Origin of the sequence: Streptomyces yunnanensis (genome assembly GCF_029011865.1) — a bacterium.
Lineage (GTDB): Bacteria > Actinomycetota > Actinomycetes > Streptomycetales > Streptomycetaceae > Streptomyces > Streptomyces yunnanensis.
In genome coordinates this window covers 3,992,554-4,223,239 of sequence record NZ_CP095749.1, presented here as the reverse complement: position 1 = coordinate 4,223,239, position 230,686 = coordinate 3,992,554, and the positions used below count along the sequence as shown (strand labels likewise).

Sequence of the window (230,686 nt, the reverse complement as noted above, 5' to 3'; positions counted from 1 at the left end):
GGTGGGGTGGCGGGGTGGGATGAGGCTGATGGTGGGTCAGGGGGTGGGGGTGGTGGCGGACTGGAGGGCGGCGCGGAGGTGGCCCTTGGAGGCGTTGAGGAGGCGGGCGGCCTCGTGGCCGTCGACGCCGGCCAGCAGGACGAGGATGGCGTTCTTCACCTCGCCGTCGGTCTCGACGAGGGCGGCCTCGATCTCCAGGTCGGTGGCGCCGGTGGCGAGCGCGACGATGCGGCGCGAGCGGGCCCGCAGCTTGTCGTTGGAGGCGCGGACGTCGACCATCAGATTCCCGTAGGTCTTGCCCAGGCGGATCATGGTGATCGTCGAGATCATGTTGAGGACGAGCTTCTGGGCGGTGCCGGCCTTGAGGCGGGTGGAACCGGTGATCAGCTCGGGGCCGACGACGACCTCGATGCCGTGCTCGGCGGCCGAGGCGAGGGCCGAATCGGCGTTGCAGGAAAGGCCGATGGTCAGGGCGCCGATGGCGCGGGCGTGCTCGACCGCGCCGACGGCGTAGGGAGTGCGGCCGGAAGCGGAGATGCCGACAACGATGTCGCGATCGGCGACGGCGAGCGCGGTGAGGTCGCCGGCGGCCAACTCCTTGCTGTCCTCGGCGCCTTCGACTGCGGTGACCATCGCGGACGGGCCGCCCGCGATCAGGCCGAGCACCTCGGAGGGGTCGGTGTTGAAGGTGGGCGGGCATTCGCTGGCGTCCAGGACGCCGAGGCGGCCGGCCGTACCGGCACCGGCATAGATCAGTCGGCCGCCGCGGGCCATCCGGGCGGCGGCGGCGTCGATCGCGGCGGCGATCTCGGGGAGGCGCTCGGCGACGGCGGCGGGGACGGTGGCGTCCTCGTCGTTCATCAGGCGGGCGATGTCGAGGGTGGGGCGGCGGTCGATGTCGGCGAGGTCCGGGCGGAACGCCTCCGTGGTGAGCGTCGCCAACTGGGTACGGAGGGTCGTGTAGTTGGGGTCGGTGGGTGGCATGGGTGGCTCCTTGGCGGAGGGTGGTGACTGGGTCGGGGTGTTGGCGGAGGGTGTTGGCGGAGAGGTGGTGGCTTCGGTGCGGCTGCTCGGTGGGTGCGCCGCCGGGTGGTTGCCGGCTGCTCGCCGGTGGGGTGAAGTTGCTGGCGGGGTGAAGCTGTGCTCGCCCTCCTCCGGGCTTTGGGCGAGCAGGGGACCCGCATGGCCTGGGAGGCGCGGCCGCCACGGCTGGGCGGCACGGCTGTCTGCGGCGGGCGGGGCGGTGGCGCGCGGGGCCCCGGTGTGGTCAGTGGCGGGGGTTGTGGCGGTGGGCCAGGGCCTCGTAGGAGGCGGAGAGGGCGGGGGCGGCGGTCTCGTAGGTGCGCTGGGCGACGCCTATGAAGAGGCAGTCGACGACGAGGAGTTGGCTGGTGCGGGAGGACATCGCCGCGGGGCGCAGCTCGCTCTCGCGGGCCGTGGAGGTCGTCAGGATGTGGTCGGCGTAGGCGGCGATCTCGCTGTCCGGGCGGCCGGTGATGGCGATCGTCGTCGCGCCGTGGTCGAAGGCGACCCGCAGCGGCTCTATGACGTCCGTCGTGCGGCCGGAGTGCGTGATGGCGATGGCCACGTCACGGGCCCGCATCTGCACGGCGTTGGTCACGGCGAGGTGCGGGTCGGAGTGGGCATGGGCGATCAGGCCGATGCGCAGCAGCTTCTGGACCAGGTCCTGGGCGACGAGGTTGGAGGCGCCTATGCCGTAGACGTCGATCCGGCGGGCGGAGGCGAGGGCGGCGACGGCCGCTTCCAACTGGGTGACGTCCAGCGCGGCGGCGGTGTCGGCGAGGCACTGCTGTTCTTCCTGCGCGAGCTTGGTGACGACGTCGATCAGGGAGTCGTCGACCGCTATGTCCGCGGTGACGGCGGGTGCGCTGCCCGTCGCCTGCTGCGCGGCGAGCGCGGCGAGGGCGAGGCGCAGATCGCGATAGCCCGGATAGCCGAGCAGGCGGGAAGTGCGGACGACGGTGGCCTCGCTGGTGCCGGTGCGCTCGGCCAGGCCGGTGACGGTGAGGGCGGCGCAGCCGGCCGGGTCGCCGGCAACCGTCTCCGCGACCCGCTGCATGGAGCGGGTCATCGTCGGCGCGAGCGTGCGGACCTTGGCGGCCAGGGCCGCGGGTGCCGGTGGGGCGGGGGGCGATGTCGGAGCCGAGGCCGGCCTGGCGCCGATGAAAGTTTCCTTCACTCCGCTATTCATGACTGAAAGATATTTTCAGCGCGGTGGTGCGTCAACACCCTCCGTGAAGCCTGTGGACAGGCCGGGCGGGGCCACCCCGGCCGCCTGTGGACAACTTCGGCCGGTCCGCGGCTCCGCGCGAGAATGAGGTCATGGAGCTTGAACAGGCATTGCACGCCGCGCGGGCGCTGGTGCTCGCCGACCTGATAGCGGATGACGTAGCGGACGCCGAGATCGTCTCGCTCGTCGAGAATGCGGTCGCGCATCGCCGATGGTGGGTGGAGCAGTGGCCTGAAGGCGCTTCGTTCGTCGCGGGACTGATAGCGCAGGACGTCCAGGACGCACTGTTGGAGCGGTACGGCCGCTGGCCGCTGTGTCCGGTGTGCACGGACTCCGGCGATCCACATGCGCTCGATGTGGAGCCGGAGTTGGGCCCGGATCCGCACTGGGTGTGCCCGAAGACGGCGGTCGCCGTCGCCCCCGTCGGGCGGCTGCGCGCGCCGACGGAGGGCTGAGGTGACGATCTACATCGACCCGCCTATCTGGCCAGGGCACGGTCGTATGTGGTCACACCTGGTGAGTGACCGGTCCTTCGACGAACTGCACCGCTTCGCGGCGGTGCTCGGCGCGCCGCCCCGGGCTTTCGAACGGGACCACTACGACCTCCCGGCCGAGCGGTACGGCGACGCCGTGCGGGCGGGGGCGGTGGAGGTCGGCTCGAAGGAGCTGGTGCGCCGCCTCACCGAGGCGGGGCTGCGGCGGCCGAAGGGGAGGTGAGGGGTGGGGCGGGGGGCGGGGGGCGGGGGGCGGGGGGCGGGGGAGCCCCCCCGGGGCCCCTGGGGGCGGGACGACCGCGAGCTGCTCAAGCCTCCCGCCCCGCCCCCGCCCCACCCCCGTCGGCGGCGTTCTGCGGGCCCACGCGGCCGTCAGTGGTGCTCCGCGGCCTCCGAGGAGCGACCGGCGGACGCCGGGGGCAAGGTGTCGCCGGCGGTGGCACTGGAGCGGCTGCCGGTATCGGCGGTGGCACTGGCGCTGGAGTGGCTGCCGGAGCCGGTGCAGGCGTCGGTGGTGGTCGTGGTCGTGGGCGCGGACGTCGCGACCACGCGGGAGCGGGTCGACGTGTGGTGGAGGCGGTAGGCGAGCGCCGTGGTGAGGACGGCGACGGCGGCGAGGGCCGAGCCGGTCCAGGCGACCGAGGGGTAGCCCCAGTGGGCGCTGATGGCCAGGCCGCCCAGCCAGGGGCCGAGGGTGTTGCCGATGTTGAAGGCGGCGGTGGTGGTGGCGCCGGCGAGGGTCGGGGCCGCGTTCGCCACGTTGAACATCCGGGCGTTGAGGGCCGGGGCCGTGGTGAAGGCCGTGACGCCGAGCATCAGGGAGAGGGCCACGGCGGCGATCGGGCTGTGTGCGGTCAGGGCCAGGACGGCGAGGACGATCGTGGAGGCCGAGATGCCGCCGAAGAGCGTGCCGAAGAGGTGGGCGTCGGCGATCCGGCCGCCGATGAAGGTGCCGATCAGCGCGCCGACGCCGAAGAGGGCGAGCACCGTCGGGACCCAGCTCTCGGCGAGGCCGGCGGTGTCGGTCAGGAGCGGCGAGAGGTACGAGAAGAGGGCGAAGACCGCGGCGCCGTTCATGGCGGTGGCGATCAGTGCCAGCCAGACCTGCTTGTCCTTGTAGATGGACAGCTCGCGGCGGAGCCGGGGGCGGTCCTCGCCGGTGGGGACCTCGGTGCGCGGTACGAGGGCGATGACGCCGATGAGGCCGATCACGGAGAGCCCGGCGACGGCCCAGAAGGCGGAGCGCCAGCCGGCGTGCTGGCCGAGAAGTGCGCCGGCGGGGACGCCGGCGATGTTGGCGATGCTCAGGCCGCCGACCATGACGGCCATGGCGCGGGCCCGGGCGGTGACCGGGACGAGCGAGACGGCCACGGCGGCGCCCACCGCCCAGAAGCCGGCGCAGGCCAGGGCGCTGATCACCCGGGACGCGAAGAGGACGGCGTAGGAGGGGGCCAGGGCGCCAGCGGCCTGGCCGAGGCCGAAGATCGCGAGCAGGGCGATGAGGGTGGTGCGGCGGGGGAGGCGGAGCGTCGCGGCGGCCAGTACGGGGGCGCCGACGACCATGCCGATGGCGAAGGCGGAGACCAGCAGTCCGGCTTGCGGGATGGAGACCTGAAGATCGCGGGCGAGTGGCTGGAGGATGCCGGAGAGCATGAACTCGCTGGTGCCCAGGGCGAATACGGACAGGCCGAGGACGTAGACGGCGATGGGGAGGCGGGCGTGGGGGCGGGGGGCGGATGGTGCTGGCATGACAGGTGTGAACGCGGGAATGGGTGCCGTCATTCCCGCGTCGAGGGGTGTCGTTCGCCACGTGGCGGACGGTGCGCCGGTGGGTCGGTTCGCCGGCGGTGGCGGTGTGTGCTGCTCCCGGTCGGGCCGGTTCAGGCGCCGCCGCCCTCCAGGAGGGTGAGTTCCGTGGCGAGGTTGTGGCGGGCCGCGGTCTCCCAGTGGTCGTGTGCCTGTGCGGTCATGAACAGCCGGGGGAGCGCGAGGAGTTGGCGGAGGACGGCGGCGCGGCCGGCCCGGAAGTCCGGGTCGGGGACGAAGGCGTACTCGGCGCGGACCGCGGCGGCGTAGTCGGCGTAGGCGTCGGGGGCGCCGGCCAGGACGGCCAGGTCGGCGTCGCACAGGACGGCGCCGTTGCGGTCGTCGGGGGCCGGGTCGTGGGTGACGGTGAGCCGGACGAGGCGGGCGACCTCGGCGGTGCGCGGTGCGGCGATGCCCAGTTCGGGGAGGGCGCGTTCGGCGAGGGCGGCGCTGCGTTCCTCGTTCTCGGAGCGGTCGGGCCGGTACACGGCGTCGTGGAACCAGGCCGCCAGTTGGACGGCGGGCAGGTCCTCGGCGTGCGCGGCGAGTTCGTCGATCCGGTCGAGGATGGCGGTGAGGTGGTCGGTGGTGTGGTAATGGCGCTGCGGCTCGGCCCAGCGGCGGAGGAGGTCGGCGGCGTACGGGGCGGGGTCGGGGCCCTCCTGGGTGCCGCGGGCCTGGGCCACGGTGGCGGCCCAGCGGGCGGCCAGGTCGGGGCGGGACTCGGTCATGGCGTCATTGTGCCGGTTCAGGGGGCCGACTTGTCGCGGCAGGAGTATTTGTCGAGGTCGTCCGCGTTGGGTTTGTAGTGCGCTTCCCAGTGGGCGTCGGCTTCGGGTACGGCGGGGAGTTCGGTGGTGAAGTCCCTTTTCCAGTCGCTGCTGTTGAGGTAGTCGCGGAGGGCGTCTCGGAGTTTGTAGCAGTCTTCCCGGTGGCCTTTTGGCATGGCGATTCCGTAGCGGTTGGTGGAATCGATGTCGATGCCGGGGACGACCTTGAGGTTGGGGTACTGCTTGCTCTGTGCGAATCCGTAGAGGATCAACGTGTCGGTGGAGACCGCGTCGACCTGGTGGTTCTCCAGGGCGCGGACGCAGCCGTCGGCGGTGGTCTTTCCGGAGAAGACGAGGCCCGGGATCTTCTGCAGTGCGGTGCCGGAGGTGGTGCCGGACCATGCGCAGACGGATTTGCCGCGGAGGTCGGAGAGGTTTTTGATGCGGGGGTCGTCCTTGCGGACCATGACGCCTTGGGGGGTGGTGGCGTAGGGGCCGACGAAGTCGACTTTCGCGCTGCGTTCGTCGGTGATGGAGAAGGTCGCGATGACCAGGTCCTGGCGTCCTTCGGTGACCGCGGTGGTGCGGCGTTCGGAGGGCACGGCGGCGAAATTCGGTTCGGTGCCGAGTTTCTTGAGGAGTTGCCGGGCGACGGTGATGTCGAAGCCGTTGAAGTCGTAGCCGTCGAGATAGCTGGTGCCGGGTTGGTCGCTCTTCACGCCGACCGAGACCTGTCCTTTGGTGAAGAGGGAGGGGGGTTGGTTCGTTCCGCAGGCGGTCGCGGTGAGCGTGGCGAGGGCGAGCAGGGCCGCGGTCCTGGTGATGCGTGTGGTCATGGTCCCCGTTTTCTGTCGCTTTCGTCGCCGGGTGCGGGGTGGTGTGTTCTTCCGCCGCGGGCGGTGCGGGTCAGGCGTTGTGGAGGGTGGCCTCCGTCGTGGTGACGTCCATGCGGCAGCCGTGATCGGTGTGGAGGGTGAGGTCGATGCGCACGGTGCGGGCCTGGGGGTCGACGGGGAGGTCGAAGGTGCCGCCGTCGTGGATGGCCGCCGGTGTGGCGGCGCCCCCGTAGGGCGGCGAGGTGAGGGCGACGGAGGAGACGGGGCGGCAGGTCGGGGCGGTGGGGTCGTGGTCGTCGATGGCGAGGGTGAGGCGGAGGGCGTCGCGGGCTTCCCCGGGGGAGACGCGCAGTGTCAGGGTGAGGGGGGCGCCGTCGACGAGGTCCGGCGCTTTCGAGGTGATCTTGCCCGTGGCGTCGATCTCGCCGTGGGTGGCGACGTCCCGGAAGGCCAGCCAGGCGCCGACGGTGGCCAGGACGGAGACGAGGGAGAGGGTGGCCACGATCCGGGCGTCGCGGGGCCGCTGGACGAGGACGCGGGCGGCGGCGGTGCCGAGGGCGACGGCGACCAGCGCGCCCCAGAGGACGTACTGGGAGGCCGGGCCGTCCGGCCAGGCGGTGCCGGTGACGACCAGGGCGGCGCAGGCCAGGAGCAGGGGCAGCCAGCGGGCGCTGGGGTGTTGGAGGGCCCAGCGGATGACGACGTTGCGGATGTTGCCGGCGGCGATGGAGTGGTCGCCGGTCGCGGTGGCCTCGTTGTGGAGGTGCTCCGGCTCGGGCCGGGGCGGTCTCCGGGGGGTCATGCGTCGTCCCGGGGGCGGGGGGCGCCTCCCATGGTGATGGTGCCGTGGATCTCGCCGGCGGCGAGGGAGTGGTCGCCGGTCGCGGTGACGTGGTGGTGGACGGTCCGCGGGCCGGTGGACGCGGCGAGCCGGTCGACGTGGTGGCGGAAGCCGGCGGCGTCGCGGTCGGCGTCGGGGGCGTTCAGCCAGGCGGTGAGGGCGTCGGCGAGCAGCTGGCGGTCGTGGTCGTCGAGGGCGGCCAGCAGGTGGTCGAGGGCGTCGGCGCGGGTGGTGTCGAGGGGTGGACGGGTGGTGCCGCTCGGGTCGACGAGGGGGGCCGTGGTGTTGTCGCGGCGGTGCAGCAGGCGGCGGAAGAAGCCCTCGCCGGCGGTCACGGTGTGTTCGGCGATCCGGTCCTGGGCGGCGGTGAGGACGGAGGTGCCCAGGCTGTTGGCCGCCAGGGCGAGATAGGGCGCTATTTCGGCTGAGACGGTCGCGAGGTCGGACATCCGGTCCCTCCTTGCTGGGGCCATGGGTGGGCGTGATGGTGTGGCAACACCCTTATGAGAAAGGCGTGTTACCCATGTGAGGGGTGATCCACACCCGCATCATCGGGTGGTTTCGGGGTGGTGTGGGGGGAGGGGTGCGGGTGGATTCGGGCCGTGTCGCGGGGCGGATGGCGGTGTGGTGGTCGGGGAGCGCTTAGGCTGGGTATTGGACTAGACCTGTGTGGGATGTGGGTGCGGGACGGTGGGCCGCGGCGAGAGCGCGCGGCGCCGCTCCGGCCGCACGTCCCGCGCGCTCTCGCCACGTCGCTCGTCATCGGAAGGTTGGGTCGTATGAATCAGCGCGCGCTCCTGGAGGTGATCGCGCTCGGTCCCGAGGACGCGGTCGCCGCGCAGGCCGGCGGTGCCGACCGCCTGGAACTGGTCGCGGACATGGCGGCGGACGGGCTGACCCCGCCGCGTGCCACGTTCGCCGCGATCCGGGCGGCCGTCGACATTCCGCTGCGGGTGATGCTGCGCGCCGCCGACGGCTTCGCCGCGGGCGACGCGGTGGACGTGGCCGCGCTGTGCGCACAGGCGCAGGCGCTGCGCGCGGAGGGCGCCGAGGAGTTCGTGCTGGGCTTCCTGACGCCGCAGGGGCGGCCGGACCTCGCGGCGGTGAGGGCGCTGACCGAGGTGATCGACGGATGTCGGTGGACGTTCCACCGGGCCATCGACCGGGCCGCGGACCGGGACGCGCTCCGCAAGGAGCTGGCGGGCTCCGCCGGGGCGGCCGGGCTCGACACCTGCCTGACCGCCGGTTCCGCGGACGGCGTCGACGCGGGGCTGGCGACGCTGGTCGCCGAGCAGGCGCGCACCGCGGCGGGTGAGCCCGGGTACGCGCCGCGGATCCTGGTGGGCGGCGGGCTCCGGCTCGACCACCTGCCGGAGCTGCGGGCGGCCGGGGTGGACGCGTTCCACATCGGTGGTGCGGCCCGCCCCGGAGGGTGGTCCGCGCCGGTGGACGCGGCGGCCGTACGGGAGTGGCGGGCGGCGCTGGACGCGCCGGTGGCGTCGAGGGTCTGACGAGCGCCGGCGGTCGGAGGCTCGAAGTCGGGGCCGGGGCGTTGCGGCGAAAGTGTGCCAGTGCCGCAAACCCCAGGGCAGTGCGCGGAAAAGGGTAAGCGCGCCGGAACTACCCGTTGGTAGGATTTGTGCGAATCAGCAGGGGGGAACGCATTCCGTCGGCTCGGGGGGATTCGCTTCCTTCCGGCTGCCCTCCGGCCCGCACGACGCCTTGCCAGGAGGGCAGATGCCCCGTTCCGCCGTACCTCGTCGCCCGCGCACCCAGGCGCCGGCCGCCCGCTCGCGCCGGTTGGTGACCGGAGCCGTCGCACTGGCCCTGGCGGTCACCGCCGGCCCGTTCGTCGCGCCCGCCGTCGCCGCCCCCACCGCCTTCGCGCGCACCGACGCCCCCGCCCGCACGCTGAAGATCGCCGCCGGTTCCCAGATCGTGAGCGCGGGCCGCACCGGCTTCCTCTCCGTCGACGCCCAGCACCAGGTGCTGTGGACGCGGTACTCGGACGGCCTGACGACGAAGCTGACCCAGGACGACCCCACGTCCCGGTACGACACGGAGCACGGCACCGCGTCCGACGTCGTGGCCCTCGGCGACAACCCGGTCATGGGCGCCTCCCGCAAGATCACCCTGCGGGACATGACCACCGGGTCGTCCACCCTCGTCGACCTCACCACGTACGGCTACCACTACCTGGGCACCGTGGGATCGCGGGTCCTGGCGTACGAGCGGGACAAGGACAAGGGCACCGTGCGGGCGCACGTCCTACAGGTCACGGGCGACAAGGTGACCGACCGGGTGATCACCGGGCTGCCCGACAGGACGCGGGAGGTCGACCTGGAGTCGGGCCTCGGCGACCGGGCCGTGCTGCGCTACTCGACGACGCCGCCCGACGTCGACGACCGGGGCATGTACGACTACGCGGTGGCCGACCTGGCCGCCGCCACGGTCGACACCGACCACGGCATGGTCGGCGGCTACACCTCCCGGACCGCCCTGTCCCCCACGCACCTGGCGCTCGCCGGCGGCATGTTCATGCTCGACACCGAGGCGTCGCTGCGCACCAGGGAGCTCGGCGGGGACCACAAGCGCTGGAGCATGGACCTCAACCATGTCACCGGCCCGCTGGTCGGTCTGGTGGGCAACTGGGCGCTGTACGGGAACAGCTGGCAGCTCAACGAGGGCACCACCTACACCGGGGCGGACGGGCGGATCCGCGCCGTACCGATCGGCGGCGGCACCCCCCGCGCGCTCCTGGAGCACGCCAGCTCCGCCACGCCCACCCCGGACGGCGACCTGCTGGTGATGGGCGGCACGGTGGAGAACGGGGAGGGGCTCTACCGCGTCTCCCCCGGGGCCGACGGCGCCCCCGTCGCCACGCTGATGGCGAGCACCGGCGAGCGGACCGGCCTCACCCTGGTCGGGGCCGACGCCCCGGCCGTGGCCGAGCTGGACAAGGGCCACTGGCGGCCGCGCTGGCAGCTGTCGCACGGCAACGCCGACGTGACCGTCACCCTGCGCCACACCGCCTCCGGCGCCACCCGGGAGTTCGCGCTCCGGATCGACCCCGCCAAGTGGGAGGACAAGGGCCCGACCTGGGTGGACCTGGACTGGGACGGCCTGCTCGGCCCCTCCTACGCCCCCGACCGGGCCGCCCCCAACGGCGGTTACACCTGGAAGCTGACGGCCAAGCCGCGCAACGGCATCGGCCCGGTCCTCGACGCCGGCGGCACCTTCACGGTGACGCGCCGGCCCGCCCCGCACGACTACAACGACAACGGCTCGCCGGACCTGCTGCTCCGCAACGGGTGGGGGGACCTGGAGCGCACGGACACCTACCGCGACCCCGAGGACGCACGGCTCAAGGGCCGGGACGCGGCCCGGATCGGCGGCGGTTGGGACACCTACGACCAGGTCACGGCCGTCGGGAACGTCGCCGGCGCGCCCCACGGCGACCTGGTCGCCCGGGACAAGGCCGGCGTGCTGTGGCTGTACCTGGGCAAGGGCGACGGCAATTTCGACGGCCGCGTCAGGATCGGCGCCGGCTGGGGCGACTACACCCAGCTCACCGGCGGGGGCGACATCGACGGCGACGGCCGCGGCGACCTGCTGGCCCGTGACTCCGCCGGAGTGCTCTGGCTCTACAAGGGCACCGGCAGCTGGAAGGCGCCGTTCGCCCCCCGGGTGAAGATCGGCGGTGGCTGGAACGTCTACGACCGGATCATCTCGGTCGGCGACGTGGCCGGCGGGCCCGCGGGCGACGTGGTGGCCCGCGACAAGAACGGGGTGCTGTGGTCGTACCTGGGCAAGGGCGACGGCAACTTCGACGGCCGGGTGAAGATCGGCGGCGGCTGGGGCGGCTACACCCAGATGATCGGCATCGGTGACGCGAACAGCGACGGCAAGGCCGACCTCCTGGTCACCTCGTCGGACGGCGACTCGTACGTCTACCACGGCACCGGCGACGGGCAGGCGCCGTTCGCCCCGCGCGAGCAGACGGGGATCTCGGTCCATCCGGGCCAGACGCTGTCCTGAGCAAGGGAGTTGGGGGGCGGGCGCCTGCCGGGCGCGCGCCCCGTCCGCAGCCCGAGGGCGCCGTGCCGAGCTCTAGGGTGGGCGCGGGGGAGAGGTCGTGTTCGCTATCGGTGAGGCCGGATCTCATGGCTGAGGACAGGGACGAGGGCGAGCTGCTGGAGCAGCCGGACGTCGCGGACATCGAGCTGGTGAAGGTGCTGCACGCGCTCGGGGACCCGACACGGCTGCACCTGCTCGGGGTCTACGCGAGCGGCGGGCGGTACGACTGCTCGTCGGAGCGGCTGGGCGTCGCGCACCTGCACAAGTCGACGGTGTCGCACCACATGCGGATCCTGCGACAGGCCGGGATCACCTCGACCCGGGTGGTCGGGCGCAACCGCTATGTGCGGCTGCGCCGCGCCGACCTCGACGCACGGTTCCCCGGGCTGGTGGACACGCTGGTACGGGCGATGAAGGCCGGCGACGGGCCGGCCGCCGGGAGCTGAGGGCCGTCGAGAACCGACGGTCACCGGTTTCCCGGCGGCCGTCGGGAACCGGCCCCCGGCCCGCCGTCAGGCGTTCCCCAACTGCTCCGGCAGGTCCGTCGCGTGGACGATCGTCAGGCCGGAGACCGGGCGGGTCAGGCACACGTACAGGCGGCGCAGGCCGGTCCGCTGGTCCGGTTCGCCGTCCACGATCGCCGCCGGCTCGTCCACCACCACGTAGTCGTACTCCAGGCCCTTGGCCAGGGTGGCCGGCACCAGCGTCAGCCGGGCGTCGGCCGAGGTCTCCGCCCCCGGGGGCAGAGCGCTGATGCCCGCCTCCTCAAGGGCCGTACGCAGCACCGGAATACGGGCGTCCGCCGCGATCAGGCCGATCGAGCCCTCCTTGGCCAGCGCGTCGTGGCAGGCCGCGAGGACCGTCGCGTCCAGGTCCGCGGGCTGCACCGTACGGATCGCGAAGTCGCCCGCCGACTCGCGGATGGAGGTGGCCTCCTTCAGGTCGGGCGCGATCGCCGGCAGCAGACGGGACGCGTAGGCGATGACCTCGCGCGGCACACGGAAGCCCTGGGTCAGCTCCTCGACGGCGGCACCGGGCTTGCCCAGATGGGCCAGCGCCTGCTGCCAGGTGTCGGTCGACCAGGGGGTGGTGCCCTGGGCGATGTCGCCCAGGATCGTCGCCGAGCCCGTGGTGCAGCGGCGGCCCACCGCGCGGTACTGCATGGGGGACAGGTCCTGCGCCTCGTCCAGCACCACATGGCCCAGCGAGTGCGTGCGGGTCACCAGGTCCGTCGCCTCGTCGACCAACACCGCGTCCGCCGAGGACCACTTGGCGCTCCTGACGCTGCGCGGCGGCTTCGTCCACAGGATCGCCTTCTGCTCCTCGTCGGTGAGGATCCCGTCCGCGTGCGCGGCGAGGAAGTCGGCGTCGCCCAGCAGCCGCAGCACCAGCTTCGCCGGATCGACCGGCGGCCAGATCGCCTTGACCGCCGCCTTCACCGCGGCATTACGGGCCACCGCGTCCTGCACTCGGTCGTCGGGCGCCTCGCCGGCCTGCTCCATCCGCACCAGGACGGCGTGCGCGATCCGCTGCGGCAGTGCCTCGCGGGCCGCGCCGTAACGGATGTCGCGGTCCCGCAACTCCTGCACGATCTCTTCGAGTTCGTACGCCGGAACGCGCCAGCGGCGGGACCCGCGGACCACTACGCAGGGCTCCTGCGGCGGCGCGATGTGCGAGCGGACCGCCCGGCGCAGCACCTCCGCCATCCGCGCGTCGCCCTTGACCGTGGCCGCGGTGGCGTCGTCCGTGCCGCGCACCTCCACGTGGTCGACCAGGTCGTCGATCGTGGCCTGCTTGACCTCCAACTCCCCCAGGGCGGGCAGCACCTGCTCGATGTACTGGAGGAAGGAGCGGTTCGGGCCGATCACCAGGGTGCCGGAACGGGCCAGCCGCTCCCGGTGGGCGTACAGCAGATACGCGACCCGGTGCAGGCCCACCGCGGTCTTGCCCGTACCGGGCGCCCCCTGGACGCAGACCGTGCCGCCGATGCCGGCCCGGACGATCTCGTCCTGCTCGGGCTGGATGGTGGCGACGATGTCCCGCATCGGGCCGACGCGCGGGCGCTCGATCTCCGCCTGGAGGAGGGCGCTGGTGGTCTCGGCCTCGGCCGGGTCGGTGAGGTGCTCGTCCTCGTAGGCGGTCAGCTCGCCGCCGGTGTAGCCGAAGCGGCGGCGCAGCCTGAGGTCCATCGGGTCCTTCTTGGAGGCCCGGTAGAACGGCTGGGAGACCGGCGCGCGCCAGTCGATGACCATGGGGTCGCCGTCGGCGTCGTGGACGTGGCGGCGGCCGACGTAGAAGTTCTCGCCCGCCCCCGCGGCGAGGTCGACGCCGGGGGCGTGGAGGTAGTCGAGCCGGCCGAAGAACAGCGGGGTGCCGGAGAGGTCCGCGAGGGCCTTGATGCGGGCGTCGATCTCGCCCTGGAGGACTTCGGCGTTGACCCAGTTCGCGGTGACGTCCGCGATGTTCAGGGACTCGGCGTCCTCGCGCATGGCGCGGAGGGCGGCACGAGAGGCGGCGAGGTGCGCCCGCTCCCGCTGGAGCGGGCCGGCGTCCTGGGAGGGGTGGTGGTCGGGTGACGGGATGGGGCTTTCGGCGCTTGGCGCCGGCGTGGAGGGGTGGTGGTCGGGTGACGGGATGGGGCTTTCGGCGCTTGGCGCCGGCGTGGAGGGGTGGTGGTCGGGTGACGGGTGGGCGTGCGAGGGCACGGCTTGCCTCCGGTAGCGGGTCTTTCCTTGGTGTGCGGCGCGACGGCAGGCGTCCGGCGACGGGGCGACGGCGTGCGACGGCGTGGTGCGAAGGCCGACCGGTTTCCGACCGGACGGTGGCACTCCCCTGACGGGAGGCAGGCAGGCGGGCGATTGTAGTGCGCAGCTATCCGGGGCGCCAACGGATTTGTGCCGGCCCCGCCGCGGCGGGGGATCACCGTGCTCGGGAGGGAGGACGACAGGCCCTAGGACCGTAGGTCTCCCGTAGGGGACGGTGTGGACCCGTAGGTGGAGGCTGGGGTGCCGGGAGATGGAACCGTGGGGCGATGTGCGCCAAGCGCGTGAAACGGATGATGGGGACATGAGCAGCGCAACGATCTCCCCAGTCTCCGTCCACGCCGTCCCCCGCAGCTCGGCCAACGGTGCCACGGCCCTCGGCACCGATGCCGCCCCCGGTTCGGCGGCCGCCCGCGCGCACCGTCGCCCGGTGGGCAGCGCCCTTCGCGCGGTGAAGGTCTTCGCCGCGGCCGCGTTCAGTGTGGTGGTGATGGGCGAGTACACCGAGGGATGAGGCGCGGCACGCCGCGAGAAGCAGCACCGCGCGCCGCCGGCGAACCTTGTAGCCACGCGCGTCCTGCCACCGTCACGGGCACCGAACGGTCGGGCAGGATCGGAATTACGCACCATTCGTGTGTGTGAGCGCCGATTCCGCATGGGCATCCGGTTGACCGGAAAGCGTTACGGGCGGTCGGTCTCTGTCCGTTAGCGTCGCCGCAGAGAGCGCGCTCAGGGCGACGAGGAGGGGTCAACGGTGTCTGCCGCCGACGGGACGGGGACGTGGACGTGGAGACGCACCTGGGCGCAGAGCATCGCCAGCCCCGGCCGACTGGTGCTGGGGGCGGGCCTGCTGGGGCTGTCCTTGGCCGCGCTCTATGCGCTCTCCCTGGTCGTGCAGCTCCCGATGTCCGACATAGAGGTGTACCGCGCCGAGGGCCAGGCCGCCGCGACCGGCGGTGATCTCTACGGCTTCACGGTCACCAGGTGGGCGCTCCCGGCGACGTACCCGCCGTTCGCCGCCCTGCTGTTCATCCCCACCACCTGGGTCTCGCTGACCACCCTCAAGGTCACCTGCGTCCTGGTCAACGCCGCCCTGTTGGCGCTGTTGATCCACCTCTCCTGCAAGGCCGCCGGGCTGCGCCGGGCCGCGTACTCCGCGCCGCTCGTCCTCGTCACCACCGCCCTCGGCCTCTGGCTCGAACCGGTCTTCCAGACCGTGGTCTTCGGGCAGATCAACCTGGCCCTGGCCTGCCTGGTCCTGTGGGACCTCTCGCGGCCGGACGGCGCCCGCTTCAAGGGCTTCGCCACCGGCCTCGCCGCGGGCATCAAGCTCACCCCCGCGATCTTCGCGGTCTATCTGCTGATCACCGGGCGGGTGAAGGCGGCGTTCACCGCCCTCGCCGGATTCGTGGTGTCGGTGCTGCTGGGCGCGCTGGTGCTGCCCGCGGCGAGCGTCGAGTTCTGGACGCGGCGGATGTTCGAGACACAGCGGGTCGGCAAGGTGTGGATCGTCGACAACCAGTCGCTCCAGGGGCTGCTGGCGCGGCTTCTGCACACCACCGAGCCCGGGATGTGGTGGCTGGCGGCGGCCGCGGTCACCGGCGCGGCCGGGCTCTGGATCGCCCGCCGGGTACATGTCCGCCGCGGCCTGGACCTGTGGGGCGTGCTCGCCACCGCCGTCACCGCGCTGCTGGTCTCGCCGATCAGCTGGTCGCACCACTGGGTCTGGTGCATACCCCTGCTGGCCGCGCTGATCGCGCACGCCCGGCGGGATGTGTGGCGCTGGGCGCTGGTCGCCGCCGTCACGGTCGCCTTCGCCGCCCGTTCGATGTGGGCGCTCCACCACAGGGGCACCCTGGCCCTGCACTTCAGCTGGTGGCAGCAGCCGCTCGCCGCCCCCTACCCGGTGCTGGGCCTGGCCCTGCTGGCCGCGCTGGCCTGGTGGACGCGCGGGGCGCCCGGCCGTGCCGGCGCCCCCCGAGGCCGCTCGGCCGCCCGCGTTCCCGCGCCGCGCGTCGACGCCCGCCGGCCCACCGGCAGCCCGACGGGCTGACCCCGCCGCCGCCCGGCATCACGCCGGGGCGGGATCGTCCTCCCCGGCGGTGAGGTCGTCCCCACCGGTGGTCAGCAGCTCGTGGGCGTCCATGATCCGGTAGGCGTAGCCCTGCTCGGCCAGGAAACGCTGGCGGTGTGCGGCGAAGTCCTGGTCGATGGTGTCGCGGGCGACCACCGAGTAGAAGCGGGCCTCATGGCCGTCGGCCTTGGGGCGCAGCACCCGGCCCAGCCGCTGGGCCTCCTCCTGGCGGGAGCCGAAGGTGCCGGACACCTGGATCGCGACCGTGGCCTCCGGCAGGTCGATGGAGAAGTTCGCGACCTTGGACACCACCAGCACCGAGATCTCGCCCTCCCGGAAGGCGTCGAAGAGCTTCTCGCGCTGCGCGTTGCTCGTCTCGCCCTTGATCACCGGCGCGTCGAGGTGCTCGCCCAACTCGTCGAGCTGGTCGATGTACTGCCCGATGACCAGGGTCTGTTCGCCCGCGTGCCGGCGCACCAGCGCCTCGGTCACCCGCTGCTTGCTGTCGGTGGTCGCACAGAAGCGGTACTTCTCCTCCGCCTCGGCCGTGGCGTAAGCGAGCCGCTCCGAGTCGGTCAGGTCCACCCGCACCTCGACGCAGTCGGCCGGCGCGATGTAGCCCTGCGCCTCGATCTCCTTCCACGGGGCGTCGAAGCGCTTGGGCCCGATCAGCGAGAAGACGTCCGACTCCCGGCCGTCCTCCCGCACCAGCGTCGCGGTGAGCCCGAGCCGCCGCCGCGCCTGGAGGTCGGCGGTGAACTTGAAGACCGGCGCGGGCAGCAGGTGCACCTCGTCGTAGACGATCAGGCCCCAGTCCCGGGAGTCGAACAGTTCCAGGTGCGGGTAGACGCCCTTCCGCTTGGTCGTCAGCACCTGGTACGTGGCGATGGTGACCGGACGGATCTCCTTCTTCGTCCCGCTGTACTCGCCGATCTCGTCCTCGGTCAGCGAGGTGCGCTTGACCAGCTCGTGCTTCCACTGGCGGGCCGAGACGGTGTTGGTGACGAGGATCAGCGTGGTGGCCTTGGCCTGCGCCATGGCCCCGGCGCCGACCAGCGTCTTGCCGGCGCCGCAGGGCAGCACCACGACGCCCGAGCCGCCGTGCCAGAAGCCCTCCACGGCCTGCGCCTGATACGGGCGCAGCGCCCAGCCGCTCTCGTCCAGTTCGATCGGGTGCGCCTCGCCGTCGACGTAGCCGGCCAGGTCCTCGGCCGGCCAGCCCAGCTTGAGCAGCGTCTGCTTGATCTGCCCGCGCTCGGAGGGGTGCACCACGACGCTGTCCGGGTCGATCCGCGCGCCGACCAGCGGCTGCACCTTCTTCGAGCGGAGGATCTCCTCCAGCACCGGGCGGTCGGTGCTGGACAGCACCAGGCCGTGCGCGGGGTGCTTGGTGAGGGTCAGCCGGCCGTACCGTGACATGGTCTCGGCGACGTCGACGAGCAGGGCGTGCGGCACCGGATACCGGGAGTACTGCACCAGCGCGTCCACGACCTGCTCGGCGTCGTGGCCGGCGGCCCGCGCGTTCCACAGTCCGAGCGGCGTCAGCCGGTAGGTGTGGATGTGCTCCGGGGCCCGCTCCAACTCGGCGAACGGCGCGATGGCCCGCCGGCAGGCGTCCGCCAGCTCGTGGTCCACCTCCAGCAGCAGCGTCTTGTCGCTCTGGACGATGAGGGGTCCGTTCACGCGCCTCGCCTTTCGCTTTCCGGGGCCGAACCGTCGGGCCGCGGCCGCCGGAACGGCCGAACGTGCCAAACGTCCAGTGTGCCGCATTGCGCCGACACGGTGGCCCGGTCCGCGGGGCGGTCTGTTCCCGCGCAGGTCAGACCGCGTCGTCGGCCAGTTCCGAGACGCCGGTGATGCGGTGCAGGGGGTAGGTGCGGACCTCGTCGGAGGTGTGGTCGTAGGCGGTGACGTAGCCGCCCTCGACGCGGACGGGGGCGATCACCCGCTGGCTGGCGGCGCCGTCCGCGTTGACGTAGCCGATCCAGACGGGGGAGCTGGTGAGGACCGCGGCCTGCATGGTGGCCAGCGTCTCGGCGGAGGTGGTGCGGGGCAGTGCGCCCGGTGTCGGCGGCGCGGTGTCGGCGGTGGCGGTGGCGGGCTTGCGTGCGGCGGTGGCGGCGAGGTCGCCGGCGCGGATGGCGCGCACCGCCGCCTCCAGCAGGGTGCGGTCGGGCGGCGGCGGGCCGTCGGGCACCGGGGTCGGGGCCGTCCGGGGCGGGGTGCGGTAGGAGTCGGCGCGGGCCACCAGGACGTCGCCGGCGGCGGATTCGGCGGCCGGGGCGTAGCCCATCGCCCGCAGGCCGTCGAGGAGTTGCTCGGGGGCGGACTGGGCGGCCAGCACGGTCGGGGCCAGCCGGCGCAGCCGCAGGGCGGCGGCGCGGCGGTCGGCGAGGATCTCGGAGAGCAGCGCGTCGTCGTCGCAGCGGACGTAGGCGCTGGCCGCGCCGACCCGCAACTGGCCGTGTCTGCGGGCCACATCGTCGATGAGGTACGCGAGCGGCTGGGGGACGGGGGTGCGGGAGTGGGTGGTGAGGAACTCCTGGAGCTCGGCGGCGGACCGGCCGGCGTCCAGGGCGCGGCGCACCGAGGCCGGGGTGAAGCGGTAGACCGTGGCGCCGCCCTTGGACTCGATGTCGGCCAGCACCGCGAGCGCCTCGGCGAGCGGGCGGCGCAGCGGGCCGGGCGCGACGGCGGTCAGGTCGGCCTGGAGCAGGACGTGGTCGAGCGGTTCGGGGAGCAGCGGGGCGAGCAGGGCGGCGGCGCGGACCGCGGTGGCGGTCGCCTCGGCGGGGGTGAGGGGGGTGAGGGCGCCGGCGATCGGGCTCGCGTCCGCGTCCGTGTCCGTTTCCGCGCTCGGGCCCGTGTCGCCGGTGGTGCGGAGCAGGGTGCGGCCGTGGGCGGCGAGTGCGCCGCGGCCCGTGACGCCCAGCAACTCGGCCTCGATGAGGGTCCATTGGGCGAGCCGGGAGCGGAGGTCGTCGGTGGGGGCGGGGCCGGCGGCGCCGTCCGCCGCGGTGGACGGGGGCGCGGCCTGGGCCGGTCCCTGGGGCGGGGACGACGCGGCCGGGGGCTGGGTGGCGGGGGCGGCGGCGCGCAGCGGGCGTTCCCAGCGCAGTCGCGAGAGCAGGGCCCGTTCCGGTACGGAGGTGCCGGGCGGGAGGGTGGCCAGCAGGGTCAGTACCCGGTGGCGGACCTCGGGGGCCGGCGAGCGGTCCAGGTGCGGGCCGAGGGCGGCCAGGGCGCGGCCCTTGGCGTCGGCGGTGCCGACCACGCCGGGGGTGCGGGTGGCGGGGAGCCAGGCGGCGACCAGGGCCGCCCAGCGCTGGTGGTCGGGCAGCTGGAGCCAGTCCTCGGCGGCCGGGGTGGCGGCGTAGCGCTCGTCGGCCTCGCCGTCGGAGGCGATCAGCCCGGCCGCGTGGGCGAGTTCGAGCCAGAAGGCGGCGAGCGGCTCGGTGGTGTCCAGGGCGACCGCGGTCCGCTTGAGGTCGCGGACGCTCAGACCGCCGGCGCGCAGGACGGGCGGGCCGCCGAGGTCCCACTCCTTGAGCAGCTCCTCGACGGTGGCCAGGGCGGTGAACGCCTGGCTCGCGGCGGCGTTGTCCACAAGCTGTGGATCGCGGGCGGTGGCCGGATCGAGGGCGGGCGGCACCGGCTCGGGCGCGCGGTGCGCGCGCCCGGCGCGCAGGTGGAGCGCCGCCTCCCGGGGCAGCACGACGTTGCGGGCGCCCGCCGGGAGCAGCAGCCCGCGGTCCAGCAGCCACTGCAGATGCGCGGCCGGCCGGTCGGTGACCGCCCCGTACGGCGGGCCCCACAGCAGCTTGTCCAGCACGGCGACGGCCTCGGCGGGCGCGGTGTCCAGCAGCGCGGCCATCCGGGCGCGGTCGCAGAAGAGGCCGGTGAGGGCGGCGACCGCGGACACCGGGTCATGGGTGGCGGGCAGGCCGGCCGCGGCCAGGATCTCCTGGATACGGCCCGGCGACATCCCGGTGGTGGCCTCGGCGACGGTCGGGCCCAGCCCGGTCGGGGAGGGGCGGGCGGGGCTCGGGGTGAGGAGTTCCCGGGCGGTGCGCACCAGCCGCAGCCGGTCGTCCGGGCCCCACACCAGGGCCTGGGCGCGCAGCGCCGCCACCGCCCGGGGCAGCGCCGCGGCGACCGCTGCGTTCCCGGCGTCCCCGGCCATCAGCGCCGCCAGCGTCGGGTACGGGCAGGGGTCCGGGGCGATCGCCAGCGCCTCGGCGGTCTGCAGGGCGAAGGTGTCCAGCCGCTCCACCGCCCGGACCACCGACGCCCGGGTCCCGGCCCGGGTGGCCAGCTGCGTCAGATCGCCCGGCACCGGGTTGAGCAGGTCGGGCCGGGCCCGCAGCAGGCCGGCGAGCCCGCGGTCCGAACGGGTCCTGAGCTCCTCGGCGAGGGTGCGGGGGGTAGCGGTGGTCATTCGTCCTACGTTAGCCGGGCCGGGAAGACGGCGGGAGGAGGTGACCGCGGCGCGGGGTCGCCCGCCCCGGTCCGTGCGCCCCTCCGCGGGCGGCCCGGGGCGCTGGCGCGGGCCCGCGCGGTACCGTCGGGGCAGCAACCAGCGCACGCCGCAGGGGATTTCGTGGGGATCGAGAGCGAGCAGCTCGTCTTTGACTATCTGAGCCGGGTGGGCGACCTGGCCCAGCAGCGGGGGCTGTCGTCCGGCGCCCGGATGCGGCTGGTGACCTCGCTGCGCGCCGAGATCGACGCGCAGAAGGCCGACCAGAAGGCCGATTCGGTGCCCGGGGTGAAGCGGATGCTGGCCCGGCTGGGCACGCCGGAGGCGGTGGTGCGGGCCGCGGCCGACGCGGACGGCGCCGGCGGCGGGGCCGCGGCCCGGCCGGTCGGGCCGGTGGTCGGGCCCGCGGAGCCGGCCCGTCCCGCGCCGTGGGGCGGCGCCCGCGAGAGATTCGGCGGGCTGATCGGCAAGGTGCCCGGGCCGCGCGACGAGGACGCGCCGGGGGAGGGCGGGCGGCGGCCGGGTTTCCTCAAGAAGCGCGGTGCCCGGCCGGCCGTCCCGGAGGCGCAGTCGGCCGCCGCACCGCCCCATCTGGCCGGCGCCGACGAACTGGGGGATGCGGAGGACCCGCCCGACTGGTGGCGGCTGGAGGCCGCGCCCCACGAGGCGGCGGACACGGCGGACGCGGTGCCCGGGTTCGTCGGCGGTATCGAGATCCCGGAGGTCTGGGAGCGGCCGGAGGAGAAGGGCAAGGGCGGCGAGGACGCGCCGGCGGAGGAGGAGGGCGGCACCGGGCGCCGGCGGGTGCCGCCGGGCCTGCTGCGGCGGACGCTGGGCCGGCGGCCCGCCCAGGAGGCGGCGGCCGAGTCGGCCGGCGAGCCGGAGGACGCGGCGGACGGCGGCACCGGGACCCCCGCTCCGGTGCCCCTGCGGGCGTGGCTCAGCCCGGTGTTGACGCTGGCGGTGCTGCTGCTGGTGGCCGGTGCGGTGGTCGGCTCCTGGCTGGCGCTGGCCGGCGGCTGGGGCCTCGCCTACGTCTCGCGCCGGCTCAGCCGCACGGAGACCAGGTTCGCCGCGCTGGGCGTGCCGGGCATCGTCGCCGGCGGCCTGGTGGTCTGGGTCTGGGGCCGCAACGACGGCCGCTGGGGCGCCCCGATCGCCCCGGGCCACCTGGGCGAGGAACTGCTCGCCGGCCTGCCGGGCGTGGTGCGGGTGGCGGCGGTCGCCTCGGCGCTGTTCCTGCTGTGGCGGATGCGGCGGGCGGCCGGCTGAGGCGCGGGCGGCGCGCCCCGGGGCCGGCCGCCGCCCGGGCCGCCGCTACTTCTTGGCCAGCCGCTGCTGGATCTCGTCCAGGATCTTGTCGGCCGCGGTGTAGCCGATGCCCTGGATCCACAGCTGGTCGTCGACGCGGATCGACCTGCCGTCCTTGACGGCCCGGAGGTTCTTCCACAGGGGGCCGGTGGTGGTCTGGGCCTCCTTGGACTTCTCGGGGCTGCCGTAGGTGGAGTAGAAGACGGCGTTGGCGTCGGCCTTGGTGATCTGCTCGGGGCCGACCTCGACCATCAGGCCGTTCTGTGCGCCGTCGACGACGGAGGTGGGGCCGGTGCCGATGTCGTCGAGGACCGTCCCGATGTAGCTCCGGCAGCCGTAGATGCGGGTGTCGGCGCCCTCGACGAAGCGGACGACGTTGGCGCGCAGGGCGCGGGCCTTGGCCGGGCCGCCCAGGGCCTGGGTGACGCGCTCGGCGTGCGACCGGTAGGCGGCGACGACGCGCTGGGCCTCGGGGATCTTGTTCAGCGCGGCGGCGTGGACGGCGAAGTTCTGCTTCCACGGGTAGCCGGTGGTCTCGGTCATGACAGTGGGCGCGATCTTCTTCAGCTCGGCGTAGCGCTGGCCGTCGCGGACCTTGCTGGTGAGGATCAGATCGGGCTTGAGGGCGGCGATCGCCTCCAGGTTGGGGGCGCCGATCTTGCCGACGTTCTGGATGCCGGCGAGCCGGTGCCGCGGCAGGTAGTCGAGGAAGCCGGAGTCGACGTCGGAGCGGGTCGCGCCGACGGGGGTGACGCCGAGGGTGAGCGCGGAGTCCAGCTCGGCGGTGTCCAGGACGACGACGCGCCGCGGGGTGTCGGGGACGGTGACCTCGCCCATCGCGGTGCGGACCGGGTGGCCGCCGCCGTCCCGGGGGGCCGGCTCGGGCCAGGCGGTGGTGGGCTGCGCGGGGCAGGTGGCCGCCTTGAAGGTGCCGTCGGGGCCGGCGGCGGAGGCGCCGGAGTCCGCGCCGCTGCCGCAGGCGGCGAGCAGGAGCGCGCCGGCGGCGGCGACCGCGGCGGCCCGGGCGGTGCCGCCGCGGCGCGGCCGCGCGCCGGCTGTGGAGACGCCGGCCGGGTGGGGGGAACGGTGCGAGCGGGTCATGGCCGGGTGGGTGGGGCGGGTCATGGCAACCCTTTCGGCTCGGCGGCGGGGAGGTCGGCGGGGCGGGAGCCTCGACGAGCAGACGTCACTGCCGGGGTTCCCTTTCCCAGGGACGGCCCGGAACCACCAGGGGCGAGCCGGTCACCGGGTCCGGGACGACCACCGCGTCCAGGCCGAAGACCTCCCGGACCAGGTCGGCCGTGACGACCTGCCCGGGGTGGCCCTGGGCGACGATCCGGCCCGCCTTCATGGCCACCAGGTGGTCGGCGTAGCGGGCGGCCTGGTTGAGGTCGTGCAGGACGGCGACGACGGTCCGGCCGCGCTCGTGGTTGAGCTGGCGCACCAGGTCCAGGACCTCCACCTGGTGGGCGATGTCCAGATAGGTGGTCGGCTCGTCCAGCAGGAGCAGATCGGTCTCCTGGGCCAGCGCCATGGCGATCCAGACCCGCTGGCGCTGGCCGCCGGAGAGCTCGTCGACCGCGCGGTCCGCCAGCGCCGCCACGTCGGTCCGCGCCATCGCCTCGGAGACCGCCCGCTCGTCCTCCGTCGACCACTGCTGCCACCACCGCTGGTGCGGCTGGCGACCGCGGGCCACCAGGTCGGCGACGGTGATCGCCTCCGGTGCGACCGGGGTCTGCGGCAGCAGGCCGAGCGACTGGGCGATCTTCCGGGTGGGGATCTTGGCCAGGTCCGTGCCGTCCAGCAGGACCGTGCCGTGGCGCGGTCGCAGCAGCCGCCCCAGGGCGCGCAGCAGTGTCGACTTGCCGCAGGCGTTGGGGCCGACGACGACGGTGACCGCGCCGTCGGGCACGTCCACGTCCAGGCCCTCGACGACGGTGCGCTCCTCGTAGGAGAGGGTCAGGTCGCGGGCCGTCAGACGGGCGGCGGTGCGTGGTGCGGTGGTCTCCTGGGCGGTGGGTTCCTCGGCGGTGGTCTCCGGGGCGGCGGGGCCCGTCTCGGCCGCCGGCCGCGGTGTGCCGGTACCGGTCACGCGTTTCCTCCTGTGGCCCGGCCACGGGCCCGGTGGCCCCTGACGATCAGCCAGATCAGATACGGGGCGCCGACCGCGGCGGTCAGCACGCCCACCGGCAGCTCGGTCGGCGCGAGCAGCTTGCGGGCGAGCAGGTCGCCGAGGACGACGATGACGGCGCCCAGCAGGGCGGAGCTCAGCAGTGGGATCTGCGCGGTCCGGGTCAGCCGGCGGGCGATCTGCGGGGCGAGCAGGGCGACGAAGTCCACCGGCCCGGCGGCGCCGGTCGCCATCGACGCCAGCACCACGCCGACCGCCACCAGCCCCAGCCGGGTGCGGCCCAGCCGGATGCCCAGCGCGGTCGCGGTGTCGTCGTCCAGGGACACCGTGCGCTGGGCGCGGGCCGCCCACAGGACGGCCGGCAGCAGCACCAGCAGCGCCCACCCCAGGGGCGCCGCCTCCGCCCAGCCGCGCCCGTTGAGCGAGCCGGTCATCCAGACCTGGGCCTGCTGGGCCACCAGGTAGTCGCCCTTGGTGAGGAACAGCTGGGTGACCGAGCGCAGCGCCACCGCGAAGCCGATGCCGATCAGCACGAAGCGGGTGGCGTGCAGCCCGCCGCGCCAGGCGAAGACGTAGACCAGGACGGCGGCCAGCACCCCGCCGGCGACCGAGACGTAGGGCAGGACCGCGAACGACGTGACGCCGAAGGTCATCGCGCCGACCGTCACCGCCCCGGCGCCCTGGGTGACGCCGATGATGTCCGGGCTGGCCAGCGGATTGCGGGCGACGGTCTGGATCAGCCCGCCGGCGACCCCGAAGGCCGCGCCGACCAGCAGCCCGACCACCATCCGGGGCAGCCGCAGCGTCCCGACGACGAGTTCCTGCCCGGACGGCCGGCCCGTCAGCACCCTGAGCACCTCGGAGGGCGCCACCCAGCTCTCGCCGGCACACAGGTACGCCACGGACACCACGGCCAGGAGGACCGCGAGCACCGCGGCGACCACAGTGGCGCGCCGGTGCAGCAGGAAGGAGCCGCGGCCGGCCCGGACCAGCGCGTACCCGGCGGGGCGGACCGCGCCCGGGCGGGCGGCGGGGGAGATCCTGGGGGCCGTCATGCCGCCACCGCCCGTCGCCGGACCAGGGTCACCAGGAACGGCACGCCGATCAGCGCGGTCATCACGCCCGCCGGGACCTCCGACGGCGGGAAGAGCACCCGCCCGACGGTGTCCGAGACCAGCACGACGACCGGGCCGAGCAGCGCGGCCATCGGCAGCGCCCAGCGGTGGTCGCCGCCCACCAGCGCGCGGGCCAGGTGCGGGACGGCCAGGCCGACGAAGGCGATCGGGCCGGCCGCGGCCACCCCCGCGCCGGTCAGCACGGTCGCGCCGAGCCCGCCCACGATCCGCACCGCGGCGACGTTCTGGCCCAGTCCCCGGGCGACATCCTCGCCGAGCGCCAGGGCGTCCAGTCCGCGCGCCACCGACAGCACCAGTACCGCGCCGACCAGCAGGAACGGCCAGATCTGGGCGGCCACCGCGGCATCCCGGCCGGTGAGCGAGCCCACCTGCCAGAAGCGGAACTCGTCCAGCGCCGCGGCCTTGGTGGTGAGGATCGCCATCGACACCGACACCAGCAGCGCGTTGATCGCGGCGCCGGAGAGCGCCAGCTTGACCGGGGTGGCGCCGCCCCGGCCGCGGGTGGCGACGCCGTAGACGACGACGGCGGCGATCCCCGCGCCGGCGAACGCGAACCAGACGTAGCCGGTCAGGGTGTGCACCCCGGCGAAGGCGATGGCGGCGACCACGGCGGCCGCGGCGCCCTGGCTGATGCCGAGGATGCCGGGGTCGGCGATCGGGTTGCGGGTGATGCCCTGCATGACCGTGCCGGCCATCGCCAGCGCGGCGCCCACCATCAGCCCGATCAGGGTGCGCGGCAGCCGCAGGTACCGCACGACCTGCGCGGCGTCGTCGGTGCCGCCGTGGACGAGGGCGTCGAGCACCGCGGACGGCGCGAACGCGCGGCTGCCGACGGCGAGCGAGAGGACCACCGCGAGCAACAGCGCCAGCACCGCCACCGCGGTCAGGCCGAGCCGTCGGCTCCGTTTCCGTTGCGTCACGGGCATGGCATCACGGGCGTCGGGTCCATTCGCGCGGTCTGGAGCTGTCGGACGGGCGACCGCGGGCACCCGGTGGGGCCCGCGGTTAGGTAAGGCAAGGCTAACGCTACGTCCTGGTCGCCGCGGCCCGCGGGGGCGCGGGCACAATGGCAGGCATGGCTGCGCATCCCCTGACCGTCGGGTTCGACCTCGACATGACGCTGATCGACTCCCGTCCGGGCATCAAGGCCGCCTACGAGGCGCTCGCCGTCCGCACCGGTACGTACATCGACGCCGACGCCGCGGTGACCCGGCTCGGGCCGCCGCTGGAGCAGGAGATCCGCCGGTGGTTCCCCGAGGAGCGGGTGGCCGAGATCAGCGACGTCTACCGGGAGCTGTACCCCGCGCATGCCGTCGCCGGCACCCTGGCGATGCCCGGCGCGCGGGAGGCGGTCGACGCGGTGCACGCGGCCGGCGGCCGGGCCATCGTCGTCACCGCCAAGTACGAGCCCAACGCCGAGCTGCACCTGTCCCACCTGGGCATCGCCGCGGACGCGGTCATCGGCTCGCTGTGGGCGGAGGCCAAGGCCGAGGCGCTGCGCGCGCACGGCGCGCGCGTCTACGTCGGCGACCACACCGGCGACGTGCGCGGCGCCCGGACCGCGGGCGCGCTGTCGGTGGCGGTCGCCACCGGCCCGTGCGGCGCCGACGAACTGCGCGCGGCCGGCGCCCAGGTCCTGCTCGACGACCTGACCGCTTTCACGTCGTGGCTGGATCGTTACGTAGCGGATCCGGATCGTTACCCGGCGGGTGGCGTCGACGGGGACGGCGCGAGGGCCGCCTCCGCCTGACGGCGTTGGGCGACCACGGAACGCAGCACTCCGCCGCCCGCGATCAGGAAACCGGCGCCCATCAGCATGGACACCCAGTAGAACTCCCACGGCAACGGCTTCGTGCCGAGGAACAGCGGTAGCACTGTGACGAGAGTGGCCAGTGCGCCAACTAGGAACACGATCGCGCCGATTCGGACCATCAGATCCCCGGCCTGGGGCGTTTCATCAGACACCTGACCAGGGTAAGTCCGGGCGAGAGGCGCCGAGGATCCCCCTGGCGACGTCTTGTCACCGGGCCCCGGACCATTAGCCTTGGGGGAGGCGGGCTTCGGTGGCCCGCTGCACTGTTATCCGGACCAATTTTCTCAACGCCGCGGCTCCACACGCTGCCTGCCGCGGACCAGCCCGCATTTCCCGACGAGTACGAGGACGAGGACAGACGTGCCTACCGGCAAGGTCAAGTGGTTCAACAGCGAGAAGGGCTTCGGCTTTCTCTCCCGCGACGACGGCGGTGACGTCTTCGTACATTCGTCGGTGCTGCCCGACGGCGTGGAGGCGCTCAAGCCCGGCCAGCGCGTCGAATTCGGTGTCGTCGCAGGCCAGCGCGGAGACCAGGCACTGAGCGTCATCCTCCTCGATCCGGCCCCCTCGCTCGCCGCGGCCCAGCGGCGCAAGCCCGACGAGCTCGCCTCGATCGTGCAGGACCTCACCACGCTCCTGGAGAACGTCACCCAGCAGCTGGAGCGCGGGCGTTACCCCGACAAGGTGCACGGCGCCAAGATCGCCGGCATGCTGCGGGCGGTCGCCGACCAGCTCGACGTCTGAGCCGGACCGCCCGCGCTCCCGAAGCGGCCGCGGGCGGCCGCACCGACATCCTTCAGAGGAACTTCAGCGCATCGCGGCCGAGGGGCGGAACGAGCCCCTCGGCCGCGGCGCGGGTGAGCAGCCCGCGCACCGCGGCGTAGCCGTCCTCGCCGAGGTCGGCGGTGAACTCGGTGACGTACAGCCCGATGTGCTGGTCGGTCACCTTCGGGTCCATCTCCTGGGCGTGCTCCAGGACGTACGGACGGGAGACCTCCGGGTCGTCCCAGGCCATCCGGACCGACGTGCGGACCGCCTCCGCCAGCCGGCGCAGCACCGGCTCGCCCAGCGACCGCTTGGCGATGATCGCGCCCAGCGGGATCGGCAGACCGGTGGTCAGCTCCCAGTGCTCGCCCATGTCCGCCAGGCAGTGCAGCCCGTAGTCCTGGTACGTGAAGCGGGCCTCGTGGATCACCAGGCCGGCGTCGACCTTGCCGTCCCGCACGGCCGGCATGATCTCGTCGAACGGCAGCACCACGACCTCGCCGACCCCGCCCGGCACCGCCTCCGCCAGCCACAGCCGGAACAGCAGGTACGCGGTGGACCGCTCGCTGGGCACCGCGACCGTCTTCCCCGCCAGGTCCGCGGCCGCCCCGGGCCGGCGGGTCAGCACCAGCGGGCCGCAGCCGCGCCCCAGCGCCCCGCCGCAGGGCAGCAGCGTGTACTCCTCCAGCACCCACGGCAGGACCGCGTAGGACACCTTCAGCACGTCCAGCTCACCGCGCTCGGCCAGGCCGTTGGTGACGTCGATGTCGGCGAGGGTGACCGCCAGCTCCGGCGCGTCCGGGACCCGGCCGTGCACCAGGGCGTCGAAGACGAAGGTGTCGTTCGGGCACGGGGAGTAGGCGATGGACAGCGGCCGGGTCACGGGGTCCTCCGGGGGGTGTGGGGTGGCGATGCCGGAGCCCCGGGCGACGTCGTCGCTGGGGTGCCCGCCAGGGCTCCGGGGAACGTGCGGAAGGCGTCGGTCAGCGCGGCGAGGGCGGGCCCGATCCGCCAGGCGGCGCGGTCCCGGGGGCCCACCGCGTTGGAGATCGTGCGCAGCTCCAGCACGGGCAGGCCGTGCGCGGCGGCCGCCTCGGCGACGCCGAACCCCTCCATCGCCTCGGCCAGCACGCCCGGGTGACGCGCCGCCAGCTCGGCGGCACGGGCGGCGCTGCCGGTGACCGTGGAGACCGTGACGACCGGTCCGACCGCCCCGCCGGTCGCCGCCGCGACGGCCGTGACCAGCGCCGGGTCGGGCAGGTGCACCGTGGTCCCGAAGCCGAGTTCGGTGACCGGGACGAAGCCGTCGGGGGTCTCGGCGCCCAGGTCGGCGGCGACGATCGCGTCCGCGACGACCACCGAGCCCAGGGGCGCGCCGGACGGGCGGCCGGGGGAGGAGCCGGGACCGGGGGCGAAGCCGCCGCCGATGCCGGCCGAGACGACCAGGTCGTACGGGGTGCCGGCGAGGGCGGCGACGGTGAGCGCGGTGGCGGTGCCGGCGGCCGCGGCGGCCGGGCCGACGCCGGCCGCCAGGACGTCCGGCGCCGGCGACCCGGCGGGCGCGTGGTGCAGCGCGTGGCCGCCGGGCAGCGGGCGGTGCGCGTAGCCGTCCCCGGCGGCGCACACCGCGTCGCGCTCCGCGGCCACCGCGGTGACCACCAGCGCCCGCATCAGACGCCCCGCACCGTGTGCCGCCGGTCCCCGGCCCCCGCGCGCAGCGCCGCTCAGTCCTTCAGCTTCAGGTTGACGTGCCACAGGGCCGTCGGGCCCTCGCCCTGGGCCTTGCCGGCCTCGGCGACCAGCAGGGTGACCTCGGGGAGGTAACCGCTCTGGCCGGTCATCGGGTTGGTCTGCTTGAAGATCTCGTCCACGCTGAAGGAGCGGTAGGTCTCGGTGGTGGGCTGCATGAAGGGCTGCCCACCGACGACGAACCAGCCGGACTTGGCCACCTTCGGGTCGACGCCCACCCGGATCTTCTCGCCCGGCTGCACCGTGAGGGTGTCGGCGCCCTTCTTGGAGATGCAGTCCTTGACGGTCTTCTGGTCGAGGGACTTGCCGTTGCCGTCACATCCGGGGGTCACCTCCGCCGTGACCGTCTTCGAGCCGACGGTCACGGTGGCCAGCGAGGTCGGCTGCTGGCAGGCGGAGAGGGTGAGCAGGCCCAGGGTCATGGCACCGAGGGCAGCGGCGGCGCGGCGGCCCTTGCCCCGGGAGATCAACGCAGCGGTCATACGGGGCAGGCTATCGGGCGTCCCGGCGCGCGCCACGCGCGGGTGCGGCGCGCCGCGACCGGGCCCGCCGCACGGGGTGCCCCGCGTGCGCCGTCACACCACCCGCGGGGCCGGCCGGCCGCCGCGCCGGGCCGCGTCGAGCAGCCCCCGCACGGCCAGTGCGGCGCCCAGCGCCACCAGGCCGGCGGCCACCGCCATGCCCAGCGTGCCGACCAGCGGCAGTGCGATCCCGAGCGCGCCGCCCACCACCCACGCCAGCTGGAGCACCGTCTCGGACCGGGCGAACGCCGAGGTCCGCACCGCCTCCGGCACGTCCCGCTGGATCATCGCGTCCAGCGACAGCTTGGCCAGCGCCTGGCACAGCCCCGCGGTGGCCGCCGCCGCGGTTACCACCACGGGCGCCAGCACCTCGTAGAACAGCGCCGCCAGCGCCGTCGCCCCCAGTGCCAGCCCCAGCATCGCGGCGATGATCCGCTCCGGGCCGCGCGCCTTCAGCCCGGCGCCGACCGCCGTGCCCAGCGCGTTCCCGGTGCCGGCGGCCACCGCGACCAGCCCCAGTGACGCCGCCGCCCCCAGCCCGCCCAACGGGTGCTCGCGCAGCAGGAACGCCAGGAAGAAGGTGAGGAAGCCGGAGAGCGAACGCAGCGCCGCGTTCGCCTGGAGGCCGTGCAGGACGGACGGGCCGACCGTGCGCAGCCCCGGCCGCCGTCCGCCCGCCCCGGTGGGGAACGTGCCGTCCCGGGACGCCAGCCGGGCCCGGGCCTCGCCCTTGCCCGAGTCCACCGCGTGCGGCAGCGAGAACGACAGGAACGCCCCGGTCAGGAACACCGCGCAGGCCCCGTACAGCGGCCAGGCGGGCCCGATCAGGTGCAGCCCGGCGCCCAGCGGCGCGGCCACCCCGGTGGCCAGCAGCCCCGCCAGCGTCACCCGGGAATTGGCCTTCACCAGCGAGACCCGCGGTGGCAGCAGCCGCGGCACCACCGCGCTGCGCACCACCCCGTACGCCTTCGACGACACCAGCACCCCCAGGGCCGCCGGATACAGCTCCAGCCCGCCGCCGGCCACCGCCCCCGACATGGTCAGCGCCAGCACCGCCCGGGCCAGCATCGAGCCGGCCATCGCCGCCCGGCGGCCGTGCGGCAACCGGTCCAGCAGCGGCCCCACCACCGGCGCCAGCAGTGCGAACGGCGCCATGGTGACCGCCAGGTACAGGGCCACCCGCCCCCGTGCCTGGTGCGTCGGCACCGAGAAGAACACCGTGGAGGCCAGCGCGACCGTGATCATCACGTCGCCCGCGGCGTTCACCGCGTGCAACTCGATCAGCTTCGCCAGCCCCGATTCGCCGGCGCCCTGTGCGTGGGTGGCGCGCCGCACCCCCCGGGCCGCGGCGGCCAGCGGCCGGTGCAGCGCGCGCCCGGCCGCCCGGCCCGCCCGGCGGACCTTCGACGTCCTCGACGCCCTGACGGCTGCCACCTGGTCATACTGCCCCAACTCGCCCCATCTGGGGCGGTTTCTCCCCCTGGTCGGGCGGGGCGCATCGGCCTCCTGGCGGTCACCGCGACACCCCCGCCCGATCGCGATCGGTGAGATTTGCTGCTCCCGCCGAGGGGTCGTGCAGCGTTGAAGGGGTAGCGTGTCCAGAGCGCCACCGGCGGTCTGTTTCGGCCGCGTACCTCATTTCCCTGCGATCGCGCAGAATAGGACGTAAGAGGTGCGCTCGACCGAACGAACCAGTTGGGCGCGGACGTCGACGCGGTCCCCAGGTCCGCTCCGCCCGCCCCGACCCCCGCAGGTCGTCCAGACAGGACCAGGACAGCTCCCGGCTGGCGCACTCGTGAGACGGCGTGGAAGAGAGAATCGATTCTTGTGAGTGCTGCGATGCGAAGCCGTACCCCTGACCGCCTGTGCGCCGAGGCGGTCGACCTCGCCCGCGCGGCGGCCGAAGAGGTCGCCACGCCCGGCATGGTCGGTGAGCACATCGACGCTGTCGCCGAGGCGGACCGCGTCGTCACCCATCTCTTCGACTGCGCGGAGCCCGGCTACCGCGGTTGGCGCTGGGCGGTGACGGTCGCCCGCGCCTCCCGCGGCAAGATCGTCACCCTCGACGAGTCGGTCCTGCTGCCCGGCCCCGAGGCGCTGCTGGCACCCGAGTGGGTGCCCTGGAGCGAACGGCTGCGCCCCGGCGACATGGGCCCCGGCGACCTGCTGCCCACCGAGGCCGACGACCTGCGGCTGGAGCCCGGGTTCAGCGGTGAGGACACCCCGCCGCCGAACTCGCCGGTAGCCGAGAGCATGGCCGCCGACGTCGCCGACACCGAGGAAGCGGACGTCGTCCCCGGTTCGCCCGCGATCCAGTCGGCGCCCGCCCGCGGCAGCGTCGGCGCGATCGCCGAGGAACTGGGCATGGCCCGCGCCCGGGTCCTGTCCCGCTACGGCCTGCACGCCGCCGCCGACCGCTGGGAAGAAGCCTTCGGCCCCAAGACCCCGATGGCCCAGGCGGCCCCCGCCACCTGCGTGAGCTGCGGTTTCCTGACGCCGATGGCCGGCTCGCTGCGGCAGGCGTTCGGAGTCTGCGCGAACGAGTTCTCGCCGGCGGACGGCCGCGTCGTCTCGCTGTCGTACGGCTGCGGGGCGCACTCGGAGGCCGCCGTGATGCCGAAGCCGCCGAAGCCGGCGGAGCCGGTGCTCGACGAGACCGTGGTCGAGCCGGTCTCGATCCGACCCGTGGCGGACGGCGGGTCCGTGGAGGACGGCGGCCCGGCGGAGGAGCTTGGTCACAGCTAGGGGTTTTGGTTGGGCGGGGGTGCCTCTGCTTGTGGTGGGTGGCGGGTGCCTGTGGGGCGGGCCTACGGGGTGGTTGTCGGACTGCTGCGCTTTACGTCCGACAACCACCCCCTCCGGCCCGCCCCACAGGCACCCGCCCGTACGTGAGAGGCCCCGCACCCGGCACCCACCACCCACCGGGGCCCCCGCCCCACAAACCCCATTTCCCGCCGGAGGCGGGAAGCCCCCGCACGGCGCCGCACCCGACGACGTGGGGCGATACCGTCGGGACAGAACCGTCTGATGAGGGAGACGAGAAACGTGGCAGGTATGCCGTGGGTGCGGGGCGCTGACGAGGGTGCCGACCCGTTCGGTACGGCCCGGTTGCGGCGCGGCGTGCTCGACGCCTGGGCCGCCTCGCCGGCCCGGTTCCGGGAGGACGCCAATGCCGAGGAGGACCTCGCGCTCGGCGGCTACCGCGACCGGCTCGCCGTGGAGCTGGCGCAGAACGCGGCGGACGCGGCGGCCCGGGCCGGCGTCCCCGGCCGGCTGCGGCTGACCCTGCACGCGGCCGACGGCGACGCGCCCGCGGTGCTCGTCGCCTCCAACACCGGTGCCCCGTTGGACGCCACCGGCGTCGAATCGCTCTCCACGCTGCGCGCCTCCGCGAAGCGGGAGACCAGCGTGGCGGTCGGCGCGGTGGGCCGGTTCGGCGTCGGGTTCGCCGCGGTGCTGGCGGTCAGCGACGAACCGGCGCTGGTGGGCCGCACCGGCGGCGTCCGCTGGTCGCTCGCCGAGGCCCGGGAGCTGGCCGAGGCGGTGGCCGCGCACAGCCCGGGGCTGGGCGGCGAACTCCGCCGCCGTGAGGGCCACGTGCCGCTGCTGCGGCTGCCGCTGCCCGCGGCGGGCACCGCGCCGGAGGGGTACGACACCGCGGTGGTGCTGCCGCTGCGCGACGGTGCCGCACAGGACCTCGCCGAGCGGCTGTTGGCCGGGATCGACGCGGCGTTGCTGCTGACCCTGCCGGGGCTGGCCGAGGTCGTGGTGGAGACGCCGGAGGGCGCCCGGACGCTGACGCGGCGGCAGGACGACGCGGATGTCCTGATCGAGGACAGCCGGCGGGGGGCCACCCGGTGGCGGGTGGCGACCGACGGCGGGCCGTTGGACCCGGCGCTGCTGGCGGACCGGCCGGTCGAGGAGCGGCTGCGGCCGTTCTGGTCGGTGACCTGGGCGGTGCCGGTGGACGAGGCGGGGGCCCCGGCGCGGCCGGGCACCGTGCCGGTGCTGCACGCGCCGACCCCGACCGACGAACCGCTGGGGCTGCCCGCGCTGCTCATCGCGTCGTTCCCGCTGGAGCCGACCCGGCGTCATGTCGCGCCCGGACCGCTCGCGGACTTCCTGGTAGGCCGTGCGGCCGCCGGGTACGCGGGGCTGCTCGGCGACTGGCAGCCGGTGTCGGCCGGCACCCTGGACCTCGTCCCGGGACCGCTGGGCAAGGGCTGGCTGGACGGCGAACTGCGGCGCCAGGTACTGGAGTTGCTGCCGCGGGTGCGGTTCCTGTCGAGCGCGGCGGCCGACGGCGGGGCGGCGGAGACCGCCGCGTGGGCCGAGGGCGACGTCGAGGGCGAGGACGGGGAGCGCTACGTCCTGCGGCCGGTGGACGCGGAGTTGGTGGAGGGCGCCGGCGCGGCGACCGTCGGGGTGCTGGCCGAGCTGTTCCCCAGCCTGCTGCCGGCCGGCCTGGAACGGCGTTCGGAGCTGCGGGCGTTGGGCGTGGCCCGGGTGCCGCTCACCGAGATGATCGACCGGCTGGCGGGCGTGGAGCGGTCGCCGGAGTGGTGGTGGCGGCTCTACGACGCGCTGGCCGGCACCGACCCGGACCGGCTCAGCGGTCTGCCGGTGCCGCTGGCGGGCACCGGGCGGACCACGATCGGGCCGCGCCAGGTGCTGCTGCCGCTGCCCGACGGCGGCCCGGACGCCGGCGGCGAGGCCGCCGACCGGCACCGCACCCTGACCCGGCTCGGACTCAAGGTCGCCCACCCCGGTGCGGTGCACCCGCTCCTGGAGAAGCTCGGGGCCACGCCCGCCGCACCCCGGGCCGTGCTGACGACGCCTCAGGTGCGGGCGGCGGTCGCTCATTCGCTCGACGCCGACGAGGACGCCTACGACGTCTTCGAGGACGAGCTGGCGCCGGGCGCCGGGGTGCCGTTGGGCGCCGAGGAGCTGGCCGAGACGGTCCTCGGGCTGGTCCGGGACGCCAATCTGGCGCCCGGCGACGAGCCCTGGCTGGCCGCGCTGGCGCTGCCCGACGAGGACGGCGAGCTGGCGCCGGCGGGCGAACTGGTCTTCCCCGGCAGCGACTTCGAACAGGTCATCCGAGAGGGTGAACTCGCCGCCTGTGAGGCGGAGTTGGCGGAGCGGTGGGGGGAGCAGCCGCTCACCGCGGTGGGGGTGCTGGCCACCTTCGCGCTGGTCCGGGCCGCGGACGTGGTGCTCGATCCGGACGAACTGGAGCCGCGGGACGGGGACTTCCCCGAGCCCGACGACGCGGGCCTGCTGGACGCGGTCGACGTGTGGTGCGAGGACATCCTCGACACCCTCCCGGAGGCCCCGGTCCCGCCGGTCGTCACCGAACTGGTCGCGGTCCGCGACCTCGACCTGGTCGCCGACGACGCCTGGCCGCGGGTCCTGGAGATGCTCTCCCGGCCGCCGCTGCGGGACGCCCTGACCACGCCGGTGCGGGTGCTGCTGCCCGACGGCACCACGGAGTCGGTGCGGCCGTACACCGCCTGGTGGCTGCGCGGCCACCCGGTGCTGGACGGGCGCCGCCCCGCCGGGCTGCGCGCCGCGGGCGGCGACCCGCTGCTGGCCGGGCTGTACGAGGCGGCGGACGCGGGCCGGGTCGACGCCCAGGTGCTGCGCGCCCTCGGCGTCCGCACCTCGGTCGGCGCGCTGCTCGACGAGCCCGGCGGCGCGGCCGAACTGCTGACCCGGCTCGCCGACCCCGAGCTGCGCGTGGGGATCGCCCAACTGCACGCGCTGTACGGGATGTTGACGGAGCTGGATCCGGATCAGGTGACGCTGCCCGACGAGCTGCGGGCGGTCGTGGACGGCGAGATCCAGGTGGCGGACGCGGCGGACGTGCTGGTCGCGGACGCCCCGGACCTGATGCCGCTGGCGGCCGGTCGCGCGCTGCTGCCGGTGCGGCCGGCCCGGGCCGCGGAGCTGGCCGAGCTGTTCCAGGTCGGACGGCTGAGCGAGGCGGTCGCCGCGGAGGTCCGCTCCGACGGCGCGGCGCACGACGTCCCGGAGGCGGTCCGCGCGCTGCTCGGCCCGGCCGCCCCGGACGCCTACGTCGAACACGAGGAACTGCTGGTCGAGGGCGCCGACGGCGGCGTCGAACTGGACTGGCGGTGGACCCCGGACGGCACGCTGCACGCCGCGACGCTGGAGGGCGTGGCGGCCGGCCTGGCGTGGGCGGCCGGGCAGTGGCCGCGCCGCTTCGAGGTCGCGGCGCTGCTGGAGGACCCGGAGCGGGGCGACGAGCTGGCCCGGGCGCGGTGGTTCGACTGAGCCCGGTGCCCTGCCGGGCGTGACGGAGGCAGGGCGGAGGCAGGACGGAGGCGGTCGTCGGGCGTGGTGTCCGGTGGCCGCCTCCCGCCGTCCTGGCACGCGCCGTCGTTGCCGGGGAGGGGGGTTGTCGGGGCCGGCGGGGTCGGCGGTTCAGCGGCCCGGGAAGGAGCGGCGGTACTCGCCCGGGGAGACGCCGAGGTGCCGCAGGAAGTGGTGGCGGAGGTTGTTGGCCGTTCCCAGGCCGCTCAGTGCGGCGACCTTCTCGATGGGCAGGCCGGTGGATTCCAGCAGTGACTGGGCGCGCGCCAGCCGCTGGTTGAGCAGCCACTGGAGCGGGGTGGTGCCGGTCGCGGCCTGGAGGCGCCGGTAGAGGGTACGGGGGCTCAGCGCCGCCCGGCGGGCCAGGTCGTCGACGGTCAGCGGCCGGTCCAGGCGGGCGCGCGCCCAGTCCAGTACCGGGGCCAGGCCCTCGTCGTCGGTCGCGGGGACCGACAGGTCGATGAACTGCGCCTGGCCGCCGGGCCGGTGGGCCGGCACGACCATCCGGCGGGCGAGCTGGTTGGCGACCTTGGCGCCCAGGTCCCGGCGGACGAGGTGGAGGCACAGGTCGAGCCCGGCGGTGAGTCCGGCGCTGGTCAGCACGTCGCCCTCGTCCACGTAGAGGACCGCGTCGTCGACCGTCACCTCCGGGTAGCGGGCGGCGAGTTGGGCGGTGTGCTGCCAGTGGGCGGTGGCCCGCCGGCCGTCGAGCAGTCCGGCCTCGGCGAGCGCGAAGGCGCCGGTGCACAGCGAGACCACGCGGGCGCCGGCCCGGTGGGCCCGGCGCAGGGCGGCGACCAGCGGCGCGGGCAGCGGAACGCCGTCCTCCACGCAGACGTCGGGGACGGAGGGGACGATGACGGTGGCGGCGCCCGCCAGGTCGTCGAGCCCGTGCGGGGTGTGCAGGGTCAGCCCGGCGGGTGCGGGTCCGGTCCCGTCGTCGTAGGTGCACAGGCGCAGGTCGTACCAGGGGTCGGCCAGGTCCGGCTGGGGCTTCCCGAAGACCGTGCACGGGATGCTCAGTTCGTAGAGGTCCCAGGAGGGGAGGCCGATGCCGGCGGGGACGACCACGGCGACGGTCCCCGGGCCCGCGGGGCGGGCGGTCGGCTCGGGGCTGGTGGGACGTACGGGGCTCATGGGGCGAGCGTACGGGCCGGCGGGGTGGCAGGAATTTGGTGCCGGGCGTCATTCCCGTCACTGTCGCCGACGGCCCCGCGGCTGCGAACGTACCGGTACGTGATCTTGACGCAGGAGCAAGGGAGTTGTGGGATGCGCACGCAAGCTGACCGACCGGCCGTGACCGTCGTCGGACTGGGTTCGATGGGCTCGGCACTGGCCGGCGCGCTGGTGGACCGGGGGCACCCGACCACCGTGTGGAACCGTTCCCCGGGCAGGGCCGAGGCGCTGGCCGCGCGGGGCGCACGGGTGGCCGGGAGCGTCGCCGAGGCGGTCGCGGCCAGTCCGCTGACCCTGGTGTGCGTCCTGGACCACCAGGCGGTGCACGCCGTCCTCGACCCGGTCGCCGGGAAACTCGCCGGCAGGCAGCTGGTCAACTTCACCTCCGGCGCGCCCGAGCAGGCCCACGAGGCCGCGGCCTGGGCCGCCGGGCACGGCATCGGCTACCTCGACGGCGCCATCATGACCACCCCGCCCGGGGTCGGCAGCCCGGAGACGATGTTCCTCTACAGCGGCGAACGCGCGGTCTTCGACGCCCACCGCGCCACCCTGGAGGCCCTGGGCGACCCGCTCCACCTGGGCGCCGACCCCGGGCTCGCGTCCCTCTACGACGCCGCGCTGCTGGGCCTGATGTGGTCCACCCTGACCGGCTGGCTGCACGGCACCGCGCTGGTCGGCGCCGAGCGGACCGCGGCGGCGGACGGGGCGGCGCCCACCGCGGCCACCGCCTTCACCCCGGTCGCCGCCCGCTGGCTGACCGCGGTGACCGGCTTCATGAACACCTACGCCCCCCAGGTCGACGCCGGCCGCTACCCGGGCGACGACGCCACCGTCGACGTCCAGATCGCCGCGGTCGGGCACCTGCTGCACGCCGCGGCGGCGCGCGGGGTGGACACCGCGCTGCCGGAACTGCTCAAGGGGCTGATGGAGCGGACCGCCGCGGCCGGGCACGGCTCCGACAGCTACGCCAGCGTCATCGAGGCGCTGCGCCGCCCCGCGGCCTGACCCGCCAGGCCCCGGCTCACACCGGGAACCGCTTGCCCACCCACCGCCAGGCGACCTCCAGCAGCAGCGCCGCCACCGCCGCGATCGCCACCGCCGTCCACGGCATCGTCGTCCCCACCAGCCGCAGGGCGAAGAAGGTCTGCAGCCACGGCGTCGCCAGGACGATCAGGAATCCCAGCCCCATCAGCAGCACCAGGCCGATCCGCCACCAGGTGTACGGGCGGGCGATGATCGCCAGGACGTACAGGGCGGTCAGGAAGAGGGTCAGGGTGGCCGCGCTGGTCTGCGCGGGGAGGGCGTCCGGGCCGGAGTAGTAGGCGCGGGCCAGCAGATAGGTGGTGAACGCCGCGAGGCCGGTGATGAGGCCGGAGGGGATGGCGTAGCGCATCACCCGGCGGACGAAGTGCGGGCGGGCGCGCTCCTTGTTGGGCGCCAGCGCCAGGAAGAAGGCGGGGATGCCGATGGTCAGCGTCGACAGCAGCGTCAGGTGCCGGGGCAGGTACGGGTAGGGGATCTGCCAGCAGGCCACCAGGATGGCCAGCAGCACCGAGTAGACGGTCTTGGTGAGGAAGAGGGTCGCGACCCGGGTGATGTTGCCGATCACCCGGCGGCCCTCCGCCACCACCGACGGCAGGGTCGCGAAGCTGTTGTTCAGCAGCACGATCTGGGCCACCGCCCGGGTCGCCTCGGAGCCGGAGCCCATGGCGACGCCGATGTCGGCGTCCTTGAGGGCCAGCACGTCGTTGACGCCGTCGCCGGTCATCGCCACGTGGTGGCCGCGGGACTGCAGCGCGCCGACCATGTCCCGCTTCTGTTGGGGCGTGACCCGGCCGAAGACGGCGCCCTCTTCGAGGGCCCGGGCCATCGCGTCGGGGTCGTCGTGCGGCAGGTGCCGGGCGTCCACCGGCGCGTCGGCTCCGGGCAGCCCCAGTTTGCCGGCGACCGCGCCCACCGACACCGCGTTGTCGCCGGAGATCACCTTGGCCTGGACGCCCTGCTCGGCGAAGTAGCGCAGGGTCTCGGGGGCGTCCGGGCGCAGCCGCTGCTCCAGGACGACCAGGGCGGCCGGCCGCACCTCGTGGGCGACGTCGGGGTGGTTCAGCGGCCGGGTGGCGCCGGCCAGCAGCAGGACGCGCAGGCCCTGGGCGTTGAGCCGGTCGATCTCGGGCAGCGCCGGGTCGTCGTCGGGGAGCAGCACGTCCGGCGCACCCAGCAGCCAGGACGAGCGCTGCCCGCCGGGCTCCTCGAAGGCCGCTCCGCTGTACTTGCGGGCGGAGGAGAAGGGCAGGGTGCCGGTGCACCGCCAGGCATCGGGGGCCGGGTAGGCGTCGACGACGGCCTGGAGGGAGGCGTTGGGGCGCGGGTCGGAGGCACCGAAGGCGCCGAGCACCTGCCGCAGGCGGGCCGGTTCGTGAGCGCCGTCGCCCAGGGGACGCAGCTCGCTGACGTCCATGCCGCCCTCGGTCAGCGTGCCGGTCTTGTCCAGGCAGACCACGTCCACCCGGGCCAGGCCCTCGATCGCCGGCAGCTCCTGCACCAGGCACTGCCGGCGGCCGAGCCGGACGACACCGATGGCGAAGGCGACCGAGGTCAGCAGCACCAGCCCCTCGGGGATCATCGGCACGATCCCGGCGACCATCCGCCGGACCGCGGCGTCGACCGGCAGCCCCAGGGTCAGCAGATGACTGCAGATCAGCCCCAGCGCGGTCGGGATCATCATCCAGGTCACGTACTTGAGGATCTGGCTGATGCCGGAACGCAGTTCGGAGTGGACCAGGGTGAACCGGCTGGCCTCCTCGGCGAGCTGCGCCGCGTACGCCGCCCGGCCGACCTTGGTCGCGGTGAACGCGCCGCCGCCCGCGACGACGAAGCTGCCGGACATCACCGGGTCGCCCGGCTTCTTCAGCACCGGGTCCGCCTCGCCGGTCAGCAGCGACTCGTCGATCTCCAGGCCGTCGGTCTCCAGCACCTCGCCGTCGACGATCACCTTGTCGCCCGGGCCGAGTTCGATGACGTCGTCGAGGACCACCTCGGAGGTGGGGATCTCGGCGGCGGTCCCGTCGCGGCGGACGGTCGGCCGGGCCTCGCCGATCAGGGCCAGGCTGTCCAGGGTCTTCTTGGCGCGCAGTTCCTGGAGGATGCCGATGCCGGTGTTGGCGATGATGACGAAGCCGAACAGGCCGTCCTGGATCGGCCCGACGATCAGGATGATCACGAAGAGCACGCCGATGATGGCGTTGAACCGGGTGAAGACGTTGCCGCGGATGATGTCCGCGGTCGAGCGGGAGGACCGCGCAGGGACGTCGTTGACCTCGCCCCTGGCCACCCGTTCGGCGACCTCGGCGGCGGTCAGGCCGCGCCGCGCCACCTCCAGGTCGGCCTCGCCGGCGCGCCGCCCGCCGGGCTCCGGTTGCTCGACTTCGGTCTGCGCCGGGTCCGTCATGCCCTAGACGTTACGGGCGAATTGCCTGCTTCACCCGCTGACGGTCGACAGAAGCGGTGTGGGGGTTCTGTCCGGTTTCGCGGCAACCCTGGGCGGGCGGACGGCGTCCGGCCGCGGCCCGGGGGAGGTGTGGGGGTGCGTCAGAAGGCGCGGGGGTGCGTCAGGAGGCGTCGGTCGCCGCGGCCGCCGCCCGCTTGATCGCGGCGTCCCGCTTGCGCACGTACCAGATGCCCAGCAGGCCGAGCCCGCCGCCGGCCAGGCAGGTCCACACGAGCCAGGTGCGGTCGTGGTCGGCGTACCAGCCGTAGAAGGGCAGCTGGGCGAGGAAGAGCACGAACCAGATGATGGTGCCGCCGGTGATCGTGCCGACGACGGGACCTTCGAGGGGCGCCGGGGCCGCGCGCAGTTCGGACTTCTTCCACATGGGGCTCAGCTTACGGGGCCGGGGGCGGTGTCGATCCGGGCCCGCCCCCGAGGCCGATCCCGCGGTCCCAGAAGGGTCTACGCGCGGAGATAGCGATCAACGAATTGTTTATTCATACTGAACCTTTCCGGAACTGACTGGTTCGGATCGTTGCTTCCTCCAATCTGATCCCTTCAGACTGTTCCAGTTCATTGGTTGCTCTCCCGCCGCCTGTGCGTGTCCCGGCCTCGGGCGCACCCGGTGGATCATGGCCGGATCCTGATCCACCGAGCGCGATCCCGAGATCCCGCGCCTGCCCCGGCCCGTACGACTGAGGTCCCGCATGTCGCCCTCGACCACCACGCCGGTCGACGCCCTGAAGAGTCCTGGCCCCCAGCCGCCCAAGAACGGCCTCGACCGCTTCTTCAAGATCTCCGAGCGGGGGTCGACGGTCGGCCGCGAACTGCGCGGCGGACTGGCCACGTTCTTCGCGATGGCCTACATCGTCGTGCTGAACCCGATCATCCTCGGTGCCGGCGTCGACAAATACGGCCACCACCTGGACAACGGTCAGCTGGTCACCGCCACCGCCCTGATGGCCGGTCTGGGCACGATCCTGATGGGCCTGATGGGCAACGTCCCGATCGCCATCGCCGCCGGCCTGGGCATCAACGCCGTGGTCTCGCTCCAGCTCGCGCCCAAGATGAGCTGGCCGGACGCGATGGGCATGGTGGTGCTCGCCGGCCTGGTGCTGATGATCCTGGTGGCCTCCGGTCTCCGGCAGCGGGTCATGGACGCCATCCCGGGCGGGCTGCGGCGGGCCATCGCGATCGGCATCGGCCTGTTCATCTCGCTGGTCGGCCTGGTCGACGCGGGCTTCGTCAGCCGCAACCCGGACGCCGCGCACACCACCGTCCCGCTCAGCCTGGGCCAGGGCGGTCAGCTCAAGGGCTGGCCGGTGCTGGTCTTCGTGCTCGGCCTGGCGCTGATGTTCGTGCTGACCGTGCGCAAGACCAAGGGCGCGATCCTGATCGGGATGGTCACCATGGCCGTCGTCGCGATCATCATCAACGCGGTGGCGAACATCCCGGACGCGTCCTGGGGGCTGGCCGTCCCGAACGTCCCGGACAAGATCGTCGGCGCGCCCGACTTCGGGTTGATCGGGCACATCAGCCTGTTCGGCGGCTTCAGGGAAGTCGGCGTGCTGACCGGCTGCCTGTTCGTGTTCACCGTTCTGCTGTCCGGCTTCTTCGACGCGATGGGCACCATCATCGGCGTCGGCGAGGAGGCCGGGCTGCTGGACAACGAGACCGGCAACCTGCCGAACATGGGCCGGATCCTGATGGTGGACGGCATCGCGGTCGCCGGCGGCGGCTTCGGCTCGGCCTCGGCCAACACCTGCTTCGTGGAGTCCACCGCCGGCGTCGGCGAGGGCGCCCGCACGGGCCTGGCCAACCTGGTCACCGGCGGCCTGTTCCTGCTCGCGCTGATCTTCACGCCGCTGGCGACGGTCGTCCCCTCGCAGGCCGCCACGCCCGCGCTGCTGGTCGTCGGCTTCCTGATCATGGCCTCGAACGTCCGGGGCATCGACTGGAGCGACTTCACCGTCGCGATCCCGGCGTTCCTGACCATCGCCACGATGCCGTTCACCTACAGCATCACCAACGGCATCGGCATCGGGGTGCTGGCCTTCATCCTGCTGCGGGCGGCCACCGGCCGCGTCAAGGAGATCCCGTGGCTGCTGAACGCGGTCGGGCTCTGCTTCCTGGTCTACTTCCTGCTCAACCCGATCGAGCAGGTGCTCGGGGTGAAGTAGACAGGGGGGGCCGGCGCGCAGCGCCGTCTCCTGGGGGTGGAGGTCGGGCGACGGGCGGGCGGACCCCTTACGAGGGTCCGGGCGCCGGCCCCCAGCCGTGCAGCTGCTCGGTCGCGTCGACCGAGCTCGACAACCGTTCATCGAAGTCCTCGCGGATGAGCGTCCGGACGACATAGTCCTGGACGCTCATTCCGCGTTTTGCGGCGTGCTGCCCAAGGCGCTCCAGCAGCTCCCCGTCCACGCGCAGGCTGAGCACTCTCGATCCCATACCGACACGGTCCCTGCACGGCGCGGTCAGGTGTGTCGCTTTCCGCGACGTCCTCACTCATACGGGTGATACCGGGGTGCTCCCCGGAGGACCCCGGACCGCCGCTTTCCTTAGAAAGGCTAATGAGCTATGCTAAAGACTATGCCGGAACTGTCCAACGGCGTCGACGTTGATGCCGTGAACGCGCTGCGGTCCGCCGTGATGCGGCTGTCGCGCCGTCTGAAACACCAGCGGGTCGACGAGTCGCTGAGCCCGACCGAGATGTCGGTGCTCGGCACCCTCGCCCGGTGCGGTCGCGCCACCCCCGGCGAGCTGGCTCGCAAGGAGCACGTCCAGCCGCCGTCGATGACCCGGATCGTGGCGATGCTGGAGGCCAAGGGACTGGTCCGGCTGGAGGCGCACCCCGACGACCGCCGGCAGAAGGTGGTCACCCAGACCGAACAGGCCGAGGCGATGCTCGAGGAGAGCCGCCGCAAGCGCAACGCCTGGCTCGCCGAACTGGCCTCCGGGCTGGACGAGGACGAGTGGGCCAAGCTGCGGGACGCCGCGCCCGTACTGGAGAAACTCGCGCAGCTGTAGACCCCAGACTTAAGGAGGCGAACCCACTTTGAGTACGGGAAACGGAGCACCCTCCGCACCCGCACCGAACTCCCACAACGACACGGTCACCGACGACGCGACCGCGACCACCCCGGGCCCCACCGAGGCCCCCGGTGTCGCCACCGGCCACGCCGCCACACCGCGCACGGGCATGTTCAGCTCCCTCCGCATACGCAACTACCGCCTCTTCGCCACCGGTCAGGTGGTCTCCAACACCGGCACCTGGATGCAGCGCATCGCCCAGGACTGGCTGGTGCTCAGCCTCACCGGCTCGTCCGGCGCGGTCGGCATCACCACCGCGCTCCAGTTCCTGCCGATGCTCCTCTTCGGCCTCTACGGCGGCGTCCTCACCGACCGCTTCGCCAAGCGCAAGCTGCTGCTGTGCACCCAGTCCGCGATGGGCCTGACCGGCCTGGCACTGGCCGGCCTCACCCTCAGCGGCCAGGTGCAGGTCTGGCACGTCTACGCCGGCGCCTTCCTCCTCGGCCTGGTCACCGTCGTCGACAACCCGGCCCGGCAGGCGTTCGTCTCCGAGATGGTCGGCCAGCGCGACCTGCGCAACGCGGTCAGCCTGAACTCCGCCAACTTCCAGTCCGCCCGGCTGATCGGGCCGGCCGTCGCCGGCGTCCTGATCACCGCCTTCGGCAGCGGCTGGGCCTTCCTCTTCAACGGCCTGTCGTTCCTCGCCCCGCTCACCGGCCTGCTGATGATGCGCACCGCCGAACTCCACAAGGTGGACCGGGTCCCGCGCAGCAAGGGGCAGCTGCGGGAGGGCCTGGCCTACGTCCGCCAGCACCCCGAACTGATCTGGCCCATCGTCCTGGTCGGCTTCATCGGGACCTTCGGCTTCAACTTCCCGATCTGGCTGACCGCCTTCACCTACAAGGTCTTCCACGCCGGCGCCGGTACGTACGCGCTGTTCAACGGCCTGATGGCGGCCGGTTCGCTGATCGGCGCGCTGCTCGCGGCCCGCCGGTCCGGCTCCCGGCTGCGGATGCTGGTCGGCGCCGCACTGGTCTTCGGCCTGCTGGAGTGCGTGGCCGCGCTGGCGCCGGGCTTCTGGGTCTTCGCGGCGCTGCTCGCCCCGATCGGCATGGTCGGCCTGACGATCAACGTCACCGCCAACTCCAGCGTCCAGATGGCCACCGACCCGGCGATGCGCGGCCGGGTGATGAGCCTGTTCATGATGGTCTTCATGGGCGGCACGCCGCTGGGTGCGCCGCTGGTCGGCTGGGTCACCGACACCTACGGCCCCCGCGTCGGCTTCCTCGCCGGCGGGGTGGTCTCCATGGCGGCCGCGGCCCTGGTCGGCCTGTTCCTGGCCCGGTCCGGCGGACTGCGGCTCAAGATCGACCTGCGGCGCGGACACCAGCACGTGGCGTTCGTCCCGCGGATGCGCGCCACCGGGGCGCCCGACGAGGCACCGGAGAAGAAACTGACGGCGGCGGCCTAGGTCGGACCCGACCCGGGGTTCGCCGGGCACGGCGGCGGTCCGGGGGCAACACTGGCCCCATGAGACTCTTCGCCGCCGTGCTGCCCCCGGCCCGCTCGCTCGGTCAACTGGCCACGGAAGTGGGGCAGTTGAAGAAGCTGCCGGGCGCCGAACGGCTGCGCTGGACCGGGCACGACGGCTGGCACTTCACCCTCGCCTTCTACGGCGAGGTGCCCGAGGAAGCCCTGCCCGAGCTGCACGAGCGGCTGGCCCGCGCCGCCCACCGGCACGCCCCCTACGAGCTGCGGATCGCCGGCGGCGGCCGGTTCGGCGACCGGGTGGTGTGGGCCGGGGCGGACGGCGACCGGCCCGCCATGCGGCACCTCGCGGACGCCGCCGAGGCCGCCGGCCGCCGGATCGGCCTGCGGATGGGCGAGCACCGCCCGTACACCCCGCACCTGACCCTCGCCCGGAACCGCACCGGTCGACTGGACCTCGTCCCGTACGCCACGGCCCTGTCCGAGTTCGCCGGCAGCCCCTGGACGGTCGAGGAGATCGCCCTGATGCGCAGCCACCCGCCGGCGCCCGGGGTGCCGGGCGCCCAGCCGCACTACGAGCCGGTCGCGCGCTGGCCGCTGGGGCGCTGAGCCGGGCCCGGGCGCCGCACCCGCCCGGGCCGGTGCGGCGCCGGGTTCCGCCCCGGTTACGCTCAAAGGGTGGATCCCAAGACCCGTAACCGGATCATGTCCGGGCTGCTCGCCGTGCTGCTGATCGTCGTCGTCGTGGCGGCGGCCCTGCGCTGACCCCGCCCGCCCGACCCACCCGGCTCACCAGGCCCACCCGGCTCACCAGGCGAACGCCTCCGGCGACGGCCCCGGTCCGGGGAAGACCTCGTCCAGGCCCGCCAGCAGCTCCGCCGGCAGCTCCAGCTCCACCGCGCGCAGTGCGGAGGCGAGCTGGTCGGCGGTGCGCGGACCGACGATCGGGCCGGTCACCCCGGGCCGGGTGAGCAGCCACGCCAGCGCCACCTCGCCCGGCGCCAGGCCGTGCTTGTCGACCAGGTCCTCGTAGGACTGGATCCGCGCCCGGATCGCCGAGTCGGCCAGCGCGTTCGCGGACCGGCCGGAGGCCGAGCGGGCCGCCCCGGTGCCCTCCCGCTCCTTGCGGAGCACGCCGCCCAGCAGCCCGCCGTGCAGCGGCGACCAGGGGATCACGCCCAGCCCGTAGCCCCGGGCGGCCGGGATGACCTCCATCTCGGCCCGCCGCTCGGCGAGGTTGTACAGGCACTGCTCGCTGACCAGGCCGTACGAACCCCGGCGCGCGGCGGCCTCGTTGGCCTGTGCGAGGTGCCAGCCGGCGTGGTTGGAGGAGCCCGCGTAGAGGATCTTCCCCTGCTGGACGAGGACGTCGATGGCCTGCCAGATCTCGTCCCAGGGCGTGTTCCGGTCGACGTGGTGGAACTGGTAGAGGTCGATGTGGTCGGTGCCCAGCCGCTTCAGGCTGGCGTCCACCGCCCGGCGGATGTTGAGCGCGGAGAGCTTGTCGTCGTTGGGCCAGACCCGCTCGCCGTCCGGCCCCATGTTGCCGTACACCTTGGTGGCCAGCACGGTCTTCTCCCGCCGCCCGCCGCCGCGGGCGAACCACGAGCCGATGATCTCCTCCGTGCGGCCCTTCTCGGCGCCCCAGCCGTAGGCGTTGGCAGTGTCGAACAATCCACTTTGACGCCTTGCCCGCCGGGGCCCTAGCGTCAGTCTCCAAGCACCACAGGGGATGGGGAGAGCAAGTGGCAAGAGTCCTGGGAGTCGTCCGCCTGTCGAAGGTGTCGGACGAGACCACATCGCCGGAGCGTCAGCGCCGATCGATTCAACGATGGGCCGACCAGGAAGGGCACGTCGTCGTCGGATGGGTCGAGGACATCGACGTCTCCGGCGGTGTCGAGCCGTGGAAGCGCCTGGAGTTCGGCAAGTGGCTGCCGTCCACCATCGGCAAGGAGGTCAGCTCGATCGAGCACCGGATCGCACTGGAGGAGTCCCGTGCCGACGAATACGACATCATCTGCGCGCTGAAGCTGGACCGCCTCTCACGGCGTGTGCTCCACGTGCACACGCTCGTGGAATGGTGCGAGAAGCACGGCAAGGAGGTCGCCACCGTGGAGGACGGGATCAACCTGAACACGCAGATGGGCAAGCTGCTGTTCAGCCTGATCGCCTCCTTCGCAGAAGGGGAGCTCGAAGCCATCAAGGCCAGGGCGAAGTCCTCGTACAACCACCTGGTGAAGGAGGGGCGCTGGCGTGGCGGCCGTATCCCGTACGGCTACCGGGCGGAGAAGCAGGACACCGGTGACGGCTGGCGGCTGGTCCTGGACGACTACGGAACGGACACCGCCGGGACGCTGCGCGAGATCGTCCGCCGACTCATCGAGGGCGAGTCGGCGAACAGCATCGCCCAGTGGCTCAACGAGGACCCGACCAAGACTCCGACATCGCTGGATGCCCAGCTGATCAGGAACGGCAAGTCCCCGAAGGGCGGTCGGTGGACCGCCGCGAACACGGCCAAGGTTGTGCGCTCCCTGAACGTTCTCGGTCAGATGGAGGTGACGGAGGAAGTCGTCATCGACGGCCGGAAGACGAAGCGAACCCGCCTCGTCCGTGACACGGAGGGGCGCCCTCTCCAGCGTGCTGAGCCGCTGATCACTCAGGACGAGTGGGAGCTGGCGAACAAGAAGCTGGACGAGAACACCAGCAAGCGCAACGGCAACCGGAAGGGCGGCTCCCCTCTTCTCAGGGTCGCGTTCTGCACCTGCGGTGAGCCCGCGTACCTCGGCCCGGGGCGGAGCTGGCCGTACTACCGTTGTGCGTCCCGGACCACGCACAAGCCGTGCCCTACGGGCAGCAAGGGCATTGCGGCTCACGTGCTGGAGGGAGCCGTCGAGGAGGTCTTCCTGCGTGCGGCCGGCGATGTCGAGATCGTGCGGAAGGTCTTCCGTCCGGGCGTCGACTTCAAGCGGGACATCGAGGAGGTGAACCGCGCTCTGACCGAGCTTCGAGAGGACCGCGAAGCCGGTCTCTACTCCAGCGAGCTGGGGAAACAGGAGTACCGGGAGACATACAAGCGGTTGGACGCCAGGCGCGAGCAGCTCATGGCTCAGCCCACCCGCCCGGACACGTGGGAAGAGATCCCGACGGGCGAAACATATCGGGAACGCTGGTCGAAGCTGTCGACCCAGCACGAGAAGGGCAAGGAACTCAGAGCCGCTGGAATCAAGGCGGTCATCCACGCCGAGAAGATCCCGCCCATGACCGCCGCACAGGCCATGGCTCCGGACGGGCATGACGGCATGTGGCAGGAAGGGAAGGGACGCGTGCAGATCCTCATCCCGATGGACTTCAAGCGCCGCGTGCGCGACCTGGCGGCGGTCCACAGCGAAAGCTGACCGCCTCGCCTATGTACAGGAAAGAGGGCCCCGCCCCGGGCCCCCTTCACTCTGTAGGATTCCTGGCAGGTCGTCGCCGTCACTCCCGACCGCAAGAGACCGAGTCCGGGCCGCAAGCCCGGGCGTCCACCTGTGAAGAGACCGCGCCATCCGTGCACGGTCCACCCCCGCGAAGAAAGGGAGGCACATGTCCCGCCGTCCGGCGGGGGTCATTGGCGCACCCGTGTGCGCCACACAGCAAAGGGGCCACAGCCTGTGGCTATCAGCTTCGGCCATGACCGCCCGTGGGGCGGAGTCTCCCAGCGCGAGTACCGGCGCATGGCGCAGCACCCCGGACACCTGCTCGCCTACCGCATCCACTTCGCTGCCATCGGCTGGGCCGACAGGCAGGGACACGCGGCCTTCGAACCGGGTCGCCTCGCGACACTGCTCGGCAAGGACGGCAACCGGCTCTCCGACCAGAGCACACGCAACGCGATATCGCGGGCCAAGGATCTACACCTCGTGTCGCCCCACTCCGGGGCGGCATGCCTGGTGCTTCCGCCTCACCTGTTCCAGAAGGCCAAGGGTGCTCCCGTACCTTGCCGTCTTCACCAGGACCGCACGCCCCGCGTGTGGTCAGAGCACGTCTGGCGTGTGCCGCTGCACGCCTTGAGCTGCGGAAACGTTCGCGTCCTCTCTTGTCTGTTCGGGGTAAGTCCAGCGCGGCCCCCTCCGGGGCCGACAGAGGAAGACGGCGTGCGTGCCTACGTGCAGCGGCAAGGCGAAGGAGGGGCGCGTCAGCGCCCCCACTTCGCAAAGGGCAGCGGCGAAGGGGTAAGCGGCAGGGGCGGCCTACGGCCGCGCAGTCCGAAGACGCAGAGACGAAGCGGCCCCGAAGGGGGCCTATAGAGACATGCACTCGACGTCGACCGCCTCACTGTCCGTCGACGGCACCGCCTTCCACTCGCAGTGCAGGCACTCCGCCTCGAAGGTCACGTCCGTGTCCGGGTGCCGCGTGATCCTGTGCCGCACGTACCGCATGACGGAGCGCACCATCACTCGGCCCCGTGGTCATCCCGCAGGTGTGTGCGGAGCACGACGTTCGCGTCTGTCACCTTCGAGTAGTCCCCGACCGAGCGCGCGTTGGTCCGGGCCACAGCGATACCGAGGCACTCGCCGCAACCGGCCGAAGGGTCCGGCTCCCTGGCCGGAGCCGTCAGGTGTACCGGTTCCGCCATCGTTGTCTTCGGTGTACTCATCCGTGCGACCTCCCGATTGTTCGCCTGCCGAAGGATGGTCCCCGGGGGTGCGCACGGGATGGCGCTTCAGTCGCGTAGTCGACTGAAGTCATGCACGGCAGGCAGCGGACCACTCGGCGAGCCGCGCCCGGAGGTCTTCGCCGAAGAGGGCGTGCTCCTCGTACCCCGCGAACTCCTTGAGATACGCCTGAACGTCTCGGCCGTCGCGGAGTACGAGACTTCCCGTCGTCGTCTCGATGGTGACCAACGCGGTGTCGTAGACGGTGAACGTGCTCAGAGGGGTTCGGGGCGTCGGTGTCCCGACAGGGATCACCCCGATCTGAACGTTCGGGAGGTAGGACAGGGACGCCAGCCGGTCCATCTGCTCGGCCAGTGCCAGAGGGGAGACGACCGGCCAGCGAACCGCCTGCTCGGTCAGGACGAACGTGAACCGCTTCGAGGCTTCGTAGAGGACGGCTTGCCGGCCCAGCTTCCCCGCCACCGCCTTGCTCGTGTCGGCCGTCGAGTGAGCCAGGCTCGCCCGTACGTACTCCGGTGTCGCAAGCAGCCCGGTGACCATCGAGAGCAGGAAGTACCGCATCTGCGTGGAGGATGCTTCCAGTGACTTCAGCTCGGCCTGTCTCGTACCGAGCCCCTTACGCCGAAGCTCTCGGAAGTTTCGCCACTCGGTGTTCGCCATCCTGGCGAGGGCGGAGACCTCCGCGACCAGGGACGGCGGAGCGTCCAGCGCTCGCAGGATCTGCTCGACGTCGACCAGGGACGGCCGCGTCTGGCCGTTCTCGATGCGCGACACCTTCGACTGGGACATGTTGCAGCGCGCAGCGAGCCGGTCCCCCGAGAGGCCGGCTCGCTTGCGCAAGTCCCGAAGTAGCGAGGCGAGTTCGGCACCGGACTCGCCAAGCTGCTCAGCTTCGAACGTCACTCCGCCACGCGCTCCGCGTACTCCACGAAGGGAACCGACTCGGCAACGGCGATGCGCTGCCACTCGATGAACGGCGCAGGGTCGCCCTCGTACAGCTCCCGGCTGATCTGCGTGCCGCCCCCCTCGTAACGCATCAGGACGACCGTCGAGCGGTCGAACATCCAGAAGTCCTCGACGTCCGGCAATGGGTTGTCCCGCTCGGTCACGTCAAGGATGCGGATGTCCTCCCCGGCGAGCACGTGCGGGGCGTAGTACCGGGAGAACTCGAAGCGCAGGTACTCGGAGAGCGGTCGCGTCAGAACGTGCACGCGCCCCTTACTCTTCCCCTCGCCTCGCAGTCGCTTCAGGTCTTCCGTGTAGGCGGACGAGTAGGTGTCCGGGTCGACGCGCTTGCCCGCCCGGAAGGTTTCGAGCTCTTCCACTTCCTGCGGTACGAGGTACTGAGGCAGGGTCTCCAGTCGCCATGCTTCCGACTGAAAGCCCCGGAGCACCGCCCGCCACTCGTCACCATCCAAGAGCACGAACGGCCTCCCGAAGCACGCTCTCGGGGATCTCCACGAGCCCCTCGCCCTGCGGGGGCGTGAAGGCGTCGGACACGTCGCCCTGAATCACGATGGAGCCGGAAGCGGTGCGGTAGACGTTCGGGCAGTCGTCCTCTCCACACGTGTGCCGTTACCCGTGAGCCGAGTCAGTTCTTCGCGTGCCATGCGGAACTCCCTTGACTTGTCGGCCCAGTCGGGCCGCCTAGGGCGACCGTACGGGGGCCGCTCGCGGCCGTCCATGCACGGACGTGACTCATGCACGTTGTCGCATAAATGGGCGGCGGAGCGGTCGGCTCTTGCTTGGAGTGGGCTCGAAGCAGTTGGCTTGTGCCTCATGAAGTACACCCAGCTCGGACGCACCGGACTCAAGGTCAGCCGACTCGTCCTCGGCACGATGAACTTCGGCCCGCAGACAGACGAAACGACAAGTCACGGCATCCTGGATGCCGCGCTCGACGCAGGTCTGAACTTCGTGGACACGGCCAATGTGTATGGGTGGGGTGAGAACAAGGGCCGTACGGAAGAGATCATCGGCTCCTGGTTCGCCAAGGGCGACGGCCGCCGCGACAAGACCGTCCTCGCCACCAAGGTCTACGGGAACATGGCTCCCGACGGCGAGTCCTGGCCCAACCACGACAAGCTGTCAGCGCTGAACATCCGCCGCGCGGTCGAGGCCAGCCTGAAGCGCCTCGGCACGGACTACATCGACCTCTACCAGTTCCACCACGTCGACCGCTCGACCCCCTTCGAGGAGATCTGGCAGGCCGTCGACGTCCTGATCCAGCAGGGCAAGATCCTCTACGCCGGCTCCTCCAACTTCCCCGGCTACAAGATCGCCCAGGCTAACGAGACAGCCGCCCGGCGCGGCTCCGTCGGCCTCGTCAGCGAGCAGTGCATCTACAACCTCTTCGAGCGGCGCGCCGAGATGGAGGTGATCCCGGCGGCCCAGGAGTACGGCCTCGGGGTCATCCCCTGGTCGCCGCTCCACGGCGGCCTCCTCGGTGGCGTCCTCAAGAAAGAGACCGAGGGCAAGCGCCGCACCGAGGGCCGCGCGGCGGAGACCCTCGCCGACCCGGCGGTCCGTGCGCGCCTCCAGGCGTACGAGGACCTGCTCGACAAGCACGGCCTCGCCCCCGGCGAGGTCGGCCTCGCCTGGCTCCTCACCCGCCCCGGCGTGACCGGCCCGATCGTCGGCCCCCGCACGCCGGACCAGCTGGCGGGCGCGCTGCGCGCCCTGGACCTTGAGCTGAGCGAGGAGGTCCTCACCGCGCTCGACGAGATCTTCCCGGGCCCGGGACCTTCGCCGGAGGCCTTCGCCTGGTGACCAGGTAGAGGGAGGGAGATACTGCCGTGGACCTCCGGCCGGCCACGGCAGTAACACCCCAACTTAAATATGCAAGGCGACCGAATCAGTCACCAAGACGGCTAAGAATGCACTCCGCAAACCGTGTTCGATCCGCACTATTCACGACTTGCTGCGCCCACACAGATGCCGCATCCTCCCAAACTCGATCCGCTCGAACGCGGGGGCCGAGATTCTCGGCAATCCGGCGCGACCATGCATGGTGATTCTCAAGTCGCCTGGCATCTTCGACTGCGTCTAGCAGGTCACCGGTTCGGACTCCCAGTCTTTGCGCAACGACATCCCAGTAGTCTTCGTCTGAGTTCTCAAACACTTCTCGTTCGGGCGCAGAGTTTCCCGGCATCTTCACGCATCCAGCCGCAGGATTTTGATCGCCATCGAGTACGCCGATCGATTTTCCGGGAAGCTTGTCATCATAAGAGAGGTGCCCCAGCGTTTTCACCGTACTGGCCGGTCCCACAGGGGTGACAGAAATGCGCCTCCGAATCTCGGGGCGCTCGATGGACAGCAGAGCGTCAATCATGACTGCCGCCTCCCTGTCCTCGCAGTAAAGAGTCAGCTCAGCATGATCCACATCATCCATCAGAGACATAGCGAAATCCGGCGTAACACCGTAGATCACATCCCGGGTGCCACCGCGTTCCAGTTGAATATAGACCCTCGCTTCAGCCGGCAACTGCTCCAGTACGTACGGCGAATGCGTGGACAGTATGAACTGAATTCTCTGACTATGCGCAATGGAGAACAGTTCTGCCATCAAGCGGCGCTGCGCTCTGGGATGGAGCGACGACTCGATCTCATCGATGATCACGAGTGAGTTGCGTGGTGCCGCGCGCAGCAGCGTTACAAGATCCGTCGTGGCATCCTCGCCGGCACCCTGATGAAAATTAGAGTACTCCCCCTCAGTCGTCGAGAGAATTCCGATCTGCTTCTGCTCGTACGTCGCCATCTTGCCGGCAGTGTACGACTTGTTCATAATCCTCGCCAGGGTATTCCTGTCGGCTTCAGAGAATTCCGTCTCGTCTCCACGGAAGGTCGACTGCTTCGCTATCTTTCCATATCCGATCAGAGTGTCGATCGGCTGAATGCGACTAATGTCGAGGAAAAATACGGGGCGCCCAACCCTCTCAGGCATGCCGCGCCACCGCTTGCTCGGCTTCCGGAGGTTCAATGCAGTGCTGGACACGCCAAGATGAAACTGATACAGAAGGCTAACCCTCTCCACGCGCTCCCATGGCGTATTGGGGAAGAAGTCGTCCGGGTAGAACGTGCGCATTTCAGGACGATTATCCGGAGCGCGATACGCGGCGGCGGCAGCCTTTAAGATTGTACTCTTGCCAGCCCCGTTTTCCCCGGCGATAGCCGTTACCGGGAATCGAAATTCGACCGTTTCCCCCGCCCAGCCGCGAAGCCCGGCTATTGTGACGGAATCGAGGAATTGAGGCCATCCTTTTTCAGAGTACCGATCCGTGTTCCAGTCGCTAGTAAGCGGAGAAACGGTGGTCGAAATTCGCGTGTTACCCATCTAGCCCCCTCAAGGCTTGGTCCCCGATGGCACCTCATAGGCCTGGCGCCTCACCCTAGGCTGTCCACTCGTTGGGGCCTAGGGTCTGAAGACTTGGGCTACGAGCTGTGCGGTCCTCAAGTAGGCACCCCCGCCTGCGAGGTACTCGGCGATGGCCTCAAACTGCCTGGTTGGCCGTGTCGAAGAAGTTGATGCCCGCGTCCAGCGCGGCGTCCATGATGCGGTGGCTGTCGGTCTCGTCGGTCTGCGGCCCGAAGTTCATCGTCCCGAGGACGATGCGGCTGACCTTGAGTCCGGTGCGTCCCAGCTGCGTGTACTCCATGGTCGTCCAGCCAAGCCGTTGGAGTCCGCTCGAAGCAAGGGTTCAGTGGAGGTACGGGCCGCCGATCTCCCACGCCTGGTGCATCGCGTCGGCGAACGCCCCGGCCAGCAGGTGCTCGCCCGGCGCCGACGGGTGGGTGCCGTCGTAGGTGGACCCGTCGATCCGCCAGTCCGCCGGCTCGGAGGCCAGCAGCAGCGGCGAGCCCGGTGTGGAGAGGTCGGCCACCGCCTTCGCCAGCAGCTCGTTGAAGCGCGTGCACTGGGCGCCGAAGTCCGCGTCCACCAGCGCCCGTACGTTGGGTATGACCGGCATCAGCACCGCCCGGACGTGCGGTCGGGCGGCCCGCGCCCCGGCCACGAAGCGCCGCACGTTCTCCGCGGTCTGCTCCGGGTCGGTGTAGAACCCGAGGTCGATCAGCCCCAGCGAGACCAGCAGGGTGTCGGCCCGGTGCGCGCGGACCTCGTCCTCGATCAGCGGCGCCATGTGCAGCCAGCCCTCGCCCCAGCCGGCGAGGTGGCGCCGAGCCTTCGCGGGGAAGGCCGGGTCGGCGTAGGCGACCGAGTCCGCGGCGTCGGTGGCGGGGTCGTACAGGGTGTCGCGCGGTCCGACGAGCTGGTACGGGCCGGGGTAGGTCGCGTTGAGGTGCTGCCACATCCGGTAGCGCCACGTGAAGTCGCCGGAGCTGCCGATCGTCATCGAGTCCCCGACGCACATGATCCTCATCCGGCAATGATGGCCGAGAACGCTACCGCCGGGTACGTGACGCTGGCCACGCCACCCCGGCCGCCGGGTGCCATGGGAGGCTGTGCCCCATGTGTGCCGCCGTGCGTCGCCCCAGGTGTCCCGGACGTCCGCTCCCGTACGCGGCGGGGGTGGCCGCCGCGGCGCTGGCGCTGCTGACAGCGGCCGGCGGGCCGGCCGCCGCCGACCCGGCCGGCTTCACCCTCAACGACCCGCGGATCACCGAGTCCAGCGGCCTGGCCGCCAGCCGCGCCCACCCGGGCGTTTACTGGACCCACAACGACAGCGACGACGGCCCCTACGTCTACGCCGTCGACGCCGCCACCGGCCGCACGGTCGCCACGATCACCCTGCGCGGCATCGGCACGCCCCGCGACGTCGAGGCCGTCTCGGTCGGCCCGGACGGCCGGATCTACGTCGGCGACATCGGCGACAACCTCGGCGGCAGCTGGGACCACGTCTGGATCTACCGCTTCCCCGAGCCGGCGCAGCTGCGCGACGCCACCGTCACCGCCGAGCAGTTCACCGTCCGGTACGCGGACGGGCCGCGGGACGCCGAGGCGCTGATGGTGCATCCGCGGACCGGCCGGGTCTACCTGGTCAGCAAGAAGCAGGGCGGCGGGGCCGCGCTCTACGAGGGGCCGGCCCACCTGTCCGCCTCCGGCGGCAACACCTTCCGCAAGGTCGCCCCGATCGACCTGTGGGTGACCGACGGCGCGTTCTCCCCGGACGGCACCCGGCTGGTGCTGCGCGGCTACTTCGGGGCGCGGATGTACCGCTGGCGGGACGGCCGCCCGCAGGACCTCGGCGGGGTGTCGGTGCCGCTCCAGCGGCAGGGCGAGTCGGTGAGCTTCACCCCCGACGGGCGGACGCTGATGTACGGGTCGGAGGGGTGCGACAGCCAGGTCGAGCCGGTGGCGCTCAGCGGCGAACAACTCCCCGACGCGGCCCGGCGGGACGACGACGCGCCGCAGGACGACGCGTCCGGCGGGGGCGCGACGGCCGGCCGCCCGGGGGACCGGGCCGGCGGTACGGCGCCCAGTTACGGCAAGGGCGCGCTGGTGCTGGCGGGCGCGACCGCGCTGGTGCTGGCGATCCGGAGCCTGCTGCGGCGGCGCCGTTAGGGCCGCCCGCCCCGGCTACGCCGACGGCGGTTCCTCGTCGATCAGCCGCAGCTCGTAGTGGAGCGTCGGCTCCCGCCGCAGCCGGTGCACGAGCGGCACCACCAGCCCGTGGATCAGCGGGTACTTGCGCGTCAACGACCGTTCCGCGCGCCGGTATTCACGGGTGGCCGGGTCCAGCAGCCGGGCCCGGGCCCGGACGGTGGGACCGGTGGGCCTGCCGCGCCAGGTCGAGGCGCAGAACTCCACCTCGGGGAAGTTCCGCATCCGCCTGACCTTCCAGGCGCTGCCGAAGGTGCGGAAGTAGGCGTGGTCGCCGTCCACCGCGAAGTTGACCGGGGTGTCGACGCCGGTGCCGTCCTTCTTGTACGTGGTCAGCAGGATCGTCCCCTGGTCTTCGAAGGGGGCGAGGCCGGGGCTGGGAGAGGTCCGCATGCCTCCATGGAGACACATCCGGACCGTTTCGTCGCGTCGCGTTACGCCTCGGCGCGCTGCGTCCGGTGCGGCGGCCGGTGGCGATGCGCCCGTTCGGGGGTGCGGTCGGCTGTGGGCCCCGGCATGCGGAAGGGCCCCAGCATGCGGAAGGGCCCCGGTCGGGCGCTGTGCGCCGTGCCGGGGCCCTTCCGCGTCGGTGCCGGTGGTGCCGTCAGAGCCGGCCGACCACGTAGTCGATGCAGGCCGTCAGCGCCTCGACGTCCGCCGGGTCGATCGCCGGGAACATCGCGACCCGCAGCTGGTTGCGGCCGAGCTTGCGGTACGGCTCGGTGTCGACGATGCCGTTGGCGCGCAGCGCCTTGGCGATGGCCGCCGCGTCGATGTCGTCGCTGAAGTCGATCGTGCCGATGACCTGCGAGCGCTTGGCCGGGTCGGTGACGAACGGGGTGGCGTGCTTGGAGTCCTCGGCCCAGCCGTAGAGGGTGCGCGAGGAGGCGGCGGTGCGGCCGACCGCCCAGTCCAGACCGCCCTGGCCGTTGATCCACTCCAACTGCTCGTTGAGCAGGAAGAGGGTGGCGAGGGACGGGGTGTTGTACGTCTGGTTCTTCAGGGAGTTGTCGATCGCCGTGGGGAGCGAGAAGAACTCCGGGACGTGGCGGCCGGACGCGTGGACGGCGCGGGCGCGCTCCAGGGCCGCCGGGGAGAAGACGCCGAGCCAGAGGCCGCCGTCGGAGGCGAAGGACTTCTGCGGCGCGAAGTAGTAGACGTCGGTCTCGGTGATGTCCACCGGGAGGCCGCCGGCGCCGGAGGTCGCGTCGACCAGCACCAGGGCGCCCTCGTCGGCGCCGGCCACCCGTCGGATCGGGGCCGCGACACCGGTCGAGGTCTCGTTGTGGGTGAAGGCGTAGACGTCCACGCCGGCCTCGGCGACCGGCTCCGGGTGGGTGCCCGGGTCGGAGGAGATGACGGTGGGCTCGGCCAGCCACGGCGCCAGCTTGGCGGCCTTGGCGAACTTCGAGGAGAACTCGCCGAACGAGAGGTGCTGCGACTTGTTCTCGATCAGACCGTGCGTCGCGACGTCCCAGAAGGCGGTGGAGCCGCCGTTGCCGAGGATGACCTCGTAGCCCTCGGGGAGCTGGAAGAGGTCGCGCACGCCCTGCCGCACCTTGCCGACCAGGTTCTTGACCGGGGCCTGGCGGTGCGAGGTGCCGAGCAGGGAAGTACCGGTGGCGGCCAGCGCGTCGAGCGCCTCCGTACGCACCTTGGAGGGGCCCGCGCCGAAGCGTCCGTCGGCGGGCTTGAGGTCAGCGGGGATCTCGATATCAGCCACGGGGGCAGCCTAAGGGGTCGTGCGGGGACCCGGCGGAGCGTCCAGCCGGTGAGATGACGGACGGTCGGAGTGTGGACGCGTGGCGTGGCCGGGGCCGCACCGGCGGTCACCGCCGGCTACGGGCGGTCCGTCGCGTAGAGGTCCCCGAGTGCCGCCGCGGCGTCGGCCAGCACCCGGCGGGCCTCGGGCGGGTCCAGCACCTCCAGGGAGTCGCCGAACTGGAGCAGTTGGCGGACGGCGGGGAGCACCGGGTAGCCGAGCTCCAGGACCGCCCAGCCGTCCCCGGCCCCGTCCGCGACGTCCGCCCCGTCCGCCTCGTACTCCCTGTCCGCCTCGTACTCCCTGTCCGTCCCGTACTCCCCGTCCGCCGTCCGAGGCGGCCCGGTCAGGGCGCTGCCGAGGATCCGCACCGCGAGATCCAGCCGCTCCCGGCGGATCCGGGCGGTCACCCGGACCGGCGCCGGCCGCTCCTCCACCTGGCGTCGCAACTGCGCCCAGACCTCGGCCAGTTCGGCGCCCGGCCGCCGCCGCACCGGCGCGTCGGTGACGGTCGCGGACGCCACCCGGTCGGCCCGGAACAGCTGCGGCCGGCCGCGCCGGTCGGCGACCAGGTACCAGGTCCCGGCCTTGGCGACCAGCCCGTAGGGATCGACGGTGTACGTGCGCAACCGGGTCTCGCCGCCGTGCCGGTAGCGGATCCGCAGCCGCTGGTCGGTGAAGACGGCGGTCTGCAACTCGTCCAGGTCCGCCGCCGGGCGGGGCCCGCCGAGCCAGCGGTCGGGGTCCACCAGGATCCGGCGGCCGGTCAGTTCGGCGGCCGGGCGGTGCGGGGCCGGCAGCGCCGCCATCACCTTGCGCAGCGCTGAGCCGAGCGCCGCGTCCAGGCCGAGCGCCTGGTGCGCGCCCTGCGTGGCCAGGATGAACAGCGCCCGGGCCTCGTCGGCGGTCAGCCCCGTGACGTCGGTCCGAAAGCCGGGCAGCAGCGCGATCCCGCCGTGCCGGCCGCGCTCGGCGTAGACCGGCACTCCGGACGCCGACAGCGCCTCGACGTCCCGGTAGACGGTGCGGGTGGAGACCTCCAGGCGTGCGGCCAGTTCGCTCGCCGGGACCCGGCCGCGGGTCTGGAGCAGCAGCAGGATCGAGAGCAGTCGGTCGGCCTTCACCCCCGGTTTATATCCCGCTCCTCGGCCGCGTTCTAAATATGACGGTAGGTGTCACGTTATTGCCCGAGAGTGCGGCGCATGACGACGACCGACGCACTCGCCACCGCCCCGCTCAACCCGACCGGCTCGCCCGCCCCGTTCACCCCGCCCGCCCCGGACGCCGTGGCGGACCTCGCGCGGCGGGTCGCCGGCCCCGTGTTCCGCCCCGGCGACGAGGGCTACGACGCCGAGCGGTCCGGCTTCCAGGCCGGCCACCGGCACCGCCCCGCCGTCATCGTCGGCGCGACCGACGCCGCCGACGTGGCCGCCGCGGTCGCCTTCGCCCGCGCCCGGCGCCTGCCGGTCGCCGTCCAGGCCACCGGGCACGGCCTCTCCGCCGCCACCGACGGCGGACTGCTGATCAGCACCCGACGGATGACCGACGTCACCGTGGACCCCGCGACGGCCACCGCCCAGGTCGCCGCGGGCGCCGTCTGGGGCCAGGTCGTCGAGGCCGCCGCCCCGCACGGGCTCGCCCCGCTCAACGGCTCCTCGCCCGGCGTCGGCGTGGTCTCGTACACCCTCGGGGGCGGCGTCGGGGTGCTGGCCCGCACCTACGGGTTCGCCGCCGACCACGTCCGGGCCGTCGACCTGGTCACCGCCGACGCCCGCCGGGTACGGGTGACCGCCGACCGCGACCCCGACCTCTTCTGGGGGCTGCTCGGCGGTGGGCACGGCCTCGGGGTGGTCACCGGCATGGAGTTCGGGCTGGTGCCGGTGGCGCGGCTCTACGGGGGGCAACTCGTCTTCGGCGCCGAGCAGATCGACGACGCGCTGACCGCGTACCTGCGCTGGACCGGGACCGTGCCGGACACCCTGACCTCCTCGCTCGGCCTGATCGTCTACCCCGACCTGCCGCAGCTGCCGGCCGCGCTGCGCGGACGCCACCTCCTCCAGATCCGGATCGCGTTCACCGCCGGCGCCGAGGAGGGCGAGCGCCTGGTGGCGCCGCTGCGCGCGGTCGGCCCGACGGCCGGCGACGACCTGCGCGAGATGCCCTACGAGGAGTCCCACACCATCCACCGCGACCCCAGCGACCCGCACGCCTACAACGGCGACAACGTGCTGCTCGACGGGTTGGACGCGGCGGCGCTGCACCGGGTGGCGGCGCTGGCAGGGCCGGCCGCGCCGGTGATGGTGGTGACGCAGCTGAACCACCTGGGCGGCGCGCTCGCGACCGGCCCGACGGGCGGCGCCGGCGCCGGTGCGGTCGGCCACCGGGACGCCCGGTTCGCGCTACGGGTGCTGTCCCCGCTGGGCGACGCCGACCCCGAGGGCGACCTGGCGACCGTCCGGAAGGTGCACGCCGAGGTGATGGCGGCCGTGGAGCCCTGGCGGCTCGGCCGGAACGTCAACTTCCTCCTCGGCGAGCAGCAGGGGCGGGCGGACGCCGCGGAGGTGGCCCGCAGCACCCACGGCGCGGCGGCCCGGGCCCGGCTGGCGGACCTCAAGGCCGCCCACGACCCGGAGAACGTCTTCCGCTTCCACCCGTACGAGGTGTGAGACGGTACGCCGCCCCCTGATGTCGGCCGGCGCGCGCCCGGTCAGCTGAAGATCGCGGCCAGGACGATCAGCGCCACGAGGATGGCGAGCGTCTCCCACCGGGCCGCGCGGCGCAGCGTGTCCAGCGACGACGCACCGCCGGACGACCGGTGCGGCTGCCAGGCGGAGCCGTCGTCCGACGAGTGGTGGGAGCTGTGGTGGACCGTGTGGTGGGACGTGCCACCGGATGCGTCGTCGCTCATGCGTTCCATGCTAGGGCGCTTCTGACGGATCTCCGCGGCGTCGCGGCGCCTGGCACGCCCGCTCGCGGCGTTGCCGACATGTCCCCATAGCTCCGCTATGAAGACATCCCGGCGCCTTGCGATCGGACGCACCAGGCGCCGCTCCTTCTTCCACGGAGATCCGTCAGAAGCGCCCTAGGGGCGGCGATGCAGTTGTCCACAGCCCTTGATCGACCCCCGCCCTTTCCGGGCACTCTGGAGTCATGGCTGATCGCACGGAGACGGACAAGCGGAACGGCGACGGATCGGATACGAGCGGATCGGGCACCGGCGGCCGGCGCGGGCGGGCCACCGACCGGGCGGCGGCGGCCCGGGCGGACCTGGCGCGCGCACTGGCCGCGGCGGTGCGGGGCGAGGTCTCGGCCACCGCCGGGGACCGGGCGCTGATGACGATGGACGCGTCCAACTACCGGCGGGTCCCGGACGCGGTGGTCGCGCCCCGGGACGCCGAGGACGTCGCCGCGGCCCTGCGGGTCTGCCGGGAGCGCGGCGTCCCGGTGGTGCCGCGCGGCGGCGGCACCAGCATCGCCGGGCAGGCCACCGGCACCGGCGTCGTCCTGGACTTCACCCGCCACATGCGCCGGATCGTGGCGCTGGACCCCGAGGCCCGCACGGCCGTCGTACAGCCCGGCGTCGTCCTCGACGACCTCCGGGCCGCCGCCGCCCCGCACGGGCTGACCTTCGGCCCCGACCCCTCCACCCACAGCCGCTGCACCCTCGGCGGCATGATCGGCAACAACTCCTGCGGCTCGCACTCCGTCGCCTGGGGCACCACCGCCGACAACGTCCACGCCCTGGACCTGCTCACCTACGGCGGCGAGGCGGTCCGGGCCGGCCGCGGCACCGACCCCGAGGGCCGCCCCACCGGCCTCCCGCCCCGTCTGCGCGACGGCGTCCAGGCCCTGGTGGGGCGGGAGTTGGCGCTGCTGCGCACCGGCTATCCCACCGGCCTCCCGCGCCGCATCTCCGGCTACGCACTGGACGCGCTGCTCCCCGAGGCGGGCACCGACCTGGCCCGCGCCCTCACCGGCAGCGAGGGCACCCTCGGCGTCGTCACCGAGGCCGCCGTCCGGCTCGTCGAGACCCCCGCGGCCCGCGCTCTGGCCGTCCTGGCCTACCCCGACGAGAGCGCCGCCGCCGAGGCCGCGCACACCCTCCTCCCGCATCGCCCGCTGACCGTCGAGGGGATGGCCGCCGACCTCGTCGGCAAGGGCGCCGCCGGGCTGCCCGACGGCGGCGCCTGGCTGTTCGTCGAGATGGGCGGGGCGAGCCGCGCCGAGGCCGCCGCCCGCGCCGAGGCGCTGTGCCGTGCCGCGACCGCGGACGGCGCCACCGGCCACGCACTCGTCGCCGACCCGGCCGGCCAGCGCGCCCTGTGGCGGATCCGCGAGGACGCCTCCGGCACCGCGACCCGGATGCCCGACGGCACGGAGGCATGGCCCGGCTGGGAGGACTGCGCCGTCCCGCCCGCCCGACTCGGCCCGTATCTGCGGGACTTCCGCGCCCTGCTCGCCCAGCACGGCCTGCGCGGCACCCCCTACGGCCACTTCGGCGACGGCTGCATCCACGTCCGGATCGACTTCGACCTGCTCACCCCGCCCGGCGTCCGCCGCTTCCGGGGCTTCTCCACCGACCTGGCCGCCCTGGTGGTGGCGCACGGCGGATCGCTCTCCGGCGAGCACGGCGACGGCCAGGCCCGCGCCGAACTCCTCCCCGCGATGTACGGCGACGAACTGGTCGGCCTCTTCGGCGCGTTCAAGGACCTCTGGGACCCGGCCGGGGGCCTCAACCCCGGCATGCTGGTCCGCCCCGCCCGCCTCGACGACAACCTCCGCTTCGCCCCGCTGCCGAAGGGCCCGGTCCCGGTGGAGTTCGGCTACCCGCACGATCACGGCGACTTCCCGGCCGCCGTCCGCCGCTGCGTCGGCGTCGCCAAGTGCCGTACCGAAAAGCTCGGTTCGGGATCGTCCGACGTCATGTGCCCGTCGTACCGCGCCACCGGCGAGGAGCGGCACTCCACCCGCGGGCGCGCCCGGCTGCTGCACGAGATGCTCGCCGGCGAGGTGATCACCGACGGCTGGCGCTCCCCGGAGGTGCGCGACGCCCTCGACCTCTGCCTCTCCTGCAAGGGCTGCCGCAGCGACTGCCCCGTGGGGGTCGACATGGCCACCTACAAGGCGGAGTTCCTGCACCACCACTACGCGGGCCGGATCCGCCCCGCCGCCCACTACGCCATGGGCCGCCTGCCGCAGTGGCTGCGCGCCGCCGCCCCCGCGGCGCCGCTCCTCAACGCCCTCGCCCGCACCCCGCTCGCCGCGGTCGCCAAGCGGCTCGCCGGGATCGCGCCGGAGCGGGAGATCCCGGCGCTGGCGGGGGAGACGTTCCGGCGCTGGTGGTGGCGCCGGCGCGCCGCCGGGGGCGCGCCGACGGGCGGCCGGACGGTCGTCCTGTGGCCCGACACCTTCACCGACCACCTGTCCCCGGAGGTGGGCCGGGCCGCCGTCCGCGTCCTGGAGGCCGCCGGGCTGCGGCCCCTGCTCCCGCCCACCGCGCCCCCGGCGAAGCGCCCGTCGTTCCCGCTGCCCCGCCTCCACCGCCCCGGCCTGTGCTGCGGCCTGACCTATGTCTCCACCGGCCAGCTCACCCAGGCCAGGGCCGTCATGCGCCGCACGGTCGAGGTGCTCGGCCCCCTGGTGCGCCCCGACCGCCCCCTGGTCGTCCTCGAACCGAGCTGCGCCGCGGCGCTCCGCACGGACCTGCCGGAACTGCTCTTTGACGACCCCCGGGCCGCCCGGCTCGCCGCCTCCGTCCGCACCTTCGCCGAGGTCCTGGAGGAACTGGCCCCCGACTGGACCCCGCCCCGCCTCGACCGCCCCGTCGCCGGCCAGACCCACTGCCACCAGCACGCGGTCCTCGGTGACGCCGCCGACCGCCGACTCCGCGAACGCGCCGGCCTGACCGGCGACTTGAGCGGCGGCTGCTGCGGCCTGGCCGGCAACTTCGGCTTCGAACGCGGCCACTACGACGTCTCCGTCGCCTGCGCCGAGGACCAACTCCTCCCGGCCGTGCGCGAGGCGCCCCCGCACACCGAGATCCTCGCCGACGGCTTCTCCTGCCGGACCCAACTCGCCCAACTGGGCGAGCGCCGCGGACGACACCTGGCGGAGGTGCTGGCGGAGGCCCTGGGGGAGGGACCGGAGTCCGGCTGACCGCAGGGGTGGAGGGGTTGTCTCTTCACTGGAACGTGGTTCACCGGCTCGGCCGGCTTGCTCTCCGCTCCGTCACGTCTTTCGCGGAAAGTCCATTCATGGGAAAGATAAGGCTAATTCACCTTTTGGAAACCTCTCGCCGTTCATGATGGCCACTGGCTTACGCCGAATGTCGGAGATGGTCTAATGCGCGTAGCTGAGCGGTTGCTGAGCCGGGTCCGGAATTCACTCGATGGCCCCGTGGGAATCGGATGCGTGACGGTGGGGATCCTTGCCGTCGCGGCGGTCCTGGAGCCGCTGGGCGCCCCGTCGCCCCAACTCCTCCTCGGGCTCCTGGTCGGGGCCGTGATCGCCTTGCGGGGCAGCCGGCAGCACCATCTGTCGAAGACCGTCGACCAGAGCGTGCAGGCCCTCATCGGCGTCATGATCGGCGCCTATCTCCAGGTCTCGGTCCTGCGCGACGTGGCCGGCGCCATGCTTCCGCTGACGATGCTCACGCTGGTGACGACCGTCCTCAGCGTCGGAATTGCCGTCGTGATCGCGCGGACCGGCCGAATGGACCGGCTCACCGCGACGCTCGGAATGATCGCCGGAGGGTCGGTGGCCGTGACGTCGTGCGCGAAGGACATGGGCGCGGATTCTCGGGTCGTGGCGTTTATGCAGTACACCCGTGTCGCCGTGATTTCGGCCGCCGCGCCGCTGGTGGCCATGCTCATCGCCGACCCCGCGGCCGGCGGCGCAGGGGACGACGGTGGTGCGAGCGCCACCGCCGGATGGTCCTGGGACCTGGTGCCCCGAGGCGATCAGCTGGCCGGGGTGTCCATCACCCTCGTCCTGGCAGCCGTCGGCATGCGCCTGGCCCGGCGCGTCAGGCTGCCCAGCGCGGCTCTCCTGGGGCCCATGCTGCTCTCCGCGGCCGTCACGGCGCTCGGCCTGACGCACGGCTATTCGCCGGCGGGCCTGTTCAAGGAGACGCTGCTGGTACTCGTCGGGTTGGAGGTGGGTCTGCGCTTCGACCGCGAGACCGTACAGGCGGTGAGGCGCATGATCCCGCTGGTGCTAGGCGCGATCTTGCTGCTCTGCGGTGTCATCGGGGGGATCGCCGTCGGGCTGGCCCCGGTGCTGGGGGTCAGCCGGGCCGACGCCTACCTCGCGACGACGCCCGGCGGTATCAACGCGGTCCTCGCCAGCGCGTCGACCAGCGATGCGCACATGGGGCTGATCTCCAGTGTGCAGACGCTGCGGCTGTTCCTGATGGTGTTGCTGCTGCCCCTGCTCCAGGGGTGGTTGTCGCGAAGCTCCGTTCGGTCGCGAAACTCCGCTCAGCGCACCGAGACCGCGCCGGGGCGGCAGGAGGGGCGCCAGGAGGGGCGCCAGGAGAAGCCGGGGCCCGAGCCTGCGGCCAGGGACGCTTGACGGTGCCCTTCTGTAGCGAGGAGGACGTCGTCAGACCTCACACAGTTAGCGCCCTAGTCCATGACCTCGTGGGCCAGGGCGATCAGGTCCGGGATGCGCGGGTGGCCGGGGCCGGCGCGCCGGGCGAGGACGACGGAGACGGGCGGGGCGTCGGTGAGCGGGACGTAGGCCATCGCCGGGTGCGGGTGCATGCCGGCGGTGGCCGTGGTGGTGACGCCCACCGCCCGGCCGCCGGTGATGGCGGCGATCCAGTCGTCGGTGTTGCCGATGGTGATCGTCGACGAGGGGCGGGCGTCGGCGGGCCAGAGGTCGAGGGTGGTGATGCCGGAGACCGTGTTGAGGGCGATGGTGCGGGTGGCGAGGTCGGCGAGCGAGAGGGCGGGGCGGGCGGCCAGGGGGTCGTCGGCGGGCAGGCCGACCACCCGGGGCTCGGTCGTCAGCTGCTCGGTGATCAGGCCGGGGGCGTCGACGTCGCCGCGGAGGAGGGCGGCGTCCACGTCGCCGCGGGCGAGGCCGGCCGTGCGGTCGTCGATGCGGAGGAGTTCCAGGGGGGTCTCCGGGTGCTCCTCGCGCCAGCGGCGCAGCAGGGTGGTGGTGTCCGCGCCGGCCGCCGACCAGGCGTGGCCCAGCCGGAGCGGCCAGCCGGAGCGCCGGCCGTAGGTCAGCGCGCGGTCGAAGGCGGCGACCGCGAGGGCCGCCTGGTCGCGGAAGGCGAGGCCGTCCGGGGTGAGGGCCAGGTGGTGGGTGGAGCGCTCGACGAGGCGGACGTCCAGGGTGTCCTCCAGCTGCCGGAGGGTGCGGGAGACGGCGGGCTGGGTGAGGTGCAGGCGTTCGGCGGCGCGGGTCACGCTGAGGGTGTCGGCGATGGCGAGGAAGCAGCGGAAATGACGCAGCTCGATGCTCATGCGTGCGGAGCATAACAACCGGCGAAATCGCATTTCACGTGCGGGAAAGCGGGTCGTAGCGTGGGGGTGTGAATGCTTCCTCCGCGCCGTTCGGGTCGTCCGCAGAGTCCTCGCCCACAGAGTCCTCGCCCACAGAGTCCTCGTTCGCAGAGTCCTCCTCCGGAGCGTTCGACTCCGGGATACCCCGGCCCGTGCCGCCCTCGCCCGAGGTGCTGTCGGCCGAGGCGCAGGCCGCGGCCCACGGGCTGGGCGACAAGGGTGCGGCGCGGGCGCGGGGCCGGCTGGTGTCGGTGGGGTTGGTCATCGGCGGGATCGTCTCGCTGCAGTTCGGGTCGTCGGTCGCGGTGCTGCTGTTCCCGCGGGCCGGCGCGCTGGGCGTCGTCACGCTGCGGCTGGTCGTGGCGGCGCTGGTGCTGCTCGTCGCCTGCCGGCCGAAGGTGCGGGGTTACGGGCGGGCGGACTGGGCCACGGTCGTCGCCTTCGGTGTGGCGCTGGCCGGGATGAACTCGCTCTTCTACCAGGCGATCGACCGGATTCCGTTGGGAGCCGCGGTCACCCTGGAGTTCCTCGGGCCGCTGATCCTGTCGGTGGCGACGTCGCGGCGGCTGCTGAGCGTGGTGTGGGCGGCGCTGGCGCTGGGCGGTGTGGTGCTGCTGGGGCGCGCGGGGTTCGACGGGCTGAACTTCGTCGGGGCCGGATGCGCGCTGGCGGCCGGTGGGCTGTGGGCCGCCTACATCCTGCTGTCGGCGCGGACCGGGCAGCGGTTCCCGCAGGCGGACGGGCTGGCGTTGGCGATGACGGTGGCGGCGGTGCTGAGTCTGCCGCTGGGCGTGCTCAGCGCGGGCACGGCGCTGCTGAACCCGGTGACGGTGGGGCTGGGCGCCGCCGTGGCGCTGATGTCGTCGGTGCTGCCGTACACGCTGGAGCTGCTGGCGCTGCGGAAGCTGCCCGCTTCGGGGTTCGCGGTGATGATGAGCCTGGAGCCGGCCGCGGCGGCCACGGCCGGGTTCCTGGTGCTGGGGCAGGCGCTGGGCTGGGTGGAGTTGGTGGCCATCGGGCTGGTGGTGGTGGCGAGCGCGGGGGCGGTTCTCAGCGGCTCGCGCCGCTGAGTTTTTCCCTCCCACGCGTCGCTGACCAGACCCGCCCGAACGCCGCAGGGGCAGCGCACAGACGGGGCCTTCGGTCACCGCATCCAGGCTGGTTCAAGCGCCCGGACCTCAGAGCAGTACGCACTCACGATCTTGAAGAACGCTTCAGGGTCGCGATCGACCATCTCTGACAGCTCGCAGTACAGCTTGTACGCCTCTCCCGGCATCTCGTACGGGCAGACGCCGGAGCGGCACCGCCACCACACCCCCGTAGCGCTGACAAGGCGACTGCCGCAGCGGGGGCACGGCTGGGCTACGCAGGCTTGCTCGTCCCGCACGGGTAGCAGATCCACCAGCCGTCCTGGTTCGGAGTCATCTCCTGACCGCACTTGTCGCACGCTACCCGCGTTTCGTACAGATCCCTGTTGCACTCCATTAGCCCTCCATCGGGGAGACGCGATTGTTCCACCGTCCGCCGGGTGGCGGCAGTGGGGTGCACGGCTGACGCAGGGTTTCAAGCCGTTGACAGCCGACTGACCCACAAGGGGTCTGGTAACCCGCCCCGGGAAACCAGGCTCGGTAGATGCGGGACCAACCGACAGTCGAGTATTCCCACGCTGGTCTACGTTGGCGAAGTGCCGTTCACCGACGGGGGTTCAGCGAAGATGGCACTGCCGTAGTGGATCGCCATCAACTTGAAGCTGTCGTCACCAGTGGCGTGTGCGTGCTTGAGACACCAGTCTCGGGCTTCACTGGCGTTGGGGGTGTCGAGGCTGAATGCCCCGCAGATAATGCACTTCCCCATGTGCCTCAAGCCCCACTCCGGATCGATCTGGAGCGTCCATTCCTGCAACCCCTTACGTTCACTCACGATGTGCCCTCCGGACGCTCCGGGGTCTCACTGACCGCACCCTGCATGGCGTCGATGCATTCGGCCAGACCGGCCAGCATCTCTTCCAGTTCTTCCTCGGTCAGCTCATCCACCCACGCGATACGGGACTTGGGGTCATCCCACATGACGTCGAGCTGGCGGTGCACCTCCCGATACCTGACGTGCCGGTTCCACGCTTTCAACAGCCGCTCACCCCACCGCGACCACACGGCGCCCACGTTCACGTGCGCACCGCCTTCCCGTGGGGGTGACGACGCATCTCGATGTTGGAATCGATCACTGTCGTCAGGTCACCGCTGACGCGTGCCGCCTCACGCTGCTTGGCCAGGGCGGCGCACACATCGCACCCGGCAACAGGCTTGGGCTCCGGCAACGGAAACGGGTCCGACAGGTGAACGGGACGGCACCTACGAGGCATCAGCACCCCACCTCCAGCCCGTGAATCCAACGCGGCCCCGCTTCGACGTCGTACGTCGCCAGCCACAGCGCACGGCGCCGCCCACGCTGCAACCGCCGCTCCTGGCGCTCCTGGGGCGTCAGGACGTATGGACGGAGGAACGCCACGTCCTCACCCCGCAGCAACCGCTGTTCGGCGGGGACGCAGGGGATGGCGAGCGTCGGGGTGTCGGGGAGTTCGGGGGTGAGCGGTGCGTCGGCGGACCGGTGCTGGCCCCGAGCAGGGAGTAACCGGCACAGCAGCGATTCGAAGATCGTGCGGATAGTGTGGAGCACTGTCGTCAACCTCCCAGGGTTGATGGCCACGCCCCCGGACGTTCGCCCCGTCGCGGGGGTCTTTACGTGGCGCGTGGTCGTCGGCGGTCGGCGCATGGCAGCGGCTACCGACCGCCCTTCTCCCGTCCCACGTAGTGCAGTTGAGCAGGTCGGGGAGGTGCCAGAATGCTCCGGCCGCATGCTCCCGTGCAACCTTTCACGCAGTGCTTTTTCAGCTAGTTGACGTGCATTGCAGTCGGCATCGAGTGATGCTTTCATTCAGGACACGGGAGTCTTTCACTTCGATCGGAGGGGGTAGGTGTGGCTGAACCGGACGGTCCGACCGGATCAACGGTGCCAAGGCGACAACTAGGGCGAATCCTGTGCGAGTTGCGCGAACGTGCGGGACTCAAGGTGAACGCCGCAGCCAAGTTGCTGGAGCGTTCACCAACAACCATGTGGCGCGTGGAACAGGGGAAGGTCTCTTCTCGCGCCGTCGAAGTAAAGGCAATGTGTGATCTCTACGGCGCATCACCTGCACTCACTGAGGCGCTCGTTGGACTTGCACATGAAACGAAAGCAAAAGGATGGTGGCATGCGTACGGGGACGCGATCCCCGAAGGCTTTGATCTCTACATCGGGCTGGAGGAGACAGCAACACACCTTGACTGGTACGAACCGGAGTTGATCCCCGGCCTACTCCAAACCGACGAGTACGCCCACACGGTCATTCAGGAAGACAACCCCAATGAAGAACCGGGCGAGATCGCTCGGCGGGTTCAGGTGCGCATCAAGCGTCAGACACTCCTGACCCGAGTGACACAGCCGCCCACGCTCAACGTGGCGCTCAACGAAGCCGTGTTGAGGCGTCCGGTCGGCGGGAACAACGTGATGGCGGGGCAGCTTCGCCACTTGGGGAAGGTGAGCTACCTACCCACGGTGACGATCAAGGTAGTCCCGTTCAGCGCCGGTCTGCACCGAGGTGTCATGTCGGGGCAGTTTCAGATTCTCCGATTTCCACTCACTGGCAATGGGAGAGAAACGGAACCCCCGACGGTCTACGCAGACGGCTACACGGGGGACCTCTACTTGGATAAGCCCCGAGAGGTTGAGCGCTACGACAACGCGTTCCGCGATATCTGGGCCAAGGCAATGCCCGAAGAGGCGTCACGGCGCCTGATTCTCGAAATGGCAGGAAACTATGAGCAGGGCTGACCTGAACCGCGTGACGTGGCGAAAGTCCAGCTACAGCAATGGGCAATCTAGCTGCGTCGAAGTCTCCGACGACTTCCCCGGAACCGTCCCCGTCCGTGACAGTAAGGACCCCCAGGGCCCGGCACTGATGTTCTCGGCGGACGGCTGGTCATCGTTCGTCACGGCCGTCAAGGGTGGAGAGTTCCACCACTGAGAGCCCAAGCCCAACGGCCACCCTCCGCAACGTCACGGAGGGTGGCCGTTCGCATGCCCGACAGCGCCAGAGTGGTTGACAACCTCAACCATGTCTCAGAATCTGGGGACTCTCTCTACTCCCCCCCCGCGGGTGGGGGGAATCCAGGCGGGTGGGGGCTGGCGCGGGTGGGACTCCGCAGGGCTGATTTCAGCGGCCGGAGCGGATGACTTTCTTGCCGTCCTGGCTGAGAGGGACCGGGATCGACTGCGGCGCGCTGCGCTTCGTGCGGCCGTCGAGATCCTTCTGCACCACGTTCACGTTGACGGCCACGCCCTGGCCCCCGCCGAACTTCCCGCTGGCGAAGGCGTCCACGCCGCCGGCGGTGATCTCGTAGCCGGAGGTGTCGATGATCGAGTGGGTGCGGCAGTCGCGGAAGACCTCCTCGATGGGGACGAACCAGAGCCAGTGGTAGTCCCCGTCGTGGTTGAGGTCGACCTTGTCGTTGAACCAGATCGCCACGGCTCCCGTCATGCTGACGGTGGCTGTCCAGTCGATGTCGTACTTCTGGGTGCCGATCACGAGGGACGCCTCGATGGCCGACTTGGCCGGGATCTTCAGGGGGAGGTCGACGCTCCAGTTCTGCGTCTCCTTGTGGGTGTACTCCTGCGTCGAGGAGAGGTTGGTTTCGATCGAGGTGGTCTCGGAAACCTTGGCCACGGCCGGGATCTCGGCCGACACCTCCATGGAGACACCGATCTTCAGCGACTCGGTCACGGAGATACGAAGGTCCTGCTCGGTCGTCTTGCTCTGCTTGTACGTGACGGTCTGCTCGACGGACGACCCGTTGCGGTAGTTGGTCGTCACGGAGCTGACCTGACCCGGTATGGGCGAGGGGGCGTTGGGGTCGTAGGTGATGCCGGTGTACTTCGTGCTCACCTGGTACTTGTGGTAGTCGCCCAGCTCGCCGCGCTTCCCGTAGTCCGTGGAGGCGGTGAAGCGGCAGCCGTTGGACCCGGGGAAGCGGTTCCGGGCCACCCACTTCCCCCACTCGTCCGTGATCTCCTGGAGCGAGCGGGCGGCCGCCTTGCGGGGCGGGGCGGCCTGAGGGGCGTTCGGCCGGCCGGGGGCCGCGACCGCGGCACCCGCGGTCGCAAGGGAGACGGGGACGGCCGCCGCGAGGCCGGCGACGGGGACGGCGGCGAGGAGGCGCCGTCTGGAGACATGGCTCATGAGGGTCCCAATCCGAGGGGGCGGAACGAGGGAATCGTCTTGGGAAGCCATGCAATCGGTGATCTTCCGCCGCACATAGGGACTTTGGTCCTGATTCATGGCGTTGCCGGGTAACCGGGGTATGCGCAGGTCGGGTCGTCTCCCCGCGGCTTCCGCGCCGGGCCAGGCACCGTGGCGCGCCATGGCAAAAAATCATGCATGCGTGCTTGATTGTTTCTCGGCGCGCTGCCACCCTCGGTTCTCGCATCACCGCAGCTGTCAACATGCCCTGTCCGTAAGGGACATGGGTGTCCGGCGTGGATGAGGAGAGCGCGCGATGGCCGATCCGCGGGAGGTTCGGGAGGTCCTGGCGGACCTACGGGCCGAGGGTGAGGAAGTCGACGGACTGGTGGCGGGGCTGCCGGAAGCGGAGTGGGGGCGGGCGACCCCGGCCGCCGGATGGAGCATCGCGCACCAGATCGCGCACCTGCTGTGGACGGACGAGCGGGCCGTGCAGTCCGCGGTCGATCCCGAGGGGTTCGGGCGGGAGGTGGCGGCGGCGCTCGCCTCGCCGGAGACGTTCGTGGACGAGGGGGCCGAGCGCGGGGCCCGGCTGGCCCCCGCCGAGCTGCTGGCGCGGTGGCGGGCGAGCCGGTCGGAGCTGCTGGAGGTGCTGGCGGCGCAGCCCCCGGGCGCGAAGTTGCCCTGGTACGGGCCGCCGATGAGCGTGGCGTCGGTGGCCACCGGGCGGCTGATGGAGACCTGGGCGCACGGGCAGGACGTGGCGGACGCGCTGGGGGTGCGGCGGGTGCCGACCGCGCGGCTGCGGCACGTCGCCCGGATCGGGGTGCGGGCCAGGGACTACGCGTACACGGTGCACGGGCTGACGCCGCCGGCCGAGGAGTTCCGGGTCGAGCTGGTCGGGCCCGGGGGCGAGGAGTGGGCGTTCGGGCCGGCGGGGGCCGCGCAGCGGGTGAGCGGGACGGCGTGGGACTTCTGCCTGTTGGTGACGCAGCGGGCGCATCCGGACGATGTCTCCCTGGTGGCGGTGGGGGCGGACGCCGAGCGGTGGTTGGGCATCGCGCAGTCCTTCGCGGGGCCGGCGGGGGCGGGGCGGGCGCCGGGTGAGGTGCGGCGATGACGGGGCCGGGGGGCGCAGCGCCGCTGCGGATCGGGAATGCCTCGGGGTTCTACGGCGACCGGTTCGAGGCCGTGCGGGAGATGCTGACCGGCGGGCCGTTGGACGTGCTGACCGGGGACTACCTCGCCGAGCTGACGATGCTGATCCTGGGGCGGGACCGGCTGAAGGACCCGCGGCTGGGGTACGCCAAGACCTTCCTGCGGCAGATGGAGGAGGGGCTGGGGCTCGCCGTCGAGCGCGGCGTGAAGATCGTGACGAATGCGGGCGGGCTCCATCCGGCGGGACTGGCCGATGCCGTAAGGGAGTTGGGCGCACGGGTCGGCGTCCCGGTGCGGGTCGCGCACGTCGAGGGTGACGACCTGGTGGGGCGCGGATGGGGCGAGGGCGTGCTCACCGCCAACGCCTATGTGGGGGGCGCGGGGATCGCGGAGTGCCTACGGGCGGGGGCGGACGTCGTGGTCACCGGGCGGGTGACGGACGCGGCGCTGGTCAGCGGGCCGGCCGCGGCGCACTTCGGCTGGGCGGCGGACGACCACGACCGGTTGGCGGGAGCGGTGGTCGCGGGGCATGTGCTGGAGTGCGGGACGCAGGCGACGGGCGGGAACTACGCGTTCTTCGGCGAGTTGGGCGACGTGCGGCGGCCCGGGTTCCCGCTGGCCGAGATCCACTCCGACGGCAGCGCCGTGATCACCAAGCACCCGGGGACCGGGGGCGCGGTCACGACGGGGACGGTGACCGCCCAGCTGCTCTACGAGACGGCGGGGGCGCGCTACCCGGGGCCGGACGTGACGGCGCGGCTGGACACCGTACGGCTGACGGAGGACGGACCGGACCGGGTGCGGATCGACGGGGTGCGGGGCGAGGCGCCACCGGCGACGTTGAAGGTCGGGCTGACCCGGATGGGCGGCTGGCGCAACGAGGTGGTGTTCGTGCTCACCGGACTGGACATCGAGGCCAAGGCGCGGCTGGTGCGGGGGCAGTTGGAGGAGGCGCTGGAGCGCGCCGGGCGCCGTCCGAGGGAGGTGAGCTGGTCGCTGGCGCGGACCGACCACCAGGATGCCGGGGTGCAGGAGGAGGCGAGCGCGCTGCTGCGGCTGGTGGTGCGCGATCCGGACCCGGAGGCCGTGGGGCGGGCCGTGAGCGGGGCGGCGATCGAGCTGGCGCTGGCCAGTTACCCGGGCTTCCATGTGACGGCGCCGCCGGGCAAGGGCGCCCCGTACGGGGTGTTCGAGGCGGCGTACGCGGCGGCCGAGGACGTGCGGCAGGTGGCGGTGCTGCCGGACGGGGAGCGGGTGCGGATCCCGCCCGCGCCGGGGGTGGCGGGCGAGCTGCCTGCCGTGTCCGCGGAGCTGCCGGAGCCGTTGCCGGCGGGGCCGACCCGGCGGGCGCCCCTGGGGCTCGTCGCCGGGGCCCGCAGCGGCGACAAGGGCGGGTCGGCGAACGTCGGGGTGTGGGCCCGGACGGACCGGGCGTGGCGGTGGCTCGCGCACGCGCTGACGGTGTCGAGATTCCGTCAACTCCTGCCGGAGGTCGAGAAGTTGGCGGTGCGGCGGGAGGTCCTGCCCCATCTGCGGGCGCTGAACTTCACGGTGGACGGACTGCTCGGCGAGGGCGTCGCCTCGCAGGCCCGGTTCGATCCGCAGGCCAAGGCGCTGGGGGAGTGGCTGCGCTCCCGTCATGTGGAGATACCGGAGGAGTTGCTTTGACCGTCCTGGGGAGCGCGCTGGATCCGACCGGTGCCGAGTACGCCGAGCGGCGGGCGGCGATGCTGGAGAAGCTGGGGGAGGTGGCCGGTGAGCACGCCAAGGCGCTCGCCGGCGGCGGGGAGAAGTACGTCGCCCGGCACCGCGAGCGGGGCAAGCTGCTGGCCCGGGAGCGGATCGAGCTGCTGTTGGACCCCGACACGCCGTTCCTGGAGCTGTCGCCGCTCGCCGGGTGGGGCAGCGACTACGCGGTGGGGGCGTCGCTGGTCACCGGGATCGGGGTGATCGAGGGCGTGGAGTGCCTGATCACCGCGAACGATCCGACCGTGCGGGGCGGGGCGAGCAATCCGTGGACGCTCAGGAAGGCGCTGCGGGCCAACGAGATCGCGTTCGCCGATCGGCTGCCGGTGGTCAGCCTGGTGGAGTCGGGCGGGGCCGACCTGCCGAGCCAGAAGGAGATCTTCATCCCCGGCGGGGCGCTCTTCAAGGACTTGACGCGGCTGTCCGCCGCGGGCATTCCGACGGTGGCGGTGGTCTTCGGGAACTCGACGGCCGGGGGCGCGTACGTCCCCGGGATGTCGGACCACGTGATCATGGTGAAGGAGCGGGCCAAGGTCTTCCTCGGCGGGCCGCCGCTGGTGAAGATGGCGACGGGTGAGGAGAGCGACGACGAGTCGCTGGGCGGGGCCGAGATGCACGCCAGGACGTCGGGGCTCGCGGACTACTTCGCGGTCGACGAACCGGATGCGCTGCGACAGGCGCGGCGGGTGGTGGCGCGTCTCAACTGGCGCAAGACGCACCCCGATCCGGGCCCGGCCGCGCCGCCGAAGTACGACGAGGAGGAGCTGCTCGGCATCGTCCCCGGCGACCTGCGGGCCCCCTTCGACCCGCGCGAGGTGATCGCCCGGATCGTCGACGGGTCGGACTTCGACGAGTTCAAGCCGCTGTACGGACCGAGCCTGGCGACGGGGTGGGCGGAGCTGCACGGCTATCCGGTCGGCATCCTCGCCAACGCGCAGGGCGTGCTGTTCAGCGCGGAGAGTCAGAAGGCCGCGCAGTTCATCCAGTTGGCCAACCAGCGGGACATCCCGTTGATCTTCCTGCACAACACCACCGGCTACATGGTCGGCAAGGAGTACGAACAGGGCGGCATCATCAAGCACGGCGCGATGATGATCAACGCGGTGTCGAACTCGCGGGTGCCGCACCTCTCGGTGCTGATGGGTGCGTCGTACGGGGCCGGGCACTACGGGATGTGCGGCCGGGCCTACGACCCGCGGTTCCTCTTTGCCTGGCCGAGCGCCAAGTCGGCGGTGATGGGGCCGCAGCAGCTCGCCGGGGTGCTCTCCATCGTGGCGCGGGCCTCCGCCGCCGCGAAGGGGCAGCCGTACGACGAGGCGGGCGACGCGGCGCTGCGCGCCATGGTGGAGCAGCAGATCGAGGCCGAGTCGCTGCCGATGTTCCTGTCCGGGCGGCTGTACGACGACGGCGTCATCGACCCGCGCGACACCCGCACCGTCCTCGGCCTGTGCCTGTCCGCCGTCCACACCGCGCCGGTCGAGGGCGCGCGGGGCGGCTTCGGCGTCTTCCGGATGTGAGGGGTGAGGTTCCTGTGACAACGATCGATTCCGGGGCCGCGACCACGGCCGAGGGCGGGGAGGACTTCGTGGAGATCCGTTCGGTGCTCGTCGCCAACCGCGGCGAGATCGCCCGCCGCATCTTCCGCACCTGCCGCGAACTGGGCATCGCCACCGTCGCGGTGTACTCCGACGCGGACGCCGGGGCCGCGCACGTACGGGAGGCGGACGTCGCGGTCCGGCTGCCCGGCGAGGCGCCCGCGGAGACCTATCTGCGCGGCGAGCTGATCGTGAAGGCGGCGCTGGCGGCCGGGGCGGACGCGGTCCACCCGGGGTACGGGTTCCTCTCCGAGAGCGACGCGTTCGCCGCCGCGGTGGCGGACGCGGGACTGGTGTGGATCGGGCCGCCGCCGGCCGCCATCGCGGCGATGGCCTCCAAGACCCGCGCCAAGGAGCTGATGGCGGCGGCCGGGGTGCCGCTGCTGGCGCCGGTCGATCCGGCCGCGGCCACCGCCGGGGACCTGCCGCTGCTGGTGAAGGCGGCGGCCGGCGGGGGCGGGCGCGGTATGCGCATCGTCCGCGAACTGTCTTTGTTGGAGGGTGAGTTGACGTCGGCGCGGGCCGAGGCGCTCGCCGCTTTCGGGGACGGCGAGGTGTTCGTCGAGCCGTACGTCGAGGGCGGGCGGCACGTCGAGGTGCAGGTCCTCGCCGACGCCCACGGCAACGTCTGGACGCTCGGCACCCGCGACTGCTCCCTCCAGCGGCGCCACCAGAAGGTCATCGAGGAGGCCCCGGCGCCCGGCCTGCCCGAGGTGCTGCGGGACACCCTGCACCGGGCCGCCGCGCAGGCCGCGCGGGCCATCGACTACCGGGGCGCGGGCACCGTCGAGTTCCTGGTGTCCCCTGCCGCCCCCGGCGAGGGGACCGCCGCCTTTGGCCGGGCGTACTTCCTGGAGATGAACACCCGCCTCCAGGTGGAGCACCCGGTCACCGAGGAGATCTACCGGATCGACCTGGTGGCCCTGCAGATCGCCGTCGCCGAGGGCCGGCCGCTGCCCGCCGCGCTGCCCGCGCCGCACGGCCACGCCGTCGAGGCCCGGCTCTACGCGGAGGACCCCGCGGCCGACTGGCAGCCGCAGACCGGCACCGTGCACCGGCTCGCCGTACCGGACGGCGTCCGGCTGGACTCCGGCGTGACCGACGGCGGTACCGTCACCGTCCACTACGACCCGATGCTGGCCAAGGTGATCGCCTGGGCGCCGACCCGCGCCGAGGCCGTGCGCAAGCTGGCCGGCGCCCTGGAACGGGCCCGCATCCACGGCCCGGTCACCAACCGCGAGCTGCTGGTCCGCTCGCTGCGGCACCCGGAGTTCGTCGCCGCCACCGGGCTGGACACCGGGTTCTACGACCGCAACCTCGGCGCCCTGACCGCGGCGGAAGCCACCGGGGACGGGCTGTGCGCGCTGGCCGCCGCGCTCGCCGACGCCCACGGCCGCTCCCGCTTCGGGGGCTTCCGCAACGTCCCCGCCGGCCCGCAGGTCAAGAGCTTCGCCCGTGCGGGCACCACGCACGAGGTGCGCTACCGGCTCGGGCGCGAGGGGCTGGACGCCGCGGACTTCCCCGGCGTCCGACTGGTCGCCCTGGCCGCGGACGAGGTGGTGCTCGACGTCGACGGGCTGCGGCGGACGTTCGCGGTCGCCCGCTACGGCGACCAGGTCCACGTCGACTCGCCCCTGGGGGCCCGCACCCTCACCGCGCTGCCCCGTTTTCCCGACCCCACCGCCCGTACGGAGCCCGGTTCGCTGCTCGCCCCGATGCCCGGCACGGTCGTCCGGATCGCGGACGGGCTGGCCGAGGGCGACCGCGTCGAGGCCGGCCAGCCGCTGCTGTGGCTGGAGGCCATGAAGATGGAGCACAAGATCACCGCACCGGCGGCCGGCACGCTGACCGCCCTGCCCGCCCGTACGGGCCGGCAGGTCGAGGTCGGCACCCTGCTCGCCGTCGTCGCCGACTGACGCCGGGGCGCACCCGGCGCACCCGCCCCACCCGTTACCCGCAGGCACTCACTCACCGCCCCAGGAGCCGTCATGAGCAACGCCCTGAGCAACCCCGTGATCGAGTCCGAGGAACACCGCGCCCTGCGCGCCGCCGTCGCCGCCCTCGCCAAGCGCTACGGCCGGGAGTACTTCGCCACCGTCGTCGCCGAGGGCCGGCACACCGACGAGCTGTGGCAGGAGGCCGCCAAGGCCGGCTACCTCGGCGTCAACCTGCCCGAGGAGTACGGTGGCGGAGGCGCCGGCATCACCGAACTCTCCCTCGTCCTGGAGGAGTTGGGGGCGGCCGGCTGCCCGCTGCTGATGCTGGTGGTCTCGCCGGCGATCTGCGGCACGGTCATCGCCCGCTTCGGCACCGAGGAGCAGAAGCGCACCTGGCTGCCCGGACTGGCCGACGGCAGCCGGAAGATGGCCTTCGGCATCACCGAGCCGGACGCCGGATCCAACTCGCACCGCATCACCACCACCGCCCGCAAGGAGGGCGGGGACTGGGTCCTCAACGGGCGCAAGATCTTCGTCTCCGGCGTGGACATCGCCGACGCGACGCTGATCGTCGGCCGCACCGAGGACGCCGGCACCGGGAAACTCAAGCCCTGCCTGTTCATCGTCCCGCGCGAGGCCCCCGGCTTCGGCCGCAGCCCGGTGGCGATGGAACTGGCCGCCCCGGAGAAGCAGTTCGAGCTGACCCTGGACGACGTGCGGCTGCCCGCCGACGCTCTGGTGGGCGACCAGGACGCGGGACTGCTCCAGCTGTTCGCCGGCCTCAACCCGGAGCGCATCATGACCGCCGCGTTCGCCCTCGGCATGGGCCGCTACGCGCTGGCCAGGGCCGTGGACTACGCCCGCACCCGACAGGTCTGGAAGGAGCCGATCGGCGCCCACCAGGCCCTCGCCCACCCGCTCGCCCAGTGCCACATCGAACTGGAGCTGGCCGCGCTGATGATGCGGAAGGCGGCGCTGCTCTACGACGCGGGCGACGACATGGCCGCCGGCGAGGCCGCCAACATGGCCAAGTACGCGGCGGCCGAGGCCGCGGTGCACACCGTCGACCAGGCCGTGCACACCCTGGGCGGCAACGGCCTCACCCGGGAATACGGGCTGGCGTCCCTGGTCACCGCCGCCCGGGTGGCGCGGATCGCCCCGGTCAGCCGGGAGATGATCCTCAACTTCGTCTCGCACCAGTCCCTGGGGCTGCCCAAGTCGTACTGAGGAAACGGGCGGTGCGCCGGGCCCGGCCCCCACCGGCCCGGCGCATCACGGCCCGGCACACGGGAAGGAAGGTCCACGGCGGCCCGCCGCCGCACCCACCGCCGCACCAGGGAAGGACCCCATGGCGTCCCCGACGTCCCACGACTCCCACGTCTTCCGCAGCGCATACCCCGACGTCGCCCCCGTGGAGCTGCCGATCCACGAGGCCGTCCTCGGGCGGGCGGCCGAGCACGGCGCGCGCCCCGCCCTCGTCGACGCCCTCACCGGCACCACGCTCGACTACGCCCGCCTCGACCACCTCAGCCGCCGGCTGGCCGCCGCACTCGCCGCTTCCGGGCTCCGCAAGGGCGACGTGCTGGCCCTGCACAGCCCCAACTCGGTGCTCTTCCCCGTGGTGTTCTACGCCGCGTCGCGCTGCGGGGCGGCGGTCACCACCGTCCACCCGCTCGCCACCGAGGCCGAGTTCGCCCGCCAGCTGACCGACTCCCACGCGTCCCGGATCGTCACCGTGGCGGCACTGCTGGACACCGCCCGGGCCGCCGCCCGACGGGCCGGCGGCATCACCGAGATCCTCCTCTGTGACCGCGCCGACGGCCACCGCACCGTCCTCGACCTGGCCGCCGAGGACCACCCCGACCCCGCCCCGGAGATCGACCCGGCCACCGACCTGGCCGCGCTCCCGTATTCCTCCGGCACCACCGGCGCCCCCAAGGGCGTGATGCTCACCCACCGCAACATCGCCACCAACCTCGCCCAACTGGCCCCGCTGATGGCCAACGGCCCCGGCGACCGCATCCTGGCCGTGCTCCCCTTCTTCCACATCTACGGGCTCACCGCCCTGATGAACGCCCCGCTGCGCAACGGCGCCACCGTCGTCGTCCTGCCCCGCTTCGACCTCCGCCCGTTCCTCACCGCCATCGAGCAGCACCGCATCACCGAGATCTACACCGCACCCCCGATCGTGCTGGCACTGGCCAAACACCCGATGGTCGAGGAGTTCGACCTGTCCTCCCTCCGCCGCGTGCTGTGCGCCGCCGCGCCGCTGGACGCCGGCCTGGCCGCCGCCTGCGCCCGACGGCTCGGCCTGCCCGCCGTCCTCCAGGCATACGGGATGACCGAACTCTCCCCGGCCACCCATGTGGTGCCGCCCGACACCGCCCGCCCCGCAACGACGGCGCCACGCGCCGCAGGCCCTCCCCCGGGAGCGGTCGGCACCCTGCTGCCCAGTACGGAACTGCGGATCGTCTCCCTGGAGACGGGGCGGGACCTCGGACCGGGGGAGACCGGCGAGATCGTCATCCGGGGCCCGCAGGTGATGCGCGGCTACCTGGGACGCCCCGCCGAGACCGACGCGATGATCGACCCCGACGGCTGGCTGCACACCGGCGACATCGGGCGGACCGACGCCGACGGCTGGCTCCATGTCGTCGACCGCGTCAAGGAGTTGATCAAATACAAGGGCTACCAGGTCGCCCCCGCCGACCTGGAGGCGCTGCTGCTCGCCCACGAGGCCGTCGCGGACGCGGCCGTCATCGGCGTCACCGACGACGACGGCAACGAGATCCCCAAGGCGTTCGTGGTCCGCCGACAGGGGGCCGCGCTCACCGCGGACGAGGTCATCGCCTACGTTGCAGAACGAGTTGCCCCGTACAAGAAGGTGCGCCGCGTGGAATTCCTGGACAGCGTCCCGCGTGCCACCACCGGAAAGATCCTCCGGCGCGAACTCCGCGCCAGGGAAAGGAGTTCGACGGTCCGATGACGTACGTGGAGCGCGCCCACGAGCGCGGAATCACCACCCTCACCCTCAACTCCCCCCACAACCGCAACGCCCTCTCCACCCGCCTGGTCGCCGAACTGCACCGGGCCCTCGCGGACGCCGCCGCCGACGACGCCGTCCGGGCCGTGCTGCTCGCCCACACCGGCAGCACGTTCTGTGCCGGCGCGGACCTCTCCGAGGCCACCACCGGCGACGCCAAGGACGGCCCCCTGGAGCTCACCCGACTGCTGCGCGCCCTCGTGGAACTGCCCAAGCCGGTGATCGCCCGGGTGACCGGCCACGTCCGCGCCGGCGGGCTCGGACTGCTCGGCGCCTGCGACCTCTCCGTCGCCGGCCCGCAGACCACCTTCGCGTTCACCGAGGCGCGGCTCGGCCTCGCCCCCGCCGTGATCTCGATGCCGCTGCTGCCCCGTATGGACGCCCGCGCCGCCGCCCGCTACTACCTCACCGGCGAGAAGTTCGGCCCCACCGAGGCGGCCCGGATCGGCCTGGTCACCCTCGCCGCCGACGACGTCGACGCGGGCCTCGCGCCCCTGCTGGACGGCGTGCGCAAGGGCTCCCCCCAGGGCCTGGCCGAGTCCAAGAAGCTCGTCACGGCACCCGTCCTGGCCGCCTTCGACCGGGACACCGACGCGCTCGCCGACCGGTCCGCCCGGCTCTTCGGCTCCGCCGAGGCCCGCGAGGGCATGACCGCCTTCCTGGAACGACGGGACCCGGCATGGGCGCGCTGACCCCGGCCCGCGGCGTCAAGGAGCCCCAGCAGGAGCGCAGCCGCGCCACCCGGCTCAAGCTGCTGGAGGCCGCCGTCGCCTGCCTCGCCGAACGCGGCTGGACCGGCAGCACGGTCGCCGTCGTCGCCGAACGGGCGGGCGTCTCCCGCGGCGCCGCCCAGCACCACTTCCGCACCCGCGAGGACCTGTTCACCGCCGCCGTCGAGCACGTCGCGGAGAAACGCCAGGGCGCGCTCAAGGCCCTGGCGCACGACCTCCCGCCGGCCGGCTCCATCGCCCGCACCTGGATGATCGTCGAGGAGGTGGTCGGCCTCTACACGGGCCCGCTGTTCCGGGCCGCGCTCCACCTGTGGGTGGCCGCCTCCGACGAGGAACAACTCCGCGACCGGGTCACCGCCCTGGAGGCCCGGGTGGGCCGCGAGGCGCACCGCACGACGGTGGCGCTGCTCGCCGCCGACGAGTCCGTCCCCGGCGTCCGGGAGACCGTCCAGGGCCTCCTGGACATGGCCCGCGGCCTCGGCCTCGCGAACCTCCTGACGGACGACTCGGCACGGCGGGACCGGGTCGTGGCCCAATGGGCCAAGAACATCGACGCGGTGTTGTCGGCTCCGCCCTCGTATCCGCCGTCGTAGGGGTTCGCCTTTCTTGCGCCGTGCCGCCTGACGGCGGGGTGTGCCGGGTCCGCTGCGCGGGGCGGTGCCGCTGCGCGGGGCTGGTCGGGTGCGGTGCGGTTCCGCTGCGCGGGGCTGGTCGGCCGCGGTGCCGGGTCTGTGGGGTGGGGGATGTGCGGACTGCTGCGCTTTACGTCCGCACATCCCCACCCCACAGACCCGTCCCCTCCCGTGGGTGGTCATGGAAAGGGTGGGTGGGGGTGCCGGCCGGTGGGCCGGTGCGGGTTCGTTGTCGAGTGGTGACCGTCACCAGACCACCGGCGTGAGGCTGGACGCACCTGTCTTTCCCACCCACTCACGGGAGGTGACGGGCCGGAGGGTGGTGTGCAGGACGTAAAGCGCAGCAGTCCTGCACACCACCCCCTCCGGCCCGTCACCGCACCCAACAGCCCCGCGCAGCGGACAACGCACCCCCGCCGTCAGGCGGACCCGCAGCGGACGCAACAACCCGCCGTCAGGCGGCACGGGCCGGCCGTCAGCCCGCGATGTCCTCGTAGCCCGCGATCGACTGCGGGCTCCGCGCCGCCGGGCCCACGTAGCGGGCGGACGGGCGGACCAGGCGTCCCGTCCGCTTCTGCTCCAGGATGTGGGCGCTCCAGCCCGCCGTGCGGGCGCAGGTGAACATGGACGTGAACATGTGCGCCGGGACCTCCGCGAAGTCCAGGACGATGGCCGCCCAGAACTCCACGTTGGTGGCCAGCACCCGGTCGGGGCGGCGGTTGTGCAGCTCCTCCAGGGCGGCCTTCTCCAGGGCCTCGGCGACCTCGAAGCGCGGGGCGCCCAGTTCCTTGGCGGTCCGCCGCAGCACCCGCGCCCGCGGGTCCTCGGCGCGGTAGACGCGGTGGCCGAAGCCCATCAGCCGCTCGCCGCGGTCCAGCGTCTCTCGGACGTAGGCGCCGGCGTCACCGGTCCGCTCGATCTCCTCGATCATGCCGAGGACACGGGAGGGCGCGCCGCCGTGCAGCGGGCCGGACATGGCGCCGACGGCGCCGGACAGCGCCGCCGCCACGTCCGCGCCCGTCGAGGCGATGACCCGGGCGGTGAAGGTCGAGGCGTTCATGCCGTGCTCGGCGGCCGAGGTCCAGTAGGCGTCGACGGCCTTGACGTGCTTGGGGTCGGGCTCCCCGCGCCAGCGCTTCATGAAGCGCTCCACGACGGTCTCCGCCTTGTCGATCTCCTTCTGCGGCACCATCGGCAGGCCCTGGCCGCGCGCCGACTGGGCGACGTAGGACAGCGCCATCACGGCGGCCCGGGCGAGGTTGTCGCGGGCGGTCTGCTCGTCGATGTCGAGCAGCGGTTTCAGGCCCCATACGGGCGCCAACATGGCGAGCGCGGACTGCACATCGACCCGGATGTCACCCGAGTGCACCGGGATCGGGAAGGGCTCGGCGGGCGGCAGCCCCGGCTTGAACGCCCCGTCGACCAGCAGCCCCCAGACGTTCTCGAAGGACACGTGCCCGACGAGGTCCTCGATGTCCACCCCGCGGTAGCGGAGCGCGCCGCCCTCCTTATCGGGTTCGGCGATCTCCGTCTCGAACGCGACGACTCCCTCAAGCCCGGGAACGAAGTCGGACATCAGGCGGCTCCTCAAGATGGGGACGGCAACCGGTGACCGGCTGCCGTGCGGTCGAGTCAGGTGCGGCGCCGGTGCGGCTACGCGGCTGCGCCGGGCAGCTCGCGGTCCGTACCGGTCACCCCGGTGATGCCCCGCCGGGGCAGGGGCCACGCGACGGTTCCGCCCGTTGGTGGTCGGTCCACGGGCGCGGGCCGCCACGCATGCTGCCCGCGGCGGCCTGAAGACGGACACGATAACTCCCGGTGTCCGAGGCCCACAGTGGGCCGGGCCATGATTTTGGCGGGTTCATCAGCAGCGGGGAAGCGTGACATCCGGCACACTGGGCGATTTGCCGACGGGAGGGTTACGCCCCGGCGACGAGGGGCAGACTTCCAGCCCACCGGGCTGTCTGGCGCGGGGCGGATGCTGCAAGATGAGGCCGTGCATCCCGCCGACATGCCCTCCGCCGACACCCCCGACCCCTCGTCCATGCGTGCGCACTACCGCGCCGAGGGAATCGCCGAGTCCGACCTCGCCGCGAGCCCCTACGACCAGTTCGGACGCTGGTTCAAGGACGCGGCGGTGGCCGGCCTGCACGAGCCGAACGCCATGGTCGTCTCGACGGCGGACGCCGCCGGCCGGCCCAGCTCAAGAACCGTGCTGCTCAAGGCATTCGACGAGCGCGGCTTCGTCTTCTTCACCAACTACACCAGCCGCAAGGGTCGCGAACTGGCCGAGAACCCGCACGTCTCCCTGCTGTTCCCCTGGCACCCGCTGGCCCGCCAGGTCATCGTGATCGGGACCGCCGAGCGCATCGGCCGGGACGAGACCGCCGCCTACTTCCGCACCCGCCCGCACGGCTCCCAACTGGGTGCCTGGGCCAGCGAGCAGTCCGCGCCGATCGCCTCCCGCGACGAACTGGAGCGTGCCTACGAGGAGTTGGCGGCCCGCTATCCGGAGGGCGAGCAGGTGCCGGCGCCCCCGCACTGGGGCGGCTACCGCGTCACCCCCGAGACGGTCGAGTTCTGGCAGGGCCGTCTGAACCGCCTCCACGACCGCCTGCGGTACGCCCGCGAGGGCGCCCCCGAGGCGGGCCAGTGGCGAGTGGAGCGCCTCGCGCCCTAGGCGAGCGCGTGTGCGGCCGGCGCCGGCCGCACACGCAGACGACCCGCGGGCTGTTTCCTCCGCGCTCGGTGGCGCGAAGGGCCGGTCGGACGAACCGGCAGCCCGCGGGTCGGGTGACTGCTTTGGGATTGGGCCGGCTGCGCATCTGCAGTATGCGCGGATCCGGCGCTGCACTTCGGTGGAGCGTCGGGCGCTAGCCCGCAGCCACCTCACGCGTCCGGTGCGAAATCATCTGCCGAACCACCTCCCTTCTCGTGTACCCCACACGTTAGGAACCCGCCCGGCGCCGCACAACCGGTTTTTTCCGGGGGCGGAACTTGCCGGGCGGCGATTTCCGCGAATGGGGTGTGTCCCACGTCACGTTCCAGTTGAATGACCCCACGTGGAGCACGTGCGGCCGCGTCGTAAGGGGTGCCAGTGACTGCCTCGTCAGCTTCTTCGGCCTCGTCGGCCTCGTCGTCGAGGCGGCCTGCCTCCGGCGGCCCGCCCGGCCCGGTGGACGGGCCCGGGCAGGCGGCCTCCGGGTCCCCGCGGACCGGCGTGGACACCGAGCCCGACCGCCCCCCGGACGCCGACGACTCCGGGCTGCTCGCCGCTCTCCTGGACGGCATGGACGCCGCCCTGATGGCCTTCGCCGCCGACGGCACGGTCACACACTGGAACCACGAGGCCGCACGCATCCTCGGCTGGACGCCGCAGGAGGCGGTCGGCCGCCCCGGTCTGACGGGCTGGGCGGTCCGCGCGGAGGACGCCGAGGGCGTGCAGTCCGCGCTGGCCGCCGCGATGCGCGCCCCGGGCCGTCAGGTGCACGACTTCGCCCTGCTGACCAAGGACGGCCACCGCGTCCTGGTCCGCACCCAGTCCTCCGCGGTGCACGCCGCCGACGGGCGGGCCGCCGGGGTCTACTGCGCCTTCAGCGAGTCGCACACCCAGCTCGACCTGGAACGGGCCGTGGCGCTGAGCGAGGCGCTCTTCGAGGACGCCACCTGGGGCGTGGTGCTGATCGACGCCGACCTGCGGCCCGCGGTCGTCAACGGACACGCCGCCCGCGCCTTCGGCAGGGGCCGTACCGCGCTGTTGGGCCGCCCGCTGGGCGATGTCCTGGCGCAGGGCGTCGAGGAGCTGGAGAACGCCTTCCAGCACGTCCTGGCCGAGGGCGCGCCGCCGGCCATCGCGGAGCTGTGGGTGACGCTGCGGGACGGCGAGTGCGAACTCCCGCGCCGGTGCTGGCGCAGCGGCTTCGTCCGACTGGCCTCGCCGCTGGCCGAGGAACCCGTCCCGCTCGGCGTGGCCTGGCTCTTCCAGGACGTCACCGAGCTCAAGCGCACCGAGCAGGACGGCTCCCTGCTGCGCTTCCGCGCCCACCAGCTGCACCGTGCGGGCCGGGCCGCCGCCGAGTGCCCGGACCCGGCCGAGGCCGCCGCGGTCCACCTCGACTTCGCGCTGGCGGGCTTCGCCGACCACGCTCTGGTCGACCTGGCCCGCACCCCGGCCCCGGCCCCGTACGGCGCGGTGGACGCGGACGCCGCATGGGACGCGGACCCGCCCGCCCCGGACGGCGGACCGGGCGCCCCGGCCCGGGCGCCCCGACTGGTGCGGGCGCTGGCCTCCCCGGCGGGCGCGCCCGGCCCCTCGGAGGCCGTCCCGGCGGCCGGCATCCCGGTGGCCTACGCGGTGGGCCACCCGGCGCTCCAGGCGTACGCGCGGCGCGGCTCGGTGCGGGCCACCGCCGGTCCGGACCCCGCCGAGGGCTGGGCGGCGGCCCGCAACTGGCCGGACGGCACGGTGCACGGGCTGTGCGTGGTGCTCCGCAGCCGGGGCCGCACCCTGGGGGTCGCCACGTTCCTGCGGATGCCCGCCCGGCGCCCCTTCGACCGTGCGGACGCCGACTACGCCGAGGAGGTCGCCGCCCGCGTCGCCGCCGCGCTGGACCTCGCGGGGGCGGCGGGGGTGTGAGCGGGCCGGGGAGCGCCGGCGGGCGGCCGTTCGGCCGTCCGGTGCCCGGCCCGCGCCCCTCAGTGGCGGTAGAAGATCCGGTCCGCGTACTCCCGCATCACCCGGCCGTTCCACTCGTGCCCGCCGTCCACGTTGCCCGAGCGCAGCAGCGGCGGCTGCACCCCGCGCTCGGCCAGCGTGCCGGCCGCGGTCGCCACCACGGCCTGCATGATCGCGCTGGTGACGACCGTCGAGGCGGGGGCGAACGGCGCCTCGATGCCGGGCAGCGTCAGCTCCGCGTCGCCGACCGGGATCCGGCTGTCCAGCACGATGTCGCAGTGGTCCTTGAGGTATGTCCCCGAGGAGTGCCGGGACTTGGTGGCGCCCGCGTAGGCCACCGACGTCAGGCCGATGACCCTGATGCCCAGGGCCCGCGCGTTGATCGCCATCTCGACCGGCAGCGCGTTCCGCCCGGAGAGCGAGATGATCACCAGCACGTCGCCGCGCTCCAGTGGGCTGGTGTCCAGCACCGCCCCGGCCAGCCCGTCGACCCGCTCCAGCGCGCTGCCCAGCGTCGCCGGCCGGACGTCCACCCCGACGACCCCGGGGACGGAGAGCAGGTTCATGATCGCCAGGCCGCCGGCGCGGTACACGGTGTCCTGGGCCGGCAGCGAGGAGTGCCCGGCCCCGAAGGAGAAGACCCGGCCGCCCGCCGCCACGGTGTCCGCGATCAGCCGGCCGGCCGCGGTGATCCGGTCCCCCTCCGCGTCGCGGACCTGTCGCAGCAGGTCGATCGCGGCGTCGAAGTACCGCCCGGCCAGCCCCTCGCTCCGGTCGCTCTCAGCCATGGCCGCGGGCCCCTCTCGTCGCGTCTGGATGGGATCTGTGGCGGGACGGCGCCGGCTCGTCGGCGTCCTGTCGCCGCCTCGTGGATCAGTGGCCCGGATCACGTTGCGGTCTGGACCAGTGCGCTGTCAATACGCCGGGCAATGCACCCGTTGAACCCGTCGCGGAACGTCCGCAGCGCGGACGAGGACGCACCCTTGTCAGTGGGATGCGTCAGAATTGAGTCCAGGGCCACCGCACGACATATCGAGGGGCACGCATGTCCGGACTGATCGACACCACGGAGATGTATCTCCGCACCATCCTCGAACTGGAAGAGGAGGGTGTGGTCCCCATGCGGGCCCGCATCGCGGAGCGGCTGGAACAGAGCGGCCCGACGGTCAGCCAGACCGTGGCCCGCATGGAGCGAGACGGCCTGCTGACGGTGGCGGGCGACCGGCACCTGGAGCTGACGGAGGAGGGCCGCCGGCTGGCGACGCGGGTGATGCGCAAGCACCGCCTCGCCGAGTGCCTGCTGGTCGACGTCATCGGGCTGGAGTGGGAGCAGGTGCACGCCGAGGCGTGCCGCTGGGAGCACGTGATGAGCGAGGCGGTCGAGCGCCGCGTCGTGGAGCTGCTGCGCCACCCCACCGAGTCCCCGTACGGCAACCCCATCCCGGGTCTGGAGGAGCTGGGCGAGAAGGCCGAGGCCGACCCGTTCCTGGACGCCGGCATGGTGAGCCTGATGGATCTGGACGCGGGCTCGGACGGCAAGACGGCCGTGGTGCGCCGGATCGGCGAGCCCATCCAGGCCGACGCCCAGCTGATGTACACGCTGCGGCGGGCCGGGGTGCAGCCGGGCGCGGTGGTCAGCGTGACGGAGTCCCCGGGCGGGGTGCTGGTCGGCAGCAGCGGCGAGGCCGCCGAGCTGGACGCCGAAATCGCCAACCACGTCTTCGTCGCCAAGCGCTGAGCCCACGCCGCCGCCGCGCCGGGCCCGTCGGGGCCACGGGCTCTGGCGGCATGGGCCTCCGGCACATTCACGCTCTCCTCCCATAGCGCCCCATGAGCCCGCTGACCTGCGTCGATGCGCAGGGCGGCGGGCTCGTCAACTCCCGGTGCGATGAACGGTCTTGTGCGAATCCGTGCGGATCGGCCGCTCTCGTGTCACTCTGGCGCTGACGCATGGCCATGCGTCGTCACTCCCGCGTGATGCGCTGACGGCCGAGGGGGCTCGGATGCGTCCACTGAGTCCGGTCGAGGACGGTCAGGGCCCCGGCGCTGCGAGCTGCCGGGGCCCTGCCTCCCCATGTCCCCCCACCGCGACCCGGAGCCCCGAGCTCTCAGGGTCGTTCCCCACGGGCCCCCTTCCCGGTGGGGCCCGCCTCCCGGCAGATGTCTCCCCGTGGTGGGCGTGGCCAATCCCGCAGCATGGTCACTCGAAAGTGGGGTGTTGGGCGCGACAGCCGTCTGTTCGAATACGCATTCGATAATGTGGGGCGTACGGGGCTGACCAGGGGACGATTGGGGGTGCCAGGGCACATGGTGCGGCGTATCGATGTGACGGGATCCGGCGGCGTGCGGCTCGCGGCCTGGGAATTCACCGACCCGCCCAAGAGCGGCGGCGGGCTGGAGGGGGACGGGCGGCGGCCCGGTGTGCTGCTGCTCCACGGCCTGATGGGGCGGGCCTCCCACTGGGCGGACACCGCGCGCCGGTTGAGCGCGGTGCACCGCGCGGTCGCCCTCGACCAGCGCGGCCACGGCCGCAGCGACAAGCCCGTCGAGGGGCCCCTCGACCGCGCCGCCTACGTCGAGGACGCCATCGCCGCCATCGAGCAGCTGGAGCTGGCCCCGGCCGCCCTGGTCGGCCACGCCATGGGCGCCCTGACGGCCTGGCAGGTCGCGGCCCGGCGCCCGGATCTGGTCCGGGCCCTGGTGATCTGTGACATGCGCGCCTCGGCGCTGGGGGCGGCCTCGCAGCGGGAGTGGGCGGAGTGGTTCCGCTCCTGGCCGGTGCCGTTCGCCACGCTCGCGGACGTCCGCAAGTGGTTCGGCGAGGACGACCCGACGCTGGAGCGCCCCCGGCCGGCCCGCGGGGAGTTCTTCGCCGAGGTGATGGCCGAGCGCGCCGACGGCTGGCGCCCGGTCTTCTCCCGCCGTCAGATGCTCAGCGCCCGCGAGACCTGGGTGCACGACGCCCACTGGGAAGAGCTCGCCCAGGTCGCCTGCCCCACCCTCGTCATCCGGGGCCTCGATGCCGAGCTGGGCCGGGCCGAGGCCCAGGAGATGGTCCGGGTGCTGCCGCGCGGCGAGTACGCCGAGATCCCCGAGGCCGGCCATCTGCTGCCCTGGGAGCAGCCCGACGCCTGGTGCCGCGTCATCGAGCCGTTCCTCGGCGCGCTGACGCCCCAGCCCTGACCGCCCGGGACGGGTGCGGCAGGTCTCTCGGTCGCCGATGCCGCCGTACTCGCACGGACGGCCCAATCACCGTCCACCGCAAAGATATTGGCGTGAAGTCAAGTACTGGCGACGGAGGGGGCGGGCCGCCGTCAGCCGGCGCCGTCGAACTTCCAGATGAACGGCCGGGCGGCGCCCTCCTCGCCCCAGTGGACCTCCAAGGACGTGGAGTGCTCGGGAATCATGTACGTCTGGCAGATGATGTGGCTCTCGCCGACCTGCCAGTTGTCGATGTCGATCGGGTCCTCGCAGCCGGGAAGGCTCTCCGGGGCGCCGATGAGCAGCCCGCCGCGCTGCCCGTCCGCGTAGATCTCGGTGCCGTTGTCCACCTTCGGCAGACCCTTGACGATGCCGGGGCCCTTGTTGGTGAACTTCACATAGGCGGTCACGGCGACCAGGCCCTTGGCGTCCTCCGGGCTCTGGACCACTTTCCTCGCCTCGGCCTCGGTGCCGACGTGAACCTTCTGCGCGACGACCTCGTAGGTGGTTTTCCCGGACTCTTCCTTGTACTGCCCGGTGCCGCTCCGGCCGGGCCGCAGTACACCGCCGGACGGCTCGGGCGCCTCGGATGACTGGGGTGACTTCTCGTCGGCCGCTGCCACGGCGTCCGCGGAGTTCTTCCCGTCGTCCGCCCCGGAACCGGGAGTGGGAGCGGAGCTCGACGCGTCCTTGTTCCCACCGCAGGCGGTCAGTGCCAGTGCCAGTACGGCAACCGGTGCGGCGGCGCGCAGCCAGGCGCTCCTCGTGTGCAGCACAACGCTCTCCAGGTCCTTGCTTCCCCCGTTGCACAGCACCGTTGCCCAGTGCGCGCGAACGACTGTGAGAGCGGAGCATAGGAGTGCGATTTCCGCCGTGTCGAAACGTGGAATGCGGGTGCTCGTCGCTTTCCGTTCAGCCGACACGGGAGCGTCCCGGCTCTTTCGTCGCAATTCCTGCATAACGACTCGTGGATTCGGTACCGCCCGCGCCCAATTGAAGGCGAATTCGGGGGAATTGCAGTCCGGTGAAGCCCCCGACGGTAATCCCCGGACAAAAGTTGTGCCGGGTTTCGGGCAAGGTGTGGGTCGGGTGGCTGTCGCCGTGCCGACGGAGGCACCGCCGCACTACGGGAGGGGCTCTCCGCTCACTCCAAGGTGCGGGTGAAGTCCCCGCGTTGGACCCGCGCGGCGAGCGAGGCGCCCGACAACAGGGAGCCGTAACCGGTGGCCGCCCAGAGGCTCTTCTCCGCGGGCACCTCGAAGTACGGCACCGGACGGTCGTCCAGGCGGTCCGTGAGGACCTCGGGCGCGCTGCGGGTGCGCACGGCGCGGAGGCAGGCGTCGCAGGCGGCGACCCGGAGTTGCTCCCGGCGGCCCAGGGGCCGCCAGGGTATGCGGCGGGTCGCCGGGCCGTGGAGCGGGTGGAAGAAACACAGCGGCAGCGTGGCGGGGGCGGGGGAGAGCGCCGCCCGGCCCTCGGCGACCAGCGCGAACACGCCCGCCAGATCCGGGACGCCGCGAGCACGGTCCAGCACCGTGCCGGCCGCGGCATAGGCGTCCAGGGCGCGCTCGATGGCCGTCGGATCGCCGGTGGCGGCACGGGCCTCCTCGCCGAGCCGCACCACCTCCTCGCCGGCCCGCTCGCGCAGCCCGTCCTCGTCGGCCCGGTGGGCGGCGGCGAAGACGGACCGGGGCATCGCGAACGGCGTCCCGAAGTCGCGCAGCCGGGACCGGCGCCGCAGCAGCAGCCAGGCCGCGGCGAGCACCAGCACCGGCCCGACGGCCAGCGTCACGATCCGGACGACCGGGGAAGTCCCCTGCGCCGCGGGCTTCTTCGGTGAGGCGCCGCCCGAGGTGCCGAGGCCGGCGGTGCGCCGCTCGTATTCCGCGTTGCCGTTGCCGGCCTCGATGAGGTCGATCGCCCGGGATATCCGCTTGGTCAGCCCGGCGCCCTTCATGGCGTCGTCGAAGAACACCGACGCGGCGGCACGATCCGCCTGGTGGGCGTCGGCGGGCCATTCGCGGGCCTCGATGTCGTCGGGGTAGTGCCCGGGAGCGATGAGGATGGCCGGCCCGCCGCCCATCCGCTCGTGCACCACCTCGATCAGTTGCTCCGGCTTGCCGCCCCAGTTGTCGCCCTCGACCAGCGGGACCAGCACGACCCGGATCGGGAGTCGGCTCTGCCGGATCTTCTGTACCAGCGTGCGCTGGTCCTCCTGCCCGACCGCCGAGGAGAGGGACGGATCGACGTACACCGGCGAGGTGCGCAGCGCGTCGGCGATCTTCTGCCCCGGGCTCTCGGCGGCCGTGGCAGGCCCCGCGACGGCGCAGAGCAGCGCGACGGAGGCCGCCCCGACGGCAAGGACGGACCGCAGCGAACGACGGCGGCGAAGGTCAGTGGACACCGAAGGACTCCCGTACCTCGCGGGTGAGTTGATCTATACCGGCGCCCTTGGCGAGCGAGGCCAGCGGACCGGGATGCTCGGCATAGGGGCCGTAGCCCTGGCGCCCGGAACCTTCCGCACCGGACAGCCGCAACATCTCGCCGGGCGTCTTCAGGCAGGCCGCGCACACCGGGCCCCGGGGCGCCCGGCGACTGCCGGCGGGCGGCTTCGGCGCCGGCTCGACGGCCGTACCGTGCAGCGGATTGCGGTGGCAGATGTGCGCCGGTGCGGACGGCTCCCGGACCGCGGCCCGGCCGGCCCGGGCCAGCACGATCGCGCAGGCCAGGCTGGCCGGGGTGGCGTCGTCGTCGATGAGGCCGTCGCTGTCGCCGTCGACCAGCAGCGCGGCCGCGTCCAGGCACTCCCAGGCCCGGCGTCGGGCCTTCTCCGGGAGCCCGGTCGCCGTCTCCAACTCGCCGGTGAGCACCGCGACTTCTTCCCGTGCGGTGCGCCGCAGCCACGACGGCCGGGGCTGGACGGGCGCCGCCGCGGCGGCCAGGGACCGGGCGTGGCCCCGGACCAGCGAACGGGCGAGCGCCCAGACCGCCACCACCAGTCCGAAGAGCAGCAGCGTGGCCAGTCCGCCGATGAACAGCCCGGCCCGGAAGTCCCCGCTGAACAGGCCGGGAAGCCTCTGCTCCGCGGCCGGGTCCGGCGCCGGTCGCGGTGGGTACGGCTGGTCGGCGTGCGGGGACTTGGGGGCCTTGGAGAGGTAGGTGAGCAGCTTGTCCAGCTGGGAGCCGAGCGGGCCGGTGGTGGGATCCGCGTAGACGAGGTCGCGGGGGCGGCCGTAGAGATACGCGGAGTCCACCGGGGTGCCGTAGTTGACGATCTCGATGCCGCCACCCGTCGGTTCGGCGAAGACGAACAGGGCGTCACGGTGCAGCCGGTCGTGCAGGGCCTTCGCCAGGCGGTCCTCGTCGCCCTGCGACTCGTCGTCCGTCGAGGTGGGCACGACGGCGATCAGGACGGGGACGGGCAGGGTGCCGATCCGCCTGCGCAACTCGGCCCGCCGGCCGGCGTCCAGGGAGGACGGGCTCTCGGGGTCGACGTAGAGCGGGTTATGGCGGAGCCCCTCGGCGACCCGGTCGACGCGGGCCCGCATGTCGGCGGCCGTCGGCACCGAACCGTCCCCGGTGGTGGTGTCGTCGAACACCTGCGACGCGGTGAAGACCAGCAGGCCCGCGAGCGCCAGCGCGCCGAGCTCCAGCAGCGGCCACCGCCGGCCGCCGGGGGAACCCGCTTCGCCCTCCTCGCGCCGGAGCCGGCGCCTGCGCACCGCGTACTTCGCGATCAGCAGCGCGGTCAGCGGCACCCCGGTGACCGCGACGCCGGTCAGGAAGCTCTGGTCCTCCCGATCCGTCTGCGAGGTGTGCAGCGCGGGCGGCTCATGGGAGTTGTACGCGCCGCCGTATGCGGCGCGGGCCTTGTCGGCGCGCTGGTTGGCCTGGCCCGAGGTGAGCACGTCGACGAAGTGCCGGAACTCCTCGCGGGGCGTGGCGTCCGTGGGCATCTCGTAGCTGGTCGCGGTCTGCGCGTCCTGCGCGCCCGGCACGCTCACCCCGTAGGTCTGCACGTCCATCAGGCCCATCTCGGAGAGCGAGACATACAGCCCCTTGCGCCCGAGGCGGTCGTGGATCCCCGCGAGCAGTCCGGAATCCGGGCCGCCGGACGTGTGGAGCGGGAGCACGACGAGGTACGTCGGAACGTGCAGTCGCTTCGCCTCCGCGGCGAAGGCGGGGGCCGTCGACCGGGGCACGGCGCGCGGCAGTTGGTCGCTGATGTAGACCGGATCGCGCCGGAGCTGCTCGGCGAGATAGGCGGACTGGCTCTGGGCATCCGCGCTTGCGGCCGAGCCCGCGGGTGCGGCCGAGCTCGCGGGTGCGGCGTGCGCACCGCCGGTGGCGAGCAGCACCGTGCCGGCGGCGAAGAGCGCCGCCAACCACCTCGTCACCAGCACCACTCCGGTGCGCGACATCGCTTCCACCACCCCTCGTTCACGTCGTTGCATCGACGTTGATGTTGACGTCGGCGTTGACGCTACAGCGGTTGTGCGGGGGGCGGGGAAGGCTGTGGATAACGTCCCGGCAACGGCGCGAGTGGGGTGGCGGTGGGTGTGTGGTTGGGCGGGGGCGCTGTTGCTTGTGGTGGGTTTCGGGGGCCTGTGGGGCGGGCCTGCGGGGGTGGTTGTCGGACTGCTGCGCTTTACGTCCGACAACCACCCTCCGGCCCGCCCCACAGGCCCCTTCCGTGTGCCGTGCGGCTCCCGCCCGGTGGGGGAAGGATTTCAGGGCCGTCGTGGTGTCCCTGTAGCCAGAAGTGCGGGTGGAGGGTGAGCCCCCGACCTCTCTTCTCTTCTTTTCTTTCCCACAGGGGCGGGGGTCGGCGCGGGTGACGATGGCGGGGAGGGTGTGGGGCCTTCGGGGTGGGTGGTTCGGACGTAAAGCGCAGCAGTCCGAACCACCCACCCCGAAGGCCCCACACCCGGCACCCACCACGCACACACCAGCACCGGCGGCCCCCGCCCCAACAACCCCTACCGCCGTCGCGGCAGGAACACAGCCGGTAGGGCCGCCAGCGCCACAAACCCCACCGCCCAGACATACGTGTGCTGGAACGCGTCGGCCAGTTGCGGCGCGAGGTGCCGCACCGCGGTGCGCGGCAGGGCGTGGACGGCTTCCAGGCCCCCGGACAGTGCGCGGGGGAGTCGGTCGGTCATCGCCCCGGCCAGGAGGACGGACATCAGCGCGCCGCCCACCGAGGCCCCGAGCTGCGGAACGATCGTCATCGTGGTCGAGGCGGCCGGGATGCGGTCGGCGTCGATGCTCCGGGTCGCCGCGGCCATGGTCGGCATGATCGTCATGCCGACGCCGACGCCCATCAGGGCGAGCGCGGCCATCAGGACCGCGTACGGGGTGTCGGCGGCCACCTGGGTGGTGAAGGCGAGGAAGCCGATGGCGGCCAACACCACTCCCGTGGGCACGAGTTTGCCCGGTGCCACCTTGTCGCCGAGCCGGCCGGCGAACTGCATGGTGATGCCGGTGGCCAGCACCTGCGGAATGCCCAGCAGCCCGGCGCCGGTGGCGCTCTGGCCGCGGACGACCTGGTAGTAGAGCGGCAGCAGCATCATCGAGCCGAAGTAGCCGCAGGTGAACAGCGCCAGGGTCGCGACCGCCGTGCCGAACGGGCGGTGTCGCAGCAGGCGCAGGTCGAGCAGCGGCTCGGCCGCGGTCAGTGCGCGGACCACGAAGGCCGCGACGAGGGCGGCCCCGAGCAGGGTCGGCAGCAGTGCGCCGGGGGAGGCGAAGGCGTGGCGTTCGGCGCCGGTGCTCAGGCCGTAGAGGAGCAGCGCGAGACCGGGGGAGAGGGCCAGCAGGCCGGGCACGTCGAGCCGGCGGGTGGGCTGCGGGGTGTCCCGGGGGAAGAGGCGGGCGCCGAGCAGGAGGGCGAGCAGGCCGATCGGGACGTTGATCAGGAAGATCCAGCGCCAGGAGACCTGGTCGACCAGGTAGCCGCCCAGGACCGGGCCGATCAACGGGCCGACGAGGACGGGTATGCCGAGGATGCTCATGATCCGGCCGCGGTGCGCCGGGTCGGAGGCCCGGATCAGGATGGTCATGCCGACCGGGGAGACCGCGCCGCCGGCCAGTCCCTGGAGCACCCGGAAGGCGATCAGCGACTCGATGTTCCAGGCGAGCCCGGCCAGCGCGGACCCCAGGGCGAACGCCCCGATCGCCAGCAAGTACAGGCGCTTGGTGCCGAATCGGCCGATCGCCCAGGCGGTGAGCGGGATGACGGCGGCCAGCGCGAGCGTATAGCCGGTGACCACCCACTGGATGGCCGCCAGTGGCGCGTGGAAGTCGGCGGAGAGGCGGTTGAGCGCGACGTTGACGACCGTGGTGTCCAGGACGGTCATCAGCGAGCCCAGCACCACGACGGAGGCCAGCGCGGCGATGCGGGGCGTGCCGGGGCGGCGGGCGTGCCGGGCGGTCGGGCCCGGCGGTCCGCTCCGGTCGGATCCGCCGACGGCGGTGCCGGGCGCGGTGGTCGGTGCGGTGGCGGTGGCTGCCGGGGCGGTGTCGGTGGTCGTGGCGGTGGTGGTGTCGGTGCTGGGGGCGGGCGTCGGCGGCATGGTGGGCTCCCGGGCGGAGAAGCGAGTGGGGGTGCCGGCCCGTTCACCGGCCGGCACCCCACACCCTCGGACCTCAACCAAACTTGATGTCAAGCGGTCGAGTGCGGCCCCGAGGAGGCCGTCGGATCACCCCTTGCTGACCGCCGCCAGGATCTCCGGCAGCCGCGCCGCCACCCGGGGAGCCGCCAGGCGCAGCCCGAGCGTCGCGACCCCGAGTCCGTACACCGCACCGGCCGGCAGCAGCACCCACAACAGGCCCGAGAGGCCCGCCACATGGAGCCCGATGGTCAGGGCCAGCAGCGGGGAGGTCAGTGCCGCGGCGGTGAGGAAGCCGCCGAACAGGCTGATCCAGGAGATGCCGGCCTGGCCGGGTGCCACGTTCTTGTTGCCGTCCGACGGGATGGAATACGGGAACAGTGCCGATGCCATCGCCCCCGTGGCGACCAGCGCGCCCAGGAGGCCCAGCGAGAGCCCGTAGACCTCCAGGAAGGACGACCACGGGCCGATGAAGGCGGCGGCGCCGACGACGACCAGCGTGACGTACGGGACGGCCACCAGCATCAGGGTCAGCGCCCGGGCCCGCAGCTCCACGAAGGCGTCGCGCGGGGTGGCGATCGTCGAGGCCACCATCCAGAACGCCGAGGTGTCCTGCCCGAACTGGTTGTACATCTGCAGGCCGAGCAGCGCGGACGCCGAGAACGAGGTGTAGATGCTGCCGTTGCCCTGGGCGGCGTAGACGACCGGCAGCAGCAGGCCGAGGCCGAGCGCCATCGCCCAGGACATCTTCGACTTCGGGTCGCGCCAGGCGTAGCGCAGCATCCGCAGCATGACCGTGCCCGTGCGCCCGCCGGGCAGCAGCCGCGCGAGCCCGCGCTCGGCGCCGCCGGAGCGGCGCGCGCTGTCCTTCTCCACGGCCTGGAGGGTCGAGGAGTCCGGCGAGGTCATCAGGGCGGTCAGGGTCCGCTGCCACCACCACAGGAGCAGCGCCAGGGCCGCTACCGTCAGTGCCAGGCCGGCCGCCGCGCGCCCGTACGCGCCGTGCCCGGCGTCGTCCACGGCGCCGAGCGCGGAGGCCGGCGGCACCCAGCGCAGCACCTCGCCCAGCGGCTCCAGGACGGACAGGCCGTCCGGGCTGCCCAGTTGCCGCGCGGCGATGTTGACGCCCTGGGCGCCGAACGCGACGAACAGGCCGCCGAGCACGGCGAGGTCGCGGCCCCGGCGGCTGGTCAGCAGCCGCACCGAGGCGGTGGCGACGGCCCGTGCCAGGGCGACGCACACCAGCACCACCAGGGCGACGGCCAGGACGCCGACGACCGCGGCGGCCGGCCCGTCCGCGACCGCGATCACCGTGCCGGTCGCCACGACCAGGGTGGTGAGCGGGCCGAGGCCGACCAGCGACGTCACCAGCAGCGCACGGATCAACGGGCGGGGCCGCAGCGGCAGCATCACCAGCCGGGTCGGGTCCAGGGTCTCGTCGCCGGTGGGGAAGAACAGCGGCATCACCGCCCATCCCAGGGTGAGGATCCCGGTGAGGGTGACGGCGAGCGTCCCGGCGTGCGGATTGCCGCGCAGCGCCACCAGGCCGAGCACGATCGCGGCGGTGAAGAGCAGGCCGATCACGGCCGAGAGGACGTAGGCGGCGGTGCGGCCGGTCGACTGGCGCAGGCCGTTGCGCAGCAGCGTCAGCTTGAGCCGGACGAAGACCGGGACCAGTGCGGTGGGGGCGGTGGCTTCGGTGCTCATCGGGCGCCGCCGCCCAGCCAGTCGAGGTTCTGCCCGGCGCCGCGGCCGCGCGCGCCGACCAGTTCGAGGAACGCGTCCTGGAGCGAGGGTGCGGCGCCGCGCACCTCGGCCAGCGGACCCTGTGCGCGGATCTTGCCGGCGGCCATCACCGCGACCCAGTCGCAGAGCGACTCGACCAGCTCCATGACATGGCTGGAGAAGATCACCGTCGCCCCGGAGGAGGTGTAGCGCTCCAGGACACCGCGGATGGTCTGTGCCGACACCGGGTCGACGCCCTCGAAGGGCTCGTCCAGGAAGAGGATCTCCGGGTTGTGCAGCAGCGCGGCGGCCAGCCCGATCTTCTTGCGCATGCCCGTGGAGTAGTCCACGACGAGCTTGTGCTGGGAGCCGGACAGGTCGAGCACGTCCAGCAGCTGGCCGGCCCGCTTGTCCACCTCAGTGCCCGGGAGGCCGCGCAACCTGCCTATGTAGGCGAGGAGTTCGCGCCCGGAGAGGCGCTCGAAGAGGCGCAGTCCCTCGGGCAGCACGCCGATCTTGGACTTGACCGCCACCGGGTCGCGCCAGACGTCGTGGCCGCCGATCTCGACCAGCCCGGAGTCGGGCCGCAGCAGGCCCGTCACCATGGAGAGCGTGGTGGTCTTGCCCGCGCCGTTGGGGCCGACCAGACCGATGAAGTGGCCCGCGGGCAGGGTCAGATCGATGCCGTGGACGGCGGTCTGCTCGCCGAACCGCTTCCACAGGCCCTCGATGCGGACCGCGGGCGGGCCGGCCAGGGCACCGCCCGGGGCCGCGACCGACCCGTATTGCTCTTGCTTCTTCTCCGGCTCGTTGACCACGGCCTGCCCTTCGACGTCCCCGCAGGGGCCGGGACCTGGCCCCCGTCCAGGCATCCCACGATACGGGCAGGCGCTGACAAACCGGTTCGGGCCTGTGTCAGCGGGCGCGGAGCGCCGCCGCGTCGCGGGCGCAGGCGTACGCCAGCGGGCTGATCAGCTCTTCCGCGTCGGGCAGCCAGCGGTTGGTGGCGGTGGGGCGGCGCGCCCACTGCACCGCGCCGTGCGGCCCCACCCGGGTCGGCGGGGCGGCGATGTACTCGCCCTCGCCGCGGCAGATCAAGTCGAGGGCAGCCGGCGCCCAGCCGAGGTTCCGCACCAGGTCCGGGACCTTCGCGGAGGCACCGGGCAGGACGAGGAAGAGCATCCGGCGGTCGGGGGTGCGGGTCACCGGGCCGAGCGTGACGCCCAGCCGCTCCATACGGGCCAGCGCCAGGCAGCCCGCCGTCTCCGGCACGTCGAGCGCCTCGAACGTCCGGCCCGTGGGCAGCAGGATCGATGCCCGCGGGTGCTTGCTCCACATCCGGCGGACCGCGCTGGCGCTGCCGGTGGCCGTGCCGGCCCAGCCCGGCGCGGTCGGATGGGCGCCGGGCAAGGGGCAGTTGGCGGCGTCGCACGAGCAGCGCGGCCGGTCGCCCTCGTGCTCCAGCCATGCGCCGGGGAACACCTCCCAATGGCGCTCCTCCGCGTAACGCACCGCAGTTTCGATGAGTTGCTCGCCGCGCTGTTTGGGGATCTGCGGGGCTCCTGTGACTCCGATGGTCTCTTCCACGCAGATGACAACTGCACGTGTCACCAAGGGTTACGGCCGAATGGGTGACTGCCCCGGCGCATCGTTCCCGCACGTGGGGCGCATGGATGCACCAGTGGGGGCGCGTGTGCGGATGGGACCCGCGGAGCGGGTAGCCACCTGCGTGACGGGCGGAGAGGCCGCCCGGCGGACGGCCGGTGCAGCAGGGGAGAGCTGCATCGCCCGCCGTGACCGGTGCACGGGCACCGAGCGCCCCCTTCCTCGTGGACCAGTCCCTCGCGGCACGGACGTCGGGATGCCGCGCTTCGTACGACGACGCACGGGCATCGCGCACATCACAGGCATCCCGGGCATCGGCTGCGAAGTGCGTCGCCCGGTTCGTACTGCGCATATCCCGGATGTCTCGGATATCCGGGATATGTACGGGGAATTGATCGCGGGGACGGCGTTCGCCGGTGAACGCGCAGCAGCAGTACAGGGGGTACACACCATGGCCGCCAGGCCACTCGTCGCGCGCCAGCCCAATGAACGGCTGCAGGCGCTCATCCAAGAAGCCGCGTGCTCCAACGCGGGGCTGGCCCGCCGCGTCAACATGTGCGGCGCGGAACACGGCCTAGACCTGCGCTACGACAAGACATCCGTGGCCCGCTGGCTGCGCGGACAACAGCCGCGGGGCCGCGCCCCGGCCATCATCGCCGAGGCGCTGGGCCGCAAACTGGGCCGCACGGTCACCATCGACGAGATCGGGATGGCCGACGGGAAGAACCTCGCGTCCGGGGTGGGGCTGCAGTTCTCGCCGACCGTCCTCGGGGCCATCGAGCAGGTCTGTGAACTATGGCGCAGCGACGTCGGACGGCGGGACTTCCTCAGCGGGTCCACGGTCGCCGCCTCCGCGCTGGTCGAGCCCAGCCGGGACTGGCTGATCACCGGGGCGGACACCCAGGTGTCCCGCAACGCCGGTGCAAGGGTGGGTATTTCGGACGTCGCGGCCGTACGGGCCATGACGTCGGCGCTCAGTGAACTGGACCACCGCTTCGGCTCGGGGCACGTCCGGCCGGTCGTCGTGCACTACCTCAACAGCGTCGTCTCCGGGCTGCTGGCGGGGTCGTACCGGGAGGCGGTGGGGCGGGAACTCTTCGCCGCCGTCGCGCGGTTGACCGAACTGGGCGGCTACATGGCCGTCGACACCGGGCAGCCGGGCCTGGCGCAGCGCTACTACATCCAGGCGCTGCGGCTGGCGCAGGCGGCCGGCGACCGCGGCTACGGCGGCTATGTGCTGGCCGCCAGCATGAGCCACCTGGCCGCCTCGCTGGGGAACCCGCGGGAGATCGCCCAGCTGGCGCGGGCCGCCCAGGAGGGGGCGCGGGGGCAGGTCACGCCCAGGGCGGAGGCGATGTTCTTCGCCGCGGAGGCGCGCGGCCACGCCCTGATGGGCGACGCCCGGTCCTTCCAGTCGGTGGCGGGCCGGGCGGTCGCCGCGATGGAGCGCGCCCAGGCGGTGACCGAAACGGGCGACGACCCGGCCTGGATCGGCCATTTCGACCCGGCGTACCTGGCCGACGAACTGGCCCACTGCCACCGTGACTTGGGGCAGCCGATCCCGGCCGCACAGCGTGCGCAGGAGGCGCTCGACGGCCATCCGACGGGCCGGGCGCGACGCCGCGCCATCGGGCTGGCCCTGCTGGCCAGCGCCCAGGTGCAGCAGCGGGAGGTGGAGTTGGCCTGCCATACGGGCACCCAGGCGATCGAGCTGCTGGGCGGGCTGCGCACGGACCGCGGCGCGGAATACCTGGAGGAGTTCCGGCACCGTTTGGTGCCGTATCAGGACGAACCCGTCGTAAGGGAATTCACCGCCCGGATGGAACTCCGCGCCGCGGCGTGAGCAACGCCTCAAGAAGAGGCGGTGAGCCGCCGCGACGGGGGGCGTGGACGGGTGGAAGGAGGAATCGGCCGAAGGACGTTCGGCCGTGCGATGCCGGGGCGGGCCGGGATTCCGGCCCGTCCGTCGCGCGGTCGGCGGCGCGGCGGGCGCGGTCCGCCGGCGACCGGTGCGGTGACCAGGACACATGGTCGAACGTTGCTGCGAACCGGTAGCGTGCAGCCGACGATTCCGTAGGTCTGCACGATGGTAGGAGTCCCGGTGACGCAGAGCGGACAGGGCAACGACCCGCAGAATTCTGCGGCAGGCCCGGCCAGGGAGGGCATAGTCCTGCCCGCCGGCGGCGGCGACGCATGGGCGCCCGACCAGCAGGCCGCGCCCCCGGCCGGCCAGCCCTGGGGGCAGCCCTGGGGACCGGGCCAGCAGCCGGCCGCCCAGCCCGGCGGTGCGCCGGGCGGGCCGCAGCCGTACGACCAGGGCCCGGCACAGGGCTACCCGGCCGCGCCCCCGGCACATGCACCGGCTCCGCAGGTTCCCCCGCTCTCGGCTCCGTTCGGGCGGGAGGTGCCCCCAGCGCCGTTCCCGCAGCCCGGCGGGCAGCAGCTGCCGCCGCAGGACCAGGGCTTCCCGCAGCAGCCCCGGGAGCAGCCGCAGACGCCGCCCATGCCGGGCGCTCCCCCCGCGATGCCGCCCCAGGCGGGCCCGCCGGCCGCCGGGCCGCTGCCGCCGCACGCCGCCGGCGCCGACGCGACCACCATCCTCTCCCTCGGCGGCCAGTCGGGCCGGCAGCCCGCGCCCGGCGGCCTGCCGCCCCAGAACGCCCCGTACGCCGGCCAGCAGCCCGCCCCGGCCGGTGAACTGGTCCGTGCGACCCCGCAGGCCGGCGCGCCGCTGCCGCCGGTCGCCGGGGACGCCGAGGCGACCACCTTCCTGCCGCCCGTCGCCGGCGGCCCCGGTGCCGCCCCGCTGCCGCCTGAGGCGTCGGCCGCCGCGGAGCCCCGCGACGCGGCCACCCAGATGCTGCGGGCGATCAAGCCGAACGGCGCGCCGCCGCGGGGCGGCCAGCCCCTGCCCGGCGGTACGGACGGCTCTGAGGCCACCCAGCTGATACCGCCGGTCGGGGGCGGCGCCCCCGGGGCCGGGATGCCCACCCCGCCGCCCGGCGCGCCGTTCGGCGCCGGGCCCGGTGCGCCCGGCGACCGGCCGACCCCCGCCGAGTTCGACGGCCTGTTCCGCGACGGACCGGCCGGTCCGGGCGCGTCCGCCGCCCCGGACTCCACCGCGCAGCTGCCGCGCTTCGACCACCAGGCGGCCCACCCGCCCTACGGCCAACAGGGCGGCCCCGGCGGCCCGTTCGCCCCCGGTGGCGGTCAGGGCCAGTACGCCTCCTACGAGGAGGACGGCGGCGGGCGTCGCAAGATTCCCGCCGCGGCGATCGTCGGCGTGATCGTGGTCGCGCTGGCGGGCGTCGGCCTCGGCGTCGGCTGGGCGCTCAGCGGCGGCAGCGACGACGACGCCGGCCCGAAGAAGCAGGACACCGGCACCACCAAGGCCAAGACGGCCAACGGCGACGCCTCCAAGTCGGCCGACGACCCGGCCGCCGGCCAGGCCAAGGGCCTGGACGCGCTGCTCGCCGACAGCAACAACAGCCGCTCCGCGGTCATCGGCGCCGTCCAGAACATCAAGGGCTGCAACAACCTCGACGGTGCGGCCAGCGACCTGCGGTCCGCCGCGGGGCAGCGCAACGACCTGGTCAAGCGGCTCCAGCAGCTCCCCGTGGACAAGCTCCCGAACAGCGGCGAGCTGACCGCCGCGCTGACCAAGGCGTGGCAGTCCTCGGCCGCCGCCGACAACCACTACGCGGCCTGGGCCGACAAGGCCGCCGGCAAGGGCGGCTGCGACAAGGGCCACGCCAAGGGCGGCAAGGAGGCCGGCCAGGGGAACGCCGCCAGCGGTGCGGCCACCCAGGCCAAGCAGCAGGCGGCGGGCCTGTGGAACCCGATCGCGCAGAAGTACGGCCTGCGGGAGCACCAGCCCGAGCAGCTGTGAGCCGCCGGCCGGCGGGCCGGCGCGTCAGCCGTCGTCCGTGGGCCGCCGCTCCAGCGTCGCGGCGACGTCGACGAACCCCTCCTGGGCGGCGACCAGTTGGCCGTGCCGGACGACCTGGTACGTCACGTCCGCGTTGACGATGCGCGGGAAGTCCGTGACGGCCAGCATGTCGTCGTCGCGCCAGCGCAGCATGGGCGTCAGACCGCCGGTGTCGATGGTCCGGTCGCCGCGGTCCAGGGTGGTCTGCAGGGCGTGCGCGGTGATGTCCTCCACGCCCTGGTCGGCCAGTTGCCGGATCACCGCGCGCAGCACCGTGTAGGCGATCCAGGTCGTCTGGACGCCCTGGTCGGCCGGGTCGATGCGGTTGTCGTCGAACGCCTCCTGGGTGATCACCCTGCGCATCGGCGCCCAGCGCGGATCGCCGGCGGCCGGGTACCAGCCGGTGACGTCCGCGCCCTCCAGCGGGCCGGAGACGCCGCCGCTGCGGTTGACCATCGACTGGTCCACGCTGCCCAGGACGGAGCCGATCTGCACCTTGGGGCTGCTCTCCTGGAGGCGGCGGAAGGAGTCGAAGAAGGTGTCCGTGCTGTCGCCCAGCGAGGCGGCCACGCAGGAGCCGGGCGCCTCGCCGCCGGCCTTCGCCGTCCCGTAGCGGGCCGGGTCCGCGCCGACCGCCTCCAGGGCGGCGGCCACCTGCGGCGAGTAGTCCGTGCCGGTCTCGGGCGCCTTGATGTCCGCGGCCCGGTCGCGGCTGCCCCCGGTGCCGGCACCGGCCCCACCGGTGCGGCCGGCGCCGCGCCCGCCGCCGAGTCCGGCGTCGAGCAGCGCGGGCATCTGGTCGCCCTGGATGGTGTCCGGGCGGACCAGCGCCACCCGCCGGCAGTCCGCGGCCAACTGTCGCCCGTTCCCCGCCAGGAGCGCGGCCTGGCCGCCGTTGACGGGGTAGGAGAGCGGGCTGGAGAACTCCTCGGCGGAGGCGCCGTACCCGCCGATGAACGGGATGCCCGCCACCTCCAGCGGCGACATGAACGAGCGGCCCCACTGGCTGTAGGAGCCGACCACGGCGACCGCCCCGGCGTCCACCGCCCGCTGGGCGCACCGGGCGGCCTCCACCGAGTCGTTGCGCTCGTTGCAGGTGAGGACCTTCAGGGGGTGGCCGGCGATGCCGCCGCGGGAGTTGACCCAGCGGGCGTACGCCTGCGCCATGGCCGGCATTCCCGGCATGTTGGTCGTCCGGGCGCCCTCGGGCGCCCAGGTCATCACCGTGACCGGCTCCTGCTCCCCGGAACCCGCTCCGGGGAGGGAGCCGCAGCCGGACAGCAGTGACGCGATGACCGCCGTGCACGCCGCCGCGGCCGTCGCCGAGGCGCGCGGGAAGTGGCGGGGGGAGGAGCGTCGCCGTCCGGTCATGACCCCGCAGCCTTCCGCCCGGGGCGGAACGGGTGGGTGACGCGCGGTCAACCGGCGGTGACGCCGCGGTGAACTCCGGGGGGCCGATCGAGATCAATCGGGCGGAACGTACGATCGCATGCTGTGCAAGGTTCGGAGAAGTCTTCCCGTCGCGGCCGCCGCTCGACCACCATGGGCGGTATGCCGCTCTCTGACATGCCGTGGTGGCGCTGGCGCAGCAATGTGCGCTCCGCGCTGCACATGCTCTCCGACCCCGTCTTCCAGCAGCACACCTGGCTCGCCGGCCGTCCCGGGTACGGAGACGTCACCGACGCCGTCTACCGGCTCGTCGAGGACACCTGGCTCGACAACTGGTCCGCCGAGAAGTACATCGGCACGATCTTCCGCGACGCCCAGGAGGCGCAGCTGGTCGACGCCGCCGTCCTGCGGGTGCTGCGCATCATGCACCAGGTGGGGGCGGACGCCCCGGTGACCGCCTACATGGAGCACCCCGGCTGGCCCGACGCCGTACGGGCCGCCCGTGAGGCGCACGTCCACCTGGCCGCCGCGGACGGCGAGGACCCGGACACCGCCCCGCACTCCCTCGAAGCGCTGGCCGTCATGGCCGGCACCCTCCAGGCGCCGGTCTGACCGGTGGCCGGGGCGCCCCGGTCCGAGCCGCCCGGCGGATATGGGACCCTATGAGGTCATGAGCGAGTCGCAGCCCACCCAGTCCGGTCAGCACGACCGGAACGATCAGTACGTCCTCACCCTCTCCTGCCCGGACAAGCAGGGCATCGTGCACGCCGTGTCCAGCTATCTGTTCATCACCGGCTGCAACATCGAGGACAGTCAGCAGTTCGGCGACCGGGACACCGGGCTGTTCTTCATGCGGGTCCACTTCACCGCGGACGCGCCGGTCGACGTCGAGAAGCTGCGGGCCAGCTTCGCGGCGGTGGGCGACTCCTTCGCGATGGACTGGCAGATCCACCGGGCCGACGAGAAGATGCGGGTCGTCCTGATGGTGTCGAAGTTCGGGCACTGCCTGAACGACCTGCTCTTTCGCTCGCGGATCGGCGCGCTGCCGGTCGAGATCGCGGCCGTGGTCTCCAACCACACCGACTTCGCCGAGCTGGTCGGCTCGTACGGCATCCCTTTCCACCACATCCCGGTCACCCGGGACACCAAGGCGCAGGCCGAGGCCCAGCTGCTGGAGCTGGTGGAGAAGGAGCGGGTCGAGCTGGTCGTGCTCGCCCGCTACATGCAGGTCCTCTCCGACGACCTCTGCAAGGCCCTGTCCGGCCGCGTCATCAACATCCACCACTCCTTCCTGCCGAGCTTCAAGGGCGCCCGGCCCTACCACCAGGCGCACGCCCGCGGCGTCAAGCTCATCGGCGCCACCGCGCACTACGTGACCGCGGACCTCGACGAGGGCCCGATCATCGAGCAGGAGGTCGAGCGCGTCGGCCACGAGGTCACGCCGGACCAGCTGGTGGCGATCGGCCGCGACGTGGAGTGCCAGGCGCTGGCGCGGGCCGTGAAGTGGCACAGCGAGCGCCGGGTGCTGCTCAACGGCACCCGGACGGTGGTCTTCGCCTGACGAGGGCAGGGGCCTACGGCCGCGGCGCCCGGGCCTGCCCCGGGCGCCGCGGCCGGTCCGGCGGCGGCCCGGCTCACAGCCGCGACAGCGCCGCCGTCGCGAACAGCACCTCGCGGATCGCCTCGCGCTCGCCGGTCTGACCCGCCGCGGTCTCCTCCGGCGAGATGTGCCCGGCGGCCAGCTGGCAGAACTCGTCGCTGTCCAGCGCGAGGTGGGCGACGGTGCACTCCGGTGAGCCCACCGCCGCCGGGGAGTCCAGCGCTATGTACCAGTCCCCGCCGCCGCTGCCCTCGACCTCCAGGTGGAGCGAGCGGCCCGGGGCGCCCGCGGCGACCAACTGCTGCGGCGGCGCGGCCAGCCCGTCCCGCCGCCGCTGGGCGAGCGTGGTCGGCAGCAGCCGGGCCGCGAGGTCGACGAGCAGGTGGAGGTGGCCGGCGGCCGGCGGCTTGTACGGGTAGTCCACCGCGTCGGCGATGTCCCCGGCGTGCACCCACGTCTCGAAGGCCCGGTCCAGGAACGCGTCGCGCAGCGCGAGGTCGAACTTGCCGTACGGGACCGAGAGTTCGGCGACCCCGCCGCCGGCGAACGAGGCGGTCCGTATCAGCGCCTGGCTCTGCTCGCGCCACGGGTCGTGCGGCGCCCGCGGGTCCGGTTCCTCGCCCAGGGTGCGCCAGTACGCCTCGGTGCGGCGGCGCGGGCCGGGGTGTTCCGGGGCGGCGGGGCCCAGCGGGTCGGGCAGCCCGAGGGACGTCGCGACCATGCCGTCCACCGCCATCAGATGCCCGATCACCCCGGCGACGGTGGTGTCGCGCTCCACCGGCTCCCGGCCGTCGAACCAGCGCAGCCGCACCGGGGCCCGCCACTCCGACTCGCCCATGTCGCGCAGCAGGGCGTCCAGTTTGGCGGCCTCGGCGTCGAACGGCGTCGCCCACTCCGGAACCGGGATGCGCGGCGGCCGGCGGCCCAGGCAGCCCTCCAGCACCCGCGACCGCAGCAGCGGGTCGAGGTCGAGGCTGTCCGCGGGGTGCAGCAGCCCCACCGCGTCGCGCAGCCGCAGCGCCTCCTCGGCGCAGGCGGCGCAGTCCGTCAGGTGCGCCTCGACGGCGGCCGTCTCCTCCGACGAGCAGGCGGCCAGCGCCCAGGCCCCCAGCAGGGACTTGAGCACCTTGTGGGACGGGGCGGTCGGCGGCGGGCCGGTGTCGTCGCCGGTCACGGGGTCGTCATCGCTCTCGTACTCCGCAGGGGCGTGGTGGGGCGGGGTGGGGGCCGGGACGGGGCCGGGCCCCCGGTGGGGGACGGGTGGGAGGTCCGGCAGCGGGCCGTGGTCCTCCGCGGCGGGGCGCGGTGACGGTATCCGCGGTCTTTCACCGGGGCCGCCGGAGCGCTCGCGGCCGTCCCACTCGTCCGGGCCCCTCACAGCGACCGTCCGTGGCCCGGACCGGGCGGTGCGGGGTGCGGCGGGCGCGGGGTGTGCGGCCCGCGGGCGACGCGGCGCATCGGGACGGCCGGCAGGGCCTGGTGGTTGTGGGCGGTGGACAGCAGCTGGAGGCCCAGGCGGAGCCGGCGCCGCGCCTCGTCCTCGGTGACGCCGAGGTCGGCGGCGGTCTGGCGGTAGTCCCGGCGCTGGAAGTACGCCAGCTCCAGGGCCTCGCGCAGCGGGGCGGGCATGGACGTGACGATGTAGTCGGCGCGGGCGGCGGTGGACGCCTCGTGGATCTTCCGCTCCAGCTCGCGCTCCGACTCGGCGGACGCCGGCCCGGCCTCACCGCGGTCGCGCGCCGAGTCGGCCTCGGTCTGGCGCAGCCGCTGGACGGCCTGGTGGCGGGTGATCCCGGCCACCCAGGAGCGCAGCGAGCCCTGCTTGGGGTCGTAGGAGTCCGGGTGCTCCCAGACGTAGCCGAACACCTCGCGGGTGATGCGGTCGGCGGCGTCCTCGTCGTCCAGGACGCGGTAGGCGAGGCTGTGCACGAGCGAGGCGAAACGGTCGTAGAGCTCACCGAGTGCGGCGGCCTCGCCGCGGGCGAGTCGCTGCTGCATCCGCCTGTCCCAGCGCGGTGGTGCGTCATGTGCCATGGGACCCCCATCCCTGCCCGTCGCGGCCGGGCTCACACCTCGGCCGGCGCTCTGCCGAGACCTCCGCCGCGCGCTCCGCCGCGACCTCGGCCTGCACGAGGGGCCCGCGCGTCGCAGGACCCCGTGTCGTCACTCCCGCTCACTGTCGTACCCGCACTCGCCCCTTCGCTCACGATTGCCAGGTCATCACCCGATCCGGCGGCGCGCGGACGCCGTGGCACCGGTTGTGCGCACGGCGTGACGGTCGCCGTGTCCTCGAATGTAGTGGGCGGGTCCGACAGTGCAGGCGCCTTTGCGGCAAAGCCGGCCGTGAGGGCGTCGCAGGTGGTAAGGGCGTGGTGACGTTGTGGTGGATCTGGTGACACTTCCGGTTCGAAGTGGATTGATGTGGACCGTTCGTGCCCGTATCTACCCATGTGTTATGCGGGTGTGACCGGTTGCGGGCGAAAACCCGCCGCCCTCTGGGCATAGCCTTGGGCGGGAGGAGCCCGCCGCGCCATGGAATCGACAGCGTTTCACGGGGGAGAGGCCGGGCAGTCGAGCCGGGAAGGGTGGGTTCCGGATTGCAATCGGGGCACATCCGGTCCGAAAGCGAGCGAAAGGCTTCGAGCGCGTGTCGTTGAAGGTGGCAGAGGACGAACAGGGCCCCTGGGCCGTACTTCAGGTCTCGGGCGAGATGGACCTGGTCACGTCGCCCGCGGTGCGCCAGCACGTGCACGACGCGGTGGCCGAGGGTCGGCGGTCCCTGGTCCTCGATCTCTCCGAGGTCCGGTTCTGTGACTCCAGCGGGGTGGGCGTGCTGATCGCCGCCCGCCGCCTGATGCGTTCCTGTCAGGGGAGACTGCGGCTGATCCTGCCCGCCCAGGGCGCCGTCGACGGCTCGCACGTCAACCGCGTGCTGGCCGCCCTCGGCGTCCGCCGGCTCTTCGAGGTCTACCCGGACCTGCCCACGGCGGTGGACGAGGCGGCGGCCCCGCTGTCGGCCTGAGCCGGCCGGCCGCACCGGCCGCGCACCGGCGTTCCGCCGCGGCGGAACCCCGCCCTCACCCCGCCCCGTACGGGAACTCCGCCCGTACGACGAAGCCCCCCTCGGCCGTGGGGCGCGCCTCCAGCGTCCCGCCGAGGCTCTGCGCGCGCTCGCGCAGCCCCACCAGCCCGTGCCCGCCGCCGGGCAGCGCGGGGACCGGCACCGTCGCGTCCGGCGGCCCGTTGCGGATCTCCACCCGCAGCCCGGACCGGCCCCGCTCGGCCGTCTCCGGATCACCCGGCGCGGCCAGCTCCACCGCGTCGACCCGGACCCGTACCTGCGCCCCCGGCGCGTGCTTGCGGACGTTGGTGAGCGCCTCCTGGACGGTGCGGAAGGCGGCCCGCTCGACCGTCCTGCCGCCGCGCGGCCGGTCCGCGCCGGACCCCTCGGCGCCGTCGTGCGCGGTCCGCAGCCCCTCGTACGTCACGTCCAGCGCGCTCATCTCGATGAGCCGGGGCAGCTCGTCCAGGTCCGGCTGCGGCGCCAGTTCGCCCGCCTCCTGGGCGTCGCCGCCGGCCGCCCGGAGGACGCCGACCATGTGCCGCAGCTCCTCCAGCGTGCGCACGGACAGCTCACGGATCGTCCGGGCGCCGTCCCGCGCCGCCGCGTCCGCCGTGCTGACCTGTACGGCGCCGGCCTGCAGGCTGATCAGGCTGACCTGGTGGGCCACCACGTCGTGCATCTCCCGGGCCAGCCGGGCCCGTTCGGTGGCCTTCACCCGCTCCGCCAACAGCCGGTCCTCGCGGCGCAGGCTGCGGGTCAGGTCCTCGACGCGGGAGGCGAGTTCGCGCCTGGTCCGGACCAGCAGGCCGAGCGCGATCGGGGCCGCGGAGGTGACGCAGGCGTCGATCAGGACCAGGGTGTTCTCCCGGTACGCGGTCGGCTCGAAGTCGGAGATCGGATACGGCAGGAAGTGCGCGGCGACCAGCAGCAGCGCGCAGACGCCGAGCCGGGCGCGGCCGGGCCGCAGCGCGGCGAGGGTGTAGAGGGCGACCATCGGCGCGAACCAGATGTAGCCGATGTAGAGCCCCGGCAGCGTCACCAGGAACACCAGCAGCGGCCAGCGGCGGCGCAGCAGCAGGGCCGCCGCCGCGACCACCGAGACGCCCAGCTCCAGCGCCATCCCCAGGCCGTTGACGAGCAGCGCGTCGGCGATCGAGAGCAGCACCGGGACCAGCACCGGGCCGACCTGGCGCAGCCGTCGGCCCAGCGGTCCGCACAGCAGCCGGTGCACGGCCCGGCGGACGGTCCGGCGGACGACGTGGCGGGCGGGCACGCGGGTGCGGGACCGGTCGCGGCCCCGTATGCCGCCCGGCCCCGCCGCCCCCTCTCCGGGCGCGTCCCCGACTACGTCCCCGACCGGGTCCCCGGCCGCGCTCACGGCCGCGCCCACGGTCGCGTCCCGACCCGTCGGGGCCTCCCGGCCGGATATCACCCGGTCCCCCGCGGAACCCCTGCCACCAGGCCCGCCCGGTCCGCGACGATCGCCGCCTGTATGCGATTGATTCCGCCCAATTTGGCCAGCAGTGCCCGCACATGGTCCTTCACCGTGCTGGACGCCAGCCCCATCCGCTCCGCGATCTGCGCATTGCCCAGGCCCTCGCCCAGCAGCGCCAGCACCTGCGACTCGCGCGGCGTCAGCCCGCTCACCGCCCGAGCCGCGGCGGCCTGGTCCTCGGACGTCAGATAGCCGCCGATCACCGCCCGGGTCACCCCGGGGTCCAGCACGCTGCCGCCCGCCGCCAGCGTCCGCACCGCCCGCACCAGTTGCTCCGGGTCGGAGTCCTTGAGCAGGAAGCCCGCCGCGCCCTCCCGGAGCGCCGCGGTCAGGTACTCCTGCGCGTCGAAGGTGGTGAGCATCGCCACGGCCGGCGGCTCCGGGGCGGCGCGCAGCCCGCGCAGCACGGTCAGCCCGTCCACGTCCGGCATCCGGATGTCGAGCAGGACGACCTCGGCCGCGCAGCTCAGCACGGTCTCCACGGCCTCTGCGCCGCCGCAGTCCGCCACCATCTCGATGTCCGGGGCGGTCCCCAGAATCATCCGCAGTCCGGACCTGACGAGCCGCTCGTCGTCCACCACAGCGACACGGATCACCGGCCGCCCCTTTCTCCCACGCACCCGTCCGAGCCTCGGAACCGCCCGGCGTTGCGCGACTCCGTCCCTGCCGCCGGTTCCCCCCTCGGAGGGCCCCACACCCCCGCCGAGCGGCGGGGGTCCTCGCCCGACCTGCGGACGATGGCGCGGGGCGGACCCCGCGGGCAGAGTGGTTCTCATGCTGCACCACTGAAGAGGCCACAAGCCCAGGACGCGTTGCAGTTCACATCGACGGCCGCCGCGGCCCCCACACGCGACGGACGTCCCCCGGCGCGCGGGGGTGGCCCGAAGGGGAACCTTCCCCGCCTGGTCGCGGGGGCCTACGAGGCCCCGTCGCCGCCTCCCCCGCCGCCGTTTTGGCCTGATCGCCCAGCTTTGTTCGTGCGTGCCGTGGCCGACTTGTTCGGTTCCTCCGATTCGCCGGATTCCCTTCCTTTGTGTGCACATTGGCCGCCTTCGGGCTCGTCGCCTTCGGGCGCGGGGCCTTCGGGCTCGTCGGAACCCGGCCGTTCGGCGTCCGACGCGTTGACTTCCCATGCGTCGACTTCCGCTTCATCGCCCTCCGGCTGTCGCGCAGCAGCCGCGCCGCCCTCCGCCGCACCATCCGACTCATCCCACTCATCCCACTCATCCGGCTCGTCCGGCTCCTGGGACCGCTGGTACGCCGCCAGCCGCTCACCCCGGCTCTCCGCGACCCGTACGGTGTCCCGCAACGCCGTCCTCAGCTGCGCCGACAGGAACCGCAACTGCCCGACATCGGCCGAGGGGTCGTCGATGAGGGGCTCGGCGTGATCCAGCAGCCCGATGCTCATCTCCAGTTGGAGGGCCTCGACCCGGTCCGCGTACCGGGACACGGGGCCGTCGCCCGTCTGGTCGGTGAGCAGATAGCAGGGCTGGTCGGCGGAACCGGTCCAGGGCAGCAACCGGGCAACGGTACGAGCGGAAGGGTGCGGCACGTCGGCCTGCTTTCTTCAGGTGGGCGAGGCGGGCCGGCGCGCGGCCGGCAGTCCGTCGTCTTCGACTGGCCAGCACGCTAGGTGGGTGCGGACCGCCCGGACAGCGACGTCCTGTGCCACTTTGGGCGAGAGGTCGGACACCATGTCCCACCCGCCACTCTTTCGACGGGCGTCGCCCTACGCGTCCAGGTCGAGCCGGTCGGCGAGCTCCACCAGTGGGGAGGTCCGGCGCCTTTCCCGCACGCGGAGTTCGGACACCAGGCGGAGGCTGGTGGAGTGGTAGCGCATCCACTCCGGCGCGGTGCGTTCGGCGGTGAGCAGAGCCGCCACGGCTCCGTCGTCCTGGTGCAGGTCCGCGAAGGCCAGGGCGCGGTCGACGTGGAACCGCGCACGCCACGTGGGTGGCAGTGCCCGTAGTTCCGGCACGGTGCGCGCGGTGCGCAGGGCCTCCGCGCTGTCCTCCATCTCCACCAGGAAGTTGACCTTCGCCACGCCCACGTTGGTGGGGCCGAACGGTGTTGCGTAGTCGATCCGGTCCGTGCCGATCCTGGCCGCCGCCGCTCCGGCAAGGGCCAGTAGGTCGCGTACGGTCTCCCGGCGCTCCAGCCGAACGGCTGCCGTTGCGGCCCGGAGCAGCAGGACTCCCCACAGCGCCAGCTCGACGGGCGGGGAGCGGAAGCCGGGCTCGATGCGCTCGGCGGCGCTGAGCGCGACGCGTTCGGCGTCCGTCAACCGCCCCTGCTTGGTCAGGACCCAGGCGAGGCTGGAGAATCCCATGGTCTCCAAGTGGGGGTCGTCCCCCCTGGCGGCCGCCGTCCTCGCCCGTTCGAGGGCGGTGAACGCGGCATCCTCCTTGCCCAGTGCCGCCAGCGTCGTCGCGGCGATCTGGTACGCCTCGGCCAGCACGGATTGGGCGGAGGCCGCCGTGCTCCCCGTGGACGCGTGGGCCACTGCCTTGGCATCCCTGATCAACTGCGGTAGGAGCGCCCCGATTTCCGCCATGCGCCCTTCCCTGCGGATGCGCTCCGTCGAGCGCAGCGAAGCCCGCAGCGTCGCGATGTCCGGCGGGTTCTCGGGGTCCGGCTCCTCACCGAGAAGTTCGGACACCGGAGAGACGGCCTGGCGCAGCGCCAGGACGGACGGCTGTTCGCCGTCGGTGCGCACCTCGAAGGTGGCGGGCTTCCCGACGAGCGCCGACGTCTCCACATCCAGCGCCTGCGCCAGCGCGTTGAGGGTGCTCAGCCGGGCCGTCCGGCGTACACCCTGTTCGAGTTTGCGCACGATGTCGACGGACAACCCGGCGCGCTCGGCGAGCCCTTCCTGGGTCAGCTTGCGCCGGGCACGCAGCCGGGCGATGCGGTCCCCGATGCCGGGCTCCTCGTGGAACAACTCCATGGCCACCCCCGCGAGACGGACGTATCGACCACGCTACGCCCGCCCACGGCAACATGCCGCATCCCCCCGTCAGGCACGGCCCTCACGTCGTCGACTCGGCGGTCGGGGACTCCCGTTCCGACCGCCACCCCATCACCAGCACCAGCACCGACGTCATCGCCGCCAGGCCGAACGCCGTGGTGGCCATGGACAGCGCGCCCTGTGGGGTCTCGAAGGACTGGTTGAAGAAGTCGGTGACGGTCAGCCAGACCACCGTGCGGACGGTGAGGTACAGCTCGACCGAGGCGAAGACCAGGAGCGCGCCGCGCAGGTCGCGGCGGGCGCGGAAGGCCAGCCAGCCCAGGAGGAAGAAGCCCAGTACCGAGCCGAGGGTGGTGAACTCGGTGGACGCGGCGAGGTTGAGGGTGCCCAGCACCGAGCCGTCCACCGCGCCGCGGAGGTACCGGAAGGTGTCCATCCCGGTCAGGGTCAGGTCGTGGACGGTCCAGCCGAGCCGGGTCACGCCCATCGCCAGGAAGAGGACGCCGCAGATGCGGGAGAGGCGGCGGTCCCGGGCGCCGGGGACGGGGCGCGGGGCGGGCGGGTCCGAGCGGGTCAGGCGGCGCGGGCGGGTCTCGGTCGCCGGGAGCATCGTGGTCAGCACGACCACCGCGACCACCAGGCCCAGCACGCGGGTGGCCAGCGCCCACCCGCCGAGCGGGTCGGTGGCGTACTGGTCGCGGTAGGCGGCGTCGCAGAGGCCGACCGCCTCGCGCAGCGACACGGCCAGCAGGAAGAACCCGGAGAACAGGGCGGCGCTGCGGGCCGGCCGGCGGTGCGCGACGGCGAGCCCGGCGGTGGCGAGGAAGGCGGCGGCGAACGCCCACTCGTAGGGGCCGACCAGTTGGGACGCGGGGGAGGCGCCGGGGTTGAACAGGCCCTCGACGAAGTCCCATACGGAGCCGTCCCCTTGGGCGATCCCGTACACCGTCCAGGCGGTGAGCGCGGTCGCGTAGAGGGTGAGGAAGAACGCGGTGGTGTGGTACGCGCCGTGGTGCTGAGGGGCGGCGCGGACCGGATCGCCGCCCGGACCTACGTCCAGCGCGTCGCCGTCCCGCATCACCATGCCCGATCCCCGTTTCCGTGCCGTGCGTCGCCGTGGCGGAATTGTCGCCGGTGGCGCCGCTGCCGCCGCCTCACTGTGTCAAGGACGGGCGGAGGGGCGGGGGAGGTTCCGCTCCGTGTGTCGCGAGTTGATCAAGAAGTGGTGGATTCTGCCCCGCGCGAGGGGCGGGGCGCGCCCCGGGGCCGTTCACCGTACGCGGCGGGCCGTGGCCGCCACGAAGTCGCGGATGCCCTGTCGGGTCGCGGCCCGCCGCTCGGTGAGGGCCTCGCGGTCCTCGACCCAGTGGATCTCGGTCACCTCGGCCATGATCCGCTCGCTGAGGTCGAGGACGTCCGGGTCGTCGCTCACCATCTGGGCGCGGAACATGGCCTCTTGGGCCGCGTAACGGCTCTTGTACACCTCCTCGCGCAGCTCCGGGGTGTCCTCGCCGCAGCGGTCGTCCTCGTGCCGCACGAACCAGCTGTGGACGAGGACCCGGCGGTAGTCCAGCAGCGCTCCCGCGTACGCGCAGTACGCATCGATCCGCTCCTGCCGCAGCCGCTCCGCGCGGGCGAACCCCTCGCTGCGGTCGGCGGACCGGCTCTGGAAGTGGTGGGTGACGGCGGAACCCAGCAGGGTCCCGAAGACGGCGACGACGCTCGCTATGACTGCCTCCATGACAGACAGTGGACCACAGGGGAAGGGGGATCCCGGTCGTTTTTCCAACTGGTGCAGGTGGCAGCGGTGTTGTGGGACTACCCGGGGTAACGGACGGTGATCGGGCGGGTGTTGGGGCGGGAGCCGACCCCGGGCGGCCGGTGGGCGTGCGGCAAGATGTCGCCATGGGCATCTTCGGGGGAGAAGGCCGGCTGATCGGCGATCGGTACCGGCTCGGCATACGCCTGGGCCGCGGCGGCATGGGTACGGTCTGGCGGGCCACGGACGAACTGCTCGGCCGCCAAGTGGCCGTCAAGGAACTGCACTTGGACGACATGACGGCCGAGCCCGAGGCGCGGGTGCAGCGCGACCGGGCGATGCGGGAGGCGCGCACGGTCGCCCAGGTCAAGCACCCGAACGTGATCGTGGTGCACGACGTGGTCGAGCAGGACGGGCGGCCGTGGATCGTGATGGAGCTGGTGGAGGGCCCGTCGCTGGCCGACCGGCTGGCCTCCTCCGGGCCGCTCGCGCCGGACGAGGCGGCCCGGATCGGCCTGGCGCTGCTGGGCGCGCTGCGGGCCGCGCACGCCCGGGACGTGCTGCACCGCGACATCAAACCGGCCAACGTGCTGCTGGAGGGCGGCGGCGAGCGGGTGGTGCTGACGGACTTCGGGATCGCCCAGGTGCCCGGTGCGACGACGCTGACCGACGCCGGCGGCTTCGTCGGCTCGCCCGAGTACACCGCGCCGGAGCGGATGGCCGGGCGGGACGCCGGCCCGGAGGCCGACCTGTGGTCGCTGGGGGTGCTGCTGTGCGCCGCCCTCAGTGGGGCGACGCCGTTCCGCCGGGACTCGATGGCCGGGGTGCTGCACGCCGTGGTCTACGAGGAGATCGAACTCCCGCCGGTGGACGGGCCGTTGGCGGAGGCGCTCGGCGGGCTGCTGGAGCGCGATCCGCAGCGGCGGTTGGACATGGACGCGGCGGAGCGGCTGCTGAGCGGTGTCACGGCGCCGGGGCGCGACCCCTTCGGGGAGCCGGGCGACGGCGTCCGCCGTGGGGCCCGCCCGCCGCAGGGGGACCCGTTCCGGCCGGTGGCCGCCGCGGCCCGCCCGGGCGCCCCGGTGGCCGGGGACCGCGGCGCCGCCTTCCGGCCCGGCGGCACGCCGGTGCTGCCCACCCCGGGCGGGGCGGTGCGCCCCGGGGCCGGGGGCTTCGCCGGGCCCCCGGTGGCGCTCGCCGCGGTCCCCGGCCACCGGGGCGCCGCGCCCGGCACCCCGGCATCGGCCACCGCCCGCCCGGCGGACCGCCGCAAGATCCTCCCCCTGGTGATCGCCGCCGCCGTGGTCGTCGTCGGCGGCGCCGCGGCGGGCCTCGCCGCCCTGCTGGCGCCCGCGGGCGGCGACGGCATCGACGACGACCTGACCGCCACGCACCCCGGGGCCTCGGCGCAGGCCACCGCCCACAAGGGGAAGAAGGGGCAGGGGGGTGCCCAGGGGCCGTCGGGCCGGGGCCCGTCGGATCCGCGGGGCATCGCGCCGGGCAGACTCGGACCGACCCCCACGGTCACGGTGACCACCTCCGCCGGGTCGGCCGACGGCGGGCAGGCCCCGTCCGGCTACCAGATCGTCCGGGACCCGGCCGGTTTCACCATGGCCGTCCCGACCGGCTTCACCCGCTCCTACGAGAACTCGCGGGTCTACTACTACTCCGAGGGCAAGCGCTTCCGGATCGGGGTGCAGCTGCAGAAGCCGGTGCCCGAGGGACCCATCGGCGCGATGCGCAAGGCGGACGCCAAGGGGGCCGACAACTATCCCGGATACCGGAGCGGAAAGGTCGTCGAAACCACGCACAACGGACTCCAGGCCGGGCGCTGGGAGTTCGTCTGGGACGGCAGTGCCCAGGACGCCGGCGCGCGCTACACCTACGACCTCAGCTGGAACGAGGGCGGCAGGATGATGGACGTCTGGATCTCCTCCCCGGTCGCCTCCCACGCGGACGCCAAGCGACAGTTCGACACCGCGACCGCGTCCTTCCAGCTGTCCGGCCGGTGAGCGCCCGGCGGCGCCGGTCCGCCCCGCCGCCCTCGGCCCGCCCTGCCGCGGCGCCGGGTCCGTCGCCGTCGCCCCGTCCCCCCAGACCAGCCCGCTTGTGGCCAGCAAACACTGGCGCGATTGCGCGCAGCGGGTGAAAACCTGTTACTCCCGGGTACACAAAGCGGTCCCGGGCGCATACGCTCGCCCGCATGACGGACTCGCAGGACACCGGAACCGCCTCCGACACCGACGAGGCCCAACTGGACGCCCCGGCGCCCCCGGCCGCCCCCCAGGCGCCCTCCGACGGCAACCCGGTCGTGCTCGCCGCACCCGGCACCCGCACCGCCGCGGACGTGGTCCCTCCGGAGGTGGCCGCCCGCCTCACCCGGTGCGTGGTCGGCAGAGGAAGCACCGCCAACCACACCCCGTTCACCGGGGAGAAGCTGGCGGACCTGCCCGAGTCCACCCCCGAGGACGTCGCCACCGCCTTCGAGCGGGCCCGCGCCGCGCAGGAGCGCTGGGCGAAGGTCCCGGTCAAGCAGCGCGCCGCGGTCCTGCTGCGCTTCCACGACCTGGTCCTGCGCCGCCAGGCCGAGGCGCTGGACCTGATCCAGCTGGAGACCGGCAAGGCGCGGCTGCACGCCCACGAGGAGGTGCAGGCGGTCGCCGTCGCCGCGCGCCACTACGGGCGCAAGGCCCCCGCCTACCTCCGCCCCAAGGGCCACACCGGCGTCGTGCCGACGCTGACCAAGGTCACCGAACTCCGCCAGCCGCGCGGCGTGGTGGGGCAGATCGCCCCCTGGAACTACCCCTTCGAACTGACCGTGGGCGACGCCCTGCCGGCCTTCGTCGCGGGCAACGCCGTCGTCATGAAGCCCGACACGGAGACCGCGCTGACCGCCCTGTGGGCACGCGAGCAGCTGATCGAGGCCGGGCTCCCGGAGGACGTCTGGCAGGTGGTGATCGGCGACGGCCCGGTCGTCGGCCCGGAGGTCGTCCGGCACGCCGACTACGTCTCGTTCACCGGCTCGACCCGCACCGGCCGCGAGGTCGCCCAGGGCGCCGCCGCCCGGCTCGTCGGCGTCTCCCTCGAACTCGGCGGCAAGAACGCCATGTTGGTGCTGCACGACGCCGACGTGGACAAGGCCGCCGCCGGCGCCGTCCGCGGCTGCTTCTCCTCCGCGGGCCAGCTCTGCATCTCCATCGAGCGCCTCTACGTCCACGAATCCCTCGCCGACGCCTTCGTCGAGCGGTTCGCGGCCCGGACGAAGGCGATGCGGCTGGGCAACGCCCTGGCCTACGGCGCCGACATGGGCTCGCTGGTCGGCGTGCGCCAGCTGGAGACCGTCACCCGGCACGTCGAGGAGGCGGTGGCCAAGGGCGCCCGGGTGGTCGCCGGCGGCCGGCCCCGCCCCGACATCGGCCCGCTCTTCTACGAGCCGACGATCCTGGACGGCGTCGAGTCCCCGATGGCCGTCTGCGGCGAGGAGACCTTCGGCCCGGTCGTCTCGATCTACCGCTTCCGCGACGAGGACGAGGCGGTGGCCCGCGCCAACGCCACGCCCTACGGCCTGAATTCCAGCGTCTGGACCAAGGACGGCCGCCGCGGCCGGGCGGTCGCGGCGCGGCTGCGCACCGGCACGGTCAACGTCAACGAGTCGTACGCGGCCGGCTACGGCAGCGTGCAGTCGCCGATGGGCGGAATGGGCGACTCGGGCCTGGGCCGCCGGCACGGCTCCGAGGGCATCCTCAAGTACACCGAGGCGCAGACCGTCGCCCAGCAGAGGCTGATGCCGCTGGCGCCGGCCTTCGGGATGGACGACGAGAAGTACGCCGCCTTCATGACCCGCAGCCTGCGCGTGATGAAGGCCCTCCGCCTGCGCTGAGCACATATCGGCCCCTCCGGCGATCGAGGAGTGCGCCTGGGGGACGGAGCCCACTAGTCAGCCCCTCCGGCGATTGAGGAGCGGGGTCCGGGGCGGAGCCCCGAAAACGGACACGGAGGTACCGGTGCCACAGCCCAACCCTGCCCAACCCCACGCCCCGGAAGGGCGGTCCGCCGATGCCGGGCGCCCCGCCCAAGAGAACCCCGACGCCTACGCCTACGACTACGACGTCATCGTCATCGGCTCCGGCTTCGGCGGCTCCGTCTCCGCCCTCCGCCTGACCGAGAAGGGCTACCGCGTCGGCGTCCTCGAAGCCGGCCGGCGGTTCACCCGCGAGACCCTGCCGAAGAACTCCTGGGACCTCAGGAACTACCTGTGGGCCCCGGCGCTCGGCCTCTACGGCATCCAGCGCATCCACCTGCTGGGCAAGGTGATGGTGCTGGCCGGCGCCGGGGTGGGCGGCGGCTCGCTCAACTACGCCAACACCCTCTACGTCCCGCCGAAGGCGTTCTTCGACGACCCCCAGTGGCGCCGGATCACCGACTGGCAGCAGGAGTTGAAGCCGTACTACGACCAGGCCCGGCGGATGCTCGGGGTCCGGCTCAATCCGACGATGACCCCGTCCGACGTCCACCTGAAGGCGACCGCGCAGGCCATGGGGGTCGCCGACTCCTTCCACATGGCGCCGGTCGGGGTGTTCTTCGGGGACGGCGAGGACGCCGCCGGCGCGGCCCGGGCGAAGCCGGGCGGGGAGGTCCCCGACCCGTACTTCGGCGGTGCGGGCCCGTCCCGCCGGGCGTGCACCGAATGCGGCGAGTGCATGACCGGCTGCCGGCACGGCGCCAAGAACACCCTCACCGAGAACTACCTCCACCTCGCCGAGCAGGCCGGCGCGGTGATCCACCCGATGACCTCGGTCGTCACGCTCACCGAGGACTCCCGCGGCGGCTTCGCCGTCAGGACGCTGCCCACCGACAACAAGAAGAAGGGCGCGGGCAGGACTTTCACCGCCCGCCGGGTGGTGCTGGCCGCCGGCACCTACGGCACCCAGACGCTGCTGCACCGCATGAAGGACAGCGGGCTGCTGCCGTACCTCTCCGACCGCCTCGGCGCGCTGACCCGCACCAACTCCGAGGCGCTGGTGGGCGCCCAGACCACCGGCCGGCGTTACCGCGAACGGCACGGCGCCGACCGGGTCGACTTCACCAAGGGCGTGGCGATCACCTCGTCCATCCACCCCGACGAGAACACCCACATCGAGCCGGTCCGCTACGGCAAGGGCTCCAACTCCATGGGTGGCCTGACGATCCTTCAGGTCCCGTACCGGCCGGCCGGCCGGGTCCTGGGCTGGGCCGGCAACATGGTCCGCCACCCGGTGCTGGCGCTCCGCTCGCTCTCCAACCGCCGCTGGTCCGAGCGCACCATCATCGGCCTGGTGATGCAGTCCCTGGACAACTCCCTGACCACGTACCGCAAACCGCGCGGCCTGGGGAAGGGCCTGCTCACCGCCCGGCAGGGCCACGGCGCCCCCAACCCCAACCAGATCCCCGAGGCCACCGAGGCCGCCACCCTGCTCGCCCAGGAGATCAACGGCTTCGCGGGCAGCAACGTCGGTGAGCTGATGGGCACCCCGCTGACCGCGCACTTCCTCGGCGGCTGCCCCATCGGCGCGGACGCCGACCACGGCGTCATCGACGCCTACCACCGCCTCTACGGCCACCCGGGCATCTCGGTCGTCGACGGGTCCGCGGTCTCCGCCAACCTCGGCGTCAACCCCTCCCTGACGATCACCGCCCAGGCCGAGCGCGCCATGTCCCTGTGGCCCAACAAGGGCGAGGCGGACCCCCGTCCGGCCCCCGGGCGGCCGTACGTGCGGGTGGCGCCGGTCGAGCCGGTCCGCCCGGCCGTCCCCGCATCGGCCTTCGGCGCGCTCAAACTGCCCTTGCTGCCGGTTCCTCCGGTCCCGCCCAAGAAGTAGCCGCGGACGGGCGGAGGGGCGCCCCTCCGCCCGTCCTGCGGTGCGCGTCGGGCAGTACGCCTCACAGGCTGCGCTGCGCAGCGCTGCACGGCGCGTTACGCGGCCGTGCCGCCGGTCGCCCTGCGCCGCCGGACGGCGAAGACCGCCCCGGCGCCGACGGCGATGGCCACGCCGCCCACCAGGCCGATCGTCGGCAGCGCCGACGAGGAACCGGTCGCGGCGAGGTTGCCGGTCACCGGCAGCCTGCCCAGGTCCTTCCCGGGCCTGCCGGTGCCGACCGGCCTGACGCCGCCCTGCGGGCCCGGCTTGGTGCCCGGCTTGCCGGGCTCGGCCGGCGGGACCTCGCCGGGCCTGCTGCCGGCGGACAGCACCGCGAAGTCGTACCACTGCTCCTGCGACGAGCCGCAGGACCCGTCCTCGTTGTAGTAGTCGCCCGCGACCAGCGCGAACCCGTCACCGGGCGGGGCGCTCTTGTCGGCGCGGATCCGCATCCCCAACTCGGCGGTCCGGTGCGCTTCCAGCTCAAACCAGCCGAAGTAGTCGCCGTCGGACCACTGGCCGAACGCGGTCCACTTGCCGGTGTTCGGGTCCTGGTACTCCAGGTGCAGCGAGGACCCGGGGCGGCCCGCGCCGTCCTCCAGCGGCACCGCGAGGACGAACGGGTAGACCTCGTCCAGCTTCCTGTCGGTGGTGTTCGCCAGCTTGATGGTGAACCGCGACCAGTCGCCGCCGGCGACCAGCTTCGAGGGCAGGTTCGCCACGGTGACGTCGAGGGACGCGTCGTCGATGGTGCACTCGGGCTCGTCGGAGGGGGTGGTCGACGGGGTGCCGGGCGCGGTCGGGGTGGCCGGCGCGGTGGGCCCGGCGGTGGGGGCCGGCGTGATGGCGCCGCCCGGGGTGGCCGACGCCGACGGCGTGGCGCCGCCCTCGCCGCCGGGCGGGGTCTCGCCGCCCGGGGTGCCCGCCCCGCCGCCGGCGGGGGTCTCGGCCGGCGGGGTGGGGGTGCTGCTCTGCTCCGGGCCGGGGGCGGACGGCGTCGGGGCGGCGCTCGCGCTGGGCTCGGAGTCGGGACCGGTCGCGTGGGCGGCGGGAGCCGCCATGAGGGCGGCGGGGGCTATGACGGCCGTCGCGGCGACGGTCGTCAGGGCACGGCGGAGCTTCATCCAGAAGACCTCTCGGGTCCACAGTGCCGTGGCGCGGCACATCGGGGTGCCGGCCGTCGCGATGGGGCGCGGTAGGGCCGTGCGTTGTCAGGTACGTGACCACGCTTGGCCGAAAAAAGTTGTTCGCTCAACTGAAAAGATCGCCGTGATCCCGGTCACACGCTTCACAGGCGCCCCATGGGCAACGCGCAACCGGCCCACAGCGAAGGGCCCCGGAATCCGTCCGCGAGGGGGGAACGCGGAGGCTACGGGGCCCTTGGCTTTCGGTGCCGGCGTCAGGGCAGCGCCGGCACCGATGTGCGGCGCTGGGGGGGGGGTAGCGCCGCTGGCTCATCGGGGTGGTGCGGATCGGTGCGGGGTGGTGCGCGATGTACCGCTCGCGCTGTGGTCTGGACCAATGGCGTGCGAGGTGAAGGCTCGCACCGGAAGCGGTCTGCGGTTCGTCAAACATCGTCCAGGATGCGCCTCACCTGGCGCAACCGTTTCGACCGGATGCGGTCGGTCCCGGGCGTCCCCAGGACCGACCACCCCATCGGTGTGACCGGGCTGCTGTCCCCTGCTGACCGGTCACGGACCGGAACGAGGTCCCACGACGCGGACCGCTGCCAGCGGCCGGCGTCTCATCGCTCCGGCTTTCCGCCCGTGGGGCGGCGTCTACGCGTAGTCCTGCAGGCCGCGCCTGGCTGGCGTGGCACCGGGAACAACGAACCCTCTCGGCGCCCGGTCACGCGCCGTACGGGTGAGAGGGCACCCGAACTCAGTTCCAGCCGGGCCCCCACTCGGCTCCCACCCGGAAACGGGCCGCGGGACCGATCGAATCCGGCCTCGCGCCCGGCCGCGCGTCCGGTCTCAGACCCGGCCCCGGGAGAGCTCCAGCAGGGTCATCGCCAGCGCGGTGCCCGACCGGCCGAGCTGGTCGCTGTAGTGCGCCAGCACCTCCATCTCCCGGGAGAGGTTCAGCCGGGGCCCGCCGGCGGCGGTCCGCTCGCGTTGGATGACCGCCGAGACGGCCATCCGTTCTTGGATCAGCCCGATGATCCGCCCGTCGAGATCATCGATCCGATGCCGGGCGTCCCGGATCACCTCGGCCGCCTCGGGGGTGTGCGCACCGGAGTCCGGGGCGGCGGTGACGGTGGTGGTGGGCGTCGTCCGCGCGGTGTTGTTCGGCGTGGTCATGTCCGTTCCTCCTGGGGTGGGAGCCCCTGGAGCCCTGGCGACCGCTGCGGTCCCGGACAAACACCAGCGCCCCGGACCGTCATCGGCCCGGGGCGCCTGGGGAAGTCGTGTGTCAGTCGATCAAGCAGCACGACCATGGCAGCCGGACGGGCCGGTGCCATAGGTAAAAGCGAAGCTGTACTGCTGGAACATGGCGTTCAGTATGAGCCCGTTAGAATCGAAAGTCCAACCCCGCTCCACACCGCCGGAAGGCCGCCGAAGTGCCATCAGCGCCCCCTGCCGCCGCACCGGACGTCGTCCTCGTTGTCGACTTCGGCGCACAGTACGCCCAGCTCATCGCCCGACGGGTCCGAGAGGCCCGGGTCTACAGCGAGATCGTGCCGTCCACCATGCCGGTGGCCGACATGCTCGCCAAGAACCCCAGCGCGATCATCCTCTCCGGCGGTCCGTCGTCGGTCTACGCCGACGGCGCCCCCAGCCTCGACCGTGCGCTGTTCGAGGCCGGTGTCCCGGTCTTCGGCATGTGCTACGGCTTCCAGCTGATGGCCACCACCCTCGGTGGCACGGTCGACAACAACGGTGCCCGTGAGTACGGCCGCACCGCGCTGACCGTCAGCAAGCCCGGCTCCACCCTCTTCGAGGGCACCCCCGCCGAGCAGTCCGTGTGGATGTCGCACGGCGACGCCTGCTCCGCCGCCCCCGAGGGCTTCACCGTCACCGCGTCCACCGACCTGGTCCCGGTCGCCGCCTTCGAGAACGACGAGAAGAAGCTCTACGGCGTCCAGTACCACCCCGAGGTGCTGCACTCCACCCACGGCCAGCAGGTCCTGGAGCACTTCCTCTACCGCGGCGCGGGCATCGAGCCGACCTGGACGACCACCAGCGTGGTCGAGGAGCAGGTGGCCGCGATCCGCGCGCAGGTCGGCAGCAAGCGGGCGATCTGCGGGCTGTCCGGCGGCGTGGACTCCGCGGTGGCCGCCGCCCTGGTCCAGAAGGCCATCGGCGACCAGCTCACCTGCGTCTACGTCGACCACGGCCTGATGCGCAAGGGCGAGACCGAGCAGGTCGAGAAGGACTTCGTGGCGGCGACCGGCGTGCAGCTGAAGGTCGTCGACGCCGCCGAGCGCTTCCTGAACGCGCTCAAGGGGGTCTCCGACCCCGAGCAGAAGCGGAAGATCATCGGCCGGGAGTTCATCCGGGTCTTCGAGCAGGCCCAGGCCGAGCTGGTCGCCGAGGCCGGCGCCGAGGGCGAGGAAGTGGCCTTCCTGGTCCAGGGCACGCTCTACCCGGACATCGTCGAGTCCGGCGGCGGCACCGGCACCGCGAACATCAAGTCGCACCACAACGTCGGCGGCCTGCCCGACGACATCGAGTTCGAGCTCGTCGAGCCGCTGCGCCAGCTCTTCAAGGACGAGGTCCGGATGGTCGGCAGCGAGCTGGGCCTGCCGGACGAGATCGTCCACCGCCAGCCGTTCCCCGGCCCCGGCCTGGGCATCCGCATCGTCGGCGAGGTCACCAAGGACCGCCTCGACCTGCTGCGCGAGGCCGACGCCATCGCCCGTGAGGAGCTGACCGCGGCCGGTCTGGACCGCGAGATCTGGCAGTGCCCGGTGGTCCTGCTCGCCGACGTCCGCTCGGTCGGCGTCCAGGGCGACGGCCGCACCTACGGCCACCCGATCGTGCTGCGCCCGGTCTCCTCCGAGGACGCCATGACCGCGGACTGGACGCGGATGCCGTACGAGGCCCTGGCCCGGATCTCCACCCGGATCACCAACGAGGTCGCGGACGTCAACCGCGTCGTCCTGGACGTCACCAGCAAGCCGCCGGGCACCATCGAGTGGGAGTGACCTCCCACTGACGCCCGACGGCAACGCCGCCGCCCCGCTCGTGGGCGGCGGCGTTGCCGTTTCTGCGCGTCGTGCGCGCGCCGCGGGCGGTGGCGGCACCGGGCATCGTCACCGTCGGCGCGCTCGACCACTCGGCGTTGTTGCGCGGTGTGGAGCCGCTCAGCGGTCATCGGCGCGCGCAGTAGGCCCGGCCCCTGGGCCGGGGTCGGTCGGTCGGTCCTCCACGGCCGCCGCCAGCCGGTCCAGCGTCGTCGCCATCGCCGGGGCCATCCGCCGCGGATAGCCGGGGAGTTCGATGGTCAGGCGGGGAAGCCGGGCCCGCGACCAGTCGTAGGTGTGGGTCACCCGGGTCCGGGCCGGGCGGGAGCCGTCCCCGGCGGACAGCTCGTGCAGCGCGAACCGCCAGCGCTGGCCGCCGACCAGCCGGCGGCCACGGAACTCGCCCCAGGTCTCCCAGGCGATCAGCCGGTCCGGCGCGTACTCCACCACCACGTTCACCGAGCGGTAGGCGAGCCCGGCCTGCGCCATCGCCATGCCGAACCGGTCGCCCTGACCCAGCAGCGCCGGCCCGTCGGGGTGCCCGCGCAGCATGCCCGAGCCGTCCAGCGCGGCGTGCCGGGCCGGGTCCCGGAGGACGGCGAAGATCTGCTGCGGGGTGGCCGCGAGCTCCCGGGTGACGGAACGGGCGCGGGCGGGGGTGGCCAGGGCCGTGGTGGTGCGCATGGTGTGCCTCGTCTCTCCTCGTGCCGCGGAGGGCGGCGAACAGGAAGACGACGCGGCGGCGCGTTTCGTGACGCCGCGGGCCTGGCCTCCGACGCAAGCGGAGGGTAGCTTCCGCCCGAGCGCCGTGAGCCGTACGCGCCAGGAGGAGAACCGCCATGCCCGAGCCGACGCCGATACCCACCGAGCAGCTGCAGTTCGCGATGCCGCCGCGGCACACCGGCGTCGAGGAGGAGCGGCGGCACCGCAAGGAACGCCTGACCGCGGCGCTGCGCCTCTTCGCGCGGTACGGCTTCGAAGAGGGCGTCTCGGGCCACATCACCGTGCGGGACCCGGAGTTCACCGACTGCTTCTGGGTCAACCCCTTCGGCGTCTCCTTCGCGCTGATGACCGTCGGCGACCTGATCCTGGTCAACGGCGAGGGGAAGGTCGTCGAGGGCCGCCACCACGTCAACCAGGCGGCGTTCACCATCCACGCGCAGGTCCACCGGGCCCGCCCGGACGTCGTCGCCGTCGCCCACAGCCACTCCACCTACGGCCGGGCGCTCGCCGCCCTCGGGGAGCCGCTGGACCCGATCACCCAGGACGTCTGCGCCTTCTACGAGGACCACGCCCTCTACGACGCCTATACGGGCGTGGTGGTCGACGAGGAGGAGGGGCGCCGGATCGCCGCCGTGCTCGGCCCGCACAAGGCCGTGATCCTGCGGAACCACGGACTGCTGACGGTGGCCGACTCGGTCGACGCGGCGGCCTGGTGGTTCCTCGCCATGGAACGCTGCTGCCAGGTGCAGCTGGCGGCGAAGGCGGCCGGCAAACCGGTGCTGATCTCCCATCAGGACGCGGTGCGCACCCGTGAGCAACTGGGCAACGACCTGGTCGCGTGGATCAACTACCAGCCGCTGTACCAGCAGATCGCGCGGAGCGAGCCGGAGATGTTCGGCTGAGCCGCGCCGCCGGCACGACGGGCGGGGCGGCGCCACGCGGCCGGCCGGCCACGAAACGCCGCCCCTCGTACGTCACTTCTGCGGGAACAGCTGTAGGAACGGGTCCGCCGCCGCCGGCAGGCCGCGGCTGAACGGGGCGTCGAAGTCCCAGACGAGGAACAGCAGGAACGCGATCAGCGCGCTGAACAGGCCGGCCATCAGCATCTCCCGCCCCGAGCGCCGGATCTGGAGCGTGTACATCACGCCGATGGAGATCGCGCCCCCGATGATCAGCCCGAACCACACCACCCCCGGGAGCGTCGAGTCCGCCGCGTCCGCACGGGCCATCCGGGCGCTGTCCGCGGCCGCGACCTGGTCGACGAGCGGCTGGTAGGACTCCCGCTCGAAGTCGTCGCGCGGGTGGTACTCCATGACGTCCGTACGGACCTTCGCCAGGAGGTCGCCGCCCCGTTGGGTGAGCTCCCCGCGCTCGGCCATCACGGGCCATTCCTTGTGGACGACGTAGTCCACATAGGAGTTGACGTCCGCGCGGATGGTGTCCCGTACGGGCGCCGGCCACACGCGGGCCCGTTCACTGACTTCGTGCAGCGCCTGCGCCTCGGCCCGCACGGTGTCCTCGGCGGTGCTCCGCGCCTCCCACACGCCGGCGATGGCCAGGCCCAGCACGATCGCGTAGACCACCCCCACCATCATCGTCAGGTACTCGATCACATCGGGCGTCTCGGACGGGTCGTCGTCCTCGCCGATCCGGCGCTCCTTGAGGACGGTGATGGTCAGGACGACGCCGCAGACCGCGGCCATGGCGATGGTCAACACCAGCCATTGCGACATGGAGACCTCCTACGAGGAGCTGCGCCCGGCCGAGCGGGACGCGGAACGGGACGCGGAACGCGAACGGGGACGGAGCGCGGCGCCGGCCAGCACCGCCGGGGTGGTGACCAGCAGCGTCCTGGTCACCACGGAGTGCCCGCGGTGCGGCTTGTGGTGGGCCGGGGTGTAGCCGAGCGGGCGGGCGGGGACCGGCAGCGCCAGGTGGTGCACGGGCTGCGGCGTGGGGGCGGGCGGCGGCGGATCGGGGGGCGCGGGACGGACGGGCGGAGCCGGCGGCGACGGCCGCGGCACGGGGGCGGCCTTCGGGGTGGGCCGCGGCTGGGGGCGCGGCGCCGCGGCCCGCGGGGGTGCCGGGGACGGCGGTGCGGGCCGGTGCGTGGGGGTGGGCGTGGGCGTGGTGCAGGGGATGTGCCAGCCCGGCGGCACGGGGAAATCGGTGGGCAGCTCGACGGGGGGCGAGGTGCCGGCGAAGGCACAGTTGTCGTCGGACGGCCGCTGGAGGGCCCCTGGACGGGCGGCGGCCGGCGCGGAGCCGACCAGGGCCAGGGCCGCCGCGAGCGTCGACGCCGCGGCCAGCGACAGCGCCGCGGCACGGGCCAGGGTGGCGAACGGGGGCCGGCGCCGGCGCGGGGCGGCGCCGGTTCGGACGGAATCGTGTCTCTCGCGCACGGCGGGAGCTTGCGCAGCGGCCGGGCCGGGCAGCCGCCGATCGACGGCGATTCGCCCGAACGGGGGAAGCACGGGCCGGGTTGTCCGGACACCGTACGGGCCGCCGCGCCGCCCGGCGCACAGGTGAGCGTCAACCTGCCGCCGCCGCACGGGACTTCCGTGACCAGGACGATTACCGGCCGGCCCGGTGCCCTGGGGCACAATTCCCGTTGAGAGACGAGAAGTTGATACAAGCGGCGGCGGGGCGGTACGGACGTGTCGGTGGATTCGGCGAGCACAGTGGCCGGAAGGGGCGAGCCCGGAGGCGGCGGGCAGCCCGGCGACGGTGGCGCGTGCCGGTGCGGACGATGCCCGCACGGCGCCCGCGAGGGGCACCGGCAGGCGATCGCCGCGTTCGTCGCGCTGCGGGAGGAGTTCGCCGCCGGGCGCGGGGTGCCGGCCGGGCTGGCACGCTCCGCCGGCGCCGCCCGGCAGTGGGTGTCGGACGAACTGACCCTCTCCGCCCGGATGCTGGCCGAGCGCGGCGCCGCCGAGGGCGCCTCCTGGCCGGCGGTCGTCCGTCGGCGCACCGTGGCCGTGGTGTGGGCCGCGGTGCTGGCGCTGCTGCTCGGGCAGGCGCTCACCGCCGTCGGCACCGGCTGGACGACGGGCCGCACGGCCACCCTGGTCGCGGCCGCCGTGCTGGCCCTCGGGGCGACCGCGGCGGCCTGGCTCCACCGTGAACAGGGCGGCGCGCTGGCCCCGTTGGTCGGCGAGGACCACCGGCTGTCCACCTCCCGCGCGATCGCCGCGGCCTGGACGGCGGCGGTGCTCTACGCCGTCCTGACGCTCGCCGTCCAACTGGCGGTGGCCGCGGGCCCGGACGCCCGGCGCCGGCTGCTCTCCGGGCTCGGACTCGCCGCCTCGGGAGGGCTGCTGGCCATACTGGCCATCGGCTGCGCGGTGGCGGTGCTGGCCTACGGGATGACCGCCGGACGGGTCCGTACCGGGCGGGTGCAGAAGATCCCGGCGGACCGGCCCCGGGCCGCCGACCTGCTGGCGGACGACGCCGGCCGCGGCAGCTTCACCGACGCGCAGTACGTGCTGGTGAACATCGCGGTGCTGGGCTTCGCGCAGGTGCGCCTGGCCGCCGACCCGACCCGACTGCCCGCGCTGCCCTGGGTGTTGGTCGTCCTGGTGGCGCTCTCGGCGATGACGTATCTGGCGGGCAAGGCCGTCGCCGGGGGCCGGCCGGTGATCCTCTCCGTCGTCCGCGCCCGGGAGCTGGGCGATCTCGCCGCGCCGATCCGCACCGGCGACGACATCGAGATCCGCGGTACCGGCTTCGTGCCGCCCGGTGCGACCACCCCGGACCGGCTGGCCCGTACGGTCGTCCGGATCGGCGGGGTGCACGTGCCGGTCCCGCTGGTGCCGGTGCCCGGGGGCTTCGCCAATCCGACGGACGGGGTGCTGACCGTGCCGGTGCCGGTCGACGTGGAGCCGGGGCCCGTGGAGGTCCGGGTGATCACGGCGGCCGGGGCGGAGACCCGCGGCTATCGCATCGAGGTCCAGGACTGAGCGGGCCGGGCGGCTGCCTCCGCCCCCGTTCCTGCGGGGCGGGCGGCAGGCGCCCCGGCGGCCGTCGCGACGGCGCGCCGCGGCCCCACGGGTCGGCGTGGGAGGGAATCTCGCGCGTCCCTGCGTACGCATCTCGCCAAGCCGTGCGGGCGGCGGCACAATCGGCTGCTCCCGGTGGCAACGGAGAGGCGACGTCATGGCTCACGCACACCGCACACGCCCGGTCGACGTGGGCGCTGCCCGACCCGTCGGGCTCCGGAGCGGACTGGGGCGGCACGCGCTGCTCCCGCTGCGGCTCTTCCTGGGCGCGACCTTCCTCTACGCCGGACTCCAGAAACTGACGGACCGGGCGTTCCTGTCCGGTGGCGCGAAGGGCTCGCTGAGCGACCTGCTGCGGCAGGTGCACGACACCGCCGCGCTGCCGCAACTGGTGGAGCTGGCCCAGCACAGCACGGTGGGCTTCGGCTATGCCGTCGCCGGCGGTGAGGTGCTGGTCGGCATCGGGACGCTGATCGGGCTGCTGGGGCGGCTGGCGGCCCTGGGCGGCGCGCTGATCTCGCTGACGCTATGGCTCACCGTGAGCTGGCCGTCCACCCCGTACTACTACGGCAACGACCTGGCCTACCTGATGGCCTGGACACCGCTGGTGCTGGCCGGCGCGCCCGCCTTCTCGCTGGACGCGGCACTGGCCAACCGCCGCCAGCGGCACGGGACGCAGCTCTACGGATGACGGGCCGCAGGCCGCGGGTCAGGACGGCTGCGGGGGCGGGGCGTCCCGCTGGTGGTGGCGGCGGACGGTGGCCCAGACGGCGGTGGTGATCCCGGCGACCAGCAGGCCGGCGGGGAGGGCCAGGAACAGCCAGGGGCGGGGGGCGTGCCAGAGGCCGAGGGCGTCGAGGCCGTAGCCGGTGCCGACGGCGAGGGTGGCGGCACCGGTGATCAGCCGGCCGGGCTCGAAGGGGTGGCGGTTCACTGGGGGGCTCCCTGCGGGGTCGGGGGAGAGGCCGGGGACGGGGCGACCGGCGGGGTCGTGGTGGCGCGCTCGACGGCGATCTGGCCGGCGCCGACCTCCAGGTCGAGCTCGACCGTGCCGTGCGGCTGCTCGCCCTTCTTGAGGCCCTCGGCGGGCAGGGTGACCCGCCGCTCGCGGTGGCCGGCGACGATCTCCACGTCGTTGGCGGCGTCGCCGGGCAGCTGGATGTCGCCGACGCCGAGCCGGAGGCGGAGGATCGCGGCGGTACCCTGCGGCAGCGTCACCCGGAGCCGGCCGGCGCCGACTTCCGCGCCGGTGCGGACCGTGGTGCCGGGCTCCAGGGGGAGTTGGGCGAGGTCGAGCAGGCCCTCGCCGGAGCCGACGGTGTAGCGCGGCTGCACGGCGGCGACGGTGGTCGGGGCCCAGGTGCGGTGCTGCCAGTCGGCGGTGATGTTGGCGGGCAGCGCCATCGCGCCGGCCAACAGCGCGGTGGTCAGCACCGTCATGAAGACCGTGCCGCCGCCCGTGCGCCCCCACCAGGCGCTCAGCACGAGGCCCAGCCCGAAGACGACCAGCGCGCAGGCCAGGCCCGCCTGGAGGGACGGGGCCAGCGCGGCGTGCCGGGAGACGGCCAGGGCGGTGCCGGTGCCCGCCAGGACGGCCAGCACGAACGTGCGGCCGCCGATGCCCCGGCTCAGGGCGGGCCGGTCGGGCCGGGGCGGGACGACGTCGGTGCGCGGGGCGGGCGCGGGGCCGGGGGACCAGCTGCCGCGCGGGCGGGGGCCGTCGGAGACCCCGTGGGTGAAGTCGTAGGTGATGTCGATTCGGGCGTCCTCCGGGCCCCAGAGGTAGCCCCGGCGCAGCAGCGCCTCGGTGCGCGGATCGCGCCACCAGGACGGGGTGTTGGGCGCCGGCGGAGCGGTGGCCTCCGGCGGGGCGTCGGCGACCGCCTGGGCCGTGGCGGCGTCCACGGATCCCAGGCCCTCGGCCTGGGCGCGCCGGCGCTGGCGCGACGAGTAGACGGCGCCGGCCACGGCCAGCGTCACCATGATCGCGAAGGACATCATGCTGCCCTTGCCGAGGGTGGTCAGGAACAGCGCACAGCCGACCAGCGCGCAGAGCAGCGCCGTCAGGGCCGAGCCCTCGACGCGGCCGGAGAGCAGCCGGCGCCCTTCGTTCTCCTCCTCGCCGTCGAGGGGGACGAGCAGCCAGGCGAAGCCGTAGAAGATCAGGCCGAGGCCGCCGATGGACAGCACGGCGAGCACGACCCGGAAGATCACCGGATCGATGTCCCACTGCCGGCCCAGGCCGCCGCACACGCCCGCGACGACCTTGTGCCGCCGGCTGCGGCGCAGCGGGGCGCCAGAGGGCGGCGTGGTGCCGGCGGCGCCGGAGTCCGCCGGCTCCGCGGCGGTGGGTGCATCGTTCATGGAGCCATGGTGACAAGTGCGGCCGGGCCGCGGTATCGGTGAGAACCCTGGCTGATCCCTGATATCCCCCGAGACGACCCCGACGTCCCCCGGATGCCTCCCTCGGGGACGTCGCCGCGGCCCCCTCGCGTCGCCGGGGCGGCGGCTCCGGGCGCGCGCCGCGGCGCCGGACATGTCCCGGAACCGGCCGCGAACGCCCCGCGTGCGGGGGCGCGCGCCGGAAAAAGACCTGTCGCGGCGGTGGCCGAAGGGCTTTTCCGTCCTGCTGAAGACTATCGTTGCGCCCTGAATACGTACGGGTTTCCGGAGGGGCGTGCGGTGGCGGAAGCGGCGTCGGTGGATGAGGGGCGACTGGTCGCCGGGCGATATCGCCTGGTTGAGCGGATAGGTCAGGGCGGGATGGGCACCGTCTGGCGGGCCCGGGACGAAGTCCTCGGTCGTCAGGTGGCGGTCAAGCGTCTGCACGTCTCGCCCCAACTGGACGCGGACGAACTGGCCACCCGTCACGAACGCACCACCCGGGAGGCGCAGGCCGCGGCGCGGATCAACCACCCCAACGTCGTCAGCGTCCACGACGTCGTGGACGACGAGGGGTCGCCGTGCATCGTCATGGAGTACGTCCCCTCCGCGACGCTCGGCGACGCCATCAAGGAGGCCACCGGGTCCGGCACTTACCTCACGCCGCGGGAGACCGCCCGGATCGGCCGCGGCATGATCGCCGCGCTGCGTGCCGCGCACTCCGCCGGTGTGCTGCACCGCGACGTCAAACCGGGCAACGTCCTGCTCGGTGAGGACGGCCGGGTCGTCCTCACCGACTTCGGGATCGCCGTCGCCACCGGGACCTCCACCCTCACCAAGACCGGCGAACTGGTCGGCTCCATCGACTACCTGGCCCCCGAGCGGGTCAAGGGCTCGACGCCGGGGCCCGCTTCGGACCTGTGGGCGCTGGGCGCGACGCTCTATCAGGCAGTCGAGGGCAAGCCCCCGTTCCGCAAGAACACCGCCGTGGAGACCGCGTACGCGATCGCCGTCGATCCGCTGGAGGCGCCGCGCAACGCCGGTCAGCTCACCGCGCTGATCGAGGCGCTGCTCGCCAAGGAGCCCGGGGACCGGCCCACCGCCGAGGTCGTCGAGCAGGCGCTGAGGGCGGCCGAGGCCGAGGCGGACACGGCGTTGATGGGCTGGCCCACCCTGGCCCTGGGCACGGTCGGCCGCGGCCGGTCCACCGGGGGCGGGATCTCCGAGATGCCCACCCGGACCGTGGCGCACGCCGGCACACCGGTGGCCGCCGAGAGCGGCACCGGGACGACGGGACACACGGACACCGGCGCGACCACCGGGAGCGCCGCCGAGGCCGGCGGCCAGACGGCGGCGGCGCCCGATGCCGCGGCCGCCGAGGCCACCGGCCCGGTGGCCGTGACCGACGGCGTTGCCCCCGCCACGGCCCCCACCACGGCCACCGGCGACCGTACGGACGTGCTCCCGTCCGGCCCGGCTCCCCGTAAGCGCCGTCGGGGCCGGATCGTGGCCTGGGTCGTCGCCGGCCTCCTGGTCACCGGGGGCGGCGGGGGCACGGCCTGGTACCTGACCCACCGCGACGACGGAACCACCGCAGAGGCAGGCGACGGAGCCTCCGTCGCGCCCGTGGTGCCGCACACCAGCGTCTCCCCGCCACCGCCCACGCCCCAGGGCTACCGCCGGGCCACGGAGAAGGACATCGGGGCCTCCTTCCCCGTGCCGTCCGGCTGGAAGCGGGACGTCCAGGACAACGGCCGGCAGATCGTCTACATCTCCGAGGACGGGTTGGTCCAGCTGACGATCAGCTGCCTGGACTTCGCCTCGGCGGACCAGGTGGAGCACTTCAAGAGCCTCGAAGCGGACGTCAAGAGCCGGTACCCCTACACGCGGCTCCGCCTCCAGGACACCATCTTCCAGGGCGACCCGGCCGCCATCTGGGAGTTCTCCTTCCAGGGCCGGGCCCGCGAGTACCGCGGCATCGACCTGGGCTTCGGCCGCGAGGGCGGCAAGGAGTACGCCATCTACGTCTCCGCGCCGTCCGCGAACTGGTCGAAGTACGAGCAGGTCTTCGCGAACGTCAAGGACGGATTCCGGAGGACCTCGCCGACGGGCTGAGCGGCCCGCGGGGGAACCCCGAGCAAGCTCAGGGACGGGTTCAGGGTCGACCCTGATGTCCCGGACCCGGCCGGCGTGTGACGATCTGAGGCATGACCACAGCGCCCCCCCGCGCCGAGACGAGCTACGCCCCGGCGCCGGACCCCGACGACCCGCCCGTGCGCAAGCTCTACCGCAGCGCCGAGGGGCGGCTCCTCGGCGGTGTCGCGCGCGGTCTCGCGGGGCACCTCGGGCTCCCGGTCACCTGGGTGCGGATCGTCTTCGCCGCGCTCTTCATGGCCGACGGCATGGGCGCCCTGCTCTACGCCGCGTTCTGGTTCTTCGTGCCGCTGGGCGTCGGCGGCGTCGAGACCCGGCAGCCCGCGGCGGGGGAGGACCGGCGGCGACTGCTGGGCCGTAGGCCCGACAAGGGGCAGCTCGTCGCGCTGATCGCGCTTCTGGTGGGGGCGGCGATCGTGGCCTCCCGGTTCCAGCCGGGCCGGGCCAACGTCTACCTCTGGCCGGTGCTGTTGATCGGCGCCGGTGTGGCCCTGGTCTGGCGCCAGGCGGACAACTCCCGGCGCGCCCAGTGGCTGGAGCTCGGACGTCGCAACAAGGGCCTGGTGCCGATGGTGCGCGGCGCCGCCGGGGTGCTCCTGGTCGGCGCCGGGGTCACCGGCATCGTCGTGCTCCAGGGCTCGGTGCAGAACCTCGGCTCGGTGCTCCAGGCCGCGCTCGCCGTCGTCGTCGGCATCGCCCTGCTCGCCGGCCCCTATCTCGTGCGGATAACCCAGGACCTCTCCGAGGAACGCCTGATGCGCATCCGCGCCCAGGAGCGCGCCGAGGTCGCCGCGCACGTCCACGACTCCGTCCTGCACACCCTCACCCTGATCCAGCGCAACGCCGACGACCCCCGGGAAGTGGCCCGCCTGGCCCGCGCCCAGGAGCGCGAGCTGCGCGCCTGGCTCTACAAGCCCGAGGGCCGCGGCAAGGACGAGGACGAGGAGCCGACGACGCTGGCCGAGGCCGTGCGGGCCGCCGCCGCCGAGGTCGAGGACCACCACGGCGTCCCCCTGGAGGTCGTCGTGGTCGGCGACTGCCCGCTGGACGAGGCGCTCGGCGCCCAGATGCAGGCCGCACGCGAGGCGATGGTCAACGCCGCCAAGTACGGTGGCGAGGGCGGCGCGGTCCAGGTCTTCGCCGAGGTGGAGGGCCGCACGGTCTTCGTCTCGGTGCGCGACCACGGCCCGGGCTTCGACCTGGACGCGGTCCCCGCGGACCGGATGGGGGTACGGGAATCCATCATCGGCCGGATGGAGCGCCACGGCGGCACCGCCCGGCTGCGCGCCGCGCCCGACGGCGGCACGGTCGTCGAGCTGGAGATGGAGCGCACCGAGGACCGCGAGCGCACCGAGCGCCGCACCGGAGGAGAGGGGGAGCCGGAATGAGCGCGGCGCACCTCCCACCCGCCCCCGGGGGCGATGCAGGCGGCCACGGGCCTCTGGGACACCGCATCCCGGGGCCGGGGGATCATGACGGGGCAGACACCGAAGGACGGACGGACGACATGAGCAGCGACGACGCACAGCAGGGCGAGGCCGGCGGCGAGGACCAGGGCCGCACCGTACGGGTCGTGCTGGTCGACGACCACCGGATGTTCCGGACCGGCGTCCAGGCGGAGATCGGCCGGACCGAGCAGACCCGGGTCGAGGTGGTCGGCGAGGCCGCCGACGTCGACCAGGCGATCACCGTCATCACCGCCACCCGCCCCGAGGTCGTCCTCCTGGACGTGCACCTCCCCGGGGGCGGCGGCGTCGAGGTGCTGCGCCGCAGCGCCGCGATGATGGTCGACCCCGAGCGGCCGGTGCGGTTCCTGGCGCTCTCGGTCTCCGACGCGGCCGAGGACGTCATCGGCGTCATCCGCGGCGGCGCCCGCGGCTATGTCACCAAGACGATCACCGGCACCGACCTGGTGGACGCGATCTTCCGGGTGTCCGACGGCGACGCGGTCTTCTCGCCGCGGCTGGCCGGCTTCGTCCTGGACGCCTTCGCCTCGACGGACGCGCCGCCGGTGGACGAGGACATGGACCGCCTCACCCAGCGCGAGCGCGAGGTGCTCCGGCTGATCGCCCGCGGGTACGCGTACAAGGAGATCGCCAAGCAGTTGTTCATCTCCGTGAAGACGGTTGAGTCACATGTCTCGGCCGTCCTGCGCAAGCTCCAGCTCTCCAACCGCCATGAGCTCACCCGCTGGGCGGCCGCGCGGCGACTGGTCTGACCTGCGGTTTCGTTGTGCAGGGGGTGCACGGGGGCGGATGACCGGGAGCCGCCCCCGGAGCGCAGGGCGCCGACGGGGCGTGTAAAGAAGCGCTCAAGCCGGGCAACCAGGATCGCGCGGATCGCCATCTAAGGGCGCGGAGAGGCTCGCTGCCCGATGGCGGGGCCGGAACCACGCCCACGCCCTGCGCCGCACACATCCCTGGAAACGAGATCCCGATGAGCCTGACGGGTACGCCCTTCTTCCTCTTCTCGATCCTGCTGCTGATCGTCGCCGTCGTGCTGCCGTTCGCCCTGTGGGGACGAGTGGCCGGGCCGCGCCTGGTACGGATCGTGGCACGGCTGTTGATGCTGCTGTTCGCCCAGATCACCGCCATCACGGTGGTGTTCGTCATGGTCAACAACGCCAACAACCTCTACGACAGCTGGGGCGATCTGCTCGGCACCGGCAACCACATCGACCAGGCCCGGAACCTCGGCGCGGACGGCCTGGGCGGCAAGAACCTCAAGGACGAGCCCAAGGTGCTCCAGCACTTCCGGCCGGCCGACGACCCGGTGCTGGGCGCCGGCGTCCAGATGACCGACCTCAAGGGCCAGATCTCGGGCGTCAACGGCGAGGTGTACGTCTGGCTGCCGCCGCAGTACAACGACCCCGCCTACAAGAACAAGAAGTTCCCGGTGGTCGAGCTGCTGCCCGGCTACCCCGGCTCCGCCAAGTCCTGGTTCGGCTCGCTCAAGGCCAACGAGCAGCTCGGCTCGCTGATGCAGAGCGGGGCGGTCAAGCCGTTCATCCTGGTGGCGCCGCGGACCAACGTCCTGTCCAACGCCGACAGCGGCTGCGTCAACATCCCCGGCAAGGTCAACGCCGACAGCTGGCTGACCGTCGACGTCCGCCAGATGGTGATCGACAACTTCCGGGCCGGCGACAAGCCGGACTCCTGGGGCCTGGCCGGCTACTCGGCGGGCGCCCACTGCGCCACCAAGCTGGCGCTCGCCCACCCGGACCGGTACCGCGCGGCCGTCGGCATGTCCGGCTACAACGACCCGGCCATAGAGCGTGATTCGCTCGCCGGCAAGGACCCCAAGCTGCGCGTCGAGACCAACCCGATGCACATCCTCAAGGCTGCCAACGAGGCCGGGAAGCCGCCCCGCACCGCGCTGTACATCTCGGGCGCGAGCGGTGACGGCTACCAGGCCGGCACGGGCCTCAAGGAGCTCGCGAAGAACCCGACGACGGTGACCGTCCAGCAGATCTCCTCGGGCGCGGGCGGCCACACCGTGCCGGTGTGGAAGCGCCAAGTGCCGGAGATCTTCCGGTGGTTCGGCCTGTACCTGCGGGGCTAGGGCCTGCCGCCCCCGCCCGCCCGCCGGCCGGCACCCCGACGCGTTCGCGTGGGGCCGTCCGGGCCGGACGGGCGGGTTTCTGCTCTGCGGGGCGTCCGCGCGGGCGTCCGCTATGCCGGGCGGGTCGCGCCCGCGAAGGGCAGGCGGTCGAGCGGGGCGATCTCGACGGGTGCCCCCGGATGCGGGGCGTGGATCATCTCGCCGCCGCCGACGTAGAGGCCCACGTGGCTGATGCCGGAGTAGAAGAACACCAGGTCCCCGGGGGCGAGTTGGGGCCAGTCGACGCGGGTGCCGGAGGTGATCTGGGTGTAGGTCGTCCGGGGCAGTGTGACGCCGCCGGCCCGCCACGCGGCCAGGGTCAGGCCCGAGCAGTCGTAGGCGGCCGGGCCGGTCGCGCCCCAGGCGTAGGGCTTGCCGAGGGCGCCGTGGGCGAAGGCCACCGCCCGGGCGGCGCGGTCGCCGGGCGCCGGGGCGGGCGGCGCGGGTGCGGCGACGGCCGGTTCCAGGGCGCGCGGCAACGCGTACGCCGGGCGGCGCGGGGCGGCGGCCTCCGGGGAGCGCTCCGCGGTGGCGACGGGGTGGCCGCCGAGCCGGCGGACGCTGCCCAGCCGGCGGGCCCAGCCGGAAACCGCGGTGGCCTGGTGGCTGCCGGTGCGCTCCAGGACCGTGGCGCCGTCCAGGTAGCGCTGCGGGTCCGCGGCGAGCAGCAGCCCGGTGCGGGCGGTGCGGGCCGTACGGGGCCCGGCCGGCGGGGGTGCGAGCGGCGGCCGCTCACCGGCCGTGTGGTGCGACGCCATGGCGGCCGTCACTTCCTTCCCTGCGGGCGGATACGACCGGCGGGGTACGGGCCCGGTCGCCTGCAGGAGGAAGCTAGGCCCGGTGTCGCCGTCGGGAACCCCCTTGCCCGGCATTGCCCGATTCCGACCGCCACCGTGCGGGGGATGAACGGCCCGAAGGCCGGGGGAGGGCCGAGGGGCGGTGGGCCCTGACCGAAGCGGGCATCACGGGCGCCCTGCCGGAAAGGGCGTGCTATGGGGCGGATACGATCCAGCACTATGGACGTAGTAATCAATGTCTTCGTCGCCCTGCACATCATCGGCATCGCCTCCCTCCTGGGCGGCTTCCTGACCCAGATGAAGGCGATGGGCGCGGGCACCGCCCGCTTCGTGCCGGCCATGCTGCACGGCGCGCTGACGATGCTGGTCACCGGCATCGTCCTGGTCGGCCTGAACCAGATGCAGGACCACTCGCTCAACAACATCAAGATCGGCATCAAGATGGCCGTCCTGGTGGTGATCCTGGCGCTGGTCTACGTCAAGCGCGACGAGGAGAAGCTCCCCAAGCCGCTCTTCGGCGCGGTCGGCGGACTCACCATGCTCAACATCTTCATCGCGGTGCTCTGGACCTGAGCCGCCTGCCCGGCCCCGGGCCCCGCATCGCCGCAGCGACGACTCACCGCGCGGTCATCCCGCTCCGTACTTCCCAAAGACGGCGGATGACCGCGCGGCGGCGTGTGGGGGGTGGTTCATGACGGGCGCGCGGCGCGCCCGTGCGCCGGCTACGCGGGCCGGACGCTGCCGTAGATCGGCATGCCGTAGATCGACTCCACCCGGACGCTGGCGCCCGGGTGCGGGGCGTGGATCATCTCGCCGCCGCCGATGTACATCCCGACGTGGCTGATGTCGTTGAAGAAGAACACCAGGTCACCGGGTTGGAGATCGCTGCTGGAGACCCGGGTGCCGACCTTGACCTGGTCCCAGGTCGTGCGCGGCAGATCGACCCCGGCGGCCCGCCACGCGGCCTGCGTCAGCCCCGAGCAGTCGTAGGAGCTGGGCCCGGTCGCGCCCCAGACGTACGGCTTGCCGATCTGGGAGCGGGCGAAGGCGAGCGCCTTCCCGGCCTTGGTGGAGTACGAGCCGCTGTCGGAGCTGCCGCCCCCCGAACCGGTGCCGGTCCCTGAGCCGGCACCGCCGCCGGGCTGCTGCTGGCGCTGCTGGGCCTCCTTGCGGGCCTCCTCGGCGGCCTTGCGCTGGGCCTCCGCCTCCTTCTGGCGCTCCAGTTCGGCCAGCCGCGCCTTCTCCTGGGCGGTCAGCCGGGACAGCAGCTGCCGGGCCTCGGCCAGCTTGGACTGAACGTTTCGCTTGGTCTCCTTCAGGGTCTCCTGCGACTGCTGGAGGGCCTCCAGGCTGTGGGTGGCCTCCGCCCGCTGACGGGCGGCGGTCGCGGCCTGGTCCTCGTAGTCGGTGATCGCCTGCTTCTGCCGTCCGGTCAACTGCTCCATCAGGTGGTTGCGGTCGACGAACTGCTGCGGGTCCTTGGCGAGCATCAGCTGGGCGGTCGGGCTGATCCCGCCGGTCTGGTACTGCGCCGAGGCGAACGCGCCCAGCCGGCGGCGGGACTCGTTCATCTTGTCCGCGAGCCGGGCAGCCTCGTCGAGGAGGCGGTTCACGGTGCGCTGCTGGCCGTCCGCCTTCTCCTTGGCGCCGTTGTACTTCTGGGTGGCCACCTCGGCCTGCCGGTACAGGTCGTCGACCTTCTGCTTGACCTCTCCGATGGAGGGCTGCGGCGCATTCGGGGCGGCGTTCGCGGTCTGCGAGAGCAGCGTGACCGAGGCCAGCGCCGCGGTGGTGAGCCCGGCCGCGGTGCGACGGCCGCCGGGCGTGGCGAGTATGGGGGTGCGCGGCTTGCGATGGGACGCCAAGGCCGGCGACTCCTTCCGTGGACCGCCTACCGGGTTAGCTGTCGGGTTCGGGCGGTGTGCTGACGGAAGGCTTGCCCTACGACCGCTGCGTCCGCCTGGCGACGGCCGCACCGGTCGATTCACCCCAGTGGTGCTTGTGGGTCCCCGGCTCCGGGTGCCTGACGGCAGGACCGGACTCGGCGGGGGCGGCCCGTGCGGACGCTGTCGTCCGCGGGGACAGCGGGCTGCCCGAGCGAGACCGTAGCCAACTCGTGTGGCTCCTGTGAAGGCTGATGTTCGATATGCCCGAAACCTTTTCGTGACCTCACGGTGAGTGTCGCCACGTTTCCGGGCACGAGCGCACAAGTTACCGCCCCGGCCGGCGCAGTACCGGGGCAATCCGCCACTCCGGGACCGGTTGTCAGTGCGGCGGCCTAGACTCGGTGGGCGATGAGCAGCCTCTTTGACGACAGCTTCCTGGCGGACCTCGGCCCCCCGGACGAGGAGCCCCCGCCCCCGCCCGAGGACGAGCCCGGCCCGGCCCCCGAGGACGTGCCCGCCGACCTCTTCGGCGGCAAGTTCGACGCGCCCGTGACCAGGGAGTCCTACTACCGCGACGGTGCCGCCCGCCCGGCCATCGACCCGGCGGCGCTCCTGGAGGGGCTCAACGACCAGCAGAAGGCCGCCGTCGCGCACAGCGGCAGCCCGCTGCTGATCGTGGCCGGCGCCGGCTCCGGCAAGACCCGGGTGCTCACCCACCGGATCGCCCACCTGCTCGCCGAGCGCCACGTCCACCCCGGCCAGATCCTCGCGATCACCTTCACCAACAAGGCCGCGGGCGAGATGAAGGAGCGCGTCGAGGAGCTGGTCGGCCCGCGCGCCAACGCCATGTGGGTCTCCACGTTCCACAGCGCCTGCGTGCGGATCCTGCGCCGGGAGTCCAAGCGGCTGGGCTTCACGTCGTCCTTCTCGATCTACGACGCGGCCGACTCCAAGCGCCTGATGGCCCTGGTCTGCCGCGACCTCGACCTGGACCCCAAGCGCTTCCCGCCCAAGTCCTTCAGCGCGAAGATCTCCAACCTCAAGAACGAGCTCATCGACGAGGAGACCTTCGCCGGCACGGCCGCCGACGGCTTCGAGAAGACCCTGGCCCAGGCGTACGCGATGTACCAGGCGCGGCTGCGCGAGGCCAACGCCCTGGACTTCGACGACATCATCATGACGACGGTCCACCTGCTCCAGGCGTTCCCGGACGTCGCCGAGCACTACCGCCGCCGCTTCCGCCACGTCCTGGTCGACGAGTACCAGGACACCAACCACGCCCAGTACACCCTCGTCCGCGAGCTGGTCGGCCCTGGCACAGACGACATGCTCGCCGCCGAGCTGTGCGTGGTCGGTGACGCCGACCAGTCGATCTACGCCTTCCGCGGCGCCACGATCCGCAACATCCTCCAGTTCGAGGAGGACTACCCGGACGCCACCACGATCCTGCTGGAGCAGAACTACCGCTCCTCGCAGACGATCCTCTCCGCCGCCAACGCCGTCATCGAGCGCAACGAGAACCGCCGCCCGAAGAACCTCTGGACGGACGCCGGCGCCGGCGCCAAGATCACCGGCTATGTCGCCGACACCGAGCACGACGAGGCCCAGTTCGTCGCCGACGAGATCGACCGGCTCACCGACGCCGGCGACGCCAAGGCCGGCGACGTCGCGGTCTTCTACCGCACCAACGCCCAGTCCCGGGTCTTCGAGGAGATCTTCATCCGGGTCGGGCTGCCCTACAAGGTCGTCGGCGGCGTGCGCTTCTACGAGCGCAAGGAGGTCCGCGACATCCTCGCCTACCTCCGGGTGCTCGCCAACCCCGAGGACGCCGTCCCGCTCCGCCGGATCCTCAACGTCCCCAAGCGCGGCATCGGCGACCGCGCCGAGGCGATGATCGAGGCCCTGGCGCTGCGCGAGAAGATCACCTTCCCGCAGGCGCTGCGCCGGGTCGACGAGGCGTACGGGATGGCCGCCCGCTCCGCCAACGCCGTCAAGCGGTTCAACGCCCTGATGGAGGAGCTGCGCACGATCGTGGAGTCCGGGGCCGGCCCCGCCACGGTCCTGGAAGCGGTCATGGAGCGCACCGGCTATCTCGCCGAACTCCAGGCGTCCACCGACCCCCAGGACGAGACCCGGATCGAGAACCTCCAGGAACTCGCCTCCGTGGCCCTGGAGTTCGAGCAGGAGCGCGGCGAGGGCGAGGCGCCGGAGGGTGCCGCCGCGGGCCCGGGCACGCTCGCCGAGTTCCTGGAGCAGGTCGCCCTGGTCGCCGACTCCGACCAGATCCCGGACGAGGACGAGGAGGGCTCCGGCGTCATCACGCTGATGACCCTGCACACCGCCAAGGGCCTGGAGTTCCCGGTGGTGTTCCTGACCGGCATGGAGGACGGCGTCTTCCCGCACATGCGGGCGCTCGGCCAGACCAAGGAACTGGAGGAGGAGCGCCGGCTCGCCTACGTCGGCATCACCCGCGCCCGCGAGCGGCTCTACGTCACCCGCTCCACGATGCGCAGCGCCTGGGGCCAGCCCTCGTACAACCCGGCCTCCCGCTTCCTGGAGGAGATCCCCGACGCGTACGTGGAGTGGAAGCGCACGGGCCCCGCGACGCCGTCGGCGTCCATGGGCGGCCTGTCGTCGCGCGGTTCCTCGGGCGGCGGAGGGCTCGGCGGCGGCATCGGGGCGTCGCTGTCCTCGGCGCGCGCCAAGGGGCCGAGCGGGTTCGCGACCCGGCGCGCGGCGGACCGCCCGGTGGTCGCGCTGGCCATCGGCGACCGCGTCACCCACGACAGCTTCGGGCTCGGCACGGTCGTCGCCGTCAAGGGCAGCGGGGACAACGCCGAGGCGACCATCGACTTCGGCGGCGAGAAGCCCAAGCGGCTGCTGCTGCGGTACGCACCGGTGGAGAAGCTCTAGCCGCGCGGACAGCGCGGACAGCGGGAACGGGCAGGGGCCTGCCGCGGTGTGCGGCAGGCCCCTGGGCGCTCGTACCGGGGTTCAGTACGGGTTGAGGTCGTGGGCGCGGAGCCACGGTATCGGGTCGATCGCCGAGCCGCCGCCCGGCCTGACCTCGAAGTGCAGGTGCGGGCCGGTGGAGTTGCCGGAGTTGCCGGAGTAGGCGATGGTGTCGCCGGCCTTGACCGTGCCGGAGCGGACCTTGGCGCTGCTCAGGTGGCAGTACCAGGTCTCGGTGCCGTCGGGCGAGGTCACGATCGCCATGTTGCCGTAGGCGGAGTTCCACTGCGTGCGGACGGTGCCGTCGGTGGCCGACATGACCGGGGTGCCGTAGCTGACCGGGAAGTCGATGCCGGTGTGCACCGACATCCAGTTCACCCCGGCCTGGCCGAAGAGCGCGCTCAGGCCGTGCTGGGTGACCGGCAGCACGACCTTGGGGCGCAGCGCCTCCTTGCGGGCCGCCTCTTCTTCCTTGCGCTTGCGCTCGTCCGCCTGCCGTTGCTTGAGGTCCAGTCGCTCCTGGGTGCGGCTGGCCCGCTCGCGGAAGTCCTGGGCGCTGGCGCTGAGTCCGGCGAGCTGGCTGTCGAGCTTCTTGTTGGCCGCCGTCGTCCGCTTCGCGGCACCAGCGTCCGGTGCGGCCTGGGTCGTCGTGCCGTCCTTGTCGTCCCCGCCGAACTGGCTGACCGAGGCCGCGGCCGCCGCGCAGACGCCCATCGCGGCGACCGAGGGCACCGCGACGGTCAGCAGCGCCGAGCGCTTGGCCTGGCGGCGCCGGCCGCGACCGCGGACCGCCTTGCCCGCCGGGGGACCGTCGACCCGCAGAGGGGCGTCGTCGTCCGGGACGGCGGTGTCGGGCATCGCCTGGATGGGCATCGCCTGGGTCATCGCGTCGGCGATCGACGAGGGGGCGGGCGCGAGGGCCTCGGCGGCGGACGCGTCGGTGGCGTCGTGCTCGTCGGCGGCGCCGGCGGTCTCGGGGGCGAACGCCGCGAGGGGCTGGTCCCACAGGACGGTGTCCTCGACCGGGACGGTGTCGTCCGCGGGCGGGCCCGCCTGGGCCGGGATGCCCGGGGCCGGGGCGGGCGACGGGGCGGTGCGGTCGGTGTGGTCGGCGTAGTCCGCGGTCGACCAGACCGCGGTGGCCTCGTAGCCGATCGGCTCCTGGACGGCGGTGGCGGCGGCCGCGAAGGAGGCGGTGTCGTAGGCCGCGGTGCTGTAGCCGGTGTCGTAGGCGGCGGTGTCGTACCCGGTGGTGGGGTAACTGCCGGTGTCGTAACCGGCGGTGAGGCCGCCCCCGGAGCCGTACGCGGTGCCGGGGGCGTAGCCGGCGGTGTCGTACGCCCCGCCGTCGAAGCCGTGCGTCCCGAAGCCACCGGTGTCGTAGCTTCCGGTGTCGTAGCTTCCGGTGCCGTATGCGGCGCCGCTCCCGTGGGCGGCGGAGTCGTAGCCTCCGGCGAGCCCGTAGGCCGCGGTGTCGTACCCGGTGCCGTACGGGGCGGTGGTGTCGTAGCCGGGGGCGTGGTAGCCGGTGTGCGCGTACGGGTCGTAGCCGGTGGTGCCGTAGGCGGCGGTGTCGTACCCGGTGGTGGGGTAACTGCCGGTTCCGTAGGCGTCGGTGAGGTGGTCGCCCACGGGGTGGCCGCCGGTGCCGTAGCCGCCGTGGTCGTGGCCGCCGGGGTGCGCGCCGAAGAGGGGGTCACCGTCGCCGTATGCCGCGTGTGCGTAGGAGGCATCGGAAGCGGGGGCGGTCGGAAGCTGAGCCCCCGACGGGTGACGGTCGTCCACCAACTTCTCTTTCGCCTCGGCTGCAGGAGAATTAGCGGCGACTGTACCCGGCGGTACACGACGGCGACAATCTTCCCGAAGTCCCGGGCTCGGCGAGGCCGGGCATTTGGCCGCCTTTCGGCAGTACGCAGGCCACTTCTTGCGCGTTCTTGGCGGCTCGTTCGAAGATTGTTCTACGCGGTGGCCGGGGTATGACGAGGGCGGTCGCGCGGGCGTCGGGGGATTGCCGCCCCGGTCGCCGGTCAGGCCACCGATATCGCGCCCTGCGCGAACGGGACCGCTTCCGTGGCCGCCAGCGCCTCCCGAATCCGCGCCGCCACGGCCGCGTTGACCGGCAGCGCGAGGTGCCCGACGCCGCTGACCCGGACGTTCTCCACATGCAGGTCCGGATGATCGATCCGGGCGGTCGTGGCCGGCACCATCACCTGGTCCTCCTCGCTCCAGAAGGCCACGAAGCGCGTCCGGCACCGCGGCGCCGGCAGCGCCAACTCCGCGATCACGGCGGAGTCGGGGCGCATCTGCCGGACGATCGGATGCGCCGACATCAGGGGCGCGACGCGGGTGCCGGCATGCGGGGTGCCGAGCGTGACCAGCGTCCGGACCCGTTCGTCGCCGCCGCACCGCTGCACGTAATAGCGGGCGATCAGGCCGCCGAGACTGTGCCCGACGAGATCCACCCGGCGGTGTCCGGTCCGGGCGCAGACCTCTTCCACGTGGCGGCCCAACAGCTCGGCGGCGCGGCGCAGATCGCAGGTCAGCGGGGAGTAGTTGAGCGCCTCGACATGGCGCCAGCCGTGGCGGTACAGGGAGCGGCGCAGCAGGACGAAGACCGAGCGGTTGTCCACGAAGCCGTGCAGGAGCAGGACCGGCGGATGGGCGCGGCCCTCGGTGGGCAGGCGGGTCGGGGGACCGGCCGCGGGGGACGCGGTCGGCGGGCGCTCCTGGGCGATCCCGGTCGGATAGAGGAGGAGATGAGCGGTGAGCACGCCCAGCTCCACGAGCGTGGTGCGCAGCAGAAGAGGTGTGGAGAGAACAGGCAGAGCCCCCATGGCCGACCTCCCGAACGGCATGCGGGAGGTGACGACGACCCCCGAATGCCCTTGTGGGAAGCCGCGAGCGGCGATGGCGGTGCGGCGGCGGCCCCGCGGGCCGACCGGGCTGCGGCTCCCCGGGCGCCCGGCCCGTGTGTGCGGCGCCGGCCGTCCCTGGCGGCGGCGGACACGCGGAACGCGGCGCGTGGCGAATGTGTCCCGTGTGTGATTTCCCCCTCGCCGGATGTCACGAAACGGCTGCGTACGGGATGCTGTAGATAACGTTCGTTCACGCTCGTGGCCGCCGGTTCGCGGTGGCGCGACCGGATGTCGGCTCGGCGGCATCGCCCTGGCGGTGCCGCGCATGGCTTGGAGGCAGTGATGAGTGTGGCGCGGCAAGACGGGGCGCAGGCGGAGGGCCAGGGCGCGGCGGGCCGGTCGGGGCCGATCCGGGTCGTCGTCGCCAAGCCGGGGCTCGACGGGCACGACCGGGGCGCCAAGGTCATCGCCCGGGCGCTGCGGGACGCCGGTATGGAGGTGATCTACACCGGGCTGCACCAGACGCCGGAGCAGATCGTCGACACCGCGATCCAGGAGGACGCCGACGCCATCGGGCTGTCGATCCTCTCCGGTGCCCACAACACCCTCTTCGCGAAGGTGCTCGCTCTCCTGGAGGAGCGGGACGCGACGGACATCAAGGTCTTCGGCGGCGGCATCATCCCGGAGGCGGACATCGCCCCGCTGAAGCAGCAGGGCGTCGCGGAGATCTTCACGCCGGGGGCGACCACCGCCTCGATCGTGGAGTGGGTCAACGCGAACGTCCGCCCGCTGGCCGTCTGAGCGGGCGGTCGCCGGCGTCATGACGCCTCCCCGGCGAGCTCGGCGTGCATGGCGGCGCGCAGGCGGAGGGTGCCGACCAGGCGCTGGAACGCCTCGGACCAATAGCCGCCGGAGCCCGGGGAGGCGCCCTCGGGCTCGTCCGTGACCGCCGTGAGCATCTGCAGCCGGTCGGCCGCCGCCGGATCCAGGCAGCGCTCGGCCAGGCCCATCACCCCGCTGAAGCTCCACGGATAGCTGCCCGCGTCCCGGGCGATGTCCAGTGCGTCGACCACCGCCCGGCCCAGCGGCTCGGCCCACGGCACCGCGCAGACGCCCAGCATCCGGAACGCGTCCGCGAGGCCGTGGACGGCGATGAACTCGGAAACCCAGCCCGCCCGTTCGTCGTCCGGGAGCACCGTCAGCAGCTTCGTCAGGTCCCGGGAGGAACCGGCCGGCGCCAGCTCGGCGGCGGCCTGGCCGGGGTCGCCGGGCGCGCCCAACAGGGCCCGCGCCCAGTCCGCGTGCCGCTGGCGCACCGCGGCCCGGCACCACGCGTCGTGCAGCTCCGTCCGCCAGTCGCCGGCCACCGGGAGCGCGACGAGCTCCGCCGGGGAGCGCCCGCCCAGACGGCCGGGCCAGCGGTCCAGCGGCGTCGCCTCCACCAACTGGCCCAGCCACCAGGCGCGTTCCCCCCTCCCGGAGGGCGGCTGGGGGGCGACGCCGTCCCGCTGCATCCCGGCGTCGCAGGCGCCCGGCGGATCGACCACGAGGACCTCGGTGGCGGTGGCGTCCCCGGGGGCCGGCCGGGCCAGGCGGACGCAGACCAGGCTGCGCTCGGCCATCCGGGCCGCGAGCGCGGAGCCGGGCAGGGCGGAGAGGAGCTCCGCAGCGGTGGTGCGGACGTTGCGGCTGCGGTCGGAGAGGGCCTGCTCCAGGAACGGCTCGTCGCTCGGCGTGAGCGCCTCGCCGAGGGAATCCAGGAACATCAGACGGTCCTCGGCGCGCTCGGTCGCCCAGGTGGCCGCGAGCAGCGCCAGGCCGGCCCGCGGATCGCGACGCCGCAGCGACGTCAGCAGCGCGACCCGCTCCGCGAACAGCCCCTCCTCCCACAGTCGCCGGACCGCCTCGGGGGCGTCGGCGCCCGGCAGCGACAGCGGGCCGCCGATGCCGCGGAGCGCGAACCTCCAGTCGTCGTTGAGCCGGGCCAGCCACAGGCCGCGGGGGCCCGCCAGGGCGAGCGCGGCGGGCCGTAGGTCGGTGCGGGACCGGGCGGCGTCCAGCAGTGCGGGCAGCAGTGCCTCGGGGGCGCGGTAACCGCGTCCGTCGGCGGCGGCCAGCCACTGGGGCAGCAGCTCGGTGAGGTCGGGATCGGTGCCGCGCCGGCTGCCGGAGCCGGGAGCGCGGTCGGCGAGCAGCAGCGCGAGCCGGCGCCGGGCGGCCGGCGGCAGCGGGGGCCGCGGATCGGCGGGGGCCGGGGCGGGCCGCTCGGCGGCCGGGGCGGGGCGGAGCGCGGAGCGCCGCCGGACGGTGCCGACCGCCGCCGCGTCCAGCAGCGCCGCCGCGGGGGTCTGCCCGTCCCGTACGGCCACCGGCGGGGTGCGCCGCTCGGCCCCGAGGAGCGCGGCGCTCACCAGGTCGGGCCAGGCGCCGGGAGCGGCTGCGGTGGGGATGGCTGTGCTGGGGGTGGGGGATGGGGTGGGTGTGGTCGGCATGCCCTGCCTCCGGATGAGGGTGGTGCACGGATGAGGGGGCCTCGCGCCGCTGCGGGCCGGGCGGTGGGTCACGGGGACAGCGACACCGGTGCGGGGTCCCAGACCGTCAGCGGCAGGAAACCCCGGTGGCCGCATGCGCCGAAGACCGTGACCGGCGCGCCGCCCGATATGGCCGCCAGCTGCCACAGGGCCGGACGGCCCAGGCAGCGCGGGTCCAGGGGGAGGGCGGACTCGCCGTCGGCGTCGGCCAGTTGCCAGCCGCCGCCCGCGCCGCCCGGTATCGGCGTGACATCGGCCAGGACCACCGGCCAGGCGTCCAGCCAGGGGTCGTCGCGCAGCGCATGGCCGTACGCGGCCAGCGCGGCGTCGATGCCGCAACCGGTCGGGACCGGTCCCGGGGCCGCGGGGGCGTACCGCTCACCGAGGGCGACGCGCAGCGGGCGGGCGCCCGGGTAGTAGGCCAGGTCGGCGTCGAGCAGCAGGCCGGGCGGGAGCGACACCTCCAGGGGGCGGTGGGCGCCGCCGAAGGAGCGGTGCAGCGCCATCCGGCCGGTCCGCTCGCCGCGCAGGAAGATCCGGCGGGTGGTCAACGGGCCCTCGGTGCCGTCCTGTTGGGCGAGGACCAGCCAGCGGTCCCGGATCGTCACCGTCTCCGGGTCGGACCGGACGTCCGCGGCGTCCGTGGTCAGTCCGACCCGGGCGCGGACCGTCGCCGCGAGCGGGGGCGGGAGCCGATCGATGCCCAGGAAACCCCGGTCGAGGAGGTGCAGCAGGGCGCACTCCTCCAGCAGGCGGGACGGCCAGTCGGGGCCGGAGGTCGCGATCGCACCCAACTCCCTTACCCGCGCGGCGAGTCCGGGCGCCTGGGCGTCCACCATGCGGGCGGCGGTCTCCTCCCAGGAACCCCGCCCGCCACCGGGGTCGTCCGCGCCGGTGCGGGAGGCGGCCCCGGCGGCCGGGCCGGCCGCCGCGAGGCCCGAGTGCAGCAGATCCTCCAGGCGCTGCTCCAACTCCGTTGCGCCGGCGGCGATCCGCTGCATCCGGCGGGCCGCCCGCCGCCGGGCCGCCTCCGGGTCCGCGGGCGCGCGGGCGGGGGCGCCGCGCCCGCGCCGTCGGCCTCGGAACCGCGGGCTCCCGGACCGCCGGCCCCCGCGCCGCCCGGCGGGCGGTCGGACCGCTCCCGGCGCGCCGCCAACCACCCGGCCGCCCACGGCGGCGGCTTCCCGCCCGCGGCCGGACCGTCCCCCGACCGCGCCGGCTCCCCGGCCTCGTCCCCGGCCCACCGCAGCAACAGCCCCAGCGTGTGCTTGCACGGGAACTTCCTGCTCGGGCAACTGCACTGGAACGCCGGCCCGTCGAGATCCACGACGGTGCCGTACCGCGTGCCGTCGCCGCCCTCGCACATCCCCCATACCGCGCCCCCGCCCGCGCCCGTCCCCGACCACCGGCCGGCCGCGGCGAGCCGCCCGCCCGCCGCCCGCGACGCCTCGTCCGGCGCCAGCGCGAGCACCCGGTCCCTCGTCCAACGCTCCCCGTGCGGACTCATCCGACCCCCCTGCGCACTCCCGTCGAACCCCTGCCGTCGAACCCCTGCGGATTCGCTGTCTTCGACGCTACGACGCGGCACTGACAATCGCCCTCGCCCGTCGGCAACTCCGCAGGTCAGCAACGCTTTTCGGGGGCGTTGTCAGTGGTCTGGTGCAGGCTGGGAACCGCAAGTCGCCGGCGGGATCCGCGCGGGGCGCCGGCCGCACATCGCGCGACGAGGGGGAAGCATGTCCGAGAACGGCATCACCACAGCGGGTGGGGCGCACGGCGGGTCCGGGGAGGCGCTGCGACCGCACGCCGAAGTCGCCTTCGCGCACGAGCTGGCGGCGCTCGCCGCGGCCGACGACCGGCCCCGGCCGGAGCGCTGGCGGCTCTCGCCCTGGGCGGTCGCCACGTATCTGCTCGGCGGCACGCTCGCCGACGGCACGGTCATCACACCCAAGTACGTCGGCCCGCGGCGGATCGTCGAAGTCGCGGTGACGACCCTCGCCACCGATCGCGCACTGCTGCTGCTCGGCGTGCCCGGCACCGCCAAGACCTGGATGTCGGAGCACCTGGCGGCGGCGGTCAGCGGCGACTCCACCCTGCTCGTGCAGGGCACCGCCGGCACCCCCGAGGAGGCGATCCGCTACGGCTGGAACTACGCCCGACTGCTCGCCCAGGGCCCCAGCGCCGACGCCCTGGTGCCCGGCCCCGTCATGCGGGCGATGGCACAGGGGATGACCGCGCGGGTCGAGGAGCTGACCCGGATGCCGGCCGACGTCCAGGACACCCTCATCACCCTCCTGTCGGAGAAGACCCTGCCGATACCGGAGTTGGGGCAGGAGGTCCAGGCCGTCCACGGCTTCAACCTGATCGCCACGGCCAACGACCGCGACCGCGGCGTCAACGACCTCTCCAGCGCGCTGCGCCGCCGCTTCAACACCGTCGTCCTGCCGCTGCCCGCCACCCCGGAGGACGAGGTGGACATCGTCGCCCGGCGCGTCGCGCAGATCGGGAGTTCGCTCCGACTCCCGCCCGCGCCCCAGGGGACGGACGAGATCCGCCGCGTGGTGACGGTCTTCCGCGAGCTGCGGGACGGCGTCACGGCCGACGGCCGCACCAAGCTCAAGTCGCCGTCCGGGACGCTCTCCACGGCCGAGGCCATCTCGGTCGTCACCAGCGGCCTGGCACTGGCCACCCACTTCGGAGACGGCGTGCTGCGCCCCGGGGACATGGCCGCCGGCATCCTCGGCGCGGTGGTCCGCGATCCGGCCGCGGACCGCGTCGTCTGGCAGGAGTACCTGGAGACCGTGGTGCGCGAGCGCGACGGCTGGAAGGACTTCTACCGCGCCTGCCGGGAGGTGGGCGCATGACCGGCGGAAGCGGGGCCGGGCCGGTGCTGCTCGGGGTGCGGCACCACGGCCCGGGGTCGGCCCGGGCGGTGCGGGCCGCACTGGAGCAGTGCGCACCCCGCGCGGTGCTGATCGAGGGGCCGCCGGAGGCGGACGCGCTGGCGCCGCTCGCCGCCCACCCGGAGATGCGGCCACCGGTCGCCCTGCTCGCCTACGCCGTGGACGACCCCGGCCGCGCGGCGTTCTGGCCGCTGGCCGCCTTCTCCCCGGAGTGGGTGGCGCTGCGCTGGGCCCTGGAGCACGACGTTCCGGTGCGCTTCATCGACCTTCCGGCGGCACATGCACTGGCCATGGCGGACGAGGAGCCGGAGACCGACGAGCGGCCGGAACGAGGAGGAGGGACGGCGCCCGGCACGGGAACGGGCGAGGCGGCGGGGGAGCAGGGGGAGCCGGGGGCGCCGGCGTCGGCCGCCGCCGTGCGGCTGGACCCCCTCCGGGCGCTCGCCGAGACCGCCGGCCACGACGACCCCGAGCGCTGGTGGGAGGACGTGGTCGAGCACCGCGGCCCGGGACGTGCCGCCCCTTCGCACGGCGCCGAGGGCGGGGGAGGGCCCGAGGTGGACGCGCTGGCTCCGTTCGCCGCGCTCGCCGAGGCCATGGCGGCACTGCGCGCGGCCCACGGCGACGGCGGATCCGACCGCGACGCGGTCCGGGAGGCCCATATGCGGCTCCGACTGCGCGCCGCGCGGCGGGAGTTCGGCGACCCGGTGGCCGTGGTCTGCGGGGCCTGGCACGTCCCCGCACTGGCCCTCGCCGCCGCCCGCCCCGGCTCCGGCGGGAGCCCCGCCCCGCCCACGGTGGCCGCCGACCGGCAGCTCCTCAAGGGCCTGCCGAAGGTGAAGACGGCGCTGACCTGGGTGCCGTGGACCCACCGGCGACTGGCCCGGCGCAGCGGCTACGGCGCCGGCATCACCTCCCCCGGGTGGTACGGCCACCTCTTCGAGGCCCCCGACCGCCCCGTGGAGCGCTGGCTGACCAAGGCCGCCCGACTGCTCCGCGAGGAGGACCACGCCGTCTCGTCGGCGCACGTCATCGAGGCGGTGCGGCTCGCCGAAGGGCTCGCCGCGATCCGCGGCCGTCCGCTCGCCGGCCTCGCCGAACTCGACGACGCGGTCCGGGCCGTCATGGCAGACGGCTCCGACGTGCCCACCGCACTGATCCGCGACCGGCTGGTGGTCGGCGAGGTGCTGGGCCAGGTGCCCGAGGACGCCCCGGCCGTCCCGCTCCAACGGGACCTCGCCCGCTGCCAGCGGACGCTGCGCCTCAAGCCCGAGGCGGCCGAGCGGGAGCTGGAACTGGACCTCCGCAAGGAGACCGACGCCGGCCGCAGCGGCCTGCTGCACCGGCTGCGGCTGCTCGGCGTCCCCTGGGGCGAGCCCGCCCGCTCCCGGGGCAGCACCGGCACCTTCCGGGAGACCTGGCGGCTGCGCTGGGAGCCGGAGTTGTCCGTGCGGGTCGCGGAGGCCGGCGTCTGGGGCACCACGGTGCTCACCGCGGCCACCGCCAAGGCCGCCTCGGACGCCGCGGAGGCCACCGTCCTCGCCGAGGTCACCGCCCTCGCCGAGCGCTGCCTGCTCGCCGGGCTGCCCGACGCCCTGCCGGTGGTGATGCGGGCGCTGGCCGACCGCGCCGCCCTGGACGCGGACGTCGGCCACCTCGCCCAGGCCCTGCCCGCCCTGGTCCGCGCGGTGCGCTACGGGGACGTCCGCGGCACCGACGCCGGCGCGCTCCGCGCGGTGGCGCTGGGCCTGGCCGGCCGGATCTTCGTCGGGCTGCCCCCGGCCTGCGCGGGCCTGGACGCCGACGGCGCGGTGGAGCTGCGCGGCCACCTCGACGCCACCCACCGGGCCGTCGGCCTCCTCGGGCAGGTCGCGGAGGAGACCGGGGCACCGGACAGGGCGACCGCCGAGCCGCCCGCCCCGCCCCTGCGGGAGCGCTGGGCGGCGGTCCTCCACACGCTCGCCGAACGCGACGCCGTCCCCGGCCTGCTCCGCGGGCGGGCCGCCCGGCTGCTGCTGGACGACGGACGGCTGCCCGGCGACGGCGCGGAGCGGCTGATGGCGCTCGCCCTCTCGCCCGGCACCCCGCCCGCCGACGCCGCCGGATGGATCGAGGGCTTCGTGGGCGGCCCGGACGGCGGCCTGCTGCTGGTCCACGACGAACGGCTGCTGGCACTGGTGGACGGCTGGCTGACGCGGGTACCGGACGCCGCCTTCGTCGACGTCCTGCCGCTGCTGCGGCGGACCTTCGGCGGATACGACACCGGGGTGCGGCGCACCCTCGGCGAACTCGTCCGCCGCGGCCCGTCCGGCGGATCCCGCCACCCGGCGGCCGGCTCCGCGGACGCGGCGGCGCCCGGCTTCGGCCCGGGCCTGGACCGCGACCGCGCCGCCGCCGTGCTGCCCACCCTGCGACTCCTGCTGGGCATACCCCAGCGCGGCTACGAGGACGAGGACGGGCACGACGAGGACGGGCACGACGAGAGCGGGAGCGGGCGGGACGGCGCGAGCGAGGGCCCGGACGGCGTCGGGAACGGAGCCGGGACGACGGGGACCGAAGGCGCCGGCCCGGCGACCAACGAGCTGACGGGAGCGGGAAGATGACCAGCACGACGGAGCGGGACGCGGAGCGGCTGCGCCGCTGGCGACTGGCGCTGGGCGGCGCCGGCGCGGACGGCACCGGCTGCGAACTGCGCGGCAGGGACGCCGCGATGGACGGCGCACTGGAGTCCCTCTACGGGCAGCGACCACACCCGCGACCGGGCCGCGGACCGCGCGACGGCGGCGGCACCCGGGCGGCCGGCCTCGGCGCGTCGGCACCCCAAGTGGCCCGCTGGCTGGGCGACATCCGCAGTTACTTCCCGTCCTCCGTGGTGCAGGTGATGCAGCGCGACGCCATCGACCGGCTCGGGCTGTCCGCGCTGCTGCTGGAGCCGGAGATGCTGGAGGCCGTCGAGGCCGACGTCCACCTGGTGGGCACCCTGCTCTCCCTGAACAAGGTGATGCCGCAGACCACCAGGGAGACCGCGCGGGCCGTCGTCCGCAAGGTCGTCGGAGAGCTGGAGCAGCGGCTGGCGACCCGCACCCGGGCCACGCTCACCGGAGCGCTGGACCGCGCCGCCCGGATCCGCCGCCCGCGGCACCGCGCCATCGACTGGGACCGCACCATCCGCGCCAACCTCAAGAACTACCTCCCGGAACACCGCACCGTCGTCCCCGAGCGGCTGATCGGCTACGGGCGCTCGGCACGGTCGGCGCAGCAGGACGTGGTGCTCTGCATCGACCAGTCCGGGTCGATGGCCGCGTCCGTGGTGTACGCCTCGGTGTTCGGGGCGGTGCTGGCCTCGATGCGGGCCCTCGACACCCGGCTGGTCGTCTTCGACACCGCCGTGACCGATCTGACGGACCACCTGGACGACCCGGTGGAGCTGCTGTTCGGCACCCAGCTCGGCGGCGGCACGGACATCAACCGGGCGCTGGCCTACTGCCAGTCCCGGATCCGCCGCCCCGCCGACACCGTGGTCGTCCTCCTCAGCGACCTCTACGAGGGCGGCATCCGCGACGAGATGCTCAAGCGGGTCGCCGCGATGACGGCGTCCGGGGTGCGGTTCGTGACCCTGCTCGCGCTCTCCGACGAAGGCGCGCCCGCCTACGACCGGGAGCACGCGGCGGCCCTGGCCGCCCTCGGGGCACCGGCGTTCGCCTGCACACCCGACCGGTTTCCGGAGGTGATGGCGGCCGCACTGGAGAAACGGCCGCTGCCCATACCGGACATGGCGGAGCAACGGTGACAGGAAACCCGGGGGGACTTGCGGGGTACCTGCCCCGTCGTGCAAGGATCAGGGCATCGCTCGATCACCCGTGACGGGTTCGACACCGTGGCGCTGTGCCCGGCTGTCCCCGTCCGCATGGGAAGGTCCCCTCCGTGTCCGCTGTGCTCGCCCTGCCTGCCGCCGTGCGCCTGCCGCGCACCGTGGCCGTGCGGCGCGCGCTGCTGGCGGGGCTCTTCCTGGTCGGCTTCGTCCTCCTCGGCATCGGCTTCGGCACCGGCGCACACGCCGCCGACCGGACGCCCGCCGACGGCCACCCGGCCGCACCCGCGCTGACCGGGGCCCAGACCCCGCAGCGCGCCGGCACCCCCCGGCACCTCGGCAAACTGCCGCGGTCCGGGGCGGCGTTGGCGCACCAGGGCGAGGCGGAGGGCGCCGGACTCACCCGGCGCGCGGACACCGAGGCGGCCGCGGTCGAGGGCACGATGCGCCCCGCCGAGCAGGCCGCCGCACCGCTCACCGACCGGCTCACCGAGCCGGTGGACACGGTGACCGGCCTGGTCAAGACGATCGGCGGGATCGGGGACACGGTCGGCGGCGCGCTGCCCGTCCACCTCCCCGTCGGCACCCACCCGGGACGGCCCGGCGACGGCGGCACGCCCGCGCACGGCGGGGTGCCCGGTGGCGCCCAGGCCGGTCCCGGGGCCGTTCCCACCGGCGACGGCCCGGCCGCGTCGCAGCTGCTCCGCCCGGCGCACTGCGGCTACGCGCCGCACCACCCGGCCGCCGCCGCACAGCCGCGTCCCGTCGCCCAGCCGCAGCGGGACGCCGGCCACCACGGCCTGCCGGCCCAGGGCCCGCTGGGCCCGGTCGCGCCGCCCGCGCACACCACGGGCGACGGCCACGGTCCCCGTGGCGGCGACCAGCACGCCGCCGCTCCGGCGGACTCCCCGCGCTTCCGGCTGCTGCCCGGTGGCGTCCGTACGGCCGATGGCGCCCCGACGCGCCGACGGGCCGAAGAAATCCTCGAATTCCCCGGCTAGGGCAGACCGCTCCGCGTCTGAAATGACCTGCCACGCGGGGGTGGCACAGGTCTGCCCGTTGAACCTCCCGAATTCGAAGGACATCACCACGATGCGCTCCAACATCCGCCGTTCCATCGCCGTCGCCGCCACCGCCACCGGCCTGTGGGCCCTCGGCTCCGTCGCCGCCAACGCCGCCGAGCTGCCGGCCACCCCGGACCTGCCGGCCGTCGGCACGGTCACCGGTGCCACCCAGCACCTGCCCACCGGCGCGGTCACCGGCACCGTCCAGAAGGCCGCCGGCACCGCCACCAAGACCGTGCGCGGCGCGGCTGGCAAGGCGACCGGGGTCCTCGGCGGCGGCGTGTCCGCCGACAAGCTGCCCACCGGTCAGCTGCCGCAGGCCGGCGGCATCGTGGACGGTGTGCGCCAGCTCGTCGGCGGTGCCGGGCTGCCCGGCGCGAACGCCGGTGACGTGCAGAAGGCCGTCGACGGCAAGCAGGCGAAGCAGGCCGTCAAGCAGCTCTCCAAGGTCGCCAAGACCGCTGACCTGGGCAAGGCCGGCAAGCTGGTGAACGACAAGCTGCCCGCGCTGCCGAAGCTGCCCGCCGTCCCGGGCGTCCCCGCCGCCAAGCTGCCCGGCGGTCTGCCCAAGGGCCTGCCCGGCGTGCCGGCGCTGCCCAAGACCCCGGGTCTGCCGAAGGCCCCGGGTTCGGCCGACAACCTGCTGGCCGGCCTCGCCGGTGCGGGTCTGCGTCCCGAGCAGCTGGCCAAGCAGGCGCAGGGTGCGCTGGCCACCGCGCGTCCGGTCGTCGACCGCACCGCCGCCGACGTGCTGCCGCCGGTCGCCGCCCGGACGGTCGCCAAGGTCCTGCCGGTCGCCCAGGGCGCGGTCGGCAACGTGGGCGCGCTCGCCGGTGACGCCGCGCGTCGGGCCACCCCGTTCGTGACCGTCGTCGACGGCCGCGTCCAGGTGTTCGTGCAGAACGTCCAGGGCGAGGCCGTGCCGTTCGCGCAGGGTGTCGCCGGGCAGGCCACCGTCCTCGCGCAGGGCGTGGGCAGCGACGCGGTGCCGTTCGCGCAGGGCCTGGTGACCGTCGTGGTGACGGACGGCAAGGGCACCGCGACCGCCGCCGTCGCCGGCGCCCAGGGCCTGGCCCCGGCCGTGCCCGCCAACGTCGCCGACCTGACCAACGCCGCCAACATCCCGGCGGTGCCCGCCCTTCCGGTGCAGGGCCTCTGATCCGTCCGGCGAACCGCACGGTGTGCACCGGTGGACCGACCGCGGCGGCGGTCGGGAACCGGGGCCATCGGAACGCCGGATGAGGCGGACGAGGTGACGTGGGGGTCATCTCGTCCCGCCGAGTGAAAGACGCCGGGTGGCCCTCTGTGGGGGAGGGTCACCCGGCCTTTTTCGTACCCGGGGAACGGCCGGTGCCCGGGGGCGGGGTGGGGCTCTGCGGACGCTCGCAACCATGTGACCGCGAACCCGCGCGACGGCGAACCCCCGCGACCGCGGCCGCGTCCCCGTCTCCCTCAACCAGGCGGTCGGGCCTGTGTGTTCGGTACGCGGAGGCGGTCCCAGGTGACGCGGCCGGGGACGCCGTCCGCGTCCTTGCCGTGGAAGCCGAGCTTGCGTTGCCAGGAGGCGTACGACTTGCGGTGGGCCTCGTTCCACTCCGGGCCGGGGCCGTGCCGGTAGTGGTCGCAGCCCTCGGCGATCAGCCGTTCGCCCATCGCCGCGATCACCGGGTCGCGGGCCCCGGGGCGGAAGAACCCGCCGCCGGGGAACGGCTCGTAGGGCGGGTGCTGCGGCATCGGCGGGACGGGTGGGGTGCGGCCGTCGTCGAGAGCGCCGCCGGTGCCACCGGCTGCTCCGACGTCGCCGACGTCACTGGCGCCGCCGCTGCCGTTCGTCGCGGTCGGTCCGGTGCCGGGCCCCGCCCCCTGGGCGCCCGGGGAGGGGTCCACCGGGTCCACCGGCCCCTCCGGTGGTTCGGCGAGGCGGGACTTGATGCGGTCGCGCAGCGCGTCCATGGTGAAGCCGAGCGGATCGATCTTCCCCGGTTGCCATTCCTTGTGGCCGATCACCGAGCGCTCGCCCCACCCGTGTGCCCGGCAGATCGCCGCCGCGGCCTTCTCCACCGCCGATAACTGGGCTTCCGGCCAGGGGTCCTGGCCGTCGCCGAGGTTGATGCACTCGAAGCCGTAGAAGTGCCGGTTGCCGTCGGTGTCGGCGAGCCGGTCCTCGGGGAGCTCGACCTCGTCGATCACCGCCTGGAGGACGTCGCGGTCGCCGAGGCCGGCGTGGTTGGCGCGGCCGTTGCCGACCAGATACACCTCGCCGGCCTTGTCGATCACGCCGTGGCAGAGCGGTCCCGGCAGGTCCGGGCGCCCGTCGTAGCAGAGGTCCACCGAGGGCTCGGTGCCCTCGGTGGCGGTGTGGTGGACGACCACCCCGTTCATCGGGCCCCAGTGGCCCTTGGTGTTCCGGTTGTGCCGGCGCCAGTCGCGGACCTCGTGGACGACCAGCCCCTCCGCGCGCAGCGCCGCCAGTAACTGGCTGCCGGTCAGCGGGGTGGCCATCAGTCCGCCACCCCCTGCTCGTCCACCTGTGCCTCGGCCTCCGCGGTGGTCTGCGACCGGGGCTGCTTCGGGCCGGCCCCGCCCGCCGCGCCGGTCGACAGCGTCCCGACGCCGCCGGACCCCTGGGTCTGCGCGGCGGCGTCCGCCGCCTGGATGCCGGTCGCCAGCGGGCGGAACGCGAACCGCAGGTCGGGCACGGCCTGTTCGCCGTGCACCCAGGCCAGCGGCGCGTGGTGCACGACGATGCCGGAGGGGTGCTGGAGCAGCGGGCGGCGCGCCCGGTCGGTGGGCCACTCGACGCCGCCGGTGGCGGTGCGGGCCGGGATCAGCCAGAAGTCGCCGGTGCGGTAGCTGCCGCCGGCCTCGAAGTAGACCTCGACGCCGTCCTCCAGCGGCAGCCAGCCGCCCTCCTCCACCGGGACCGCGCCGTGCCGCAGCCGCCCCGGCCGGTCGCCGCGGCGCACCGTCTTCCGGCCGGCCTCCTGGTGGTCCCAGCGGCGCAGGAACGGGTGCAGTTCGGGGCGGCGGCCCACGCCCGGCGCGGGCTCGTCGGAGAGCCGCACCCGGCGGCCGGGCAGATCGACCTCCGCCACCCGCAGCAGCGGCGCCGCCTCGCCCCGGCTGGCGTACCCGGTGTCCACGAACTCCACCCAGTCGCCGACGTGGAGGGAGAGCTTGTCGTCGTTGGCCAGGGAGGCCAACTGCACCCAGGTACCGTCGAGTTCGTCGACGGGGAAGGTGGGCGAGCCGTTCTCCCGGGACCACTTGAAGGTGGCGTCCTTGGCGGTGCCGCCCTCGTGGACCTCGACCCGGTACAGCTGGTTCTCCGGGCCGCGGTAGCGGGCCTCGGGCGCGACCAGGCAGGGGTCGTCGTCGGCGTGGTCGGGGCGTTCGCTGCGGGCGGCCAGCCGGCAGCCGGGGGCGGCGGCCTGCTGCGCCCAGCGGTCGAACGCGGTGCGGATGTCGTCGGCCGGCGGGTTGTCGCCGTCCAGCCCCAGCTCGGACGCCGGCAGCGGCAGCACCTGCCAGACCACCCTGGCGCGGGCCGCGGTGTCCGGCAGTGCGGCACCCAGGGCCACCTCGCGCAGCGCCGGGTCCTCGGCGGCGGTGACCAGCCGCTCCCACACCTTCAGGTAGACCAGGTACGGGAATTGGGAGGGCAGGCGGTCGCCGGGGCGCTCCGGGTCGCGGTGGCCGTCCGGCTGGTCCCAGTACGTCCAGGTCTCGGACGCGGAGGGCACGGAGGGCGCGGTGGGGGCGTCGCCGTCCGCCTCCTCCTCGTCTTCCCTGTCCTCCTTGGGGGCGGTGGCCGTCGGCACCGGCGTTCCCGGCCGCGGGCGGGTGGCGTCGCACAGGATCCCGTCGACGTAGTAGCGGCCGCCGCCGATGACGAGGTCGTCCAGCTCGTGCGGGCCGCCCCGGAGGTCGATCTTGAAGCCGGTGGCGCCGTGCGGCCCGCCGTGCGCGCCGATCAGGTCGGCGGCCAGGGTGCGGGCCTGGAACAGCTGGATGGCGGTCTGCTCGTTGGCGTCGGCGTCCAGCTGGACCCGGCCCTGCTGCGCCACCACCGCGGAGTAGTGGCGCTCCGGCCGGTGGGTGATGCGGGAGAGGTCAGCGTGCATGGAAGGGGTCCCCCTCGTACGGAAGCTCTGGCGGTCGGTGGTGGGCGGTGCGGCGGCGCAACAGGCCCTTGGTGGGCGGGAGTTGGGGCGGTCGGCGGCTCATGTGACGAACACGATCCCCGCGTCGGTGCCCGCCGGGGTGTACTCCGCGAGCCGGGCCCGCAGGCTGTCCGCGCGCTGCGGCAGATAGAGGTCGTGGTACGCGCCCAGTTCCGCGCCGTCCTCCGCGCCGCGGACGATCTCTCCCCCAGCCCTGGACGGGCCGGGGGCACCCCCACCGCCGCCCGCCGCCAACTGCCCGTACCACGGCGTGCCGTAGCGCTCGCTGCGCAGCTGCGGACGGACCCGGGCGGCTCCGTCGGGGCCGACCAGGTCCGGCTGGCAGCGGTAGCGGCGCGGGGTCCGCGACCCGGGCGGGAGGTAGCTGAAGCGGACACAGCCCACGCCCCGCCGGGCCACCCGCACCCGCCCGGTGAACAGGCTGTTCTCGGCGAGCCGCACCGCGTGGACGTGCACCTCGCCGAGGACCGTGGTGCGGTGCGCGGACAACTCCGCGTGCGCGTGCCGGCAGTCCGGTGCGGACAGCGCCGCCCGGTCGGTGCCGGTGGCGTCCAGGATGCTGTCGCGCAGATGGATCGGGAGCGGGTCGGTGCCCACCTCGTCGCCGATCACCTCGATGGTGCCGAGGATCGTGCGGTCGATCTCCACGCAGGCCGTCGTGCGGTCCAGGACCAGGCTCGGCTCCTCGGGGGAGGCCGGGTGGCACTCCGGTTCCAGCGACCAGCCCGGCACGAGGGTGCAGTGCCGCAGCACCAACGACCCCAGCGGGCCCGTGACGTTGAGGCCGCGGCCGGTGACCAGCAGCCCGTCCAGCACCATGCGGGGCCGCCGGCCGGGCGCGCACTCCGCGTCCACGGCACGGATGTTGAGCGCGTCCGGGCGGTTGCTGTACCAGTCCAGCAGCCGGATCACCGGGCGGGTGCCCTCGGCGGCGCGCAGCTCCAGCCGGTCGTCCGGCTCCAGGTCGAAGTCCAACTGCTCCTGGTAGGCGCCGCTGTGGGTGATCTCGATGACGCCGTCGGGGCCGCAGGCGCCGGAGCGCCGGTCGTGCTGCCAGGCCGCGTAGGCGTCCGTGATCCGGTGGAACGGCGCGCCGGGGCCGACGCGGTAGACGGCGGCGTCCGGCGGGGTCACCCTTTCCCTGGCGTACTCCCCGCCGCCCAGGTCGTCGCCGAAGCCGTAGTGGTAGTCCACCCAGACGCCCTGCCGCGGCGCCGAGCGGGCGCCGAACGCCATCCGTCCCCGTTCCGGGTCGACGGCGATCTGGCCGCGTCCGGGCCGGTAGCGCCACTGGCCGAGGTCGGCGACGACGATGTCGGCGAGCGGGACCGGCAGGTCCTCGCCGTCCCGCCGGATGACGAAGCTCTTGCCCGGCCCGTAGTAGTCCGCGAGCCGGTCGTGCAGCTGGCGGCGGGTGATCAGCGCCGGGACGTTGTCGACCGTGGCGAGGTGGGTCGCCGAGGGCTCCGGCTCCGGGCGGGTCACCAGCGGGGTGTCGTTGCCGAGGATCGAGAAGGTGTAGAGGTTGCGGGCCCGGTCCAGGCAGTACGCCGGCGCCCGGGTCACCGCGTACGGCTTCAGCCGCCAGACGAACAGTCCGACCCCGGCCGGCGAGTACCCCCCTTGGGAGTGGCGGGAGGCCACCCGCCGCACGTCCACCGAGCGGGCGACGGTGCCGAACGGGCCGCCGGCCAGGTCCAGCGCCGCGCCGTCCCGGACATCCACCAGCCGGCCGCGCCCGCGCCGTCGGGCGTCGGCCGCCTCGGTGGCCGAGCCGTAGAGCCGCACCGGCTGCTGGTGGGCGACCAGCCGGGAGAACTCCACCGCCCGCGCCGGCCAGCCCGCCACCCCCTCGGACAGCTCCTCCAGCAGCGCCAGGGTGCCCTTGCGCCGCCGGTTGCCGACCGTGGCGGCCACGTCGCGGCGCGGCGCCAGCGCCTCCGCCAGCCGCCGCCGCGAGGAGTCCGGCAGTCCGCCGTCCCGCAGTCCGGTGGCCAGCACCCGCTCGTAGCCGGGCAGCGGACGGTAGCCCACCAGGTCGCCGAGGTAGGGCAGCACCCACTCCGCTGCGGTCTCCACGAACCAGTCGTCGTACTGCTGGGCGACGCCGTCCCGGACCCGGTCCACCTGCTCGGCGATCACCGCCAGCAGCGCCCGCAGGGGCTCGCCCCGCGCGGGGTCCTCGGAGTCGCGCAGCCGGTGCCACTGCGGGAGCAGCTCCGCGAGCCCGTCCGGCTCCCTGTTGGTGGTCATCGGATCTCCTCCGTCAGGATCAGCGTGTCCGCGACCCGCGGCGAGAACAGCGCGAGTTGGGCCGGCCGGATGCCGCGGAAGACACAGACCGCGCGGCCCTTGGGCAGCGGGCGGGTGTCGGTGAGGTCGGGGTTGAGGCGCAGGAGTTCCGCCAGCGGGATGCCGTAGTGGGCGGCGACGGCGGTCAGGGTCTGACTGCCGTCCGCGGTGACCTCGTGGATCCGCTCGTCGAAGCGGGCGAGCCGGGACGCCACCGAGGTGCGGGCGGGACCGGCCAACTCGCCGGTCAGTGCGGCCAGTTCGGCGGGGGTGACGGACGCCGGGACGCCGGTGAAGGCGTCCACGTCCACCCAGTCCACGCCGGGCACCGCCTGGGCGGCGGCCAGCACCTCCGACAGCTGCGCCGGCCGGCCGAGCTCCCGCCCGTCGTAGCCGAGGTGGGCCAGCAGCGCCTGCCGGACCCGCGGCTCGACCAGCGACCAGGCATGGTCCGGCGCGACCTTGATCTTCGCCGCGCACAGCAGCAGCACCGGTTCGTGGACGTCCACCCGCACCGGCAGCCGGCCGTCGCCGTACTCCGCCAGCGACGCGCGCAGCGCCCGCAGCACCTCCGCGTCCGGTGCGATGGGGATGTCGTCCACGCCGGCCACCGTCACGTGCAGCACCTGCCGCCGGCCGTCGAACACCTCGCGGGCCGCGGCCCGGCCGATGCCCGCCCGGGAGCGCGCGAAGTCCTCGTGGTCCGCCAGGGACACCAGCCGGTCCAGGGCGGAGACCGCCAGCGGGATGGTGCGCCGGGTCAGCGCCGGGCCGTCCGCGTCCGCGCCGCCGGTGGCCGGCTGCGGATTGGTGACGGCGGTGACGCCCAGCGGGCGGGTGACCGCCTGGGTGATCCGGTCCGCCGCGACATTGGCGGCCCGGCCGGTGCCGAAGCGGTAGCGCGCCCGCACGTTGTCGTGGCCGGTCGGCAGCCGGGCGCCGTGCACCCCGTCGCCGAAGGTCACCGTCGTCCGGCTGCCCCCGCTCTCGGCTCCTGCCGAACGGGAGGTGTTCCCACCGGTGGTCCCGGTGACGTACACCCGCTCGTCGGGGCCGCGGCCGGCCAGGCTGTCCACCGGGTGCCAGCGCAGCCCGTCCACCCGGATCTCCAGCTGCGGGACGGCCCCCAGGGGGTTGTCGGACGGCAACCAGGTCAGCGGCGACTGCCAGAGCGCGAAGGTCTGGTTGGCGCGCGCCGCGTCGCCGCTGCCGATCGCCTCGTCGCGGCTCTCGCCGTGCGAGGCCGGGACGACGTTGCCCTGTACCCGGACCGACTCCCGCCGGTAGCGGTGCGTCAGATCGCGGGTCAGGGTCAGCGTGGTGTGCACCCGGTCCCCGGGCAGCGCCGGATCCAGGGTCTGTTCCACGCCCGCGATCACCGCCAGTTCGGTGCCCCGCACCCCGGCCACGCCGGGGATGTCGGTCCGCTCGCCGGAGACGATCAGACGGCGGCCGGGACGCAACCCGTCGTACAGCTCGGCGAGTTCCAGCCGGTCGCCGTGGACGTCCTCGCCCACCGGGTCGTCGGCCTGCTGGAGGTCCTGGCCCGCGGCGTGCACGGTGGTGTCCCGGATCGCGTCCAGGGTGACGTCGTGCTCGTCCAGCCACGGGTCGGCCAGCGTGAGGAGCGTGCCCCGGCCGGTGATCCCGTACTGGGTGTGCGTCGTGGTGCGCACCGCGGTGACCCGGGTGGTGACGAACGCCAGCTTCTTGTCGCCCGGGATGCCGTCCGGGCCGTCCGCGCCCTTGCGGGGCCGCTCGATCGCCGCCCAGCTGCCGACCGTGATCCCGTCGTACACCGCGTCCAGCGCCAGTGCGTGCCGGTCGGCGGGCTCGGGGACCGTCGCGATCCCGATCTCCACGCCCGGCGGCTCCCCGCCGGCCGCCACCCGCACCCGCACCTCGTACCCGCCCTGTGTGACCTGCCGGTGCTCGCCGGGGGCCAGCTGCCAGGACTGCGAGGACCCGTTGTCGACGGAGACATGGATCCGGCCGTCCTCGCCCGGCCGGGAGACGAACAACGTCCGTTCCGGCAGCCCGGACAGCAGCCGGGCGGTGACCCCCGGCTCCTGCGAGTCCACCGGGCGGCGGCCCAGCCAGCTCAGATCGTGGTCCTGGCCGGTACGGCTGTGCAGTTCGACCCGGCCCGGGCCGAGCGCGAAGCCGACCTCGGAGGCGGGCAGGTTCTCCGCCCGCTGATCCGAACTGCCGGTCTCGGCGTGCTGGAACTCGGCCCGCACCGGGACCTTCCCCGCGGTGTCGAACACCACCCGCATGGTGGTCAGCGCGGCGCCGGTCAGCGGCCAGTCCGCGGTCCTGATGACCCGGCCCCGGTCGTCCTGCACGGACTTCAACGGCGCCGTCGCCCCGAACGGGGTGGCGGTGACCCGCATGGCCAGGAGGGCGCGCAGCAGGGGCTTCTCCGCGGCCCGCGCGAGGCGGCCGGTGGCGGTGGTCGGCGTGGCGGCCGGCGCGGTGGCCCGCCGCCACGCCGGGTAGAGGCCGTCGCCGATCCGCGGGTCCAGCGCGGACAGCAGCCGCGCGCCCAGGTCCGCGCCGGCGCCGAACGCCCGCCGGGGGTCGCCGGCGGCCTCCCGGGCGGCGGACGGCGGGCGGACGACGCGGGTGCGCAGCGCAGGCAGCACGGTGGCGAGGGCGGCGAGCGCGGTGGGCAAGGAGGGAGCGGCGTCGGCCGCGTCTCCGTCCGGGCCCGCGACCGGGTCGGGGCCCGCGGCGGGGGCCGTCGTCCCCGGTGGCTGCGGTTGCGGCGGCTCCCCGGCCAACTGGCCGGCCCGCCGGGCCAGTTCGCCCACCACCGCCTGGAGCTCCTCGAACCACGCGACGACCTCCGGATAGCCGGCCGCCACCGCCTGCGCCTCCGCCAGCCGCTCGTGCGGCCCGGCCAGCCGCGCGACGAACGCGTCCGGGTCGGCGATCCCGTCCAGGTCCTTCCGCAGCGGCGCCAGCACCTGCGCGTCGAAATCGGCGATGAACCGGCTGATCGGGCGGGGGTTGGGAACTTGTGGCGTGGCCGGCGGCGGATAGTCGGGGTCGTCGGGGTCGGTGGACAGCGGGGGCTCGGTGATCCAGGCCCGCAGCTCGGTGATCAGCTCCGGCAGCGAGGCCGGCGCCGCCTGGGGCAGCCCCAGCCCGGTCACGTCCTCCGTGCGGTCCGGCCGCACCGACGCCACCGGCAGCAGCACCCGCTGCGCCCCGAAGTCGAACAGCAGCCGGTCGCCGACGGTCAGCCCCGTGGACGTCCCCGCGACCAGCAGTTCCGGCCGGGTCCTCAGGTCGTCCGCGGTGAGCAGCGCGGGCCGCCGCTGCCGCACCGCCAGCGCGTTCCACGCCCAGCGCGCCGTCAGGTCCTCGTCGGTCTCGAAGGTCTGTGCCTCCTCGTCCGACCCGGCCGGGACGCTGTGGCTGCGCGCCCCGCGCGGGATCACCACCGGCAGGTCCCCGGCCCGCGGATCGCGGTCCAGGGTGTAGGCGAGGAAGGTGTCGGCGGCGACGCCCGGCCGCGGCCGGTGCCCGACCAGCCGGCCCAGCAGGGCCAGCGACCGGTGCTCGTCGGCGGTCCGCAGGTACCCCTCGTCGGCGATCCGCTCGCTGTGGAACGTCAGCAGGTCGCCCAGCACGGCCCAGGAGTCCAGCAGTCCGATGGACGGGTCGTCGGTGGTGCGGACGGTCAGCCCGCGCAGCGCCGGATAGGCCGGCGAGGCCAGCCGGTCCACCATCGCGGCCAGGAACGAACCGTGGTCCCCGACCCGGTAGTTCAGCGCGGCGCGGCCCGGCGGGTTGTAGAGCGCGGGGTCGGCGCGGCGCTCGTCGTGCCCGCCGCCCCCCGCGTCCGCCCCGTCGCAGCCGCAGCCGCAGCCCGTCGTCTCGTGCTCCGTCATCGCCCACCCCCGAGCTCGATGACCAGCCGGCCGTTCTCGGGCCGGTCCGGGTCGTTGTCGCAGCGGGCGATCTCCAGCGGCCCCAGCCGCAACACCCCCGCCTCCCGTTCCCCTTGGTCCTCATGGAACATCCGGCGCAACCGGGTCACCGCCACGCTCCGGACGCCCGGCACCGCCGCGGCCACCGCGACCAGCCGGCTCAGCCGGACCGGCTCCCCGAACGTCAGCGCGTCCGGATGGAAGAAGCCCAGCCGCCCGCCGGACAGCGCCCCGCGGCCCAGCACCCGGTACAACTCGGCCATGATCTGCCCGTGTTGATGCCCCGGCTCGGCGCAGACCTCCAGCGCCACGTCCAGCGGTACCCACTGCGCCGGCCGCACCACCAGGTCGTGCCCGATCCTGCGGTAGCCCTCCAGCGCGTAGCCGACGGCGTCCAGCAGGGCCGGCGAGGGGTCCTCGGTCCCGTACGCGTCGACGGCGACGTGCGCCTCCTGGACGCTGCCGGCCCACCGGATCTCCGCCGCCGCCCGCTGCACGCCCGACAGCTCGCCGGCCAGCGCCGCGTAGTCCTCCGCGGTGACCGCCCGCAGCCGGGCCCGCTTCAGGTCCAACGGCGCCAACTGCCGTACCTGCTCGACCGGTTCGGGCTCGACCCCGCCCACCGCGGGCAGCGGGTTGCGGACCCCGGCCACCGGGAGGGGCCCGGCGGCCTCGGACTCCTCCGGGGCGCGCCGCAGGACCAGATGGCCGATCGCCTCCGCGCCGACGTTGCCGGCCGTGCCGCCGCCGACCCGGTAGTGGACGGCGAACCGGCCGCCGGGCGCCGGCCGGGCCCCGTAGCGCCCGTCACCGAACCGCAGCGCCGTCCTCCAGCCGTCCTCCAGCTCCCCGACGAAGTGCCGGTCGCGCGGACCGCTGCGCAGCAGATCGCGGCGGGGGACCCAGTCGGTGTCCGCCGCCCCGGTCGCGTCCCCGGTGCCCTCGCCGTCGTCCCCGTCGGTGTCCGGGATCGCGCGCAGGCGGATCGCCGGCAGGGCCTCCCGCGGGTCCTGGAGGACGGCGGCGGCCGGGCCGTGCAGCACCGGCTCGTCCGGATGCAGACCGGCCGCGTACGCCGGCCCCCAGGTCTGCGCGATCTCCCACGCGGTCCGCCCGTCCAGCACCGCCCCGGCCCGCGCCCGCGCCACCAGCACCGCCAGCCGCCGCAGCTTGCCGTCCAGCAGCTGCGCACTGCGGTGCAGCAACTCCCGCAGCGCCCGGACCGGATGCCGGGCCGGCTCCAGGACCTCCAGCGGCTTCGGCCCGAACAGCACGGTCAGCTCGGCGATCTCGGCCTCGTCCAGCCCGTCGTGGTCGCGGGCGCTGCGCCACAGCTCCACCAGCCGCTCCCGCACCCGGTCCGGGATCGCCGCCAGCCGCTCCGCCTGCCCGGCCGCGACGAACCGCGGCTGCGGGAACGGCACCGCCTGGACCACCGGCGACCGGCCCAGCACCGGCCGGAAGCGCGGCACGATCCCCGGGTACACCGACTGCGCCAGCAGCGTCCGCAACGCCGCGGCCTGCGCGTACGCCGTGCCCGGCAGCACCCTCTCGGCCCGCGGCCCGGCCGACTCCAGCCCGATCCCGGCCCGCTCGGCGGCCTCCTCGCCGACGGCGGTGAACAGCTGCCGGACGTCGTCGGGGGACAGCTCCCGGCCGCCCTCCGCCCGGTCGATCAGGTCGTTCACCAGCTGCCCGACCTCGTTGCCGCCGTGTCCGCCGTCCCAGCAGCCGAACGCCGGCGGGTCGCAGGACGCCAGCACGGCGGGCACCGGCGGCACGGTGACGGTCTCCGGGACGTGCCCGTCGTCCCCGTCCCCGTCCAGCGTCCGCCCGTGGTCCACCAGCACCACGTTCCCGCGCGCCACGCTCACGTCCGCGACGGGCGCACAGTCCCGGCCGCCCCGCGTCGACAGCCGCAGCGGGAACGCCAGCGCGTCCTCCGCGGCCCAGGCGACCTCCAGGACGGGCTGCCCGACGAGCTGGTCGACGGCCGGGGTGACGGACGTCAGCCGCACCACCTGACGGTGCGTCGGATCCTGGTCGCCCGGCGTCCCGGTCCGCGCTCCCTTGACCTCCTCGAAGAGCAGCAGATCACCCGGCGCCAGCGCCAACTCCCGCTGCCCGCCCTCCTCGTCGGCCCAGCCGTCGGTGAGGGTGGCGGCGGTGGCCCCCTTCGGCAGCCCGCAGACCTCCCCGCCCCACGTCCACAGCCCGATGGCGTTGTGCCGGGGCAGCAGCCGCAGCGGTGCGTCCCGCACCACCGGCTCGAACACCTCCAGCGCCCCGCGCTCGGCCAGCACCGCCAGTTCCCGGTCGTCGAGCACCGCCCCGAGGTCCGGCCGGTCCCGCGGCCCGTAAGTGCGGTGGTCCACGGCCGCGAACCGGAAGGTCCCCGGCAGCAGCGTCAGCTCCGCCGCCACCGCCACCGCCACGAACGCCCGCGCCGTGCAGCCGTCGTGCATCGGGTAGTCGATCAGCCGCACATGGCGCCGGACCGACACCCGGCGCCGCGCGGTGTCCAGATACGCCTCGGTGGCCACCGCGTCCTGCTGGTAGCTGATCTGGTCGGCGGTATAGGCGAGCAGCTCGACCAGCGTCGTCCCGAGGTCGGCCGGATTCCGCTCCACCCACTCCGGGGTCGTCAGCCGCAGCCGGTCCAGGACGACCTGCCGGAGGGTGTCGTAGTCCCGCGCGGTGTAGTCGATGACGGGGGCGGCCGGGCGGGCGGCGTCCGGCAGCCGCCCCGTCCCGTCGCTGCCGCCGTCGCCGTCCACGCAGTCGAACGGGGTCGGGCAGTTCGGCCGGAACGAGAACTCCGCCGAGAAGTACCGCTGGTCGAAGCCGGGGAACGGCGCGGTGCCCGGCCGCCCGTACGGATCGGTCTCCACCACCGACAGCCGGTAGGACGAGAAGTCACCGGCCCGGTCCAGCGTCACCACCAGCCGGTCGTCGAGCTCGGGGTCCTCCTCCCGCTCGACGGCGATCTCCAGCGCCTCGATGCCGGATATCCGCCGCCCGCCGTCGATCCGGACGTTCTCCGGACGCAGCCCGTGCGGCGCCTTCCCCAGGAAGGTGACGGTGAGCGTCCGCCCGTCCTCGCCGACCTCCACCGCGTCCAGACCGTTGCGCCTCGCCTCCCGGATCAGCGCCCGGCGCCCGGACCCGTCCGTGTCCGCGACCGTCATTCCGCCCCCCGCCCCTCGAACACCTCGTCGCGGCGGCTGGCGGTGGCGCGCACCACGTACTGCAGCGACACCCGCACCACGTTCTCCTCGCTCACCACGTCCAGCGACTCCACCTCGATCAGCTCGCCCAACCAGCGCTGGAGCGCGGCCTGCACGGACAGTTCGATGGCCGAGGCCAGTTCCGGACTGTTCGGCGTGAAGACCAGATCCAGCAGCCCGCATCCGAAGTCGGGCCGCATCACCCGCTCGCCGGGACTGGTGAACAGCAACTGCTCGATCAGATCCCGCACATGCGCGTCGTAACGGGCGTGCGCGGTCCGCCCCCGCCGGTCGACGCGATACGGGAAGGCGATGTCCGTCCGCCGTACCTGCCCTGCTGCCGCCCTCATCGGCTGAAGACCCCCTGCCGTGCTCCGCTCACCTGATGGACGGCGACCACCACCGGCGGCCCCTGCGGCACCAGCCCGGCGCTGAAACACATCGCCGCCGTGGAGTCCAGCAGCACCGGCACACCGTCGACGCACACGTCCCGGCCACCGCCGTCCGGCGCCCACCGCACACTCGTACAGGGCTGCGGGCGCCCCGCCACGACATGCGCGCACCCGCTCACCGTGAAGAGATCCGCGGCGGTCGCCACCGGCGCGCCGTCGATCCGCACCGCCGCGCCGCCGGCCGAGACCTGCGCCACCAGCCCGCCGTGCGGACATCCCACGGCCATTCCGCCATGGAGGAGATTTCCGCTCGCCATCTGCCCTGCCACCCCCGTTCCCGTCAGCGTTTCCTCTGCACGGTCAGCCGGCCGTCGTTCATGTCGACGTGCTCCCCGACCAGGGAGACCGACGCCCCGTGCCCGTTGTTGATGTGGACCCCGGTGGCGTCGATCCGCACATACGCGCCGCTCGGCGCCTCCAGCAAGATCCCCTCGGTCGGCACGTCGGACATCACGATCTTGTGCTTCCCCGGCGTCTGGATCACCACCGGACGCGAGATCGCCGGATCCCGTCGCGCGTCCTCCGGCAACTCCTCCCGCCGCCCGTACCAACACCCCACCCACACCGGGAAGCTGGGGTCCCCCTGCTCGAACTCCACCCACACACCGGCCCCGACCGACGGCACCACCACCTGCCCGGCCTGCTCACCGGTGAACGGGAAACACGGCAGTGCCCAGGTCGACACCTCGTCGCCCAACACGTCCGGGACCTGGACCTTCAACCTCCCGACTCCCATCGGGTCGTCGTTCGCCGCCACCCGGCCCCGGAATTTGCCGAGGAAGCGGTTGTTCGGTGCAGCAGCCATGCGCGGCTTCTCTCCTTACGTCCCCATGGACGGGTGACAGGTGACGGATGCGGGTGCGGCTAGGGCCGAACGGTGCCGCTGCGGGCGATCAGCCCCTCCCTGGACAACGTGAAGTTCTGCAGGTACGAACCGAGCCGCACATTGTGCGTCACGGACTTCACGTAGTAGTCGCCGTCATACGTGACCCCGGCGCCCCGCACGCCCACCAACTCCCGTGGCCGGAGCACATATCCGTGCCGGGTGACATCCAACGACCCCGACCCCGAAATGGCGTCGGCACTGGTGGCGGCGCGCCCCAACGCCTCTGCCTTCGCCAGTCCCTCGTCCATCTTCGCCGTCCCGCTCAGCGTCCTGCGCTTGAGCGCCGGCGAGCCCCGCAGCCCCAACGGCGGCCGCAGCGGGCTGATGTCGGGCTGCGCCAACAACGGCGCCTGCCGCGTCACGGGATCCTGCACCCGGGCCTGCGGCTCTTCCCGTGCCGTCCCGTCATAGGCGAACGTGAGCTGATCGACGGTCGAGTTCGCGTCCATGTTCACGTTCAGGGCGTGCTGCCGCTGCCCGAGCCGCTGCTCCGGCCCCCAGAAGGCCGTCGACCGCCCCGGCACGGGACCCGGCTCCAGATAGAACGTGTACCCGTTGGCCCGCGCCAGCTCGTTCACGTACTGCAGATCCGTCCCCGTCTGGTAGTCGACCCGCACCTGCTCCCGCGGCGGCTGCGGAATCTGCTCCCTGATGATCCGCGCATCGATCCCGTAATCGGCGTACTGGGACAGGATCCGCTCGACCCGCTGCGAGGGCGCCAGATTCGGATAGCGGGCCGTCCGCTCCTCCAGATCCATCAACAGCGTCAGGTCCTCACCCGTCACCGTCAGCGTGCTCTGCCCGGGATGGTTGCTGCTCCCCACCTCCTGCCGCACGATCACGCCGTCCAGCAACACCACCGGCGTCCCCTTGAGGGCAACGGTGACGATGACCCGCGTCTTCGGATCGAAGAACCCCTCCGGCAGCAACCGCTCGACGATCGCCCCCTTCTTCGTCAGGTCGAACGCCAGCTGAAACCCGCTCCGTTCACCGGCCGTACTGGTGATCTGCGCGGACAACAGCGCCTCCACCACCTCCTGCGGGACCAGCCGCGCCGACTTCGGCCCCATGTACAGCGAGAGGTGAAGGGGCCCCCGCCCGACCGGCTCGTCCCCCTCAGCCATGCCGCACCCCCGGCCCGCCGCCGACACCCCCGGTGAACCCGCCCGGCAACGGCACGGCTATCTCCACCCCGGGCTCCGCCGTCAACTCCCGTGGCTCCAGCACCGGATTGGCATCGGCGATCCGCCACCACTGCCCCGGATCCCCGAAATACCGCTGCCCCAGCTGATCGGCCCGCTCCCCGCTGCCGACGACATGCGGCACGGCGTCCTCCGCGGCCTGTGCCAACGACGGCAACAACCTCCGTCTGGCATACCGCACTTCGGTCCCGTCGGGCAGGGTGTGCACCCCGATGTCGATCCCCGCATACCGACTGCTCCGCGGATACGGATGCGCCCCCGGCACGTCGTCCAACGCACTCTCGTACGGTTCGATGCCCACGCCTCAGATCCCCCTCCCCAGCCCCAACTGCGCCAACGTGCCGCCCCGCGCCCGCCGGGCCAACTGCTCCTTCTGCGCCAGGTGCGCGAGATACAGCGCCGCCCCGGGATGCCCGGCCGGCAGATCACTCACCGTCAACACCTTCAGCCCGATGCTCAGTGAGGCCCGTATCGGACAGAGATTCACATCGAACGCCGACTCATTGACCGACAACTCCGTCAACCGCACCGGCATGATGCGTTTGCTCCCCCACGTGAACAGCGTCAACGGCATCTCGATGGGACTGATCTCGATGGTCCCCTTCTTGGTCAACTTCGACGCCGCCAGCAACTGCGCGGTCGTCGGCTGCACCAACATCTCCAGCACCGCCAACTCCGGATGAATCCCCTCCGGCGCCGCTACGTCCAACTGATCGGTGGCATCGATCTCCGCGGTGAACTTCCACGTCTCCTGCGCGGGCCCTTTGAGCCGCAGCGCCTCGTTCCGGTCCCCTCCACCACTCCCGCCCCCGCCCCCACCACTGTCGCCCTCACCCCCGGCCGCCTGCGGCGCCACCTGCCGCTCCAACGTGTCCGGATTGAACTGCAACACGATGATCCGCTGCGGAACACCGAGCTCGGGATCAACCACAACGATCCCGGAACGAATGGGTTTGGGGATGTCGGCGTAGCGGGTCATGGTTTCCTCACTCCGAATCTCCGAGGCTCTGCAGGATCAGAGATGCCGAATGTGCTAGCTGGGCGTCCTCCTCCTGCTGGATGAATCGTTCCAGGGTGGGGCGAAACTCCGGCCAGTCGGTGTAGGCGATAGCCCACACTGCGGCCTTCCTCACTCTTTTGTCCGGGTCCTGTGAAGCGCGGGAAATTCGACTCACGACCGACTCGTCAGCCTCCAGCGGCGCCCCTACGCCCAGCCGCATGACTGCTCGCGAGCGGCCTGCCGGATAGGCGGCACCGGAGACCTCGTACAGCAAATCCTCCAGTTCCCAGACTTCGACTCCGGACGACACGGTCGTCAATGTTCGGTTCCTGCCTTCGGTGTTGTCGCCCATGGCCATGACGAACCGCTCGTCGGCGAACTCATCCTCGACATAGTGAATCGAAGTTCCGTCTCCCACCTCCCATTTCAATTCCCGATAGATCTTCCTGTCCGGGTCTCTGTCCAGCATTCCGGCGTAGTGCCAACCCTGCGCCTCCGCGAAGCTTTGAAGCTGCTGAATGCTCACTTCGTCCTTCAGGACCAAGCGTTGGCTCAAGCGTTCTTGAGTGGTGGGGTCGTCGCCCATGCGTGCTTCCTTCTGCGTGGTTCCTACGACACTCCGTAGGCCTCAAGTATGAATTTTCTTATATGGGCGAACAGTGCCTTCTTCTGGGCCTCCTCGTCACCTTTGTCCTTGAAGTCGAGGTCTAGAGTGTTTGCCCATGCCGTAAGAAATCTGACCTCGGAGTCGGCCATATTTGTCGCGCCAGGCGACATGTTGAGGCGACGAGGATTGGTGCCGCCTGTCACCCGGTCCCAGGTGCGTTCGATGTAGGCCTGCTCCCATTCCTGCCAGGTGGCTGCGGCGGCTCTCCCCTCTTCCCGATCAACGGTACCTTTTACGATGGTGCCGTCTCTCCGTTTCCGCTGATTGCCTTCCCAGTTATGTGGAATCTTCTTCCGGAAGGTCTCGTTTGCCTCTTCCTTGCCGTGGAGGCGCGCCGCGTCTGCCCTTAGGGTCGGTCGCCCTGTCCGTGCGGTCATGGATTGAATGTCCGGCCCGGTGAGGCCTGCGTCCCGGCTCTTGCGCTTCATGACGGAGGCGAGTTCCTCTGCCGGCATTCCGCTCTTCCGTAGGCGTTCGTAATCGTAGTAGAGGTTGAGCATTCGAGCATTCGCCTGGGCGCCTCCGGGGGCCATCGGCAACAGGTTCAGTGACGAGTGAAGGGTGTCGATCCTTTCTCCCCCGGGTCGCTTGCGCTGTTCCTCCTTCATGAAGGGGGCGGAGTAGGCCATTGCTCGGTATACCAGGTCGCTCTGAGAGCGCCCCTCTTCCACGGCGGCCAGTCCCCTGAAGAACATCTTCTGACTCTCGGGAATCTTGCTACCGTCGTTAGGGCTGGCTCCTCTGAGATCTTCGTACATCACTCGTGAGATGGCCTGTTGTTCGGCCTCACTCTTCCCGGCGACCATGGTGTTGTATTTGTCGGGAATTTGATGCTGTGAATTTCCCTCTTCCTGTATCACGTACTTGTTCTGGGGTCCCCCCTTCTGTTCGATCCGTACTCGCCCGCCGGTTTCACTGTCGTGTACGGATACACTCTCGCCGCTTCGAAGGGCGAGAGACTTGAGTTTCTGTGGGAGTCCTGCGGCCTGTGTGGATCCGCTGAACGGCATCTCACCATTGACGGGATCCGGTATACCGGCTGCCGCCCCGGTTCGGCGCTTGGAGTTCTGGACTTCGTCCGCCAGTTCGCGGATGTATTGCAGGAGTTCGTCTCGATCAAGCGTGACGCCGGCGATTTCGGCCTCTGGGTTGAGAACTGCCCTGATGGCGAACTTGCCCGCTCCCTGGACAGTGAGCGATGTCAGTCTGTACCACGCTCGGTACCCGACAAGCTGTGCCTTGAGGATGGGGCGGCGCACTCCCTTGTGCAGGGTCCGGTCAAGGGAAGGACGCAAGCGAGCCATGATGCGAGCCAGGCGCTGATCCTTCGAATCCTTCTTGTTTTCGTCCTCTTTTTTCTTGTCTTTTTTGTCCTGCTTTTCTTTTTTGGGGTCCTTGTTCTTCGGGTGGTCGTCCTTGGGCTTGTGCGGGCCTTTTTCGTCGGGCTTGTGTCTGGGGTTTTTGTTGTGGTCTTCCTTGGGCTTCTTGGGGTCGTGTGGGTCGTGGTCCTTGTCGGGCTTGTGTCGGGGGTTCTTGGGGTCGCGGTCGGGGTGTTTGTCGTGGGGCTTGTGGGGGTGGTCGCCGTCCTTGTCGGGCTTGGGTTTGCCGGGGGTGTCCTTGTCGTCCTTGGGCTTGGGCCTGGTGGGGTCTTCTTCCTTGGGTTTGTTGGGCCTGTTGGATCCGGGCTCGTCCTCCTTGGGTTTGGTGCCGGGCTTTCCGTCGTCCTTGGGCTTGGGTTTGGGCTCCGGATCCTGCTTGGGCTTGGGGCGGGGTTCCGGTTCGGGCTTGGGCTTGGCGGACGGGGTGGGGCGGGTGTCGGGGGTCTCGTCGGCCTTGGCCCTGGGCTTGCCGTTCTTGTCGTTGCCGGCGGGCCTCCTGGGCTCGTCGGTGGGGGTCTTGGGCTTGCCGGCGGCCGGCCGTTCCGGGGTTTCGCCGGGTTTGGACGGGGGCTTGTCGGCGCCCGGTTTGGCGGCGGCCGGCTTCTCGCCCGGTCGCTGGCCCGGTTTGCCCTCGTGGGGCTTGGTGGTCGTCGGCCGGGTGGTCGGGGCACCGGCGGACTTCGGGGCCGGTTCCCTGGTCGGGGTGTCGGCGGTCCGGGGCTTCTTGTCGCCGGGTTTGCCCTTGCCGCCTGAGCCCTCGCCGGCCGCGCCCTTCGGGCCGCCGCGGCCTTCCTTCCCGAAGCCCTTGCCGAGGCGTGCGGCGACGCCCTTGAGGCGCTGGCCGACCTTGGCGACGTACTTGCCGATGCCGTTCAGCAGCCACTGGTAGAGGGTTTCGAGGAGAGCCACCACGCCCGCCGCGACGGCCTTGGCGAAGAGGATGCCGGCGCCGCCCGCGCGGACCGCCTTCAGCCAGTCGAGGACCATGGACAGTGCGCGCAGGATGGCGCTCAGTGCGCCCCACGCGGTGCGGATGGCGTCGATGGCCGCCATCACCCAGCCGGCCCCCGGAATCAGCTTGGCCACGATCTTGGTCATGACCAGTTCGCCGATGATGAGCGGGAGTTGGGGGAGGACCGCGTCCCAGGCTTCCTTGACGATGTCGTCGAGTTTGAAGCCGCCGTTGAGGAGCTTGTCCAGGATGGCCTTCGGGACGCCGATGATTTCCTGGATCTTGTCCTTGAACCATTGTTTGACCGCGCTGGAGATCTCGCGGAAGAGGTGGTTCTTGGCGCCGTCCACCGCGGAGTTCTTGGCGCCGCTGAGCCAACCGCCCGGGTCGGAGAGGAAGTCGACCGCGATCAGCATCCAGTCACCGAGCGCGCTCAGGAGCTTGGACGCGAAGTCCAGGACCGCCTTGATGGCCCCGATGACCTGCTTGATCGCTTCGTCGAGTACCTGTTTGAGGATGTCGAGGATGCCGCTGAGCAGTTTGCCCAGGGCGTCGAGAAGGTCGGAGAGGGCCTTCTTCAGCATCGTGGCGAGCTTGTTGACGAGGGCGATCGCGGCGGAGATGAGTTCGGCGATCATCTTGCGGATGCGCAGGGCCAGTTCGATGACCGCGCGGACCATGGCCACGGCGAACTCGATCAGATCGTTGATCAGGGTCTTGATGGCGTCCGCGATGAACTGGCGCGCCTCGTTGATCCAGCGCTCGACCGTCTCCTTGAAGTGCTTGATGAAGCCGACGACGGCCTCGCGGGCCCGCTTGATGACATCGACGATCGCGTTCTTGATCTCGATGACCTTCTGCTTGATCCAGTCGAACGCCTTGGAAAGCCAGTTGCCCGATTCGTTGACGCTGTCGTCGCGCTTCTTCTTCGCGTCGTTCTCGGCCTCGGTGTTCTTGTCCTGGATCTTCTTGTCGCCGTCGTCCTTTTCCTTCGTGGCGTCCTTGTCGGTCTTCTCCTCCTTGTCCTTGACGTCCTTACGGACCTTGTCGTGCCGCTCGGTCTTCTTGTCGCCGAGCTTCTTGAGCTCCGTGTCCTGTTCCTTGCGCCAGTCCGAGCGGTGGTCGGTGACCTCGCTCATCGCCTTCTGGCGTTCGTCCGCCTGGCTCTTGGTGTTGCCGTCGACCTCGGTGTCGACCTGCTTCTTGTGCTTCTCCTGGGAGTCGCGGAAGTCCTGGTCCTTCTTCTGACGGCCCTTGGACATGTCCTTCTGACCGTCGCTGAACGCGGCCTGGAACTGGGGGCCCCGGTCGTGCTCGGCCACCTCCGAGGCCGCCTCGGGCGGTACCGCCCCGGTGTTCGCCGCCCCCTGCGGCCCGCCGCCCTTGCCGCCCTGGGCACCGGGCACCTTGGCGGTCATCTGCTCCTTGGGGGCGTCCGGGTAGACCTGGTCCTCGCCCATCGGCCGGCCCGCGTCGTCCCGGCCGGTCGCGACGGTGTCCTGGCCCTTGGCGTCGACGGCGCCGCCCTGCTCGTCGGCCTTCTCCCCGGCGGCGCCCTGCATCTGCACGCCCGGCGCGTTGCCCGCCTGGGCCTTCTTGAGCGCCTCGTCCTTCGTGGGCAGCCCGGCGAACTTGGCGGCCAGCTCCTGCTTGTCGACCTTGAAGCCGAGCTTCTCGGCCACCCACCCGATGCCGAAGCCCAGCGCCATCTTGAAGGTCTGCCAGCCGCCCGGCTCCTCGGCCTTCTCCGCCTCGATCTGGCCTTCCGGCTCCTTGGCGCCGCTGACCTCGGCCTTGTCCACGCCGGGTGCGTCGCTCTTCTGCGCCGGGTTCTGGTCGTACTGGGCCGGTGCGTCGGCCTTCGGCTTGCCCTGGAGCGTTTGTGGCGCACCGGCCGGGCGCTGCATCGACGGCGGTGCCGCGGCCAGTGCCTTGTGCTCGTCGCCGACCGTGCGGTCCACCGAGCCGCCCACCCCGCCCATGGCCTCAAGTGCCTTGTGCGGCTTGAGCTTCGACGCGGTCGACAGGCCGGCCTCGGGGGAGACGTTCGACAGGTTCGGGGCCGGCCCGGAGTCCTTCTTGGCCTTCTTCACGGGCACGGCCGCACTGCCGCCGCCCCCGCCGCCCCCGCCCTTGGCGGAGGGCGCAGCACCGGCCGCCCTGGGCGCCTGCTGCTCCTTGGCCGCCGGTGCCGCCGGTGCCGCAGGTCCCGGCGGCGGTGCGGCCGCCGCCGGAGCCTCGGGAGCGCCCTTGGCCGGCTGCTGAGCCGCCGCCGGCGCCGCACCGCCCTTGCCGTGTTCCCCACCCGCCGGGGCGCTCTTCTCCGCCGGCGCCTGCGCGCGGGACTCGGCCCCCGCGCCCGACGGCTCGCGCTGCGCCCCGGCAGCCGCGTCCGCGCTCGCCCCACCGGAGGCGTCGGCGTTGGACCCGCCGGAGACGTGGCTGTCGCGCCCCGGCGACGACGTCTGGGTACCGCCCGCGGCCTCGCCCTTGTCCGCCGGTGCCGCCGTGGCCTGCTTCTGCTCACCGCTGCCCGCGGACTGCGCCGCCGCCGGCTTGCCGGCCGATTGCGGGGCCCCCTTCTCCTGCCCGGCGCCCGGCGCGTCGCCCGCGGCCGGCGTGCCCTGCTCCGCCTTGGCCGCCGGCTCCTTGGCCTCGCCGCCGCCCTTCGGCCGGCCCGGCGCCTCCTGGACCGTCACCTGCGCGGCCACCGGACCGGCCTTGGGGTCGGCTCCGCTCTTGGGGTCCTTCGACGTGGTGCCGGGCGCAGTCCGCGCCTCGGCGGCCCGATCCGGGGCGAGCTCCTCCGTCCCACCGCCCGGTCCCGCGGCGTCCGTCTCGGCCGCCGTCTCCGCACCGGCGGGCGCCTCGTCGACGCCCTCCTCGGGATCGGCCTCCGCCGCCGTGTCCTCGGCGTCCTCGGCGTCGCGCTCCGCCTGCACCTTGTCGGCCTTGGTCACCGGGGGAGCCGGGAGCGACGGGGCCGCCCGGCCGTCGGGCGAGGACGGGGCCAGGGTGTCCGCGGTCGGCACGGCGGACACGTCCGGATCCTGGGCGGGGAGGTAGTCGTCCGGCTGCAGCGTGACGTCCCAGGCGCTCGGCTCCCCGCCGCCGACGTCCACCTCGGACTCGCTGCCGGTGCCGAACGGGTCCTCGTCGACGTGTTCGTCCGGACCTTCGAGGTCCTGGGTGCGGACGCCGTCGAGGGTGCTCACCGCGCCGGGCTGCTGCGCCTGGGCCCCCGCCGCCGACGGCGCGCCCGAGGGCTTCTCCTGCCCCCGCTTGTCCGCGGGGTTCAGCTGTTTGCCCGCCACCAGCGCATCGACCGCGCCCGGACGGTTCTTGGCCGCGGACTCCTCCTTGCTGGCCACCGGCGTGCCCGCGCGCTCGGTGCCCTCCTTGCCGTCGGCCGCGGCGTCCTTCCTGTCCTCCTTGCCGCCGGCCTGCTGCCCGCCCTCCTGCGCGCCGCCGGAGGACTTCCCGTCGGCGGACTGCTCACCGCCGGCCGCCTTGTCCGCCGGCCGACCGCCTGGCGCCGCGGGCGCGGACTCCGCCGCCGGTTGCGCAGGTGCGGCACCCGGCGCCGGGGAAGCGTTCGCCGGGGCCGTGCCCCCGCCGCCGGGCTGCTGCTCCGCCTGCCCGCCGCGGCCGGCGTTCCGGTCCTGTGCGACGGGCCCGCCCGGGGCTTCGCCGCCCTGCGGAGTGGTGCCGTCCGCCCGGGTCCCGCCGTTCCGCGGGGTGCTCCCTGCGGCACCCGCCGCCTCCTGCTCGTCCTTCTCCGGCCCGGGCGCCAGGCCCGGCTTCCGCTCCTGCTCCCGCTGCTCCTCCGCGGCCCGCCGCTCGCTCTCGCGCGTGAACCGCAACTCCTCGGCGGGGTCCGTCTCGACCATCGGCGCATCGAGCGAACTGCGCTCCAGTTCGTCGTCGGACTCGATCTCCTCGACGAGGTCGAGCAGTCGCTCCTGCTCCGAGCTGAGCAGCCGCCGCTCCAGCCGTTCCAGGACCGCTTCCTGCAACTCGTCGGGCAGCTGGGCCAGTTGCATCCGGGCGCGCTTGGACCGATCCTCCGGATCCCCCCGCAACGACCGCAGTACCCCATTGGCCAGGCGGTCCACCAGTGTTGCCGGGTCGATCAGTTCCAGGCGGTGGCGGTCGGCGTCCACCGTGGCGTAGCGGAGCCAGCCCGGTGTGGAGCGGCCCGGTGCCACCTCCGCCGCCGGGTCGTCCCCGCGCGTGGCGCCGAGCATCGCGGAGCGGAGGGACTCCTGGGCCGCGGACTCCGCCTCGCGTTCGACGGCCTCCTGGGGGAGGCTGACCGTGCCCAGGTCGCGGCCGGCGCGCAGGGCGCCCAGGCCGTGCGGGTTCTGGACGGTGTGCAGGAGTTCGTGGGCGAGGAGGCGTTGGCCGTCGGCGGTGCCGGGGCGGTAGGTGCCCTCGCGGAAGAAGATGTCCTGGCCGACGGCGAAGGCGTCGGCGCCCATCAGCTCGGCGAGCTGCCCGGAGTCGCGGTCGGTGTGCAGGCGGACCCGGCTGAAGTCGTGGCCGAGCCGCTCCTCCAGCTCGCGGCGGACGCTGAGGTCGAGGGGCTGGCCGGCGCCGCTGACGATGTTCTTGGGCTCGGGGGCGGCGGACCTGGCGGACCGCTCCTTGCGCTTGCGGCGCCGTGCGTCGCGGGCGGACTGGCCGGACTGGCCGGACTGGGCGGCGGACTGGGAAGAGCTGCTCATCGCGCCTCCCCCCGTCCGGTCAGCCCCGCGTGCACCGCGCGGGCCAGCGCCTCGCCCAGCCGTACGGGGTGCGTGGTGGCCGGGAGCGGCGGCAGGCCGGCGAGCCCGTCGAGGGCGAGGCCCGAGCCGTCGCCGGCCGCGGCCAGGGGCACGCCGCGGTCCCGTACGAGACGGGTCAACTCGGCCTGGAACGCGGCCGATACCCGGTCCGGGTCGGTGGTCCGGGCGTCGAAGCCGTCCAGGACGAGTTCGCCGATGTCGATGCGGAAGGTGCGGGGAGCGGGCGCCCCCGCCTCCCGCACCGTGGGCTCCGGTGCTACGGACTCCCGCACCGTGGACTCCGGTGCCGCGGATTCCCGCACCGTGGACTCCGGTGCCGCGGACTCCCGCGCCACGGCGTTGCCGACCTCGTGCTTCAGACCCATCCGTGGACCTCCGACGGCGTCAGAGAGCGTTCCAGCTTCAGGTACTCGGTGCGCGCCGCGGCCAGCATGTGACGCATCTGGAGGCGGTCGCCCTCCTCCGCGGCGAGGAAGGCGCCGGAGAGCGCGATGTTGCGGATCGATCCGCCGGCGACGGTGAGTTGGGCCAGCAGGGACGGTTCGATGCCCTTCGTCGGGGCCTGGGCGGGCAGCACCCGGCGCCAGATCTCCGCCCGCTCCTTCTCCCCGGGGAAGGGGAAGTCGACGACGAAGCGGATGCGGCGCATGAAGGCCGAGTCCAGGGCCTTCTTCATGTTGGTGGTGAGGACGGCCAGGCCGCGGTACGCCTCCATGCGCATCAGGAGGTAGCTGACCTCCAGGTTGGCGTAGCGGTCGTGGCTGTCCTTGACCTCGCTGCGCTTGCCGAACAGCGCGTCCGCCTCGTCGAACAGGAGCAGCGCCCCGCCCCGCTCGGCGGCGTCGAAGACCCGGCTGAGGTTCTTCTCCGTCTCGCCGATGTACTTGCTGACGACCTGGGAGAGGTCGATGACGAAGAGGTCCAGGCCCAGCTCCTTGGCCATCACCTCGGCGGCCAGGGTCTTGCCGGTGCCGGAGCCGCCGGCGAAGAGCGCGGTGACGCCGAGGCCGCTGCGCAGCGCCTGCGCGAAGCCCCAGTCCTGGTAGACGGTGCCGCGCTGGCGGACATGCGCGACGATCTCCTGGAGGACGCGCAGTTGGCGGTCGGCCAGCACGAGATCGTGCCAGCCGGCCCGCGGCTCGATGCGGCGGCCCAGTTCGTCCAGGCCCATCCGCGCCTCGGCGAGGCCGGCCCGCCAGGCCAGCTCGGCGGCGTCGACGGCGTCGGCGGTGGCGGAGGTGGCGGAGGCCACGGGAAGGTCGCGCCGGACGGATGCGGCGGCGGTGCGGACGACGTGCGGGGGGAGGTGGAACTGCGCGACAAGGGCGGCTAGGTGACGGTCCGTCACCTCCGGGATGCCGGCGAAGGCGTCGGCCCACAGGCCCAGCTGCTCCTCGTCGGAGAGCTTGGGGACGGTGACCCGCTCGCCACGCGGATGGCCGGTCTGCCGCGGCTCCCGGCCGGAGACGACCAGCGGGACGGCGGCACCCGCGACGAAGGCGTCCGCGGCGGCGTACTGCTCGCGGTCCAGCTCGCCAACCTCGACGAGCAGCGCGGCCGGCAGCAGGATCGCCTCCCGCTGCCAGAGCCGGGCCAGCCGGTCCCGCGCGGCCGGGTCGGCCGGGATGTCCTCGGCGGCCATGGAGTACAGGCCGAGCCCGCAGCGGCGGGCCGCGGTGGCCGCGATGTCGGCGCGGGTGCGCAGATCCCCACCGACCAGTTCGACGCGCAGCGGGGCGTCGGGGCCGGCGCCCGCCCAGCCGGCCGCCACCCGCCGGGCGGCCGTCTCGTAGGCGGGCGGCAGCGTCTCGGGCGGGACGGTGCGGCGCAGTTGGCCGTGCAACCGGGCGTCCAGGTAGGGCGCGCCGGCCAGGAAGTGCAGGATGCGCTCGTCGAGCCGCAGCCGGCCGGTGGTCAGGTGGGTCGCGTCGTCCAGCTCGACCAGCTGCCAGCGGCGCAGCGGGGCGACCGGGGTGAGGGCGCTCCAGTGGGGGTCGCCGAGCGCCGCCAGGGCGAGCGAGAACGTGGGGTACGGGCGGGCCGGATCGCCGCAGGCGGCGGCGCAGCGCACGCCGGTGGTCGGGTCCAGCTCGGCGGCGGCGGTGAGCAGCACGACCTCCCGCTCGAAGGGGGTCAGCCCGAAGCACGCAGCGAGGGCGTCGAGAGTGCCGAGGGCGCCGAGGGCGCCGAGGGCGTGCGGGGAGGGGGGTGCACCCGCACCGGTGTCCGCCTCCGCCTCCGCCTCCGCCTCCGCCTCCGCCTCCGCCTCCGTCCCCGCGCCCGCCGGGTTCCCCTGGGTGCGGGCCGCGTGCGCGTCCAGGCGCGCGAGGACGGCCCGGACGGCCGCGGAGAGCGCCGCGCCGTCCGCTGCGCCGTCGGCCGCGCCGTCCGCCTCGCCGGACGTCCGCCCGTCCGCCGCCCCCGGCCCGTTCCCGCCGCTGCCGCCGGCCGCCATCTCCTTCTCCGCCCCCGTTCCCCGCACCGCGCCTCAGCTCTCCCCGCCGTCATCGGTCGTCCTGCGTGGCCGGGTGCGGGAGCGGGGGCCCGACCGGCCGGCGTCCGAACTCCCGCGTGTGGCAGTGGTCTTGGCCGGCTGGGGCCTGCCGCCGCCCGTCCGCTTCGCGGGCTTCTTCGCGGCGTTCTTCGCGGCATCCTGCGTGGTCGCGGTCGCGGTCGCGGTCGTGTCCTCGGCCGCCTTCGCCGTGGCGCCCGCGGTCGCCCCAGCCGATTCACCTGTCCCAGCCGATTCGGCCGATCCAGCCGATCCAGCCGTCCCGGCCCCCGGAGCCCCCGCAGCCCCCGCGGGATCCGTCGCGCCTGACGGCGTCCCCGACGGCGTCCCCGGCCGTGTCCCCGCCGGCGTCCCCAACGGCACCTCGGGCGGCACCTCCGGCACCACCGTCACCTCCGGCCGCTTCACCGGGCGGGCCGGTGCCGGCTTCTGGTGGCCGTCCAGCAGCACCAGCGACGCCTGGTAGGCCACCGACAGGGCGTACGGGGTGTTGTTGAGCATGCCCCAGAGCTTGGAGGTCTCGTCCACGTCCATCTGGGTCGGAGTGAAGCGGACCTTCTGCAGCGACTCGGCCAGGTCGCTCCCGGCCAGATAGGGGCGGTCGGCGGCCTCCTCGATCAACTCCTTCGGCAGGACCGGGATTTCGTGCAGCGTCCGCACCACGCTGCCGATCAGCCGCTGGCCGACCAGCTCCTGCTCCTCCCCGTACGCGCTGATCAGGAAGTGCAGGTCGACCGCCGCGGCCGGGCGCTTGAGCAGCGTGCCGTCGGAGGCGCGGGTGACCAGGTCGTTGTTGCGCATCGAGGGGTTGTGGGTGACCTGGTAGAGGAAGACGGTGATCGTCGGGTCGGTCGGGGGATCGGCCGGCGGTTTGCGGGTCTCCACCGAGACGGCCAGGTCGATCTCGGGGTGGAGGTTGTGCTCGATCAGCAGCGCAAGGGCCTGGGTGACCGTCGCGAGGGCGAGTGCGTTGCTCATGTGGACCGTCCCCCTGAAGTCCGTTGCTGGGAAGCCAAGTAGTCCGCGAGGCTCAGCGCGGGCGCGCGCCGCTCGGGGCGGGCCGGGCGGCCGTCCGCCGCGGGCCGTCGGGAGTCGGCCGCGCCGGCGGTACTGACTTCCAGCCGGCCGATCTGTACGTGCACCACCCGCTCGGCGGGGCCGCGCGGTCCGCGTCGGCCGCCCGCGGAACCGGCGCGGGGCGGCGCGGGCCGGCGGGGCGCCGGTACGGCGTCGGTGCGCGGGCGCAGGACGCCGGTGGCCGGCTCGGCCGCCTCCGGGCCGCCCGGCGGTGCCCCGCTCCCCGCTGCCGTCCGCTCCCTGCCGGGCGCCGTCGACCGCCCCCGCGGCCGTACGCCCTCGGCGGCGGCCCGGGTCCCGGGCACGGCCGTCGCGGCGGGCCGCAGCAGCGGGGCCGGGCCCGGCGCCCGGTCGACCGCCGCGCGGTCCGCGTCCGCCACCGGTGCCGCCTCGGTGCGGAGCACCGTCTCCCGTTCGTGCCGGGTGCGGATCTGCGACCACCGGTCGGCGCGCGGCGGTTCGGCGGCGCCCGGCGACGGGGCGGGCCACCCGGACGGCCGGGGGGCCGCCAGCCCGTCGTCGTCCGGCTCGACGCCGGCCGGTCCGCGCAGCGCCTCGACCCGCTCGAACGGGCCCGGCAGCCGCGGCCGGACGCGGGTCCGCCGCCCGGGTGCGTCGGCGCCGTCGGGCGGGCCGAAGGGATCGGCGGGCGGCGCCGGGGCGTACCGGGCCAGCAGCCGGCCGAGGTAGTCGCCGGACGCGGCGGGCGTCCGCTCGGGCATCTCAGGCATCCGCGCACAGCTCCAGGTAGTAGCGGCGCCGCAGCGGGCTGAGCGCCAGGATCTCGGGCTCGCTCCAGCCGTAGGCCGAGGCGAGCAGATGGACGTCCAGGAGTAGGTCACGGGCCCAGGCGTCGAGTTCGGTCCACAGGTACGCGGCGATGTCCAGCTCCGCCGAGGTGGCGGCGCCGCACTCCGGGCAGGCGATCTCCAGGGTCAGCTCCGCGCCGGGGTCGGCCTCCTCGGCGGCCTCGGCGAAGCGCTTGAGCACCGGGTCGGGCAGGTCGGCGAGCTGTTCGGCGGTGGCCTCCCGGCCGGCCCGGTGGGCGGCGAGGGCGCAGCGGGCCGCGAGCAGCCGCCGGGCGGCGGTGGCGTCCGCCGGGCGGGCGGCGGCCACCGCGGCCAGGTCCGCGGGGCCGGGCAGCCGGAACCGCACCGTCCACGCGCCCTCCGCCACCCGCAGTCCGGCCTCCGGCGGGCGCGGACGGGCGGCCGCCAACTCCCCGGCGTCCAGCTCGAACTCCAGCGCCGTGCCGCACTCGGCCGCCGTGCAGTCGAGCGTGACCTCCAGCCGGTCGCCGAACAGTGCCCGGCGCAGGGCGAAGAGGTCGGCCGCCCGTTCTCCGAGCGGTGCCGACAGCAGGGCCTGGGGGGCCGCTCCGGGGCGGGCCGCCCGGTGCAGCAACAGGGCCCGGCCGGCGTCCTGTTCGGCCAGCCCGGCCTCCCAGGTGGCCAGCAGTTCCGCCGGCCCGGTGACCGCCATTGGCTATCCCGTCGCCGCTGCTCAGGCCGGGTGGGTGAACGAGGGTTCTTCCGGCTCGGGCACCTCGTAGTCGCGTTCCCAGCCCTCGCATTCGAGCTTCAGGCTCTGGATGGCCACCGCGTTGGCGTTGGCGTCCATCTCGCCCAGGACCTGGTACTCGCTGGGCCAGGAGCGGTAGATCTTGTGCGAGACGGCGACCTGCCCGGCCTCGTTGAGGACCTGGATGACGAGGTCCTTGCGGAAGTCGGCCAGCGACACCTCCGAGCCCAGGCCGGCGCCGACCTGCCAGACCTTGTTGGCCCAGCGGTCGAACTCCGGGTCGTGGGTGACCCCGCGCTCCAGGGTGATGCCCTCGAACTCGGAGCGGCCCGGGGACTTGCGCGGGGAGCTGGGGTCGCCGCCGTTGCGGTGCTTGACGACCTCGGTGGTGCGCTTGAGCGGGCTGATCTTGCTGACCCCCGCGACCGTACGGCCGTCCCACAGGACCAGGAACTTGAAGTTCTTGTACGGGTCGAAGCGATGGGCGTTGATCTTGAACTCAGCCATCGGGTTCCTTCACATCGGATTCCTGCACGTCGGCGTCGTGGGGCGCACCGGGGGCCGGCCCGTCCGCCGGGCCCGGCGCCCCGCGCCCTAGAGGTCGAATTGGCCGGCCAGCTGCTGGATCTTGACGATCACGAACTCGGCCGGTTTGACGGGCGCGATGCCGACCACGACGTTGACGATCCCGTTCTCGATGTCCGCCTCGGTCGTGGTGTCCTTGTCGCACTTGACGAAGTACGCCTGCCGCGGGGTGCCGCCCTGGAAGGCGCCCTTCTCGAAGAGGGAGTGCAGGTAGGCGGAGGCGTTGAGACGGATCTGCTGCCAGAGCTGCTCGTTGTTGGGCTCGAAGACCACCCACTGCAGGCCGCGCAGCAGGCTCTCCTCGACGTGCAGGGCCAGCCGGCGCACCGGGACGTACTTCCACTCGCTGTCCAGGGCGTCCGCGCCCTGGAGCGTGCGGGCGCCCCACACCAGCGGGCCGACCATCGGGAAGGTCCGCAGGCAGTTGACGCCGAGCGGGTTCAGCAGGCCGTTCTCGCGGTCGGTGAGCTTGACGGTCAGCCCGTGCACGCCGGTCAGCCGGGCCTCGGTGCCGGCCGGGGCCTTCCACACCCCGCGCTCGCCGTCCGTACGGGCGATCACGCCGGCCAGCGCGCCGCACGGCGGGAAGGAGCGCAGTCGGCCGGTGAGCGGGTCGGTGAGCTTCAGGTGCGGGAAGTACAGGGCCGCGTGGTTGTCGCGGACCGCGTCGAAGGCGCCGATCCCGGCCCGTGCGGCGTCCACACTGCCCCATGCCGCGGGCGCGTCCACCAGGAGGAACATCCGCCGCTCCTGGCACAGCCGTTGGGCCGCCGAGACCACCGTGAGCATGTCGTCGACGGACTCGTACGAGGCCAGCTCGGGCAGTGCGAGCAGATTGACGTCGGGGATGTCGCGCAGCGCCTGGAGGCCGCTCTTGCGGGCCTCGCTGCCGATGAGGTCGCGCGGTCCGGGCGGGTCGCCGTCCTCGCCGCCGCACAGCGGGAAGACCGGCGGATTGACCGATGCCTCCAGCCCCAGGTCGTTGGCGCACTCGCCGAGGAAGCGGACCACGTCGCCGGGGTCGGTGGAGCCGGCCACGACCTGCACGCGGCGGCCGAAGGCGATCACCTGGGCGCCCGCGAAGGCGTGCTTGCCGGGGGCGTCCGGCAGGGAGCGCAGCTTGTGCTCCAGCAGCAGCGCCAGCTCGGTGACGTCGCACGGCGGCTCGCCGTCGCAGTCCGGGTCGTAGAGCGTGAACTCCCGCTCCACCTCGCCGATCTTCACCGTCAACTCCACGTTGAGATCGGGGAGTTCGTGGTGGAACGGCTTGGAGACGGTGCCGGAGGGGTCCGGGCGGTCCTCGCCCACGGCCGCCACGCGGATCAGCGACGAGCCGGCGTTGACCACCGTCTCCACGAACCGGCCGCTGCCGGGGTCCATGGACAGGCCGGCGAAGGACTCGCGGGCGGCGCCGTGCGCGTCGAGGACCTGGAGGTTGAAGGTTTCCTGGGGGCACGGGGTGTCGTGGTCTATGGCGACCCGCAGGCCGTCGCCCCAGATGCCCGGCTCCTTGGCGTGCACCTCCAGGACCGGGCACTGGCTGCGGCCCTCGGTGGACTCCAGGGTGACCTGGGCCTCCTTGCCGGTGCCGGCCTTGGCGACCCGGACGATCACCGCGACGGCGCCGCCGTTGCCGAAGAACTGGTGGACGGCGTAGGAGACCGGGCTGCGCGAGGTCAGGCCGCCGAAGCGGCGCTCGAAGTCGGCGAAGCTGGTGATCCGGACCGGTTGGTTGAGCGGGCCGCGCCGGGTGTGGCCGACGAACGCGGTCACCGAGGTCGTCACGGTGGTGATGCTGCGGATGCTGCTGGGAAGTTCTTCGACATAGACGCCGGGATAGGTCGTATGTGTCGGCATTCCCCCTCCAATCCCTTCAGGCACCGAGTGTGAGGACACCAAGAAATCGAGAAAACCGGGAGGGATGGGCGGGGAGAAGAGGGAGGGATGACAGGCGCGGAAGAGTCCACGACCGCACAGAGCGGTGATCGTGGTCGTGCATCCCCCCACTACCCATCAAGTTCCCCCGTCTGCATCCGGTGCGAGGCGGTCCGTGATCCGCGGTCCGACCCGCACGGGACCAAGCCCGGAAGTGCGCGACTCCGGCCTGTGACTCCTGATGCGTGAGTGCTCAACGCAGTTTCTTTCAGGGGGAGTTGGAGGGTCAAGGAGCTTTCCGGACACCGCCTGCGGAGGTCTTGTGCGGGCACGTTGCGGGTTCTTTCCGAACGGTTTCCCGCTCCCCCGCAACCGGAACCGGACGGGCCGGGTGCGCTCGGGCGCACCGGGTCGTCGGTGCCCGGCGCCCGAACGGCGCACGGCGACGGAGTGCACGGCGGATGGCGACGAAGTCGCCCGGCACCCGGACGGCCCTGCGAAATGCCTCCGGCGCGCCGGAGCGCCCCTGCGGAAAAGGGGCGGCGCAGTACGTTGACCAAAAGATCTGTGACCGTAATCACCGCCGGAGTGTGATCTGCGATTTAGGGACGCATGTCCAGCGGCGATACCCTGCGAGACGGACATGCCGCGTATCCGGACACCGTGTACGCCTCCCCTGTGACAGCGCCGTCACGTTGCCCTTCGCGGCACGCCCATCGCAGACGAACGAACCGCGATCACTACGGCGATTCTGAGAAGACAAGGGACGGACGCGCGTGGACCTGTTCGAGTACCAGGCGAGGGACCTCTTCGCCAAGCACGGTGTACCGGTGCTGGCCGGTGAAGTCATCGACACGCCTGAGGCGGCGCGCGCGGCGACTGAGCGCCTTGGCGGCAAGTCGGTCGTCAAGGCGCAGGTGAAGGTCGGTGGCCGTGGCAAGGCCGGCGGCGTGAAGCTGGCCACCACGCCGGACGAGGCCGTCGCCCGCGCGACGGACATCCTCGGCATGGACATCAAGGGCCACACGGTCCACAAGGTGATGATCGCCGAGACGGCCCCGGAGATCGTCGAGGAGTACTACGTCTCCTACCTCCTGGACCGCACCAACCGCACCTTCCTGGCCATGGCCTCGGTCGCGGGCGGCATGGACATCGAGGAGGTCGCCGCGACGACCCCCGAGAAGCTCGCCAAGGTCCCGGTCGACGCCAACGAGGGCGTCTCCATCGAGAAGGCCCGCGAGATCGTCGCCCAGGCGAAGTTCCCGGCCGAGGTCGCCGAGCAGGTCGCCGAGGTCCTGGTGACCCTGTGGAAGACGTTCGTCGCCGAGGACGCGCTCCTCGTCGAGGTCAACCCGCTGGCCAAGGTCGCCTCCGGTGACGTCCTCGCCCTCGACGGCAAGGTCTCCCTGGACGCCAACGCCGAGTTCCGTCAGCCGGAGCACGAGGCCCTGGAGGACAAGGCCGCGGCCAACCCGCTCGAGGCCGCGGCCAAGGCCAAGGGCCTGAACTACGTCAAGCTCGACGGCCAGGTCGGCATCATCGGCAACGGCGCGGGTCTCGTCATGAGCACCCTGGACGTCGTCGCCTACGCCGGTGAGAACCACGGTGGCGTCAAGCCCGCCAACTTCCTCGACATCGGTGGCGGCGCCTCCGCCGAGGTCATGGCGAACGGCCTGGAGATCATCCTCGGCGACCCGGACGTGAAGTCCGTGTTCGTCAACGTCTTCGGCGGCATCACCGCGTGCGACGAGGTCGCCAACGGCATCGTGCAGGCCCTGGAGCTCCTGAAGTCCAAGGGCGAGAACGTCAGCAAGCCGCTGGTGGTCCGCCTCGACGGCAACAACGCCGAGCTGGGTCGCAAGATCCTCTCGGACGCCAACCACCCGCTGGTGCAGCGTGTGGACACCATGGACGGTGCGGCCGACAAGGCCGCCGAGCTGGCCGCGGCCAAGTAAGGGACGAGGACTCCAACAACCATGGCTATCTTCCTCACCAAGGACAGCAAGGTCATCGTCCAGGGGATGACCGGCGCCACCGGCATGAAGCACACCAAGCTCATGCTCGGTGACGGCACCAACATCGTCGGTGGTGTCAACCCGCGCAAGGCCGGCACCAGCGTCGACTTCGACGGCACCGAGGTCCCGGTCTTCGGCTCCGTCAAGGAGGCGATGGAGAAGACGGGCGCCAACGTCTCCGTCCTCTTCGTGCCGCCGGCCTTCGCCAAGGCCGCCGTCGTCGAGGCGATCGACGCCGAGATCCCGCTGGCCGTCGTCATCACCGAGGGCATCGCCGTCCACGACTCCGCCGCGTTCTACGCGTACGCGAAGTCGAAGGGCGACACGACCCGGATCATCGGCCCGAACTGCCCCGGCCTGATCACCCCCGGCCAGTCCAACGCCGGCATCATCCCGGGCGACATCACCAAGCCGGGCCGCATCGGCCTGGTGTCGAAGTCCGGCACGCTGACGTACCAGATGATGTACGAGCTGCGCGACATCGGCTTCTCCTCGGCCGTCGGCATCGGTGGCGACCCGGTCATCGGCACCACCCACATCGACGCCCTGGCCGCGTTCCAGGAGGACCCCGACACCGACCTGATCGTGATGATCGGTGAGATCGGCGGCGACGCCGAGGAGCGGGCCGCCGACTTCATCAAGGAGCACGTCACCAAGCCGGTCGTCGGCTACGTGGCGGGCTTCACCGCGCCCGAGGGCAAGACGATGGGCCACGCCGGCGCCATCGTGTCCGGCTCGTCCGGCACCGCCCAGGCGAAGAAGGAGGCCCTGGAGGCCGCGGGCGTGAAGGTCGGCAAGACCCCGTCCGAGACCGCGCTGCTGGCCCGCGAGATCCTCAACGGCTGACGCGGCACCCGCTGTACGACGGCCGTGGGCCCGCACCCTCCCGGGTGCGGGCCCACGGCCGTTTCCGCTACGGGCGGAGCGTTCAGCGGACGTCCGGGCGGAGCCGGGCGCCGGGCGGCAGCGAGCGGTGCCGGGGCTTCCCGGGCCGCCCGGCCTTGCGGTGGTGCGCCGGCCGGTGCGTGGGCCGGACCGCGGAGGGGGCCGCGGCGCGGGCGGCGGCGGACGGCGCGGACGGGTCGGGCGGCGCGGTTGGGTCGGCCGGCGCGTACGGGGCGGCCATGGCCGGCCGCCGCGGCGGCGGGCGATAGCCGTCCGGCGTGCCGAGCGACACCGCCAGCGCCACCACCGCCAGCAGCCCGGTCGCCCCGAACCCGGTACGGGTCGTCAGCCGGGCCCGCCGCTCCGCGCCGGCCCGGACGTCGTGCGCGGGCGGCGGCACCGCCGGGCGGGACGCCGCCAGCGCGCCCAGCCGGGCGTGCAGCACCGCGCCCTGGCGGTCCGGCGGCAGCCCCTTGAGCCCCAGTTCCGGCAGCTGCTCGGCCAGGCACTCCCGGGCGTGCGTCAGCCGCCCGGTCGCCGCCGGCGTACTGGCCTCCACCTCGGCCGCGGTCTCGTGCAGCCCCAGCCCGACCCCGTCGTGCAGCAGCAGGGTGCGGCGGTAGGGGACGGGCAGCGCGAGCACCGCCGTCAGCAGCGCATGGTCCCGCGGTGCGGCCGGCGGCGGCGCGGGTGTCCCGGGCCGGGGCCGCTCGGCGGGCCGCAGCCCGGGGAACAGCCGCCGCCAGGGCGCCAGCGCGTACTCGTACGCCGCCGCCCGCACCCACCCCACCGGATCCGGATCCGCCCGCACCTCCGGCCAGCGCTGCCAGGCCGTCTGGAACGCCCGCTCGACGGCCCGCCGGGCGAGCCGGGCCCGCCCGGTGAGCAGCACCGCCTGCTGGATCAACGGCCCGGCGTGCGCGCCGTACAGCGCGTCGAAGTCGGCTGACGAACAGTCAAATCTGTTTCCGCCGCGGCCCTCTGATGTGACGTCGGAAGATTCCTCGGGCTGCCTCCGGCCGTGCTCGCTCATACCGGAAGTCTGAAAACGCCGGGCCGTCGATCTCGCGCGACACGTCGGACGAATGCCCGATACGTGGTGGAAAGGGATGTTATTGGCAGCATGGCCGTGTGAGCCAATTGACCGAACGCGGTACCACGTTGTCCTCACACGGCCGGACCGCCGCGCAGCGCTCCTCGGCGATCGGCACCGCCGTCGTCAGCGGGGTGACCGCCGCCGGCCTCGGCCTCGGCGCGCTCGCGGTCGCCGTCCTGCTGCTCTGGGTCGTCTCCCCGTACCCGGACAGCGGCCCCTCACGGGCGCTGCACCTAGCCGCCGGCCTGTGGTTCATGGCGCACGGCGGGGGCCTGGTCCGCGAGGCGACCGCGTCCGGCGTCCCGGCGCCCGTCGGCGTGACCCCGCTGCTGCTCGCCGCCCTCCCGGTCTGGCTGCTCCACCGCGCCGCCCGGGACACCCTGGCCTCGGCCGCCGAGCAGCGCCCCGACGACGGCTCCGCGGTCGCCCCGCGCACCCTGCTCGGCGCCCTGCTGGCCGGGTACCTGGCGGTCGCCGCCGGGGCACTGCTCTACACCTCCACCGGCCGGCTGACCGCCGCGCCGCTCGCCGCGCTGCTGGCCGTCCCCGGCACCGCCGCCGTCACCCTCGGCGGCACCGCCTGGCACATCCTCGGACCGGACGCCGTGGCCCTCCTACCGGCCCGGGTGCCGCCCGCCTTCCGGAGGCTGCCGGCCGGCCTCCGCGCCGCGCTCACCGGCCCCCGCCTCGACACCGCCCTCAAAGCGGCCGCCGCCGCCACCCTCGCCCTGCTCGCCTCCGGCGCGACGCTCACCCTCCTCGGCCTGGCCCTGCACCCCGGCCGGTTCGCCGACGACCTGAGCCAGCTCGCCCCCGACTGGGCCGGCCGCTGCACGGTGCTGCTGCTCTGCCTCACCCTGCTCCCCAACGCGGCCGTCTGGGGCGCCGCCTACGGCCTGGGGCCCGGCTTCACCGTCGGCGCGGGCAGCGCGGTCGGGCCGCTGGGCACCTCACCGCGCCCCGCGCTGCCGCACTTCCCGCTGCTCAGCGGCCTGCCGGACCCGGGTCCGGGAAGTTGGTGGTCGGTGGCGCCGGCCCTGGTGGTGCCGGCCGCCGCGGTGGTGCTGCTGACCCGGTACGCGGCCGGCGAGGGGCACCGTTCGTGGGGACGGACGGCCGGGACGGCGGCCGTGGCGGCGGGCCTGTGCGGCCTGGCGACGGCGGTGCTCGGGGTGCTGGCCGGCGGCGCGCTGGGCCAGGGCGCACTCGCCTCGTTCGGCCCCCGTGGCTGGCTGATCGGCCTGGCGGCGGCGGGTTGGACGGCGCTGGCCGGGGTGCCGGGGTCGCTGGGGCTGCGCGCCTGGCGACGGGCCGGGCGGCGGGCGGCGGAGGGCCGGTCGGTGCGCCTCCGCGCCCTGCCCGGCGTCCTGTTCCGCCGCACCCGAGCGGGCCACGGACAACCGGGCCCGGAGGCGGGACGGCGGGCCGGGCGGCGGACCGGCCGGGGCATCCTCCGGGCCACCGGCGCCGGCCGGCGCAACCGCCGGGAGGAGGGCGGGCGGACGGAAGGCGCGCGGGAAACCGGGGACGAGCGCAGGGGAGAGGGCCAGGGGGAGAGCCGGAAAAAGGACCGGGCGACGGACCCGGCGACGGGCCCGGAAGGGGGCCCGGAGGAGGACCGGGGGACCGCCGCCTGACGGCGCACGCCCCGACGCCCCACCCGCTCCCGGCCACCGGCCGTCCCCACCGCCACGACGGGAACGGCCGCTACCGCGCCGCCGCTACTGCTCCACCGCGCTCGCCACCGTCGCTGCTACTGCTGCGACTGCTGGCTGAGCAGCGGTCGGAGCTGCGGCGGGAGGAGGTTCTCGCAGGACTTGCTCGCCGACTGGGTCAGCGCGTCGTTCACACAGGTGAAGTAGTCGCGGTAGACGACCTGGACGGTGAAGGTCGCGGCCACCATCATCAGCGCCAGCGAGGCGGTCACCAGACCGGCGATCGCGGCGGTGGTCTGCGGCCGGGTCGTCGGGCCCGCGACACCGCCGGGACGCCCCGGCGGAGGCGGGGTGGCGCCGCCGGCCGGGCCCCCCTCGGGCGCCGCGGCGCCCGCCTTCTTCGGGACGGGCTTGCCGCGCAGCGCGCTGACGCCCCAGTAGAGGGAGAGCGAGCCCAGCAGCAGTGCCACCTCCGGCAGGCTGAAGAGCACGAAGAAGAACGCCCACATGCCGGCCAGCAGGGCGTAGCGGGCCCGTCGCTGGAGCGGGTCGGTGGGGTCCCAGCGCAGCCCGCCGGGGCCGCCGCCCGGTCCGCCGGGCCCGCCCTGGCCACCCTGGCCGCCGCCGCGGCCCGGCCGGCTGCCGAAGCCGCCGCCCTGCCGGCCCGGCTGGCGGCTGCTCCACTGGCTGCCCCACGCCGGGGGCTGGTCCTGCGGCCGCTGCTCCTCGCCGTCGCCGGCGTCCCCCTGCGCCTGCCCGGTGAGGTGCGGGCGCGGGCGCCACTCCTGGTCGGGGGCGTCGGCCGGCGGCGGTGCGAACGGGTTGTCGTCCTGCCCGGCGGAGGCGGACGGGCCCGGGGTGCCGTCGGACGGTGCGTCCGGGTTGGACGACGACTTGCGCTCGCGCGGCAGGAGGACCAGCCCCGGGGCGGTGGTGGGCTGGGGGTGCCACCCGGCGATGGCTGGGGGAGGGAGGAGGAGAGCCGCGCGGCGGCGTCGGTCCGGCATCTGGAGTGAGTCTTCCCCTTGTCGTGGGCGTCCGTCCGGCGGGTGGGCCGGGCGTGCGGTCACCATGATCTGCATGCGATCTCTCGCCTGACGCTACCTCCCGTGCCCGCCCCCGTCCCGCGGGGGCCGCACGGTGTGCCGGTATCGTTGCTGACGGTCGGCGCCTTCGTAGGGTTCCCCGGATTCACGGAACCCCTCGCTTTGTACGACCGCACAAATTCCCGTAGAGCCCCGCACAGCCCCCAGACCCGCAAGACCTGGCGAGAAAGACCCCACCGTGGCCTCCTCTTCTGTTCCCGCTCGCTCCGCCCCGGCCCGCATCGTGGTACTCGTCTCCGGTTCGGGCACCAACCTCCAGGCGCTGCTCGACGTCATCGCCGAGGAGGGCGCCGCGGAGTACGGCGCCGAGATCGTGGCGGTGGGCGCCGACCGCGCCGGGATCGTCGGTCTGGAGCGCGCCGAGCGGGCCGGGCTGCCGACGTTCGTCTGCCGGGTCAAGGACCACCCGGACCGCGCGGCCTGGGACGCGGCGCTCACCGAGGCGACCGCCGCGCACGCCCCGGACCTGGTGGTCTCGGCCGGCTTCATGAAGATCCTCGGCAAGGAGTTCCTGGCCCGCTTCGGCGGCCGGACGATCAACACCCACCCGGCGCTGCTGCCCAGCTTTCCCGGTGCCCACGGCGTCCGCGACGCCCTCGCGTACGGCGCGAAGGTCACCGGCTGCACCGTCCACTTCGTCGACGACGGCGTCGACACCGGCCCGATCATCGCCCAGGGCGTGGTCGAGGTCCGGGAGGAGGACGACGAATCCGCGCTGCATGAGCGCATCAAGGAAGTCGAGCGATCGCTGCTCGTCGAGGTCGTGGGGCGCCTGGCCCGCCACGGCTACCGCATAGAGGGACGAAAGGTACGTATCTCGTGACCGCCACCGAAGGTACGCGGCGCCCCATCCGGCGCGCGCTGGTCAGCGTCTACGACAAGTCCGGGCTGGAGGAGCTGGCCCAGGGGCTGCACGCGGCGGGCGTCCAGCTGGTCTCGACCGGATCGACCGCCGGGAAGATCGCCGCCGCCGGGGTGCCGGTCACCAAGGTCGAGGAGCTCACCGGCTTCCCGGAGTGCCTCGACGGCCGGGTCAAGACCCTGCACCCCAAGGTCCACGCCGGCATCCTCGCCGACCTGCGCCTCGCGGACCACCAGCAGCAGCTGGCCGACCTCGGCGTCGAGCCGTTCGACCTGGTGGTCGTGAACCTCTACCCGTTCAAGGAGACCGTCGCCTCCGGCGCCACCCCCGACGAGTGCGTCGAACAGATCGACATCGGCGGCCCCTCGATGGTCCGCGCCGCCGCCAAGAACCACCCCTCGGTCGCCGTGGTCACCAGCCCCGAGCGGTACGCCGACGTCCTCGCCGCGGTCAACGGCGGCGGGTTCGACCTGGCCGCCCGCAAGCGGCTGGCCGCCGAGGCGTTCCAGCACACCGCCGCCTACGACGTGGCCGTCGCCGCCTGGATGACCAACGTCTACGCGCCGGAGGCGGACGGCGCCGCGCTGCCCGAGTTCCTCGGCGAGACCTGGGAGCGCCGCAGCACCCTGCGCTACGGCGAGAACCCGCACCAGGCCGCCGCCCTCTACGTCGACGGTCAGCCGGGCGGCATCGCCAACGCCGAGCAGCTGCACGGCAAGGAGATGTCCTTCAACAACTACGTGGACACCGAGGCCGCCCGCCGCGCCGCCTACGACCACGACGAGCCCTGCGTGGCGATCATCAAGCACGCCAACCCGTGCGGCATCGCGATCGGCGCGGACGTCGCCGAGGCGCACCGCAAGGCGCACGCCTGCGACCCGGTGTCCGCGTACGGCGGCGTGATCGCGGTGAACCGCCCGGTGACCGTCGCCCTCGCCGAGCAGGTCGCGGAGATCTTCACCGAGGTCATCGCCGCCCCGGCGTACGAGGACGGCGCGGTCGAGATCCTCGCCCGCAAGAAGAACATCCGCGTCCTGAAGGTCGAGGGCACCCCGCACCAGCCCGGTGACCTCAAGCTGCTCTCGGGCGGCGCGGTGCTCCAGCACACCGACGTCTTCCAGGCCGAGGGCGACGACCCCGCCACCTGGACCCTGGCCACCGGAGAGGCGCTGTCCGCCGAGGAGTTGGCCGAGCTGGCGTTCGCCTGGAAGGCGTGCCGCGCGGTGAAGTCCAACGCGATCCTGCTCGCCAAGGACGGCGCGTCGGTGGGCGTGGGCATGGGCCAGGTCAACCGCGTCGACTCCTGCAAGCTCGCCGTGGAGCGTGCCGGCGAGGAGCGGGCGCGCGGCTCCTACGCCGCGTCGGACGCCTTCTTCCCGTTCCCCGACGGCCCGGAGATCCTGATCGCCGCCGGCGTCAAGGCGATCGTCCAGCCCGGCGGTTCGATCCGCGACGAACTCGTCGTCGAGGCCGCCCAGAAGGCCGGCGTGACGATGTACTTCACCGGCACCCGGCACTTCTTCCACTGAGGTCCGGCCGGCCCCGCGGTACCGCGCACGACGGAGGGCCGCACCCTTGCCCGGGGTGCGGCCCTCCGTCGTGCGCGGTACCGCCGCGGTCAGTAACGCGGCCGGCTGAACCAGGCGTTGGACTCGTCCTTGGAGACGAAGACCGTCACCAGGATGCCCAGCACCGTGTGGACCAGGCCGATCGGGAAGCTGAAGAGGCTCACCAGGATGGTGCCGACGCCGAAGATGATGCTGCCGACGCGGACCCCGCCGGCGCCGTTGCCGAACTGGGAGGCGAGCGTGATCCCGGCCACCGTGAAGATCACGATGACGACGATCACCGCGATCAGCACGCCCTTGCCGACGTTGAACGCCGACATGTCCGCGTAGGGCGAGGACGACGCCTCGTGCGACGCCTTGGTGACGCCGCCCAGCCCCAGCACCGCCAGGACCAGCCCGATGAGGTTCAGCGCGGCGAGCACGAACATCATCACCCGGGCCGCCTTGGCGCTGCCCGGCATCACCGTCGGGTACGGCATCTGCGCCGGCGGCATCGCACCGCCGGGGTACGCGCCGTACGGGGCCATCGGCTGCTGCGGCTGCTGCGGCTGCGGGGGCTGCTGGGGGTAGCCGTAGCCGGGCTGCTGGCCGGGCTGCTGGCCGGGCGGGGGGCCGTAGGGGTTGTTGGGGTTCGGATAGCTCACGAGCGGTGTCCTTCAGGCGACTTGAGGTGGTATCGGCGAGCGCCGCGAAGGCCCCCGATCGCTGCTGCGAGGGGGGCCTTCACTGGGCTGGGCTGGGCGTGGAGTGCGGCCCGTTACGGCATTACTTGGGAACCTGGACGACCACGTTGCCGACGATCTTGTCGCCGAAGGTCTGGTTCTTCTCGTCCCACAGCGGCCACAGGTAGCCGATGCCGCACAGCACGCCGTTCAGGTAGCGGCAGAGGAAGCGCACGAACGTCATGCCGAAGCCGAGGGGCTGGCCGGTGGACTCCTTGATCACCTTGATGCCCAGCGCCTTCTTGCCCGGGGTCTGGCCGGTGCTGCCTTCCTTGACCATGAGGAAGATGACCGCGCCCAGCATGACCGCATAGCCAAGCACCATCACCAGGAGGGCGCCGACCGGCGTGCTGCTCGACACGGCGCTGTTGGCCGCGTCCCGGATGCAGTTGTAGTCGCCCGTCGGGCAGTGGGAGTAGTCCGGGGTGACCGAGGAGACCGAGCTGGCCGCCATGACACCACTGATGATGAACAGGATGATCGGCACCGCGGCGATGATGAGGCCGTCGATCAGGAAGGCGCCGACCCGCGCTCCCCAGCTCGCGTAACCCATCGGCATGCCCGGCATCCCCATCCCCGGCATGCCCGGCTGGCCATACGGGGCCGCGGGCTGCTGCGGGTAGCCGCCGTAGCCGGGCTGACCCTGCGGCGGGACCTGACCCTGCGGCGGGACCTGGCCCTGCTGCGGGTAGCCGTACGGCTGCTGGGGCTGCTGCGGGGCGCCCTGCGGGTAGCCGTAGCCCGGCTGACCGCCCTGCGGCGGGACCGGCGGCTGCTGGCCGTACGGGCCCTGGGGGGCCTGCGGCTGCTGGCCGTACGGGTTGTTCGGGTCACCGAAGCTCATGGTGTTGCTTTCCTCCGTTGGTGTCAGTGGGGGACGACGCGGCGTGACTCGGAGGAAAAAACAGGTTGTTTCATGGCCCGCCCCCGACGATGCCTGCGGCACTGCGGCGTCAATCCTTCTAGGTGAGGATTCCCTCTGTCCAGTCAAGGGGGTCAGCCTTTGTCCAACCGCAATGATCATTTCAGGACAACTGCCGTTCGCGCGCCCTGATTGGAACCCGGGAGCCTCCATCCGGGAGGATGGGGGTATGACTGCCCAGATTCTGGATGGCAAGGCCACCGCCGCCGCGATCAAGTCCGAGCTCACCGCCCGCGTCGAGGCGCTGAAGGCCAAGGGTGTCACCCCCGGCCTGGGCACCCTGCTGGTCGGCGACGACCCGGGCAGCCGCTGGTACGTCAACGGCAAGCACCGGGACTGCGCCCAGGTGGGCATCGCGTCCATCCAGCGCGAACTGCCGGAGACCGCCACCCAGGAGGAGATCGAGGCCGTCGTCCGGGAGCTCAACGAGAACCCGGACTGCACCGGCTACATCGTCCAACTCCCGCTCCCCAAGGGCATCGACGCCAACCGCGTGCTGGAGCTGATGGATCCGGCCAAGGACGCCGACGGGCTGCACCCGATGAGCCTGGGCCGCCTGGTCCTAGGCATCGAGGGCCCGCTGCCGTGCACCCCGTACGGCATCGTCCAGCTGCTGCGGCGGCACGACGTCGAGATCAAGGGCGCGCACGTGGTCGTCGTCGGCCGGGGCATCACCATCGGCCGGCCGATGCCGCTGGTGCTGACCCGCAAGTCCGAGAACGCCACGGTCACCCAGTGCCACACCGGCACCCGCGACCTGTCCGCGCACCTGAAGCAGGCCGACATCATCGTCGCCGCGGCCGGTGTGCCGCACATCATCAAGCCCGAGGACATCAAGCCCGGCGCGGCCGTGCTGGACGTCGGCGTCAGCCGGGACGAGAACGGCAAGATCGTCGGCGATGTGCACCCCGGCGTCGCCGAGGTGGCCGGCTGGGTCGCCCCCAACCCGGGCGGCGTCGGCCCGATGACCCGCGCCCAGCTGCTGGTCAACGTCGTCGAGGCGGCGGAGCGCGCGGCCCAGGGCTAGGCCCTGTCCGGCGGGGAAGGGCCCGACCGGCCCGGACGTGCGAGCCTGGAAGGGGGCCGCCGTCCCCGCCGTCCCGCACTCTCGATCGACCCTCGACCCATCCTCGACACCGACCTGGACACCGGAAGGGGCTGACCGCCACACATGGCTGCCGAAGCGCACTCGGAGGGTGCGTCCGAGCCGCAGCGCACCTCGCGCCGCTTTCCGCAGCTGACCCGCGACACCGCCCGCCCCGAAGGCGGCGGCCGGGCTGCTTCGGGCGACTATCCGGCGCCGGCCCGGCAGTGGCCGCTGCTCACCGTACTGGGCGGGGTCGGCCTCGGGCTGCTGCTGGTCTCGCTGGACGCCTTCCGGATCGGCTCGATCGTGATCGGGCTGTCCCTGCTGGGCGGCGCGGTGCTGCGGTGGGCGCTGCCGTCGGTGGGGATGCTGGCCGTCCGCTCCCGCTTCACCGACCTGATCACCTACGGCGGACTGGGCTTCGTGATCGTGATCCTGGCCATGATGGTGCAGCCCAAACCGTGGATCCACATCCCGTTCCTGGACGACATCGTCCACTTCACGGTCCGTTAGGGCCGGTCCGACGGGTCGGGGTCGGACAGACCCCGGTCCCGGTCCGGAAGCGTCCCGCGGCGCTGCGGCACACCTCGTGCCGTAGCGCCGCGCGCTTGTGTGACGCGGGTAACTTGGCGACGTCCGGGGGGTGCCCCAACCGCGAGAGGGACGTCCATCTCATGGCCAAGATCAAGGTTGCCAACCCCGTCGTCGAGATCGATGGCGACGAGATGACCCGCATCATCTGGTCGTCCATCAGGGACCGGCTGATCCTCCCGTACCTCGACATCGAGCTGAAGTACTTCGACCTCGGCATCGAGCACCGGGACGCCACCAGCGACCAGGTGACCGTCGACGCCGCGCACGCCATCCAGCGGTACGGAGTCGGGGTGAAGTGCGCGACGATCACCCCGGACGAGGCCCGGGTCGAGGAGTTCAACCTCAAGGCGATGTACCGCTCGCCGAACGGCACCATCCGCAACATCCTCGGCGGCGTGATCTTCCGCGAGCCCATCATCATGGAGAACGTGCCCCGGCTGGTGCCCGGCTGGACCCGGCCCATCGTCGTCGGCCGCCACGCCTTCGGCGACCAGTACCGCGCCACCGACCTGAAGGTCCCCGGCCCCGGCGCGCTCACCCTGACCTTCGCCCCGGCGGACGGCGGCGAGCCGACCGAGCTGGAGGTGCACGAATTCCCGGGCGCCGGCGTGGCCCTGGCGATGTACAACCACGACGACTCGATCCGCGACTTCGCCCGGGCGTCGTTCCGCTACGGACTGGACCGCAACTATCCGGTCTACCTGTCCACGAAGAACACGATCCTGAAGAAGTACGACGGCCGCTTCAAGGACCTCTTCCAGGAGGTCTTCGACAGCGAGTTCCGGACCGACTTCGAGGCCCGCGGCCTGACGTACGAGCACCGGCTGATCGACGACATGGTGGCCGCCGCCCTGAAGTCGTCCGGAGGCTATGTCTGGGCCTGCAAGAACTACGACGGCGACGTCCAGTCCGACATCGTCGCCCAGGGCTTTGGCTCGCTCGGCCTGATGACGTCGGTGCTGATGACGCCCGACGGCCGGACCATCGAGGCCGAGGCGGCGCACGGCACCGTCACCCGCCACTACCGCCAGCACCAGCAGGGCAAGGCCACCTCCACCAACCCGGTCGCCTCGGTCTTCGCCTGGACCCGCGGCCTGGCGCACCGCGGCAAGCTCGACGACACCCCGGAGGTGAGCCGCTTCGCGCAGACCCTGGAGCGGGTCTGCGTGGAGACCGTCGAGGGCGGCCAGATGACCAAGGACCTGGCCCTGCTCATCGGCCCCGCCCAGCCCTGGCTGACCACCGACCAGTTCCTGGAGGCCCTGGACGCCGCCCTCCAGAAGGCGATGGCGCCGGCCTGAGCCCGCGCCGGCGCCGGCCGCCGCGCCTGGCCGGGATTCGCCCTCCCCGGAGAACCGCCGCGGAAAAGGGGGGATTGCCTTCCCGGATCCCGGGAATGCGCACCACAACCCCCCACGGGTGTGGCACAACCGCCGGCCGCCCGCGCTCCCCCTCCCACGAGCGGGCGGCCGTCGCCCCCCTGATCGGGCCGCTCCGCCGGCCGCCCGCGCGGCGGTCGCCGAGGTGGTCCGGTCGGGGTCGGCGTGACGGCCGGTGAGGTGTCCCACACCGGCCCGTCACGTGCGCCGGGCGGGGGTCCGATAGCCTGACGGCCGGGTCTCTCGATACCAAGAGACCTCGATAGATGGGCAGGGACACCCACCGCCACCCAAGGTGGTCCAGGGGCTTGCCCCCGGAATACCGCGCAGGAGATCGCCATGACCCGCACTCCCGTCAACGTGACCGTGACCGGCGCCGCCGGCCAGATCGGTTACGCCCTTCTCTTCCGCATCGCCTCCGGCCATCTGCTCGGCGCGGACGTGCCGGTCAAGCTGCGCCTGCTGGAGATCCCGCAGGGTCTCAAGGCCGCCGAGGGCACCGCGATGGAGCTGGACGACTGCGCCTTCCCGCTGCTCCGGGGCATCGAGATCACCGACGACCCGAACGTGGCCTTCGCCGGCGCCAACGTCGCGCTGCTGGTCGGCGCCCGCCCCCGCACCAAGGGCATGGAGCGCGGCGACCTGCTGGAGGCCAACGGCGGCATCTTCAAGCCGCAGGGCAAGGCCATCAACGACCACGCCGCGGACGACATCAAGGTCCTGGTCGTCGGCAACCCCGCCAACACCAACGCGCTGATCGCCCAGGCCGCCGCCCCGGACGTACCGCGCGAGCGCTTCACCGCGATGACCCGCCTGGACCACAACCGCGCGGTCACCCAGCTCGCCCAGAAGACCGGCACCCCGGTGTCCGAGATCCACCGCCTGACCATCTGGGGCAACCACTCGGCCACCCAGTACCCGGACATCTTCCACGCCACGGTCGCCGGCAAGAACGCCGCGGAGACCGTCAACGACGAGAAGTGGCTGGCCGACACCTTCATCCCGACCGTCGCCAAGCGCGGCGCGGCGATCATCGAGGCCCGCGGCGCGTCCTCCGCGGCCTCCGCGGCCAACGCCGCCATCGACCACGTCCACACCTGGGTCAACGGCACCGCCGACGGCGACTGGACCTCCATGGGCATCCCCTCGGACGGCTCCTACGGCGTCCCGGAGGGCCTGATCTCCTCCTTCCCCGTCACCACCAAGGACGGCACGTACGAGATCGTCCAGGGCCTGGAGATCAACGAGTTCTCCCGCACCCGCATCGACGCGTCCGTCAAGGAGCTGACGGAGGAGCGCGAGGCGGTTCGCGCGCTCGGCCTGATCTGAGCCGGCGCCCGTCGCACCACCCCACCGAGCCCGTACGGCCCAACGGCCGTGCGGGCTCGTCCCGTTGACGGCGCGTCGTGAGCCGATAACGCGCTGACACGACGGCCTCCGCTCCTCTATGCTGCGATGCCTTCACACGTCCGGGTGACGGTGCGCGCCGGCGGAACCGCCCCACCGCGCCGGCGCGTTGTGACGGATACGCGGTGGCACGCAACGGCAGGTACGGGGGAGGCCGATGACTGGCAACGAGGTGCCCGCGCAGCCGGGGGAGCCGGGTGGCCGGCCACGCTTGCGCAAGGAATCCGCGGGCGCTGCGGCGCCCGCACCGCTCCACACGACCCCGCCCGGGGCCAGCGAGGCCACCCGCCTGCTGTGCGCCGGGACGTACCTCGACGAGACCTTCCGCGACGCCGTCATCGACGAGCTCTACGTCCACGAGGAGCGGTTCGCCGCCCCCTCCCTGGGCATCGACGCGGCCCGGGTGCTCGCCCACGCCCTGCGCGCCCGCCGGCTCGAACTCGGCTGGTCGGCGGCGATCCTGCTGGTGTGGATCGTGGCCATCCCGCTGTCCCAGGGGATGGCGACGGCCTACCTCGGCCCGGTCGTCCTGCTGGGCCTGGCCCGTTTCGTCCGCGGGCTGTCGGCGACGTCGTGGTGGGCCCGGTCCGTCTCCTTCTCCCTGCGCTGGTACGCCCGGATCTCGCTGACGCTCTTCATGGTGGGCCTGGCGCTGCTGGCCTTCGCCAGCAGCCTGCCGCGGTTCCTGCCGGCGCTGTCGCCGCTCGCCCTGATCGACGCCCTGCTCGCCGAGATCGGCGTCACGCAAGCGTCGTCCTACGGCGGCGGATGGAGCGATCTGGGCGGTGCCCTGGGCACCTCGGACCTGGGCGTTCCGACCGTGTTCGCGATCTGGGTGGCGCTGCTGCTGCCGGTGCTGGTGGCCGTCCTGGTCGCGCTCCAGCGGGGCCAGTTCGCCCGCGCGCTGGCCCGCGAACTGTCCCGGGAGCGCTTCCCCGACGTGATGGCCGACCCGGCCGAGCGCGCCGAGGGCCTGCGCTTCCAGCGGCTGCGCGAGCGGGTGCGGACCGAGCAGCACGGGCCGCTGGTGATGTACCGCCCCGGTGACCCGTTCTGCGGCGCCGGCGAGCCGTTCAAACCCTGGTCGCTGTCGGTGGAGTTGGTCCCCCGGGCCGACGGCACCGCCGTGCCGCTGGACAACGGCGAGATCCTCGCCCGGATCGTCCCCCTCGTCGAGGCGCTGCGGGTGCCGTCCGGCTCACCGGCGATGGCGGACGCGGTCCGCGACCGGCTGCGCGCCCTGGAAGTCGACCAGTGCGTCTTCCTGCCGGTCGACGGCCTGCCGACCCGCGCCGCCGCGCCGTACGACCCGGTGGCCTTCGAGGCGCACCGGGTCGCCGCCCTGGAGGAGGGCGGCGAGACCCGCCGGCACTTCCTGCGGATCCGGGTCGGCGGTTGGCACGAGGGCGTGGTCACCACGGTCTTCGTCCGGGTCCACACCCAGGGCGGCATGCTGATGATGGAGGTGGCGCCGCACGTGCTGTGGCCGCTGCGCCCGCTCTTCCAGAACGCCGACCGGATCGCCCACCAGTACCGTCACCACCACCACTTCGGCAAGGCGGTCTGGGCGCTGACCCGCAGCCCCCGCACCGCCGGCGAGGCCCTGCTCACCCTGCTGCGCGGAGTGGGCGGCGGATGGCGCCTGGCCACCGAGGGCCACGGCGCCGCCCTCCCGGAGGGCCCCGCCGCGGCCGTCCGCGAACTGGGCTCGATCGGCGAGGCGTCGCTCTTCCAATACATGGACGTCGCCCGCTACTTGAAGACCATCCAGCAGCGGGTGGCGGCCGGAGTGAAGAGCGCGCTGCACGACGCGGGCTACCAGACCGCCGAGTTCGAGCAGCGCATCGTGCACGTCGCCGACGGCGGGGTCTACGTCGAGTCCGCGCAGGGCGCCGTCGGCATCGGCGACCACAACACCATCACCAACAACGGCGACCCCGCTCCCAAGAGCGACTCCGCCTCCCCGAAGGGCAGGTCCTGACGTGGCATCAGACGACACATCCGGCAAGGGCATCCACATCGGCAGCGTCCAGGGCGCCTTCGCCATCGGCGACCACAACACCGTCACCCACCACGGCGCCAACGTCCAGGGCGCCGGCGCGACCGTCGACCCGGCCCACGAGGAGCTGCTGCGGGCCGTCCGCGCCCTGCGCGAGGACCTCGGCCGGGCCGTGGAGACCCCCGAGGTCCGGGCCCTGACCGCCGAACTCGCCGGCACCGAGGAGGAGATCACCGGCACCGGCGCCGCCGCCCCCGGCCGGCTGGCCCGGCTGCGCGAGGTGCTGACCGACGCGAGCGCCGTGGTGGGGCTGCTGTCCTCCGGTGCGGCGGTGGTGCAGTCGGTCGCCGCCCTCCTGGGAGGCTGACCGGCCGTGCCCGCAGGCTCCGGACCGCGCTGGAACCCCGACACCCAGTCCTGGGAGACCGGCCCCACGCGTCCCACCCGCCCGTACACCGGCCCGATGCCGCCCCGCCCGGCCGCGCCGCCGACCGCCCCCGGGCCGACGGCCGGCCCCACCGCGCCCGCGTACCCGCCCGGCCCGTCGTACGACCCGGGCGCCGACACCCCGGGCGGGCCCGTCCCCGACCCGGCCGCCGGCCGCCGGACCCGGATCCTGATCGCCGGTGCGGTGGCCGCCGTCGTCGTGGTCGGTGCCGGCGGCGGCTACCTCCTGTGGGGCCGGGGTGCCGACGTCCGGCCGGCCGCCCGGCCGACGGCCTCGGCGAGCAGCGCCACCGCCGCCGCCCCGACCGGCTCCGCAACGGCCTCCGCGTCGCCCACCGCCTCCGCGTCCGCCACGTCCGTCCCCAGCGGCTACCACCTCGTCCACGACGAGAAGGGCTTCACGCTCGCGGTCCCCGACGGCTGGCAGCGCGAGCTCCGCCCCACCGGGGTCTTCTACACCTCGCCGGACTCCCGCAGCCTGCTGCAGATCTTCCAGATCACCGAGCCCGACCTCACCCCGCGGCAGGCCCTGGAGCAGGCGTCCAAGGGGCTCTCCGGCAACCCCGGCTACAAGGAACTGGGCATCGAACCGCGCCAGGGCCCGGCCGGCGTCGGCGGCGTCCAGCTGACCTACGCCTACGACAGCGATCGCCTGGGCATCCGGGTCCAGGCCGTGGACTGCGCCTTCACCGTCCCAGACGGCCGCCAGTTCGCGATCCTCGCCCTGGGGCCGGAGTCCGACTGGCCCCGGCAGGAGGGGGTCCAGCAGGTCGCCCTGGCGTCGTTCGCACCCACCGCCTGAGGGGGTCGCGGCCCGGTCCCCGGGCCGCGCCGCCGCCGACCGCTAGCCGGGCAGCTCGGTCCGCTCCCACCACTCGTAGACCGGCAGTCGGCCGTCGGCGGTGTCCCATTCCCGTGCGGTCGGCCGGAAGTGCTCGTAGCCGCCGCGGTACGGGACCTTCAGGTCGCCCCCTCCGGGTTCCACCTCGACGATCCGCTCGCTGATCCCCTCGGGACCGCCCTGGAGTACTGCCTTGGGTGCCTTGCTCGCCATGGCGGCAGTGTCTCGCGCGGCCCGCGGCCGTCCGGGACGGCTCGCCGGGGGCCGGCCGTCAGTCCCGGGGGAAATCCTCCGTCGAGAGGGTCATGCCGAGGATGGTGTCGGTGAGGTCGATCGGTTCGCCGTAGGCGAGGGTGAGGTCGCGCTTGTACGCGCCGTCCTGGGGGTGCGTGAAGACGCGGCAGCGGCCGAGGTAGGGGTCGGCGATGAGGTATACGGGGATGTCGGCGATTGCGTAGGCCGTCTCCTTGGGGCCGTAGTCGTTCATGGCGGTTCCCCGAGAGATGACCTCCGCCACGAACTCGACGTCCTGATAGCGCCAGCAGCCGTTCGTCTTCTCGGCGCCGTCGGAGAGCTTGGCGATATCCGGGCAGAAGCCGTTGCTCTTGCCCGGGAAGTCGATCCGCACATCCGACACCACCTTGGCGTCGCGACCGAAGTGGTCTTCGAGCGCCCACAGGATCCGGCGAATGGTCTGCCAGTGGACGTCCCGCTGCGGCGTCATGAAAACGGTCCCCTCGACGATCTCGACCTTGTATCCCTCGGGGACGGGCATCCGCTCCAGTCGATCGAACAACTGGTCCAACGTCAGCTCACCGGGCTCGGCCATCTCGATCCTGTCGGTCCGCTCAAGGCTGATGGTCATCGTGCCGCTCCTCCCCGCTCCGCCGCGGGATGCGGGGAGCCGCACGGTTCAACGATACGTATGTACGAGCGTCACGCGGGGCTCGGCGTCACGCGGCCTGGGTGCGGTTCTCCAGGGCGGTGATGTCGACGGTCTGGCCGGGGGGCGGGGTGTTCGAGGGGACCGGCCGGTCGTAGTCGCTGAGCAGGATGGTGCTGCTCTCGTCGTCGACCTGAGTGGTGATCTTCAGCGGGTAGTGGGTGCCCTTGATCGCGACGTAGACGGTCTGGGTGGCGTCCTCGGTCTTCTTGACGATGGGCAGAACCCGGGTGCCCTCGTGGGTGGTGGGTCGGCCCTTGCTGAGGGTGACCGCGGGGGGTGACGGCTGATCGGGCGCGGGGGGCTGCGGGGCCACCGACTTCTGGAAGGCGTTCAGGTCGCAGGCGGTGGCCAGGCTCTGGAGGAAGGCGTCGTCGGTGGTGCCGTGGAGGAAGCGGTCCTGGTAGTTGCGGGCCGCCGTGCTGCCCTCGTCGCCGGGCAGCTGGCTCTTCCAGTAGGCGGCGTCGGGCTTCAGCCAGACGTCCTTGCCGCGTTTGATCAGGTCGACCCGGCCGAGCTTGCCCTTGTTGATGTTGCCGTTGCAGTTCCCGTCCTGGTCGAGGGTGAGGTCGAGCTTGGTGTCGTCGGTGGAGGTCTCGGTGCGCATGCGCAGGGATTTCGCGCCGAGGAGTGCGTGCAGGGCGTCGTCGGAGATCTCCTGGGCGGATTTGTGGGCGAGGTCGCCCTCGTCGCCCGGGTCGTCGGCCGGGACCGCGGCGATGCAGGTGGCGGCCAGGGCGGCTCCGGCCGCGCCGCAGGCCAGGGCGGTGAGGGAGCGGCGTCTGCGGGTCATCTCGGCACCTCCCGTCGGGAGGGGTTCCCGGGGGCCGCGGTGGGCCGCCCGGAAGGCTCCCGGGTGGGCATACGGCTATTTAGCGTACTTTCCGGCCTATTCGGACGCATGCGGAGGGGTCGGGCGACCGGGGGTGACTCGTGTCACTTTCGATGAATGTTTGGGCATAGGAGCGGAGCTTTGGGTTAGGGGTCCCGGTTGCTGGCGGGTCGGCGGTTGCCTCAGTGGTGATCACTGGGGGCCCGGGCCGTCGGCGCAACACATCGGTAAGCGGAAGGCAGAAGATCGTCGTGGCGGCAACCGAGACAAACGAGACCATTCACGTAGGCGGGGTGTGGCGGGCGGCCGTCTCCGGCGCCACGCGCGAGGTCCTGGACCCCGCCGACGCCACGACGCTGCAGGTGGTCGCCGAGGGCGGCGCCGAGGACGCCGACGCGGCGGTCGCGGCGGCCAGGGCGGCCTTCGACGGCGGCGCCGGGGTGTGGCCCCGCACGCCGGTCGCCGAGCGGGCGGCGCTGCTGCGCCGGGTCGCCGACCTGCTCCAGCGCGACCGCGAGCAGATCGCCCTGATCGAGAGCCGGGACACCGGCAAGACCCTGGAAGAGGGCGGGGTCGACGTCGACGACGTCACCAACGCCTTCCGCTACTTCGCCGACCTGGTCGCCAACGACAGCGGCGGCCGGGTCGTGGACGCCGGTTCGGCGGACGTGCACAGCGTGGTGGTGCACGAGCCGGTCGGCGTGTGCGCGCTGATCACGCCCTGGAACTACCCGCTGCTCCAGGCGAGTTGGAAGATCGCCCCGGCGCTGGCGGCCGGCAACACCTTCGTGATCAAGCCGAGCGAGGTCACCCCGCTCTCGACGGTGTACCTGATCCGGCTGCTGGTCGAGGCGGGTCTGCCGGAGGGCGTCGCCAACATCGTCACCGGTGCCGGGCTGCCGGTCGGCCAGCGGCTGGCCGACCACCCCGACGTGGACCTCTTCTCGTTCACCGGCGGCCTGGCCAGCGGCACCAAGGCGGGCGCGGCGGCGGTCTCCGGCGCCAAGAAGATCGCCCTGGAGCTGGGCGGGAAGAACCCCAACGTGGTCTTCGCCGACGCCTGCGCCACCGACGAGGGCTTCGACACCGCCGTCGACCAGGCGCTGAACGCGGCGTTCATCCACAGCGGGCAGGTGTGCTCGGCCGGCGCCCGGCTGATCATCGAGGAGTCGGTGCGGGACCGCTTCGTCGCCGAACTCGCCCGCCGCGCCGAGAAGATCAAGCTCGGCCGGGGGACCGAGCCGGGCGTGGAGTGCGGCCCGCTGGTCTCCCAGCAGCAGCTGGACAAGGTCGAGGCGTACGTCGCCTCCGCGCTGACCGAGGGCGCCAGCCTGCGCTGCGGCGGCACCCGCCCCGAGCCCAGCGACGTCCGGCCGGCCGGCGGCTACTTCTACCTGCCGACCGTGCTGGACGGCTGCCACCGCGGGATGAAGGTGGTCCGGGAGGAGACCTTCGGGCCGATCCTCACCGTCGAGACCTTCCGCACCGAGGACGAGGCCGTCGCGCTCGCCAACGACACCGAGTACGGACTGGCCGGCGCGGTGTTCTCCGCCGACACCGCCCGCGCGCGCCGGGTGGCCGCCCGGCTGCGGCACGGCACCGTGTGGATCAACGACTACCACCCCTACCTGCCGCAGGCCGAATGGGGCGGCTTCGGGAAGTCCGGCATCGGGCGCGAACTCGGCCCGAGCGGACTCGACGAGTACCGGGAGAGCAAGCACATCTACGAGAACCTGCGGCCCCAGCCCGTCCGCTGGTTCGCCGGCTGACCGGTACCCACCCGTCACGCCTCCGGCCCGGGATCCAGGCTCCCGGGCCCCAGCGCACTTCGCAGTAAGGAGCACCCCTCATGCCCGTGTACGACTACGTCGTCGTCGGTGGTGGAACCGCCGGTTCCGTCATCGCCTCCCGCCTCGCAGAGGACCCCGACATCACCGTCGCCGTCATCGAGGGCGGCCCCTCCGACATCGACCGCGAGGACGTTCTGACGCTGCGCAAGTGGCTCGGCCTGCTCGGCGGCGATCTGGACTACGAGTACACGACCACCGAGCAGCCCCGCGGCAACTCGCACATCCTGCACAGCCGCGCCAAGGTCCTCGGCGGCTGCTCGTCCCACAACACCCTGATCTCCTTCAAGCCGCTGCCGTCCGACTGGGACGAGTGGGAGGCGGCCGGCGCCACCGGTTGGGGCGCCGCGCAGATGGACCCCTACTACGGCAAGCTGCGCAACAACATCGTGCGGGTGGCCAAGAAGGACCAGAACCAGATCGCCACGGACTGGATCGAGGCCACCAAGACGGCGCTCGGCGTCCCTGAGGTCGTCGGCTTCAACGACGGGCCCTTCGAGGAGGGCGTCGGCTTCTTCGACCTCTCCTACCACCCGGAGAACAACAAGCGGTCCTCCGCCTCCGTCGCCTACCTCCACCCCCACATGGAGGCCGGCGACCGCCCCAACCTCACGCTGATGCTGGAGACCTGGGCGCACAGGCTGGAGCTGGACGGCACCACGGCCAAGGGCGTCCACGTCCGGACCAAGGACGGCGAGGAGGTCTACGTCGAGGCCGCCCGCGAGGTGCTGGTGTGCGCCGGCGCGGTGGACACCCCGCGGCTGCTGATGCACTCCGGCATCGGCCCGAAGGCGGACCTGGAGGCGCTGGGCATCGAGTGCGTCCTCGACCTGCCGGGCGTCGGGGAGAACCTGATCGACCACCCCGAGTCGGTCATCGTCTGGGAGACCGACGGGCCGATCCCCGGCAACTCCGCGATGGACTCCGACGCCGGTCTGTTCGTGAAGCGGGACCCGGGGCACAAGGGCCCGGACCTGATGTTCCACTTCTACCAGATCCCGTTCACCGACAACCCCGAGCGACTGGGCTACGAGCGCCCCGAGCACGGCGTCTCGATGACCCCCAACATCCCCAAGTCCCGCGCCCGCGGCCGGCTCTACCTGACCTCCGCCGACCCCGAGGTCAAGCCCGCCCTGGACTTCAAGTACTTCGCGTACGACGAGAACGGCCTCGACTACGACGGACAGACCCTCGTCGACGGCATCAAGCTGGCGCGCAAGGTCGCCCAGGCCGAGCCGTTCAAGAAGTGGCTCAAGCGCGAGGTCTTCCCCGGCCCCGAGGTCACCGACGACGCGGAGATCAGCGAGCTGGTCCGCAAGGCCGCGCACACCGTCTACCACCCGGCCGGCACCTGCAAGATGGGCGCCAAGGACGACCGACTCGCCGTCGTCGACCCGGAGTTGAAGATCCGCGGCCTGAACGGCATCCGGATCGCCGACGCCTCGGTCTTCCCGACGATGCCCGCGGTGAACCCGATGATCGGCGTGCTGATGGTGGGGGAGAAGTGCGCCGAACTGCTCCGCGAGGCCCCGGCCCAGGGGGGTGATGCGTGATGACCGGTACTGCCGCCGACACCACCGCGGTCCCCAACCCCCGCGAGGCCGGGCAGGGTTCCGCGACGGACACGGGCACGCAGCCCGTGGTGTTCTCCGTACGGAACCTGTGGAAGGTCTTCGGCCCCAAGGCCGAGCGGATCCCCGAGGACGCCTCGGTCACCGACCTCAGCGCCCGGGAGCTGCGCGAACAGACCGGCTGCACCGCCGCCGTCCGCGACGTCTCCTTCGACGTCCGCAAGGGCGAGGTCTTCGTGGTCATGGGGCTCTCCGGCTCCGGCAAGTCCACCCTCGTCCGCTGCCTGACCCGGCTGATCGAGCCGACCAGCGGCGACCTGGAGATGGACGGCGAGGACGTCCGCGCCATGGACCGCACCGCCCTGCGCGAGCTGCGCCGCCGCCGGGCCGCCATGGTCTTCCAGCACTTCGGCCTGCTGCCGCACCGCACCGTCGTCGACAACGTCGCCTACGGGCTGGAGATCCAGGGCGTCGGCAAGTCCGAGCGCCGCGAGCGGGCCGCCGAGATGGTCGACAAGGTCGGCCTGGCCGGCCTGGAGAAGCGCCGCCCCGGCCAGCTCTCCGGCGGCCAGCAGCAGCGCGTCGGCCTGGCCCGCGCGCTCGCCGTGGACCCCGAAGTCCTGCTGTTCGACGAGCCGTTCAGCGCGCTCGACCCGCTCATCCGGCGCGATATGCAGGAGGAGGTCGTCCGCCTGCACCGCGAGGAGGGGCGGACCATGGTCTTCATCACCCACGACCTCGCCGAGGCGCTGCGGATCGGCGACCGGATCGCCCTGATGCGCGACGGGCAGATCGTCCAGCTCGGCACGCCCGAGGAGATCGTCGGCTCGCCGGCCGACGACTACGTCCGCGACTTCGTCCGGGACGTCCCGCGCGAGCAGGTGCTGACCGTGCGCCGCGCGATGCGCCCCGCCGAGGACGGCGAGGCCACCGACGGCCCCGCGCTCACCCCCGACACCCTGATCGCCGACGCCATCGAGGCGGTCGCCCGCTCCGGCGGCCCCGCCCGGGTCGTCGACGGCGGCCGCTGCCTGGGCATCGTCGACAGCGCCTGCCTGCTGAACGTGGTGGCCCGGATCCCGCAGCCGCACCACGACGCCCCGGGGGAGGTGGCCGCCTGATGTACGCCGCCGCCCCCTACCGCGGCGCCAGCCGCGCCGTCGTCCCCCGCGCGCCCGCCGCGAGCCCCCGGGCCCGGCTGCGCGCCGCCCTGTTCCGCCAGTGGCGCCAGGCCCAGCGCACCGCCGCGCTGAACGTGCCGGTCGGCACGGTGAAGCGAGGCCGCGCATGAGTACGGCCGCACCCCCCACCACTCCCGGCGCGCTCGGCGCCGGGAAGCTCAGTCCGATACAGGGCCTGCTGCGCCGCCGTGGCCTCGCCAAGCTCCTGCTGCTCGCCGTCGCCGCGGCGGTCCTGGTCCCGCTCGTCCGGTCCGCGTGGCCCGGCACCTCCTGGCCCGGCGCGCTGACCGTGGACCTCTCCGGTCCGCTCGACCACGCCAGCAACTGGATCATCGACAACCGCGACAGCCACTGGCTGTTCGTCTACGTCCTCGGCCACCTCAGCAACGCCGTGGTGCTCTCCGTCCGCGGCGTCTACCTGCTGCTGCTCGCGCTCGGCTGGACCGGTGTGACGGCCGGCGTGACGCTGCTGGCCTGGCGCGTCGCCGGCCTCCGCATCGCCGCCGTCGCGCTGGTGTCCTTCCTGGTCAGCGGGGCCCTGGGGATGTGGGTCCCGACCATGCAGACGCTGGCGCTGATGATCGTGGCGGTCCTCGCCTCGGTCGTCGTCGGCGCGCTGCTCGGGCTCGCCGCCGGCCTCTCCCCGCGGCTGTTCAAGATCCTCCGCCCGGTGCTGGACACCATGCAGGTGCTCCCGGCCTTCGCCTACCTCCTGCCGGTCGTCATGATCTTCGGCATCGGTGTGCCGGCCGCGCTGCTGGCCACCGTGATCTACGCGGCGCCGCCGATGGCCCGGCTCACCGCGCTCGGGCTGCGCGGCGCGGACGCCGGCGTGCTGGAGGCGGTCTCCTCGCTCGGCGCCACCGGACGCCAGCGGCTGCTGACCGCCCGCCTGCCGCTGGCCCGCAAGGAACTCCTCCTCGGCGTCAACCAGACGATCATGATGGCGCTGTCCATGGCCGTGATCGCCTCGATGATCGGCGCAGCCGGCCTCGGTGACCGCGTCTACCAGGCGCTCGCCTCCGTCGACGTGGGCGCCGCGCTCGCCGCCGCCGTCCCGATCGTGCTGCTGGCCATCGTCATGGACCGCACCACCGCCGCGGCCGGCGAGAAGCTGGGCGCGACGCCGGCCGCCGCCGGCCCGCGGCTGCTGCGCGGCTGGCCCGCCTGGGCCGGTATCGCCGTGATCACCGCCGTGGCCGCGCTCGTCGGCCGGCTGGCCGGTTCCACGATCTGGCCCGCCGGTGCCACGTTCGCCATCGCCCGCCCGGTCAACGACGCCAAGGAGTGGATGGTCAACCACCTCTACTCCGGTGTCCCGGTCGTCGGCGGCACCGCCGACTGGGCCGCGCACTTCACCAACTGGGTGCTCAACCCGCTGCGCGACGGCCTGACCGCGCTGCCCTGGTACGGCGTGCTGCTCATCGTCGCCGCGCTGGCCTGGCTCATCGGCACCTGGCGCACCGCGCTCACCGCCGTCCTGGCGATGGCCGCGATCGGCGTCCTGGGCGTGTGGAAGCCGTCGATGGACACCCTCTCCCAGGTCCTCGCCGCCCTGGCGCTGACCCTGGTGCTGGGCATCGGCGTCGGCATCCTCGCGGCCGGCAGCAAGCGCTTCGAGGCCGTGCTGCGGCCGGTCCTGGACGTCATGCAGACCATGCCGCAGTTCGTCTACCTGATCCCCGTCGTGGCGCTGTTCGCGGTGGGGCGCGCGCCGGCCGCCGCCGCTGCCGTGGTCTACGCGCTGCCGGCCGTCATCCGGATCACCACCCAGGGCCTGCGCCAGGTGGACCCCGGCGCCATGGAGTCCGCCCACTCGTTGGGCGCCACCCGCTGGCAGACCCTCCTCCAGGTCCAACTCCCGCTCGCCCGGCCGGCGTTGCTGCTGGCCGTCAACCAGGGCGTGGTGCTCGTCCTCGCCGTCGTCATCATCGGCGGCCTGGTCGGCGGCGGTGCCCTCGGCTACGACGTGGTCACCGGCCTGGCCACCGGCAACCTCGCCATCGGCCTGGTCGCCGGCGTCGCCATCGTGTGCCTGGGCCTGATGCTCGACCGGGTCACCCAGCCCACGGAACGGCGCACGACCGGGAAGGGAGCCTGACCATGTCCCGCACACCGATACGCCCGCGCACCCTCGCCAAGGCGCTCGCGGCCACGGCCGCGACCGGCGCGCTGCTGGTCTCGCTCTCCGCCTGCGGCAAGGCCGACATGACCAAGCAGGCGTCGCCGTTCGCCGCCGCCAAGGGCTCGAAGTCCGTCACCCTGTCCGTGCAGACCTGGGTCGGCGCCCAGGCCAACGTGGCGGTGGCGAAGTACCTGCTCGAACACGAACTGGGCTACCACGTCGACACCGTCCAGGTGGACGAGATCCCCGCCTGGGACGCGCTCAGCCAGGGCCGGGTCGACGCGATCCTGGAGGACTGGGGCCACCCCGACCAGGAGAAGCGCTACGTCCAGGACAAGAAGACCATCACGGCGGGCGGCGGCAACGGCGTCACCGGACACATCGGCTGGTGGGTGCCCAAGTACTGGGCCGACGCCCACCCCGACGTCACCAACTGGAAGAACCTCAACAAGTACGCCGACCAACTCCGCACCTCGGAGAGCGGCGACAAGGGCCAGCTGATGGACGGCTCGCCGTCCTACGTCACCAACGACAAGGCGCTGGTGAAGAACCTCGGCCTGAACTACCAGGTCGTCTTCGCCGGTTCCGAGGCCGCCCAGATCACCCAGATCCAGCAGTTCGCCAAGCAGAAGAAGCCCTTCCTCACCTACTGGTACGAACCCCAGTGGCTCTTCAACCAGGTGCCGATGGTGGAGGTCAAACTCCCCGCGTACACCGACGCCTGCGCGGCGAAGGGGACCAAGGACCCGCAGTCCATCGACTGCGCGTACCCCACCACCCCCCTCCAGAAGTACTTCAACACCGACTTCGCCAAGAGCGGCAACTCCGCGGCGCGGTTCCTGAAGAACTTCCGCTGGGACAAGAAGGACCAGAACGAGGTCTCCGAAATGATCGCCTCCAACGGCCTCCCGGCCGACGAGGCCGCCAAGAAGTGGGTGGACGAACACCCCGACGTGTGGAAGAGCTGGCTGCCGAACGCCTCGAAGAAGTAGCCACCCACCGCTATGACGCCGTCGGGCGGGCCTGTCACCGTACGGGCCCGCCCGACGGCGTTCACTCCGGCGTGAACTCGTACTGCAACTCGTAGAGATGGCCCGCCTTGGCCATCACGGTGGCCTCGATGGGGCGTTCGCCGTCGCTGTAGACGACACGCAACGTCCGGAGGACCGGAAGACTGCTGGGGAGCTGCAGCGCCGTGTACTGCTCTTGCGTGGGCACTCGCGCGGAGACCCGGTCCACGCTGAGTCGGGGCGGGTGTCCCAGCTCGGCGAGGAGCGTCGGCGTACCGCCCTTGATCTTGCGGCGCTCCATCAACGCGGTGCCGTGGGCGATCTCCAGCGGGTAGTAGGAGGTGACCAGTTCGACGGGCTCGTCGTCGATGAAGAGCACCTGACGGCGGAGCAGCGCCGTGCCGCCCGCTGCCAGCTTCAGTGCCGCAGCGACGTCGGCAGGCGGCGTGGTTTCTGCCACATCGACCAGCTCGCTCCGTGCCTGTGCGCCGAGCTTCGCGGCCTCGGTGAGCCAGCGGTACGGCTCGCCGGTCTGCGCCGGAGCCATGTATGACGCCGGCCGCATGGTCCGCTGTCGGTGCTCGCGGACGGTGACGGCCGCTCCGGGCCGTCCGATGACCAGGCGCTCGTCCTTGAGGAGTTGCAGCGCCTTTTGCACGGTCGCGTTCGAGGCGACAAAACGGGCCGTGAGCTGTGTCGTGGATGGCAGTTTGGCGCCCGGGGCCAGGTCGCCGCTCATGATTTCCTCGCGCAGATCGGCGGCGATGCGTTCATGCAGTGAGCGGCGGTCGTATGCGTCGGCTTCGGTCCTGGGCATGGTCATCCGATCCTGAGCTCGTAACGCAGTCGCTGACGTTGTGCGGGCATCACCATGACGTCGACCTGGATGGGGCGGTCGTCGCTGTCGAGAGTGAGTCGCGTCAGCTGCAGCACGGGCTCGCGCGGGCCGGTCTGCAGCGTCTGCTGCTCCTCCTCGTTCGGCATCCGGGCGATCACGTCCTCACGCACCCGGACGCCCACGTGCCCGAGATCGGCGAGCAGTCTGATCGCGCCACCGGGGATCTTGGCCGTCCCGGCGAGCCGGGTATCGCGGGCGATGTGCGCCGGGTAGAACGTGTCGGTCAACTCGCATGGCGTGTCGTCGAGATACATGATGCGGCGGCGTACGACCACCGCCTCTCCCGCAGGCGCCCCGAGCAACTCGGCCACCTCGGACGGCGCCGCGATCTCCTCGGCGCGGACGATGCGCTGACCGCCCCGTCGGCCCTTGGCCGCGGCCTCGGCCCCCCAAAGGTCGGACGGGCCCTTGTCCCGTGGCCTCACGTACGGCATCGAGGTGCTGACCCACTCGCCTGCGCTCACGGTGTCCTCCCGCCAAGTCGACGATCTTCCGGTGTTGCCGCCCTACACGGTAAGCGAACACCCGAAAGGATACCTTGCTGCTTTTCGTGAATAGCAATATGGTTGCCGGGCTTAGTTCCGACGAAAGGCGAAGCGATGACCCTTGTCGACAAGCCCGCCGACTGCGACGTCTGCACGGCACTGACCCGTCAGCGGGACGCGGCCCGCCTGGCCGGCCGCCACGCCACCGTGCAGAGTCGTAACGCCGAGATCGCGAACCACCGTCAGTTCTTCCTCTCCATCGACGAGATCGCCGTCGGGGCGGTGGTCTACGACCGGGATTCCGACATGGTGGGGATGGTGCGCGGCATCGGGGGCGTACTGGTCCAGTTGGAGCGCCCGACGCATCTGAGGTGGGAAGTGCCGTACACCAGGCTGCGTCCCGGTACGGAATGGGAGCAGAAGCAACTGGCGGCGCTGGCCAGACTCCAGCGGGACCGTGAGCGGGGGCGCTCGTGAACTGCGCCGAGTGCGCACGGCTCACCGTGGAATTACGGGCCGCGGAGCAGCGCGGCGACAAGTCCCGGGTGGTCGACTGCCGGGTGCTGCTCCGGCGTCATCCGCAGCACGACGACGTTCCGGTGGAGGCCCGTGGCGATCGCTGGGGCCAAGCCCGCTTCAGTCCTCCAGTAGCTCGTTGACCGGGTCCACTGCCAGGTCGCGGCTGTGGTGGACCGGGAGGCCCTCGTCGAGGAACCAGTCGTCAGTGGCCTCGGGGTGGGGGCCGACCGCGGCGACCTCAGCGAGAAGATACAAGAAGGTCAACAGCGACACGAAGCGGTGGCCGAAGTGACACCGTGCGGGCGCTCCCGCGTGGCTGGCACCCGCAGGCGCCCGCGCCCAGTCATTGCCAAGTTCCATCCCAGCAGGCCATCTTGACGCGCAAGACTCCTCAGAGTGATGGTCATGCAACGAGTCGCAACTCGCCCGATGTGGGAGAGAGCCATGTCACTACTGTTCTTCGGTAAGGACCCCGACACGGACGAAGACCACTGTCCGTCCGTCTGGGTCGACGAGAAGCAGGCCGATCTCCTGTTGCAGGGGTGGAAGGCCGACGAAGCAACAGAGGATGAATGCCGCAAGTACGGGTCCATTCCCGACACCGAGGCGCTCATTCGTATCCCGGCACGCATGGTGCCGCAGATCAGGAAGGCGTGCGATGCCGCAGAACGCGCAGCCTCGGAGGCAGACTCCTCTGAACTTCGCTGAGGCCATCAGGCAAACAGAGCACAGCGCGGTCCACCTGGAGATGCGCGACACGTACTTCGACAACGAGAGGTTCACCGCGTGGCGTACGGGTGAGCGGATCAACTGGGACGATCGAGCATCGTGGTGGCGCCCTTTCCATGATCAGATCGCCGAGGCCGTGAGCCGTGGAGTAGCGATCCGCCGACTCCGTGTCGTAAGCGAGCCGGTATCGGACTACATCCGATGGGAGCACTACATCACCTACGCCAATATCGCGGCCGGCGAGCAGGTTCGTTGGCTGCCGAGGCGACTCATCACGGACTTGGCTCTGCCCGGCAACGACTACTGGTTGTTCGATGACCTGCTGGCCCGGGTTCACCACTTCGCCGGAGATGGCTCCCTGGTGGAGGACGAGTTCAGCACGGAAGCACACCTGATCAAATTTCTGGCAGCCTCCTTCGAGAGCCTGTGGGAGCGTGGCATCCCACACGAGAAGTACGAGCTCTGATCACGCACCGACCCGGTCAGCCATCCCATGTCCTTGTCTCCGTCCAGCAGTGCCCAGGCGGCACGAGAGTCCCTCGCCCTGCGGCTCAAGGAACTTCGCCTCGACGCCGGTCTGACGACACAAGGGATGGCTGATCTGTGTGGTTGGCACAAGTCGAAGACCTCCCGCATCGAGAACACGAAGACGATCCCCTCGGACGCGGACATCAAGGCTTGGTGCCGTGCCTGCGGTTCCGAGGACCAGACAGCGGACCTGATCGCTTCGTCTCGCTCTGCTGAGTCGATGTACGTCGCCTGGCGGCGAAAGCAACGAACAGGTCTGCGACGGGGGCAGGAAGCCAGCATCCCGCTGTATCAACGGACCGCGCTGTTCCGGATGTACTGCGTCAAGGTGCTGCCCGGCCTTCTTCAGACTGAGGGGTATGCCAAGGCCCTGCTCTCCGGGATCACGGAGTTCCGGGAACTCCCTGACGATTCCGCCCAGGCCGCGACGGCTCGCGTCGAACGCTCACGCATCATCCGTGACGGTCTGCACCGTGCCGTCTTCCTGGTGGAGGAGGATGCGCTGTACCACCGTGTGGGCGACAACTCCGTGATGGCAGGCCAACTCGGCTACCTGCTGACCGCCATGTCCTACCCCGCCGTCTCCCTGGGGATCATCCCGCAATCCGCGCAGCGCGCCATGTGGGGCATCGAGACATTCTCGATGTTCGATGACAGGCGCGTCCACGTCGAACTTCTGGCCGCCAAGGTCACCGTAACGACACCGAGTGAAGTGGAGCTCTATCTACGGGCGTTCGCTCGACTGGGCAAGATGGCCGTGCATGGGCGGCGCGCGAGATCACTGATCAGTAAGGCGATTGACTCTCTCGGGTAATTCGCCTGCAACAGACTGCAACGGCGTGGACCCGCGGCTTGCACTGTTCCTAACGTTGTTGTCATTGAGACGACCTGCGAGGCGACCTGCGGAGATGCCATGACGAGCCCAACTCGGTATACCCAACACCCCGTAGAGCTGCCACTTGATGGCTGGCTGCTGGAGGGCAAACCTGCCCCAGGCTGCAGGGTGTGCACTGCCCTGGACTTCCAGCGGAGCCAGGCTCGGAAGCAGAACGATTGGGCGGTGGCATGCTCCGCTGCTCGGGAGATCAGGAATCACCGCCGTGGGCACGGTGAGGCGGCATGACGAATCCCGAGGTCCCATCGTGCCCGTTCCCGTGTTCCCTCTGCCGGGACAAGGGGCGTCAGGGAATGCTCTGACGGCACGTCCACACGGTCAGTCAAGAAGAGCCTGGCATGTGAATCTGCCAGCTACGTGCGGCGAGTGCCAAAACCTTAAGACTCCCTCCCCGGCCGCAGAAACCTGGACAGTCGAGCAGCCGAGGCGGGTGACCAGCCGCAGGGGACCCTGCGGGCCATGCCCTCGACGGTACGACGGCATGGCCTCTCGCGAAAGAGGAGGTTGACAGATGAGCGTCGCAGCCGTCGAGACGTACGAGATGCGTACACCCGACGCCGAAGGCTGGCGCGGAATCCCGTTCCGGCATCCCCGGGACCTGAGGGTGGTCGCCGAGGACGACGGCGGAAAGCACGATGGTGGGCCCATGCCCCCGGAAGCGCCGCGCGACCCACAGCCGCAAGGCGGGGACGGCAAGTAACCAAGTCGGCTTGCTTTGTGGCCGATTTGCAACCCTGCCGCGTGCTGCGGCGACAGACGCCGCTGCTAGGCAGTTGAGGCCGGTGTCCGGGCTCATCGGTGCGGGCGCCGGCTATTCCCCAAGATATGGATCAGTCTCGCGACAACCCTGTTCGGCGACGCCCTCAAGTGGTTTCTGAGCTGATATCCCGAACGGTTGGAACAGTTGGAACGCGCTTCGCCGCCGTTCTCCAGCACAGCGAACAACTCCACGTTCGGACCCGCCTCCTTGCCCGGCGGGTGACGGCGCGTCGTCAGTCCTCCAACAGCTCGTCCACCAGGTCGATCGCCAGGTCGTGGGTCTGGTGGACGGGGAGGCCCTCGTCGAGGAACCAGTCGTCGGTGGCCTCGGGGTGGGGGCCGACCACGGCGACCTTGCCGGCGCCGCAGGGGGCGACGACGGCGGCGACGGTGCCGTTGGGGTAGGTGGCGAGGACGGTGGCGTCGACGCCCTCGTCGAGGAGGAAGTGCGGGCCGTCCTGGAAGTAGACGGTGCGGGGGAGGCCGCGCCACCGGGTCTCGACGACGGTGTCGCCGTCGTGGGTGACGGTGGCGCCGGGCGTGACGATGTACTGGTCGGTGTCGCCGGGGAGCAGGTCAAAGCCCGGGTCGTCGCCGGCCAGGTAGCCGCCCAGGCAGAAGCCCAGGTAGCGGCCGCCGCCCCGGACGTAGTCGCGGATCTCGTCGGCGTGCTTGCGCAGGCGGCGGTAGGCGGGGTCCAGGGAGCCGCCGCCTGGCTGGGCGTAGAGGTGGGCGTGTGCCAGGGACGTGGCGGAGAGCGGGATGTCCTCGTGCGGGCCGATGTAGCGGACGTCGAGGTTCCAGGGGCCGGCGGACAGCAGCGAGGCGACCGCCTCGGAGCAGCCGGCGGGGCGGGCGGCGGGGCCGCGGTAGACCAGGGCCAGCCGGCGTCCGTCGGGTGCGGGCAGGGGCGGGGCCTGGGGTGTGCCGCCGCCGAGGAGCCGGCGGAGGGAGCCGAGGAAGCCGTTGGGGGGAGGCATGGGACTCACCGTGAGGGGCTGGTGGGGTGCGGGGTCGGGTCGGCGGGCGAGGGGGCGGCGGGCCGCAGGGCCAGGCCCTGGGCGGGGATGCCGTGCCATGCGGTGCCGGGGACGAGGTACTCGCCCTTCATGACCAGGGAGAGCGCGTCGAGCAGGACGCCTTCGCCGACGATGCCGTCGTAGAGCACGACCGCGCGACTGCCGACGGTGGCGCCCGCCCGGACGGTGACCTTCGACATCTTCATCACCCGGTCCTCGAAAAGGTGCGTCTGCAAGCTTACGCCGGGGCCGATCGCCGCGTCGTCGCCCACGTCGACCAGGTCGAACTCGGTGAGGAAGGTGGTGCCGAGCCATGTCCGGCGGCCGATCCGGGCGCCGAACAGGCGCAGCGCCGGCGGCAGGAACGGGGTGCCGGCGAGGGCGGCGAGGCCGGCCGGGACGGCCGCCGCCTCGTAGAGGCCGGTGACGAACTCGGTGCGGCGGACGAACCAGCTCCACAGGGGCTCGACGCGCGGCCGATAGTGGCCCACGACCAGGAGTTTGAGCAGCGCGCAGGCGGCGATGACGGTCAGCCCGGACGCCATGAGGAGGAGTGGGGCCAGCAGGAGGGGGAGGGCCGGGGAGGGGCTGTGGGCGAGGGCGGCCAGGGCGAGGAGGAAGAGGAAGGCGGCGGTGCCCAGGAGGGATGCCGGCATGGTGGCGCGGAAGTACTCGACGGCCAGGCGGCGGCGGACCGCCTTGCGGGTGGGGCGGAAGGTCAGCTCCTCGGGGAAGGTGCCGCTGCTCTGGCGCTGCGGGAGGTGGATGGCGGGGGAGCCCAGCCAGAAGGTGCCGGCCGGCACCTCGTCCTGGGGCGGGACGGTGCCGACGCCGATCAGGGAGTTGGGCCCGGTCCGGGTCCCGGCCGGCAGGTAGGCGGCGTTGCCGACGAACGCGCGGCGGCCGACCTCGGTGCGGCGGCAGGCGAGATGGCCGCCGGCGAACGCGGCGCCGCCGACCCCGGCCATGTCCGCGACGAAGCTGCCCTCGCCGAGGGTGAGCAGGTCCGGGTCGAGGTGGGCGGCGGTGGAGACCTCCGCGCCGGGGCCGATCCGGGCGCCCAGCAGCCGCAGCCAGGGGACCGTGTAGAGGGTGGCGTAAAGGGAGTTGGTGAAGGTGAGGCTGAATTCCAGCAGCTTGTCGGAGAGCCACTTGCGCACGCCGAGGCCGGAGCGGACCGGGTGGACGCCGACCGGGGTGCGGCGCAGCACCAGATGCTTGGCGCCGGCGATCGCGGCGCAGACGGAGAGGACGTAGAGGGGGGCCGCCAGGGTCAGGGTGACCAGGACGGTGGGCCCGCTGCCCCAGGCCAGCCAGGTGCACCACATCAGCGCCGCGCTCGGGACCACGACGGCCAGCGTGAGGAGTTCGAGGAGGACGACGCCCAGTGCCGCGGCGGCCAGGTGCCGTGCCCGCCCGTGCTCCGTCGTGCCGCCGGCGCGCAGCATGTCCTCGATGTGCGGGGCCAGTGCGGCCACCGGGGAGGGCGGGGAGCCGGCCCAGCGGGCGCCGGGCGGCACCGCCTGGCCCTGGCCGATCACCGACTGCTCGCCGAGTCCGGCGCCGGCCGCCATGCGGGCGCCCGGCTCCAGCACCGCATGGGCGCCCACGTAGGCGCGGGGGCCGATGTCTATCGGGGCGACGGTCACCCAGCCGTCCGCGACCCGCCAGGCGCGCAGGGTGACGCCGTAGCCGACCGAGGCGTCCGCGCCGATCCGGACCAGGGACGGCAGCGGCACGACGCCGGTGGCGATGGTCGTCCGCGGCCCGATCCGGGCGCCCAGCAGCCGCAGGTAGCGGCCCATCAGGGGGGAGCCGCCGAGCGTGGGGAGCGGGCTGACGGCCAGCAGGAGGGCGAGCGTCCACAGGCGGAGGTAGGTCGCGCCCCACAACGGGTAGCGGCCCGGCCGGATTCCGGCGGCCAGGGGGCGGGCGAGGACCACCGGAAGCAGCCAGCGGATGCCGAAGTAGCCGACCAGTACGGCCAGTACGGGCCGCACCGGGATCGGGGTCCGGCTGGTGAACGCGCCGCCCTGCCAGCTGAAGACGGTGGCGAGCGGCAGGGTGAGGACGAAGAGCTGGAGGTAGAGCACCACGGCCTGGACCAGGCCGGCGGCGGTCACCCGGGCACCGCTGTGCCGCAGCGGACGGGGGCGGACCGGCGGCGGGCCGGCGGGGTCGCCGGCCCGGGTGACGCCGGTGCCGTCGTCGCGCGCCGCCGCGCCGCCGCCCGCGGCCTCCGTGGCGCCGGGAGCGCCCAGTTGGGCCGCCAGGCCCCGGACCGTCGGGTGGGCGTAGACGTCGCGCAGGGTGGCGCCGGTGTCGCCGCCGATGCCGCGGCTGCGGAGCAGCGAGACGACCTGGGCGGCGAGCAGCGAGTGCCCGCCGAGGTCGCCGAAGAAGTCCGCGTCGGTGGACAGCGCGTCCGGTCCCATGCCGAACACCTCGGCCCACACGTCCCGCACCCGGCTCTCCGTCTCGTCCCGCGGCGGCACCACCGGCCGGCCGCCGCTGCCGAGCCTGCGGCCGGTCGGCGCGGGCAGCCGTCTGCGGTCCACCTTGCCGCTGGGCATGGCCGGCAACCGGGGGAGGATGTCCAGAAAGGGCGGCACCATGTAGGCCGGCAGCCGGTGCCGCAGGCGCTGGTGCAGCCGGGCCACCAGCGCGTCCCCGTCCGCCGTGCCCGCCTGCCCGCCGCGGTCCGGCGCCAGCACCACGTACGCGGACAACTCCCGGTTGTCACCCTCGCCGTTCCGGTTCGGCAGCGCCACCAGCGCGGTGGCCGCCTCGGCCACCCCGGGGTCCTCCAGCAGCACGTTGTCGATCTCGCCGAGGTCCACCCGGTAGCCCCGGACCTTCACCTCGTCGTCGGCCCGCCCCAGGAACTCGATCTCCCCGTTCGCGGTGATCCGGCCGAGGTCGCCGGTGCGGTAGAGCCGGCCGCCCCGGGGCGCCAGCGCGTGCTCGACGAAGCGCTCCGCGGTCAGGTCCGGGCGTCCCACATAGCCGCGGGCGAGGCCCGGACCGCCCACGCAGATCTCGCCGACCGCCCCGTCCGGGACTCGCCGGCGCAGGTCGTCGAGGAGCACCACCGTGTACGTGGGCAGCGGCCGGCCGATGGTGACCGGCCGGCCCGGCCGGAGCTCGGCGACGGTGGCGGTGACGGTGATCTCGGTCGGCCCGTAGGTGTTCAGGATCCGCCGGCCCGGCCGGCTCCACCGCTCGACGAGCCGGGCCGGGCACGCCTCGCCGCCCACCACGATGCTGCGCACCGCCGGCAGGTCCCGGGGGATCGTGGCCAGCAGCGTCGGCACGCAGTAGAAGACCGTGACCCCGGATTCCTCCAGGAGGTCGGCGAGTTCGGTGCCCAGCCGCGCCGATCCGGTGCCGGGCGGCCCCGCGACGACGGTCCCGCCCACCGTCCACGTGGGCCAGATCTCCTCGACGGAGAAGTCGAAGGAGAGCGTCATGCCCTGGTAGACCCGGTCGTCCGGGCGCACGTCGTAGACGGCGGGGACGACGGCGAGGAAGTTGCAGATGCTGGAGTGGGCGATGGCCACGCCCTTGGGCCGGCCGCTGGAGCCCGAGGTGTACATGATGTACGCGAGCGGGTCGGTGGGGTCGTCGGCCTCCCGCCCCGGCGGCCCCGCCGGGGCGGTGCGCCGCGCCGGGGCCGGAAGCGGCCGGGTGGCCGGGGCGGCGGCGAGCTCCGCCGCGCCCGCGTCGAGCGCCACCACCTGCGCCCGCAGCCCGTCCACCGTCGCCGCCAGCGCCGCCACCGTCAGCACCGCGTCCACCTCGGCGTCCGTCACGATGAAGGCGACCCGCTCCGCGGGCGCCGCCGGGTCGATCGGGACGAACGTCCCGCCCGCCTTGCCCACGGCCAGCAGCGCGGCGTACATGTCCACCGACCGCGGCACCAGGATCGCGACCCGGGAGCCCTCGCCGATGCCCCGTGCCCGCAGGTGGTGGGCGAGCCGGTTGGCGCGGGCGTCGAGTTCGGCGTAGGTCAGCGTGTGCGGCCCGCATTCCAGCGCCGCCGCCGACGGCACGCGGTCACAGGTGGATTCGAAGAGGCGGTGCAGCCGCGCCGCGACCCGCCTGGTCGTGGTCATGACTCCATCGCATCGCCGATCATCCGTGATCGCATGTCCGGTCCCGCGACGGCCCGGCCGACCTGCTCGTCCGGTGCGAACCGCGGGCCGGGCGGGGCCCGTCAGCCGCGACACCAGCGGTCACCCGATCGTATGGCCGCGGTCACGCCGGGCCACCGCGCACGCCTCGGCGCTCCAGGCTGGGAGGCGCCCCCACCCCACCCGGGGCCCGTCCCCGACCGAGCCGGGGACCCGCCCCGGCCCACGGAAGGCCCGGCCCGTCATGCTCCTGCCGCCGCCGCACTGCCCGACGCCCGACTGCGACGACCACCTGTGGAAGGACACCACCACCACCGAGTTCCACTGGGACAACTGGCGCTGGCGTTGCCACCGTTGCGACAAGAAGTGGTACCCCACCCGCGAGCAGATCGAGGAGTACCGGCACGCGGTCGGGGCGGGCCGCCGGGATCCCCGGGTGGCGGCCCGCCCGCGATAGGGCGTGCCCGGCGCGGGGCAGCGGCCGTCAGGCGGGCTGCCCCGGCCACGGCACCTCGATGTCGACCGGCGCGCCGTAGTCGACGCCGGGGACCGCGAAGCCGTAGAGGCGGTGCACCTCGCCGTGGAACCAGCCCAGGTCGGCGAGTTGCGCGATGTCCTCCGTCGTGGCCGCCTGCCAGCGCTCGGTGACCGCGGCCTGGATCTCCGGGGCCAACTCCCAGGTGTCCAGGCGGATCCGGCCCTCCTCGTCCAGGTCGAGCGGGCGGACCCCGGTGAGCTGGTCCCACAGGGCGCTCAGCTGCGCGGTCGGCGGCACCATCCGCTCGTCGAGGACGCCGCGCAGCAGCCCGACGTAGAGCGCGATGCCGGGGATGGCGGTGGAGGACTGGGTGACCGCGGCGCCGTTGACGGAGGTCACCGCGCGCCCGCCGACCAGCTCGGACAGCCGCTTGTCGAGGGCGCGGGCGGTGCCCTCCAGGTGCGCCTTGGCGGCGCCGATGGTGCCCTTGCGGTAGATCGCCTCGGTCAGCGTCGAGCCGATGTAGGAGAGCGCCGCGGTGGCGAAGCCGTCGGCGAGCAGACCGCGGCCGGCCAGGTGGTCGATCCAGCGCTCCCAGTCGGCGCCGCCCATGACCGCCACGGTGTGCGCGATGTCCTCCTCGGCGGCCGGCGCGGTCTCCACCTCCTTGACCTCGGGCGCCCCCTCGTCGTCGAAGACCAGGGTCTTGGTGCGGGACGACGCGCCGATCGGCTGGAGGACCGAGGCGTGGACGGTGCCGGTCTCGGGGTCGGTGCGCCGCGGCGCGGCCACCGAGTAGATCAGGTAGTCCAGCTTGCCGCCGAACCGCTCCACCAGAAGGTCGGCGACCTGCTCCTTCATCGCGTCGGAGAACGCGTCCCCGTTGAGGAAGACCATGTCCCGCCCGGCCTCGCGGG

185 protein-coding genes, 5 pseudogenes and 1 riboswitch (1 of these 191 cut by a window edge) are annotated in these 230,686 nt (G+C 73.2%); of the genes and pseudogenes, 86 read left to right on the top strand and 104 right to left on the bottom strand.

The window, feature by feature from the left end:
- Positions 1-36: 36 nt before the first annotated feature.
- Positions 37-984, bottom strand: coding sequence for an N-acetylmuramic acid 6-phosphate etherase (murQ, locus tag MOV08_RS18020; protein WP_039633782.1), 948 nt, complete (start codon positions 982-984; stop codon positions 37-39).
- A gap of 283 nt (positions 985-1,267) precedes the next feature.
- Positions 1,268-2,212, bottom strand: a complete 945-nt coding sequence (locus MOV08_RS18015; RefSeq protein WP_078875792.1) for a MurR/RpiR family transcriptional regulator — start codon at positions 2,210-2,212, stop codon at positions 1,268-1,270.
- A 131-nt stretch (positions 2,213-2,343) separates the two neighbouring features.
- Between MOV08_RS18015 and MOV08_RS18010 the strand changes: the two genes are divergently transcribed.
- Positions 2,344-2,706 carry a hypothetical protein gene (locus MOV08_RS18010; RefSeq protein WP_039633781.1) on the top strand — a complete coding sequence of 121 codons (363 nt, stop codon included), beginning with the start codon at positions 2,344-2,346 and terminating at the stop codon, positions 2,704-2,706.
- Between the two features lies 1 nt (position 2,707).
- Positions 2,708-2,968, top strand: coding sequence for a DUF4031 domain-containing protein (locus MOV08_RS18005; RefSeq protein WP_039633777.1), 261 nt, complete (start codon positions 2,708-2,710; stop codon positions 2,966-2,968).
- 149 nt (positions 2,969-3,117) lie between these two features.
- On the opposite strand, the gene MOV08_RS18000 is transcribed toward MOV08_RS18005, so the two are convergent.
- The 5 genes from MOV08_RS18000 to MOV08_RS17980 form a co-directional block, all read right to left on the bottom strand.
- The gene (locus tag MOV08_RS18000) at positions 3,118-4,494 is read right to left on the bottom strand and encodes a Cmx/CmrA family chloramphenicol efflux MFS transporter (protein WP_275308100.1); all 1,377 of its coding nucleotides are present in this window, start codon (positions 4,492-4,494) and stop codon (positions 3,118-3,120) included.
- Between the two features lie 131 nt (positions 4,495-4,625).
- A complete protein-coding gene (locus MOV08_RS17995; protein ID WP_275308099.1) occupies positions 4,626-5,282 on the bottom strand; it encodes an HD domain-containing protein in 657 nt (218 codons plus the stop codon).
- A gap of 17 nt (positions 5,283-5,299) precedes the next feature.
- Entirely contained in the window at positions 5,300-6,157 is an 858-nt protein-coding gene (locus MOV08_RS17990) for a transporter substrate-binding domain-containing protein (RefSeq protein ID WP_275308097.1), read from the bottom strand.
- Positions 6,158-6,227: 70 nt separating this feature from the next.
- The gene (locus MOV08_RS17985; protein WP_275308095.1) at positions 6,228-6,959 is read right to left on the bottom strand and encodes a hypothetical protein; all 732 of its coding nucleotides are present in this window, start codon (positions 6,957-6,959) and stop codon (positions 6,228-6,230) included.
- Positions 6,956-7,447, bottom strand: a complete 492-nt coding sequence (locus tag MOV08_RS17980; RefSeq protein ID WP_275308093.1) for a hypothetical protein — start codon at positions 7,445-7,447, stop codon at positions 6,956-6,958. Before MOV08_RS17980 ends, MOV08_RS17985 begins: the two co-directional genes overlap by 4 nt.
- 330 nt (positions 7,448-7,777) lie before the next feature.
- Between MOV08_RS17980 and MOV08_RS17975 the strand changes: the two genes are divergently transcribed.
- The 3 genes from MOV08_RS17975 to MOV08_RS17965 all read left to right on the top strand — a co-directional run bounded on the left by MOV08_RS17975 (position 7,778) and on the right by MOV08_RS17965 (position 11,521).
- Positions 7,778-8,509 (top strand): copper homeostasis protein CutC, encoded by a 732-nt coding sequence (locus tag MOV08_RS17975; protein WP_039633767.1) that lies wholly within the window; start codon positions 7,778-7,780, stop codon positions 8,507-8,509.
- 226 nt (positions 8,510-8,735) lie between these two features.
- The gene (locus MOV08_RS17970) at positions 8,736-11,036 is read left to right on the top strand and encodes an FG-GAP repeat domain-containing protein (RefSeq protein WP_275308091.1); all 2,301 of its coding nucleotides are present in this window, start codon (positions 8,736-8,738) and stop codon (positions 11,034-11,036) included.
- Positions 11,037-11,161: 125 nt separating this feature from the next.
- Positions 11,162-11,521: an ArsR/SmtB family transcription factor gene (locus MOV08_RS17965; protein WP_039633764.1), complete on the top strand. Its 360-nt coding sequence runs from the start codon at positions 11,162-11,164 to the stop codon at positions 11,519-11,521.
- 66 nt (positions 11,522-11,587) lie between these two features.
- On the opposite strand, the gene MOV08_RS17960 is transcribed toward MOV08_RS17965, so the two are convergent.
- The gene (locus MOV08_RS17960; protein WP_239010073.1) at positions 11,588-13,564 is read right to left on the bottom strand and encodes a HelD family protein; all 1,977 of its coding nucleotides are present in this window, start codon (positions 13,562-13,564) and stop codon (positions 11,588-11,590) included.
- Positions 13,565-14,141: 577 nt separating this feature from the next.
- On the opposite strand from MOV08_RS17960, the gene MOV08_RS17955 reads away from it, so the two are divergent.
- Positions 14,142-14,351, top strand: coding sequence for a hypothetical protein (locus tag MOV08_RS17955; protein WP_275308090.1), 210 nt, complete (start codon positions 14,142-14,144; stop codon positions 14,349-14,351).
- A 240-nt stretch (positions 14,352-14,591) separates the two neighbouring features.
- Positions 14,592-15,890 carry a glycosyltransferase 87 family protein gene (locus tag MOV08_RS17950; RefSeq protein ID WP_275308089.1) on the top strand — a complete coding sequence of 433 codons (1,299 nt, stop codon included), beginning with the start codon at positions 14,592-14,594 and terminating at the stop codon, positions 15,888-15,890.
- 18 nt (positions 15,891-15,908) lie between these two features.
- Here the strand turns inward: MOV08_RS17950 and MOV08_RS17945 are convergent, their stop codons facing one another.
- Positions 15,909-17,594, bottom strand: a complete 1,686-nt coding sequence (locus MOV08_RS17945; protein ID WP_205366251.1) for a DNA repair helicase XPB — start codon at positions 17,592-17,594, stop codon at positions 15,909-15,911.
- Positions 17,595-17,730: 136 nt separating this feature from the next.
- Positions 17,731-20,349, bottom strand: a complete 2,619-nt coding sequence (locus MOV08_RS17940) for a helicase C-terminal domain-containing protein (protein WP_275308088.1) — start codon at positions 20,347-20,349, stop codon at positions 17,731-17,733.
- Between the two features lie 162 nt (positions 20,350-20,511).
- Here MOV08_RS17940 and MOV08_RS17935 point away from each other — a divergent pair, with 162 nt between their 5' ends.
- Positions 20,512-21,660 (top strand): chromosomal replication initiator protein DnaA, encoded by a 1,149-nt coding sequence (locus MOV08_RS17935; RefSeq protein WP_275308087.1) that lies wholly within the window; start codon positions 20,512-20,514, stop codon positions 21,658-21,660.
- Between the two features lie 45 nt (positions 21,661-21,705).
- On the opposite strand, the gene MOV08_RS17930 is transcribed toward MOV08_RS17935, so the two are convergent.
- The 4 genes from MOV08_RS17930 to MOV08_RS17915 form a co-directional block, all read right to left on the bottom strand.
- Entirely contained in the window at positions 21,706-22,824 is a 1,119-nt protein-coding gene (locus tag MOV08_RS17930; protein WP_275308084.1) for an ABC transporter substrate-binding protein, read from the bottom strand.
- A gap of 61 nt (positions 22,825-22,885) precedes the next feature.
- Positions 22,886-23,677, bottom strand: a complete 792-nt coding sequence (locus tag MOV08_RS17925) for an ABC transporter ATP-binding protein (RefSeq protein ID WP_039641028.1) — start codon at positions 23,675-23,677, stop codon at positions 22,886-22,888.
- 110 nt (positions 23,678-23,787) lie between these two features.
- Positions 23,788-24,885: a FecCD family ABC transporter permease gene (locus tag MOV08_RS17920; protein ID WP_275308082.1), complete on the bottom strand. Its 1,098-nt coding sequence runs from the start codon at positions 24,883-24,885 to the stop codon at positions 23,788-23,790.
- Entirely contained in the window at positions 24,882-25,892 is a 1,011-nt protein-coding gene (locus tag MOV08_RS17915; protein ID WP_039633751.1) for a FecCD family ABC transporter permease, read from the bottom strand. The genes MOV08_RS17920 and MOV08_RS17915 overlap by 4 nt, the downstream gene beginning before the upstream one ends.
- A gap of 149 nt (positions 25,893-26,041) precedes the next feature.
- On the opposite strand from MOV08_RS17915, the gene MOV08_RS17910 reads away from it, so the two are divergent.
- Positions 26,042-26,716 carry an HAD family hydrolase gene (locus tag MOV08_RS17910; RefSeq protein WP_275308080.1) on the top strand — a complete coding sequence of 225 codons (675 nt, stop codon included), beginning with the start codon at positions 26,042-26,044 and terminating at the stop codon, positions 26,714-26,716.
- Here the strand turns inward: MOV08_RS17910 and MOV08_RS17905 are convergent.
- Positions 26,665-26,898 carry a hypothetical protein gene (locus MOV08_RS17905; RefSeq protein WP_052286778.1) on the bottom strand — a complete coding sequence of 78 codons (234 nt, stop codon included), beginning with the start codon at positions 26,896-26,898 and terminating at the stop codon, positions 26,665-26,667. The genes MOV08_RS17910 and MOV08_RS17905 overlap by 52 nt on opposite strands.
- A gap of 241 nt (positions 26,899-27,139) precedes the next feature.
- On the opposite strand from MOV08_RS17905, the gene MOV08_RS17900 reads away from it, so the two are divergent.
- Positions 27,140-27,523 carry a cold-shock protein gene (locus MOV08_RS17900; protein WP_039633746.1) on the top strand — a complete coding sequence of 128 codons (384 nt, stop codon included), beginning with the start codon at positions 27,140-27,142 and terminating at the stop codon, positions 27,521-27,523.
- Positions 27,524-27,575: 52 nt separating this feature from the next.
- Here the strand turns inward: MOV08_RS17900 and MOV08_RS17895 are convergent, their stop codons facing one another.
- The 4 genes from MOV08_RS17895 to MOV08_RS17880 all read right to left on the bottom strand — a co-directional run bounded on the left by MOV08_RS17895 (position 27,576) and on the right by MOV08_RS17880 (position 31,248).
- Positions 27,576-28,427: a 1,4-dihydroxy-6-naphtoate synthase gene (locus MOV08_RS17895; protein ID WP_067347934.1), complete on the bottom strand. Its 852-nt coding sequence runs from the start codon at positions 28,425-28,427 to the stop codon at positions 27,576-27,578.
- Positions 28,424-29,215 carry a futalosine hydrolase gene (locus tag MOV08_RS17890; RefSeq protein ID WP_275308079.1) on the bottom strand — a complete coding sequence of 264 codons (792 nt, stop codon included), beginning with the start codon at positions 29,213-29,215 and terminating at the stop codon, positions 28,424-28,426. Before MOV08_RS17890 ends, MOV08_RS17895 begins: the two co-directional genes overlap by 4 nt.
- A 53-nt stretch (positions 29,216-29,268) precedes the next feature.
- Positions 29,269-29,775, bottom strand: a complete 507-nt coding sequence (locus tag MOV08_RS17885) for a hypothetical protein (protein ID WP_039633738.1) — start codon at positions 29,773-29,775, stop codon at positions 29,269-29,271.
- Positions 29,776-29,868: 93 nt separating this feature from the next.
- Positions 29,869-31,248 carry an MFS transporter gene (locus tag MOV08_RS17880; protein WP_052287473.1) on the bottom strand — a complete coding sequence of 460 codons (1,380 nt, stop codon included), beginning with the start codon at positions 31,246-31,248 and terminating at the stop codon, positions 29,869-29,871.
- Positions 31,249-31,653: 405 nt separating this feature from the next.
- On the opposite strand from MOV08_RS17880, the gene MOV08_RS17875 reads away from it, so the two are divergent.
- Both MOV08_RS17875 and MOV08_RS17870 read left to right on the top strand, forming a co-directional pair.
- Positions 31,654-32,559, top strand: a complete 906-nt coding sequence (locus tag MOV08_RS17875; protein WP_275308077.1) for a DUF3027 domain-containing protein — start codon at positions 31,654-31,656, stop codon at positions 32,557-32,559.
- A gap of 309 nt (positions 32,560-32,868) precedes the next feature.
- Positions 32,869-36,111, top strand: coding sequence for a sacsin N-terminal ATP-binding-like domain-containing protein (locus tag MOV08_RS17870; protein WP_275311819.1), 3,243 nt, complete (start codon positions 32,869-32,871; stop codon positions 36,109-36,111).
- A gap of 150 nt (positions 36,112-36,261) precedes the next feature.
- On the opposite strand, the gene MOV08_RS17865 is transcribed toward MOV08_RS17870, so the two are convergent.
- Positions 36,262-37,221: a helix-turn-helix domain-containing protein gene (locus MOV08_RS17865; RefSeq protein WP_275311818.1), complete on the bottom strand. Its 960-nt coding sequence runs from the start codon at positions 37,219-37,221 to the stop codon at positions 36,262-36,264.
- A gap of 198 nt (positions 37,222-37,419) precedes the next feature.
- Between MOV08_RS17865 and MOV08_RS17860 the strand changes: the two genes are divergently transcribed.
- Positions 37,420-38,331, top strand: coding sequence for an NAD(P)-dependent oxidoreductase (locus MOV08_RS17860; protein ID WP_275308075.1), 912 nt, complete (start codon positions 37,420-37,422; stop codon positions 38,329-38,331).
- Between the two features lie 16 nt (positions 38,332-38,347).
- Here the strand turns inward: MOV08_RS17860 and MOV08_RS17855 are convergent, their stop codons facing one another.
- Positions 38,348-40,774 (bottom strand): cation-translocating P-type ATPase, encoded by a 2,427-nt coding sequence (locus tag MOV08_RS17855; RefSeq protein WP_275308074.1) that lies wholly within the window; start codon positions 40,772-40,774, stop codon positions 38,348-38,350.
- 160 nt (positions 40,775-40,934) lie between these two features.
- A complete protein-coding gene (locus MOV08_RS17850) occupies positions 40,935-41,198 on the bottom strand; it encodes a DUF2530 domain-containing protein (protein WP_039633730.1) in 264 nt (87 codons plus the stop codon).
- Between the two features lie 322 nt (positions 41,199-41,520).
- On the opposite strand from MOV08_RS17850, the gene MOV08_RS17845 reads away from it, so the two are divergent.
- Positions 41,521-42,993, top strand: a complete 1,473-nt coding sequence (locus MOV08_RS17845) for an NCS2 family permease (protein ID WP_039633728.1) — start codon at positions 41,521-41,523, stop codon at positions 42,991-42,993.
- Positions 42,994-43,060: 67 nt separating this feature from the next.
- Here MOV08_RS17845 and MOV08_RS17840 read toward each other — a convergent pair whose 3' ends face one another.
- Positions 43,061-43,261, bottom strand: a complete 201-nt coding sequence (locus MOV08_RS17840; protein WP_073445776.1) for a hypothetical protein — start codon at positions 43,259-43,261, stop codon at positions 43,061-43,063.
- 141 nt (positions 43,262-43,402) lie between these two features.
- Here MOV08_RS17840 and MOV08_RS17835 point away from each other — a divergent pair, with 141 nt between their 5' ends.
- Genes MOV08_RS17835 through thpR form a run of 3 tightly spaced genes read left to right on the top strand, consistent with a single transcriptional unit; the run spans position 43,403 to position 45,940 of the window.
- Complete coding sequence (locus MOV08_RS17835) at positions 43,403-43,840, top strand: MarR family winged helix-turn-helix transcriptional regulator (protein WP_039633724.1); 438 nt, start codon at positions 43,403-43,405, stop codon at positions 43,838-43,840.
- A 28-nt stretch (positions 43,841-43,868) separates the two neighbouring features.
- A complete protein-coding gene (locus tag MOV08_RS17830; RefSeq protein WP_039633721.1) occupies positions 43,869-45,314 on the top strand; it encodes an MFS transporter in 1,446 nt (481 codons plus the stop codon).
- Between the two features lie 59 nt (positions 45,315-45,373).
- Positions 45,374-45,940 (top strand): RNA 2',3'-cyclic phosphodiesterase, encoded by a 567-nt coding sequence (gene thpR, locus MOV08_RS17825; RefSeq protein WP_275308073.1) that lies wholly within the window; start codon positions 45,374-45,376, stop codon positions 45,938-45,940.
- A gap of 198 nt (positions 45,941-46,138) precedes the next feature.
- Here the strand turns inward: thpR and MOV08_RS17820 are convergent.
- Positions 46,139-47,002, bottom strand: a pseudogene (locus MOV08_RS17820) (aldo/keto reductase); the annotation flags it as partial.
- A 74-nt stretch (positions 47,003-47,076) separates the two neighbouring features.
- On the opposite strand from MOV08_RS17820, the gene MOV08_RS17815 reads away from it, so the two are divergent.
- The gene (locus tag MOV08_RS17815; RefSeq protein ID WP_275308071.1) at positions 47,077-48,726 is read left to right on the top strand and encodes a recombinase family protein; all 1,650 of its coding nucleotides are present in this window, start codon (positions 47,077-47,079) and stop codon (positions 48,724-48,726) included.
- An 885-nt stretch (positions 48,727-49,611) separates the two neighbouring features.
- Here MOV08_RS17815 and MOV08_RS44400 read toward each other — a convergent pair.
- From MOV08_RS44400 to MOV08_RS17800, 4 genes and pseudogenes are all read right to left on the bottom strand, one after another.
- Positions 49,612-49,749, bottom strand: a complete 138-nt coding sequence (locus MOV08_RS44400; protein ID WP_476718409.1) for a DUF7848 domain-containing protein — start codon at positions 49,747-49,749, stop codon at positions 49,612-49,614.
- Positions 49,750-50,055: 306 nt separating this feature from the next.
- Positions 50,056-50,889, bottom strand: coding sequence for a helix-turn-helix domain-containing protein (locus tag MOV08_RS17810; protein WP_275308070.1), 834 nt, complete (start codon positions 50,887-50,889; stop codon positions 50,056-50,058).
- Complete coding sequence (locus MOV08_RS17805) at positions 50,886-51,410, bottom strand: DUF6879 family protein (protein WP_275308068.1); 525 nt, start codon at positions 51,408-51,410, stop codon at positions 50,886-50,888. The genes MOV08_RS17810 and MOV08_RS17805 overlap by 4 nt, the downstream gene beginning before the upstream one ends.
- A pseudogene (locus MOV08_RS17800) lies at positions 51,394-51,596 on the bottom strand (hypothetical protein). The gene MOV08_RS17805 and the pseudogene MOV08_RS17800 overlap by 17 nt, the downstream one beginning before the upstream one ends.
- 169 nt (positions 51,597-51,765) lie before the next feature.
- Here MOV08_RS17800 and MOV08_RS17795 point away from each other — a divergent pair.
- The gene (locus MOV08_RS17795) at positions 51,766-52,755 is read left to right on the top strand and encodes an aldo/keto reductase (RefSeq protein ID WP_275308067.1); all 990 of its coding nucleotides are present in this window, start codon (positions 51,766-51,768) and stop codon (positions 52,753-52,755) included.
- An 85-nt stretch (positions 52,756-52,840) separates the two neighbouring features.
- On the opposite strand, the gene MOV08_RS17790 is transcribed toward MOV08_RS17795, so the two are convergent.
- From MOV08_RS17790 to MOV08_RS17780, 3 genes and pseudogenes are all read right to left on the bottom strand, one after another.
- A complete protein-coding gene (locus MOV08_RS17790) occupies positions 52,841-54,319 on the bottom strand; it encodes an ATP-dependent nuclease (RefSeq protein WP_275308065.1) in 1,479 nt (492 codons plus the stop codon).
- Between the two features lie 169 nt (positions 54,320-54,488).
- Positions 54,489-54,641 (bottom strand): annotated as a pseudogene (locus MOV08_RS17785) (aldo/keto reductase); the annotation flags it as partial.
- 42 nt (positions 54,642-54,683) lie between these two features.
- Positions 54,684-55,364, bottom strand: coding sequence for a GDSL-type esterase/lipase family protein (locus MOV08_RS17780; protein WP_039633717.1), 681 nt, complete (start codon positions 55,362-55,364; stop codon positions 54,684-54,686).
- A gap of 149 nt (positions 55,365-55,513) precedes the next feature.
- Between MOV08_RS17780 and MOV08_RS17775 the strand changes: the two genes are divergently transcribed.
- Positions 55,514-56,506 (top strand): TolB-like translocation protein, encoded by a 993-nt coding sequence (locus MOV08_RS17775; protein WP_420834178.1) that lies wholly within the window; start codon positions 55,514-55,516, stop codon positions 56,504-56,506.
- 15 nt (positions 56,507-56,521) lie between these two features.
- Here the strand turns inward: MOV08_RS17775 and MOV08_RS17770 are convergent, their stop codons facing one another.
- From MOV08_RS17770 to MOV08_RS17760, 3 genes are all read right to left on the bottom strand, one after another.
- On the bottom strand, positions 56,522-56,938 hold the full coding sequence (locus MOV08_RS17770) for a PPOX class F420-dependent oxidoreductase (protein ID WP_039633716.1): 417 nt from the start codon (positions 56,936-56,938) through the stop codon (positions 56,522-56,524).
- Between the two features lie 211 nt (positions 56,939-57,149).
- Positions 57,150-58,268 (bottom strand): phosphoserine transaminase, encoded by a 1,119-nt coding sequence (gene serC, locus MOV08_RS17765; RefSeq protein WP_275308055.1) that lies wholly within the window; start codon positions 58,266-58,268, stop codon positions 57,150-57,152.
- Between the two features lie 116 nt (positions 58,269-58,384).
- The gene (locus tag MOV08_RS17760) at positions 58,385-59,431 is read right to left on the bottom strand and encodes a helix-turn-helix transcriptional regulator (protein WP_275308053.1); all 1,047 of its coding nucleotides are present in this window, start codon (positions 59,429-59,431) and stop codon (positions 58,385-58,387) included.
- Positions 59,432-59,509: 78 nt separating this feature from the next.
- On the opposite strand from MOV08_RS17760, the gene MOV08_RS17755 reads away from it, so the two are divergent.
- Positions 59,510-60,973, top strand: coding sequence for an FAD-binding oxidoreductase (locus MOV08_RS17755; protein WP_275308052.1), 1,464 nt, complete (start codon positions 59,510-59,512; stop codon positions 60,971-60,973).
- Positions 60,974-61,014: 41 nt separating this feature from the next.
- Here MOV08_RS17755 and MOV08_RS17750 read toward each other — a convergent pair whose 3' ends face one another.
- Positions 61,015-61,215 (bottom strand): hypothetical protein, encoded by a 201-nt coding sequence (locus MOV08_RS17750; RefSeq protein ID WP_275308051.1) that lies wholly within the window; start codon positions 61,213-61,215, stop codon positions 61,015-61,017.
- A gap of 242 nt (positions 61,216-61,457) precedes the next feature.
- Between MOV08_RS17750 and MOV08_RS17745 the strand changes: the two genes are divergently transcribed.
- Positions 61,458-64,463 (top strand): FAD-binding and (Fe-S)-binding domain-containing protein, encoded by a 3,006-nt coding sequence (locus MOV08_RS17745; RefSeq protein WP_275308050.1) that lies wholly within the window; start codon positions 61,458-61,460, stop codon positions 64,461-64,463.
- A 255-nt stretch (positions 64,464-64,718) separates the two neighbouring features.
- The gene (locus MOV08_RS17740; RefSeq protein WP_275308049.1) at positions 64,719-65,879 is read left to right on the top strand and encodes an AbrB family transcriptional regulator; all 1,161 of its coding nucleotides are present in this window, start codon (positions 64,719-64,721) and stop codon (positions 65,877-65,879) included.
- A 53-nt stretch (positions 65,880-65,932) separates the two neighbouring features.
- Here the strand turns inward: MOV08_RS17740 and MOV08_RS17735 are convergent, their stop codons facing one another.
- Entirely contained in the window at positions 65,933-66,784 is an 852-nt protein-coding gene (locus MOV08_RS17735; protein ID WP_275308048.1) for a LysR family transcriptional regulator, read from the bottom strand.
- 191 nt (positions 66,785-66,975) lie between these two features.
- On the opposite strand from MOV08_RS17735, the gene MOV08_RS17730 reads away from it, so the two are divergent.
- A complete protein-coding gene (locus tag MOV08_RS17730) occupies positions 66,976-67,893 on the top strand; it encodes an EamA family transporter (protein WP_052286775.1) in 918 nt (305 codons plus the stop codon).
- 601 nt (positions 67,894-68,494) lie between these two features.
- Here MOV08_RS17730 and MOV08_RS17725 read toward each other — a convergent pair.
- The 3 genes from MOV08_RS17725 to MOV08_RS17710 all read right to left on the bottom strand — a co-directional run bounded on the left by MOV08_RS17725 (position 68,495) and on the right by MOV08_RS17710 (position 69,496).
- On the bottom strand, positions 68,495-68,743 hold the full coding sequence (locus MOV08_RS17725; RefSeq protein ID WP_275308047.1) for a DUF7848 domain-containing protein: 249 nt from the start codon (positions 68,741-68,743) through the stop codon (positions 68,495-68,497).
- Positions 68,740-68,988, bottom strand: a complete 249-nt coding sequence (locus MOV08_RS17720) for a hypothetical protein (protein WP_275308045.1) — start codon at positions 68,986-68,988, stop codon at positions 68,740-68,742. Before MOV08_RS17720 ends, MOV08_RS17725 begins: the two co-directional genes overlap by 4 nt.
- Before the next feature lie 193 nt (positions 68,989-69,181).
- Positions 69,182-69,496: a hypothetical protein gene (locus MOV08_RS17710; RefSeq protein ID WP_275308043.1), complete on the bottom strand. Its 315-nt coding sequence runs from the start codon at positions 69,494-69,496 to the stop codon at positions 69,182-69,184.
- Between the two features lie 333 nt (positions 69,497-69,829).
- On the opposite strand from MOV08_RS17710, the gene MOV08_RS17705 reads away from it, so the two are divergent.
- Complete coding sequence (locus MOV08_RS17705) at positions 69,830-70,690, top strand: helix-turn-helix domain-containing protein (RefSeq protein ID WP_275311816.1); 861 nt, start codon at positions 69,830-69,832, stop codon at positions 70,688-70,690.
- Positions 70,677-70,883: a DUF397 domain-containing protein gene (locus tag MOV08_RS17700; protein WP_275308042.1), complete on the top strand. Its 207-nt coding sequence runs from the start codon at positions 70,677-70,679 to the stop codon at positions 70,881-70,883. The genes MOV08_RS17705 and MOV08_RS17700 overlap by 14 nt, the downstream gene beginning before the upstream one ends.
- Positions 70,884-71,072: 189 nt before the next feature.
- Here MOV08_RS17700 and MOV08_RS17695 read toward each other — a convergent pair whose 3' ends face one another.
- Positions 71,073-72,095: an ETX/MTX2 family pore-forming toxin gene (locus MOV08_RS17695; RefSeq protein WP_039633689.1), complete on the bottom strand. Its 1,023-nt coding sequence runs from the start codon at positions 72,093-72,095 to the stop codon at positions 71,073-71,075.
- A gap of 316 nt (positions 72,096-72,411) precedes the next feature.
- On the opposite strand from MOV08_RS17695, the gene MOV08_RS17690 reads away from it, so the two are divergent.
- The 8 genes from MOV08_RS17690 to MOV08_RS17655 all read left to right on the top strand — a co-directional run bounded on the left by MOV08_RS17690 (position 72,412) and on the right by MOV08_RS17655 (position 82,898).
- Positions 72,412-73,215: a TIGR03084 family metal-binding protein gene (locus MOV08_RS17690; RefSeq protein WP_039633687.1), complete on the top strand. Its 804-nt coding sequence runs from the start codon at positions 72,412-72,414 to the stop codon at positions 73,213-73,215.
- The gene (locus MOV08_RS17685; RefSeq protein WP_275308041.1) at positions 73,212-74,921 is read left to right on the top strand and encodes an acyclic terpene utilization AtuA family protein; all 1,710 of its coding nucleotides are present in this window, start codon (positions 73,212-73,214) and stop codon (positions 74,919-74,921) included. Before MOV08_RS17690 ends, MOV08_RS17685 begins: the two co-directional genes overlap by 4 nt.
- Positions 74,918-76,516, top strand: a complete 1,599-nt coding sequence (locus MOV08_RS17680) for an acyl-CoA carboxylase subunit beta (protein WP_275308040.1) — start codon at positions 74,918-74,920, stop codon at positions 76,514-76,516. Before MOV08_RS17685 ends, MOV08_RS17680 begins: the two co-directional genes overlap by 4 nt.
- A gap of 14 nt (positions 76,517-76,530) precedes the next feature.
- Positions 76,531-78,510 (top strand): acetyl/propionyl/methylcrotonyl-CoA carboxylase subunit alpha, encoded by a 1,980-nt coding sequence (locus tag MOV08_RS17675; RefSeq protein ID WP_275308038.1) that lies wholly within the window; start codon positions 76,531-76,533, stop codon positions 78,508-78,510.
- A 72-nt stretch (positions 78,511-78,582) separates the two neighbouring features.
- The gene (locus MOV08_RS17670) at positions 78,583-79,758 is read left to right on the top strand and encodes an acyl-CoA dehydrogenase family protein (protein ID WP_275308036.1); all 1,176 of its coding nucleotides are present in this window, start codon (positions 78,583-78,585) and stop codon (positions 79,756-79,758) included.
- A gap of 121 nt (positions 79,759-79,879) precedes the next feature.
- Entirely contained in the window at positions 79,880-81,517 is a 1,638-nt protein-coding gene (locus MOV08_RS17665; RefSeq protein WP_275308034.1) for a 4-coumarate--CoA ligase family protein, read from the top strand.
- Positions 81,514-82,266, top strand: coding sequence for an enoyl-CoA hydratase family protein (locus MOV08_RS17660; RefSeq protein ID WP_275308033.1), 753 nt, complete (start codon positions 81,514-81,516; stop codon positions 82,264-82,266). Before MOV08_RS17665 ends, MOV08_RS17660 begins: the two co-directional genes overlap by 4 nt.
- Complete coding sequence (locus MOV08_RS17655; RefSeq protein WP_275308031.1) at positions 82,254-82,898, top strand: TetR/AcrR family transcriptional regulator; 645 nt, start codon at positions 82,254-82,256, stop codon at positions 82,896-82,898. Before MOV08_RS17660 ends, MOV08_RS17655 begins: the two co-directional genes overlap by 13 nt.
- A 514-nt stretch (positions 82,899-83,412) precedes the next feature.
- Here the strand turns inward: MOV08_RS17655 and MOV08_RS17650 are convergent.
- Positions 83,413-84,513 carry a citrate synthase 2 gene (locus tag MOV08_RS17650; RefSeq protein ID WP_275308030.1) on the bottom strand — a complete coding sequence of 367 codons (1,101 nt, stop codon included), beginning with the start codon at positions 84,511-84,513 and terminating at the stop codon, positions 83,413-83,415.
- A 468-nt stretch (positions 84,514-84,981) separates the two neighbouring features.
- On the opposite strand from MOV08_RS17650, the gene pdxH reads away from it, so the two are divergent.
- Both pdxH and MOV08_RS17640 read left to right on the top strand, forming a co-directional pair.
- The gene (gene pdxH, locus MOV08_RS17645) at positions 84,982-85,617 is read left to right on the top strand and encodes a pyridoxamine 5'-phosphate oxidase (RefSeq protein ID WP_039641010.1); all 636 of its coding nucleotides are present in this window, start codon (positions 84,982-84,984) and stop codon (positions 85,615-85,617) included.
- Between the two features lie 540 nt (positions 85,618-86,157).
- Positions 86,158-87,573: a PAS domain-containing protein gene (locus MOV08_RS17640; RefSeq protein ID WP_275308029.1), complete on the top strand. Its 1,416-nt coding sequence runs from the start codon at positions 86,158-86,160 to the stop codon at positions 87,571-87,573.
- Between the two features lie 59 nt (positions 87,574-87,632).
- Here MOV08_RS17640 and MOV08_RS17635 read toward each other — a convergent pair whose 3' ends face one another.
- Entirely contained in the window at positions 87,633-88,400 is a 768-nt protein-coding gene (locus MOV08_RS17635) for an SIS domain-containing protein (RefSeq protein WP_039633667.1), read from the bottom strand.
- A gap of 257 nt (positions 88,401-88,657) precedes the next feature.
- Here MOV08_RS17635 and MOV08_RS17630 point away from each other — a divergent pair, with 257 nt between their 5' ends.
- Both MOV08_RS17630 and MOV08_RS17625 read left to right on the top strand, forming a co-directional pair.
- Positions 88,658-89,350, top strand: a complete 693-nt coding sequence (locus MOV08_RS17630; RefSeq protein WP_039633666.1) for an iron-dependent transcriptional repressor DtxR — start codon at positions 88,658-88,660, stop codon at positions 89,348-89,350.
- Positions 89,351-89,919: 569 nt separating this feature from the next.
- Positions 89,920-90,795 (top strand): alpha/beta fold hydrolase, encoded by an 876-nt coding sequence (locus MOV08_RS17625; RefSeq protein ID WP_275308027.1) that lies wholly within the window; start codon positions 89,920-89,922, stop codon positions 90,793-90,795.
- A gap of 131 nt (positions 90,796-90,926) precedes the next feature.
- Here the strand turns inward: MOV08_RS17625 and MOV08_RS17620 are convergent, their stop codons facing one another.
- The 7 genes from MOV08_RS17620 to MOV08_RS17590 all read right to left on the bottom strand — a co-directional run bounded on the left by MOV08_RS17620 (position 90,927) and on the right by MOV08_RS17590 (position 100,736).
- Positions 90,927-91,589 carry a hypothetical protein gene (locus MOV08_RS17620; RefSeq protein WP_275308026.1) on the bottom strand — a complete coding sequence of 221 codons (663 nt, stop codon included), beginning with the start codon at positions 91,587-91,589 and terminating at the stop codon, positions 90,927-90,929.
- A gap of 368 nt (positions 91,590-91,957) precedes the next feature.
- Complete coding sequence (locus tag MOV08_RS17615; protein WP_275308024.1) at positions 91,958-93,217, bottom strand: hypothetical protein; 1,260 nt, start codon at positions 93,215-93,217, stop codon at positions 91,958-91,960.
- Positions 93,207-95,234 carry a hypothetical protein gene (locus MOV08_RS17610; RefSeq protein WP_275308022.1) on the bottom strand — a complete coding sequence of 676 codons (2,028 nt, stop codon included), beginning with the start codon at positions 95,232-95,234 and terminating at the stop codon, positions 93,207-93,209. Before MOV08_RS17610 ends, MOV08_RS17615 begins: the two co-directional genes overlap by 11 nt.
- A gap of 558 nt (positions 95,235-95,792) precedes the next feature.
- Positions 95,793-97,388, bottom strand: coding sequence for a DHA2 family efflux MFS transporter permease subunit (locus MOV08_RS17605; RefSeq protein ID WP_275308021.1), 1,596 nt, complete (start codon positions 97,386-97,388; stop codon positions 95,793-95,795).
- Between the two features lie 126 nt (positions 97,389-97,514).
- Entirely contained in the window at positions 97,515-99,131 is a 1,617-nt protein-coding gene (locus MOV08_RS17600) for a hypothetical protein (RefSeq protein WP_039633658.1), read from the bottom strand.
- A complete protein-coding gene (locus MOV08_RS17595) occupies positions 99,128-99,967 on the bottom strand; it encodes an ABC transporter ATP-binding protein (protein ID WP_275308020.1) in 840 nt (279 codons plus the stop codon). The genes MOV08_RS17600 and MOV08_RS17595 overlap by 4 nt, the downstream gene beginning before the upstream one ends.
- A gap of 97 nt (positions 99,968-100,064) precedes the next feature.
- Positions 100,065-100,736 carry a bifunctional DNA primase/polymerase gene (locus MOV08_RS17590; RefSeq protein ID WP_052286773.1) on the bottom strand — a complete coding sequence of 224 codons (672 nt, stop codon included), beginning with the start codon at positions 100,734-100,736 and terminating at the stop codon, positions 100,065-100,067.
- Between the two features lie 469 nt (positions 100,737-101,205).
- Here MOV08_RS17590 and MOV08_RS17585 point away from each other — a divergent pair, with 469 nt between their 5' ends.
- Positions 101,206-102,597 carry an NsdA family TPR-like regulatory protein gene (locus tag MOV08_RS17585; protein WP_039633654.1) on the top strand — a complete coding sequence of 464 codons (1,392 nt, stop codon included), beginning with the start codon at positions 101,206-101,208 and terminating at the stop codon, positions 102,595-102,597.
- Between the two features lie 258 nt (positions 102,598-102,855).
- On the top strand, positions 102,856-104,643 hold the full coding sequence (locus tag MOV08_RS17580) for a hypothetical protein (RefSeq protein ID WP_275308018.1): 1,788 nt from the start codon (positions 102,856-102,858) through the stop codon (positions 104,641-104,643).
- A 24-nt stretch (positions 104,644-104,667) separates the two neighbouring features.
- On the opposite strand, the gene MOV08_RS17575 is transcribed toward MOV08_RS17580, so the two are convergent.
- Positions 104,668-106,053, bottom strand: a complete 1,386-nt coding sequence (locus MOV08_RS17575; RefSeq protein ID WP_275308016.1) for an ABC transporter substrate-binding protein — start codon at positions 106,051-106,053, stop codon at positions 104,668-104,670.
- Between the two features lie 171 nt (positions 106,054-106,224).
- Here MOV08_RS17575 and MOV08_RS17570 point away from each other — a divergent pair, with 171 nt between their 5' ends.
- Together MOV08_RS17570 and purU are read left to right on the top strand one after the other, a co-directional pair.
- Positions 106,225-106,683, top strand: a complete 459-nt coding sequence (locus MOV08_RS17570) for an SCO4402 family protein (protein ID WP_275311815.1) — start codon at positions 106,225-106,227, stop codon at positions 106,681-106,683.
- A gap of 58 nt (positions 106,684-106,741) precedes the next feature.
- Positions 106,742-107,632: a formyltetrahydrofolate deformylase gene (gene purU / locus MOV08_RS17565; protein ID WP_039633646.1), complete on the top strand. Its 891-nt coding sequence runs from the start codon at positions 106,742-106,744 to the stop codon at positions 107,630-107,632.
- Positions 107,633-107,705: 73 nt separating this feature from the next.
- Here the strand turns inward: purU and MOV08_RS17560 are convergent, their stop codons facing one another.
- Both MOV08_RS17560 and MOV08_RS17555 read right to left on the bottom strand, forming a co-directional pair.
- The gene (locus MOV08_RS17560; RefSeq protein ID WP_275308014.1) at positions 107,706-109,049 is read right to left on the bottom strand and encodes a zf-HC2 domain-containing protein; all 1,344 of its coding nucleotides are present in this window, start codon (positions 109,047-109,049) and stop codon (positions 107,706-107,708) included.
- Positions 109,046-109,705, bottom strand: a complete 660-nt coding sequence (locus tag MOV08_RS17555) for an RNA polymerase sigma factor (RefSeq protein ID WP_067347837.1) — start codon at positions 109,703-109,705, stop codon at positions 109,046-109,048. The genes MOV08_RS17560 and MOV08_RS17555 overlap by 4 nt, the downstream gene beginning before the upstream one ends.
- 613 nt (positions 109,706-110,318) lie before the next feature.
- Here MOV08_RS17555 and MOV08_RS17550 point away from each other — a divergent pair.
- The gene (locus MOV08_RS17550; RefSeq protein WP_039633640.1) at positions 110,319-110,693 is read left to right on the top strand and encodes an STAS domain-containing protein; all 375 of its coding nucleotides are present in this window, start codon (positions 110,319-110,321) and stop codon (positions 110,691-110,693) included.
- A 55-nt stretch (positions 110,694-110,748) separates the two neighbouring features.
- Here MOV08_RS17550 and MOV08_RS17545 read toward each other — a convergent pair whose 3' ends face one another.
- From MOV08_RS17545 to MOV08_RS17520, 6 genes are all read right to left on the bottom strand, one after another.
- Positions 110,749-111,954, bottom strand: a complete 1,206-nt coding sequence (locus MOV08_RS17545; RefSeq protein ID WP_275311814.1) for a sensor histidine kinase — start codon at positions 111,952-111,954, stop codon at positions 110,749-110,751.
- Positions 111,955-112,163: 209 nt separating this feature from the next.
- Positions 112,164-112,826, bottom strand: coding sequence for a response regulator (locus tag MOV08_RS17540; protein ID WP_039633638.1), 663 nt, complete (start codon positions 112,824-112,826; stop codon positions 112,164-112,166).
- A gap of 320 nt (positions 112,827-113,146) precedes the next feature.
- The gene (locus MOV08_RS43845; protein ID WP_338057169.1) at positions 113,147-113,749 is read right to left on the bottom strand and encodes a hypothetical protein; all 603 of its coding nucleotides are present in this window, start codon (positions 113,747-113,749) and stop codon (positions 113,147-113,149) included.
- Between the two features lie 210 nt (positions 113,750-113,959).
- Positions 113,960-115,177 carry a helix-turn-helix domain-containing protein gene (locus MOV08_RS17530; protein WP_275308012.1) on the bottom strand — a complete coding sequence of 406 codons (1,218 nt, stop codon included), beginning with the start codon at positions 115,175-115,177 and terminating at the stop codon, positions 113,960-113,962.
- Positions 115,178-115,259: 82 nt separating this feature from the next.
- Entirely contained in the window at positions 115,260-116,282 is a 1,023-nt protein-coding gene (locus MOV08_RS17525) for a hypothetical protein (protein WP_039633630.1), read from the bottom strand.
- A 186-nt stretch (positions 116,283-116,468) separates the two neighbouring features.
- On the bottom strand, positions 116,469-116,939 hold the full coding sequence (locus tag MOV08_RS17520; RefSeq protein ID WP_039633628.1) for a hypothetical protein: 471 nt from the start codon (positions 116,937-116,939) through the stop codon (positions 116,469-116,471).
- Positions 116,940-117,103: 164 nt separating this feature from the next.
- Here MOV08_RS17520 and MOV08_RS17515 point away from each other — a divergent pair, with 164 nt between their 5' ends.
- The 3 genes from MOV08_RS17515 to MOV08_RS17505 all read left to right on the top strand — a co-directional run bounded on the left by MOV08_RS17515 (position 117,104) and on the right by MOV08_RS17505 (position 122,815).
- Entirely contained in the window at positions 117,104-118,969 is a 1,866-nt protein-coding gene (locus MOV08_RS17515) for a serine/threonine-protein kinase (protein ID WP_275308010.1), read from the top strand.
- 191 nt (positions 118,970-119,160) lie between these two features.
- Positions 119,161-120,837, top strand: a complete 1,677-nt coding sequence (locus MOV08_RS17510; protein WP_275308009.1) for a succinic semialdehyde dehydrogenase — start codon at positions 119,161-119,163, stop codon at positions 120,835-120,837.
- Between the two features lie 124 nt (positions 120,838-120,961).
- Positions 120,962-122,815, top strand: coding sequence for a GMC oxidoreductase (locus MOV08_RS17505; RefSeq protein ID WP_420834177.1), 1,854 nt, complete (start codon positions 120,962-120,964; stop codon positions 122,813-122,815).
- A 95-nt stretch (positions 122,816-122,910) separates the two neighbouring features.
- Here the strand turns inward: MOV08_RS17505 and MOV08_RS17500 are convergent, their stop codons facing one another.
- Complete coding sequence (locus MOV08_RS17500) at positions 122,911-123,978, bottom strand: hypothetical protein (protein ID WP_039633621.1); 1,068 nt, start codon at positions 123,976-123,978, stop codon at positions 122,911-122,913.
- A gap of 849 nt (positions 123,979-124,827) precedes the next feature.
- Positions 124,828-125,154, bottom strand: a complete 327-nt coding sequence (locus MOV08_RS17495) for a chorismate mutase (protein WP_039633619.1) — start codon at positions 125,152-125,154, stop codon at positions 124,828-124,830.
- Between the two features lie 260 nt (positions 125,155-125,414).
- On the opposite strand from MOV08_RS17495, the gene guaA reads away from it, so the two are divergent.
- The gene (gene guaA, locus MOV08_RS17490) at positions 125,415-127,001 is read left to right on the top strand and encodes a glutamine-hydrolyzing GMP synthase (RefSeq protein ID WP_039633617.1); all 1,587 of its coding nucleotides are present in this window, start codon (positions 125,415-125,417) and stop codon (positions 126,999-127,001) included.
- A gap of 159 nt (positions 127,002-127,160) precedes the next feature.
- Here the strand turns inward: guaA and MOV08_RS17485 are convergent, their stop codons facing one another.
- Positions 127,161-127,724, bottom strand: coding sequence for an SRPBCC family protein (locus MOV08_RS17485; protein ID WP_275308008.1), 564 nt, complete (start codon positions 127,722-127,724; stop codon positions 127,161-127,163).
- A gap of 155 nt (positions 127,725-127,879) precedes the next feature.
- Between MOV08_RS17485 and MOV08_RS17480 the strand changes: the two genes are divergently transcribed.
- A complete protein-coding gene (locus MOV08_RS17480) occupies positions 127,880-128,665 on the top strand; it encodes a class II aldolase/adducin family protein (protein ID WP_039633615.1) in 786 nt (261 codons plus the stop codon).
- 72 nt (positions 128,666-128,737) lie between these two features.
- Here the strand turns inward: MOV08_RS17480 and MOV08_RS17475 are convergent, their stop codons facing one another.
- The gene (locus tag MOV08_RS17475) at positions 128,738-129,496 is read right to left on the bottom strand and encodes a bestrophin-like domain (protein ID WP_039633613.1); all 759 of its coding nucleotides are present in this window, start codon (positions 129,494-129,496) and stop codon (positions 128,738-128,740) included.
- 9 nt (positions 129,497-129,505) lie between these two features.
- On the bottom strand, positions 129,506-130,165 hold the full coding sequence (locus MOV08_RS17470) for a hypothetical protein (protein WP_275308006.1): 660 nt from the start codon (positions 130,163-130,165) through the stop codon (positions 129,506-129,508).
- Positions 130,166-130,444: 279 nt separating this feature from the next.
- Here MOV08_RS17470 and MOV08_RS17465 point away from each other — a divergent pair, with 279 nt between their 5' ends.
- Positions 130,445-131,722, top strand: coding sequence for a hypothetical protein (locus MOV08_RS17465; RefSeq protein ID WP_275311812.1), 1,278 nt, complete (start codon positions 130,445-130,447; stop codon positions 131,720-131,722).
- A 196-nt stretch (positions 131,723-131,918) separates the two neighbouring features.
- Positions 131,919-132,452, top strand: coding sequence for a DoxX family protein (locus MOV08_RS17460; protein ID WP_079142720.1), 534 nt, complete (start codon positions 131,919-131,921; stop codon positions 132,450-132,452).
- An 18-nt stretch (positions 132,453-132,470) separates the two neighbouring features.
- Here the strand turns inward: MOV08_RS17460 and MOV08_RS17455 are convergent, their stop codons facing one another.
- The gene (locus MOV08_RS17455; RefSeq protein WP_205366318.1) at positions 132,471-132,695 is read right to left on the bottom strand and encodes a hypothetical protein; all 225 of its coding nucleotides are present in this window, start codon (positions 132,693-132,695) and stop codon (positions 132,471-132,473) included.
- Positions 132,692-134,125 (bottom strand): PspC domain-containing protein, encoded by a 1,434-nt coding sequence (locus MOV08_RS17450; protein WP_275308004.1) that lies wholly within the window; start codon positions 134,123-134,125, stop codon positions 132,692-132,694. The genes MOV08_RS17455 and MOV08_RS17450 overlap by 4 nt, the downstream gene beginning before the upstream one ends.
- 318 nt (positions 134,126-134,443) lie before the next feature.
- On the opposite strand from MOV08_RS17450, the gene MOV08_RS17445 reads away from it, so the two are divergent.
- The 4 genes from MOV08_RS17445 to MOV08_RS17430 all read left to right on the top strand — a co-directional run bounded on the left by MOV08_RS17445 (position 134,444) and on the right by MOV08_RS17430 (position 139,858).
- The gene (locus tag MOV08_RS17445; RefSeq protein ID WP_275308003.1) at positions 134,444-136,258 is read left to right on the top strand and encodes a serine/threonine-protein kinase; all 1,815 of its coding nucleotides are present in this window, start codon (positions 134,444-134,446) and stop codon (positions 136,256-136,258) included.
- 92 nt (positions 136,259-136,350) lie between these two features.
- Entirely contained in the window at positions 136,351-137,685 is a 1,335-nt protein-coding gene (locus tag MOV08_RS17440) for an ATP-binding protein (RefSeq protein WP_275308001.1), read from the top strand.
- A 119-nt stretch (positions 137,686-137,804) separates the two neighbouring features.
- Complete coding sequence (locus tag MOV08_RS17435; protein ID WP_275308000.1) at positions 137,805-138,515, top strand: LuxR C-terminal-related transcriptional regulator; 711 nt, start codon at positions 137,805-137,807, stop codon at positions 138,513-138,515.
- A 218-nt stretch (positions 138,516-138,733) separates the two neighbouring features.
- A complete protein-coding gene (locus tag MOV08_RS17430) occupies positions 138,734-139,858 on the top strand; it encodes an alpha/beta hydrolase (RefSeq protein ID WP_205366323.1) in 1,125 nt (374 codons plus the stop codon).
- Positions 139,859-139,968: 110 nt separating this feature from the next.
- On the opposite strand, the pseudogene MOV08_RS17425 reads toward MOV08_RS17430, so the two are convergent.
- Positions 139,969-140,325, bottom strand: a pseudogene (locus MOV08_RS17425) (C40 family peptidase); the annotation flags it as partial.
- A gap of 588 nt (positions 140,326-140,913) precedes the next feature.
- Between MOV08_RS17425 and MOV08_RS17420 the strand changes: the two are divergent.
- Positions 140,914-141,267 (top strand): hypothetical protein, encoded by a 354-nt coding sequence (locus tag MOV08_RS17420; RefSeq protein WP_016577317.1) that lies wholly within the window; start codon positions 140,914-140,916, stop codon positions 141,265-141,267.
- 149 nt (positions 141,268-141,416) lie between these two features.
- Here MOV08_RS17420 and MOV08_RS17415 read toward each other — a convergent pair whose 3' ends face one another.
- Positions 141,417-142,559, bottom strand: a complete 1,143-nt coding sequence (locus MOV08_RS17415) for a C40 family peptidase (RefSeq protein WP_275307998.1) — start codon at positions 142,557-142,559, stop codon at positions 141,417-141,419.
- An 8-nt stretch (positions 142,560-142,567) separates the two neighbouring features.
- Positions 142,568-142,736, bottom strand: a riboswitch (cyclic di-AMP (ydaO/yuaA leader).
- Between the two features lie 252 nt (positions 142,737-142,988).
- On the opposite strand from MOV08_RS17415, the gene pcrA reads away from it, so the two are divergent.
- Entirely contained in the window at positions 142,989-145,493 is a 2,505-nt protein-coding gene (pcrA, locus tag MOV08_RS17410) for a DNA helicase PcrA (RefSeq protein WP_275307996.1), read from the top strand.
- Between the two features lie 81 nt (positions 145,494-145,574).
- Here the strand turns inward: pcrA and MOV08_RS17405 are convergent, their stop codons facing one another.
- Entirely contained in the window at positions 145,575-147,317 is a 1,743-nt protein-coding gene (locus MOV08_RS17405; protein ID WP_275307995.1) for a peptidoglycan DD-metalloendopeptidase family protein, read from the bottom strand.
- Between the two features lie 242 nt (positions 147,318-147,559).
- Entirely contained in the window at positions 147,560-148,366 is an 807-nt protein-coding gene (locus tag MOV08_RS17400; protein ID WP_275307994.1) for an esterase/lipase family protein, read from the bottom strand.
- Positions 148,367-148,729: 363 nt separating this feature from the next.
- Here MOV08_RS17400 and MOV08_RS17395 point away from each other — a divergent pair, with 363 nt between their 5' ends.
- Complete coding sequence (locus MOV08_RS17395) at positions 148,730-149,188, top strand: cobalamin B12-binding domain-containing protein (RefSeq protein WP_052286768.1); 459 nt, start codon at positions 148,730-148,732, stop codon at positions 149,186-149,188.
- Positions 149,189-149,205: 17 nt separating this feature from the next.
- Here MOV08_RS17395 and MOV08_RS17390 read toward each other — a convergent pair whose 3' ends face one another.
- Positions 149,206-150,879, bottom strand: a complete 1,674-nt coding sequence (locus MOV08_RS17390) for a DUF5691 domain-containing protein (protein ID WP_275307993.1) — start codon at positions 150,877-150,879, stop codon at positions 149,206-149,208.
- A 68-nt stretch (positions 150,880-150,947) separates the two neighbouring features.
- A pseudogene (locus MOV08_RS17385) lies at positions 150,948-152,425 on the bottom strand (SWIM zinc finger family protein).
- Between the two features lie 229 nt (positions 152,426-152,654).
- On the opposite strand from MOV08_RS17385, the gene MOV08_RS17380 reads away from it, so the two are divergent.
- From MOV08_RS17380 to MOV08_RS17360, 5 genes are all read left to right on the top strand, one after another.
- Positions 152,655-153,782, top strand: coding sequence for an ATP-binding protein (locus MOV08_RS17380; RefSeq protein ID WP_275307991.1), 1,128 nt, complete (start codon positions 152,655-152,657; stop codon positions 153,780-153,782).
- The gene (locus MOV08_RS17375) at positions 153,779-156,424 is read left to right on the top strand and encodes a DUF5682 family protein (RefSeq protein WP_275307989.1); all 2,646 of its coding nucleotides are present in this window, start codon (positions 153,779-153,781) and stop codon (positions 156,422-156,424) included. Before MOV08_RS17380 ends, MOV08_RS17375 begins: the two co-directional genes overlap by 4 nt.
- Entirely contained in the window at positions 156,421-157,611 is a 1,191-nt protein-coding gene (locus tag MOV08_RS17370; RefSeq protein WP_039633583.1) for a VWA domain-containing protein, read from the top strand. Before MOV08_RS17375 ends, MOV08_RS17370 begins: the two co-directional genes overlap by 4 nt.
- Positions 157,612-157,745: 134 nt before the next feature.
- Entirely contained in the window at positions 157,746-158,633 is an 888-nt protein-coding gene (locus MOV08_RS17365; protein ID WP_275307987.1) for a hypothetical protein, read from the top strand.
- Between the two features lie 91 nt (positions 158,634-158,724).
- On the top strand, positions 158,725-159,855 hold the full coding sequence (locus tag MOV08_RS17360; protein WP_275307985.1) for a hypothetical protein: 1,131 nt from the start codon (positions 158,725-158,727) through the stop codon (positions 159,853-159,855).
- Positions 159,856-160,148: 293 nt separating this feature from the next.
- Here the strand turns inward: MOV08_RS17360 and MOV08_RS17355 are convergent, their stop codons facing one another.
- The 20 genes from MOV08_RS17355 to MOV08_RS17260 all read right to left on the bottom strand — a co-directional run bounded on the left by MOV08_RS17355 (position 160,149) and on the right by MOV08_RS17260 (position 191,214).
- On the bottom strand, positions 160,149-161,198 hold the full coding sequence (locus MOV08_RS17355; protein WP_275307984.1) for a peptidoglycan-binding protein: 1,050 nt from the start codon (positions 161,196-161,198) through the stop codon (positions 160,149-160,151).
- Entirely contained in the window at positions 161,198-162,820 is a 1,623-nt protein-coding gene (locus MOV08_RS17350; RefSeq protein ID WP_275307982.1) for a DUF6519 domain-containing protein, read from the bottom strand. The genes MOV08_RS17355 and MOV08_RS17350 overlap by 1 nt, the downstream gene beginning before the upstream one ends.
- Before the next feature lie 99 nt (positions 162,821-162,919).
- A complete protein-coding gene (locus MOV08_RS17345) occupies positions 162,920-165,133 on the bottom strand; it encodes a hypothetical protein (protein WP_275307981.1) in 2,214 nt (737 codons plus the stop codon).
- Complete coding sequence (locus MOV08_RS17340) at positions 165,130-169,071, bottom strand: putative baseplate assembly protein (RefSeq protein WP_275307980.1); 3,942 nt, start codon at positions 169,069-169,071, stop codon at positions 165,130-165,132. The genes MOV08_RS17345 and MOV08_RS17340 overlap by 4 nt, the downstream gene beginning before the upstream one ends.
- Entirely contained in the window at positions 169,068-172,298 is a 3,231-nt protein-coding gene (locus tag MOV08_RS17335) for a putative baseplate assembly protein (protein ID WP_275307978.1), read from the bottom strand. Before MOV08_RS17335 ends, MOV08_RS17340 begins: the two co-directional genes overlap by 4 nt.
- The gene (locus tag MOV08_RS17330) at positions 172,295-172,687 is read right to left on the bottom strand and encodes a GPW/gp25 family protein (RefSeq protein ID WP_039633569.1); all 393 of its coding nucleotides are present in this window, start codon (positions 172,685-172,687) and stop codon (positions 172,295-172,297) included. Before MOV08_RS17330 ends, MOV08_RS17335 begins: the two co-directional genes overlap by 4 nt.
- Positions 172,684-173,016: a hypothetical protein gene (locus MOV08_RS17325; protein ID WP_275307977.1), complete on the bottom strand. Its 333-nt coding sequence runs from the start codon at positions 173,014-173,016 to the stop codon at positions 172,684-172,686. Before MOV08_RS17325 ends, MOV08_RS17330 begins: the two co-directional genes overlap by 4 nt.
- A gap of 53 nt (positions 173,017-173,069) precedes the next feature.
- Positions 173,070-173,594, bottom strand: coding sequence for a phage baseplate assembly protein V (locus tag MOV08_RS17320; RefSeq protein WP_039633566.1), 525 nt, complete (start codon positions 173,592-173,594; stop codon positions 173,070-173,072).
- A gap of 59 nt (positions 173,595-173,653) precedes the next feature.
- Positions 173,654-174,799 (bottom strand): hypothetical protein, encoded by a 1,146-nt coding sequence (locus tag MOV08_RS17315; RefSeq protein WP_039640982.1) that lies wholly within the window; start codon positions 174,797-174,799, stop codon positions 173,654-173,656.
- The gene (locus MOV08_RS17310; RefSeq protein WP_275307975.1) at positions 174,792-175,178 is read right to left on the bottom strand and encodes a LysM peptidoglycan-binding domain-containing protein; all 387 of its coding nucleotides are present in this window, start codon (positions 175,176-175,178) and stop codon (positions 174,792-174,794) included. Before MOV08_RS17310 ends, MOV08_RS17315 begins: the two co-directional genes overlap by 8 nt.
- 3 nt (positions 175,179-175,181) lie before the next feature.
- The gene (locus MOV08_RS17305) at positions 175,182-175,856 is read right to left on the bottom strand and encodes a hypothetical protein (protein WP_039633562.1); all 675 of its coding nucleotides are present in this window, start codon (positions 175,854-175,856) and stop codon (positions 175,182-175,184) included.
- A 7-nt stretch (positions 175,857-175,863) separates the two neighbouring features.
- Positions 175,864-176,463 carry a HEAT repeat domain-containing protein gene (locus tag MOV08_RS17300; RefSeq protein ID WP_275307974.1) on the bottom strand — a complete coding sequence of 200 codons (600 nt, stop codon included), beginning with the start codon at positions 176,461-176,463 and terminating at the stop codon, positions 175,864-175,866.
- Positions 176,464-176,486: 23 nt separating this feature from the next.
- A complete protein-coding gene (locus tag MOV08_RS17295) occupies positions 176,487-183,602 on the bottom strand; it encodes an eCIS core domain-containing protein (RefSeq protein WP_275307973.1) in 7,116 nt (2,371 codons plus the stop codon).
- Positions 183,599-184,027 carry a hypothetical protein gene (locus MOV08_RS17290; RefSeq protein WP_275307972.1) on the bottom strand — a complete coding sequence of 143 codons (429 nt, stop codon included), beginning with the start codon at positions 184,025-184,027 and terminating at the stop codon, positions 183,599-183,601. The genes MOV08_RS17295 and MOV08_RS17290 overlap by 4 nt, the downstream gene beginning before the upstream one ends.
- The gene (locus tag MOV08_RS17285) at positions 184,018-186,117 is read right to left on the bottom strand and encodes an ATP-binding protein (protein WP_420834298.1); all 2,100 of its coding nucleotides are present in this window, start codon (positions 186,115-186,117) and stop codon (positions 184,018-184,020) included. Before MOV08_RS17285 ends, MOV08_RS17290 begins: the two co-directional genes overlap by 10 nt.
- A 33-nt stretch (positions 186,118-186,150) precedes the next feature.
- Entirely contained in the window at positions 186,151-187,152 is a 1,002-nt protein-coding gene (locus MOV08_RS17280) for a Pvc16 family protein (protein WP_275307969.1), read from the bottom strand.
- Entirely contained in the window at positions 187,149-187,982 is an 834-nt protein-coding gene (locus MOV08_RS17275) for a hypothetical protein (RefSeq protein WP_275307967.1), read from the bottom strand. The genes MOV08_RS17280 and MOV08_RS17275 overlap by 4 nt, the downstream gene beginning before the upstream one ends.
- Positions 187,975-188,733 (bottom strand): hypothetical protein, encoded by a 759-nt coding sequence (locus MOV08_RS17270; RefSeq protein WP_275307965.1) that lies wholly within the window; start codon positions 188,731-188,733, stop codon positions 187,975-187,977. The genes MOV08_RS17275 and MOV08_RS17270 overlap by 8 nt, the downstream gene beginning before the upstream one ends.
- Before the next feature lie 21 nt (positions 188,734-188,754).
- A complete protein-coding gene (locus MOV08_RS17265) occupies positions 188,755-189,279 on the bottom strand; it encodes a phage tail protein (protein WP_039633556.1) in 525 nt (174 codons plus the stop codon).
- An 87-nt stretch (positions 189,280-189,366) separates the two neighbouring features.
- Positions 189,367-191,214 (bottom strand): phage tail sheath family protein, encoded by a 1,848-nt coding sequence (locus tag MOV08_RS17260; protein ID WP_275307964.1) that lies wholly within the window; start codon positions 191,212-191,214, stop codon positions 189,367-189,369.
- A 794-nt stretch (positions 191,215-192,008) separates the two neighbouring features.
- On the opposite strand from MOV08_RS17260, the gene sucC reads away from it, so the two are divergent.
- Both sucC and sucD read left to right on the top strand, forming a co-directional pair.
- The gene (sucC, locus tag MOV08_RS17255) at positions 192,009-193,187 is read left to right on the top strand and encodes an ADP-forming succinate--CoA ligase subunit beta (RefSeq protein WP_275307963.1); all 1,179 of its coding nucleotides are present in this window, start codon (positions 192,009-192,011) and stop codon (positions 193,185-193,187) included.
- 21 nt (positions 193,188-193,208) lie between these two features.
- Positions 193,209-194,093 (top strand): succinate--CoA ligase subunit alpha, encoded by an 885-nt coding sequence (gene sucD, locus MOV08_RS17250; RefSeq protein WP_039633546.1) that lies wholly within the window; start codon positions 193,209-193,211, stop codon positions 194,091-194,093.
- An 82-nt stretch (positions 194,094-194,175) separates the two neighbouring features.
- Here the strand turns inward: sucD and MOV08_RS43840 are convergent, their stop codons facing one another.
- Positions 194,176-195,165: a SigE family RNA polymerase sigma factor gene (locus tag MOV08_RS43840; RefSeq protein WP_338057168.1), complete on the bottom strand. Its 990-nt coding sequence runs from the start codon at positions 195,163-195,165 to the stop codon at positions 194,176-194,178.
- 98 nt (positions 195,166-195,263) lie between these two features.
- Here MOV08_RS43840 and MOV08_RS17240 point away from each other — a divergent pair, with 98 nt between their 5' ends.
- Positions 195,264-196,865 (top strand): cell division protein PerM, encoded by a 1,602-nt coding sequence (locus MOV08_RS17240; RefSeq protein ID WP_275307961.1) that lies wholly within the window; start codon positions 195,264-195,266, stop codon positions 196,863-196,865.
- 116 nt (positions 196,866-196,981) lie between these two features.
- Here MOV08_RS17240 and MOV08_RS17235 read toward each other — a convergent pair whose 3' ends face one another.
- Positions 196,982-197,890: a hypothetical protein gene (locus MOV08_RS17235; protein ID WP_275307960.1), complete on the bottom strand. Its 909-nt coding sequence runs from the start codon at positions 197,888-197,890 to the stop codon at positions 196,982-196,984.
- A 277-nt stretch (positions 197,891-198,167) separates the two neighbouring features.
- Here MOV08_RS17235 and purN point away from each other — a divergent pair, with 277 nt between their 5' ends.
- A complete protein-coding gene (gene purN, locus MOV08_RS17230; RefSeq protein ID WP_275307959.1) occupies positions 198,168-198,812 on the top strand; it encodes a phosphoribosylglycinamide formyltransferase in 645 nt (214 codons plus the stop codon).
- Complete coding sequence (purH, locus tag MOV08_RS17225) at positions 198,809-200,380, top strand: bifunctional phosphoribosylaminoimidazolecarboxamide formyltransferase/IMP cyclohydrolase (protein WP_039633542.1); 1,572 nt, start codon at positions 198,809-198,811, stop codon at positions 200,378-200,380. The genes purN and purH overlap by 4 nt, the downstream gene beginning before the upstream one ends.
- An 89-nt stretch (positions 200,381-200,469) precedes the next feature.
- Here the strand turns inward: purH and MOV08_RS17220 are convergent, their stop codons facing one another.
- A complete protein-coding gene (locus MOV08_RS17220) occupies positions 200,470-201,063 on the bottom strand; it encodes a hypothetical protein (RefSeq protein ID WP_275307958.1) in 594 nt (197 codons plus the stop codon).
- Between the two features lie 121 nt (positions 201,064-201,184).
- Complete coding sequence (locus MOV08_RS17215; RefSeq protein WP_039633538.1) at positions 201,185-201,985, bottom strand: RDD family protein; 801 nt, start codon at positions 201,983-201,985, stop codon at positions 201,185-201,187.
- A gap of 247 nt (positions 201,986-202,232) precedes the next feature.
- Between MOV08_RS17215 and MOV08_RS17210 the strand changes: the two genes are divergently transcribed.
- From MOV08_RS17210 to MOV08_RS17180, 7 genes are all read left to right on the top strand, one after another.
- Positions 202,233-203,090 (top strand): bifunctional methylenetetrahydrofolate dehydrogenase/methenyltetrahydrofolate cyclohydrolase, encoded by an 858-nt coding sequence (locus MOV08_RS17210; protein ID WP_039633536.1) that lies wholly within the window; start codon positions 202,233-202,235, stop codon positions 203,088-203,090.
- A 144-nt stretch (positions 203,091-203,234) separates the two neighbouring features.
- Positions 203,235-203,663 carry a DUF3017 domain-containing protein gene (locus tag MOV08_RS17205; protein WP_039633534.1) on the top strand — a complete coding sequence of 143 codons (429 nt, stop codon included), beginning with the start codon at positions 203,235-203,237 and terminating at the stop codon, positions 203,661-203,663.
- Between the two features lie 161 nt (positions 203,664-203,824).
- Entirely contained in the window at positions 203,825-205,045 is a 1,221-nt protein-coding gene (locus MOV08_RS17200) for an NADP-dependent isocitrate dehydrogenase (RefSeq protein ID WP_039633532.1), read from the top strand.
- A 417-nt stretch (positions 205,046-205,462) separates the two neighbouring features.
- Positions 205,463-206,452: a malate dehydrogenase gene (locus tag MOV08_RS17195; protein ID WP_039633530.1), complete on the top strand. Its 990-nt coding sequence runs from the start codon at positions 205,463-205,465 to the stop codon at positions 206,450-206,452.
- Between the two features lie 235 nt (positions 206,453-206,687).
- The gene (locus tag MOV08_RS17190) at positions 206,688-208,511 is read left to right on the top strand and encodes a hypothetical protein (protein ID WP_275307957.1); all 1,824 of its coding nucleotides are present in this window, start codon (positions 206,688-206,690) and stop codon (positions 208,509-208,511) included.
- A 1-nt stretch (position 208,512) separates the two neighbouring features.
- A complete protein-coding gene (locus tag MOV08_RS17185) occupies positions 208,513-208,896 on the top strand; it encodes a hypothetical protein (protein ID WP_039633526.1) in 384 nt (127 codons plus the stop codon).
- A gap of 6 nt (positions 208,897-208,902) precedes the next feature.
- Positions 208,903-209,778, top strand: coding sequence for a hypothetical protein (locus MOV08_RS17180; RefSeq protein WP_275307956.1), 876 nt, complete (start codon positions 208,903-208,905; stop codon positions 209,776-209,778).
- Between the two features lie 42 nt (positions 209,779-209,820).
- On the opposite strand, the gene MOV08_RS17175 is transcribed toward MOV08_RS17180, so the two are convergent.
- The 3 genes from MOV08_RS17175 to MOV08_RS17165 form a co-directional block, all read right to left on the bottom strand.
- Entirely contained in the window at positions 209,821-210,030 is a 210-nt protein-coding gene (locus tag MOV08_RS17175; RefSeq protein ID WP_039633522.1) for a DUF5988 family protein, read from the bottom strand.
- Positions 210,031-210,088: 58 nt separating this feature from the next.
- Positions 210,089-210,682: a Uma2 family endonuclease gene (locus tag MOV08_RS17170; protein WP_039633520.1), complete on the bottom strand. Its 594-nt coding sequence runs from the start codon at positions 210,680-210,682 to the stop codon at positions 210,089-210,091.
- Between the two features lie 88 nt (positions 210,683-210,770).
- Complete coding sequence (locus MOV08_RS17165; RefSeq protein WP_275307954.1) at positions 210,771-211,553, bottom strand: hypothetical protein; 783 nt, start codon at positions 211,551-211,553, stop codon at positions 210,771-210,773.
- 332 nt (positions 211,554-211,885) lie between these two features.
- On the opposite strand from MOV08_RS17165, the gene MOV08_RS17160 reads away from it, so the two are divergent.
- The 6 genes from MOV08_RS17160 (at position 211,886) to MOV08_RS17135 (ending at position 219,308) form a co-directional block, all read left to right on the top strand.
- Positions 211,886-213,361, top strand: coding sequence for an aldehyde dehydrogenase family protein (locus tag MOV08_RS17160; RefSeq protein WP_275311811.1), 1,476 nt, complete (start codon positions 211,886-211,888; stop codon positions 213,359-213,361).
- 80 nt (positions 213,362-213,441) lie between these two features.
- The gene (locus tag MOV08_RS17155; RefSeq protein WP_275307952.1) at positions 213,442-214,992 is read left to right on the top strand and encodes a GMC family oxidoreductase; all 1,551 of its coding nucleotides are present in this window, start codon (positions 213,442-213,444) and stop codon (positions 214,990-214,992) included.
- On the top strand, positions 214,992-216,131 hold the full coding sequence (locus MOV08_RS17150) for a quaternary amine ABC transporter ATP-binding protein (RefSeq protein ID WP_275307951.1): 1,140 nt from the start codon (positions 214,992-214,994) through the stop codon (positions 216,129-216,131). Before MOV08_RS17155 ends, MOV08_RS17150 begins: the two co-directional genes overlap by 1 nt.
- Positions 216,131-216,301, top strand: a complete 171-nt coding sequence (locus tag MOV08_RS17145) for a hypothetical protein (RefSeq protein WP_167390773.1) — start codon at positions 216,131-216,133, stop codon at positions 216,299-216,301. Before MOV08_RS17150 ends, MOV08_RS17145 begins: the two co-directional genes overlap by 1 nt.
- Positions 216,298-218,292: an ABC transporter permease subunit gene (locus MOV08_RS17140; RefSeq protein WP_275307950.1), complete on the top strand. Its 1,995-nt coding sequence runs from the start codon at positions 216,298-216,300 to the stop codon at positions 218,290-218,292. Before MOV08_RS17145 ends, MOV08_RS17140 begins: the two co-directional genes overlap by 4 nt.
- A 2-nt stretch (positions 218,293-218,294) precedes the next feature.
- The gene (locus MOV08_RS17135; RefSeq protein WP_275307948.1) at positions 218,295-219,308 is read left to right on the top strand and encodes an ABC transporter substrate-binding protein; all 1,014 of its coding nucleotides are present in this window, start codon (positions 218,295-218,297) and stop codon (positions 219,306-219,308) included.
- 61 nt (positions 219,309-219,369) lie between these two features.
- On the opposite strand, the gene MOV08_RS17130 is transcribed toward MOV08_RS17135, so the two are convergent.
- Both MOV08_RS17130 and MOV08_RS17125 read right to left on the bottom strand, forming a co-directional pair.
- Entirely contained in the window at positions 219,370-220,149 is a 780-nt protein-coding gene (locus MOV08_RS17130; protein WP_275307947.1) for a GntR family transcriptional regulator, read from the bottom strand.
- The gene (locus tag MOV08_RS17125; RefSeq protein WP_039633504.1) at positions 220,146-220,688 is read right to left on the bottom strand and encodes a GntR family transcriptional regulator; all 543 of its coding nucleotides are present in this window, start codon (positions 220,686-220,688) and stop codon (positions 220,146-220,148) included. The genes MOV08_RS17130 and MOV08_RS17125 overlap by 4 nt, the downstream gene beginning before the upstream one ends.
- A gap of 135 nt (positions 220,689-220,823) precedes the next feature.
- Between MOV08_RS17125 and MOV08_RS17120 the strand changes: the two genes are divergently transcribed.
- Positions 220,824-221,186, top strand: coding sequence for a hypothetical protein (locus MOV08_RS17120; protein WP_039633503.1), 363 nt, complete (start codon positions 220,824-220,826; stop codon positions 221,184-221,186).
- A gap of 159 nt (positions 221,187-221,345) precedes the next feature.
- Here the strand turns inward: MOV08_RS17120 and MOV08_RS17115 are convergent, their stop codons facing one another.
- The gene (locus MOV08_RS17115) at positions 221,346-221,492 is read right to left on the bottom strand and encodes a hypothetical protein (RefSeq protein ID WP_275307945.1); all 147 of its coding nucleotides are present in this window, start codon (positions 221,490-221,492) and stop codon (positions 221,346-221,348) included.
- A gap of 180 nt (positions 221,493-221,672) precedes the next feature.
- Here MOV08_RS17115 and MOV08_RS17110 point away from each other — a divergent pair, with 180 nt between their 5' ends.
- The 4 genes from MOV08_RS17110 to MOV08_RS17095 all read left to right on the top strand — a co-directional run bounded on the left by MOV08_RS17110 (position 221,673) and on the right by MOV08_RS17095 (position 224,080).
- A complete protein-coding gene (locus tag MOV08_RS17110; protein WP_078876218.1) occupies positions 221,673-221,936 on the top strand; it encodes a hypothetical protein in 264 nt (87 codons plus the stop codon).
- A 40-nt stretch (positions 221,937-221,976) separates the two neighbouring features.
- The gene (locus MOV08_RS17105; protein WP_275307944.1) at positions 221,977-222,423 is read left to right on the top strand and encodes a DUF6879 family protein; all 447 of its coding nucleotides are present in this window, start codon (positions 221,977-221,979) and stop codon (positions 222,421-222,423) included.
- A gap of 27 nt (positions 222,424-222,450) precedes the next feature.
- Positions 222,451-223,299 carry a helix-turn-helix domain-containing protein gene (locus tag MOV08_RS17100; protein ID WP_275307943.1) on the top strand — a complete coding sequence of 283 codons (849 nt, stop codon included), beginning with the start codon at positions 222,451-222,453 and terminating at the stop codon, positions 223,297-223,299.
- A 592-nt stretch (positions 223,300-223,891) separates the two neighbouring features.
- Positions 223,892-224,080, top strand: a complete 189-nt coding sequence (locus tag MOV08_RS17095) for a hypothetical protein (protein WP_039633499.1) — start codon at positions 223,892-223,894, stop codon at positions 224,078-224,080.
- Positions 224,081-224,372: 292 nt separating this feature from the next.
- On the opposite strand, the gene MOV08_RS17090 is transcribed toward MOV08_RS17095, so the two are convergent.
- Both MOV08_RS17090 and MOV08_RS17085 read right to left on the bottom strand, forming a co-directional pair.
- Positions 224,373-225,119: a BPL-N domain-containing protein gene (locus MOV08_RS17090; RefSeq protein ID WP_275307942.1), complete on the bottom strand. Its 747-nt coding sequence runs from the start codon at positions 225,117-225,119 to the stop codon at positions 224,373-224,375.
- A 5-nt stretch (positions 225,120-225,124) separates the two neighbouring features.
- Positions 225,125-229,273 (bottom strand): Pls/PosA family non-ribosomal peptide synthetase, encoded by a 4,149-nt coding sequence (locus tag MOV08_RS17085; RefSeq protein ID WP_275307941.1) that lies wholly within the window; start codon positions 229,271-229,273, stop codon positions 225,125-225,127.
- A gap of 262 nt (positions 229,274-229,535) precedes the next feature.
- Here MOV08_RS17085 and MOV08_RS17080 point away from each other — a divergent pair, with 262 nt between their 5' ends.
- Positions 229,536-229,748, top strand: coding sequence for a hypothetical protein (locus MOV08_RS17080; protein WP_275307939.1), 213 nt, complete (start codon positions 229,536-229,538; stop codon positions 229,746-229,748).
- Between the two features lie 27 nt (positions 229,749-229,775).
- On the opposite strand, the gene fabV is transcribed toward MOV08_RS17080, so the two are convergent.
- Positions 229,776-230,686 carry the 3' portion of an enoyl-[acyl-carrier-protein] reductase FabV gene (fabV, locus tag MOV08_RS17075; RefSeq protein ID WP_275307937.1) on the bottom strand. The gene runs 307 nt beyond the window's last position, so the window shows 911 of its 1,218 coding nt (coding positions 308-1,218); the start codon falls outside the window, past its right edge — the gene reads right to left on this strand; it ends in the stop codon at positions 229,776-229,778.

Coding starts and splice junctions, on each gene's coding strand:
- MOV08_RS17980 (WP_275308093.1), bottom strand. CDS start 7,447: ATGTCCGACCTCGCGACCGTCTCAGCCGAAATAGCGCCCTATCTCGCC.
- MOV08_RS17205 (WP_039633534.1), top strand. CDS start 203,235: ATGGCTGCCGAAGCGCACTCGGAGGGTGCGTCCGAGCCGCAGCGCACC.
- MOV08_RS17390 (WP_275307993.1), bottom strand. CDS start 150,879: ATGCCGACCACACCCACCCCATCCCCCACCCCCAGCACAGCCATCCCC.
- MOV08_RS17325 (WP_275307977.1), bottom strand. CDS start 173,016: ATGGCCGTGGGATGTCCGCACGGCGGGCTGGTGGCGCAGGTCTCGGCC.
- MOV08_RS17970 (WP_275308091.1), top strand. CDS start 8,736: ATGCCCCGTTCCGCCGTACCTCGTCGCCCGCGCACCCAGGCGCCGGCC.
- MOV08_RS17155 (WP_275307952.1), top strand. CDS start 213,442: ATGCCCGTGTACGACTACGTCGTCGTCGGTGGTGGAACCGCCGGTTCC.
- MOV08_RS17170 (WP_039633520.1), bottom strand. CDS start 210,682: ATGACCATCAGCCTTGAGCGGACCGACAGGATCGAGATGGCCGAGCCC.
- MOV08_RS17300 (WP_275307974.1), bottom strand. CDS start 176,463: ATGGGCGACGACCCCACCACTCAAGAACGCTTGAGCCAACGCTTGGTC.
- MOV08_RS17770 (WP_039633716.1), bottom strand. CDS start 56,938: ATGCGGACCTCTCCCAGCCCCGGCCTCGCCCCCTTCGAAGACCAGGGG.
- MOV08_RS17120 (WP_039633503.1), top strand. CDS start 220,824: ATGACCCTTGTCGACAAGCCCGCCGACTGCGACGTCTGCACGGCACTG.
- MOV08_RS17100 (WP_275307943.1), top strand. CDS start 222,451: ATGTCCTTGTCTCCGTCCAGCAGTGCCCAGGCGGCACGAGAGTCCCTC.
- MOV08_RS17860 (WP_275308075.1), top strand. CDS start 37,420: ATGCGCACGCAAGCTGACCGACCGGCCGTGACCGTCGTCGGACTGGGT.
- MOV08_RS17085 (WP_275307941.1), bottom strand. CDS start 229,273: ATGACCACGACCAGGCGGGTCGCGGCGCGGCTGCACCGCCTCTTCGAA.
- MOV08_RS17885 (WP_039633738.1), bottom strand. CDS start 29,775: ATGACCGCTGCGTTGATCTCCCGGGGCAAGGGCCGCCGCGCCGCCGCT.
- MOV08_RS17655 (WP_275308031.1), top strand. CDS start 82,254: ATGGGCGCGCTGACCCCGGCCCGCGGCGTCAAGGAGCCCCAGCAGGAG.
- MOV08_RS17875 (WP_275308077.1), top strand. CDS start 31,654: ATGCGAAGCCGTACCCCTGACCGCCTGTGCGCCGAGGCGGTCGACCTC.
- MOV08_RS17870 (WP_275311819.1), top strand. CDS start 32,869: ATGCCGTGGGTGCGGGGCGCTGACGAGGGTGCCGACCCGTTCGGTACG.
- MOV08_RS17195 (WP_039633530.1), top strand. CDS start 205,463: ATGACCCGCACTCCCGTCAACGTGACCGTGACCGGCGCCGCCGGCCAG.
- MOV08_RS17350 (WP_275307982.1), bottom strand. CDS start 162,820: ATGCACGCTGACCTCTCCCGCATCACCCACCGGCCGGAGCGCCACTAC.
- MOV08_RS17515 (WP_275308010.1), top strand. CDS start 117,104: ATGGGCATCTTCGGGGGAGAAGGCCGGCTGATCGGCGATCGGTACCGG.
- MOV08_RS17175 (WP_039633522.1), bottom strand. CDS start 210,030: ATGGCGAGCAAGGCACCCAAGGCAGTACTCCAGGGCGGTCCCGAGGGG.
- MOV08_RS17340 (WP_275307980.1), bottom strand. CDS start 169,071: ATGACGGAGCACGAGACGACGGGCTGCGGCTGCGGCTGCGACGGGGCG.
- MOV08_RS17370 (WP_039633583.1), top strand. CDS start 156,421: ATGACCAGCACGACGGAGCGGGACGCGGAGCGGCTGCGCCGCTGGCGA.
- MOV08_RS17395 (WP_052286768.1), top strand. CDS start 148,730: ATGAGTGTGGCGCGGCAAGACGGGGCGCAGGCGGAGGGCCAGGGCGCG.
- MOV08_RS17700 (WP_275308042.1), top strand. CDS start 70,677: ATGAGCAGGGCTGACCTGAACCGCGTGACGTGGCGAAAGTCCAGCTAC.
- MOV08_RS17605 (WP_275308021.1), bottom strand. CDS start 97,388: ATGCCGCCGACGCCCGCCCCCAGCACCGACACCACCACCGCCACGACC.
- MOV08_RS18015 (WP_078875792.1), bottom strand. CDS start 2,212: ATGAATAGCGGAGTGAAGGAAACTTTCATCGGCGCCAGGCCGGCCTCG.
- MOV08_RS17685 (WP_275308041.1), top strand. CDS start 73,212: ATGACGGGGCCGGGGGGCGCAGCGCCGCTGCGGATCGGGAATGCCTCG.
- MOV08_RS17575 (WP_275308016.1), bottom strand. CDS start 106,053: ATGACCGGACGGCGACGCTCCTCCCCCCGCCACTTCCCGCGCGCCTCG.
- MOV08_RS17260 (WP_275307964.1), bottom strand. CDS start 191,214: ATGCCGACACATACGACCTATCCCGGCGTCTATGTCGAAGAACTTCCC.
- MOV08_RS17630 (WP_039633666.1), top strand. CDS start 88,658: ATGTCCGGACTGATCGACACCACGGAGATGTATCTCCGCACCATCCTC.
- MOV08_RS17795 (WP_275308067.1), top strand. CDS start 51,766: ATGAAGTACACCCAGCTCGGACGCACCGGACTCAAGGTCAGCCGACTC.
- MOV08_RS17315 (WP_039640982.1), bottom strand. CDS start 174,799: ATGGCTGAGGGGGACGAGCCGGTCGGGCGGGGGCCCCTTCACCTCTCG.
- MOV08_RS17660 (WP_275308033.1), top strand. CDS start 81,514: ATGACGTACGTGGAGCGCGCCCACGAGCGCGGAATCACCACCCTCACC.
- MOV08_RS17890 (WP_275308079.1), bottom strand. CDS start 29,215: ATGCGGGCGCTGGTGGTCACCGCGGTGGCCGCGGAGCGCGACGCGGTG.
- MOV08_RS17095 (WP_039633499.1), top strand. CDS start 223,892: ATGAGCGTCGCAGCCGTCGAGACGTACGAGATGCGTACACCCGACGCC.
- MOV08_RS17525 (WP_039633630.1), bottom strand. CDS start 116,282: ATGGTGATGCGGGACGGCGACGCGCTGGACGTAGGTCCGGGCGGCGAT.
- MOV08_RS17845 (WP_039633728.1), top strand. CDS start 41,521: ATGTCGCCCTCGACCACCACGCCGGTCGACGCCCTGAAGAGTCCTGGC.
- MOV08_RS17475 (WP_039633613.1), bottom strand. CDS start 129,496: ATGTCGCAATGGCTGGTGTTGACCATCGCCATGGCCGCGGTCTGCGGC.
- MOV08_RS18000 (WP_275308100.1), bottom strand. CDS start 4,494: ATGCCAGCACCATCCGCCCCCCGCCCCCACGCCCGCCTCCCCATCGCC.
- MOV08_RS17345 (WP_275307981.1), bottom strand. CDS start 165,133: ATGACCACCAACAGGGAGCCGGACGGGCTCGCGGAGCTGCTCCCGCAG.
- MOV08_RS17960 (WP_239010073.1), bottom strand. CDS start 13,564: ATGCGCGAGGACGCCGAGTCCCTGAACATCGCGGACGTCACCGCGAAC.
- MOV08_RS17135 (WP_275307948.1), top strand. CDS start 218,295: ATGTCCCGCACACCGATACGCCCGCGCACCCTCGCCAAGGCGCTCGCG.
- murQ (WP_039633782.1), bottom strand. CDS start 984: ATGCCACCCACCGACCCCAACTACACGACCCTCCGTACCCAGTTGGCG.
- thpR (WP_275308073.1), top strand. CDS start 45,374: ATGAGACTCTTCGCCGCCGTGCTGCCCCCGGCCCGCTCGCTCGGTCAA.
- MOV08_RS17130 (WP_275307947.1), bottom strand. CDS start 220,149: ATGACCATGCCCAGGACCGAAGCCGACGCATACGACCGCCGCTCACTG.
- MOV08_RS17915 (WP_039633751.1), bottom strand. CDS start 25,892: ATGCCCGTGACGCAACGGAAACGGAGCCGACGGCTCGGCCTGACCGCG.
- MOV08_RS17530 (WP_275308012.1), bottom strand. CDS start 115,177: ATGGAGTTGTTCCACGAGGAGCCCGGCATCGGGGACCGCATCGCCCGG.
- MOV08_RS17745 (WP_275308050.1), top strand. CDS start 61,458: ATGGCTGATCGCACGGAGACGGACAAGCGGAACGGCGACGGATCGGAT.
- pcrA (WP_275307996.1), top strand. CDS start 142,989: ATGAGCAGCCTCTTTGACGACAGCTTCCTGGCGGACCTCGGCCCCCCG.
- MOV08_RS17485 (WP_275308008.1), bottom strand. CDS start 127,724: ATGCGCACCACCACGGCCCTGGCCACCCCCGCCCGCGCCCGTTCCGTC.
- MOV08_RS17165 (WP_275307954.1), bottom strand. CDS start 211,553: ATGACCCGCAGACGCCGCTCCCTCACCGCCCTGGCCTGCGGCGCGGCC.
- MOV08_RS17835 (WP_039633724.1), top strand. CDS start 43,403: ATGCCGGAACTGTCCAACGGCGTCGACGTTGATGCCGTGAACGCGCTG.
- pdxH (WP_039641010.1), top strand. CDS start 84,982: ATGCGTGCGCACTACCGCGCCGAGGGAATCGCCGAGTCCGACCTCGCC.
- MOV08_RS17780 (WP_039633717.1), bottom strand. CDS start 55,364: ATGAGGATCATGTGCGTCGGGGACTCGATGACGATCGGCAGCTCCGGC.
- MOV08_RS17985 (WP_275308095.1), bottom strand. CDS start 6,959: ATGACCCCCCGGAGACCGCCCCGGCCCGAGCCGGAGCACCTCCACAAC.
- MOV08_RS17375 (WP_275307989.1), top strand. CDS start 153,779: ATGACCGGCGGAAGCGGGGCCGGGCCGGTGCTGCTCGGGGTGCGGCAC.
- MOV08_RS17305 (WP_039633562.1), bottom strand. CDS start 175,856: ATGACCCGCTACGCCGACATCCCCAAACCCATTCGTTCCGGGATCGTT.
- MOV08_RS17600 (WP_039633658.1), bottom strand. CDS start 99,131: ATGAGCACCGAAGCCACCGCCCCCACCGCACTGGTCCCGGTCTTCGTC.
- MOV08_RS17280 (WP_275307969.1), bottom strand. CDS start 187,152: ATGAGCAACGCACTCGCCCTCGCGACGGTCACCCAGGCCCTTGCGCTG.
- MOV08_RS18010 (WP_039633781.1), top strand. CDS start 2,344: ATGGAGCTTGAACAGGCATTGCACGCCGCGCGGGCGCTGGTGCTCGCC.
- MOV08_RS17850 (WP_039633730.1), bottom strand. CDS start 41,198: ATGTGGAAGAAGTCCGAACTGCGCGCGGCCCCGGCGCCCCTCGAAGGT.
- MOV08_RS17140 (WP_275307950.1), top strand. CDS start 216,298: ATGAGTACGGCCGCACCCCCCACCACTCCCGGCGCGCTCGGCGCCGGG.
- MOV08_RS17090 (WP_275307942.1), bottom strand. CDS start 225,119: ATGCCTCCCCCCAACGGCTTCCTCGGCTCCCTCCGCCGGCTCCTCGGC.
- MOV08_RS17520 (WP_039633628.1), bottom strand. CDS start 116,939: ATGGAGGCAGTCATAGCGAGCGTCGTCGCCGTCTTCGGGACCCTGCTG.
- MOV08_RS17670 (WP_275308036.1), top strand. CDS start 78,583: ATGAGCAACGCCCTGAGCAACCCCGTGATCGAGTCCGAGGAACACCGC.
- purU (WP_039633646.1), top strand. CDS start 106,742: ATGAGCGAGTCGCAGCCCACCCAGTCCGGTCAGCACGACCGGAACGAT.
- MOV08_RS17275 (WP_275307967.1), bottom strand. CDS start 187,982: ATGCCTGAGATGCCCGAGCGGACGCCCGCCGCGTCCGGCGACTACCTC.
- MOV08_RS17270 (WP_275307965.1), bottom strand. CDS start 188,733: ATGGCGGTCACCGGGCCGGCGGAACTGCTGGCCACCTGGGAGGCCGGG.
- MOV08_RS17665 (WP_275308034.1), top strand. CDS start 79,880: ATGGCGTCCCCGACGTCCCACGACTCCCACGTCTTCCGCAGCGCATAC.
- MOV08_RS17210 (WP_039633536.1), top strand. CDS start 202,233: ATGACTGCCCAGATTCTGGATGGCAAGGCCACCGCCGCCGCGATCAAG.
- MOV08_RS17440 (WP_275308001.1), top strand. CDS start 136,351: ATGACCACAGCGCCCCCCCGCGCCGAGACGAGCTACGCCCCGGCGCCG.
- MOV08_RS17285 (WP_420834298.1), bottom strand. CDS start 186,117: ATGGCGGCCGGCGGCAGCGGCGGGAACGGGCCGGGGGCGGCGGACGGG.
- MOV08_RS17330 (WP_039633569.1), bottom strand. CDS start 172,687: ATGAGGGCGGCAGCAGGGCAGGTACGGCGGACGGACATCGCCTTCCCG.
- MOV08_RS17460 (WP_079142720.1), top strand. CDS start 131,919: ATGGCTCACGCACACCGCACACGCCCGGTCGACGTGGGCGCTGCCCGA.
- MOV08_RS17150 (WP_275307951.1), top strand. CDS start 214,992: ATGACCGGTACTGCCGCCGACACCACCGCGGTCCCCAACCCCCGCGAG.
- MOV08_RS17650 (WP_275308030.1), bottom strand. CDS start 84,513: ATGTCCGACTTCGTTCCCGGGCTTGAGGGAGTCGTCGCGTTCGAGACG.
- MOV08_RS17840 (WP_073445776.1), bottom strand. CDS start 43,261: ATGGGATCGAGAGTGCTCAGCCTGCGCGTGGACGGGGAGCTGCTGGAG.
- MOV08_RS43840 (WP_338057168.1), bottom strand. CDS start 195,165: ATGAGCGAGCACGGCCGGAGGCAGCCCGAGGAATCTTCCGACGTCACA.
- MOV08_RS17990 (WP_275308097.1), bottom strand. CDS start 6,157: ATGACCACACGCATCACCAGGACCGCGGCCCTGCTCGCCCTCGCCACG.
- MOV08_RS17940 (WP_275308088.1), bottom strand. CDS start 20,349: ATGACCACCGCTACCCCCCGCACCCTCGCCGAGGAGCTCAGGACCCGT.
- MOV08_RS17930 (WP_275308084.1), bottom strand. CDS start 22,824: ATGACCCGCCCCACCCACCCGGCCATGACCCGCTCGCACCGTTCCCCC.
- MOV08_RS17555 (WP_067347837.1), bottom strand. CDS start 109,705: ATGGCACATGACGCACCACCGCGCTGGGACAGGCGGATGCAGCAGCGA.
- MOV08_RS17335 (WP_275307978.1), bottom strand. CDS start 172,298: ATGACGGTCGCGGACACGGACGGGTCCGGGCGCCGGGCGCTGATCCGG.
- MOV08_RS17635 (WP_039633667.1), bottom strand. CDS start 88,400: ATGGCTGAGAGCGACCGGAGCGAGGGGCTGGCCGGGCGGTACTTCGAC.
- MOV08_RS17435 (WP_275308000.1), top strand. CDS start 137,805: ATGAGCAGCGACGACGCACAGCAGGGCGAGGCCGGCGGCGAGGACCAG.
- MOV08_RS17735 (WP_275308048.1), bottom strand. CDS start 66,784: ATGAGCATCGAGCTGCGTCATTTCCGCTGCTTCCTCGCCATCGCCGAC.
- MOV08_RS17295 (WP_275307973.1), bottom strand. CDS start 183,602: ATGAGCAGCTCTTCCCAGTCCGCCGCCCAGTCCGGCCAGTCCGGCCAG.
- MOV08_RS17480 (WP_039633615.1), top strand. CDS start 127,880: ATGCCCGAGCCGACGCCGATACCCACCGAGCAGCTGCAGTTCGCGATG.
- MOV08_RS17360 (WP_275307985.1), top strand. CDS start 158,725: ATGCGCTCCAACATCCGCCGTTCCATCGCCGTCGCCGCCACCGCCACC.
- MOV08_RS17905 (WP_052286778.1), bottom strand. CDS start 26,898: ATGGTCCGAATCGGCGCGATCGTGTTCCTAGTTGGCGCACTGGCCACT.
- MOV08_RS17965 (WP_039633764.1), top strand. CDS start 11,162: ATGGCTGAGGACAGGGACGAGGGCGAGCTGCTGGAGCAGCCGGACGTC.
- sucD (WP_039633546.1), top strand. CDS start 193,209: ATGGCTATCTTCCTCACCAAGGACAGCAAGGTCATCGTCCAGGGGATG.
- MOV08_RS17570 (WP_275311815.1), top strand. CDS start 106,225: ATGGGCGGTATGCCGCTCTCTGACATGCCGTGGTGGCGCTGGCGCAGC.
- MOV08_RS17975 (WP_039633767.1), top strand. CDS start 7,778: ATGAATCAGCGCGCGCTCCTGGAGGTGATCGCGCTCGGTCCCGAGGAC.
- MOV08_RS17420 (WP_016577317.1), top strand. CDS start 140,914: ATGGACGTAGTAATCAATGTCTTCGTCGCCCTGCACATCATCGGCATC.
- MOV08_RS17235 (WP_275307960.1), bottom strand. CDS start 197,890: ATGCCGGACCGACGCCGCCGCGCGGCTCTCCTCCTCCCTCCCCCAGCC.
- MOV08_RS17400 (WP_275307994.1), bottom strand. CDS start 148,366: ATGGGGGCTCTGCCTGTTCTCTCCACACCTCTTCTGCTGCGCACCACG.
- MOV08_RS17625 (WP_275308027.1), top strand. CDS start 89,920: ATGGTGCGGCGTATCGATGTGACGGGATCCGGCGGCGTGCGGCTCGCG.
- MOV08_RS17145 (WP_167390773.1), top strand. CDS start 216,131: ATGTACGCCGCCGCCCCCTACCGCGGCGCCAGCCGCGCCGTCGTCCCC.
- MOV08_RS17265 (WP_039633556.1), bottom strand. CDS start 189,279: ATGGCTGAGTTCAAGATCAACGCCCATCGCTTCGACCCGTACAAGAAC.
- MOV08_RS17790 (WP_275308065.1), bottom strand. CDS start 54,319: ATGGGTAACACGCGAATTTCGACCACCGTTTCTCCGCTTACTAGCGAC.
- MOV08_RS17995 (WP_275308099.1), bottom strand. CDS start 5,282: ATGACCGAGTCCCGCCCCGACCTGGCCGCCCGCTGGGCCGCCACCGTG.
- MOV08_RS44400 (WP_476718409.1), bottom strand. CDS start 49,749: ATGCGGTACGTGCGGCACAGGATCACGCGGCACCCGGACACGGACGTG.
- MOV08_RS17920 (WP_275308082.1), bottom strand. CDS start 24,885: ATGACGGCCCCCAGGATCTCCCCCGCCGCCCGCCCGGGCGCGGTCCGC.
- MOV08_RS17105 (WP_275307944.1), top strand. CDS start 221,977: ATGCGCGACACGTACTTCGACAACGAGAGGTTCACCGCGTGGCGTACG.
- MOV08_RS17690 (WP_039633687.1), top strand. CDS start 72,412: ATGGCCGATCCGCGGGAGGTTCGGGAGGTCCTGGCGGACCTACGGGCC.
- MOV08_RS17190 (WP_275307957.1), top strand. CDS start 206,688: ATGACTGGCAACGAGGTGCCCGCGCAGCCGGGGGAGCCGGGTGGCCGG.
- MOV08_RS17320 (WP_039633566.1), bottom strand. CDS start 173,594: ATGGCTGCTGCACCGAACAACCGCTTCCTCGGCAAATTCCGGGGCCGG.
- MOV08_RS17610 (WP_275308022.1), bottom strand. CDS start 95,234: ATGTCGCGCACCGGAGTGGTGCTGGTGACGAGGTGGTTGGCGGCGCTC.
- MOV08_RS17695 (WP_039633689.1), bottom strand. CDS start 72,095: ATGAGCCATGTCTCCAGACGGCGCCTCCTCGCCGCCGTCCCCGTCGCC.
- MOV08_RS17355 (WP_275307984.1), bottom strand. CDS start 161,198: ATGGCCACCCCGCTGACCGGCAGCCAGTTACTGGCGGCGCTGCGCGCG.
- MOV08_RS17215 (WP_039633538.1), bottom strand. CDS start 201,985: ATGAGCTTCGGTGACCCGAACAACCCGTACGGCCAGCAGCCGCAGGCC.
- MOV08_RS17510 (WP_275308009.1), top strand. CDS start 119,161: ATGACGGACTCGCAGGACACCGGAACCGCCTCCGACACCGACGAGGCC.
- MOV08_RS17750 (WP_275308051.1), bottom strand. CDS start 61,215: ATGAGCGACGACGCATCCGGTGGCACGTCCCACCACACGGTCCACCAC.
- MOV08_RS17290 (WP_275307972.1), bottom strand. CDS start 184,027: ATGGGTCTGAAGCACGAGGTCGGCAACGCCGTGGCGCGGGAGTCCGCG.
- MOV08_RS17200 (WP_039633532.1), top strand. CDS start 203,825: ATGGCCAAGATCAAGGTTGCCAACCCCGTCGTCGAGATCGATGGCGAC.
- MOV08_RS17755 (WP_275308052.1), top strand. CDS start 59,510: ATGACGACGACCGACGCACTCGCCACCGCCCCGCTCAACCCGACCGGC.
- MOV08_RS17450 (WP_275308004.1), bottom strand. CDS start 134,125: ATGAACGATGCACCCACCGCCGCGGAGCCGGCGGACTCCGGCGCCGCC.
- MOV08_RS17855 (WP_275308074.1), bottom strand. CDS start 40,774: ATGACGGACCCGGCGCAGACCGAAGTCGAGCAACCGGAGCCCGGCGGG.
- MOV08_RS17495 (WP_039633619.1), bottom strand. CDS start 125,154: ATGACCACGCCGAACAACACCGCGCGGACGACGCCCACCACCACCGTC.
- MOV08_RS17955 (WP_275308090.1), top strand. CDS start 14,142: ATGAGCAGCGCAACGATCTCCCCAGTCTCCGTCCACGCCGTCCCCCGC.
- MOV08_RS17110 (WP_078876218.1), top strand. CDS start 221,673: ATGTCACTACTGTTCTTCGGTAAGGACCCCGACACGGACGAAGACCAC.
- MOV08_RS17080 (WP_275307939.1), top strand. CDS start 229,536: ATGCTCCTGCCGCCGCCGCACTGCCCGACGCCCGACTGCGACGACCAC.
- MOV08_RS17585 (WP_039633654.1), top strand. CDS start 101,206: ATGGCCGCCAGGCCACTCGTCGCGCGCCAGCCCAATGAACGGCTGCAG.
- MOV08_RS17500 (WP_039633621.1), bottom strand. CDS start 123,978: ATGAAGCTCCGCCGTGCCCTGACGACCGTCGCCGCGACGGCCGTCATA.
- MOV08_RS17910 (WP_275308080.1), top strand. CDS start 26,042: ATGGCTGCGCATCCCCTGACCGTCGGGTTCGACCTCGACATGACGCTG.
- MOV08_RS17430 (WP_205366323.1), top strand. CDS start 138,734: ATGAGCCTGACGGGTACGCCCTTCTTCCTCTTCTCGATCCTGCTGCTG.
- MOV08_RS17380 (WP_275307991.1), top strand. CDS start 152,655: ATGTCCGAGAACGGCATCACCACAGCGGGTGGGGCGCACGGCGGGTCC.